The sequence below is a fragment of the Paenibacillus sp. 453mf genome (genome assembly GCF_900116105.1).
In the GTDB taxonomy this organism is placed as follows: Bacteria; Bacillota; Bacilli; order Paenibacillales; family Paenibacillaceae; genus Paenibacillus; species Paenibacillus provencensis.
In genome coordinates this window covers 57,672-242,287 of record NZ_FPAC01000003.1, presented here as the reverse complement: position 1 = coordinate 242,287, position 184,616 = coordinate 57,672, and the positions used below count along the sequence as shown (strand labels likewise).

Here is a 184,616-nt window from a genome sequence, read left to right as displayed (position 1 = left end):
CCGGCTGTGATCGTTGTGCCTAGTACACTCGTGATTGTACCTGCCGTGATCGTCGCCCCGAGCACATTCGTCAACGTCCCATCCAGCAGGTTCGTCAGCGTTCCGGCGGTGATCGTCGTTCCCAGTACGCTTGTGATTGTACCTGCCGTAATCGTCGCCCCGAGCACACTCGTTAATGTTCCATCCAGCAGGTTCGTCAGCGTTCCGGCGGTGATCGTCGTTCCCAATACGCTTGTGATTGTACCTGCCGTGATCGTCGCTCCGAGTACACTGGTCAACGTTCCATCCAGCAGGTTCGTCAGTGTCCCCGCGGTAATCGTCGCCCCGAGCACACTCGTTAATGTACCATCCAGCAGGTTCGTCAGCGTTCCGGCAGTAATCGTCGTTCCCAGTACGCTTGTGATTGTACCCGCCGTGATCGTCGCCCCGAGCACACTCGTCAACGTCCCATCCAGCAGGTTCGTCAGCGTTCCGGCGGTGATCGTTGTTCCCAGTACGCTTGTGATCGTACCTGCCGTGATCGTCGCCCCAAGTACACTAGTCAACGTCCCATCCAGCAGGTTCGTCAGCGTTCCGGCGGTGATCGTCGTTCCCAATACGCTTGTGATTGTACCCGCCGTGATCGTCGCCCCGAGCACACTCGTCAACGTTCCATCCAGCAGGTTCGTCAGTGTCCCCGCGGTAATCGTCGTTCCCAGTACGCTTGTGATTGTACCCGCCGTGATCGTCGCTCCAAGTACACTCGTTAATGTTCCATCCAGCAGGTTCGTCAGTGTCCCCGCGGTAATCGTCGTTCCCAGTACGCTTGTGATTGTACCCGCCGTGATCGTCGCCCCGAGCACACTCGTCAACGTCCCATCCAGCAGGTTCGTCAGCGTTCCGGCCGTGATCGTCATTCCCAATACGCTTGTGATCGTACCCGCCGTGATCGTCGCCCCGAGTACACTGGTCAACGTTCCATCCAGCAGGTTCGTCAGTGTTCCGGCGGTAATTGTTGTTCCCAGTACGCTTGTGATTGTACCTGCCGTGATCGTCGCCCCAAGTACGCTCGTAATCGTTCCCGCTGTAATGGTCGCTCCCATCACATTTGAGATGGTTCCATCCAGCAGGCTTGTGAGTGTTCCGGCCGTGATTGTTACGTTCGATATGCTCGGCATATTGCTGATTGTTCCGTCCAATATAACACCAATCAGGTTCCCACTTGTATCCGTTCGGACCGGATGGCTGACATTTGCATCATCAGTCCCGTAAATTAAACTTCTCAAATTATCCGGATTCAAATTAAAGGTTGAAAAGTTCGGCATTTCTCACATTGCACCTCCTTATCGCTTAACCAAGGGTTCACACATATAGAGTGCTACCGTACAGTATGCAAATGGAGGACACGCGGTAACGGCACAAGCAGAAATAGCACGCCTAACCCATTCATCATCGAGGACAACGATCAACTTATTTTAACATCTACATCATTTTCTCTTTCGCCATCTAGAGAGACAACCCAAACCCGTCCGTCAAGCTTCGCTTATATATAATCCAAGTTAGTCGTGAACGGCAGCTGCTCTATCACTGAATTGTTCAAAAATGCGAGGGAGGAGGATTACATGATGTATTACTCTGTATTCAATACAGCCAACAAGCCCATTTATGTACAGCAGACCAACACATATGTGTCTCCTGCTACTGAATTTATGCCTGATCTCAGCGCCGCCTCTGCCGGCAGGCTGTTTACACTTACTACAGGTAATGTCAGTGGCGGAGGCGCTAACTTGCTGCTTCAAGTCGTTAACCCGGCTCGCTTCTACAGCCAACGTGATGTGGTGGGAGGCTTAGTCCTTAATGTAATGCTTCCTGCTTAGATTCATGTTGCTCCTCGCTTATCACTTGGTGAACTCTCCACCACTTCCTTCCGAACAGCAAACCCATGAGTCCAATGATGGCGACGATTAATCCAATCCAGAAAAAGGCACTCCCGACACCTGCCAGCTCAATGATCGCCCCTCCTGCCAAAGGCGCAGTGACGAGCGCAACACTCATCAGCGTATTACTAATGCCGAATACGCGCCCTACCATTTCTGTGCTGCTCTCCTTCTGCATAATCGTCTGATTCGTGACCATGTACAGGCCATTTCCCAGCCCAATAACCAGTGAAAGTCCGGTGATAACCCACGAAGAACTGCCGCTTGGAATAAGTCCAAGCCCGGCAATCCCGAGGCCAATTCCCATCGCACCTGCACCAAGGCCAAACCGGTATTCTATATGCTCCTGCCTGTTCACAATGAGCAACATTATAACAGCACCCAGCCCAATTGCAGCTACCAATATGCCCAGCAACGATTCTTGATTAGGGGCAATCTCCCGCAGCAAAACAGTAAACTGATAATCGACCATCAACAAGGCCGTCAGGCCAAAAAAGCTATAGATCATCGTATGCAGCAATATACGATGCTGCATTAGATACTTCCAGCCTTCCTTCCACTCTTTCCAGACAGATCCTCTCTGGACTTGATTTCCCTTGGCTCCTCTGGACCTTACCGTTTCCATATATGGCTCCGCTACCGGCTCCGCCTTCTTCACATCATCTGAAGCATACCGAATCGTCCAGAGCATAACACAGGAGGCCATTCTTCCTGCTGCGCCTATTAGAATACATATCTGAGGTGTAAACACCACGAGAATCACACCGCCGAGAAGCGGGCCCGCAATTTTGGAGAGCTGGTTGACCAGCCCGTTAAGCGACGTCGCTTGTAGCAGCTCCTCATCCTTAACGACCTGTCTTGTCATCGCCTGCTGGGCTGGCATCATGAAGGTCGACACGGCAGACCGCAGCATGAGAATCGGGATAATCCAGTAAATACTCGGTGCAACGAGCAGGCACAGTGTCAGAACAGCGCTTAATAAGTCACACAGCAGCATAAGTCTTACCTTGGGCACTCGATCCGCAATCGTACCCGCGAGTGAACCGAGTAACAGACCCGGAAGCGCCATGGCGACAGGAACCATTGCCAGTGTCATCGGGGTTACGCCCCACCGATATACGAGCAGCACCTGGATGGCAATGGCATCAAACCAATCGCCGAAGGAAGCTGTCGCATAGGCGCAGAACAGCCTTCTAAATATCTTGTTTGAGAGCAGGCCTCGGCTCTGCAATTTAATATTCAACCGTTTTTGTAGCATAACGTTCCCCCGCTATAATTGGATTTACATCCGAGCATAACGGGGGAATATCAGAGGAATATCAGACAGAAGACAGCAAACTTTGAATTAGGTAGAAGCAGGCTTCTTTTCGCGAGGTATAGTGGTGTTGATTGTCCAGATCTTGAAATATGCTCAGCAGCTTGGATGTTAGACCTGTAACCGCCTTATCCGCCTGAACAGGAGGATGCAGTTCCATATAATACAAGAATTGACGCACAGACAGCAGAATGTGAGGCACGAAACCGGATTGACTGTAAATTTCAAGCGCATCGTCCACCGCTGCTGAGGCCTCCCTGATGCGTCCCTGTCGGTAATGCCACATTCCCTGCATATAGTGAAACCTACAAATTTCCCGAAGGTAGGGCTTATGTTTGAGCGATCGGCTGATCTCCTGGATACTGTTCTCGACTCTGGCACAATCCGCTTCATGAATATACAGGAGCAGCTCAGATAACATGAGTGGAATACGAAAGCTCTCCAAGTCGTCCTGCTCGTCAAGCAGTCGGTAGGAAGCCGTAATTCGTTCTTCAGCTTCGGAATACATGCCATTCTCGGCATAGAGATCAATGATATTTAAATAGTACATTTCCCTGTGATATGCTGGCTCTAGTCTGGAATGCAACAGCGCCTTCTGGCAGAGCTGAAGCCCTTCCTGAGGAGACGCAATCACGCCATACAAGATTAGGAGCCAGTACAGCCTGTCTTCAGCCTTAAGGTCATCACGGCTCATAAACCAACTGAGATCACCACCCAGAAAGTGCAAATAGTTCTCGTAGAAAGGGGCGACTTTGATCCCGAGCGCCTCCTGCTGAGCGATCAGCGTGGTGATGGATTTGCCTTGACCGAAGAGATGATACTTTTGAAATAAACTATAGACCGCCGACTGGAGCTCCGAATCTGCCATCGAAGGATTGAGGGCATTTAAGGAATGCTGGGCAGCCGTAAGACGGTATCCCAAGCCTCTAACGGTATGTATTTTAATTTCCGGGATGAAGGAGAGCTTCTTGCGCAGCCTGTAGATGTGGTCATCCACCGTTCGTTCTCCGGGATATTCAAGCGGCCATACCTGGTCCAGCAAATGCTCCCGTGTAAAGGTCTTCCCCTGGTTCCGATACAGAAAATAAAGAAGCGCGAACTCCTTGGACAACAAGGCAGCCTTTCCACCTGGACCACTTACGGTATAATCTCCTTCATGAAAATAAATGTGAGCCATGCTCGTTCACCCCTTGCCTGAAGCTGCTTCTATTGTATATCGGGCGAGCCAAAAATTGCACGCAGCACGTCAAGAACCCCCTGCACGATCGATGCGTGAGGGGGCATAAGAGAGATCTGATACATATATCATTAACCGAGTACAACCCGGTCATCTGACAGCTTCGTTCCGCTGATTCTCTCAAACTCCTGAAGCAGCTCCGGTACGGTTAATGTCTTCTTGCGTTCCGCATCGACATCAAGGATAATCCGGCCTTTATCCATCATAATAAGCCGGTTGCCAAGCCTGATGGCCTGCTCCATATTATGGGTAACCATCAGTGTGGTCAGATTCATCTCACGGACCAGCGATTCGGTAATATTCGTAATCAGCTCTGCTCTTGATGGATCAAGCGCAGCGGTATGCTCATCCAGCAGCAGAATTTCCGGCTGGGTGAATGTCGCCATGAGCAGGCTGAGCGCCTGACGCTCACCCCCGGACAGCAAGCCAACCTTAGCTCGTACGCGGTTCTCAAGACCGATCCCGAGCTTCTCTAGCTGCTCTTGAAACAGTGCCCGGGTCTTCTGGTTAATGCCAAAGGACAAGCCGCGGGATTTCCCGCGCCGGTATGCCATTGCCAAATTTTCCTCAATCGTCATCATCGGTGCGGTCCCCGCCATCGGGTCCTGAAACACCCGGCCGATCCACTGACTGCGCTTGTATTCAGGCAGCTGGCTGATCGTCTGATTCCGAATCTGCACCTCGCCTGCATCCGGCTTCATAACACCCGATATAATATTCATCAGAGTGGACTTACCTGCGCCATTACTGCCGATTACCGTGACAAAATCTCCTTCATACAAGGTTAAATGGGCATCCATAAGCGCAACCTTCTCATCCACGGTACCTGGGTTAAACAGCTTAGACACGTGATTGATATGCAGCATTACAGGTCACCTCCCATTGATTTTCCACCAGTGCCTGACAACAGCTCTGTCGTTCTTCGCCGCGCCATGCTCTTCTGGCGAATATTGCGCTGTACAGAAGGAATAAGAAGCGCCAGAATAACGATGACAGCCGTAATAATCTTCAAGTCCGAAGTTTCAAATCCAGGGACTCTCAAGGCGATCATAACGACGATACGATATACAATGGAGCCAATGATAACGGACAGTGTCGCAAGAAAGATGCTTCGCTTGCCCACGATCGCTTCCCCGATAATAACCGATGCCAGTCCAACGACAATCATCCCGATTCCCATGCTTATATCTGCAAACCCTTGATGCTGCGCGAGAAAGGCACCAGATAAAGCCACCAGTCCATTCGACAGACTAATACCGATTAGCTTGGTTGTATCGGTATTCGCTCCAAAGCTGCGAATCATTCGTTCATTGTCTCCTGTTGCGCGGAGAGCGAGACCCAAATCTGTTTTGAAGAACACATCAAGCAGCACCTTAATAACGAACGCCACAATAAACATGAACAGTAGAACAGACATACTCGAGAAAATATTATCGATATTTAGCAGAGATATGTTCGGTGCACCCAAGATTCTCATGTTGATCGAATGCAGGGCAATCATCATTAGAATCCCGGACAAGAGACCGTTGATCTTACCCTTTGTATGCAAGAGACCTGTACATGCCCCGGCGATCAGCCCTCCTCCAAAGGCTGCGAGTGTCGCAAGCCAAGGTGAGAAGTCATTCGTAATCATAATGGCAGCGATTGCCGCCCCCGTAGTAAAGCTCTGATCCACCGTAAGATCCGGAAAATCAAGAATGCGAAACGTAATGTATACACCAAGAGCCATTAATGCATACAAGAGTCCCAGTTCAATGGCTCCAGGAGTCGATTTCAGCAGACTAAACATCGTTTCCAACATGTGTTTTCCTCCTATTTACCAAAAAAACAGGGTGGTATGTCGTCCACCCTGTTTCCGAGCATTCAGCATACTAGCGTAAAAAATATATTACTCGATAATGTTGTTCTCTTGATCCTCTACCGCTGCCTTCATCTCATCCGTCACTTCAATTCCTTGTTCTGCAGCAGCTGCAAGGTTAAGAATAAGATCAAGCTTGTCTGGCACGGTAACCTCAAGATCTCCCGGATTCGTTCCGTTTTGAAGAATATCCGCCGCCATCTCCCCTACTTGGTAGCCATGATCATAATATTTGAAGCCAACTGTAGCAAAGGCGCCCTTCTCTACCGTATCCCGGTCACTGGAGAAGAACGGAATGTCATTGTCATTTGCCGTCTTGATAATAGTATCCACCGCACTTACGACCGTATTGTCCAGCGTAATATATAATGCGTCAACGCTGCCTACAAGCGAGGCGGCAGCCTGCTGAACCTCGGAAGTATTCGTAACTGCTGCTTTCACCAGCTCAATGCCATGTGCAGCAAGTGCTTTCTCTGCATTATCAGCCATAACTACAGCGTTCGGCTCGCCCTCATTAAGCACGAGACCGACAGATTTAATATCCGGTAATTGAGCCGCGATAAAGTCAGCCAGCTTCACAATCGCCTCCGGGTTCGTATCTGATGCACCCGTTACATTACCGCCCGGCTTCTTAAGGTCCGATACGAGTCTGGCATCCAGCGGATCAGTTACAGCTGCAAACAATACCGGCTTGTCCTTCACCTGGCTTACAACAGCCTGTGCGGAAAGTGTGGCAATGGCGAGTACAAGATCACTATTGTCAGCTGCGATCTTCTGAGCAATGGAGTTGTTATTCGCTGCATCCGCCTGTGCATTGTTATAATCAATCTTTAGATTCTCATCCTCTACAAGCCCTGCATCCTTCAGTGCTGCGATAAAGCCTTCTTGTGTTGCATCCAGTGACGGATGCTCCACATATTGAGAGATTGATATGGAATAGGTTTTCCCTTCTGCTTCCTCTCCGCCCCCAGTGCCTCCAGTACCTGCTGAACCGGAAGTACCCTCAGGATTGTTACCGCATCCCGCTACCAGCGCAATTGAAGCCGTTACCAATAATGACATCCACCATTTTCTGCTCATTCCTGCTTCCCCTCTCTTCATTCACATTCTCTGTCCTACATTTCATTAGACCCATTCCAATTCCAGCTTCTTGTTCGCACATTTTAATTCCATATTATTCCTCTAACATGCGGTGTCACATAATAGCATTAGCGCTTTTATATTTAACTGCACTAAAGTATTTAAACGCAGAACATGCTGGATTATGGATATAATTGACGTGCGGTCGATATAACTTTTCCCTAATATTAAGGGCGCTTGTACTATTCGTCAATTAATACTTTTACTGCGAATCAATCTCATAACTCATTTAAAAGATGAAATTGATTCTGTCATGTAAAAAAAGAAGCATCCGGCGGGCAATTCCGCCGAAACGCTTCCTCAATAAGCTTATCATCCTTCTAAGATACTTCGGCCAGTCAGCCTAAGTATCGATATTAAGACATCCCAATCTTATAAGTGCAGCATCGGCCGCCCTTGGCAAGACATTCCGTACGGGAGACCGAAACCTCAAGCAGGGATTGGAACAGCTCCAATTCACAGCGGCAGGCCTGCCCGTAGGCATCTGCCACTTCAGAGATGGGGCAATTATATTCTTTCAGCACGAAGCCCTCTTCCTCTTCCATATGCTCGGTCATATAGCCGTTGTCATTCTGGATGCGAGCAAGAGATTGAACCCTGCCAGACAGGTCCTTGCCCTTCATCTCAGAGGCATACCGTTGGTACAGCTTGTTTCTTCTCCGCTCAAACAACAGGTCGATCATCTCTTCACCCGACTCCTCGGTGAGCTCTCCCAGCAGATCAAGCGTTATCTTCGGATACGTCTTCGGAAACAGCCCCTCTCCAAGCTCGGTAAGACCAAATACTGCGGATGGACGACCGGCAGTCTGCCGAATTTCGTTAGTTGCGATATGTCCATCCTTCTCGAGTGTCGCCAGGTGCCTGCGGACGGCCATTTCCGTAATGCCCAGTTCAGCTGTAATTTCACGAGCACTTAAGGGACCTTGAACCTTCAGCATATGAAGGATTCGCTGACGTGTGGACTTCTCTTTTGGCACGCGCATTACAACCACCTGCTTTCATGTCAGTGAAGGTGCCGATCTGATTAAGATATAGCCTTCGCGTGCGCCTCTTCCCGGCAAGCATCGGAGCAGAAATGCTGGTGCTCTTCTTCACATGCCTCACAAGATACATACTGGAGATTGCATGTCGGGCAGTTCACATATTGGTCATGCGTTGTTCCGCAGTGGTAGCAGGAAGCAATGACAATATCCTCTTCCGTACGATTAATCGGCACCGATATTCTTTCGTCGAATACATAGCATTTTCCGTCAAACAATCTGCCTTGTACTTCCGGGTCTTTACCGTAAGTCACAATACCGCCCTCAAGCTGTGCTACATCCTCGAAGCCTTCTTTGATGAGAAATCCGGTCAGCTTCTCGCAGCGGATACCGCCTGTGCAGTAAGTGATGACGGTCTTGTCTTTGATATCGCCCAGATTCTCGCGAATCCATTCCGGAAATTCACGGAAGGACTTGACGTCTGGACGGATCGCACCGCGGAAGTGGCCGATCTCATACTCATAATCATTGCGGCCGTCGATTACGACGACATCATCGCGTTGAAGATGCTCATAGAATTCTTTCGGGCTGAGGCGTTTGCCGCCGATCACATTCGGATCAAGTTCTTCTTCATAACGGAAGGTAACGAGCTCTTCCTTATGACGAACAAACATCTTCTTGAATGCATGCCCTTCGACTTCGTCAATCTTGAACCAAATATCGCTGAACAGCGGATTGGCTTTCATGTCGTTCATATATTGCTCGGTCTGCTCGTAGGTACCGGATACAGTGCCGTTAATTCCTTCTTTGGCAATCAGAATCCGCCCTTTGAGACCAAGGTCTCTGCAGTATTTTAAATGTTCCTGTGTAAAAGCCTCAGGATCTTCAATCTGGACAAATTTGTAGTACAACAATACACGATAATTAGAATTACTCATTTTCTTCATTTCCACCTGTCTTTATTTATAGTTCCAAGCTATGAATTAGACGAGGATTTTGCATAAATCTCAAAACATAACAAGCAATCGATCATACAAACCGAATTATGCAAAATCCAAAACTTGAATTGGATTTTAATTAACCCGGATCATTTCATCCTGTCTATTGTAAACGACAAGAAGCAGCCGCAAAAAAGGGATTCCCTTCCGCCGCTACCGTCAGTTCTCGGGCAATTTATATATTAAGTCTATAAAAACAGCGAAGCTTAGTCAATATTTATGTATCAAAAGGGGGATAAAGCTTGCTGGAAGAGCATCCGTTTTTTTCTTCATACACATGAGGATGTTGCAAAATCCTAACATACAAAAACACCAGGGAATCATGTGATTCCGCTGGTGCTCTTATTGTGAATTAAGCTTTGACCGAGCCTTGAGTTACACCATTGATGATCCATTTCTGTGCGAAAATATAAATGAGGATCATCGGTAGCATCGCCATTAGGTAAGAAGCAAACGCCAGGTTGAAGTCGGTATTAAACTGTCCTTGGAAGATGTACTGCACAAGCGGCAGCGTATATTGATCCTGGTCGCTGATCATAATGAGCGGCAGCAGGAAGTCGTTGTAGGTGGACAGACAGGTCAGAATTCCGACCGTTGCACTCATCGGAGCAAGCAGCGGGAAGATAATCCGCCAGAATGTGCCCCATGTCGTTGCTCCATCGACCTTGGCTGCTTCTTCCAGAGCGATTGGAATAGAGCGGATATAGGCTACATAGATAAATACGTTGAAAGCAAGCCCATACACCGTATGCAGCAGGATAAGTCCTACCAGATTGGTCATCCCGAGATTAGAAGTTAATTTAACGACAGGCAGCATAATAATCTGGAATGGAATAAACATCGCACTGACAAAATAGAAGTACAGCCCTTTAAAAAATTTGTGGTTCATGTTACGCGCAATCGCATAGGCTACGAGCGAGTTGGTCAGCAGCGTTAGGACGACTGTCGATATCGTCACGATCGCACTGTTGCCCAGTGCATTGAAGAAGCCTGTCATCTCGATGGCACGAGAGAAGTTATCCCACTGGATATCTGCGGGAAAGGAGAAGACGGACTGACGCATCTGCTCCGGATTTTTGATCGCAATCGTTAACGTCATGTAGAGAGGGAACAGGATCACAATCGTACCGAGCGCGACGAGCAGCGTAATCGGCCAATTGGTGCGTGAGCGTGATTTTTTCATTACATGTCACTCTCCCTTCTCTGCAGGAATCGAAGCTGAATAATCGAGATAAAGGCAATCAGAATGAAGTAAATGATGGCGTTCGCTGATTGATAAGCAAATTCGCCGCCTTCGAAACCGCCGGTATAGATTAAGTGCGCGATGGATTGTGTTGCCCGTCCTGGCCCCCCGTTCGTCATGGCTACGATGAGATCGAAGACCATAAGAGAGTTCTTCATGGCAAGAACCATGTTGATCGTAAAGAATGGAGCGATGAGCGGGAAGGTAATACTCCAGAATTCGCGCCATTTGCTGGCTCCGTCCAGATTGGACGCTTCGTACAGGTCCGTAGGAATGGTCTGCAGCCCCGCAAGATATAAAATGGTGTTAAATGCAATCCCTTGCCAGATCGCAACCGAGACCACTCCAACCCAAGCGAGGTCCTGACTACCCAAAATATTGGTTGATAAAGCGGTAAGTCCTAAGTTCTCGCCCCAGATTGGGAATACGTTCGAGAACAGATAATTGAAAATATATCCGACAATCAGAATGCTCAAAATGTTGGGAAGGAAATAAATCGCCCGAAAGAAATTTCGGTATTTGATCTTTGCATTCAATCCCAGCGCAATCAGCAAACTGATAATGTTAATGAAGATGGTCGCCACAATAGAATATTTAATGGTAAATCCGTAAGCATTCCACACGTTCTCATCTGCAAACAGATTAATATAATTTTTAAATCCAACCATATCATATTGATCGCCGAAGCCGTTCCAGTTCGTAAATGAGTAATACAACCCTTGCAATGCAGGCAGGGTCATAAACACAAAGAACAGTGCTACGGCCGGCAATGTCATCCAGTAGAACGGAGTAAGCCGATTCTTCATGTTTGTTCCTCCTCGTATCCTATCTTCGATTTGCTACCTTATCCCACTCTTCATCCAGCTTATTAAGATAAGCATCAATGTCCCCCACCTGCAAAAACTCCTGTACGATTGAATTCAGCTGTACAGCAGATGGAATGTAATGGTCAGCAAAGTCGGTGACCTGGCCGCTCTCGATATAAGGAAGAATCTCGGCTACGCTCGGATCATCCTGCGTTACTCCTTCTACTGCCGCAAACAAATTCTGCTCGTCAATATATTGCTTCATGTTATCTTCACGCAGCAAAAATTTGATAAATTCAACGGCCTCAGCCTGATGCTCTGTATCTTCAGAGACCGTAAGCAGCGTGTCAATTCCGTTAACCAGCTTGATCTCTTCAGGGTCATTCCCGGTCGGGAAAGGGAAGAAGCCGATCTCAATATCCGGATTGGCCTTGCGTATCTCTGGAATGGCCCATGTGCCTTGGATATACATGAAGGCCTCTCCGTTCGCGAAGGCACGGTTGCCGTCCGCATAGGTCTTGCCAAAGTTGTCACTATGCCCGTAATCGAGAATCTTCAGCTGCTTCTCAGCTATTTCGCGGTAACGCTCCTGGAACGTAACTTCACCTTCTCTGCGCTGCAGATAGAAGTCGATCCCCTCCAAGTTCGGTGCAAGTGAGTTAAAAGCAAGGTTCGTCTGCCAGTCGTCTTTATAAGTCAGGTAAAAAGGTACTTTTCCTGCAGCTTTAATTGTCTCAGCTGTCGCGATGAGCTCATCCCAAGTCTTCGGAACCTCAAGCCCCATCTCGCGGAACAGCATCTTGTTATACATGATACCGTTTGCATTTGTTGCAAATGGAATCCCTGTAAGCTCTTCAAGACCGCTTACGTCTTTAACCATCTGAATATAGCTCGGATTGATCAAGTCGATCATTTCCTGATCGGTCTGTTCCATGAACACACCGCTCTGAGACAGCATGGAGAATGTATCCGTAGCGCCCAGCGCCATAATATCCGGAACATCATTCTTTACAAGCCGGGTCTTCAGCACCGTTTCTGCATCTGGTGGATTGACCTGCGTCACTTCAATTTCAGACTGCTCCTGATTGAATTTTTCGACAAGCTTGTCGAATGATTCTTTTGCCTCAGGCTTGTTCTGGAAGAATTCAATTTGGACTTTGCCAGATGCCCCTTCACTGTTGCCGCATGCGGTAAGCATTAACGCTGCTCCACCGGCAATGAGGAGCATTTTACAACGCTTAAGCCATTGAAATCTCATGGTGTACCCCCTCTATCCTGTTCTGATAAAAGTGCTTACATTTCCACTCGGTGTAAAGCATAGCATACTCGTTTTTAATAACCAATGTCTATAAATGTCTAACTTTATAATTTATGTATATCGTTCCATTGAAGTCTTATCAATCGAAACCGATTTCGATTGACCAGAAAAAAAACGAGTGCTATTTATTAAACAGCCTGCTCCCCCTTTTAAACACAGGGGTGATAATTTTGTATAAATTCCCATGAAACAAGTTATCCACTCATAACTAACTAATGCCCAATTTTCTGAAATAATATATTCAGCAGCTCCACCCATCAGAGGGGTGATATAATTGGTTCTATAGCATTCCCAACGTCTGATGAAGAAAGTGAAGGTGCAACAAGAACATGAACTCCGTAGAAACAAGACCTCTTCGTATTTATATGGCTGGCTTTGAGGTATTCCGTACCGATGCTTCCGAGCTGGGACTACAGATGAAGGCACTGTGTGCTGAATATGGATTTGAAGGTATTTTTCCGCTAGACAAGGATATTAAGCCCCAGCCTACACGGCATGAGACTGCGGTCGCTATATTTGAAGGTAATGTGAGACTGATTGAAAAATGCGATATCATCATCGCCAATCTGAATCCCTTCCGCGGACAGGAGCCGGACTCCGGCACGGTATTTGAATGTGGGCTTGGATACGGACTCGGCAAGAAACTGTATGCTCATGTTCTTGATGGACGCACAATGGGAGAGAAGCTGGCGCCTGCGACAGATCCTGCGACAGGACTATACGAAGACGGTATGACGATTGAGAACTTCAATCTGCCGAATAACCTGATGCTCAGCATTCCCGTTACCATTGTCGAGGGGTCATTAGAGGATTCACTGAAGAGACTGCGCGCAGATCTGGGTATGAATGCCTGAGTCGTCTCTCTATATCTTTCAGAGTCAAAAAAAAGAACGTTCGTCATGAACGTTCTTTTTTATTTAGCTGTCATCATATCAGCCAAGAACCGGACAATATGGCTATATTATATTCCTGAAATCAATAGTCCAATGCACATAATCAGACCACAGAACACAGAGGATTGCTGAGAAGCCCCCATAAGCGGAAGGTAGGCCTCAGACGGATTTACTTTACCCAAGGATCTATACACTTTGTACATAGGGATGACAGAGACAATGGCTAGAAGTCCATACACAGGCAATGCACCAAACACGACACTTACAATCAATAGTACATAGGCTAGAACTGTCATTATTTTGGACAGTCGCAGCGCACGCTCTTCCCCCCACATCACGACCAGCGTTTTCTTGCCAATCTCACGGTCCGCACGCCAATGCAGAAAATGATGGTTAAACAGCAGCATCGTGGTCAGCATTCCGACAGGCAGTGACAAGAGCAGTGGTGCAACCGCAAATTCACCTGTCTGTACATAATAAGCTCCAAGCACAGGCAGTACCCCGAATGAAATGAAGATACCGATCTCGCTGTAGCCTTTGCCGCGGTATCCAAATTTAATCGGAGGAGCAACATAGAAGTAAGCGATAAGCGCACCAATCAGTGCAAGTACCAGAATCGGCCAGCCGCTGACAAGGGTCAGAATCAGCCCGCACACGGCAGCCAGAATAAGAAATCCCCATGTAATTGCGGCAAACCTCTTCTCAGACATCGTACCCGTAGTCAGGAATCCAGAATTCGTCGAAATCGCACCTTCCGTTTCAGCCGCCTCCGTATCTGTTCCGTTGCGGTAATCCCACAGATCGTTAACCATGTTCGAAAATATATGAGCAGATACAGCCCCGACCAAGGTCAGCAAGAACAAAAGGAAGTTAAATTCCTTATCGAACGCATAGGCTGTAATCGTGCCAAGAACAACAGGAACAATCATGACCGTCACTGAAAAAAATCGGGTCATTCTTCTAAAAAAAGTCCAGTTACTCATGATGTATTTTTTGAGCCTCCTAAATATGACAATAATCTCAACACTTTGTGACAACGTTCACACAATGTTTGATTATACACCAAATTAGCGGAGTTGTAAGCGGAAAATTTTGCGGTTCGGTACTTTGGGAAGGCAGGGCTTGCGTTTAGTTGCTCGGAGAAGTCCTTTGTGAGCACAAGCGTCAAAAGTGTGGTCGCTGCACCCTCCGGGATCTCAGCCAGTCAAGTCCGGCTCCTGCGATAAACAGCAGCACACCCACATTTAAGGCCACATCTGCAAAGTTCAGTATTCCGCCCTCTTCCGAAAATTTAAGAAAATCGGTTACCGTGCCTCGGAGGAATCGATCTACCATGTTCCCAGCCGCACCTCCGACCAGAAAGCCCGCACCTACATTCATCAGCCGACCTTGAATCTCTCCCTTATGCCTGTAATACAGAATCAATAGGATAAAAACAAGAGCAATTACACCAAATAATCGCGCATACCCCTGAAACAGGCTAAATGCCATTCCCGAGTTCTCATAATGCTCGAATTGATAGACCAGCTTTCCGACAGGAATCACTTCGCCAATGTCCATATACGTTCGTACCCATAGCTTGCTGGCCTGATCTATTATCAATATAAGGATTGCCGTAATATAAAATAATATGATTTTCCACCTTCTTCTCATCTCTTGCCTTCTTCACTTTAACACAGCCGGTCTGTGCATATCCAAATTCTGCACATCCATTTTACTCACAGCAAAAAAGGGCTCCTTCTAAAAGTTATGGAAGCCCCTTCCTGCTGGTCACCTATTTGTTTATTTAATGGATGAGAGCACATCTAACAGCATTCGCTTGAAGGCTTCGCGATCGATCTCTTCGCATACACGTACATTCGCTGCCTGCCCCAGCCGTCCATTAATATCTACCACACTGTATCCTCTTGTATACTGACCGCCCACTTCAACATCTACAAAGTATTGGCCGGTTCTTGTCATGATCGACTCGTCTGCAGCAGCGGCCATTAGCAGCGTATCCGGGTGCGTCGTTCCAGAAAGCCTGTGCACCGACTTGTTGAACTGCATAACGACCTTGTTAATATCGCTAAAAAATCGAGCCCCGGAAGTACCGAGTGCCGCAATCTCCTCATGATCCTGATCATCCATGATCGAGTAACGAGTGCACATTTCCCAGCCTACCATCGTCATAGGAATACCGGAATGCAGCACGATCCGAGCTGCCTCAGGATCTGTATAGAAGTTATACTCTGCTGCAGGCGTGATGTTACCCAGCGAATTGTTGGCTCCGCCCATAATATAGATATGAGGAATTAAGGGAGCGATACTCGGGTCCTTTTGAATAGCCATCGCAATATTGGTCAGTGGCGCGATGGCGAGAAGATGAATCTGCCCCGGATTCGCATGCACCGTTTCAATGATATAATCTACCGCATGTCCTGTTTCGGGGCGCTGTTCTGCTAGTGGAAAATGTGCCCCTCCCATTCCGTCATCTCCGTGTACATCATCGACATAACGATGCTGTCCTGAGCCTAGTGTAAGCATTGGACGCTCATAGCCCTTATATACAGGCACTTGGCCGCCTTTGCCCGCAACCTGAACCGTGTACAGCGCATTCTCGACCTCTTGATTGAATTCAACATTCCCGCCCGTAATCGTAATTCCCTGCACGTCAAAATAACGAAGAGCCGTTAGAATCGCAATCGTGTCATCTCCAGCAGTATCTGTATCAATAATTACTTTCTTCATATGTAATTCCCCCTCACGTGTCTTGTTCATGTTGCCGCCATTCATTATTGAACCATTATAACGTCACGGCCTGCAAGCTAAAAATAACGTATGCTTCATAGCATCTCCCACACACAAATGACTTCAATCAGGTAAGTTTGCAATTAGAAGTTTAAATCGCTAATATCTATAATAGATTTGACTCACCTTTTTGATGAACTATGAAATAGAATCACATAAATCATTTTTTATAAATTGGAGGTTTTTGTATGTTAAATATGGATAGCTATACACGGCGTTGGTTGACCCATCGTGAGGTCCTACATAAGCTGGTCACTCTGGATCAAGCCAATCTTGTTCACTTTACCCCATGGGAAGGTGGAATGAGCTACGGAACTCTTGCCCTGCACATCGCCAGTTCTACGCAGATATTCGCGAATATGGTTATCAAAGGAGAATTCACTCCTTCTCAGAACAAAGATGAATGGAGTACGCTCGAAGACGTACAACGTCTTGTGCATGAGTACACGGAAGCGACGAAGGAGCTTCTTGGGTCCATTACAGACGAGCAGCTGCAAGCAGAAATTTCGTTCTTCGGTAAGACTGCGCAAGCTCATGTATTCTTAAGTAATGCGCTGGATCACGAGATTCACCATAAGGGTCAATTACTAACGTATGCGCGAATTGCAGGCGTTAAAGAGCTGCCTTTCTTCATGTAAATTTAATAGGTTATGTGTTTCACCCAATATCCGAGTCATTCGACTCGGATATTGTTATATTGACTGATTCACATACCTTTTTTATGGGTAAATATGGAGACCAACTTTCTGGGAGGTCTCATATTTTGAAGAAATGGAAATGTTCAATCATCGGGATGATCCTCGTCCTTATGCTGGCTGCCTGCGGCACAGAGAATCAGGAAGTCACACCTACGGATGAAGCAGACACAGGAGCGACAACAGGCGCAGATAACATCGAAGAATCAACAGAGCCGCCCGTAGAAGAAGCGTCAGGTGAAATCCCAACAGCCGAAGAGCTTCTGAAGCAAGTGTCTGAGTCCAGCAGCAGTATTGAGAGCTACTCTATGGATACAAATATCACTCAAAATATTACGATGGCTGTCGAAGGTCAAGAGCAGTCTCAAGATGTAGAAATGAACATGAAGCAGGACATGGTTCTCTCGCCAATAGCGGTTTATCAAGAAATAACCACCTCTATGCCAGAACTAGGCGGCGATCAAGAGATTATGCAATACATAACGGAGGACGCGATCTACTCACAAGTGGATGGTTCATGGATGAAGCTCCCTCAGGAGTCCATTGGCCCATTAGTCGAGCAATTTAAGGCTCAAGGTAGTGCTGCCGAACAGTATGATCAGCTGAATTCCATCGCAAGCGAGATCGAGGTGACGGAAGAGGAAGATGTGTATTGGTTAAAAGCAAATCTATCTGGCGATGGCGTTAAGGACTTGGCTCAAGAAATGATTGCACAGCAGGGTGCGGCTGATCCGCAAATGGCAGCCATGATGGAGCAGATGGATATTAAGAGCATTGATCTATCCTACAGTGTAAACAAGGATACTTATTATCCTGCCGATATGACCTACAACATGGAGATGAGCATGGAAATGGAAGGCCAAAATGTAACCATCGTTATGGCAATGGACGGCTCCTTCTCCGAGTATAATGAACTGGATGGAATTGAAATTCCACAAGAAGTTCTTGATGCTCCAGCAGCACAGTAATGTCGGCAAGCTAGATTTCTGAAAAAAACAGCGAACAAACACCTTCTATACAAGAGCGATCCGGCAAAGTCAGCATTTGAAGCTGCTTGCCGGAAGCCTGCTTTGAAGGTGTTTTTTGTGCTGTAACCTGAATGGATTCAGCTTAAGTTACAAATGATGCACCATCTTCTTTTTCTTTTTTCTTCTCTGCATAGTAATCATAGTTGCCAAGATACACCTTGAGAGCCCCTTCATGCAGCTCCCATACCTTCCCCGCTAGCCGATTGATGAAATAACGATCATGAGAGATAGCCAGCACGGTCCCTTGGTAATCCTCGAGCGCTTCCTCAAGCGCTTCCCTTGAAGAAATGTCCAGATGATTGGTCGGCTCATCGAGCAGCAGAACATTAGGCCTATTATTCACGAGGACGGCGAGCCTGAGCCTCGACCACTCTCCGCCTGACAGCTTGCCGATCTCCCGAAACACATCAGGTCCATAAAACATATACTTCGCAAGGATTCCTCTTGCGGCGCCTTCCTCCATACCTGCCTCTTCCCGAAAAAATTCAAGCACCGTCTTCTTGGGCGCCTTCATCTCTTCCTGCTGAGCAAGATAGCCGATCGTAACCCCGCTGCCCCATTCAATATATCCCTCATCTGCCTGTTCGTCACCGAGCAGCAGCTTGAAGAAGGTTGATTTGCCAGAGCCATTGGTGCCGAGCAGGGCAATTTTGTCCCGAAATTCAATCATTCCCTCCACATCCTGAAGAATCCGTTTATCCGCGAATTGTTTACACAGCGCTTCAAATAGTAACACGACCTGTCCGGAACGATCTCTCGTCCCCAGATCAAAGGAAGCATGCTTGGGATTCAGCACCGGCCTCTTCACCTGTTCGATTCGAGCCAGCGCTTTACGGATGGAGGCTGCACGTTTGAAGAACTTCTCATTCCCGCCAATCCGTCCCCATTCCTCGAGCTGACGAATCGTTTCTTTCATCTTCTTGACCTGCTTCTGCTGCTCCTGATATTCGGCAAACTGCTGCAGTACACGCTCCTCCTTCATACGGACATAGCCGGTATAACTGCTCAGGAATGTGCTCGCTTCACCATCTTCTATCTCAACAATTTTGGTCACAACCCGATCGAGGAAGAAGCGATCATGCGATACAATAATGCACGCCCCTGAGTATTGCCGCAAAAATTGCTCCAGCCACTCCATCCCCTTCAGATCCAGATGGTTGGTCGGTTCATCGAGTAACAGCAGCTCCGGCTTCATAATCAGCTGAGATGCGAGCACAATCCGGGTCTTCTCCCCGCCGGATAGTGTGTCGAATGGCCGAGTATACATAAATTTCATAATGCCGAGCCCTGTCGCCACCTGATCAATGCTTGCATCGATCTCGTAGCCTCCACCTCGTTCATACTCCTCCTGAAGCACAGCGTATTTATGCAGCAGCCGTTCAAGTGAGTCTGGATCAGCTGCTGCAGCCGGATCACTCATTCGCTGCTCCATCCGGGACATCTTCTGCCGGCAGTCAGCCAGTCTGCTGAAGCCATGCGACAGCACCTCGTAAACCGTCAGCTTCTCAAATGCAACGGGAATCTGCGGTAAGTACCCGACGCGGGCTTCCTTTTTCACCGTAAGCATACCGTCATCCGGCTTCTCTAATCTTGCAATGAGTGACAGCAGCGTTGATTTGCCACTTCCGTTCGCACCGATAAGGCCTACCTTCTCGCCTTCATGCACTTCAATAGTTACGTCTGCCAGTACCCGATTGGCACCGTGATATTTTTGTATGTTTTGACCGTTCATTATAATCATTTCTATGGATCCTCCTATGGTGTAGAAGACCCTGACCTTAGCCGCAAAAAAAAAAGAGCCGCGGGAACAAGCCCCGTGACCCTTCTTCGGAAACAACTACTGATCCGTTCCTAGAGGTTATGGCAGGCATCTTCTCGAATGGTTAACGATATGGGACAATTGGACAGACTTCTCCCGTATTACGAAACCTCTGAAAAAGATGCCAGACAGCACCATTGGCAGCTGGCTCAAGCGGTTGTTTACCCATTCGAAATTCACCTACCTCACCTCCTCTCATCAAAGTTACTGTTACTATACCATAAAAAGGATTGTTACCACACCAGGCTCGTGCGGAAAAAATGTCTATAGCTGTTTTTTACCAAGCCAACTACTTAAGCCATGCTTCAAAGAACCTGCGATAACCTTCCTTCATCACCGTTCTGGAAAATGCACTGAAGGCATAATCGCGATTTTCCTCAGACGTTCTACGCGGAGAGGCGCAAGCCATGTTCACCAGCTCAAAGAAATTGCGATCATTTCCGCTGAAGGCATGGGTAGAATTGATATGTCCGTAGCAGGGATGCTCGGGCTTCACTACCATTTTGCCCATCGCCAGCGCTTCTGTCAGCGGCATCGCAAACGTATCAAAGCGAGAAGAGCTCCAGTATACCTTGGAGGAATTCATCAGCTCGAACACCTCATCTTGGGTCAGAGCAAAGCGAAGCTTGATGTTATCCGGAATATCATACTTCTTCATGCTCTCCTCATACCGGCCTCCACCGAACACCATGAAGACCTCCTTGTCCGGATTCTGTCTCGCATACTCCAGCACGAGATCCGGCCTGCGATTGGCCTCATCCCGGCCAATCCACATGACCCGGTTATCAACGACGGCAGACGGATCATAATGCTTCCTCGCCAGCTCCTCATCGAATCCAATCGGAATGACGGTAATGTCCCGAACACCGAAATTCGAGCTCATTTCCCGCTTCAGAAATTCCGTCTGCACGATCGCCTTGTCCACAATCGAATAGAATGGCTTCATCATCTCATAGCCGGTCAGAGCAGGATCGGGGAAGCTGTGCGGGAAAAGCACGCTGTTCTCCAGAAACATTTTCAGAAAAGTAAACCCGGATACGGTATAAATGACATGCTCAATATGTTGAGAATAGATCTGATCCAGCACGATATCGTAATTAACCAGATCTCCCTTCTCGTGCTCATAGCCTGGAACCCAGTCATATCCGCTGACATGCCGCTCCGGCGATATAAACACGATCTCGACACCCAGCTCCCGTCCGATGCTCTGCAGCCTGTCTGCAAACACCCGGGGTCCCTGTGCTTCGGTAAACTGAATTTTGCGCATCACGAGTCCAACCTTATCCAATAACCTTCTCCCCTTATCGTCATATGGATAAATATAATATAGAAAAAACCGCCATAGGGGAAGGAGTAACCTTACCTTATCGCGGTACACTTACAGAGCTATGCTATTTCTTATATTCCATTTGTATCAACATACAAAAAACTAACCTTTTTTCATTGCTTTCAGATCACTGGTTGCGTTGGAGAGTATAGGCAACATTCTCATCTGCCGCTCCATTGGCGAGGAACATAGACTGCAGCTTGGTTCGCTCTCGAACGTAAAGTCGTCCCTCATCCAGCCTTTGCAGTCATCATTGGTACATGACCACACTTTTGTGTTTTCCTCGGGGATTTCCTCTGTTACTTGACGTCTGTACATGAATACTTCCCCTCCTATCTACGCAAATAAACGGCTCTATTCCGTCTATCCCGCATTCGCTATTTTGGAGTGAAAACAAGAACTGCCTTCAACTTGTCAGTTAAAGGCAGTTTAGCAGGTCGGCTTAGTATACTTTTACTACGTTCTCTGCTTGTGGTCCGCGGTTTCCTTCTACCACGTTGAATTCAACGCGTTGTCCTTCGTCGAGGGTTTTGAAACCGTCGCCAGTGATTGCGCTGAAATGTACGAAAACGTCGCTTCCGCCTTCAACTTCGATGAAACCGAAGCCTTTCTCTGCGTTAAACCATTTAACTGTACCTGTTTGCATTAGGGTCATTCTCCTTTACACTATATTAATATGGTTATTTTCATTTAAAAAAATTCACATATTGGAAAAAGTGCCATTTCGAAATGAAGCTCTTTCCAAAATGTGAATTACACCGTTTCATATACCTTATCATATTTAAATCAACAATGCAATAGAAATTAAGAAAAAATTACTTTATTTACCAAACTAAATTGTTTGTTCTTATATTTGACGTATGATGCTGGCTTAAAAAAGTAAGCTGTGGCATGCCTCTGACATTCCCCGCCTCTTCATTATTCCCCAGTTCAGGCTTCGGCATACCACAGCATTTGGCATATTTTTAAGCTGTGCCTTCCAGCCGCTGTTTAATGCGCAAAGCAGGAAGTGGGTCGTTGCAGGTCATCATCTGCGTTCCGCAGCCGACTGCATACAGCACACTGTCACTCGTGTCTGGACAGTAGCTCCACACCTGCAGCCCCATATTCCGGAATGCTTGTACATCTTCCCGATTCAGGATCGCCAGCTCCATCGCTAGAGCCCACATTTTGGAGTAAGTACCGTCCTCCCCTGGAACAAAATTACGCATAACCTCACCCTTAAATCCTTGGGTCTTGGCTCCGTATTGATCATATAGGTAAGCGATAATATCAGCATCAAAGCAGGTAAAGACACACCTCTCGTACAGACCATGCTCATGCAGCAGCTCTATTGCAGCATCGGCTGTGTCCTTCGCATCGGCGCTGGATTTGATCTCCACGTTCAGCAACATGTCCGGATATCCGGCAAGCAGCTGGCACAGCTCTTGAAATGCAGGAATTCTAAGTCCTTCGAACTCCGGAGCGAACCAGCCTCCGGCATCCAGCTCCTTCAGCTCCGCGAGCGTCTTCTCCCTCACTTCACCGCTGCCATTCGTCGTGCGGTCCACTGTTGCATCGTGAATAACGACGACCTCACGGTCCTTCGACATGCGCAGATCAAACTCCAGCATGTGACAACCCACTTCGATAGCGCGCTTGAAGGATAGCAGCGTATTCTCCGGGTAAGCCGATTTATAACCCCGATGTCCTGCCACGACCATGCCTGTTATGGATTCCAGTCGCTCAATCATCTTTTATATAACCTCCTTATCAACATCTAGGTCTTAAATTACATATTACGATGATTTTTAAAGGAGACTGTTAACGGAGTGTGAAAAATATGTCATCATTTAAATGAGTTATGGAGAAGGATCCATGTATAACTTAACAAAAAAAGCCCAGCGAGCTCTGATTAGCGGTGCTCACTGGGCTGTATGATCTCAACAAATATGGAGTGACACTACATTTAGTACGCTGTCTTCAGCCAGTTATCCTTGCTCCAGCTCAGTATGCCTGCTCCCGCTCCTGCCGCTCCCGTGAGTCTTGATTGGAGCGTCGAAGGATCATCCATCGTATGGCTGTAAGGCAGCGAGCTCATACCGCTCCAGCTGAACGGGATGATTACCGCAGGTACAGGTGCGAGCGGACTACCTGCCGTATCGCTGCTGCCCCGGAACGAGGAGCCGTCTAGCGAGTACATCGTGTCCACAGCTCGAATTTTACCGGTGTATGAAGCGTCGGATGGGTCCGTCTGGTTGTTGCGCATCGGATACTGGATGCCGATAATGCTTGATTTCTCAACCAATACGGCGCCTCCCTCTGTTGAGATGGCTCCATTGCTCGTTACATCAAACTTATAGCCTTTGGATGAAATAGCGGAAGCCATCGCCGGTGTAATTCGCTGCTTGGCAAGCCTCGCTTCCCCGCTGTCCATAACGATGTTATAGGCATGCGCATTTCCGCCCCGCAGGCGCGGCAGACGGTCCTGAACATCCTTGTAGTAGTTATGGTGTAGTGTAATGGACAGACTCGGGTTTCCTGAATCAAAAGAGGTGGAGCCGACGAGATGACCTTTTTTCTGAGAGGCAGCAATCGCAATAATATCGTCCTTGCTCAGACCTACGGCGGTGCTTCGCAAATAGTTGTACATCGGATAGGATGAACGGTTTGCTTCCAGTTCATTGATCTGCTGTGTAACCCAGCTGTTTGCACTTCTGTCATCTCCCTTGAATACAGACCACGAGATCGTCACACCATTCGTTCCTTTTTTTGCATCGACCAGCCCGTCATAGGCTTTATGAAACGTGCAGTGGTCAATCCACACTTTACTGGTCTCCTCCAGGGTAATGTAATCCCAGTCATTCTTGTCGTAATCTCCCTTGGAGGACTCATCCCACTCCCACAGCTCATCAAACTCTAGGTTCCGAATGATCACGTTCTGGCTGCGCTTCACGCTGATGGCTGCATGCTTGATGGTGGCTCCATTTGCAGAGAAGATCGTAAGCCCGTTAAAGCCGTCAATGGTCAGCTTGCTGACACCTGTCTGCTTCAGAACCGGGTGTGTTAGGGCATCATTATGCTCGGCAAAAGGCGACTTCTGGGCAGCGGCAGGGAGCTCGTTCCAGCCCAAATCAAGATCGTTCATGATTTCTACTACTTTTACGCCAGAGCCTTTCTTTAATGCGGCCGCCAGTTCTGTGGCATTATAAACTTTCCGATACTTCGCTGTGTCGGTCTCGCTGACAATGCCTCCTCCCGCATTACCGGCCGAGAATCATGTCAGGTTATAATCTGCATTTCCTGCGGCAACCGTCTGCTGTAGAGGGACAACCGTTATGACAAGCGCGAGACTAATCACCGCTGCAAACAGTGTCCTCCAAGGTTTGTCCTTTCTTTTCATCATTCATCGCCTCCTCTGTTTCGAATTGCTCTCAATTTAATCAATGGAATAGATTACAGCAATAATCAGCAGAACAGCTGTGAGCTGAACAATGCACTCACTCGGCAAGACAATAATCATTTCTTCACATGCTCTGCAATAGAAAAAGAGCCCGCTCACGCCGCTAGGGTGCTCGCCAGGCTCTTTTAGATTATTCTAGGGAACTTTAGACACTCTATGTTCTCTATGATCATTAAGAACTTACAATCATTATCTCATTTCTATCGAATCTTTTTTGGGATGAAGCCATTCTCCGCTATCTCTTAATGGATCTTGTCCAGAAGCCGCCATGGAACTGCTTGGGCTCCACCGTTATAATAAATGCTTTGGGATCAAGCTCCAGAATGGACTGATACAGCCTCTTCTGATTTTTGCGCTTTGCCAGTATTTCCATTACAAGCCGGTCACCATCTCGGCCATTGCCGAGCCATGAGGTAACACCGTAGCCTTTTTCTCTAAGTGTGGTTACTATCGTTCCCCTGGCCTGATCACAGATCACTTTGACCGTCACATAACCGAGCGCGATCTTCTCCTCAATCCAAGCTCCAATCAGGATACCTAAACCATAACCGAGCGCATATACGATCAAGGCGGCAGCCTGATCCAAATAACTAAGCACCAGATTTAAGCCAAGCACGTAAATGACGATCTCCATCATACTGATCAGTGCCGCGATATACTTCTGGCCCTTCAGCGTCAGAATCATTCGCAGCGTGTAAGCTGATACATATACAATCTGGATCGCAAAAATAAAAAGCAACGTTGTGCCCATGTCATCACACTCCTATCTGCCAAGCTGTTAGCACCAAACGTTCTTCTTATCTGGCGCCTCATCCGAATGTTCCTAAATACAGCATATCCAATTGTATTACACCTGTATTATTATACTGAAACAAGCCATTTCTTGCGATGCACCAATAATCAGTACATCTGTCCATGCGCTTTCAAGAGACGATTCGAATATATTAGACAAATATATGGATATAGAATAATGGAGGAGGCGCATCAGACATGGATGTCTGGAGGGCAATGCAGGACCGCGGGATGGAAGAGCTCATATTTTGTCAGGATCAGAAGAGCGGTCTCAAAGCCGTTATCGCCTTGCACAGTACCAAGCTGGGACCTGCCTTGGGGGGCTGCCGCTTATGGTCATATGCTTCGGAACAGGAAGCCATTGAAGATGCCATGAAACTTGCTAAAGGCATGACCTATAAGGCAGCTATATCTGGCCTGCCATACGGCGGGGGCAAGGCCGTGGTGTTGAAGCATGTCGGTATGAGGCGGGATGCGGCGTTTGCTGCACTCGGTCGATTCATAGAGAGGCTGCATGGTGAGTATATTACCGGGGTCGATCTTGGAACGACTCCACAGGATATGGACCAGATTAACCGTGAAACCAGACATGTGACCGATCAGAGCGGAACACTGGGAGCAACCGGAAATTTCACTGCCGAAATGACTGCCTATGGTGTATTTCTTGGCATACAGACTTCGTTAACCTGCAAATATGGGCTGACCGATATGAAAGGAGTTCGAATCGCGCTCCAAGGGCTTGGCAAAGTCGGATATGCCTTGGCAAGACGTCTTCATCAGGCTGGAGCTCAGCTGATTGTATCTGATATTGATCCGGGAAAAATAAGCCAAGCTGTGCAAGAATTTAATGCATTACCCGTCTCATCCGAGAATATTCATCTGCACAGCTGTGAGGTCTATGCTCCATGCGCTATGGGCGGAACGCTCACTCATCTGAGCATTCCCCAATTGTCCTGCGGGATTGTTGCCGGTGCAGCCAACAACCAATTAGCTGATGAACAGCTGTGTGATATGCTGGAGCAGCGAAATATTCTGTATGCCCCTGATTATGCCATCAATGCAGGTGGAATTCTCAGTACTGGCGCTGAGCTTGCCGGAACCGGGGCCCGAGGAGCCACAGCAGCGGTTGAGAAGATACCAGGTACCCTTAAGCATCTGTACGAGTATGCTCGTAAGAACGGTATTACAACTGCTTCAGCAGCGGATACAATTGCCGAAGCGAAATTCGCTTGAATCAGTCCGTGAGCAGCTTCTGCAGATATAGCTTTAAATCAATGATTCTTAAATCTTTGGGCGGCTGTTGATCCGTTCCACAAATAATCAGAGGGACAAGAGACTCGTCCTTACGAATGGACCCATGTCCGCCCCCACCATGATGTGTCGGCGAGCTGCGATCCGCTAACTCATATCCCGGCTTCGCCGTGACAACTAGGAAATCTCCTTGATGGGAGTGAAGCGCACTAGATAATCGCCGCAGCACATCAGGATAGTCACCATATTTCAGCGATCCACTCCCTTGATCTATATTCAGATCCAGCACCTCCGGCGCCTCTTCAATCGTCCAATTCTGCTGGTAGGGATCGACAAGGCCCCCGCCAACTCGGTACATCAGCCGTTTGTTCGTCTCCCCTTGAAGTACATGGATCCATCCACCCTCCTTCCAGGATACAAAATCGATACGGGGGTCTGCTGTCATCAGACGAGCCCATTCTTCATAGGGCTTCGCCGTATTGTTCGGATACACATAAGCCATCGTTTCATTCACAGCGAGAATGATATCTGTCTCTTCTGTGACTTCCTCACCCGCACGCAGTACCCTATAATCTGTGAACAGATCAGGAAGATCAATCACAGCGTTCTGATCCTCGGGTAGAAGCCTTGTCATCCCGCTGTCTCCAGCAATAATAAAAACCGTCTTATCCACTGCTGTCTCTCTCGATCCAAAAGCCTGCAGCATTTCCTCAAGCTGCCTGTCCACTTCTTTGACTCCCTCCAGTCCAGGCGGGCCGCTCTTATGCATTTTTTGATCCAGGTCCGGTAGATAGGCAAATAAGAAATCAGGCAGTTTATTTTGCTTCACCAAATATTTTACTGCTTCTACCGAGTATTTGTTCGTGAGGCCCATCCGATCGGGAAGACCATCGGGCAGATTATGCGTGGACGCATCCTCAGACGCGTTCTCTAGTGGATTAGCCATTGAGCCCAGAGCCAGCAAATCTGGACCCTTGACATGGATTTTCTGCGGTAATGATGACGGACCATACACCCAAGCGGGAAGCTGAAGCGTATGATCGGACAGACCGCGATAGATCAACCCGTTTATTGAACCGGATTTTAGATTTTTTCGTGCCAAATCTTCGTAGATTGTAGACCGTTTCGGACTCAGATGGTTACCGTTTAAATTCACGATAGCATCGGACAGCGTTCTATTAATGCCATGCTTCCAGATCTCCATAGGACCGGATCCATAATTGATCAATTTCTTCTCCTGTGCAGAATACCATACGAGCCCTGGAATTTGGTGTTCATCAGGATATGAACCGGTCAGCAAAGAGCTGTCGATAGACACAGACATCGTAGGGAAGGAGGTAACCATATCTCTGTAATATTGACCGTGATCGATTAAGTATTTGAAGCTGGGCAGCTCACCCTGCCGGATTCCCTGATCAATGGCTTCTGCCATTAACGAATCGACCAGCAAGAACATGACTTTCTTGGAATGATCTCTGTTCGCAGACTTCACGTGCAGCAGATCTTGATCCTCGAATTGCGAGCTTTGGTACTGACACCCTGTTGCCAAGCATGTTATGAGGATGATTAGCAGCAATGTGTATCCTATTTTAATCATGTAAGTGTGCACCCTCTCATCTGTCAGATATCGATCCTTTTAAACCAGGACAAGCATTGGAATATTTATAGTTATAGTGATCCTTAAGCAAAAGAATCTTACTAGCATATTATGTAAATTAGTGCGGTCACACTTATACCTCTCATGACATCAAAAAAAGACCCTCTCTCATGAGGGCCTTCTAATCATGCATCTATGGCTATTTGGGTGTGTGTGATTAACTTAATGTCATCAATTAGAATGCTATTGTTAACGATTAATCGTCGTCACGATCATCTTTGTCTATGGACAGCACCTTGCCGGTGTTCGCGTCAATCTCAACCTCTGCTTCATACTTGGAGTTAACGACCTCTACTTCATATTGAAGCCGATTGTCATCCTCGTCCAGCTCAATCTGTACCACCTTGCTGTTACTCAACTGCTTAATCGCAATCTTCTCCGCATCTGCTGCAGACAGCTTCACCGAAGCGATGGCTTCAGACTCGTAACGATCATCATCATCGTCATAGCGGTCATCATCATAACGATCATCATCATGCGTGAATACATCGAGTGTCTTTCCAGTATAAGCATCAATATGAACAGTGACATCTTTGTCGCCTTGCTCGATCTCTACATCATAGAAGGCAATGTTATTGTATCTCTCCAAATCGATATCATCGATATGACCTTTGTTCCCCGCGGCTTTAAGCGCCGCTTTCTTCGCCTGACCGAAGTTAATCATCGTTTCCGGGTTAAAGGAAGCAGAGGATACTTCACTGTTTCCCGTTGTAGTTGCTGCTTCACTATTACTTGCGGCGAAGATTGCCGTTCCTCCAGCGATCAAACCTACAGCCAACACCCCGCTCAATACGACTTGCTTCTTCATCACTCATCAGCTCCATTTCATGTTATTGGGTCGTTTGTTTCTCCCTTACAACACCATCTTACTCCCGCAAAATGAGAACAAAGAAAGAGCAAGATTAGAATTTGATGAGAAAATGAAGTGGTTTCACATCTTTATGATATTGGTTCTAATGATATTGATTTTAATGATTATTCATTCTCATCTTCTTGATCATCATTGTCATCAAAAGCATCCTCATGCATAACAGATTTGACCTTGCCCGTAATGGCAAGCACTTGAACGATCATCTCCTCACCGCTCACATCCTCAATTTCAACCAGATAATACGGAATATCCGATTCTCTGGCACGCAGCTCAATGTCCTCCAATTCTCCATTCACCTCAGCTAAGGCAATATCAATGGCATCCTGTTCACTGATGAGCCGGATTGGCTCCTGTGGATCAGCCGGCTGTCCACTGCCTGTATTCGGATCCTGAGGCTTCACCTCAGATCGTGACAGAACCTCTCCGCTGTACGGATCAAGCTGTAATTCTACAATTTGATCCGTTGTCTGTACCTCTGCTCTGTAGCGCTTCCCTCCTGAGGATTCAGGAACGAGCTCCAGAAACAGCAGATCTCCTGGAGTATCAGCCAGAACAGCTTTTTTAATATCTTCTCTGCTCTGCATTACCGGTGTATTCACTTCGCTCTGTGAAATCTGCTCAATCGTTTGAATGCTCCCACTCTCGGCATCTACCGTTAAACGGTACTCACCACCCGTCTTTGTAACCAGACGAAGGTGATATTCGCTCCCCTGCAATCGGTTATCCTCGATCTTGGAGTCTGGATACTGCTGAAGCACGCTCTCAGATACCGTCTCAGCCGATAATATATCTGATTTATTCCATGGCTGAAAATAATAAAGACCTATCGCTAGCACCAGAATGGCTGCCACACCGCCATATAAACCCCACTTTTTAACGTTCACCAGGAGAACACCTCCTCTTTAAGTTTCATATCACAAGACAGCCATATATGGCTTATAAAGAGCCATTATAGCGGAGCTTTATGAGAATTTGCTGAGAAACGAGGGGAAGCGCAGTATGGCTGTTGTGCCTTCTCCACTACGGCTGCTAAGCTCAATCTCTGCCTGGATATGGCCGGCAATTTCTTTGGCCAGCGACAGTCCAAGCCCTGATCCGCCTTGCTTGCGTGTTCTGGCCTGATCAACACGGTAGAAGCGGTCGAATACTTTGGCAAGCTCACCTTCCGACATGCCAATGCCGTAATCTCTAATCGAGACTTTAATATAACCCTGTTCCTTCTCAACATGGATATCGATTTGCTCTTCACTGTATTTCCTCGCGTTATCGAGGAACAGAATAAGGAGCTGCTTGGCTTTATTGAGATCCGTGATCGCGAACATTTGCTCATCAGCTGCTTCAGTGTGCACATTCACCTCTCTGCGGTAGGCCGTTTGATAAGACCGGGCTGCATCCCGCGTCATATCTGCGATATTGCAGGGTTCCAGCTTCACTTCTGCAGATTCAGTCTGCCTTGCCATGAGCAGCAGCTGCTCTGTCATTTCACGCATCCTGACCGCCTCAGAATGGATAGCCTCAACCGATTCGTTAAACAGATCAGGCCGCTCTGCTCCTCTGCGTTTAAGCAGACTCGCATAGCTCTCAATAACGGTTAAAGGCGTCTTCAGCTCATGGGAGGCGTTGGATACGAATTGTTCCTGCTTCTCATAATTCATCTCCAGCCTGTCAATCATGCGATTGAACGTATTGCCCATCTCAAACAGCTCATCCTTGGATTTCTTCTCCATATTGATGGATTTGAAGCCGCCGCCCTGTTCAATATTTTTCATCGTGTCGATCATCCTTGATATCGGCTTGATAATGATCCCGCTGAGCAGACGACTGGAAATAATGACAGCAATCAGCGCTGCAACAGAGACGGAGAATAGTACGTTGCGCAGGACACGCAGATTATTATCTGCACTTGCCAGACTTTCGGTAATTTGTATATTCACGACCTCACCGTCAACCCAGATGACCGGCATTGATACAAATACGTACCTTGCTCCCTCGACCTCAGTGACCTGTGATATTTTGTTCGGATGGTATGTTACTTCAAGATTACCTAAGTGCTTTTGTGTTTGAGACGTCACGACTGGCCCCTCGCCCGACATCCGAACAAGACGGAGCATACCATCTGTCGGAACATAAGCACGAAGGAGATCATCCGGGGCAACATTCTCTGCTGCGCTCCTTATCCCTTCTACAATCGCACCTGCTTCTGCTTCGGCCCGCTCCGTCTGCGTGTTGATCGACATTCGATCAAACAGGATATAGATAAATGCGTTGATCAACAGAAGAAGTATCATAAAAAATACGGACGTATAAACGTAAATCGTCGTTCTCAGCTTCATGCGTCCGCCTTAAGCACGTAACCGACACCGCGCACTGTATGTATAAGTCCTGTTTCATGACCGTGATCCACTTTCTTGCGAACATAACGAATATAGACATCCACTACATTGGTATCTCCCAAATAGTCGTAACCCCACACGGCTTCAAGAATCTGCTCGCGGTTTAAGACTTGGCGCTGATTGCGCAGCAAATAGACAAGCAGATCAAATTCGCGGGGAGTGAGCTCAATAAAGCCATCCCCGCGTTTGACCTCTCTAGTTGCTTCATTCACACGCAGATTACCTGCCGTGAGCCACGTCTCACACTCTCCGGAGTTAGAAGTTGCTGCCGTTTGCGGCTGCATCTTACTGCTCAGACGCAGCGCAGCCCGTACACGAGCCAGTAATTCTTCAATCTGAAACGGTTTGGTTATATAATCCGTTGCCCCCAGATCAAGTCCCGATACCTTATCCTCCACAGATCCCTTAGCTGTCAAGAGAATAACCGGCGTATGTTCATCCTGACTGCGAATTCGGCGCAGCACCTCAATTCCACTGAGTCCCGGCAGCATTACATCGAGCAGAACGAGATCATATCCCCCTTGTTGAAATGCAGCAAGCCCCTCTGTGCCATTCGTCGTTTTATGCACTTTATAATTCTCGTATTCCAGCTCGATTTCAAGCAATCGAGCGATTTTTTCTTCATCCTCAACAATGAGAATAGATGCACTCATGACGACTCCCCCGCTTCATTCATATATGAATATAATCAACAATAAATTGACTAGATTTGTTCAATCACCTCGTTAATGGGTTCTGTTCCGGATACGAGCGAAAATGCCTTTCTGTATGTGTTGTCCGCATCCAGCGCGGCGATAATGACAGCAGCTACATCTTCCCGAGGTATGCTGCTCTCTCCTGCCTCCGGATTTAAAGTCACTTTGCCATTGCCCGGCTCATTCTTAAGCCCTCCAGGACGAATAATCGTATAATTCAAGGATGAACTCTCAAGCCACTTATCTGCATAGTGCTTGGCCACATAGTATGGCTTGATGGAGTCAGGCCACTTGGTTCTGTCTTCTGCATATAGGGCGCTCACCATAATGTAACGAGAGATGCCCGCCTTCTCTGCCGCTTCCATCGTCTTCACCGCACCATCCAGGTCGATGAGCAAGGTCTTGTCTGCACCTGTGTTTCCTCCTGACCCGGCAGTGAAGATAACAGCATCAATTCCCTTCATGGCTTCAGCCAGCTCCTCTACCGTGCCTTCCAGATCGGCAAGCACCGCCTCTACACCTGATTTATCGAGCGCCTCTAACTGCTCCTGCTTACGAACCATAGCACTAACGGTATGTCCCGGGTTCTCTTTCAGCTGAGATACTAGATGTCTTCCAATTTGGCCGTTGGCTCCAATTACGAGTACATTCATGATGTAATAGCTCCCTTCGATTCAATTATGCATACCCTTATGCTATACAAAGGTAGTCCTATCTATTTACCCAATCTGAACGACGTATTGCATCCGTTATATCCTCTAGTCGCCTTGTAACCTATGAATCAATCAAGGCCTCTTACCTAAGATGAATATACAGAACTCTGTCCGGCTGGTCCACTACAGGCTGATTCATGACCCCGATTATGCAAAATCGTGAAATGATGTAATGCAGTTCCGTACTTACAACATGATGATATGCAAAAAGGCGCCCCCTGAGGGACGCCTTGTAAATGAGGAACTTAGTACGCCAGAGCGAACAGACCCTCGATATGTTTCAGGTAACGGATGTTACTTGCTTCTTTCATGAGTGTTGCAGGAAGACCTTTCAGACGAGTCTGGCTTCCTCCAAGCATTGCGATCGCGTCTTTACGTCCAAGGCTTCCCAATGTACCGGAGAAGACAGGAGTGAAGACTTCGAGCTCGCCGCCCTTGATGGTAGCTGCCAGGTTATGTCCGATCGTCTCACCCATCTGCCAAGCAAGCTGTGCTGTTGGAGGGTAAGGACGAGCGCCTTCGCTCGGAATAACAACTGCGCTGTCACCAGCGATGAACACATTCTCATGGGATGTGGAATGCAGTGTTTCTTTTACAGTTGCACGTCCGCGGTTCACTTCGATACCGCAGTTTGCGACTACACTATTACCTTGAACGCCGCCAGTCCAGATCAGAGTGCTTGTCTCGATGGAGCTGCCGTCTTTCAGGAATACCGTATGCTCTTGCATTTCTGTGATCGCTACGCCAACGATGAATTTCACGCCGCGTTTCTCAAGACTTGTTTGAGCGCGCTCAACCAGCTCTGGCGGGAATCCTGCCAGGATCGAAGGACCTGCTTCTACGCTGTAGAGCTCCACTTCGCTGCGGTTGATGCCTTTTTGTTTACAAACTTCAGTAAGCACGTCTGCATACTCACCAACAAGCTCGATACCTGTCAAGCCGCCGCCGCCGATAACGATGGTAGCATCCTTTTTCTCGCCTGTTTTCTTGTATGCATCCAAACGAGCTTCCACGTGAGCGCGAATATTGTTCGCCTCTTCAACCGATTTCAGCGTAAAGCTGTACTCTTGAAGTCCTGGAATACCGAAGAATGCTGTTTCACTACCCAATGCAACAACAAGGTAGTCATAGCTATAGATGGTTCCGCTCTTCATTGTGACTTTGTTCTCGTCAGGCTTGATTTCGGCAACCGTATCAATTTTAAGATTCACGTCTTTACCGCGAAGCAGCTTCTCAAGTGGAAGAGCAACAGCCTTCTCTTTAATCGTACCTGCAGCCAGACGATGCAATTCTGTAATGATTTGGTGAGTCGGGAAGCGGTTCACAACCGTAATCGTTGCTTCTTCAGCAGACAGGTATTGACGCGCTGCAAGTGCGCTAAGCAATCCGCCGTAGCCGCCGCCCAGGATCAAAATTTGCTTCGACATATCCATCCTCCGTTCTTACTTTCGTATGAAAAAATCTTAGTCTTGTTTGTTTTGCTGACGTTCGTTCAAAATGCTCAAGAAAGCTTGGGCAAAACGAAGCGTGTGTTGTACGTTAGGGTCTTTCAGCATTTTGAGCATGCCGAACAAGCCAACAGAAGACTGTTCCGCTTGAGCGCGATCGCCAGCTTCGATGGCTGCAGAAGCAACACCTTTTGCTTTTTCTACTACTGGAGTAGTAAACTCGCCAAAGGCAACTTTCATGTCGTTTACGAATACTTGGTCCTTCGCCAGCCCTTGAGCAAAGTCGTAAGCTGTAGTCATTGCTGTTACCATTTCAGCCAGTTTAGGCAAGTTCTCAACCAGAACAGTAAGAGACTCCTGAACCTCCGGCTTCATCAATTGATCGAGCACATCATTTTGTGCTTGAGGAGCACCTGTAGCAGGTACTTCTTGTTGCGTCGGTTGTGACATAAGAGAACGTCCTCCTTTACTTTGGGTTATAAGCCCGCTCGCCTGACATTTCTGCTAAGCAATCTAGTCGATCAAGGAAGTACATAATTGTAATGTAACAATTTTCACACAAAGAAAGAGCCGTTGCCACTAAGGGCGGCTCAGGCAGCTCTACAGTAGAAGTGTGATGTATTCCATGGATCTATTGCTGACATGAATATGATCATTCTATCGCAATAACAAACTTACCGAACAGGTCATAAAAACGGATCCTATACCCTAATATTACACTTGTTACACGTGAACATGAAATAAATATTTTGGCAATTGTGAATACCTTGTGAACATTGTAACAAATACACCTTTTTTGTCAATACGACGAGTAAAGGCCTCATATCAATCCAAGAATAGCCTGTCTCCGTTATTCGATACTATATACGGTGTCAAAGAGCGTACTGATTACTATATGTATCAACGTATACACTTAAAATTTCCATAAAGTTTTATTCTCACTCTTGTTAATTTTTAACTGCATGAATCCATTTCAACCTTTGTTATGAATGGATTTACCTATCATGCAAAGGCCTCTCAATCCCCAATAAAAAAAGACTGCAATGCCTTCTCGCATTCGCAGTCTTGCAATCTCGGTAATGTCCCCTGGCCCACCCTCGCCTGTACCTGAAAAATCAGCATTTGGTCATAACATTAACTTGTTACATGTGATATGTACGTTGTACTGAGGATAAATTGTGATAAATGGAGTCCCCGGCTCTCGACGATTTTAATATTCGAATGGGTTCCAAGACCTTGCCTGTCTTGGTAGGCTAATGCTCGCTTTCTTCAGGCAGGCTACCAACTAACCGAGATCTTGATCTACTATTCTAAATTCGTAATTAAGGCGAAGTGATTAGATCCGTCGTCCAGTTCTTCTCCTGGATCTTCGTATCGAGCACGCGGTGAGCCTTCGCGAGCTCGTCAACCTGCTTCTGCAGCTTCTTGTTGTCAACGGTGGTAACGAACTTGATCTCGGATCTGCTCGTCCGCTCAAGACGAATGGTAGCTTGCCTGATAACATCATAGAGCACATCCCGATGCTTCACAGAAGTCTCCCGAAGAGCAAGTGCATCCGCAATACTAAGACCCGGTTCGAGCATAGTCTTCGCATTGGTGCGATTGATATCCTGAATCAGCTTCGTATATTGAGTCAAGCAATCCTCCAGCTCAGCGAACAACTCAGCAGGGTCTTCTGCTGGATCCTCCCCCTCCTGTACTCTAACGACACTTTCCAGACGAAATCTTAATTGTTGTATCTTTCTTTGTATATCCGAACGTAATATAAGTGCTTCTGCGAGTTTCATAACGTACCTCCACAGTTAAGTATCTCTGCTATTGTATCCTCTTTAGTTATATTTTTCCATATGTAGTTCCTAATATATTAATTTATCCCTCAAGCCTAGTAAAGCCCTGTTCAGCATCATGTTTGCCTTTCTACAAACCGGGTATGTAATAACTATATCCAATTTGAATAAGGAGGCATTCACGATGAAACAACCATCAAGCGAAGAGGTACGCAATCAAGCGGACAAGGAGAAAGACTCCAAGGAGCAAGTAGACAAAATGAAAAAGCATGAGGACGTGGAGCCTCAAGCCGAGAACTGGAATCCTCGATCAGAGGATAATCTGAAGCAGTCATAATTCTAATAGAACAGGCCAAAAATAAGCTGCAGTAACGTTATGTGACACAGCTGCAAGCCATGATCAGAGGATATCCCTTGTTCATGGCTTGTTTAATATAAGGCCTTCAACAGTAAATAGAAGGAGGACATCTCAAATGGCACAAACACAGTTCAAGACACGGGCTTATCGCTTCGAGGATGATGGTATCATTCCAAACCACCCGAATTTACCTGTTCTATTATATCCTGGCGTTCTAAGAGGCAGAGAACAGGAGATGGAATCCATATTCAACAGCCACAATTGGCAGAATACCTGGACGGGCGGCGTATTTCCCTATCATCATTATCATAGCAATACACATGAGGTCCTCGGTGTAATCAGCGGGTCAGTCAAGCTGCATCTCGGCGGGGAGAAAGGCATCATGGTTACTGCTTCTGCTGGAGATGTCATCGTTCTTCCTGCCGGCACCGGCCACAAGAAGATTGAAGCAAGCAGCGATTTTCAGGTGGTGGGCGGTTATCCCGATGGAATCGAATATGATACCTATACAGGCGAAGCAGGAGAGCGGCCCAAGGTTCTTCAGGACATCAAGCAAGTTCCTCTGCCTGATCAAGATCCCGTATTCGGAATCAACGGACCGCTCCACACTTATTATCGATTAGAAGATTCAGTGTAATAGGCTTCTACTCTCTTGCTTGCCACAATGGTCAAAATGATAAACAGCACGACGCCAACCAGAATGAGGGGATGCTGGATAATCTCCTCCAGATTGGTGCCGATATAGGTCACATAAAATATCATGATTCCTTTGCCGACCCCTGCCGCCAGCAGGAATAGTCCGGGACGCATCTGAGCTGCCCCTGCCGCCATGTTCACCAGTACAAACGGTCCCATCGGGAACATCCCGAGCAGGAATACGTAACTGAACGCATTACGGCGTATCCATCGCAAGCTCTTCTGAACCTTGGGCTTCTGCGTCCAGCGCTGGATGTAGGAAGTCAGTGCAATTCTGCGAATGATCAGAAAAGTCAGGAAGCTGCCTCCCACCAGGCCAATCCACGAGTAGACGAATCCAGCCCAGCCATAAACAACGCCGTTCGCTCCTACGATCAGCAGGGTTGGCAGCGGTGGGATAAAGGATTTCAAGAATGTGATTAGAATGCCGGGCAGCGGTCCGTAGGAACGGAATCGTTCGAGCAGCATTATGATATTTTCTTCCGTGAAATACGACATGATATCCGTGACGGACCAACTGTACATTGAGGAAGCCTCCAGACGTGCTGTTGATATAAGGATATTATAGCTTTATCCCCCCGACCGAAACATGGACAAGTTCACTTTTGGATCAAAATTACATGAAATATCATAAAACCTGCCCTCCTGGCAGTTTCTGATTTATCATAGCTTGAGCTTGATCATACACTTGCTTCTTGTTCATTCCCTGCATCGGGTGACATCTGCATTATCCTGCTAGCCCAATCAAAGAAACGGAAGGATTTAAATACTTACTTATTTATCTATGTTAGGTTCATCTGTAATAATGACATCTACCTCATATTAAAAAAATGATTGGATTACATTTTTTTAAACTTTTTACTTCTTTGTACCGTCTATTTTAGTAAGACCACTAAGAAGGGAGGGAGGGGCATGAAGTTTTGGCCAGTTATACTATTCTTATGTCTTTCATTATTTGGATGTTCTGATTCTACAAGTGATATTTCATCAAGTCCACCAGATCACATTCGAAAGGAGGGGAATTCAGTAATTTCTAACAAAATTATTGGGAATTATCAACTTCAACTAGCTGTTGAAAAGAAGAACGAAAACACTTTCCTTTTTAGACCTAGCATAAAATACGTAGGGGATAAGAATGATAGTGAAATTTTCCATGCTAACAAATTTCTTACGATTGATATTCAGACTCACGGAGTGACTATTCTTCCTCCAAGAGCGACAACCACTGAAGGTATAACAACTATTTTAACAAAGGAACAATGGCACACGGAAGAATACGAGATAACTTTAACTGATTCACAAATAAAAGAGTTAAGCAAATCAGAAGGCCATGTTATACTCAGTGCTATTTTTGAATCGGATGAGACAAGTTTTGAAGAAGCAAAAGAGATGATTTTTAGTACTAAAGAGATTATTGACATATAGGAACCTTAAGAGGAGGTTCTCATGAATTTCAAAAAGTCTACTGCATTCATTATAAGTTTAGTGCTTTCATTATAAGTTTAGTGCTTTCATTATCAATAACTGGAATATCTTATGCTGATCAAAGCGAATATGAAAATCAACTATCTATAAATCAAAAATATGGATTAGAAGAGAAGTTTAGACAAGAGTTTGGCTTTCAAACTAATTTAGTAAGTTCAAGTTCAGTTCTAGTAAAGAATGAATCTTCTATGGAGAAGTATGGGATGTCTCTTACTAGCTTAGAAGAAATTGAAATGGACAGAAGAGTAGAAATTGAGAGCTCTTCTTTACTTAATAATGGTGAAGTGATTTATGAGATTGTTGAATATAGTGAAGACCAACTGTTCAGATATGTTCAGGAAATTGTAGATAACATTGATAATTTAAAAGATAAGGGTATAAATATAACCAAAGTATATTACGACTTCCCAAAACAAAAAGTAGTAGTAGCTCTAGATACATTAAATTCTTACCACCAAGATCTAATTCAATCCATGTTTGATACGGTCCCTCTAGAATTTGAAGAGAATCAGGGATTGGTACAAGAAACAGCTAGAAATACTTATAGCGGGGGATTTTTGCTGTGATTGCACATAGAAGATTTCAGTCTAAAAAGGTTTATTTCCCAAATGGAAGTTTGAGTATGATGCGGAGCAAAATTCATACCGCTGTCCAGCCGGTCAGGAATTAACTTACCGCACGACAGATCGCAAAGGATACCGACAATATGCATCTGATCGGCAGAAGTGCAAAGTCTGGCCGATGTTGAAAGAATGTACTCAGTCTCAGAACACGGGAAAGGTTCTAACTCGACACGTTTGGGAAGATAGCAAAGACTGGGTACGGAAAAATCGGCTGAGTACATCTCGGAAATATCTCTACCGAAAACGAAAGGAAACTATTGAGCGAAGATTCGCGGATGCCAAAGAGCTCATGGGTTTCGCTACTGCCGTTTGCGCGGATTGCATAATGTCAAGGAACAAGCCTTGATGACAGCAACCGTGCATTTTCATTCCTCCATACATAATGAAACGTCTTATGAAAAAAGAGACCGGGTTTCTCGACAAGCTGACCTGCCCTCGGCAGGTTTTAGCTTTTATTATTTATAGCTTGGATTATTCTTATCATAATACAAGATGAGGCGATTAATCGTATGTGACCTCTTGCTCATAATTTACTTTCAGCGCTTGATCTGCCTGAACCGGACTACATTCCCGTAATATATGTTCAACATGCTCTAATACATCGTTTATACTTTTTCCACAAATGTGACACTTCGTCATGTTATCACCTATTCTCTATTGTACCTTTTGTGTGCCCTCCTCTTATTAACCATGGTGCATCCAGCCGAAACGATTCCTACTCATCTATAATCCTCTAAGCAGAATTTCTCTCTGTTCCTCAGCTTGATGCACTTTCCGCCAATAGCTGTACAGACACACGGACATCTAGTGTAGACTCTCCACCTCGATACTTCCCTTGCAAGGGACTTACATCTGCATAATCACGGCCCGTGCCTACTCTTATATGATTAGATAGAGCCTCCACATTATTCGTCGGATCAAGACCCGCCCAGCCTATGCCAGGCACCATCACCTCGACCCAGGCATGTGATGCAGCATCTCCCTTCAGCGCCGAATCCTCACCTACGTACAAATAGCCGCTCACATAACGGGATGGAATGCCGCTAGCTCGCAGAATACCCAGCATGACATGTGAAAAATCCTGGCAAACGCCTTTTTTGTGTTCAAAAGCAGCCTCTGCCGTTGTCTCTACGTTGGTAAAGTCTTTGTCATAGGTGAAGCTTGTGTACAGATACTCCATCACTTGTATTGCATAGCTGAGCGGATCCTTCATGCTGCCTGCTTCCTTCTGAGCCGCTTGAACCTGCTCCATATATAGCTTCGTATAAGCCGTCTCCGCCAGATAAGCAGCATAATGCTCTTTATATAATGGGGACTCGAATAACGCCTTCATTTCAGGAGAATACCGAATTTCTTGTAAAAAAGGGCTCCGCTGCACCGTCACAATGGAGGTGGTTATAACTTCCAGAGAAGAATGAGGTTCCGCGATGAAGAATTCTTCAACATAATTTCCCCACACATCCTCATGCCCCTTCGTCACTGCCAAAGGATGGATATCTGTTCGGTACGATATCAACTGCTGACACTCATCCTCAAGCGGACGCAGCCGGATCGTATTCATGCTTTGATCCACCGGATCGTCATATTTAAACGTGTTGGTATGCACAATTTTGTATTTCATCACTTCTCTAGTCTCCTGCGTAGTGTAATTGAAACTGCCGCTCTCCTGTATCTATTAAATAATAAGTCTTCGAGAACACATGCCCGATCTCCCTGCACTTCTCTTGAAACTGGCTGAGGAAGAAGTCCAGCTCCGGTCCTCTCAGTTCAGTGATACTGACCTCATCCAGCATGCCCAGCAGATCATCGAGGGAAGCATACATCTCCCAAGAATAATGAGATACTCTGCCATACTCCAGAATTTGAACAGACTCACGCACCTGGCTTATGCAGTAACGAATCGATTTGGGATAAGCATCATCCGCGACGAGAAAGCCGAGAATCGCACCCGGTTCCATGGCCGGTGGATGACGCTTCAGAAATGCTTCATATCCATTTGCGAATTGCAGGGCAAGACGCCAGTAATACGATTCTCCTTGTCCTCTGCAGGCCGGATCTGCATAGATATAGCTGCTCACCACATCCAGAATTCGAGCTGTCTTCTCTGCTTGTTCGAGCCATTTGCCGATGTTGATCATATGATAGGCAGGTCCGCGTGACATCGAAGATTCGATAATTCCTCTAGCCGTAAGGGAAGCAATCTTCGTCCGCTCAAGGCAGCGCTTCACATCTCTGCTATCGATATCTTCCCCTCTGTTCATGCTGCTCATATCCAAATAAACGTCGTTCCAGATCTCCCATAGGTCATCCGGGAGCTGGGTCCTCGTCATTCTCGCATTCTCCCTTGCATATTGGACACAGTTCACGACAGAATTAGCATTGGTCCTTGCGTATACGAGCTGTTGTATAAATGCTTGATCGGACCCCATCCGCTCTTGCATCGCTTCATGGAACAGATCGGTCCGGGCACAGATTTCGAAGATCATCTCCCAGTCATGCTTGGCAAGAATCTCTTCCTCTGAGGCTTCCAGCATCTGAATGAATTGTACATTCAGTATACGCGCGTTGCTCTCTGCCCGTTCAATATTACGAGACATCCAATATAAACAATCCGCTACCCTGCTCAGCATCTACACCTCTCCTCCCTCTCTCCGCAGAATCCATGTATCCTTTCCCCCGCCGCCTTGCGAAGAATTGACTATAAGCGATCCCTCCTTAAGGGCAACTCGCGAGAGTCCGCCAGGAAGCACATGCGTGTTCCGGCCCCGGATGACGAATACGCGCAAATCGACATGACACGGATAAAAACGTTCGTTCTGAAAGGACGGTGCTCTGGACAATCGAATGGTGGGCTGGGCGATATACTGATGAGGCTGCTGCATGATTTTTAACCTGAACCTATCGATCTCTTCGCCTGTAGCATGCGGACCAATCAGCATATCATAGCCGCCGGAGGCACCGACGTTCTTGACGACCAGCTCCTCCAGATGGTCCAGCACCCACTCACGCTCCGAGAGTTCGGTCAGACGATACGTTTCAACATTCGACAGAATAGGGTCTTCGTTTAGATAATAACGAATCATATCTGGGACGTAGGCATAGATTGCTTTGTCATCGGCAATCCCGTTTCCAATGCCGTTTAATATGGCAACATTGCCTTTGCGATAAGCGGAGAGCAGACCCGAAACACCAAGGACAGAATCCTTGCGAAAATGAAGCGGATCGAGAAAATCATCGTCGATGCGGCGATATATAATATCAACCCTTCGAAGTCCGCGAATCGTCTTCATATATACGATATCATCCAACACCGTAAGGTCTCTTCCCTCTACTAATGGAATACCCATCTGCTGGGCTAAGAACACATGATCATAATAAGCCGAATTATACATGCCTGGAGTCAGAAGCACCGCACAGGGAGAGGAGGAGAAGCCGAAAGACTGCGGTGTATGGTCGAGCAGAGCTTTATATAGATGAACAAGCTGATGTTCAAGCGGGTGAATCGAGTGCCGCGCAAAAAATTCAGGGTAAACCTGACGCATCACGTAGCGGTTCTGATACACATAGGACATGCCGGATGGATTCCGCAGATTATCCTCGAGAATATGATATTTCCCCTGATCATCACGAATCAGATCAATACCCGCGAGGAAGATATGGTTGTTCAGTGGAATGTCAATTCCCTTCACTTGCTTATGGTAATAGTAGGGGTTGTTCATAATTAACTCTTTGGGAATGAGCCGGTCGCGAATCATGTGCTGTTCTCCGTAGATATCCTCCAAAAAGAGGTTGAGGGCTTCTGTACGCTGAATCATCCCCCTCTCAATCAGCTCCCAGTCTCTAGGGGGAATGATGATGGGAATGAAATCAAAAGGCATCGCACGTTCGGTACCAATCTCATTGTTGTATACCGTAAAAGTGATTCCTTGTCTTAGAAAAGATAGCTGTGCAGTTTCATGCTTCTCCTTCAGCTCTTCGGCTGTAAAACGCCTTAGTCTGCGATAGAACTCGGCATAATGAAGCCTTGGCTCACCTGCCTTCATAAACATCTCATCAAAAAACGGCTCCGTTGGATACGGAATCAGCACAGCGTCATCCCCTTTTGTCTTTTTCTCATGTCAGGGAAGCTGCCTATCGAAGCAGAACAACGTCGTATTTACTAAGGCTTCATGATGAATAATGTAATATTTTCTGCGAAATTAGTGTGACTAATTACTTGAAATCAGTTGATTCGTGTTAATCATTATACAATACGTTAGATTATATTACACCTAAATTTTGTAATCCGAAACGATAACTTGAATGGAATGAAGTCCAACCGTGACAACACAATGCCTATTTTTTGTAAAATAGTTGACTTCTTACCTTGTTGCTTGTATGGTTAATTACAATAGTAACTAACCAATGAGGAGAGGTGGCACATGGGACTGCAAATGGATGATGACCGCCCCATTTTTATACAGATCGCAGAACGAATCGAAGACGACATCATTGAAGGTGGGTTGGAAGAAGAAGCTCAGGTCCCTTCAACGAATCAGTTTGCTTCTTTTTATCAGATTAATCCTGCCACAGCCGCCAAAGGCGTCAATCTGCTGGTCGATCAAGGCGTGCTGTACAAGAAACGAGGAATCGGCATGTTTGTAGCCAAAGGCGCGAGGGGGATGGTTATGGAGAAACGCAGAGAGCAATTCTATGAGCAGTATGTCACGAAGATGATCCAGGAAGCACACAAGCTCGGTATTAGCAAAGAAGAGCTGTCCATCATGATTCAAAGGGAGGAGAAGTGATAATGACGACGATAGTGGAAATCCGGCATCTGACCAAAAGCTTCGGAAAAGATGTTACCGCGTTAAATGACATTAGTTTGAAAATAGATGAAAACAAAATATATGGACTTCTGGGCAGGAACGGAGCCGGTAAAACGACCTTGATGCACATCCTGACTGCACAGTTATTCCCCACGTCCGGCGAAATGCGGGTGTTTGGTGAGGAGCCCTACGAGAATGCCAAGGTACTGAATCAAACATGCTTTATTAAAGAGAGCCAGAAATATCCGGATTCCTTCCGGATCAGAGATGTAATATCCATCGCTTCCTACCAATTTCCGAATTGGGACCATAAGCTCGCAGACACGCTGCTTACTGAGTTCAATCTTCCCCTGAAACGTCAAGTGAAGAAGCTGTCCCGGGGGATGCTCTCTGCCGTAGGTATCGTGGTCGGGCTGGCCAGTCGTGCTCCGCTCACCATCTTCGATGAGCCTTATCTCGGACTGGATGCCACCGCTAGACAAATGTTCTATGACCGGCTGATTCAAGATTATATGGAGCATCCTCGCACCATTATTTTATCAACCCATCTCATTGATGAGATCAGCGCCATGCTTGAGCATGTCATCGTCATTGATGGCGGCCGAATTCTGCTCAGTGAAGAGGCAGAGAAGCTAAGAGGAGCTGCTTATACGATCAAAGGGAAGAAGCAGGATGTGGAAGCATTCATTCAAGGCAAAAAGGTCCTTCACACCGAGACGCTAGGTTCTATGCTTCAAGTCACGGTGCGAAGTGAAGGGATACTGGACTTCCGTAAACAAGCCGAGAGCAAACATCTGGACGTAACCCCAGTCACTCTTCAGCAATTAATTGTGCATTTGACCAAAAACCCTCAAAAGGAAGAGGTGATTCTATAATGCCAGGTATACGCAATGTCATTAGAACCCACCATGTGGATCGGTGGCTGTGGGTTTACATGCCCTATACGATTATGATATTTAATTTTTTGACGAATTTAATCGTTAGCACCTTTACCGGACCCTATACGTCTGGAGGTGTGATGAGCATTTATGTGTTTATGATGACGCTTGGAATAATAACCGTGCCCATGAACTTTTCGTTCTTGCTTGGCCTCGGTGTCAGAAGAAAAGATTACTATTCAGGCACCGTTATCTGGTTGACCGTCCATATGCTCGTCGCCTCGATCGTTCTCGCTGTGCTGCGAGAAATAGAGAAGGCCACCTCCTGGGGGACTGGGCTTGGATTCTTTAACTTTCCCTTTACTAACGAGCTGGGTTTCCTGGAGTTTCTCGCACTTAACTTTGTCGTTTTCACATTCTTCTGCTTCTTCGGCTTCTTACTCCCCAGCATCGCCCGCAGATTCGGTGCCCTTGTGCTGGCTGCGCTGCTTGTACTTATGTTCGTTGTGCTGGGAATTGCGAGCGTGCTCGTTACGTTCTATGAACTGTGGGATGAAGTCGGCCGATTCTTTGCAACTTATCAGACGGATTCGATATGGTACCTGATTCCTTTCACACTGCTGTTTGCCGCCATTGCCTATCTCTTGCTGCGCAGGTCGACTGTCAAGTAAGCCGCTCCATTTTTGGCTGGCTCTCTCCGGTTGCGACGTAGATCGAGAGCTTCATTTTCTTAATTAGCTTCTGGTCGTTACATTTTTTGATCCGCTCTCCAAAAATTCCGATTGGGGTGGGAAGATATCATGGTCTTCATCAAGTCAATCGACCATGGTTAGTTTAGCACATATAAAAAGCATGCCGCTAAATCACACGGCATGCTTTTTATATGGGTAAACATAAATTATGCAGGCAGGTCTCTCTTCTCCCCGACTGGACGTTCTTTCTTCTTCGGCTTCGGCAGGTTACCGAACAGAATCCACGACTGTGGAATTCGAGAAGCCAGCGTCACGACGATATACGAACCGATCAGTGCCACTAGGAAGCCGCCGACGTACCACAGATGGTGCAGCATGGAGATCCCCGTCTGAGGCGGGAACTCGCGGTAGATCAGCAGGAAGAACGGGTGAATCAAGTAGATCCCGAAGGACAGTCCCCCAATCCGAGACATCCCGCGTACAATGGTGTTCTGCCCACGGATATATAGCAGGAAGGCGATCTGGAAGAGCACCAGAGCCGCTGCAAATGTGTGCAGGTTCCACAAAAATTCGTACCAGAGCGAATCATATACCGCGATTCCTTTACGGTTCAGGTACCAAATTTGTGCATGGGCAATCCCTGCACCAAGCCAAACCACCCACAAACCAATCCAGGCGGTAATTTTGGCCGGCGTGGCATGCTCTCTTTTCATCACAATCCACTGTTTGATCTTAGGGAAATATACGCCGAGGAATGCACCCAGCATAAAGTAAGCAAAATAAGACGGCGACCAGCTTCCCTTATTCGCAACAGAGATCACTCCGTATTTGTTCATGAGAATAAATCCCCATTGAATAGCGAGACCGATTGGGACTGCCCATTTAACAAGCGACGGCACCTTCTTGAACAGCCACAGCACAAGCGGAAATAAAATATAGAACTGCATATTAATAAAGACGAAGTATAAGTGCGTATATGCCTTACCTGTTAACAGCTTGTCAATAAAACTTGTTATCGTATCAGCAAAGGAACGGTCCGGGTAATGCGTCACATGCAGGATCCCAAAGTAAAAGAGAGAAAACATAAAATACGGGATCAGGATGTAGAGCAGCCGTTTCTTATAAAAGCCTGATACCAGCTGTTTATCCAGCGGTCTTGTGTAGTAATTGTAGAACAATACAAAGCTGCTTAGAAAAATAAATGTCGGTGTACCAAACTTCATGAAAATATTAAAGAAGTTGTATACACCGTACATGCCGGAATCAATCATGTTTAATGTAGCAAATGAAGACGAATGCACAGTCAATACCCCGAGAATCGCCATACATCGTACCAGGTTCAGCTCGGGAATGCGTTCCCTTTTTTCTAATAGTGTTTGACTCATCACTTAAAACTCCTTGTTTCTATATGATAGAGTTCAGCAGCCTGTTATCATGAACAAGAGCTGCCGACTCGCAGCGCTTCATCTATCATAGATCATTTATGATCTGTATACCTTAAGAATCTCTTAATCTATTTTTAAAGCCGGATAAACGTCCATATCGCTCTGCCCAATCTATTGTATATGATAACATGATTTATTTGTATTTTTGTTAGTAAAAAAACCACCTATTGGCGGCTTTTTTAAATATTAGCTATTTTTGGATTGGTGCCAGCTGCATGGAACCGCAATCAACGTGGACATCTTTCATGAATGTGTCGATGCAGGCTGTGCATGTTCTTGTATAGGTGAATGCTCAACCAACGCATGCTTGCGCCAAGCACCACTCTTCCAGCGGAAATGCATAATGATCGCTCTGATCCACTCATCCACTGCATTTGCCATCCATACACCCAGCAAGCCCATATCAAGAGTGAATACGAGCACATATCCTAGCGGAAGACTTATACCGACCATGGAAATGAGACCCATATAAACCGGGAAACGCGCATCTCCAGCAGCACGGAGCGAATTAATCATAATCATATTGCAGGTTCTGGCTGTCTCCAGCACGATACTGAACAAAATCACCTGAGATCCAAGACGAATGATCTCGGCGCTATCCGTAAAGATCCCAAGCAGCGGCTCCCGCAGCGCAATAATGATTAAGTCCATAATGATCGTAGAGGTGAGCCCGATCTTGACACTTTTTCGTAGACGGGCATAAGCTTCTTCCGGATTCCCTGCACCGACGAAGCGCCCCACGAGAATGGAGGTACCAATCGAGACCGCCATGCTGAACAAATAGATATAGTGTGAAATTTGAGCAGCATATTGCCTTGTGGCCAGGGATTCCGTACCCAGATAAGTGACATAATATAAGAAGACAAGCTGACAGACCTGATAAATGATCTGCTCAAAAGCCGACGGAATGCCGATCTTCAGAATCTTCCCTACATAATTCCTGGAAATGGTGAAGTAATGCTTCCACTCGATACGAACAGACAACACCCGATATAGAAGCCAGAAAAAGATGACGACGCAGATTAAACGGCTGAATACGGTCGAGATTGCCGCTCCTTGAACACCCAGCGGACTAAAACCAAAATGTCCAAATATAAGCGCGTAGTTACCGACAAGATGAATAACATTCATCACTAAGGAGACCAGCATCGTTTGCTTCGTATATCCGTATGTCCGAATGATGGCAGCAAGAATATTAATCAAGGCTTGGAGGAATATCCCTCCCCCCACAATGGTTAAATAAGCCTGACCGAGCGCAAGAAGCTCACCCGAAAGATTCATCGCTTGTAGTATGGAGCGCCCTCCAAATACAAACAATATACTGATCGCAAGCCCAACACACAAATTCAGGGTAATTGCGATGGCGGATACTCTTGATGCTTCTGCCAGCTTCCTTGAACCGATATACTGGGCAACGACAATGGCTGCTCCATTACCGATGACCTCAAGAATAAGAATGGCGATGATTACGATTTGATTCGCTGTACCGACGGCTGAAACGGCTTCATCGGATACCGCGCTGAGCATAAATGTATCGACGGTACCCATGAGCATGAACAGAAGCAGCTCTAAAAAAATGGGCCAAGTTAAGGCAAAAAGCTTAAGATTATTAGTTTCGGTGGCGCCTCCACCTGTTGCTGTTGTCGTCATAATTTCTCCCTTGCTGACTCAATAGATTAAGAAAAACCAGCTTTCAAAAAATTTCTGGAAGTGATGAAAAACATAGGTATCTTATCATAGAATTTTCATTTGATCACCTATAAACAAAAATATTTTTATGGGACCTCGTTTAGCCATAGGTTTATCAGGGTTATTTCTACAATAAAAGCATTTATGTGTTCTGGAGTTCCGCCTTTCCGGCGATCTTAAGAAATACATATAGGATGCACGAGATTTTTAATATGGAGAGGGGAACATACCATGAAACGAAATCATACGATGATGCAGTTTTTTGAGTGGCATGTTGAACCGGACGGTTCCCATTGGAAACGACTGGCCGAAAAGGCTCCCGAGCTGAAGGCACAAGGAATTGACTCCGTCTGGATCCCCCCGGTAACGAAAGGCTCTTCGCCTGAAGACACGGGATATGGAGTATATGACTTATACGATCTCGGTGAATTTGATCAAAAAGGGAGCGTTCGAACCAAATACGGAACCAAAGCGGAGCTGCTCGAAGCACTGGCTGTCTGTATGCAGAACGGCATTGCCGTATACGTCGATCTGGTCATGAACCATAAGGCTGGAGCCGATGCAACGGAACGATTCAAAGTGATTGAAGTGGACCCTAACAACCGTACCAAGGACATCTCCAAGCCATTTGAAATTGAAGGCTGGACCAAATTCGACTACCCTGGACGGGAAGACAAGTATTCCAGCTTCAAATGGAATCATACCCATTTCAACGGCACGGATTATGATGCCAAGACCAATCGGACCGGCATTTTCCGCATGGCGGGGGAAGACAAAGCCTGGAACGAAAATGTAGACGATGAATTCGGTAACTATGACTATCTCATGTTCGCTAACATTGATTACAGCATCCCTGAAGTCAGAGAGGAAATGATCCGCTGGGGTAAATGGCTCATTGACACTTTACAGTGCAACGGTTTTCGCCTCGATGCCATTAAACACATCAACCATGAATTCATCAAGGAATTCGCCAAAGAGATGATTGACAAACGAGGACAGGATTTCTATATTGTCGGCGAGTTCTGGAAGCCGGATCTCGCGGCTTGTCAGGATTTTCTGGACACTGTCGATTATCAGATTGACCTGTTTGACGTATCTCTCCACTATAAGCTGCATGAAGCCTCCCAGGCTGGAAAGAACTTCAATCTCAGCACAATCTTCCAGGATACACTCGTCAATACACATCCGACCCATGCCGTAACCTTCGTAGATAATCATGATTCTCAGCCAGAAGAGGCACTGGAATCATGGATTGATGATTGGTTCAAGCAGAGTGCCTATGCGCTGATTCTGCTGCGTCAAGGTGGTTATCCTTGTGTATTTTACGGTGATTATTATGGAATATCCGGTGACCACCCGATTCCACCTAAGAAGGATGCGATCGATCCTCTGCTTCACGCCAGATATCATTACGCCTACGGTCCTCAGGAGGACTATTTCGACCACCCGAATACGATTGGCTGGGTGCGACGTGGTGTGGCTGAGTTCCCTCATTCCGGATGTGCCGTCGTTATCGGTAATGGTGAAGTTGGCAAGAAGCGCATGAAAGTCGGCTCAGAACGGGCTGGGCAGACCTATATTGATATTACGGGCAACCGGACAGATCAGATCAAGATTGGCAAAGACGGCTTTGCCGACTTCCCTGTGAACGGTGGAAGCGTATCGGTATGGGTTCAGCAAACAAAAGGCTAAGCTCGTCATTGAGCCGAAAAATTATACCGAAGCACAAATCCCCTGCCCTCTAACAATATGAGCGGCAGGGGATTTTATTATTTATTTTTGGCAGGCTTTCTTTCCGTATTATTTGAATTTCGGCAGCCAGTCACCATGAGCCTCAATCAAGTCATCACACAGGGCTGTAATATCGTCCAAGGACAACTCGGCAGCTGTATGAGGATCAAGCATCGCTGCATGATAGATATGCTCCTTCTTGTGGGTCACCGCCGCTTCAATCGTCAGCAGCTGGGTGTTGATGTTTGTACGGTTCAGTGCAGCAAGCTGAGGCGGCAGATCCCCGACGTAGGTTGGCGTAATACCGGAGCGGTCTACCAGACACGGCACTTCAACACAAGCCTCCTTCGGAAGGTTCGTAATGAGTCCGGTGTTCATGACGTTGCCGCCAATCTTGAACGGATTACCTGTCTCCATCGCTTCCATAATGTAAGAGGCATACTCGGCAGATCGTGTGTGCTCAATACTTTCGCTGGCAAATATTTTGTCCCGCATTTCCTTCCAGCCATTAATCTGATTGACGCAGCGGCGCGGATACTCATCAAGCGGTATATTGTATTTGTCGATTAGCTCAGGGTAGTTCTTCTTAATAAAGTAGGGATGATATTCTGCATTATGCTCCGAAGATTCCGTTACATAATAGCCAAACCGAAGCATCAGCTCAAAGCGCACCATGTCATGATGCTTCTCCTTCTGCTTCTCGGCCGCCCGGCGTTTAATCTCCGGATACAGATCCTTGCCGTCCTTCTTCACTTCAAGCAGCCAGGCCATATGATTGATGCCCGCAATCTTCGATTCTACTCCCGCTGTATCCATCTCAAGCGAGCGGAACAGATCAGAGACGCAGTGCTGCACACTGTGGCAGAGCCCAACGGTCTTAATTCCGCCTACCGTATTCATCACATTCGTAAGCACAGCCATCGGATTGGTGTAGTTCAGGAACCAGGCGTCCGGGCAGACCTCCTGCATATCCCGGGCAAAATCCAGCATCACCGGAACCGTCCGAAGATTGCGGAAGATTCCCCCGATTCCAAGCGTATCCGCTATGGTCTGGCGCAGGCCATATTTCTTCGGAATTTCAAAATCGGTGATCGTACACGGATCATAGCCGCCGACCTGAATTGCATTAATGACATATTTCGCACCGCGAAGCGCTTCTTTACGGTCATGATAAGCTGTGATTCGGCAGGTGCTGCCGAGCGTTTCCTTTATGCTGTTTAGCAGCCGCTCGGAGTCCCGCAGCCGCTCTTCATCAATATCAAACAAAGCAAGCTCAAAATCCTGCAAAGCCGGGGTTGTCATCACATCGCCAAGTACATTTTTGACAAAAACTGTGCTCCCCGCACCAATGAATGTAATTTTGGACATTTTTTCTGCCTCCCATAGTCAGCAACCGCTGTATTAAATACAGCCTAACTATACGCTTCACCAAGGGTGCGAGAACATGGAATAGTCCAAGATAAACATGTCATAATCCCAGTTGATCGATTAGAGACAGCCGTACAATTATAGGCGAATCACCAATTCTTTTTGCTATAATACAGCTATATACGTGCAAAAGGGGATATTCACTATGCCAATCAATGAAGTCCATTTAACCCTTCAGGATTCGCAGGAGAAGATGGAGCTGCGCATGGATTTCTTCGGCCTTCAGGAGTGTGAACCAGGGCACAGCTGGGGTCCCGGACTGCGGGATGCCTTCATTCTCCATTACATCCATAAGGGTCATGGAAGCTTTCGCTATGAAGATCAGTGGACTCGGCTGGAACCCGGACAGGGATTTGTCATTTTCCCAGATGAACGCATTCATTATACAGCCGATGAAGAGGACCCCTGGACTTATTCCTGGATCGGTTTCAGAGGAATATATGCCAAATCCCTGCTGCAACGCGGAAGCTGTACGCCCGAGCATCCCATCTATTCCGCTGCACCCGAAACCTGTTTCTCTTCTTTCTATAACGATCTCATTCATGTTCGTCATCATGCCGGTGGAGATATTCATAGTCTGGGCATTCTATATAAAGTGCTGGGTGATCTCATACGCAGTGCTCCCGCTCCGGCTGCATACACTAAGTCCTCCCCTTCACGGGACAGCTATATTCGGAAGTCCCTCCGCTTCATTGAGAACGGATACAGTCAGAAGATGACGATTCAGGATATTGCAGAGGCCGTAGGCCTTGACCGTACGTATCTATCAGGTCTCTTCAAGGAGCATTTTGGCGTATCGCTTCAGTCCTATCTGCTTGAATACCGGATGAGACGGGCCGCAGAGCTGCTACGCAATCCGGAGCTGTCAATCAGTGATGTCGCTCACTCCGTAGGCTATAACGATGCATTCTTATTCTCCAAGATGTTCAAGAAGAACCAGGGACATTCTCCGCGCCATTATCGGCAGCTCCTCTGAGCCGGGCATAGTCACATGTCCGGCAGCTCCTGAGCACTATGGAAACGGCATTTCACTTGTGTCAGCATCACAAAAAGGGCCTGTCCTATCAGACAGGCCCTTCACATTATTGTACTGGCTCTTCCTCTTTTTCCGGATCCATCAACCGATCACTTGTAATGGATGCATCCGTCCAGTTGTCGACTAATTGCTGCGCGTATTCCAGCTTATCTTCATCCAGCATGTAATACCAGGCTCCATCGCTCTTGCCGCTTCCCTCCAGCATATAGCTGGTCATCTGCGGAACAGCTTCCTTATCATAGAACAGCTTGCCCAGATCCATGATGAAGTCTGAGGTCATATCTGTCTTCATATTGCTGCTCGCAATGGACAGAATTTCTGGAATCTTGGCGATGTTTCCGATCTGCAGCATCCGTTCTGCTGCAGCTTTGAGAAAGATACGCTGACGCTCCGTCCGTTTGAAGTCGGAATCCTCACGGTATCTGACATAATTGAGTGCATCCTCCCCAGTGTAGATGGGTTTGTTTGCCTCAATGTATAAGGGAATATGGTATTTGTACTTGTTCTGAATCGGTTCTGTGATTGGCAGCTCGACGCCGCCGAGTGCATCGACCACTTCAATAAGTGCGTTGAAATTCACCTTCGCATAGTAATCTACGTCTGTCTCCAAGAGCTGTTCAATCGTCTCCACACTCATCCTGGCTCCACCATAGGCATAAGCTGCATTCACCTTATCTCTTCTATCTCTCCCGGCAATCTGGACATAGGAGTCTCTTGGGATTGATAAGAGCAGCATCCGGTGATCCTCTGGACGAAATACCGCATAGATCATCGTATCAGATCTGCCGACATCCCCTTCACGCTCATCTACGCCAAGGAGAAGCATGCTGAACGGGTCCAGATCCTTCTCTTCTTCTGCCACTGCAGGTCCGGTGACTTCATCAAGTGGTTCATAGGAATCATCGAGTGCCGTCTTGAACGGCTTCTCTACAAACAGCTGCAGCGCTGCCCATCCCAGTTCCTTATGAAAAATATAAGCAAATGAGCCCACTAGCAGCAGGGTGATGAAGGATATTATTAATGGTTTTTTCGTCTTCTTTTTCGCTTTTTTCTTCTTGCCGGCTTTCTTCCGGTTGCTCCGTGTCAACGGGTATTCAAGATCGCTCATCAGCTTCTCCTTTCCTCACTATCTTTTATGTCGACGCAATCTATCTTATTTTTAATAAAATTTGATGTTTTTGGTCAGATTTTAATTCGATAACTCATCTAATATACTACATATTTCCATATTGAGGAATATGCGTTTCACAGAATGTCGAAATCTTGCTTTCCTATTTCTATAACGTGCCTTTTAGGAGCAATGTTGCCTATAATGTGATTTAGGAAGAACAATTTCTTATCGAACGAAAATTCGGATATGGAGGATGGTAGAAGTGAGGGATGAGGAGCTGTTTGACAAAGTGTATGCCGCAATACTTGCGCGGAGTGACCGCTATGACGGCATTTATTATTCTGCGATCAAAACGACCGGTATCTATTGCAGACCTTCCTGCCGCTCCAGAACGCCGAAGCCGGAAAATGTCATTGTCTATGCCAGCACCCAAGAGGCGGAGCGCAGCGGATATCGGGCCTGCAAGAGGTGCCAGCCGAATAAACAGGAGCTTATCAACCCTGATGCTGATATTGCAGAACGGGTTACCCGTTATATTTACGCTCATTACAGAGAGCCGCTTACTCTTGAGCGGATTGCTTCAACCCTCAGTATCAGCCCATATCACATGCAGAGGGTGTACAGGAGAGTAACCGAGACCACGCCCGCTCAGCAGCTGCAGCATGTTCGCATTGAACATGCGAAGGAACAGCTGAAGATGTCTGATTCATCAATTCAGGATGTGGCATTAATCGTAGGATTTAAGAGCGTCTCACACTTCATCAGTGTTTTCCAAAAAAGAACAGGTGTTACACCCCAGCAGTACCGCAAAGGGGATATCACATAGAGGTTATTCATTCTAATAGATAGGAGGCATGCAGCATGGAGACCGTGTACTGGGCAGAGCTCAGACATTCCTTATTTCAGAATCAGACGATGTATATAGCAGCAACAGAGAATGGGCTGTGCAAAGTGACCTGGCCCACGGATTCAATGGAGGTGCTTATGAACTGGATTTATCGCCGTTTTCCAAGAGCAGAAATGATAGAGAATCCCGAGAAGCTCGCGCCCTATCTCACTCAGCTGATCGAATATATGGACGGAGCAAGACAGAGCTTCAGTCTGCCGCTGGACCTGAGAGGCACAGCGTTTCAGACGAAAGTATGGCGGGAATTGCAGCAAATTCCCTTTGGCGAAACACGCAGCTATTCAGACATTGCGCATGGGATTGACCACCCTCAAGCCGTGCGTGCCGTTGGTACGGCTAACGGGGCAAATCCTGTGCCCATCATCGTCCCTTGCCACCGCGTCATTGGTAAGAACAACACACTGACGGGATTCGCAGGCGGATTGAAAGTAAAGGAAGCACTTCTTAACTTGGAGGGATACCATGGATATACCGCAGCAGGACATGCCCGGTTCCAATTCTAGAATAGACTTTAATTCTGCAGACAACAGCTTCAAGCTGTCTCTGCCTGAGCTGTTTAACTATGACGAGATTCTGTATTATTTGAACCGGTCCAAGCTCGAGTGTCTGCATCAAGTGGATCATGAGAGGATCTATAAGCTGATCAAAGTGAATGAAGCAGTAATTCCGCTTCAACTGGAGTATGATCAAGAGGCACATGCACTGGTTGTCCGCTCCCTGCTTGAAGAACCACTCCGTGCTGATGAATGCCAAGCAGTTGTCACCTATATAACAGAATGGCTGGATCTGGACAGAGATCTCTCTCCTGTGGAAGCACGTGTAACAGCGGACCCTATCCTTTCGAAGTTTTCCGACTCATTAAGGGGTCTGCGTATCGTTGGTGTTCCTGATCTATTCGAGGCATTATGCTGGGCTGTGCTCGGACAACAGATCAATCTGACGTTTGCGTATACATTAAAACGACGGCTTATCGAGGCCTATGGGGAGCAGCATTCATTCGGAGAGCGGACATACTACCTCTTCCCAACACCCCAATCGGTGCTGACAGCATCCGTCCAGGATCTGAAGCAGCTGCAGATTACGAGCAAAAAAAGCGAATATATATTGGATCTGGCCAGGCGGCTCGACAGCGGCGTGCTCCAGAAGAGCGTCCTTCTTGCTTCGGGTTTCCGCGAAGCCGAAGAGGCGCTCACCCGGATTCGCGGGATCGGTCCCTGGACGGCACATTATGTGCTGATGCGCTGCCTGCGTGATCCCGCTGCCTTCCCCATCGGTGATGCTGGACTTCATGCTGCGCTGAAGCGGCAGCTAGGGCTCAGCGTGAAGCCTGCTCCTGACCGGATCCGTGAGCTATTCAAGCCTTGGGAAGGCTATGAAGCTTATGCCGTATTCTATTTATGGAGGAGTCTCACGTTGTAAGGAGAATGCTGTAAGGAAACGATCGAAACGGCTAACCGGCTGTCGCTTCTCCGTTCTTTTTCATTCTGCGAAATTTCCATCGCTCTCACTCTCTTCAGCAAATCGCTTCAGCAGCATGAGCTTGTTGTCCCAGAACCGTTCATAGTAAGACAGCCAGCGCTTAAGCTCTATCAGCGGCTCGGTATCGAGTCGATACCTGGTCTCGCGTCCCACTTTACGGTCCTTCACCAGTCCCGCATCAGACAGCACGCGCAGGTGCTTGGATACGGCCGTTCGGCTTATGGGGAAACGCTCGCTGATGGCACCAACCGGCATTTCCCCATGGCTTAGCAATTGAAGCAAATCCCGGCGGGTAGGATCTGCGATAGCTTGAAAGACATCATGCTTAGGTGCAGCTGACATGAATGCTACGCTCCAAACTGCGCTGCTAGTTTGCTGAGGATTCCAGTCCAGCCGCCCGACATCCGGTCGCGTACAATGCTGTGATCTTCGCCGAAGGAAGTTTTCTCTTCTATACTCCAGCCACCATGTGTAAGTGTAAACTCCGTCCGTCCATCCTTCTCTGCAAGCTCGAACGTAATGATCCAATCCTTATCCCATTTGAAGCAGAGCCGATGAGGCGGATCGAGCTCGGTCACTTTGCACAGCGAATTTCCAAACGGACCTGACTGCAGGTGAAATTCATGCCCAAGCACCGGCTCAAAATCATTTGGCATAAACCAGGCGGCAATACCTTCAGCGGTAGCCACCGTACTCCATACTTTCTCGATGGGCGCATCAATGACGATCGTCTTCTGAATATCCGGCAATGTTTGTGTCATCTATTCTCTTCTCCTTCGAAAATCTTGTTTGTAGTTTATAAGTGTGTTCAATTTCTCTCACGATTATATGACACCTTTAGGTTTCATGTAAAGCGAAACCTAAAGGTTTCCTTTTTTTGATGATTAAATCTATCTCACATCAGTTGTTCGTTTATGAATCCTTGTTCGTTCATGATAAAATGGGAATATTGAACAAGGGATAAATTCATCCCGCCATAATAAGGAGATGAGGAACACATGAAGGAAGATCTGATTCGGCGCATTACCGGTTATGTACGTATGGATACACAGTCGGATGAGAACAGCGAGACCTGTCCGTCTACACCGGGCCAGCTTGAACTAGGCCGCAAGCTTGTGGAGGAACTTCAGGATATCGGTATGCAAGAAGTCACGATGGATGACAATGGGTATGTCATGGCAACCCTGCCTGCTAATACGGACAAGGAAGTTCCTGTCATTGGCTTTTTAGCCCATCTGGACACGGCTACCGACTTCACAGGCAAGAACGTAAATCCTCAGCTCATCGAATCCTACGATGGTAACGATATCGTGCTGAACCAAGAGCAGAATATTATCCTGTCACCAAAAGACTTTCCGGAGCTTGCGAACTATAAAGGACACACCTTGATTACAACAGACGGGACAACCCTGCTCGGTGCAGATAACAAAGCCGGCATTGCCGAAATTATCACCGCTATGGACTACCTCCTGAACCATCCGGAAATCAAGCACGGCAAGATCCGCGTCGCATTCACGCCAGATGAAGAGATTGGACGTGGACCTCACCTTTTTGATGTCAAAGCTTTTGGCGCGAAATATGCCTATACTGTTGACGGTGGACCACTTGGAGAGCTGGAATACGAGAGCTTTAATGCGGCGGCGGCCAAGATCGTCTTCAAGGGCAAAAACGTTCATCCCGGCACTGCCAAGAATAAAATGGTCAACTCCGCCAAAATCGCTATGGAATTTAACAGCCTGCTCCCTGTAGAGGAAGCGCCTGAGAATACGGACGGCTACGATGGTTTTTATCATCTGAACGCTGTACAAGGAGACGTGGAGGAGACAACGCTCAGCTTTATCATCCGTGACTTTGACCGTGCCAGCTTTGAGGCCAGAAAAGCAAACATGGAACTTATCGCCGGAGAGCTTCAGGCTAAATACGGTGAGGACCGCGTCCATCTTACACTGCGCGACCAATATTACAACATGCGTGAGAAGATTGAACCCGTCAAATTCATTGTCGATATTGCAGGCGAAGCAATGAAGAGTCTCGACATTCAGCCTCATATTGTTCCGATTCGTGGAGGCACCGACGGTTCGCAGCTCTCCTATATGGGACTACCGACACCGAATATCTTTACCGGCGGCGAGAATTACCATGGACGTTACGAATATGTATCAGTAGATCATATGGTCAAAGCAACGCAGGTGATCATTGAGATCATCGAGCGGTTTGAACAGCGCTAAAGATTGCGCCTCTATCTGCTCATTAGCTTAGCAGCCTAACACAAAGAGCGGCCCATTCTGTCACCTAAAGACAGAACAGGACCGCTCCATTTTTGTCATACTGTAGAATTACATATAGCATTCGACTTATTCGTACATCTTACTGCGTGCATAGAGACGTTCGTTCTCGGCATCTGTATCCATCTCTAGGTTCATGTTCTTCTCCACAAACAAGCGCTGTGCCGGCATAGCCAGCTTGATGCCTTCCTCTTCCAAAATGTTTAAAATTTCAAAATTAATCGATTCCAGCACCCGCATATGCTCCACCCAGATGGTTGTGTACGTGAAAAAGTAGAAGAAGATTGTAATCTGATCATTTGTCATCCCTTTGACACGTACCATAATCATATCCTTGTCGACTTCCTGGTGATTCTCAATATACTCACGAAGTCGTTCAACGGCTGCAGCAAGCTTCTTCTGATCTGTATCAATTGCTACACCCAGATCAAACGTGATCCGTCTCTTACCCATCCGGCTCCAGTTCGTAATCGCCGCCTTGGCAAGAATATTGTTCGGGATGATGACAACAGAATCCGCAAAAGTACGAATCTTCGAGCTTCTGAACGAGATGTCCTCTACCGTACCTTCTACCACATCTGTACTTATCCAGTCTCCCTTGGAGAAGGGCTTCTCCGTAACGATAATGACCCCTGCAATCAGATTGCTGAGTGTATCCTGAGCCGCCAGCGCGACGGCAAGGCTTCCGAGTCCTAGTCCTGCGACTAGACCATTAATACTGTAGCCCCACTCTGCCGCGATAATCGTCAGTGTCAGTGCAATGACCAAGAACCGAAGTACTTTGGACAAGAAGGGAATAATCATATCCGACTCTTCTACGCCCCACTTGGTGCTGAGTCCAGTAAAGAAACGAGAAGATCGACCGGACAGATTATACAGCCCCCAACCGATAATAGCGATAAAGCCCGTACGGATGAGATGAGAGAACAAAGGCCACTGACCGCCTCCAGCAAAGTAAAACAGAACCGCACCATAAATACCAATCAAAATCATGAGGGCACGTATGGGATTACGGAGCGTGAGATACAGGTTATCCCACTTCTGGCCGAATACGCGCTTCAGCAAACGAAACAAACGAGCTGATGTCCATTTGTTAAATATGGTGAAGACCAGAAGGAACAATATGGCTAATGCTAAGCGAATCCAATTAATGCCTTCTACAAATTCCGTAATACTGTTTAAATTCAAAAATTGACACACCTTTACTACTTATTACAGCACATAGCCGTTAAAAACTTTTTGCTATTGAATCAATTTCATAATACCATTGGCTGCTTTAATCAAGAGTATGTATAGATCAAAATGGTTTTATTTGTCTATATATAGTTTCAAGTCCACACTTTTGATAAGTTATGAAATCGAGGCTATTGTAACATGATTATTGTATTCGAACAAAAGACCGATTATTTCATCTATGTAAATCAATTGAATAGTACCCTGAGTTGCTGAATACTACAAAAACAAACAAGACAAGCAGATCTCACCGCTGCCGACGATCAGCTGCTTCTGCTTGTCTTGTAATCTTATTTATCGTAATTTTCCTTATATATTCAATGCATTAAACCACTCGATCCCAGAATCGATGCGCTGCTACAGCATTCAGGAATTTCTCAGCGAAGCTTCCCAGCTCTTCTCCACTTGCAGCCGTTACGATTCCCGGAGCTGAGGCAGCAGCAGAATCAGATGCCATACCCAGACCTTTCACAAGGAAGGAAACACCTTCATTTAACGCACCGATTGGCTTGTAGTGCCTGTATGCTTCCTTAATAAACTCCGCCGCATTAGGATCGGCTGAAATAGCCTGTACACTTTGTTCACCGCCTGCAACATAGATCGCATCAAATAGAAGCGAATCGCTCGTGAGGAAGGTATGCATTGCTTCAATGCTCACCCCTCCTTGTCCCGAAACGGGGCCAAGATGATCGCTGACCACTTCGGCCATAACGCCTGCTTCGGTCAGAGCATTAATCAAGGTGATCACATGCTGGTCGAAACCGTCTCCGGCCAGTACAGCCACTTTACGAGTCTTCGCGGAATGAATCGTATTCGCCATACTTATAGCTGGTGAAGATGGAATCATCGGCGGTTTGGCTGGATTCTCGGCAGACTCTGGCAGCTGGGCACCAATTTTAGGAGCTACGGCAGAAGCCAGCTCGGGAGCAATGTTCATCAGCAGATGAATCACCTGCTGACGCACTTCCATCCGCTGCACCTTCCCAAGCTCAAACTGGAATGCGCTGATGAGATGTTTTTTCTCCGGCTCTGACATACTGTTCCAGAAGAGCAGAGCCTGGCTGTAAAAATCTTCGAAGCTGCTGCTTCTTGCCTTGATCTTGTGCCCTTCCACTTTCTCCGCATAATGCTGGTATCCACCCTCCTGCGGGGAAGCAGGCGAAGGAGTGTTACCCGCAATGCTGTTCTTATGGTAACTCACCGGACCTTGGTTGATGGTCATGCGATGCATGCCATCACGCTGGTTGTTATGCACTGGTGCAACCGGACGGTTGATTGGAATTTCCGGAAAGTTCGGGCCGCCGAGCCTTGAGATTTGCGTATCGGTATAGGAGAAGAGGCGCCCTTGAAGAAGGGGATCATTGCTGAAATCAATCCCTGGCACAACATGGCCCGGATGGAAGGCAATTTGCTCCGTCTCCGCAAAGAAATTGTCTGTGTTGCGATTAAGCGTCATTTTGCCGACTCTGCGCACAGGGACGATCTCCTCTGGCCAAATTTTAGTCGGATCCAAAATATCAAAGTCAAATGAAAACTCGTCCTCTTCCTTAATAATCTGAAGTCCAAGCTCGTATTCCGGATAATTGCCGGTCTCAATCGCATTCCACAAATCTCTGCGATGGAAGTCCGGATCTTTACCCGCTACCTTCTGATTCTCATCCCAGACCAAGGAGTGAACGCCAAGTACCGGCTTCCAGTGGAATTTGACGAAGTGGCCGACCCCTTCCTCATTCACCAGACGGAAAGTATGTACACCGAACCCTTCCATCATGCGATAGCTCCGCGGCAATGCTCGGTCAGACATCGCCCACATCATCATATGCGCTGATTCATGATTGTTAGCGATAAAGTCCCAGAAAGTATCATGTGCAGAAGAAGCCTGCGGCACCTCATTGTGCGGCTCAGGCTTGACGGCGTGCACAAAATCAGGAAATTTCATTGCATCCTGAATAAAGAATACCGGTATGTTATTTCCTACGAGATCATAGTTGCCTTCCTCTGTATAAAATTTCGTCGAGAAGCCCCTGACGTCGCGCACCGTATCAGATGAGCCTCGGGAGCCAGCCACTGTGGAAAAACGGACAAATACAGGCGTCTTTACAGAAGGATCCTGCAAAAATTTGGCTTTGGTAAAGGAGGTCAAAGGCTCATACACCTGAAAGTAACCATGTGCGCCAAATCCGCGGGCATGCACAATCCGCTCCGGAATACGCTCATGGTCAAAATGTGTCATCTTCTCACGGAAATGAAAATCCTCCATCAGGGTCGGACCGCGGACTCCTGCTTTCAAGGAATGTTCATCTTCAGATACCTTCAGTCCCTGATTGGTGGTCAGCTTCTTTCCGTCATTACTTACGCGAAAAGAATCCAGCTGCTCCTGCTTGGCGTTTTCATTCATGCGCTTTTCTTCGTTACTCATCCTGGTCGTCCTCCTCTTGATTATCTAATCGTCAAAAAAGATGTCCTCGAAATTTACGCAAATCCAAAGCTCTAAACTTCTAAATAAGTACCCTAAGCAGGATACCGTCAAACGGATTCATCACCAACAAAAAAACCATGAGAAAATGATCATCATTTTCTCATGGTTTGTTCATTTGTATTTCATTGTTACTTCACTTCTACGCGGATTGCTTCACTTCTTGTGCTGCCATGCTCGTTTACCAGCTCAATGTAATACTCGTAGGTTCCTGCCGCCTGATCTGATATTTCGGTGAATGCCGTTTGTGCATTCGGTGTATGGGCAGCAAGCTCCTGCGTATCTAACAATTCTCCATTTTCATAGAGACGGTAGGTTGTCCCGTTAACGCCCCACCACATGTTCATCGTAATGGCGTAGCTGCCGTCTCCATCCCAATTGTCACTAGAAATGCTCGGCTTGCCAGGTGCGGCATCTCTGACAGTTACCGTGTGCGGCGCTGATTTCGTTACCCCATGCTGGTTAGCCAGCTCTGCGGTATACGTGTAAGTTCCATTCCCTCTTCCGGATAACGGTACTTGGATACTCTGAGCCCCAGGGGTGTGATCGGATAGAAGCTCGGTATAGATGAGCTTCCCGTTCTCGTATAGCTTATAACGGGTTCCGTTATCCCCCCACCACATATTCATCGTAATGGTGTACTCTCCATCCAGAAGTCCATGGTCATGTCCGTTATTATCTGACAGTACTGGAATTCCCGGTTTACCCTTGGCAAGTCCTTCTTCCTCCGCTCCTGCATAACGGATGTTCGGAGCGGCGGGCTCTTCCATCCCTGCCCCCAGATAGAATCCGGTATGAGGCGGCTGATTGTAAGAGACATTCTGCCAAGCAACACCAAGTCGATAGATTGGATCATGCATGAGCGTGCGAATCCGGTGCTCACTTTCATCCGTTGTCGTATAAATACGCAGCTCAGAGCTGTCACTGGAGCGCCAGATGACTTCTTCCCGCCAATCTCCATACAGGTCTGCTTGGAGGCTCGGGTTTGCCTTGGTCGAATTGTTCGACGCAGCTCCTTCTGCCGTCAGCAGATTCACCGTCGTCTGATTCTCGTAATCCCATTTGTCGATACGAATATCATCCTGAAGCTCTCTCAGCAAATCTCCGTCCCACCAAATTCCATAGTTCGTGGAGGAAGGAATTCCACTTGATATCTGCTCACCTGTAATACTGTAGAGCGGGCTGAGCGGAATATGCTGCTCGTTCGTAATTGTGGCAGCCCACACCTCTTCACCCGGATAATTCGGGTCAATATCGGCGGACATCCCTCGGCCGACGTCCCTTCCCATCGGAATGCCCCACAGAATTTCACCTGTCTGTGCGTCCCGAACCTCCATACCGTAGGCTGCGCCTGCATTCTCATGCACACTGAAGATTTCAAGGCCTTCACGATTTGGATTCAAGTCGCCGAAATGCATTGCATCGCCATGCCCGAGTCCGGTATTGTGCAGCGGTGTTCCGTCATCGTCGATCGCTATTGCGCCGAACAGGATCTCGTCCTTGCCGTCATTATCTACATCACCGACCGACAAGTTATGGTTACCTTGCCCAGCATAGCTGCCGAGGCCTTCATCATTCGTATCGAAGCGCCAGCGCTTTACAAGCTCACCACCCGCGAAATCATAAGCTGCCAGCACCGTTCTCGTATAATATCCTCTAGAAAAGACAACGCTTGGATGTTCTCCATCCAAATACGCAACAGTAGCCAGGAAGCGGTCTACCCGGTTACCATATCCGTCCCCCCATGAATTGACGTCGCCTCTCGGCGGATCATACGGTACGGTGTTGATTACTTTTCCTGTCAACCCTTCGAACACCGTCAGGTACTCATTACCGAGAAGCACATACCCAGAGCTGTTCCGGTGATCCAGCGAGCCGTCACCAATCACTTGTCCAGCTCCATCCCTTGTACCATCGGCTGTCTTCATCGTAATCTCTGCTCTTCCATCGCCATCCAGGTCATAGACAAGAAATTGTGTATAATGCGCTCCTGCCCGAATGTTAGGCCCCATCTGAATTCTCCACAGCTTGGTCCCATCCAGCTTGTAGGCGTCCATCAACACCTCGCCCGTGTAACCTGCCTGAGAATTATCCTTGCCGTTTGTTGGTGACCACAGCATGACAATCTCGTACTGTCCATCTCCATCCAGATCACCTACACTTGCATCTCCGGCATAGTAGGAATAAGGCTGACCGTCTTTTGTATAGGCATCCTGCGGCTTATCCAGTGGAATGCTCTTGTATCCATTCTGCCATACCTCAGCCGTCTCAATGCTCTCCTGCTTTACTCCGTTCAGCACGGGTTCGATTCTGTACACGGAATCCACCTTACCCTCAGGATCCAGCAGGTTCGTGCGATCTGCCAGCGGATTACTCGTAATGAGTACACCGTCCCTGTAAACGTTGAAAGCAATAGAGTCAGGATCAAGTCCGAGCATCCTCCAGCTGACAAGCACACCTTCCTCCGTCTGCACCGCTACCGGTGCACGATCGAGCTTCTCCATCTGGCGATACAGTGTCGTCACAGCAGGAGTGGAGAGCACATCGGACGGCTCGGAGATGCCGCCTGCGTTCACAGAGGCAACCTTGTAGTAGTAAGGTATTGTGCTAAGAATATCCTTATCCGTATATAAGGGATCCTTGGTTTGTCCAATCAGGGCATATTCCCCATCCTCTGATTTCGAGCGGTATACATTGTAGTATTTTGCTGTCGGCAGGGCGCTCCATGACAGGGAAACCTCGTTCTTATGAATCGCATCCACACGGAGATTTTGAGGAGTGCCAGCCTGCTCTACACCAGGATCTATCATCGATACCGCCAGCTCCGCCGAGGGTACCGATTCCAGACCTGCTCCATCGACTGCCGTGACGGTGTACACATAATTCATTCCGATATCAATACCCTGATCGATATAGGAGCGTTCACTCGTTTCAGCGATAAATGAGGACTTCTCTTCTCCTTCCGCCTGACGATACAAGCGATAGAGCGCGGCTTCTTCTAAACGCTGCCAGCTAAGATGTGCTGATGGAGGCTCGCTCTCCAGGTCCGTCTTCTCCAGCTGCAATCCTGTTGGCCCGAGCAGCAGCGGCGTTATCTCAATACCGTTCAGATGAGCGGTTTGTCCCGATATAAGCACATTCAGCTGTCCGTCCGACACGGTAATCGGGCTGTGAACCTTCTCCGCAATCGTCTCCTTACCCGAGCTGGCTGTCCCGTAATCTTTGCCTTCAATATTTATATTGGTTCTTGCCGAACCAATCCAGTCGCCTGTATACGTCTTAACCGCGTATGTTCCGTTCGGCAGATCCACCTTGAATTCGTATCGACCGCCAAAGTTAATGATGAAGTCCCGGCGCAGCGCATCGGTCGCACCTCCGCGATCCCGATCTGCAAATGCACCTTCAAGCAGCTTGAGCCCGTACCCTGTTTCAGCGGTATACAACACCTTCTGATTGACCTCGGTATATCCTTCCGCAACAGGCGAACCTACAGGTCCGAAGTCATATCGGAGTGCTGCTGATTTGGTTCCGATCGCAAGCTCCTCCGACGGCACGGAATCTCCTCTGCTGTTCACCGCAGTAACTCTTACCGTATAAGCCGCCCCTTCCTGGAGGCCGTTTATATTATAGCTGGGTATCGTGGCGGTTCCGGCCAGCTTATAAGCCGTTTCTGCCTCCTCCGCTCCCTTCACATAGATCCGGTAAATATCGGCGCCTTGAACCTCGTTCCACTTCAGCATCGCACCGCTGTTGCTAATATTCCCGGCAGCAAGCCCTGTCGGCTGCTCTGGCACAGATTCCGGGGGAGCTTGCTCCTGTACAAATGCAGAAATAGGAATATTCAAGTCCTGAATCGCTCCGGCAACCATTCTTGCCAATTGAATTGCACCGTACTCCTGAAAATGCGTATTGTCCTCCGCACCATTTGGAAAGGCCTCGTATACACCCGGCTCCACATGCAAGAACACGGACTTGGCCTCATCAGGCCCAATGGAGTCATAATAGGCGACACTCAGCGCACTGAGATCAATGAGCAGGGTGTTCTGCTCCTCAGACACTTCCTTCATGGCTTGTACGTATTCCGGGAAGCTTACATTAAACTTGCCCGTGTCCGGATTAAAGTCCCTGCGGCCCACCGGAGTCACCAGAATCGGTTCTGCTCCGCGCTGCCTTGCTCCGTCGATATACGTCTTGAGATACACCTTATAATCCTCAGGCGAAGCATAACGGTCCGGAATTGAAATTGTCGCATCATTATGACCGAACTGAATCAGCAGCACGTCGGACGGACGAATAACCCGTAGAATCTCATCAAGCCGCCCCTGCGCAATAAAGTTCTTGGTGCTTCGCCCCCCGATCGCGTGATTCTTAACTGTGATCTCTTCACTTAGATACCGTGGAAGCATCTGTCCCCAACCCGCCTCCGGCTTCCAGTAAGGATCGTAGGTTTGCACTGTAGAATCACCCGCGATATAAACCAATGGATACTCGCTTGCTGTGCGGTCTGGCAGCTTCGTAATTACCAGAGCATTCAGCTTGGCGCTTGACCCGCTGAATCCAAAATTCAGCTGACCGTCAACCAAAGCAATGTCAAAGTTCATCTCAAGGAACGCTCCAGCTCCTTTTGGTGTCAGCTGTACTTTTTGCATGCTCTCTACAGCCATAGCAATCTCAGACACTTCTGCAGCGTCACCCGCTATGAGCGATACTGTATAATCCCCATTTGGTAAATCGACTTGGAACTGGCCGCCGTCCTGAATGAGGGCATAATCGGATCTGACTGCATCGTCTCCGTCCCGGTCTGTCATCGTGACTTGCGAAGGATCATTAAATCCGTATCCCGCTTCTGATGTGTAGGCAATCGGCTCAGCAACCTGGGTATAACCTTCTGCTCCTGCTCCATTCCCAAAATCAAAACGGTACAACCCTTCCGTAAGCGTTTGCAAATTAGATGATTCTGATCCATTCGGCTCCTCAGCTGGAGCTCCTTCCTCATTAATGCCCTCCTCTTGCGATGAGCCCTCCTCTGTCTCACTTTCTTCCTGCCCTGCTTCGTTAGTTCCTTCTTCTCCCCCTGTCTCCTCACCCGGTGCTTCCTCGCTTGGTACTTCTACCTCAGGCACTTCCCCATTTGGCAATTCCTCGCCTTGCTCCGTTCCTTCCGGCGCTGTATTTGAGGCATCTTCATTCCTTTCCTGGGCCTGCACGTATTGACCCCCCCATTCACCCGGTGTAATCATCGTGGACAGCACCATCATCATGACTAGAAAAATAATAAAAAAACGCCGTTTACCGATTCGGTGCTTGCTCTTCCCGTTCACTTAAACGCGGCCTCCTTTGAGAATGGAATATAATCCCTTTCATATTAGCGCTCCGTCTGGTGATTTAACATTTAAAAAACAGTGTTTTTTACACAAAAATCAGTGTTTTCATCTACGTAAAAAACACCGCAAAGTCTCCATTTCGGAAGAATTGCGGTGTTGAAGTGTCTCAGGAATCTTTGTCAAAAGGTCTTTAATCCAAGCCGAGTGCACCTCGCGTCATCGCCATAATCCCTTTATCTCCTGATAGTAGAGCAAATTGTCCCATTAGAACCGGGTAGGCCGCGTAACGCTCCACAATATGCTCCTTCATTCTCGGCCATACCTTACCTCCAGCTGCTGCATAATTAGTCAACATTCGCTGAAGTTCGTCCTCGCCAAAAATTGCATAGTAGATTGTAAAGTCCGTAGCTGGATCAGCCACCTCAGACTCTGTCCAATCAATCAGTCCGGTAACCCGCTGTTCACCATCCAGCAGAATATGAGGCGGATGAAGATCTCCGTGGATCAGTCCGCATGTATCAGGCCAATACGTCTTATCGGAGAGCCAGGACTGCCATCGGTCCCACAGCTCCTCCTTCACCCCGATCTTCTCCTTCACTTCCTGTGCCTGGGAGGCATAATGGCTTCTTACTTCCTCCGGTGTCTTCACACGTAGTCCCGCTGCCGCTGCCTGAGTCCCGTCTACCGCATGCAGGGCTGCAAGCGCCTCTGCCAAAGATCGCACAAATTCGTCCTTTAATTCCTCATGATTCGTATTCCAATCATAACCCGCTGTCGATACGTCAGCCATAGGGATGCCATCAAGCCTTGGATAAGCGATGAGCTCGTCAGAGAATACTTGCCATTCCGGAACATTCACGGGCAGTCTGCCATTGATATAATCAAGCACCTTCTTCTCATTCACCGCACGCTCTAGTACATCTGACCTTCTTGGCTTGCGAATCACCCAGTCTACATTCGACGTATCCTTTGCCATCGCTACTTGAAAGTCCATCCCAGACTCTGTTACCTTAGCTTCATCCGAAGCAAACTGTAATCCATGCTGACGGGCAAGACTCAGCAGCTCCTTAGCCACTCCCTCGTGCTGCTGCTCTCCATATCCATTTGTCATTTACATTCCCTCCTGAATTATGAAAATAAAAAAACACAGACAACCTGCTGCCTGTGTTCGATGATGGGATAGATTGCATTCATGAGCACACCACATATAAGCTCTAGATGCTTGGCCAAGCTTACCCGAATCCATGTCTCATTCCTGCGGCATACATTTTCTTTAGGAGTTATCTACATGTGGACATACTTATCCCGCTTCATCTTAGCACCGAGCATTTCTCAAGCGGATATAAGCAATCAGCACACATAACCCTCCGTTCCAATTCAAGTTACTCCAAGATTAGCATGCAATTCGGAAGATAACAACGCCCAGACAAGCCCTTTCGCAGTAAAAAACAGTTTAAATCAATCTAAGCCAGATCCCTATAGATAAACTTTATTTCCCGTGTTTGCACTTTCGACCGCACCAAATACCATGGCCATGCTGTAAATGTTGTCGGTGCAATCTGTTTCAGCCGGCCTTCCCTCCGAAAGTGCCAAGAACATTTCGTCGAGACAGCCAGCGTGACCCTCACGTCCGGTCCAGCTTCCTTCGAGATCGATATGCTCTACATCATGGAAAAAGCCCGTACCGCCCTCGTCTTTCATATACTCACCGACCGGCATCCGAATCCCGTCCCAGCGAGCAGATCCTTGGCTTCCGATCACCCGCCAATCAGCTTCCCAGGATGTATTCAGTCCGATGGCCGACCAGGAGCCGCGATAGCTGAATACCGAACCGTCGCTCATTTCAAATATGCAAATAGCAGATGCATTTCCCTGGTACCACGATCCCTCCGGATTATATTCATGGCAATATACAGACACCGGCTTTGCTCCTGTAATAAAACGGGCCTGATCAAAGGTATGGATCGCCATATCAACGATCAGCGGACTATTCATCAAATCGCGGAATCCGCCAAACCTCGGTCCAAGGAAGAAGTCGGCATGTATGGAACCCAGCTGGCCGATTTTACCGCTGTGCACGAAATCGCGAAGCGTCCTGATTTGTTTTAAATACCGGCGGTTTTGCATGACGGAGTACCGTTTTCCCGTCTCGTTGCTAACGCTTACGATCTCCTTTGCATCTTCAAAGCTCTCCGCCATCGGCTTCTCGCCGAACACATCACAGCCTGCTTTCAGCGCGCGGGTAACGATCTCCTTATGACTGGCAGGAATGGTGCAATCGAACACCAGATTGGCATCGGTCGCTTGAAGAGCGGCTGACAGCTCGGTAAAAGTCGGGACCTGCAAATTCCTTCGCTCCGCCATTTTCTTTGCACTGTCTTCATATAGATCAACCAGCCCAACAATCTCCGCATCCTCTCTTTCTGCAGCATAATCAAGCCAAGTATTGGACATCCCGCCGCATCCCGCAACGATGATTTTGTGCTTGGACATAAGACTCTCCCTCCCTCTATACCGGATTCGTTACGAAGTCTCCCCCGCGGCATTGCTTCAAATACCGGAGTGCATGAACCTGACCGGTCATCTCCAGCTCTCCCCGGTATACCGGATCATGCCATCCTTCAATATCAATACTGCCTGTGTAGCCTCCCTGTCTTAAGATCGTGATGACATCGGTCCAGTTGGTATCGCCAAAGCCTGGCGTGCGATGCCATACATAAGGCTCCGGACCATGAATTCCATGCTCCTTAATGACATCCCAGGCAATGGTAGCATCCTTGCCGTGTACATTAAACACTTTGCTTACCCATTTTCTGAGCTGCGGAATTGGGTCAATCAGCCCGACCATCTGGTGACAGGGCTCCCATTGCAGTCCGATGTTCTCCATCGGCAGAGCGTTAAACATAAGCTCCCATGCTGCCGGATGATAGGCAATGTTCCAGTCCCCACCCTTCCAATCTCCATCCATGCTGCAGTTCTCAAAGGCTAGGCGAACCCCCTTGCTCTCAGCAAAACGGGCCAGCTCACCAAACACCTCTACATACCGCGGTATGGATTCATCAATTGCGCCGGGCATCCGACCGGTAAATCCAGTAACAAGATCTGTGCCAAAGTCGGAGGCATGCTCGATCAGCCGCTTCCAACTAGCCAGTGTATCCGCATTCTTCCCTTCTCCAGTGAGCGGATTGCCAAATATGGATAAGCTAGTAACTGGAATACTATGTACATCTAGCAATTCCCGCACCTCTTTGGCAAGCTCCTTTACATCGGTCCCGGCGGTTGTCTGCCAGAAAGTGAGCGAAAAGGACTCAAACCCGTGAGGGATAATTTGAGGCAGTACACGTACTGCATCCCCTCCGTTAACCAATGTTCCAATTCGAATATGATGCATTAGAGTAACCTCCATTAAAGTAGGATTTCAACTGAGTACTATGGTACTTAATGGAGCCTTGCCTCTGCTATATCCTAATTAACGATATATTCGCACAATCTTACGCAATTTTACTTCATGAGAACGTTGACATTGGTATTTTTGCTACCTATATTGAGAGAAATGGTTGAATGCTCCGCACCCTCTGGTAACTCTCTAAATTAGGAGGCCTATCCGATGACGACAAATCCGCATAAGGAAAATACTTGGATACCCGATCGAACGTTTCCGATCAATGTATTTTTTGTGAATGACATTTATTTGCACTGGCATGATCATTTGGAATGGGTGTACGTAAAGAAAGGGAGAGTACGGCTGCAGATCGACGGTGATTTCGATATTTTGGAGCAAGGGGATCTGGCCTTTGTTCATTCCAAACAGCTCCATAGAGCTGAACAGCTTGAACCAGACACCCAGCTTGTATGTATTGTGTTTAATGAGGCACTCGTGAGAGGGAATGGTCTGGACATCACCGAGCATCACTACTTTCTTCCTTATCTGCATCTGAAGCATCAGTGGCCTAGAATTGTAAAAAATCAGGAGAGCTGCATGCAGCCCATCAGCTTGTCCTTCTTGAGACTTATTGAGGAGTTTGAGAATAAACAGCCTGGCTATGAGCTTATCGTCAAGAGTGAGCTTCTCCATATTTTTGGACGGTATTTCCGCCATGCCCAGCAGGAAGGATCACAGATCCGAATGTTCCACCAGCGGGATACCCATAACCTATCTAGTTTACTAGAGCTGCTGCGCGAGCATTATCGTGATGATATATCCGTAACGGAGGCCGCCAGGCAGGTAAACCTGAGCCCGAACTATTTTTGCAGCGTGTTCAAAAAAATGACTGGAAAGACCCTGAAGGAATACGTGCATACGCTGCGAATCCAGGAAGCCGAGCTGCTGCTGCTTACGACCGACTATCGGGTCAGCGAAATTGCAGAAGCGGTCGGCTTCTCAAATTTAACTTACTTTGGGAGGATCTTTAAAAAAATAAAGAACATCCCCCCATCGGATGTCCGCAAAATGAAATCGGTATGAACCTCTCACGGATAAAAGTATACGCCCTTCTCTACCATTCCTCTTGCATTCGAAAAGTAACGACCAAATCATCACTGCCCGTCAACGAGCTGACAACCAAAGTAAGAATGATACCCGAATTCAGCGAATATGCGAGATCCTGAGCCGCAAAATACACCGTCGTATTCGCATACGCACCCGACAAGCCTGCCGAGGTTCCCTGTGTCAGCACTCTTCCGCCGGTAATTGTCGTGGCTGTTGTGTTCACTTGAAGCACGGTATCGTTCGTCGGTATACTCGTTGTCGATGTAGGGAAATTGACAAAGGACCCGTCCATCGTTCCTCCCTCGACCAGCATGTAGCGGACGGGCTGCTTGGACAGAATATCAAAGCTCTGTGGATACACGGCAGCAGCGACTCCTTCAGGCAAGGCAAAGGAAGGTATGCGCTGAAAGCTGATTGCCGGGAAATACGCATCCGCTACCGAGAAATCAGAGCGAATCTCCGATGTAATTCGGCTTATATTAAGCTCCCGCAAAGAAAGCGGACTGTAGAAGCTGTCCGGACTAATTCCGTATATGGCTACTTCTATCCCCTGCAGTGAGCATGTAACATCAAATTGAAAGAAATCGTAGGGCACTTGGTACGTCCTATTTACAATTTCGCCCGGGTTGATGAGGAACAGATCTTCTGCAAATAATCCCTGGATTCCCGTACTGTTCACCGCTCCCGTCAGGTAGCAGGTTCCTGCTGAATCGTCGTTGTTAATGATCTTAATGAGTGCTTGGCTATAAGGCCGGACACCTTGTACCACTTGATTTAATACATTCATTGTTGATACAACAGGCATTGCAAGCCCTCCTTATTGCCACGTATTCTATATACTATATGTAGGTTTTCATAAAAAGTGCGGGGTGTGCTATAGTTACAATAGTCCATGGAAATTGATTATTTTTTCCTATATAACTATATAGAGTGAACTTAAGATCTTTAATTGATAATGATACTCATTATTGATGATGACACAGGAGTATATAACGTGTACAAAAAAACCACTGAACCTCCGAATAAACCTAAAATTCAAGCGCGCCCTGTCAGAGCATTGCTCACCATTGTCCTCGGCCTGGCAGCCATCATTCTATTCATTGGGGTATCTATTGCTGTCGGAGCAGCCGATATTCATCTACAGACTGTTGTTGATGCGATCTTTAAGTTTGATCCTGATTCTACTCAGCATAATATTATTCAGGAGCTTCGCATTCCCAGATCCCTGGCAGATGTGCTTATCGGCGCAGCCTTCGCTGTATCGGGAGCGGTCATGCAGGGAATGACGCGCAATCCGCTCGCAGACTCTGGTCTTCTTGGCATCAATGCCGGTGCTACGTTTATGATTGCTCTGTCGCTCGCTTTCTTTCCCAGCATGTCGTATGGAGGAACCATCCTTTTCTCCTTTGTTGGAGCGGCTATGGCGACCGGTCTGATCTATGGGATAAGCTATCTGGGCAAGGCCAAGATTACACCTGTACGTCTCGTGCTGGCGGGTGCTGCGATAACCTCATTATTAACGGCACTCAGCCAAGGAATTGCGATTCACTTCAGATTAAGCCAGGATCTCGCTTACTGGGTTGCGGGCGGTGTAGCAGGCATCAAGATGTCCCAGCTCATCGGGGTACTTCCCTGGATTGTCGGGGCGCTCATCGGTGCAATGCTGATCTCCAAATCCATCACACTGATCAGTCTAGGAGACGACATTGCCTCCGGTCTTGGTCAAAAAACAGGCCTCGTCAAGCTATTCGGCGGGATTATTGTGCTTATTCTCGCGGGAGCTTCCGTATCCGTTGCCGGTCCGATCGGCTTTGTCGGTCTGGTCGTGCCTCATATGGTACGTTATATCGTAGGGGTAGATTATCGCTATATCATCCCGTGCTCGGCTGTCCTGGGCGGACTGCTCATGCTCCTCGCGGATATCGGCGCACGAACTATTAATCCTCCTCACGAAACACCAATCAGTGCTTTATTCGCTCTCGTCGGCGTTCCCTTCTTCTTATACATCGCACGCAAAACAGGGAGGGGACTATAAATGGTCAAGGAATCACTTAGACAGCAAATTCAATCTAGTAAGAATAAGAAAAGGACGAAGCAATGGATCGTACTCAGCAGCTTCTCTCTGCTCATAATCGTATTTACGCTAATCAGTATAAATACCGGATTTTCCAAACTGACTCCGGTTGAGGTTCTAAATACGCTGCTGGGAAACGGCACGGCCAAACAGAATCTCATCCTATTTGAATTCCGTATGCCGCGGATTATTATTTCGATGCTGGTCGGCGCAGGTCTTGCCGTTTCCGGATGTATATTGCAGGGGGTATCCCGCAATGCTCTGGCTGATCCCGGTATACTCGGCATTACCACAGGTGCAGGCTTCGTTGTCGTGATCTATGTATCGTTCTATTCAAGCAACTCAGATGCGCCTGCCTTTCTTCTTCCCATCCTTGCGCTCATCGGAGGACTCATGATAGCGGCGATCATATATGCCCTCTCATACAGCAAAAAAGACGGCCTCAATCCCAACCGTATGGTGCTTAACGGTATTGCCATTACCGCAGCCGTGAACGGGCTCATGATTGTGCTGATGCTCAGGCTGAATCCAGAGAAGTATGACATTATCGCCAGCTGGCTTGCAGGAAGCATCTGGGGCTCGACATGGAATCAGGTCATTGTCCTTGTCCCTTGGGTGCTCATGCTCATTATCATTGCCTTCATTCGCTCCAGAATGATGGATGCCCTGTCGATGGATGAGCATGTGGCGATGTCTCTTGGTGTCGGACTGAACAAGGAAAGGCTGTTTCTTATCCTGATCGCTGTAGGGCTTGCTGCATCCTGTGTAGCCTTTACCGGAGGCATCGGCTTTGTCGGGCTGATTGCCCCTCATCTGGCCCGCAGGCTGGTTGGTCCAAGCCATAACATGCTCCTGCCAGCCTCGGCACTCGGCGGAGCGCTGCTCCTGCTGGTGGCCGATACACTTGGACGCTCCATCCTCCAGCCTTCAGAAATCCATGCAGGGATCATGGTAGCCATTATCGGGGCTCCCTATTTCTTATACTTACTTTCGCGTTCGAGAATGTAAGCATCCTGGACAAACAGCAGGCATGAATCGCCATATGATTCATGCCTGTTTTTTTATATCAAGCTATCTTTTCTTTGAAGCCAGTAGCCATCCGTATCATTGTGTATGCTTTCCATAGAAGCGTATAATATAGGCTAGTCAAGTCATGGACGAGGAGGTTTGTCACTATTGATTCGTTTAGGCGTCATTATCGCCGAGCCCTTTCTTTCACAGATGCAGAATATGAAGTACCGCCTGGAGCAGAATGGCACCTGCGAGCTCCATCTTCATACCTACGTCAAGCTGTCAGAGCTGCTTGAGCTGTATCCTAAGGTTGGTGCTCTATCTGACGGTATCGTGCTTACGGAGATTGCTTATATGTACCTGGAAGGCAAATGGGGCGGCTTCACCATCCCCACCTTTTGCTATGAAATCAGTGAAACTGATCTATATAAATGCCTGTTCCAAATCAGCCTGAGTCAGCCTGATCTGCTGTTCTCACGGGTGCTGATTGATTTTGTATGGGAGGAAAATGATTACCTGGGTCTTCGTCATGTGGTATCCGATACGGACTTTCCAATCACCGTTCCTTACATGCAGCTGGAGAAAGAGATTTCTCACCAGCATGTCTACAAGGAAATTGCCGCAAGGCACCTTAACTTATGGCATGAAGGAAAGATCGACTTCAGCATTACCCGGTTCGGTAATATCGTTCCGATTCTGCGGGAGAACGGGATTCCCCACATCTACCTTGTGCCCTCTGAGAAATCCATTTCCCAGCAGATTAAGCAGATCATTACCGAGATTGAGATGATTCAGCTTGCAGATAATCAAATTGTTATAGGTCACCTGAGCTTCACCAATCCCTCGCCCGAGGATACTCCGCAAGAGCAGCGGGAGCTGCAGCTTATGCTGCTGCACAAAAGCGTTCTGGAGTTTACCATCGAAGCCAAAATTCCGCTCGTCATTCAAAAAACAGGTAACGGACTTGAGTGTATCAGCTCGCTCAAAGACCTGCAGATGATCACCGATTATTTTACAAACTGCCGGCTCATGTCCTTCCTTGAAGATAACCTGCCTTTTCGGGTTAATCTGGGATGGGGTACCGGAGATACGATGTACCGAGCAAGAAAAAACGCGATGATTGCCAGCGAGCAGTCTGCAGAGAGCCTCATCCAAGGGACGTTCGTCCTTCAGGCAAATGGGCACGTCATAGGTCCGCTCGGGTCGGGGAGCCATTTATCCTATTCAAGTGAGCTTGCTCCTTACATTGAGGATATCAGCCGTTCTACAGGCATTTCCCCTCTTCAGCTGCAGAAGATTTGGGGAGTACTGGCCAAGACGGACACGAATGAGCTCACTTCGGAGGATATGGCCTATCATTTAGGCATCACCGTGCGGAGCGCAAACCGTATATTAAGTAAGCTTGTGGAGAAAGGCGTTGCGTCGCTCTCTAACAAGAAGCAGGAGAAGCTGCGGGGTCGCCCCAAAAAAATCTACTCGATCCATTTATCAGCGGTAACTTCTGAGGTGCCCTCTACCTAACATCTAAAGTGAAGAAGGTGTGCAGCAAGAGAGCGCGAATGTAATATAGATATCGTTTGATAAATGAAGGAGGATCTTCTATGTCCACTGATGCGGTATCACACAGTATGTCCAGTGCTCTCCCTGGAGAGCTGAAGGAGCAAATTATTACATGGAGAAGACATTTGCACCAGCACCCGGAGCTCTCTTTTGAAGAATTTGCAACCTCACAATTCATATTTGATACACTCAGCCAAATTTCGGGTCTTGAACTGAGCAGACCAACGCCTACAAGCGTGATGGCAAGGCTGATTGGGCCTTTCCCGGGCAAAGTACTGGCACTTCGCGCCGATATGGACGCCCTGCCGATTACGGAGGAGAATGACATCCCCTTTGCTTCGATTCATGAAGGTGTAATGCACGCGTGCGGACATGACGGTCATACCTCCATGCTGCTCGGAGTTGCGAAGATCCTCGCGGAGCGTAAGGATTCACTCCATGGCGAAATCCGGTTTCTGTTCCAGCATGCGGAGGAGCTGCTGCCGGGCGGAGCACAGGAGATGGTCAAGGCCGGCGTGATGGAAGGTGTTGATTATGTCGTTGGCAGCCATTTGGATGCGAGTCTCCCTACCGGTCAGATTGGCATTATTTATGGCCCGGCCATGGCTTCACCCGATACGTTCCGTCTCACCATCACCGGCAAAGGCGGGCATGCAGCCTATCCTCATATGACGGTAGATCCTATTGCTGTCGGAGCACAGGTCGTTTCCAATCTACAGCATATCGCATCACGTAACATAGACCCGATCGATCATCTGGTCGTCTCTGTCACCAAATTTATTAGCGGCACCGCATATAATGTGATTCCCGGCTCTGCTGAACTTGCTGGAACGGTTCGCAGCTTCACTCCTGAAGTGCGTCGTGAGGTTTCGGAGCTGATGCATCGAATATTGCGCGGAATAACGGAAGCCCATAATGCCGAGTATGAACTCGACTATGAGTACGGCTACCATCCCGTCGTGAATGAAACAGAGGTGACTCAAGTCGTGCAGACGGCTGCCGAAGAGCTGTTCGGTCCAGAGCGTATCTCTATGATCCGACCTGCGATGGGCGGGGAAGACTTCTCAGCTTATCAGCAAGAAGCCCCTGGTGTATTCTTCAGAGTGGGCTCCCGTAATGAAGAGCAGGGCATTATCTATCCTCATCACCATGCCCGCTTTAATATAGACGATGACGCGCTCGGGTATGGAGTCCAGGTCTTTGTCAGAACAGCCGAGAAGCTGCTGAGATGGACTTGATATGATGATATAACCTCTCTGCATTGGAACAATTAATCTTCAGATTCGTCAATATAATTATGAAGAATAGCCGCTGGTATAGCGGCTATTCTTCATATTGCTTCAAGCTCTGTATTAGTAGTAATCGGACATGTTCTTTAAGCGGATCAGGCTCAAGCACCTTCACCTCGGGACCATAGGACAGCAATCGCCGCGCAGTATAGGCCAGCTCTGATTCCGGGATTTCCCCTCTCCATACCCCTTCTTTCAAGTCCGCGAATATGGGATCATTCTCAGCCAGCCTCTGTCCGATATCCGTAAAGACAATAACCGCAGCATGCCCTTGAGGCCGTTCTTTTCGATGAAACCACTCCTTCAAGGAAGGAACCGCTCCACCTCTCTCCTCCAGCATCTCGGCCGCATCCATCCGATCCAACCTGAACAGCAGCGTCTTCCCATCGTCCTTCTGTGCCGGCATATACCAGAAGCCATGATCGTAGTACAGTCCTAACGGGAATACCTCGTGTTGCTTCCTGCCTGTTCTTCCGGCATAAGTAAACTTCAGCTTCCTTCTATCTATTGCTGCATTCAGCACCTCCGTCGTATATGGAGCTGGCCTCGCCTTGACGGACGGGATGAACATGATATGCTCTTTTGTACGGTCAATTCTATCCTGAACTTCAGAGGGAAGGTCATGCGCATAATATTCAGACAGTGCCTCTCTAATACTGCCGTAAGGCATGTCCTGAATCTTTTCCAACCATTCCATCATCAGGTAGATTCCATATGCTTCCTGTAAACGAAGCTGAAGAGGTGGTAAAATACCATTTTGCAAGACCTGATATCCGCCATGGGCTCCGACCTCGGTATACACAGGCATCCCTAACTCCTGCAGAGCAGTCAGATCCCGCTGTATTGTACGGATAGAGACCTCAAACCGCTGCGCGAGCTCTCGGGCCGTATATTTCTTGCGAGAATTCAATAATCTCATGATGGCAAGTCTTCTGCGATTCATCAGCATACCTCCACCTTTGTTGATTTCAGAAGCTTACGGGCCCTGTCTGAGAACCCAGTTTCATGCCTTTTAAACCGTATTATTGATAATGACAATAGACGGATTGAGATGGCATGGACTTTTTTATCCTATTTTAGCTTTTGTGTATTAAAGTTACAAAGCAATCCAGAGATTAAGCAATTCTGCATTGTTTAGTGCTGTCGGTGGCACATTATATGGTAATGTCATATGAAATTAATTCATTGGATGAATCTAACGTTATCTAACGTTATTATGAAATAGATTCGGCTGCTTTGTTAATTTTTTACTGCACATGGGTATAAATAAACGGAAGGGTATACCTTTCTCGTTTACATAGGAGACAAACCACCGTTAGCTGAATTTTTACTTGTTATTTCAGGAAGTATTCAGTCCTTTTTTACTTTGTTCATGATTATTGGCAGGTAGATGCTTAATATTACCTCCTGGAAAGCTTTTGACAGGTAAAAACATCTAACGGTATGATTAGCAAAAGTCACAGGAGGTTATTTCATGTCAGACATCACGAAAAAGGACATTGTCGACAGTGTCCCGCAGAAAGGATTTTTTGGACATCCTAAAGGGTTGTTCACCTTATTCTTTACAGAGTTCTGGGAACGCTTCTCCTACTATGGAATGAGAGCAATCCTTCTCTACTATATGTACGATACGGTAACAAACGGTGGACTTGGCATTGCCGAATCTACTGCATTGTCCATCATGTCTATCTATGGTTCACTCGTTTACATGTCCGGAATTATAGGCGGCTGGCTGGCCGACCGGGTATTTGGCACGTCCAAGGCTGTCTTCTACGGCGGTATACTTATCATGTTCGGTCATATCCTGCTTGCGATTCCAGGCAGTGTGGCCACATTCTTTGGCTCTATGGTACTGATTGTACTCGGTACCGGTTTATTGAAGCCGAACGTGTCGAGTGTCGTTGGCGATATTTATGCGACGGATGACGATCGCCGCGATGCCGGTTTCAGTATCTTTTACATGGGGATCAACCTGGGGGGCTTCCTTGCTCCGCTAATCGTAGGTACGCTGGGTGAGTACAACTATCACCTTGGTTTTGGTGTTGCAGCAGTAGGTATGTTCTTTGGTCTCGTCGTATTTATGCTGACCAAGAGGAAGAACCTCGGTCTTGCGGGTACAGTGGTAGCTAACCCAATCGCTCCTGAAAAGAAGAAAAAGCTGTATAGCTCAATTCTGATCGGAGTTATTGTCGTTGTTATTATTGCGGTTGCAGGTATTCAGACCGGTCTCCTTACGTTCGACTCCTTTATTTTCATCGTCGGGATTCTCGGTATTCTGATTCCAGCTACTTACTTTGTTGTGATGTACAATAGTCCCAAAACAAACAAGGTAGAGCGTTCGCGTATACTTGCGTACATTCCGCTCTTTATTGCTTCTGTCATGTTCTGGGCCATTCAGGAGCAAGGTTCAACTATTCTTGCTTCTTACGCAGATAATCGGACTCAGCTGGAATTCGCAGGTATTACGATTGCACCAGCCTGGTTCCAATCAGCGAATCCGCTGTTTATCATTATCTTGGCACCGGTATTCGCATGGATGTGGGTTAAGCTTGGAGACCGTCAGCCGTCGATTCCGCAAAAGTTCTCGCTCGGGCTTCTGTTCGCAGGTCTATCGTTCCTTGTCATCCTCCTGCCAGCCTACTTCGGCGGAAGCGATACTCTGGTAAATCCGCTGTGGCTCGTGCTCAGCTACTTCATCGTCGTGCTTGGTGAGCTGTGTCTGTCACCGGTCGGTCTGTCCGCGACAACGAAGCTAGCGCCTGCAGCCTTCTCGGCTCAAACGATGAGTCTGTGGTTCTTGACGAATGCCGCTGCTCAGGCGATCAATGCTCAGGTCGTAAAGCTATACTCTCCTGAGTCTGAAATGGCTTATTTCGGTATTATCGGGGCAATTTCCATCGTACTCGCGATTATCTTGTTCGCTATTTCACCGATCATCCAGCGTGCAATGAAGGGCGTTAGATAACGATTATCATAAATAAAGAGCTGTCTACAGTCATCTTATTGACTTGAGACAGCTTTTTTTATACTACCCGACACATACTAAATTTTACATAGCGATTACATTATTTTAAGGGTGCATTAAGCTTGGTCACCTATAATAAAATGGTATTTAGCAAATTTCGCTCTGTTTAGGGGAAGGCCCGAGTGGGTTATATTATTCATCATATCCCGTCAAGGATGCGAATACGCTATTCGATAAAAGAGGTGTTTATTATGCTTAGAAAATTGATCGACAAGGTTCTTCACTCCACTTCGCACAGTCATGGACGTAAACGATACAGCAGCTCAGACCGAAAATCCCGTAAACGTTACTCAAGCAGCTCTCATCGTTATTCACGCAGAGGCTCCTCGTCCGATTACAAGCACAGACACAATCGTCATGGCTCCTCTTATTACAAGAGCAGAAAACATAGCTCAAGCTAATATAATACGTACTGCCGTAAGAAAGGGAGAAATCCCTTTCTTTTTTTGGTGCAGCCTCGTAGTCTGCAGCAAAAAAAGACCCTATGTCATCACATAGGATCTTGATTACAAGTTTAAGAGAGTACCTTCTCCCGGCTGCCGTCCATGTCCTTCTTGATCTGCTTGCTGCGCAGCTGTCCGCAAGCTGCATCAATATCGGTTCCGTGCTCCAGCCGCACACTTACGCTAATATTTTGCTTCTTGAGTGTATCGTAGAAGGAAGTGATCGAGTCCTTCTCACTCCGCTGATACTGGCTGTGCTCATCTACAGGGTTATATGGGATGAGGTTGACGATCGCAAGGTTTCGTCTATGCTTCAGCAGCTCTGCCAGCTCCAATGCATGCTCCGGCTGGTCATTCACATCTTTCAGCAAAATATATTCGACCGTGATCCGGCGATTGGTCTTATCCCAGTAATACTCAAGAGCGTCCATCAGCTTCTCAATCGGGATGGCCTTGTTAATCTTCATAATACGTGTTCTTAGATCATTGTTCGGTGCATGCAGCGATACCGCAAGGTTGACGTTCAGATCGGAATCCGCAAACTCCTTGATCTTGCCAGCCAGTCCGCTGGTTGAAACCGTGATGTGCCGTCCTCCGATCGCAAGCCCTTTGTGATCCTTCACGACACGAATGAAATCAGACATATTCTTATAATTATCAAACGGTTCTCCGATCCCCATAACGACGATGTGACTTACTCTATCACCCGTACCCAGCGAATCGAGGTGCAGCTGCACCTTCATGATCTGCTCCACAATCTCGCCGCTGCTCAGATCCCGGCTCTTCTTGAGCAATCCGCTCGCACAGAAGCTGCAGCCGATGTTGCAGCCAACCTGCGTTGTCACGCAGACGGACAAGCCAAATTTGTGGCGCATAAGCACGGTTTCAATCAAGTTGCCATCGGACAAACGGAATAAGAATTTAATCGTCCCGTCGATGGACTCCTGACGTGTATGCTCCGTTAATGTTTGAATAGAGAAGTGATCTGACAGCAGCTGGAGGCAGTCTTTATTGACTTCTTCCATTTGGTCGAATTCTGTAACCCTTCTTCTATAGAGCCATTCCCATACATGGGTGGCGCGGGATTTCTTGTGACCCTTCTCTTCGAGCCAGGCTCCCATTTGATCAAGTGTTAATCCATAGATGGATGGTTTAATCATGAATCTTATGCCCTCTTTTCACATACCAGGATTTTGCATCATTCCGTGTTATTTAAGCAGAATCCTCATACTTCAATATATTTAAGCGATCATTAAAACGATGAATTTGAAAATGCCCGTACAGACAAACTATCAATCAGGTCCAAACAACCTGCAGTTTGACTCTGCATTCATGCGTAATCCGTTTATTATTGTCCCAAACTTTTCACGTTTAAACAAGGCTTAATCCTTGGAACTTAAAAAAGACGGCTCCTATAAGATTAGGAACCGCCTTAATTTGATGTTTTAAAAATCAATATGATCGGGATCCGGACCAACCCGGTGATTTTGATTCAGCTGATCTATCCGTGCCATCTCTTCATCAGACAGTGTAAAGTCAAATACGTTGGCATTCTCTATAATCCGGTGCTCTTTCGTGGATTTTGGAATCGTGACAATTCCATGCTGAAGATCCCAGCGCAAGATGACTTGTGCTGCTGAACGGCCAAGTACTATAGGTACTTTTTAGTGCCTTTGGAAAGGGATGAGAAGTACATGACTAAGAAATATAACATCTCTGTGGAAGCAACACTTGAGGTCATCGGTGGAAAGTGGAAGAGCGTCATTCTCTGTCATCTGACTCACGGCAGGAAGCGAACCAGTGATCTTCGCAGGCTGATGCCCAACATTACGCAAAAAATGCTGACCCAGCAGCTTCGTGAGCTTGAGGAGGACGGTATCGTAAATCGTATCAGCTATAACGAGGTCCCGCCGCGGGTGGAATATGAGCTGACCGAGTATGGCTGGAGCCTCAAACCGATTCTGGACTCCATGTGCAATTGGGGAGAATGCCACATCATCAAAGAGCATGACAGTCTATCCGGCGTGCTGGAGGACAGCATTTTGAACAAGAAGGAAGAGCATTCGGTCAATTAGTCTATTCCTGATAAAAGAACGCAAAAGAACGCCGGCTGCCCATCTTAGAAAAAGGGTGCCCGGCGTTCTTTCTTATTACTTTTATGTGATCGATAGGTCTACATCTCTTACAATGCTTCTACATCAAAGCCTGCTTGTTTCCAGGCCGCTGTACCGCCATCAATAAAATGAACGTCAGTAAAGCCCATTTGATGCAAAATATAAGCACCTAGAGTAGCTTGTCCGCCTGCACCGCAGGTAACAAGGACAGGACGGCTGCGATCAGATAGACGCTCATCACGAAGCTCGGCTGGCAGCTCAAGATCTGCACGGATCGGCAGCATACCAAGAGAGATGTTGACACTGCTCGGAATCAGGCCGCAAGCACCGGCATCAGCCGCATCCTGTACATCGATCACCAGTGTGTTCGGTTTGTCAGCAATCTGCTGCTTTGCTTCCTGGGAGCTAACCCCGGATACATGCTTCAGTGCTTCTTCAATCATATTCTTAAATGTCAAAGCCATTCGTCATACACTCCTTTTTCCGTATGGGGATTGGCACGTCATAACTTAGCGCCTTCTTCATTCTATCATGCACGATTCAATTATGCGAAATGAATGAACCGATGGGCTTATAAAAAAGGACAGGAGCCCTGCACTACCCCTGTCCCTATTAGCCAATACCGACCACAATCGCTGGAACGACCCCCGTCTTCTCCCGTCTCACCGATTGAATGCGAATCATTTCCGATGTCATCGCAAAGGTCGCATTGCCATCCAGTGTATAAATGATAGGAAAGCCTTCTGCTGGAGGCTCCTCTACTGGACAATAAACACAAATTCGATAGTCCTGTCCGTTAAATCGGGAATGCATGATCCATTCTTTCGTTGCAGAAAGTGTGACCTGCTTCACTGAAGCTGTCTCCATACCTCTCCTCCTCCCTACTTGCCTAGCCATTATAGAGTATTCGACCCGGACAAAACATGGACTTTTTCCTTCTCAGACTTTTCTTGAGCTGAATATAAAAAAAGCTGATCAATACCGCCATCGGCAGCATTGATCAGCTATGTGCTCATCTTACAATACCATGCTATTACATGCGTTCTACGGTATACCAGTCGTCTTCAAACGTAACCGTTGCATCCAATGCTTCTGCAATGGAACGCAGTGGAACATAGACCATCCCATGCTCCATATAAGGCGCAGAAGGCAGGGTTACCGTCTCTCCATTGACGACAGCTTGATTGGAGCCCAGCGTATAAGTGGACTGCTCAAGTGTCAGGTCATTCGTAACTACAATCTGATTCGAACCTTTGGTCCATTTCACATCCGCTTCAAACTGATCTGCGAAATTACGAAGGGCTACGAACCCGGTACCGTCGTTATTCACCACTCCGTAGTACTCGTCTTCCGGATCAAGATAAGTGAACATGCTGGTCATACCGGAGTCCATCAGCAGCTCATACACCGGCGCGGATCCTTCAAAATTACGCAGGATTTCGCCTGTAGTTGCTTCACCATACATCACATCAAGAACGCCATTTGAAGTGTCGACCTTATCCGCCTTGACTTCTGTGCCGTGGTTCCATATCTCAGAGGTACTTGCAAGCTTAATTTCACTGATAGGCAGTTCATCCGATGCCGGAATGGCTACCTTCAGCTCTGCAGCTGCTTTGCGGGCATTCAGCTCGCTGTCGAAATAATAATCTACTGTAAGATTCGTATCATCGCCGAATACTGTCTTCAGCTCTGGTGTTTCATTGAACAATTTCTCAACTTCCTGATCATAATCCACAAGGAGCTCATCCAGATACCCTGTAATCGCACCATGAATCATCGCTACAGTCGTATCCTTAGATTCCGGAGACAGGAATTCCGAAGCTCCTTCAAGCGACTCATCTTCTGCTTCAATCGCAACAAACATGACCGAGATCGCATCGTAGAGATTGCCGATAAGCTGCTTCAAGCCCTCCTCATCTTCAGCAACAGAGGCCAGGAAAGGACGGATAAGCTCGACCATCTCCGTGCCGCTGATCTCCACGTGAAGATGAGTGAGATCAAGCTGTTCCCCGTTAACCGTCTCTTGTGCCTTCGCAACCGAGATCGTGTCTGGATTAGGCAAATGCTTCACTAAGAAGCTTGCCAATTGCCAGGTTACATCCTCTACCTGCTCATAATATTCTGTCATCTCTGGTGTTTCTGTCTCTTCCCCCAATGAGAAGTAGACCGGCTTCTCCGCACCCTCAATATCTAGAGCAAACCCTGCTTTATCCATGCTAAAGAGGAACGGGATTTCATTATCCAAATAGTATACAGAGCCTGTAACCGAAGCATTATCCATATCTTCCGTTTTCGCGCTATCAATATGTACAGATATGGAGTTTAATAAATCTATCATTTCTTTGTCTTCTGCAGTTGCATTTGCAGACGGCGTAACTTCCAGCTCGAGCGTCTCACGAGACTCCATCGGCTGATATAATTTATCCTTGCTTCCTAGTATTGCTGAATTAACATCAAATCCACCTACTGACTGGCAGCCGGTTAATACGACCAGCATCAGAATGAGTGGCGCGGCAAGCCACTTAAAAGATTTACGATTAATAATATTGCTCTCCCCCTTAAATGTTATGAACGTACTCCTTCATACTATATTTAGAGGGAAAATATGTAAACCTATTTTTTATAAGAAATGCATAAATATCCTTGTACATCAATTGTTGAGAAATGATGACAGTAGACATTGATTAGCTATAATCCGCTCTATTGCTCTACTTTTCAAGGATATATTAATATTTTCATCAGTCAAAAATAAGCGTCGTCTTCGTTTTGTTGATAAAAGCCGTGTCTGCATTCAGCTGATCGGATATGAAGCGGACAGGAACGAACAAACTGCCATGCTGCTTCATCAGCGGCACATCATACCGTTCAATTCTTCCATCCACATCCACTTGCCTGCTCCCTTCCCTCCAGCGAATCGTTGTTTCTCCGTTCTGAATCGTAACTTCACTCAAATCTTGATTCCACTCAACGTCAGCCCCCAGCTGCTCTGCTGCAAAACGAAGCGGCACGTAGGTGCGGTTGTCGCTTATGTAAGGGGCGCTTTCCAAAGGAAACCCCACGCTTCCGGCGTAGGCTGTGCTTGATCCGATGATTAAGCGCTGCAGCTCGCCTTGAGATCGTTTGTCTCTGTCATTCGCCGTTATTTTCTCAAAAATGTCTAATGTATCGCTTCCTTCGCTTAAGTCCAAATAGTTGTCAGCGAGTCCCAAGGAATAGTATTCTTGTACGTTTCCATTCCTGTTTGCCGGAAAATAAATAAAGTCATGATCTGCAAGGGGCGAAATATCCCATATTCGATTGCCTGATAGCTGCAGTTCACTGAGCTCTGCCAAATCCTCCAGAGGTGCCAGATCATAGATCTGGTTATTGGCCAGCTTAATCGACCTTAAGCTCGTCAGGCTTGCAAGAGGTGCTATATCGGTGATTTCATTATTGTTCATACTGATTCCCTCAAGCGTTTCTGTCAGATGCTCAAGAGGGGACAAATTTTCGATATGATTATTGTCCAGCTGAATATACCGAAGGCTTGGAAGCTCAGCGAGCACTGAAATATCTGTAATTCCATTGTCTGTCGCTTCCAGCCAGCTTAATGCCTTGGCTTCTTCCAGCGCGTTCAGGCTCTGTACCGGATTGCCACTGATCAGAAGGGTATGTAACCGGGGAAAGTTCCTGACGGCCTCAATTGATGCAACTCCATTATTGCTTATGTACAGTCTTCCCAAATCCGTAAGCCCTGCTAACTCCTCGATTGAAGTGACATAGTTATTCCTTACATCCACTTCCCGCAGTGTCTCTATTTCACTTATGGGTGCAAGATCCGATATTTCATTGCCGGAGAGCCTCAGATGAGTCATGTTTACCGCATGCTCCAGTCCAGCCAGGCTCTTGATTCCCAGGCTCCGCAGATCAACAACAGTCAAGGAGGCCAAATCTTCTGCCGTGAGCGGCTCATTTGCCGGCTTATTAAGAATGGACTTTAACCCATAGGATAGTGCCTCATCTTCAATAAATATCTCTTCGTTGTACGCTTTGGCAAAGGAGGCTTGTCCGGCAACACTCATACTGATGATTAAGAAAATAAGTATTATGGATATGTATTTCCCCACTGCGCATATTCCTCCCCTGTTAAATCCTTGCGGCTATCTATTTTCAAGCAGAACTCATAAATTCGATCATCCTAACAAATAATCTAAAGAAGGTTTTGACTTAAACTGCATGCCAGTATCCTAAATATATAGACGCTTAGCGTGATCAAATGTTTCGATTTAGGCATGTTGGTAAAAAAGGCTTACAAGGGTGAGTTTGAACGCTTACTTATAAAGCGAAATGGTATGAACGCACCTTGAAATTTGCGGACACGATCGCACCCACAAGCCAAGCCTGCCATCTTTGCGGCTTTGTGTGAATCCAGAGGTCAAACTTCTATCTATACGGGAATGGAGTTGTCCATCCTGCAGGACGTGCCATGATCGGGACGACACAAGCAGGGCAACTTCAAACCGATGGGTTTGACAATCCAAGAATCCCCCGCCTCATTAGGTGGTGGGAGTGTTCAATATCTCTGTTACATGTACCCAATTTCAAGGGGAAAGGAACAATATATGATAAATTCATCCAGAAAAGCACTTCTGTTCCGTACAGTCATAATCCTGCTCATGGTTATGTTTTTATTTTCAAATATAAATATAATGCTCCGATCTGAGCCTGGTATCTCTGCAGCGGCTGCTTCTCATATCCCAAGCGAGAAGAATACGTCTCTTCAGGCGACCAAGCATTTTCAACTCTATGCTACCGACGGCACTCTCAAGCTCCCGGATGACACATCTGTGTACGTGTGGGGGTATAGTGAGCAAAGAGAAAAGGGGTCTGCCGGATATCCTGCCCCTACCCTCACCGTTAATGAAGGAGATCAAGTAGAGGTTACCTTAACCAATCTAGGTACCTCCCAGAAGGGAATCAAACAGGTCGCGCATACGATTCACTTTCATGGGCTCGATACGGATCAGGCAAACGACGGTGTACCGCATACCTCTAAAGATTTGCTGGTCGGAGACAGCTTCACCTACAAATTTAAGGCCGAGCATGCAGGAACCTACTTCTATCACTGTCATGTCGATACGATCGAGCATCTCCAGATGGGGATGACCGGCGCTTTTATTGTCAAAGCAAAGAATGGAGCTAATGAGGCATGGACTGGTGGTCCGAAATACGATAAAGAATACTCTTTCGTACTGAACGAGATTGACCCGGTGTGGCATAAGGCCGTGCAGGAGGGGAAAAAGTATGACCGTACCGACTTCAAGCCTACCTATTTTACAATCAATGGCAAGGCCTATCCTGACACCGAGAAGGACCCAGGTACGGTGATCACAGGCAAGCTTGGGGAACGGGTGCTCGTCCGCATCATCAATTCCGGATACTGGCCTCATGCCATGCATCTGCACGGACATCATTTTCAGGTCATCGCATCCGACGGCAGGCCGCTTCCTGCCCCTCTTGAGAAGGACACTGTAAATGTTGGACCAGGCGAGCGCTACGATCTGCTCATTACATTCATTCAGGAAGGCACCTACCCCTTCCACAGCCATAACGTTGTCGACAATACCAACAATGGAGCCTATCCCGGCGGCATGCATACGATGGTCATTATCGGTGATAAAGGACCTGCGTCAGGACATGAGGGGCATGGGGATCATAAAGAGCAAGAACAGCATAGCAGCATAACAGGTGCAATCATGGCTCCTGTCTCCCCCTCAGAAGAGGCCCGGGAAGAAGTTATGGTAGCGATCAGCCACATGAAGTATTCAGTCAAGGAGCTTCGAATCAAAGCCGGAACAACCGTAACCTGGGAGAACCAGGATCCTGTCTTTCATACGGTGACAAATTTGGCAGGTGCCTTCGACAGCCGCCATCTCGGACCTGGGGAGGAATTCAGCTATACCTTCCATGAGAAAGGTACCTATAAATACTATTGTGCTACGCATCCGAGTATGGAAGCCAGCGTTATTGTGGAGTAAGGATCAGAATAAAGCCGTTTAATAAAAACACCCTCTCGTCTTATCCACGAAAGGGTGTTTGGTCTTTGGCTTACGCGTTGTTTTGCTCCGACTTCTCTTCGTCGTCCTCGCCCGTCCTGCTGCCGGTCTTCTCGAATTGGTCCGGTTCATCATCACGGATGGCTTTGTCTTCTTCATTATTTTGGGTATCTTTATTTACCATGATGCAGCCCTCTTTTCTGTAAAGTTGTGCGTATGCTCATTATTAACCCTTTACAGTATATTGAACCTAGCACTGAGTATGCCTCATAATATTCTCTCGTTTGATTTTGAATATCAGCATACACATGATCAGCTGACTTTAGAGTATAAGATGGCTTGATAAATAGGAGAAGTAGATTGTGTTAATTCTCTCTCAATTGACTTAAGGATATCCATTTGCACTTCAATTATAGTATCTTTAATCAGTAAAGAATTTCCTATACACTGACTGTAGTAATCTATATAGAAATGTGGTGGCTTGTCTTATGTTCACAATCATGCTCATCGAGGATGATCTGACCTTGTTTCAGGAAATAAAGAACCGCTTATCGCAGTGGTCTTATAATACATACGGTGTACAAAATTTTGATAAAGTCATGCAGGAGTTTGCAGATACCCAGCCCGATCTTGTCATTATCGATATCCAGCTTCCCAAATTCGACGGGTTTCATTGGTGCCGCATGATTCGGGCCCACTCCAACGTTCCCATCATCTTTCTGTCATCCCGTGACCATCCGACGGATATGGTCATGTCCATGCAGCTCGGCGCTGACGACTTCATTCAGAAGCCGTTTCATTTCGATGTCCTGATCGCCAAGATCCAGGCCACGCTCCGCCGTGTCTACAATTACAATACAGAGCCGATCCAGCTTAAGACCTGGAGGGGAGCAGCTGTAGAATATGTGAAGAACACCATTTCAAATGATCAGGGTACAGCAGAGCTGACGAAAAATGAGATGTTCATCCTCAAGATGCTGATTGAGCAGAAGAACCAAATCATCGGCCGGGAAGAGCTGATTAAGAGCCTATGGGACAACGAGCATTTTGTGAGCGACAACACGCTCACCGTCAATGTGAACCGCCTGCGCAAGAAGCTCGAAACGATCGGCCTTGGTGCTTATATCGAAACCAAAGTTGGACAGGGTTATATGGCAACGGAAGAGGCTGCCCCATGATTCGCAAGTTCATCATTGAACGGCGCAGCTGGCTGCTGCTGATCCTCGTCCTGCAGCTGCTGACGCTGTTTGTCGCCTATATCGATACCTCTGTTCCACTGCTGCCAATTTTGTATATTACACTGCTGTCCTCCATGCTTTGTATTTTGTTCTTCTTTATTCGGTATCATAAGGAAACGAAGTTCTTCCGGCAGGTGCAGGCCTGGAATCACACCTATGATCTTGCAGCCTTCAAGAGCGCCGAGAGTCCCTTCGAGCAGGTTGTGGAGGATGCAGTGACGATGCAGACCCTGCATTATAAAAAAGAAGCATCCGGCCGTCTTCTGCTCCTTGAGCAGGAGAAGGATGAACTGCTCTCGTGGATTCACGAGGTCAAAACACCGCTGACCGCGATGCGGCTCATGATTGACCGGCTGCCTGACGATGCGCTCAAGAACCAGCTTCAATTCGAATGGCTGCGGATTCACCACCTCCTGGATCAGCAGCTTCATCAGAAGCGGATTCCTTTTATCGAGAATGATCTGTATATTGAGGAGACTTCGCTTGAACCTATTATCTACAAGGAGATTCGGGACCTCAAATCATGGTGCATTCAAAAAGGAATCGGCTTTGATGTGTCGCTGGAAGAGCCTCTGGTACTCACAGATGCGAAATGGCTCGGCTTCATCCTCAGGCAGATCCTGACCAATGCCGTCAAATACAGCGAAGCTTCCGATATTATCGTAGAGAGCCGGCAAGAGAACGGACATGTCCTTCTGACCATCCAGGATTTTGGCCGCGGCATTGATCCAAAGGATCTGCCCCGCATTTTTGATCGGGGGTTCACATCAACGACCCGGCATCAGGAAAGCGCGGCCACGGGAATGGGTCTGTATTTGGCACAGAAATCGGCCGAATCCCTTCTGATTCATATAGAGGTTCAGTCTTCTGTAGGGCATGGCACGGCCTTCTATCTTACCTTTCCTGTTCCTAATGATTTTGATCACCTTGCAGGCATGTGACAATATTGTCACATGCTTCTTGTGCTTTGTTCGCTGAATCGAAGGAGAATTTTACGTGAGCCAGGTAAGATGGATTCATCAAGAACATAAGGAGTGGAAACCTGTGGTTATATTGGAAGCAAACAAAATTCACAAAATATACGGCAACAAATTCAATAAGCAGGAAGTGCTGAAAGGGATCGATCTTAAAGTAAACAAAGGAGAGTTTGTCAGCATCATGGGCGCCTCCGGCTCAGGCAAGACCACCCTCTTGAACGTGCTGTCCTCCATCGACAAGCTGAGTGAGGGAACGATCGAGATTGAGGGCAAGGAATTTACAGGCATGAAGGAGAAGGATCTCGCTGAATTCCGCAAGAACCATCTGGGCTTTATTTTTCAGGAGTATAATCTGCTTGATACGCTGACGGTCAAGGAAAATGTGCTCCTTCCATTGTCCATTAAGAAAGTATCCAAGCGGGCAGCGCTTGAGAAGTTCAAGGCCGTCGCATCCGAGCTTGGCATTTACGAGCTGGCGGATAAGTACCCAAGTGAGATTTCAGGCGGACAGAAGCAGCGTACCTCTGCTGCCAGAGCGTTCATCCATGATCCAGGCATTATTTTTGCAGATGAGCCGACAGGGGCGCTCGATTCAAAATCCGCATCAGATCTGCTGAATAAGCTAAGTGACATGAACGAGAAGCATGCGGCAACGATCATTATGGTGACGCATGATCCCGTAGCGGCAAGCTACTGCAGCCGGGTCATCTTCATCAAGGACGGACAGATTTACTCGCAGCTGAATAAAGGCGAGCAGCCAAGATCCTCCTTCCTGAGCGATATTATGAAAACCCAAGGCGTGCTGGGCGGTGTTCAAGCGTGAATCTGAATACCATTATTTTTCGAAACCTGAAGAAGAACATACGAAATTATTATCTTTATGTATTTGCTCTTATCTTCAGCGTGGGCTTGTACTTCTCTTTCGTAACGCTGCAGTACGATCCGTCCATGGATGAAGCCAAGGGTACGGTCAAAGGGGCGGCTGCGCTGGGAGCGGCTTCCGTTCTGCTCGTTGCGATTGTCGCTGTCTTCCTGCTCTATGCCAATACGATCTTCATCAAACGCCGGAGCAAGGAAATCGGACTGTTCCAGCTGATTGGACTGACGAAAGGCCGTATCTTCCGAATCTTGACGGCAGAGAACCTGATTCTGTATTTTGGCTCCATGGTTATCGGTATTGCAGCGGGATTTGCCGCTTCGCGGCTTATTCTCATGATTCTGTTCAAAATACTGGGTGTGGACGAGCTGGCAGCCCTTCGCTTCTCACCGGAGGCACTCATGCAGACCGTTATTGTATTTGCGCTTATCTACGTGCTGATCATGATCATGAACTATCTGTTCATTGTCAGACAGAGCATACTCTCCCTGTTTCGGGTCGTATCCATCGCACAGCAGCGGGTGAGTAAGATGTCACTCTTCGAAATACTAATTGGCGTACTGGGGATCGCTTTGATTCTAAGCGGCTATTATGTATCCACTGAATTATTCGGGGGACAATTTACGGAAATGAACGAACTGATGTGGGCCATGATCTTTATTTTGGCTTCGGTTATTATCGGTACCTATCTATTCTATAAAGGCTCGGTCAGCTTCATATTCAACGCGATCCGCAAGAGCAAGAATGGGTACTTGTCCATCGGCGAGGTGCTGTCGCTCTCATCGATCATGTTTCGGATGAAATCGAATGCCATGCTTCTCACGGTCATCACGACGGTCTCGGCACTCGCCATCGGCCTGCTGTCACTCAGCTATATCTCTTATTATTCTGCTGGAGCGAGTGCGACGAACAGCGTGCCTCATGATTTCTCCTTTGCAGATGAGCAAGTCAAAGAGGAATTCATATCCGAGCTAGACTCACATTTGATTGCTTATGAAGTCATTCACAGACAGCCGATTGAAGTTGAGATAGATGCAAGTAAACTCATATCAAATAGTACGTTTGCCGATGAAGCAATTCAGACACCTGTGCTCAGTGAAGCGATGGTTGAAGGTGTCGAGCTTGAACCTGGTGAAGCTCTATTCATGGGATACGATGATGCATTATCAGGCTTCATGACTATTGCGAGTACAGGTGAATTCAGTTTTATTGGAGGAAGCGGAGCGGAAATTCATCAAAAATTGATCGGAAGCAAGGAAGACTCGGTGCTGTCTTACTATTACGGCGGCGGCTTTCCCACTGTCATTGTAGACGATACTGTATATCAGCAGCTTCGCTCAGATTTGGACCCTGAGCTCCAAACTGATGAACGTTCAGATTACTACGGAATTCAGCTCAAGGACCGCTCACAGGTCACAGAAGCATATGAAATTTACACGGACATGGAGCTATCCGCTCCAAGCTTCTCCCAATATGAGCTTCTCATCAATCAGCGTAATAACATGGGACTAATCATGTTCATCGTTGGCTTCCTTGGACTGACATTCCTCATTACCTCCGGCTGTATTCTGTACTTTAAACAGATGGATGAGAGTGAAGAGGAACGTCCAAACTACACAATTCTGCGCAAGCTGGGCTTTACAGAGAGCAACTTGATGCGCGGCATCCGGTTCAAGCAGCTGTTCAACTTCGGTATTCCGCTCATTGTCGGTCTGTTCCACAGCTACTTCGCTGTCAAATCAGGCTGGTTCCTCTTCGGTACCGAGCTCATGGCGCCGATGCTGATCGTGATGGGGCTGTACACCGTGCTCTATTCGATCTTTGGCATTCTGTCTGTCAATTACTACAAACGGGTGATCAAAGGCTCGCTGTAAACAAAACGTAGCAGCCAGCAATAAAATATTTGCCATACAAGAAATAGTGTCGAGCCAAAATGCACTATCATTAAAAATACTCCCTGCCAAATACAGCAGGGAGTATTTTTATAAGCCAGAAGCTTACCGCAGAATTCCTGCAGGTACCAATGAACTGAAAGAGTTAATTCAAAATTTTCAGCTCCGAATTCTGCATTGCAGCTTCTTTTCTGCCGACCAGCGCATAATAAAGGACAAATCCAATAATCATGAGGACTGCCATTGTAATGTACATGCCGTTGTAGCCGATGACCGGTGTGAGAAACCCGAGAATAAAAGGCCCGACGCCGATCCCGACATCAACAAAAATATAGTAGGTCGAAGTGGCGAGTCCAATCCGGTGAACCGGAGATCTCTTGACTGCAAGCGCCTGAGCGCTGGCCTGCGTCGTTCCGTAGCCCAGTCCAACGAAGACGGCGGATAGCAGCAGTAATGGACCGCTGTGCACCTGACTCAGAATAGCGAGACCAATGGCAAACAGCATAATGGCGGGATACATGACCACGTTGATTCCATGCTTATCGAACCATTTTCCTGTGAAGGGTCTGGTCAGAATGACGACGATCGCATAGACGATGAAGAAGAAGCTTGCGGCCTCCACCAGGTTTATTTTTTCGGCAAACAAGGTGAGATACGTTAGAATGCTGGAATATCCAAACGCCATGACGAAGCTGATGATCGAGATCGGAATAGCCTTCGGTTCAACCAGGTTGGATACCTTGAAGCCTTTTAGATCCTTCTGTTGTTCCGCTGTCAGTGTAAGCTTAGGAACCTTCATCAGGAAAGAGGAGGCCAAGGATAACACGCCAAGAACCGCGCATAGAATGAAGTTTAATGTGATGCTGCCGTGTTCTTTGACCAACAATCCGATAAACGGACCAATGGCAGAGGCAATAATGATGCTGACACCGTAATATCCGGTTCCTTCTCCTCTTCTTGAATGAGGTATGAGGCTCGCCGATATGGTCCCTGTCGCTGTAGAAGCTAGCGCAAAGGCAATCCCATGCAGCAGGCGGACGATCAGGAGCAAGCCCAAATTGGGGGTGACAAAATAAAGGAAGGTCAATATGACAAAAGAAATCAACCCGGTCAAGAGCATCCGTCTTCGTCCCGCCTTCTCAATCGTGCTGCCACCAACCAGCCGGCCAATCAATGCACCAATCACAAAAATACTGGATGCAAATGCACCCATGCTCTCCGATGCCCCAAATTCGTTAATTGCGTAAGATGGCATAATAACGACAAGCAAATAGAAGCATAGGAATAATAAAAAGTTCACTCCGAAAACAATGAAGAAATCCTTTGTCCATAAACGGTCCTTTGATACCGTCTGTTTCATTACAATAACCCCTTTCTATAGATCACAAAAAAAGACCATTCCCGCATAGGTGCAAGTCTGGTCCTTTGCAAATAAGTTTCTCTTTAGATACAAAAGGCCGGGTTCATCAAAAATACTATATAGTTACCTTAGGTAACTATATTGCACTATTATTATAATGTACTTTTTTACATATGTCCAGGTGTGTGCGGTGTACCAAAAAAGGACTCCTACATCCCATTATGGGTGCAGGAATCCTAAATTACTTGAAGAAACTCAGTTCATCCTCACTATCCACGATGCCCGAGTATAGCGAGGGAGAGCGCCGCATCAATGACCGCTTCCGGCTGATGAATCTGTATGTCGTGTTCGCTGTCCTGAACGGTTAACGGTATTGTGCAATTGGTCAGTTCATACAGTGCCTGCTGACTGTCCTTCCACTCTTCCGTTTGCTTGCCCGCAATCAGTACGATGACAGGCATGGATGGTCGAAGGGGAGCTGCATTATACAGCTGGAGGGCACTTTCACGAGCATAACAAAGCTCAGGGTCGGCTCCAAATGCAGTACGGCGATATCCTGGGGATACAGCCTTGATATTCATGCCCTCATGCATCGAATCAACGAGCAGCAATCCAGTCACTTCATCCGGATACATGGAAGCAAACAGCCTTATCGTCATTCCGCCGAACGAAGTTCCAACGAGAACATAGGGAGGCTTCAGCTTCTTGGCACACAATATGGCCCGCAGCTCCTCTACATCATCTCGGCAGCTCCGCTGTTTCATCTCTCCCTTGCTCCAGCCAAATCCTGCACGATCATAGGAGAGCACCACCGCATGTTTGGACAGCTCAGGCTGTACCCATGACCAATCTTGTGAGCAGCCGCCCATACCCGCTTCCAGGATGATGGTCTGATCGCCCGACCCTGTAATCAGTGTGTGAAGGTAGCGATCTCCCACTTGAACAAGCTCTCCAGGTGGAGCTATGGAATGGCTGTCATAATCGGACAGCATGTTTTGGTTTGGTATCGGAGGAAAGCCTGTGACGGCAGTGCAGGAATCTATATATTTATCCGTTAAAGAAGTAGTAGTCATATCAACGCACCTCTCTTATTATTCGCAAACAGCATGGCTTAATCTATATATGATGATAACGGCAAATGCTTTTGTGAAAAATAGAAGGTATGCGGACGATTTTTTCTTATTTTTTGCGGATGTCTGCTTGGAGAGTATTCACTAGGGGAGTTCTTCGGGTAAAGATTATCAAAATGATAACCAAGGAAGGAATAACGATATGAAGCAGGCTATGATTATTATCAACCCTTCATCCGGTAAGGAAGAAGCACTTGCCTATCTCAAAGATGTACAGGCGGTCTTGGAGGAGCAGGGCTATCAGACTGCCGTAAATGAAACGGCGAAGGAACATGATGCAACGGCATTCTGCATCTCTGCCTGTGAGGACTGCTATGATCTGGTTGTCTCCATTGGAGGAGACGGTACCCTGCATGAGACCCTGAATGGCTACATGGATCAAGCACACAGGCCCAAGCTTGGTATTGTCCCTCTCGGCACTGTCAATGATTTTGCTAGAGCGCTTCATATCCCGCTTGATCCGGCTGAGGCGATCCGTACGCTCCGTTCCACCCGCTTGAAGCCGATTGATATCGGATTGATCAATGATCGCATTTTTGCCAACGTCATTGCGGTCGGCATGCTGGCCGAAGTCTTGGCTGATGTGAGCTCAGAGCAAAAGTCGAAGCTCGGTGCGTTCGCTTATTACAAAGAAGGCATTAAACGCCTCGTGAACAGCCCGTCCAATCATCTGATTATTGAGCATGATGATGAAACATGGGTGGGTGAATCCCCCTTGTTCGTGGCTGCATTAACCAACTCTGTCGCCGGATTTGAGAAGATGGTGCCTCATGCCTCCGTGGATGATGGACTAATTCACTGCTTCATCATCAAAGATATAAATGTCTTTAACACACTTTCTGTCGGCACTTCGCTCTTGCTCGGGAATTTAAAGGAGCATTCCGACGTGGTGTATTTTACAGCGAAGGAAGTTCATGTTCGATCCGAGGAGTCGCTGTCCACCAATATAGATGGTGAAGTCGGTCCTTCTCTGCCCCTCCATCTGCGTATTTTATCCCGTCATATTGATGTGATCGTTCCGGAGGAAGATTAGATTCTATACTTGTATCCATTTTCTAAGCGGATAAACACTGTTTCTCCCCGATTTCTTGGCGGTATACAGTGCCTTATCTGCTTCCCTCATGAGGGACTGAGTGGAATGCTGTCCTTCGCCAGGGACGATACCGGCATGAGCTACACCAAAGCTGGAGGTTACACGAACTTCTTGATCCTCTACGAGCATTTGGCGTCCAGCAATATTCTCACGAATCGATTCCGCGAGCTCACACGCTTCAGTCAGGTAGGTATCCGGAAGCCACAGAATAAATTCATCTCCGCCGTAACGACCCGCAAAGCCTACACCTCTGAGTGTCGAATGAATCGCATCCGCCACATGAGTCAGCACGATATCTCCCGCTTCATGACCGTACGTATCGTTAACTTCTTTGAAAAGATCGATATCGAACATTATAACGGAGAGCTCCCCGCCATGCTGGGTGTACTCACGAATGACCTTATCCGCTTCTCTCAATAGTGCTGTTTTGTTCAGGAGCTGGGTTAATCCGTCCGTATCTGCCAGCTTCTTGAGCTGTTCTTGCATATGAATGCGTTCTGTGATATTTACAAAGGTAATAATGCGGCCAATCGGCATCCCTTGCTTCATCATCGGCGTAAATCTGACGTGAAAATGCTGATTCATTCCATTTACTTTGAGCATATAGTCAAACTCCAGTCCACGACGAACCGACTCCTCCAGCTCAGGATAATCCTGAAGCGCTGCCGATGCCGATTGCCCTATGACCTCCTTGGTCATTCGTGGAAACACGGTTAGTACCGTTTGGTTGTAATCAACGATGATGTCCTTGTCATCCAAGACGACAACCCCTTCCCTCATATGCTCAAACACCATCTCTCTGGCCAGAGGTACTGCGCTGAACATCTGAAACCGGAACAGGGCGATGCTGTGAAATACAAAGGACAGACTAATAAAGACAGGCCCGAGATCTATCCCGTAAGGACTCATACCAGCCAAGTAGAAAAAAGCGCCGATAATCGGCACAAGATTCCCAGCCGCCATCGTAAGAATCTGCCTCCGAAAGGCAGGCGCTGCCTTGCCCCATTGTACAAGCAGAATTGCAGCACTCGCGATAATGCATCCGTACAGATAAGCCGAGTGCACCGCGAACCACGGTCCATAAGTGAGCTCTACGATCGGAAAAGGAGCGTTCTCCCGGAGCGTCACGGAGGTGTAGTACAGATGATGCAGCTCGTTCGTGCTTTGTATAAGTGTCGTCGTCACTGGAATCGCAAACAGGAAATAATAAACCCATTTATTTAATGCCACGCCGACATATTGTGTACACATCAGCAGCATGAATGCAGGAATAAGCGGAAGCGGAATATATTCGACCGTGATCCAGAACTTGATCTGCATCAATGTCGTGCTGGTGAGCTCCGCCGCATAGGCAAATGAAAAAAGGGATGCCATAAATGTCATCCAGACATAGTACATCCCGCCAGGTGCATTCTTAAGTCTCAGCAATCCGTATATGCATAAAATTATACTTATACTGCCGCCAGCCGTAATCATGAATACCGGTATGCGCAGCTCTTCTGCCATCTTCATCTACTCCATGGTTGCTTTTTTATAAATTATAAAACAGGTTGTTTCGGTTCTCTAGCCATAAATCTACATAAAACGACTTTATTCTACTATATCATGATAGGACTAGTCGTAGATTGCTATTTTTGTAACGCAAAAAAGATCCTCACTCCTTACACTCAGGGAAGGCTTGAAGATCTTATATGATCAATCACTGTAGAACAATCTCACTGATTTAACCTTCGTACCGATCAGCTCAATGGCCGTCATGAACTCCCCATGCGGTATTGTTCCAAGGGGGCCGACATTTTTACGTAAATACATGATTTTCTCGCTCACCGTATCCGGGTCACCTACACGTAGAGCCCCTTCAAGACTGCGGGCTGCATCATAGCCTAGCGGCGCATCTGCCCTTGATCCTGGCGGTACAGCTCGCGGCTCTTGTACCCTTTTCCCAGAATCATTTTCATTTCTTCCCGCCGATTCTCCCTCGTTGGCTCCTGCTTGGCACTGTATACGTAGCGCGCCCAGTCCTTCTGATATCCCGGTGTAAGGGTAAGGTAGAAGGCGAGCAGCTCCGGCTCATTTTGTAAATCCTGCTCAATATTTGGAATCATGGCGACATAATCCTCCACTCTCTGGCTTGCTCTGGAGGTCTCCTTGCTCTTCCGCTGTTCCTTCTTAAGCCCTACCACGGTAAATACGTCATCCATGCCCACCATACGTGCAAATTTGATGCTGCTTCTCCCTACATAGCCGTCCTCGTCTGTCCCTATTCCTCCCAAGATCTCGTCACGGTGAATGTATGTAGAGTATACCTTGTTGCCCTTCTTGGGATAAGCAAAGAATAGGTAACCCTTCTCTTCCAGTAAATCCTCCTCGATTACCCTTCTCACCTGTGACTTCATCTGCTCCATATCCAGCACGAAGGCAAAAATGAGATCATATTTGCTCTTTGTCAGCTCATGATCATACGCCCCAAGCTCTGCAAAATAATCGATGTCTGCAGGCAAATTCAGCACAGCCTTACGGGTAAAGTTATGTAAATTCAGCTTTTGAACGATTGTTTTAGTCATCTTCAGTTCACCTATCCATTCTTATATTCTGTGCAAAAAAAGCAGCAAAAACTTTCACTAGAAATTATATCGAACGAAAAACATAAACACGAGTAAAACAAAATCAATACTTTTTATTAAAGCAGTTCAGGTAGGTTGAGATTGATTCATTCTGGGTCAAATTAAAAAATCGGCGCATAAACGATCTTAACGTCTATACACCGATCCATGTGCAAGCTATTGAGGCGGCTCTTATTTTGTTTTGAAGCTCAGGAAACCATCGTCTACTGGAAGCGTTGTTCCGTTAATCGCAGAAGCAGCATCGGTAAACAGGAAGGTTACAACGCTCGCTACTTTTGCCGGCTCAATCAGTTCGCCGCGCATATGCTGTTCAGCAAGGAATTTCTTCGCTGCTTCATCTTCACCAAGAATCGGCGTATTAATGAACCCAGGAGCAACACCCACTACACGGATTCCATGCTCAGCCAGCTCAAGCGCACCAGATTTGGACATCATCACCACAGCAGCTTTGGCTGCGTTATAGTTGAAGCTGCCGACAGCAGCAATCGTTCCATAGATGGAAGCTGTATTCACGATTGTACCTTTTACGCCAAGCTCAACCATTTTCTTAGCACCGTAATACATACCGTAGTATACGCTGTGCTGGTCAACATCAATTACACGATGATAGGATGCAGGATCCATTTCAAGGAATGGTTTAACAAGCCCAATACCTGCATTATTGAAAATACCGCTGAAGGTTCCGAATTTCTCAGCCGTGAAATCGATCAACGCTTTGATCTCATCGCCTTTGGATACGTCTACTTTGTATGCAGCCGCTGTACCGCCTTGCGCTTCAATCTCGGATACTACTTTCTTTGCACCATCTTCATTAAAATCGGCGACAACGATCGTTGCCCCTTTAGCCGATAACTGCAATGAAGCTTCTCTGCCGATACCGCTTGCTCCACCTGTAACGACGATCACTTTTCCGTTTAATTCAGACATAATTCTGGACTCCTTTGCATATAAATTAAGTATATTTAATATAGTTACTAACTATTTGTATTATACTTCCATGTCACAGTTTTGTCAAATATAGTCGAACTTTATTAGTTGGAATCTTCGTGACTAAAGTCATGAACGCAGCCCTATTGTTTATATGTTCTCCAATTAGAGCAATTTCATTTACCTTAATACTGTGCAGACAAGCCAAACGTTTCATCAATGGTGTGACTGTAATATTGAACTCTTTTGTACGTGAAGCACCAAGAGCAGACGGATCAATGATCCGCCTGCTCCATTCTGTCGTTATGCTCTTATCTATTTCTATGGTTATGTTATTTCTTAATCTGACGCTTCTGTCGCGATCGCCTCTATTGAATTCCCGATCGATTGCAGTAAGTTACCGAAGGCATTCCAGTTGTTGGCGCTCTTATTCGTGACAAAGGGAGTTTGCTGCAAGGTAAGCTCCGCCTGGACCCCATTGGCAATCGACTGGATATAGTTGCCTATAATAACGAGATTCTGTCCCTCGTCTTGTGTCTCCGTGCTTTTGGATAGGATCTTGGTCTGTCCGATGGCTGCGATGTTCGTGCCGATTGCCTGCAGCCATGTATAGATAGCAAGCTGTACATTAATATCCTGCTGGAGCTGCTGAGACTGCTTGTTAGCCTGGTTTTGCTGACCCTTCTGCCTCTTTTGCGGGGACTTATTGGCGTTGTTCCGCTTGCTCGGCTGTGGCAGCTTCTTCTTCTGCCGTGGAAGCTGGCGCCGCTCCAGCCGCTTCTGCTGCTGTCGCTTAGCGGGCACAGTACATCCCTGCTTTCTTCTGAATACTGTCGTTTTTATAGTATATGTAGGTCGTGTCCACAAGGATCATTATATTGATAGAATTCAACCTTTGTCAGGTTCATACTCGCTGAGCTTGCCCTCATAGATCAGCTTCAGCCGATCACATTGGCGAAAATCATCCGGTGTCACTAGTGCAGGCAGCTTATTCCATAGCTTGATTCCGGACCGCTGCAATATTTCAGCGACAAACTGGGAACAAAAATAGGAGTTGCTGAACTCCACCGGCTCTTTGAGCGTAATACCAATTACGCCAAGGATATTGTAAATATATTTACGATGACTGCGAATAAAGATCTGCAGCACTCTCTTCATCTTCACTACCTCTCGGTCTGTGACCCTTAGCTCATATAGAACACATGTCGTATTGGGATATTTGCTGAATGTACCGGTCTTAATATCCTCCTTGACGAATCCGCCATTCAGCGGATTGTTCGGATGCTTTCTGCCAAAGCTGTACAGCTCCGAGAGCTCCCGATCAAACGAAATGGAGGCATGATTATAGGGGGCCCTTGTATAACTCTGGATCATTTTCGTAAAGAGCGTCCCTGTATTCGTAAGCAATATATAAACTGAACGCGAAGCTTCCATTTTTCAAATTTCCCCTTATCAAGATTGACCTGTTCCTTCATAATAACATATGATCCTAATGGTGGAATTTTAGAATAATCAAGGTCTTCTGAATCAATTTCATAACTCATTAAAAAGGTGTATTCGAAACTATATATAGACAAATTAAATCATTTTGATCTATATATACTCTTGATTTAAGCAGCTAAATGTATATGAAATTGATTCCTTCTGTCCGCAGTTTTCATTCCTTATATTCGAGAATATGAAGAAGTTGGTGACATCACATTGAGCAGTTCTTTACATACCCTTATCGTTATTCTTACGTTGTTAGTTGCAATTCATATTATCTATCATATCATCGGCAAGGTTCAGCCTGACAAGGACTATAAGGCGATCGGCCAGCGTATCAAGACCTGGTGGGGCATGTTCTTCATCTTCTGTCTGGCAACCCTATTCACCCCAGCGGTTTCGCTCTTATCGCTTATGGTGCTCTGTTTTTTCTCACTGAGGGAATACTTCTCCATGATCAAGACGAGAAAGGCAGACCGCAGACTGTTTCTATGGGCGTATTTGTCGATTCCGGTACAGTTCTATTGGATTTACATTGGCTGGTACGGCATGTTTATTATTTTTATTCCCGTGTATGTGTTCCTCTTCCTTCCGCTGCCGCGACTGATCAACAAAGGCACCATTGGATTTGTACGCAGTGTCAGCTCTACCCAGTGGGGACTTATGCTGATGGTGTTCGGTCTCAGTCACCTGGCCTATTACCAGTTCGCTGCACCCGAATATGGAGCTGGAATCGTCTTGTATCTCGTGCTGCTGACACAGCTTGGTGATGTCGTTCATTATTTGGCATCTCTTTATTTTGGCAAGCGGAAAATTGTACCCACATCCAATCCCTATTTAACCTGGGAAGGGTTTGCCTGCGCGTTTCTCGTAACGACGGCCGCCGCTTATTTTGCCTATCCGCACCTGACGCCGTTCGATTTGAAGTTCGGCCTTATTACAGGGATGCTGATAAGCCTCAGCGGATTTTTCGGCAGCTTGACGATTTCTGTGCTTAAGCGGGATTTACTGCTCGGTGATGACAAGCCGGAGGCACCAAAAAAAGGCTATCTCAGCCAAATCGACAGCTTAACCTACACTTCTCCGGTTCTGTTTCACTTTATCCGGTATTTCTTCGATTTCATGTAACATTTGTAGTAGATTAAATTGTCATGATGCGCTAAAATGATTCAGCATGAATCTTTTTCATAACTTTTCAGAAATAGATCAAATGGATGCACCATATATTAGATTACTGGAGGCTTTAACAAACAACATGTCAAATACATCATCGACTCAAATTAAGATCGTGACGGCTGATCCCAGCGGTATCGGCCTATTCGGCCTGGCTATTGTTACACTGGTCGCTTCTTCCCAGAAGCTGGGCCTGACCGAGGGACTTAGCCTCGTCATCCCATGGGCTATTTTTCTAGGAGCATTCGCTCAATTGTTCGCAAGCATGCTGGACGCCAAACACAATAACACCTTCGGCATGACCGCCTTTGGAGCTTACGCTTTCTTCTGGTTCGCTACAGCCGCCAGCTGGCTGACGAACATGGGCGTGTTCGGGGAGGCGCTTGCAGGTGCAGCAGATGGCAGACAGCTGGGCTTTGCTTTTGCCGGTTATTTGATCTTCAGTCTGTTTATGACCATTGGAGCTATGGAGACGCATAAAGTGCTGTTCTTTATTTTCGTTCTGATCGACCTGCTCTTCCTCGGTCTGACGCTGGATGCGTTCGGCATTGCGCCACACGTCTTCCACACGCTGGCAGCCTATGCAGAGCTGGGTATCGGACTTCTATCCTTATATGGAGCGGGCGCCGCCGTGCTTAACACGCACTTTGGGCGGACCTTCCTGCCTGTAGGACGAGCATTTGGCATTTTCACAAAATAATAAGCTGCCGTCGATTTAAATCCATGTGCATCAGGCCATTTCCCGATATAAGGGAGACGGCCTGTTTGTTTATATCCTGCTATTCAGATTGAAGGATGCCTTTAATATAACCCGCTAATGCTGTGGCTGCTTCCTCATGAGCTAATGCGCCGGGATGACTTCTCGCACCCATGGCAGCTTCCGTCATATTCGGCATCTGGAAGACAGATACCTTGCGATCCGACGACCTCGATATGTATGCATCCACTCCCCGATAAATCGCCGGCATCATCGGTATTCCGAGCATGCCGTAGGCCCAGACGATATGAGCATTCTTATTGTTCTTTCGAAGGGTGACAAGGAACTGCTCTACTGCGTTTTCGAATGCCTGTAAGTCCTCTTCATGATAGCTACCATCCGGATTCAACCGCTGCTTGTGGCTTCTTCTACCTGCTTCATCCCTCCACTCAGGAGAGTGAAAGGCACCTCCATCATTCGTGCCCAGATTGACCACAATGACATCCGGCTGCCATGCGGCAAAATCGTTCTGCTCCTGCACACCAAGCTCCCGGTTCCTCTCCCCTGGAAGGAGGCCGCAGACCTGCTCGTAATACCGGGGCATATTGGCCTTCGGATTGTTATCCCAGCTTGTGAGCACACCCCAGCCGCTCTGGGACAGGATGCGGTATTCCGCATCATTGAGCGCTGCTGTAGTCATCGCGCAATAATTGCTGACAGCACTAAACCACATCGGAATCCAGTCCTGCTCCGACTTTGCGCCAACAGCCCCTTCCCCGGAAGTAATACTGTCGCCGATAAATTCCAGCTTCAAAGCCCGCTCTGGGACAGGCATAAACTGGCCATCGCCCTTGACAGCATGAAATTGCAGCAGGGCATCGGGATCAGCACTCATAGCCTGAACCTCTTTGATGATTCGCATATTTTTGACCGTATTATCATTCATGCCTCTGAATAAGCAGATCCAGTATCTGCCATACGTGAGCATCTGTCTCGCTGCCGGTACCCCGTTGATCAGAATAGAGATCCACTGTTCATGCTGGCTGTAATCCACTTCGACTTCGAGCCAGAGCTCGGAGCCTGTGCTATTCAATTCAATGCCACTACCGGTCCAGAATAAAGTAAGTGGAGCGAGCCTGCCCGTCGTTCGTCCGTGTACCTTAAGATTTGGAAGATCTGATAGCTGATGTACTTGCAGATTCAGATTTTCTTTCATTTTCCCACTCCTTATGAAATTAAAAGATGTTCATTGCTTCCATACTCTCAGGTGAATTATTAATACTAGCTTTATGGTTTAAGGCGTTTGCCGAGCGGAGTGGGCAAACCATCTATGCTTGCACTATTTTTCTGCTCCCAGTAGCTCTTCAGTCCTTCTTCCCCTTTTTGATCAGCCCATCTTTGGAGTGTATCCCTCTCCTTCTCAAATGACATGAACGGAATAGAGTACCCGCAAGAGGTGTGCACCTTATGAATATCGAGGGCGATGATTTGTCTCGCTCCGGGCAGTGGGTCAAACTGAGGATAGAGCACTTCCCATTCCTTCGTCTTGGGCAGCACCACTCTACCTGTACCATATAGGCGCAGTATATTTGGCGGGCCCTCAAATGCACAAAACATGATAGTTAATCGTCCATTTTCTTTGATATGAGCGCTTGTCTCGCTGCCGCTTCCGGTCAGATCTAGATAGGCGACCTGGGTGTCAGACAGCACTCTGAATGTATCGTATCCTTTCGGTGATAGATTCACATGACCATCCTGCGATAATGCCGATGACCCTACGAAGAACAAATGCTGTTTGCTGATAAACTGAATATGCTCTGGCAGCATGGCCGGAAACTGCTTCGCCATCTTCGTTAACCTCCCGAGGTATTCAAATTCATACTAGATTCGATTCATACTCCTATACACAATTCCATTCGCCGATGTATTCTCCTTCCAGCGATGAAGATAGTGTATCTGTGACCGCCTTATCCGCCTTATTGCATCCCTTAGATGGACAATCACCTTTTCTCCTAATCTTTCATTTACATATCATAGGTTAGTGAAAGACTTCTAATTCTCTAGGATAGAGAGGAGTGATGAGGTGAGCAGAAGACTAGAGCATCTTGTAAAAAAACAAGGTGTATCCATCATCACCTGCACGAATCGACGCAGCTATATGACTCCGCTTTTTCTAAATTACAGCAGACAGCTTCACTCGACCAAAGAACTGATTATCGTCGTAAACAACGACCAAATTCCTCTAGAGCCCTATAAGCCGCTAATATGAGAGATATCCGTTCCGGGAGTGGGCTGGTGGATCTGGTTAAGAAGTATACGAAGGCTTAACGCTGCTATCTAAAAAAGAACGGAGCAGCATTTGATGCGCAGATCCGTTCTTTTATATTGTACACTTGCTAGACTTCCAACGTTTATTTAGATCAAATAAACCCAAACCGTTTCTTCTTATATAATGGTTCCGTATCCCTGACATGCTCGGCGGCCCAGCCATCACTACCCGTAATATCGAGCAGTGATCCGTTCAAATGAGGTGTGGCTGCTTGGGCAATGCCTCTGAACAACTCCTCCTGGCTCCCTTCAAAATCGACGATGAGAAGATAGCTCTGTTCCTCTCCTTTGACCATCCACTTTAAATAGGCCTTCTTGACGCCCTTCTGCTTCTTCAGATATGCCTTTATCGAGTGGGCGAGAGGTTCTGACACCTCACTAGGATCGCCGATCTGCAGCGTTGTTCCCTGCAGAACCGGCACTTCCTCAATTGTCGCAGCTAGAGGCTGATTCTTCGTCTGATCTGCAGCTACACTTTCGTTCTGAGCTCCATTATCAGTGGTACTCTCTGTCTCGTGATCAATATGAATATCATTTCGCGCTCCTGTTGTTGAGTCATTTGGTGCTTCCGCTGAAGCCTCATTCGGAGCTTGGCTTACTACTTCATCTAATACTGCATTGGTTGCACGATCTGGAGCATCAGCAGGTGCTTGGGCTGGCACATCATCCGTATCACTCTCTTTTACGGCCTCGTTTGGAGCTTCCTTAGAGGATTCGACCGCTGCTGCAGCGAGCTCCTGTCTGTACGCCTCAATCATCTGCTTGTTTTTCTCATGGATGGGAATCGCAATCCCCCTGCAGTTAACCACAATTCCATCCATTCTTGCCGATATTGCCAGAATGTCATCGTATGTGGCAATGTTGCTGCTCCACACCTTCTTATCATAAGCCTTCTCGAACTCTTTCCAGTCTGTAAATACAGGCAGCCATTTAGAATCTCCCTCGCCGCCCAGTACGGCAAATTGTATTCTTGCACCTTCCTTGATCGTCTTTCTGCCCTGCTCATCCGGTGCGGACGGCACTTTCTCATCCAGCTGCATGGGAACTAGATACTTGGCACGAATGACTTCATACAGCATCTTGGCCTCATACTCCTTGGCCAGCTGTCTGGCTCCTTCTCCGCTCCTTTTGATGCCAATGAATTGAAAAAAGCGAATGATGGCATGCTGCAAGTCTGGGTTGGTTACAGGAATATTAATCTCGGGTGTATTGCCGAAGTCCGGTGGGGGGAGCAGTTCATCCCGATCCAGCATAGTGTGATATTGACCGTTATCTACGAGTATTTTTCGCAGCCCAAGCATGTGAAGCTCGCCGAGCATCTTCATCAGATCTTCCTTGCCCACCCGCTTCATCTCCAGCATCAGCTGCTGCTGCAAGAAATAATCGGCTGCATGTGAAGCATATTCCTCTGTGGAGAACATCCAGATCCGATCCTCTGCATCGATGTAAGGGTAATTTGTTTTTTTCTCATAGGCTATGTATAGCGCTTCTGCATCTTTTACTTTCTCGTGCAGCACGTTAAATAACAGGCTTATTCTCTCATCCAGCTTCTTAGCGGGTACAGCCTCCTTCGATTTCAAATGCTTCCCCGAATGAATGAGAAAGATCAGTTCTTGTATTTCCAGTTCATTGCATTCATCTACTAATATATAGGGGCTCAGCAAAAACCTTCTTCCTAATTCGTCCTTTCGTTTCTCGTTCATCCATATTCCCTCCGTCTCTGAAGTTGTAGTGAGCCTTATCAGCTCGGCTAGCTGAGCTGTTTCCCAGCTCCATACAGCGCTCTATACATAATGTAACATAGATTCATCTCTCTCTATCACTTTATCCGTACGATTCTTCATGAATAAACCGGCGTTGCACCTACAACAAGCATAGGGCAAGAGCCGGTTCAAGTTGAATCAATTTCATAATACCTTCAGCTGCTTGAGTTATGAAATGGTTCTTACCCTACTGATTAATTTAACAGTTCGACGGCATCATAGACCCAGCCTGCACTCAGCCAATTGCCCAAGCTGGAAACTTATTTGTTGCACTGCCGACCGCATATGTTACAGGACCCCAGCTTGGATTACGACTGTCGGAAGGATGCCGAACCGAAATGGTCTGTCCGTTCAGGAGCTTCCTCGGTGTACCATCCCAGTTCCCTATACGACAAATAGCAGAAGCTGCGCTTGGATCATTGTTAATGGTCCGTGTATTCACCGTCGTCGTTGCATTTGCATTCACGGTGACATTTTCCGTATATGCCGCCAGTTCGCCTTTGTATACCGTCATGGTATACGTTCCTGGAATCATCCCGTATCTAGAGGCCGATCCGGTAGAGGAAGCCGTTGCCCAGTATTGGGCACTGCTATTGGCAAAGCCAATCGTGTACGTGTAAGCTGAATCATACCTGAAAGACCGTTAAGCACAACATTACCTCGGCTGGACACCCAGCCCTGCAGATTAAGCCCAGACATCCAGCTGAAGTCAGGTACTGCCGGAGTAGAGCCTGTTGTGAAGATCAAGGCATATGGGCCATGAAGCCCCATTCTCCAATTCTCTGTCTGGGCATGTCCGGAATTCATATAGTTGTAGATCTCTGTATCCCCGCCACTTTGGAACTGGATATCACGGAAGAATGGACCGCCGGAGCTCTTCTCCCGATTGCCATAAGCCATGAAGACACCGACTCCATTTCCCGTAGCACCGCGTATCGTCAAATCCTTGGCTTGATCATTACCATAATATTTGGAGGTTGTCTGTCCATTCGAATGTCCAAACACATCCTGGCTCTCAATCGTTCCCGTCGTTCCTCGATTGTTAGAGTTTGCCGGCACACCGGTGAGAACGTTTCCATTTCCTTGAAAAACATAGCGCAGCTCTCCACTGATGGCTGGGCGGTTACGTAAGTCGCCATATAGATAATATTCTCACCGCCGCGAGACGAATAATAGTGGGTTAATGTATCGGTAGATACCGTGATCAGGACCGTAGAACCCGAAGGAGATTTGCTCCAAGTCACATTTGCAGCCGATCCGAGACCTGAAGCAATGTGAGACCCTTTGCCCCCTGAGCTGCTCAGCTCCGTGCCATTCATCTTGGCCGAAGTAATGTCGCCATTATCCTTATTTACGGTGTATTCAAGTCCTGATCCTGTATTGACTACAATTGAAGATCCGTTATCCGTCACATATACTGTTGCAGCATAGCCCGTATCTGACGGGTATAACACCGCTGCACCAATCATGATAAGTATAAGAAAGATGCTAACCATTTTCTTCGCTGAACGAATGTCCACCATCTATTCCTCCTTCATCTTCACTTTCTTAATTCTGCTCTACCAATTACAATGTTAAGCGCTTTCATTATGGAGTTTATTAATTAACTCATTCGTTAATTATGCTGAGAAACCAAGATCTCTGGTTAGTTTTTGGGTAGAGCTCAATTAAACTTGTAAACGACTCCTTATAACCGCCTTATAAAAACCTATATTATCAAGCACATCAAGTGTAAGTCTCAAGTTAAATCCATTATATTATATTAAATGGTATTTTACATAAGGGTTTGGCAAATAAATTTAGATGAATAGAACTTGTTAATGCATATGCAAATATATAACAGCGAACATATTGGCTTCACATTTCCATATTGTGCATAAATATCTGACTATATAAAAAGGACTGCTGCAGAAAATACACGCTTTTCTGCAGCAGTCCCTCATTTTCAATTGTTTATGTTATTTCAATTCAGCCAATACTTCTTCAATCTTAGCAAGCTCAGATTGCAGGCCGCCGCCGCTCAGGTACCACAGTGGACCATCGAGGTAAACGACACGATCGTTCTGGTAAGCTGCTGTTTTCTTGATGATGTCATTTTCCATATCTGCTTCGATGTTCGATTCGCTGCCTGTAGCTGCTGTACGGTCGATAACGAACAATACTTCAGGGTTGAATTCCAAGATCGCTTCAAATCCGAAGTTAGAACCATGGGAAGAAGATTCGATATCCTCTGTTACTGGCTTGAATCCGTATACTTCATACATATACCCGAAACGAGATTCTGATGCAAATCCAGACAGGTTGCCTTCATTGTACATTGTCACCAGTGACGTCTCAAAGTTGCCTGCCAAAGTATTGATTTCTTCTAGTGCTGCATCGAATTTAGCAGTGTACTCTTTAGCTTCAGCTTCTTTGCCGAAAATTTTGGCTGCCGTGTCAACAGAAGCAAGGAATGTGTTCCAGTAATCATCTTGCTGTGTACCAACGAAGAGTACCGGAGCGATCTCTTTCAGCTCTTCATAGTAAGCAGATTGACGACCGGAGATGAAAATAACGTCTGGCTCAAGCTCAGCGATATCTTCCAAGAGCGGGCTCTTCAAGCCACCTACACTTACATAGTCATCTGAAGCATACTCTTCAAGATGGGCTGGTAACGTGGAGTCTTTGGCAACACCAACAATTCCTTCAACACCCAGTGCATTCAGTGTATCTAAGAAGCCATAGTCGAATACAACGACTTTCTCTGGCATTTTTTCAAATGTAACATCTTCATAGTTGATGGTTCCGGTCTCTTCACTTTGAGATGAACCAACCGTAGGAGATACAGTTAGTGGGTATGTAGCAGCTGATTCTGCAGCTGTTTCATTGCCGCTTGCAGTTGTCTCATTCTCAACGACTGCTGTTTCGTTCGTTTCTTCCGTTGTACTTCCTTCTTCCGTTGTGCCGCATGCTCCAAGCATCAAAGCGATGGCAAGTATTGCAGAAGTGAATTTCCACTTTTTCATTATCACTATTCTCCCCTTTTCGTTTCTTTTATTTAGAATGATAATCATTATCATATTGGTGATAACGATTCTCATTATATTTCTTTAATACATGAAAAGTCAAACGTTTTTTACAAAGTTTTGAAAATATTTTCTATTTAATTTAATAAAATGTTCACTATTTCTTACTGTTGATGCTGCCTACTCCTAAGAGTGATCGCCTTAGGAAACGCGGATAAATCAGCTGTTTGCAGCTGTTTCTCAGGCTTTAATTCAGCCAGTTCCTGATCTTACGAGTGTGCATCAAAATAGACACAAATTCGGTTACCATTCTGCTCTTGTACCGGAATCGTCATGTCATAGATATCGCGCAGGGCCTCCGTATTAATAATTTCGTGTGTCGGACCGTCCTTTACCAGCTTGCCGTCTTTAAGGGCTACGATCCGGTCAGAATATACGGAGGCAAAGTTAATGTCATGAAGCACGATAATGACCGTTTTGCCCAGCTCGTTAACGAGCTTGCGAAGTATTTTCATAATTTGGACAGAGTGCTTCATATCCAGATTGTTGAGTGGTTCATCCAGCAGAATATAGTCCGTATCCTGGGCAATGACCATAGCGATAAATGCACGCTGCTTCTGTCCGCCTGACAATTCATCCAAATACTTATCCTGCATTTCGACAAGATTCATATATTCGATCGCTTGATCTACGAACTGCTCATCCTCCGCGTTAAGGCGCCCTTTTGAGTATGGATAACGTCCAAAAGAAACCAACTCTCGCACCGTCAAGCGTACGTTAATAAAGTTTGACTGCTTCAGTATGGATACCCGCTTCGCGAACTCGCTGGACTTCCACTTCTTCACGTCATTCTGGTCGATAAGCACTTCCCCAGTATCTGAATCGAGTAAACGGCTGACCATAGACAGCAGGGTAGATTTACCCGCACCATTCGGACCAATGAACGATGTGATGAGCCCTGATTCAATCGTTACCGACACGTTCTCCACAACAGGCTTTTTGCCAAATCGCTTCGTTAATCCTTTGATTTCTATCATCTTCCGGCCGCCCTGCTTTCTTTGAGTAATAAGAATATAAAGTAAACTCCGCCGACAAAGTTAATAATTACGCTTAATGTGGTGCGCAGTTCGAGTATATGCTCGACGAGAAATTGTCCGCCTACCAGTGCGATAATACTAATTAGGCTGGCCCCCAGGATCAATATAGAGTGTTTATAGGTCACTATAAATTGATAAGCGAGATTGGCCACAATAAGTCCAAAGAATGTGATTGGACCTACAAGCGCTGTAGATGTCGCAATCAGCACGGAAGACAGGATCAGCACTCTCATGACCATGCCGTCATAGTTAATACCTAGATTGATCGCATTCTCTCGGCCCAGCGACATGACGTCGAGCTTGTGCATAATGCGATAGCCGTAAATAAATGCAATGCCAAGAATCACAATAGAGACGTATAACAGGTCGTCCTTCACGTTGGTAAAGTTCGCAAAGAGACGGCTTTGAAGGCTTAAATACTCTACCGGATCAATCAGCACTTGCAAGAAGGTGACGAAGCTGCCGAGCAGTGTCCCCAGGATCATCCCTATCAATAACAGCAAATAAATCGGATGCTTATCCGCCCTGAACAAGAACCGATACAAGATCAGCGCAAACAGGACCATCGCAGCAATCGCTGCGCCAAAATTCAAGTACTTATTCAGCACCCATACCGACATGGAGCCTGCAAAGAAATAAATTAAGGTCTGCACGACCTCATACATCGAGTCCAATCCCATCACAGAAGGAGTCAAGATCCGATTATGCGTAATGGTCTGGAATACGACGGTTGAATACGCAATTGCGATACCTGTTACAACCATAGCCCCGATGCGAACCATGCGTCTTGGGAAGGCGTAATCAAACCCGCCTTTTATGTCATAGAAGGCGTAGAGCAAAATACAAGCAATGCCAACGATCCCTAGTAGAATTAATTTTGTGCTATTTTTTTGCATATGCTCTCCCCCTAAATAACATAAATAAGAAGATCGCACTGCCAATTACCGCCACCGTTACGTTAACTGGAATTTCAAAAGGATGAATTACAATGCGCCCCACAATATCACAAGCTAACAGGAATACGACACCAAGTGCTGCGGTATGCGGAATGGTTTTACGCAGATTATCCCCCAGATATAGCGACACAATGTTAGGCACAATAAGTCCCAAGAACGGTATAACACCAACGGTCAGCACAACAGTTGTAGCGATAATCGCAACTAAGATAAGTCCTATATTCAGCACTGCTTTATAACTTAGACCTAGATTCTTGGCAAAATCCTCGCCCATCCCTGCGACCGTAAATTTGTTGGCGTATAAATACGCCAGAATTACAGCCGGAACACTCAGATACAAGAGTTCATAGCGTCCTGCAATAACCAGGGTGAAGCTTCCCATCAGCCATGAAGAGATATTTTGAAGCAAATCGCCTTCATAAGCGAAAAAGGTCGTGATTGACGATAGAATATTACCGTACATAATCCCGATGAGCGGAACGAAGATAACATCCTTAAATTTAATTCGATCCAAAATTCTCATAAATACTAATGTACCTGCAAGCGCAAAGACAAAACAGAAGATGACCTGCCACGTATAGCTGACATTCGCAAAGAAGAGCATGGATATCAAGATTCCCAGCTTCGCTGCGTCGAGCGTGCCCGCCGTGGTGGGTGATACAAATTTGTTGCGGCTTAGGGACTGCATAATCAATCCCGCGATACTCATGCCTATGCCTGCCAGTATGATTGCCATTAAGCGGGGTACCCGACTGATAAGGAAAATGTGCATTTTTTCCGTATTACCATTGAACAAGTCAAAGATGTTAATATCAATCGCACCAATAAATAGCGAAACAAATGACAGGACTATAGCTGCCGCTATTAACATCCATAGTCTCATGTGTATTCCTCATAAATATGTATTTTTTATAATGATAATGATTATCATTATAAGTATGAGTCAATTATATTTTAAAACCTTTCGATTATCAAACCATTTTCCATATTTATATATAAAAGCCTTAAATCCAAGCTCGGATTCAAGGCCCCTATACTATATTATTTATTTTAATCCAGGCAATTTCTATGCTAAGCTGAAGCAGCTACATGCTTCCATTAAGCTTCATTGGTGAAGTTTTGATAGAGTCCTGCTCTATACTCCCAATACCTAATATCTCGGACGTTGATGCAGAGATCTTCTGAAGCATCGCGCGATCCTCTACCAGCGATATGCCATAGGAAGGAATCATTTCTCTTATCTTCGGTTCCCACTCTGTCATATACTGCGGGAAGCACTTATTCAGTACCTCAAGCATGACATGAACGGCAGTAGAAGCACCCGGAGAAGCGCCGAGCAATGCAGCTATCGAGCCATCTGCAGAACTAACTACTTCTGTACCAAATTGAAGGGTTCCTTTGCCGCCCTCCTCTGTGTCCTTGATCACCTGTACGCGCTGGCCGGCCACGACGACCTCCCAATCCTCGCTTTTGGCATTCGGAATAAATTCGCGCAGCTCCTCCATGCGCTTCTCATTGGAGAGCATTACTTGCTGGATCAGGTATTTGGTAAGTGCCATTTCTTTAGCACCTGCCGCGAGCATCGTCATGATATTGTTCGGATTAACGGAACCGATCAGATCGAAATAGGAGCCCGTCTTTAGAAACTTCGGTGAAAATCCGGCAAACGGCCCGAACAGCAATCCTTTCTTGTTATCAATGTATCTGGTATCCAAATGCGGAACCGACATAGGAGGGGCACCGACCTTCGCTTTGCCGTATACTTTGGCATGATGCTTTGCGATGACCTCCGGATTGTTGCAGACCATGAACAGACCGCTTACCGGAAAGCCTCCAATATGCTTGGATTCCGGGATGCCGGTCTTTTGCAGCAAAGGCAGACTTCCGCCTCCGCCTCCGATAAAGACGAACTTCGCCGTATGATATTCGGTTTGTCTGCTATGGATATCATGTACCTTCACTTTCCACAATCCATCACTGGTACGCTTGATATCCTTTACGCTATGGTTATAGTTGATCTCCACATTCCTGCTCTTGAGGTGGTCAAACAGCATGCGCGTTAAAGCGCCAAAATTGACGTCTGTGCCGGAGTCAATTTTGGTGGCAGCAATCGGTTCATTCAGGGTACGGCCTTCCATGATCAACGGCATCCATTCCTTCAGTTTCTTAGGATCATCAGAGTATTCCATTCCTTGAAACAGAGGATGATTTGAGAGCGCTTCAAAACGATTTTTCAAGAAAGAAACATTCTTCTTCCCCTCCACCATGCTCATATGAGGGATCTGCATAATAAAATCCTGAGGATTACGAATGAATTTGCGGTTTACAAGATAAGACCAGAACTGTTTGGACAGCTGAAACTGCTCATTAATATTGACGGCTTTGCTGATATCGGCAGATCCGTCCGGTTTCTCGGAGGTATAATTAAGCTCGCACAATGCAGCGTGGCCTGTACCCGCATTATTCCATTCATTAGAGCTTTCTTCTCCCGGCTTTCCAAGCTTCTCAAACACTTTGATTTCCCAGTTCGGAGCGAGTTCCTTGAGTATCGCACCCAGCGTTGCGCTCATTATTCCTGCACCAATTAAAATAATGTCTGTATTTATCTGTTCGTTGCTCATTGAAACCCTTCCTTATCGTATATTTGAAAAAAAGGGTAGGCGCTCTGCTACGATGTCACAATAAGCATAAGCAAGGCGTCACCTAGGAACACAGATCGTATGCTCCAATTGTTACCATACCATATCTGTTGTCTTATTTTGTATAAATTAATCCGTGTTCTTCACTCACCATTATAAACGATTCACTATGGATAAAAAAGTATAAAGTCTTTATTACTCCTTGTCGTACGAGTCCCGATTCAAAAAGAAACGGGTCCCCGCACTAGGGAACCCGCTTTCGCGCTATCAGGATTTGCGTAAAGACAAAATGCCGCATAAGGTAGAATATGGTGTATCCACTAAAGTGTTCTCAGGCTCGGTAAATAGACTAACTGCACCAACATTGAATATAACTCCTGTTACGATGGTTGAATTCAACAATCCGTACGCGTTTAACACCCCGACAGTTGTTTTAATTAACTTCTGGCAATAACTCATTCCAATTGCGGGAGTTTACCCTATTTGTGATTTTATCGTGGAGCGAACGCTCGCGCTTCAACAAATATAGCCCTCAAATGACCTTGGGCCATTTGAGGGCTATTGTTAATACGTTGATTTTACGTTAACACCGGACCTGCCATTGCGATATCTTCCGGGACAACGCTAATGAATTTTTCGAAATTATGGTTAAAAAGTAACGCCAGCTTGCGAGCCTGGACCATATAGTTGGATTTGTCGTCCCAAGCGTTTATCGGCTGCAAAATATCGACTGGAACCCCGGGCACCGAGTCGGGTATAGGCAATCCAAACACGGGGTCTTTAGCATAAGACGCATTCTTCAGCGTTCCGTCCAGTGCTGCAGTAACCATGGCGCGAGTATATCGCAAATTGATTCGTTCGCCGATACCGTATGGCCCGCCGATCCAACCGGTATTAATCAGGTAAATATCGACGTTATGCCGCGTAATTTTATCGCTCAATAAATCCGCATATACACCCGGGTTAAGCGGCAAGAACGGCTCTCCAAAGCAGGCGGAGAACGTCGCTTCCGGATCGGTCACTCCTCGTTCGGTACCTGCGAGTTTCGAAGTGTAGCCCGACAAGAAATGATAGATCGCTTGCGGTTTCGTTAATTTGGCGACCGGGGGCAATACGCCGAAAGCATCGGCGGTCAAGAATACGATCGTGTTCGGGTGTCCGGCCGCACCACCAGCAAAGGCGTTCGGAATATAATCCAGAGGATATGCGGCTCTCGTATTTTCCGTGTAGCTGTTATCGTCGTAGTCTGTAATACGGCTGACGGAATCTACGACGACATTTTCGAGTACAGTACCGTACTTGATGGCGTCCCAAATCATTGGCTCTTTCTCAGCGGAAAGTCCAATACACTTTGCATAGCAGCCGCCTTCGATGTTATATACACCCTTATCGGACCATACGTGCTCGTCGTCACCGATCAACTGGCGAGCCGGGTCGGCCGAAAGCGTTGTTTTACCTGTGCCGGATAGACCGAAGAACAAGGCAACGTCGCCTTTTTCCCCAATATTTGCGGAGCAATGCATCGGGAACATGTCTTTCATCGGCATCAGGCCGTTCAGAATGCTGAATACGGATTTCTTCATCTCGCCGGCATACATCGTACCACCGATCAGCACGATCTTCCGCTCGAACGAGATGAGAATGAAGGTTTCGCTCGAAGTTCCGTCGATAGCCGGGTCGGCTTTAAGTCCCGGAAGATCGATGATCGTAAAATCCGGCTGCCCGGTGAACGGATTGTCCGCCGTAGGGCGAACTAGCAGTTGGTGCATAAATAAGTTGTGCCACGCCAATTCGGTAACGACGCGGAATTTCATCTGATACTCGCGGTCTCCTCCGGCAAATCCGTCAAATACGAATACATCGCGGCTGTTCATGTAATTTTGCGCTTTCTCGTACATCCTGAGGAAATGTGCTTCGGAGATCGGACGGTTAACAGATCCCCAATGAATCGAATTCGTGATGCCCGGCTCATCGACAATATATTTGTCCTTCGGAGAACGGCCAGAATATTTACCGGTTAATACTTGCAGGGCACCAGTGGAAGTCAACCGACCCTCGTTGCGGGCTAAAGCGAGCTCTATCAAGCTCGGAACCGAAAGATTATCATGGACGACGCCGGTATCTTGGAGCAAGCGCATTTCATCAGTAATAATTTCCGAACTCATAGTTGTTACCCCTCTCCATTTGGAATGTTTACAACTCCGGGCTGGCGTCACCGGGAATATTGATGAATTACTCTCTCACAAATCCCGGTACGCACTTGAAAGCGCGTTCAATGATCCAGCGAATCAGCTGGAGACAATCCATGAAATATACTTTATTTGATTATATAGTGAACATTATTTATCGCAACTTAAAGTGAATTAGATTCATTTTCGTCATATATTTCACGGGAGAGGGGCAACCCGTATCAGCTTGAATGCCAACTGTATTTTCGCTCTGGACGGCCCACTGTACCATAGACGGTTTCAACATTCAACTCGTTTATCGATACCATGTATTCCAAATATCTTCTTGCAGTCGAATGGCTAGTGCCGGCGAGCTCGGCCACTTCGTCTGCTCCGACCGGTTTGCCGATGGATTTAATTGTCTCTCTCATCGTTTTTAAAGTAAATCTGTCAATGCCTTTCGGCAGTTGCGTCGGTTCTGCCTGGGACTTCAATGCGAATCTCTCTCCCTGGCCGACAGCCCGGAATAACCGGTCGACTTCTTCTTGCTCCATCGTCTTCTTCCGGGTCAATTGCTCGAATGCTTCAGCATACCGCGAGAGGATGATCAGAAATTTGTCAATCATAATCGGCTTGATGAAATAACTGAACGCCCCGCCGTGAATCGCTTGGCTAACCGTCTCCGTATCATTGGCCGCAGTAATCAGGATGACATCGATTTTTTCATTCTTCTGGCGCACGTTTCGAAGCAAGTCCATCCCGTTCATATCCGGCAAATGCACGTCCAGCAGTATCAAATTCGGTGTATACACCTCCAGCAGATCTAGCGCCTGAGAGCCGGTTGCGGCAGTGGCCACCACTTTAAACCGTTCCTGTTTGTGCGTAATTTGTTCGTATATTTTGGCCGCTGTGGGGTCATCTTCTACGATCATAACCTCAATCGGAGATTGATTCACATGAATACCTTCTTTCTGATAGGACTATTTATGATAATTTCGGTATCACTACGGTAAACCTCGCTCCGCCCGCTCCGCTCTTGTCGATATAAATGGCGCCATGTAGGGCCTCAAGCTCGTGATTCACAAGTGCCAGACCCAGCCCCCTGTTTCTTCCCGGCTTGGAGGAGTATCCGTCGGAGAAGATGACACCGGTCTTGTCTTGCGAAATGCCGGGTCCGTTATCCTCGATGTCGAACACAATGTCATTTCCGAAATCCGTGAACGAAACAGAGACTTCAGCCTCATGGCCTCGCAGCTCCAGCGCCGCTTCAAGACCGTTGTCGATAATATTACCGATGATGGTTACGAGAGACTTCGCATCCACACTAACGGGCAGGTCGATTAAACGGCTTTCGGGATCGATGATAAGATTGATCTTCATTTCTTTCGCCCTGTTGATCTTCCCTAGCAGGCATGCCGCAATTAACGGATCTTTTACGGATGAAACCAAAAAAGCGATGATATCCTGCCGCTCCTTCACCTCGTCCGTAATCAGTTCTAACGCTTTATCGTAATGCTTTAGAGCAAGCAAACCGTAAATCGTATTCAGCTTGTTCAAATACTCATGGTTTTGCGCGCGCATGTTGTCGGAGAACGCTTTTATTTTGGAAAATTCATTGGTAAGCTGCTCAATTTCAGAAACGGCATAAAAAGTGAACACGACACCGATCACCTTGCCCCCTTGAATAATCGGCATTGCCGTCAACGCATAAAGCCGGCCGTCAAAGAAAACCCTTCCATGCTGTACGCCCCGCTTCGATTCGATAACCTCCTGCATCACCGTCTGCAGTTTCGGATTGGAAAGCTTGCTGCCGACAGCAAAAAGCTGCCATTCCGGCAGTTCGCGGGCCCTCTTGTTCATATGGATAATGTTCTGCTGCTTGTCGACGGCGACGATTGCATCACGGATTGACTCGAATGTTGCTTCGCGCTGCCGGTACAGGAATGAAATTTGTTCCGGTTCAAGTCCGAGGAAGAGTCTCTTCACCCGGCGTGCGATCAAATACGCGCCCGCACAGCCAAAGACAAGAAGCAGGCTCGCGAACCCATACAGACCGCGGCGATAGGTTTCGCCCACATCATTAATTTTATCCGTCATAAACCCGACAGATGCGATGCCGATAATTTCCCCTTCAGCGCTGCGGATCGGCGCTTTTCCACGCAAGGACGCCCCTAGCGAACCTACCGCTTCGGAGACAATCGACTGACCGCTCAGAACGGAAGCATTATCTTCACCCTTCATCATTTCACCAATGCGGTCCGGATCCAGGTGGGAGTAGCGAATTTCTTCCTTGTTGCCGATGACGACGTAACTCGCCCCCGTTTCTATGCGAATGGACTCCGCAATCGGCTGAATGGCGTCAGATGGATCGGGCGCGGCGAAAGCGGCAATAATCCTCGGATCGTGCGCCGTCATTTTCGCAACCGTCAACACTTGCTGACCCATGTATTTGGTAATAATCTGATCTACTGTAAGCGAGAAAACCGTCCAGAAGAGGACCAGGCTTGCAATCAGAACGGCGGATATCAAGAGAGCAATTTGGGTAAACAAACTGACACGAATCTTGTTCATTGTCCGCATCTCTGACCTCCCTTGCTGTATCTTAAAAGTTATACTTTATTAGAATAGAAGGATCTAAAGTCTACCATTGTCTATGCTGCTAGATTTGTCTATTGTACCAAACCGATGAATTCGCTTCCACACCGTAAAGTCCATAAATTTTATAAAAATAATGATAATAATTTATTAAATCTATTCGTCTTGAAGTTGCTTGTTTATAATTTAAGAAATTATCCAAATTTGTAACCGCTTTCCGAAAGCGCTTCACCCGATGTTGTAGCTCGATGAAAATGGAGGTATACACTATGTTATCATTACTCGGTTTCTTGATGGTTGCCACATTTATGTATTTGATCATGTCTAACCGACTTTCAGCTATGGTAGCACTTATTCTTGTTCCCGTCCTATTCGCACTCATCGCCGGATTCGGCACAGACCTTGGCCCTATGATGATGGATGGGGTGAAATCGATCGCCCCGACAGGCGTAATGCTCATATTCGGTATTTTGTATTTCGGCATTATGATTGACGCCGGATTGTTCGACCCACTGGTAAACCTAACCTTGAAAGCCGTTAAAGGGGACCCGATGAAAATTGTCGTCGGCACAGCGCTCCTTGCCCTGTTCGTTTCACTCGATGGTGACGGTTCCACGACCTATATGATCGTCATCGCGGCGATGCTGCCTTTGTACAAGAAGCTGAACATGAACCCGCTCATTCTGTCGGCCGTAACGATGCTTGCAGGAGGGGTAATGAATCTTTTACCATGGGGAGGTCCTACAGCAAGAGCGATAAGCGCACTGAATTTGGACGTTTCGCAGGTGTTCAATCCCCTTATTCCGGGAATGATCGTTGGGTCTTGCTGGGTCGTTCTGGTTGCCTTTTTTATAGGGAGGAAGGAACGCAAGCGGCTTCAGTCCAGTAAATATAGCCTTTCAATGGATCTGCAAACTTTTGCCGAAGAAGCTGTAGCTGCCGACATTCCGGATTACAAGCGGCCTCACCTCATTTGGGTAAACCTGGCGCTAACGGTCGCATTGATGGCAGGATTATTGGCTGATGTCATACCACTTATGATTTTATTCATGATCGCGTTCGCGCTTGCGCTGATGATCAATTACCCGAAGCTGGAAGCGCAGAAAGAACGGATTACAGCCCATGCCGGAAACGCGCTGAACGTAGCTTCGATGGTATTTGCCGCCGGTATTTTTACAGGAATTTTGAGCGGTACGGGAATGGTAGATGCAATGGCTCATACGATGGTCAATATGGTGCCCGAGTCGCTCGGTCCGTATTTGCCGATCATTACAGCAATAACGAGTATGCCGCTGACCTTCTTCATGTCAAACGATGCTTATTACTTCGGCATCCTGCCCTTGCTTGCAGAGGCCGCAGCCACATACGGGATTGATCCCGCACAAATGACTATCGCTTCGCTGCTCGGTCAGCCCGTTCACTTGCTGAGTCCACTCGTTCCGTCCACTTATTTGCTGGTCGGTCTGGCCGGTGTTAATTTTGGCGATCACCAGCGGTATACATTGAAGTGGGCGATCGGCACAACGCTCGTCATGCTTGCAACGGCTTTAATCATTGGTGCCATAAGCTTATAAGGAATAAAAAAAGGGAGACGCTGAATTTGGCGTCTCCCTTAACTTGTCCCGGGCAGGTAGCAGGGATAACAACCCTAGCACCGCCTTTTCTTTATTTTAACTGATTTAGACACAATGTGAGCTGTCGCCTCAAGCGAACCAACCTGCTTTTGGGACAGGCCCTTTGTGTCAGCATTTTTTTGAGTTGCGTTATGCTATTGGACTTAGAATGCTATGTTGATTGATTATTGGGCGTTTTCATCTTCTTACTGCTTCTGATCTGTCCGATCCCCAGCTCTCTGGCCTCCTGATTAAGTGATTTAATGAAGCTGACAACCATTAAGCCCATGACGATTGAGAACGGAAGGGCAGCTATAATCATCGTGTTCTGAAGTGCCTGTAGTCCACCGGAATAGAGCAGCGCCAGCGCAGTAATGGACAGAAAGATTCCCCATACGACTTTAATTTGAGTGCTCGGATTTTGGGAGCCGTTGGTAGTCATCATACCGAGAACAAAGGTACCCGAATCCGCCGATGTTACAAAGAACGTTACAATAATAATGATGGCGAGAATGGACAACACCATGCTCATCGGGAAGCCTTCTAGAACACCGAATAGAGATTCTTCTGCTGATAAAGAAGAGATGGACATCGCTCCGGACACTTCGGTCATAATCGCTGCACTGCCAAAGGTCGTAAACCATAGGAAGCCAATAAGTGAAGGCACAAGCAATACGTAGATAACAAACTCACGAATGGTTCTACCCTTGGATACCCTGGCAATAAACACACCGACAAATGGAGACCAAGCAATCCACCAAGCCCAGTAGAAAATAGTCCAGCCGTTAATCCAGCTTCTGGCGTCTTGATTAAGCGGAGCAATTCGAAAGCTCATGTTGATGAAATTTTGCAAATAACCTCCGATTGTATCCATGAGCAAATTCAAAGTGAATACGGTCGATCCCAAGAAAAATACAAACAGGAAGAGAACGAGCGTCAGCCCCATATTCAAATTACTAAGAACCTTGATTCCTTTGCTGATGCCTGTAAGCGCAGATATCATAAAAAGAATGGTCAGAAGGACAATAATAATCGTCTGAGTCACATTGTTGCTCGGTGTCCCAAACAAATAGGAGAGACCTCCGTTGATTTGCGTTGCACCAAAGCCCAGTGTTGTAGCAACTCCTATGACTGTGGAAATTACAGCGATAACATCAATTACCTTACCCACAAACCCATCGGCATGTTTGCCAATCAGTGGTCTTAATGTACGACTGATTAAGCTGAGCTCGCCTTTTCTGAAGGTAAAGTAAGCAATAACGAGGGCAACACAGCCATAAATCGCCCAGGCATGAATGCCCCAGTGGAAAAAAGTAAACCGCATGGCGTCTTTAATGCCTTGATCTGTGCCAAGCTGCCCTGTAGGCGAGCTTACGGCATAATGGCTTATCGGTTCTGCCGTGCCGTAGAAGATCAAGCCGATTCCGACACCTGCACTAAATAACATGGCAAGCCAGGTCGGGCGTGAGAATTCCGGCTTATCCTCCTGCTTGCCAAGCTTGATTTGGCCGACAGGACTGACCAGCAAATAAATACATACGCAGACAAACACAGTAACGATCCCTAGATAATACCAGCCGAATTTATCCGTGATAAAATTTTGTGCTGTGGTTGTGATGCTCTCCAGCGAGGCAGGCATCAATATCCCCATAAGAATTAGAACAGCCAGTATTGCAATTGAAGCATAAAAAACAGTTGAAGCCTTCTTCATATTAAACATACAACTCCCCCATCTTTGATTTTGTCGCGGTGGGTTTTTTTGGCGATTGAAAACATTATAGAAATGCTGAACCCAAGTAAGTAAGAATCGTTCCTGAGGATACTAAATCAATCCTTGAAGTGGAAATGCAGAATCGTTCTTTTTCGAGGCACTTTATTAGTGTAACAATGAAAATTACATCCGGCACATGCGATATTCACGCCTCAAGCGAGTTAAACACCTCTTAACCACGCTAAGGGCTATTGAACCTGCTAACTCTCACAAATACTCCCTTAGAAGTTGTATTCGGCCGTATTTGAACAGATCCCGAGTAAGAATGGAATTTATTCACTCAAAGCTTGGAGTGTGTTAGTGCCCTGTTTCCCCAAATCTCCCCTTCTTTGTAGTCAGCCTCAACGAAAAAATGACCATCTGCTCTTATCCAAGCAAATGGTCTTTCTTTTTCTTTCACTTATGGCAGTCAGACCAAGGTAAGTACGATCTGTTCACCCGAACGGGTAATTTTATAGATGCCCTCCTGCATGTCAACATCATAATGCTTTTTTAACAACCGTGTGGCATCGGAATCGGTCTCCACAACGACCAGATAATCATACCCGCTTAACAAATTGTCCATATTGTCTTCATAAAACAGAACGATTCCATCCACATTTGGAGCATACAAGAAATATTTCCCGACATATTGCATGTAATAGTTCGTTACCTGCTGATCCGCATCAGATCCGTAAAAAAGGTACCTGCTGTCATCTTCTTGACCATTTTTGTACCACCGATCACCGGTAACTGAATAAATTTTGTATGGAAGTGTGGTTTCATAACTTTTGGCGATGGAGACAATCCCATTGTACTCCGATAACAGCAAGGTGACGGCAACAGCTGTACAGATCATAATGCCTTGTTGGTAATACCCTTTTGTTTTGACACTCTTAAATGCACGATAGTCAGGCACTTCACCGATTCTATAGTGGAATGATCGCTCCATATCCACAGCTGTACAAAGCACCAGCCCGCCGGCGAAGAGTACTACTATACTTGATGCATATCGCTCAAAGCCCGCCAGCCTGATCGCCTCATCCAGTGGCATAGAATAAATGTATAGCCCAAGAATGCCTGCATAGTAGAGCAAGAGGACGACATCGAGTGCTATCAGCACTTTCCACAAGTTCCATTTTTTCTTGAGCACTACAGCTGCAAACACAGAAGCAATGATAGCTAAGAGATGAAAAATGACGATCCCTATTGCTGGACGTGTGGCAAGATCAGTACTGGAACTAAGAAAAAGAGACAAAATCTCACTCATTTGCTCTGAGGTCTTCACCAGCTCAAGACCAGAGGCAGCAACATCGAATTTATTCTCTACCCCTTGGAACATGGTCTTCATACGCCAGCTCCATCCGAAGTAAGGGAGTAATGCAGCGCAAAACGCAGCAACAACAATAAGTGTATTTTTCCAGCTACGCTTATCCGAGCGCATCAACCAATGATATGCCAAGTAGAGTAAGCCGATTGCCGCAAAAATAATACCCGTGCTTTTTATAATGGTTAACAGACCCGCAAGAGGTAGAACTATAAGACAGGCTCGTTTTATATCATTACGATATTGATGAACTACGGCAAAGATCGCAAGCGCATAAATCGGAAGCAAAAAATCCACGAGCAAATTGTTAATCCGGATGGTCAGATTGAAATAGGAAAGTGCAGAACAGCCCAACCCAAGAAATGCATATAGAAGAAAACGCCTCTTCTCCGATACGATGCCAAACATAGCATAAAAACAGGAAAAGATGAGAAGCCCTTGTGCAACCAGCATGATGGACTGGGAGTGACCCGCAAATCGGCATACATAATAAAGAAAAGACGTGACACCAAGCGGATAATTTTTATAATCGATGAGATTGGATTCTGGTGTCGGAAAAGCATCTGTGCTGAGCAACTGCTTCAAGACAACAGCCCAATGGGAAAAATTATCATAGTGCGTCAATTTGTTCTGGAATAACATGATTAGAAAGATACAGCTTCCTATAAGAAATGAAATCTGAAATATGGAAAAAGAAATACGAAATGAAGCACCTTGGCGCAGCCAGGACAACAATAAAAAAACAAAAGCGAGCAGACCTACAATCATAACGACAAGACTGCCAATAAAGAGCTGCCCTGCCAAGCCGCTAAAGAAAACGATACATGCAATGGACGAGAACACAAATACTGGGATGAACTCCCATTTCAGTGACAGTGTCTTCCGTATAAGCAGCATGTAACCCACAAAGGAGAATACCAATAAGACTCCTGTCAACATTTGAAGCACAATCAGCATTTCAATAATCTCTCCTAAAACTCTTTAATCAAGCTCTCGTTATGTGGACGTAGTAGGTCATCCAGCAGTTGATCGATAAGACCGTGCTCCACAATATCGTCGATGTTCTCGACAGAGAACAAAATCTCGTGATGAGCAGCTGTCGTTTTTCCCGTGTGCTGCAAAATGATTTCAATATTGCTCTTTGTATAGAAAGTAACTACTGTTCCTGCTGAAATATTACCCTGCAGACCAGAGACGGAAAAGAAGCGGTAATTGAAGCTGCGCAGCGTACAACCAGCACCATTGGTAAACATGATGGGAAGCTGAATTGAAATCCTAGGCATTTTTCTTTGATCCGATCTCGGTTTGACTATACGTTTGGTTACATTGCGGAGCATATCGTCGTAAGCCGTATCCCACAGATTCATCTGCTCTGGCAACGAATGCTTTCGGTCATAGATGATTTGCATATATTGACGCTTATCTTCCTCCGATATCGGCTGAACCTTAGCAGAATAACGCCAGCTCTCTCCATCCTTTTTTACATACACTACAACCGCGTCAAGATGGGCCTCATAGCGTTCCGTTCTCACAACCATTGAGATCTCCGTCTGCTGTGGAAGATAAATAGGATCTGATACAATTAACGCGATCCCATTCTCCGATACATCTACCGTTCTAGCCTTGTAGTTTAGATTGCCTTCTTTGTAGTGTATAGTAACTTCCTCTTGTGCCTGAATACGCTCTGTTTCCCGATAAGCACGACGGCCGAGCATGAAAAAGAGGGCATAGAAAATAGCAATCAGATTATGAAGCAGCCAAAAAATAATCACACTGCTGTAGAACAGAGCTAAGCCATACTTGCCATGCGTAAACCGGAAAATGGCTGCAATCGAAAGAAGAAGCAGGAAAATATGCGGCAATGCATACAAGAATGAAGTTATCCATTGTCGTCCGGCAGATTTGTTCTTGTTCGTAACCTTGAATTTACGTTCATGAATACCCAAGGTTTCCAGGAGTACAGGCATAATTAAATACGGCATAAATATGGTATCAATGACCTGACTCCAGCGCTGATTGCGAATATTGCTCGACAGATAGCGCATTGACATACTATAGAAGAAATAGGATGGAAGCCAAAATATTACGATCTCCCAGAAGCCCGTGTTTACGATTTGGAAGTCAAACAGTGCAAATAAAATAGGCGCTAATATAAAAATCAACCGATTAAAAAAGGACCACCAATACAGAAAGCTGCTTAAGTAGGTCAATCTTGTCCAAAAAGGAAGTTTGTTGGAGAAGACAGCACGAGTATTCTGCAGGCTTTGGATAATTCCCCTTGCCCAGCGGGTACGCTGCTTGATCATACTTGGAATGGTAGTCGTAGTCAGTCCAGCAGCCTGAACCTCCTGAGTTGCATAAGTAATATAGCCTGCCTGCTGCAGGCGAATACTAGTCTCAAAATCTTCGGTAATGGTCTTTAAGGGGAAACCATTAATGTCTTCCATGGCTTGCCTAGAAATGACAGTGTTACTCCCGGTATAGGCTACAGCATTGGAGGCGTTACGCAAGATGTTTACTTCTCTTGAGAAAAAGTCCTGCTCATTAGGTATTTCCTGCTCTGCGTAAAGGTTAAATTGAAATAGATCAGGATTATAGAAGCTCTGTGGTGTTTGAACCAGTCCGAGTTTGAAATTATCTTCCAGCTCATCTTCTCTGCGAAGCCGCCACTTCCCATTCTCCTCAATAAACTTGGGAAGCAGGAAGTACGGAACGGTCTTCATTAGAAAGGTATGTTGTGGAATCATGTCAGCATCAAAGGTTGCAATGAGTGGAGAAGAGGTTTTGCTGAGTGCATTATTCAAGTTACCTGATTTGGCCTCTTTATTTCCAGGGAACCCAAGATAACCGATGCCAAATTGTTTAGCCAGCTCCTCGACCTCAGGACGCCCCCCGTCATCACACAGATAAATATGCACCTTCTGCTTGTCGGGATATTCCATAAAAGTACAAGCATTGACTGTTTTATATAACAAATCAACCGGCTCATTGTGCGTGGCAATGAACACATCTACATCCGGATAATATTCTGGCGGAATTGTCGGTAAGTCGAGCTGTGTTCGTTCCTTTTGCATCTTCTGAACAAACAATTCAAAGGTGGTCAGTACCGTTATCACTTCGGCACCAATCAGCAGAATACCGAAAACCATGTTCAAAATACCTTGGTCCCATGGCAGCGTAAATATCATACGCCACAGCAAATAGATGGACATCAGGATCATCGTGACGACAAACATCACATTTTGCCGCTTCTCGTTTTGCACTAAAGCTGCTTCCTCCTTACTGCAAATACCCACCGTCGCTGCATTTGAAAGCTGAGCAGAAACAGTATGGCATCACAGAACAATTTTGCTATTTTCTCATCCAAGAATAAAACGGTATGGAATAAATAAACTCCGGTACTGGAGAGCAAGATCACAAATCCACAAAGTGTCAAATAGCGCCATAAACTGCCCTGGCTATTCTCCTTAGAGAATACAAAATGCCTATTCAGCAGATAGTTGACTGTAATAGACATCATTCTTGCAATCACTGTTGCTAGTAAAATTCGTAAATAATCCTGCTCGCCCATAACAGGGCGCAACAACTCGATCAAAAGCCATGCAATTCCCAAATCGACTACAGCACTTGTAATCGAAGAAGTAATAAATCTCATGAAGCTTGCAAGCAGCACCAGCATCACTCGTGCACTATCACGAATTGCTTTGAAATGGGTACCGGCATTTCCGTTCTCATATATGACTTGAATAGGCAGGGTATGAATTGAAATACCAAATTGGATACAGGAGATAAGCATCTGCAGCTCGTATTCAAATCGGGTGCCTTGGACCTTTTGCATAAAAGGAAGCATCTCGGGTCCGAAGGCACGAAGCCCTGTCTGTGTATCTGAAAGCTGCTTGCCATAGAGCTTGGCAAATATATAGGAAGTAATCCGATTGCCCAGCAAAGACTTCGGCGGTATCCCTCCCTCACTGAAGTTTCTTACCCCGAGTACCAGTGCATCTGGATGGCGCTTCGCTTCTTCGGCAAGACGGTATACATCCTCTGCAGCGTGCTGACCGTCAGAATCAGCAGTTATTACGACGGAGACCCCATCGAAATGCTGCTCAATATACTGAAAACCGGTCTTAAGTGCAGTGCCCTTACCTAGATTGTCGTGATGGCGCAAGAGAAAACAGCCGTTATCACTTAATTTTCTGAAAATCGGCTGGTACTCATCGCCAGATCCGTCGTCCACGATAACAATATGATTCAGTTTATATTCTCTCAATTGATGTACATAGGACAATAGTCTTTCATCCGGCTCAAATGAAGGAATAAGAATAATGACATAGCCCTTTAGTTTCCCTATGACCATCCTATTAAAGCCTCAATTCGACATTTTTTGGCAATTCTATTTTTCAACAATGTGTAGTATAACACCGAAATAGGTAGTCAGTAAATGAAAAATATTGATCATATATGGTATAAAAGAACTATTAAATGACAATGTAACAAAAATAATTCACTGCATTTCTCAGGATAAGGTATACTTACTACAAAATGACCAGAAAACACCGGAGTAAAGGAGTTATTCATGGACCATTATGAAGTAATAGAACGGGCATTAATTCATATTGAGGATCACCTGCACGAGCCATTGTCCGTAGAATCCGTTGCCACCACCTTTAATATGTCTAAATACTACTTTCACAGGCTGTTCTCCGCAATGATGGGCTGTTCGCTAAACCATTACATCCTATCCAGAAGATTAAATGCATCCGTTACATTTATTCAAAACCATAATATGTCTCTAACGGACATCGCTTATGAGCTCAGCTTTGGTACCCAAGCCTCCTTCACCCGCGCTTTCAAAAGACATTACGGTGTAGCTCCTAGCTCTCTTAGAGCAGGAATTCGTACGATCTCTCCAATTCCCGTACCTGCAGTAGTCAAAAGACCCATTAAGAACATAAACGGTGATATCGTTACCGATTTTACCCTGACCGAGTTAAATGAGATCCGGCTCAGTGGAATTGCCTTTGAAGTGGATTTAGCCGCGGATGATTATAAGCAGAGGATTCGTGACCATGCCAAAATACTGTTAAATCAAATTGATGAGAGCATAAAGGGCCCCTGCTATGTCATTTATTCTAACTGTCAGCCAAACTCCACCCAGTTCAAGGCTCTGTTCGCCATCCCATGCGACATTCAGATTCATAAGCCTTTTTATTTTACGGTCGATGTACCGCAGATCTTTTGTGCCAGGTTCAAGTATGCCGGAGACCTGCTTGAAATTGGTGACGTGCTCGAAACGGACTTTGCAAGATTTCTAAAAATCTCCAGACAAGAAGCTGAGCAATCCGATATCGAGCTCATTCAAGTTTTTGATGACGTCCACAATCTAGAATCGACCTACCACATCTATGCCCCCATCAAAAAACTTCCTGCTGATTCAGAATGTTAGACCGGACATAGAGCGCATACCCCAGCCATATGAGTGCTGCCCCCATCGGCAATGCCATGATTCGGTCCAGCGGGTGAGGGATGATCGAAGTCGCGAGGGTCGCCGCCGCCGCACAAGCAAGCAGGACACCTGCCAGGCGCGGCAGCACTCCGGCACGAAATATTGCAATGCCGAGCAACAGGCCGCCAAGCATATACAGCCCCCCCGCTAACGGTGCCAATATTGGAAAGATTCCGAGATCAGCCCCGCTATCCGTCCCTTCGAATATGCCCACCATCCCCTCTACAAATATTTCAGCATCAGTTGTGAGCAGCGGCAAAACAAAGGCTTCGACGAAGCTGAAAGCCAGTGAAATGAGCCAAAACAGACCGAACAGGAGAACACCAATCAGACCAAGCCACCCTGCCTCTCTTACTTGTCTCAGGTAAACCCCTGTAATTCCGATCAGGCTGAAGAGGGACATGACAAGGGTTAAGCATGCCACAAGAACCCAGGTGCTTGAGTTCACTGAAGACAGATCATCCGGAGGATGAATGAACTGAATGACGATATATAGAATCCCCGCCCCGATGGCTGATACGCCTGCCCCGCGATAAATTGATAGTGCTGACAGTCCTTCGTTTGTTTCCTTCTTGCTGTGCTTGTTATTCATGTATCTAACCTCCACTCAGATTCTAATGACGTTGACTATTAACAATAACAACGTAACACTCCCCCGCTTTCTTTTACTATTCACATCTTGCTGTAATACAAAAAAACACCTCTCTCGAGATGCGTCTGTTGAAAGATAAAATTCAGGGGTGCCGCTGGTTGGTCCACTGTACCTCAATCGTAATGGAAAGTATGCTGCTGCTGTTCGAATCGTTCGATGAGCTTCTTGGTATGTAATGGATTAGGCATCTCCACTACGCCATATTCCGCATATCCCGCCGCCATCCGTGGATGATTCTCGTCATACTACGATGATCTTGAAGAGTCCACAGTTAGCTTCGCCTGTTTAAAACTACAACAAAAAAGATGAGATCTATTAATTTAAAATAATCTCATCTTTTTTGCAGTTATACACTATTTATAATTACTTGGAACTCCAACCACCATCAATAATTAGCTCTTCACCGTAACAAATTTAGATTCATCTGATGCTAATTGTCATTCAATTGTATGAAATTCCGATCGAAATAGCATGCGAACAATGACCTTTGTAATTCTTTCGATATCTTCGCCAGATTGCCGCAGTTCAATTCGATCGTTTGTTGAAAAAATAATCGACAATACTGCCCAAGCGGCGATTTTCACATCCAAATCCGGCCAGGCGAGCCCAACTGTCTTCAATTCCTCTAACCGATCTGCAAGCTTTTCTTCAGCCAGCCTTATGATTTTATTTACTTTCATTCTCGTTTCAGTATCTTGCAAAACAAGAGATTGAAGGGCATTCAATAATCCAAATTCGGTTTTGGATAAATAAGTTTCAAGTAAATGCTTTGTGGTTTGATAGGGATGTGACCCAGACATCACTATGACTTCAGGTAAAAAACTCTGTGCTGTTTGTTCAAAAAGAGTCAGCAATAATTGTTTCTTATCTGAAAAGTAACGGTAAAATGAGCCCACCGAAATGCCGGCATGAGCACAAATATCTTTTGCCGTTACTTGATCGTACCCCCTACTGGAGAAAAGTTCCTCCCCGCTTTTCAGCAAAGCTTGTCTCTTTTCCTTGGATCTTTCTTGCTGGGGGACGGATACCTTTGAAGATTTATTCTCATTCAATCCGTTCATCTTCTCCCTCCTTTGTTTCAGTATAACACGAAGCAAAACCAGCCATACCGATTAAGAATTGACAATGCACTTTAAAGCTATTAATATGAACTGTAGTTCAGGTTCATATTTTATTGCTTATAAAAATTACGTAAAGGGCTGGTGTATGGTTTTGAAACTAATTTTGAAACTTAGATGGTTGATATTGCCACTTATATTTATAGCGGTTTTTTTACTGCAGACATTATCGCCAAATTATGAAGAACTGGTCGTCCAAAAAGGATCACCGCAAATTCCGAAGGAATACAATTCCCAGCAGGCACTGGAAATTTTAGATCGGTATAATGAAAAACCAGCAAATTCAAAGGAAGATAGTCTTGTTCTTGTTTTTCACGATGAGAAGGGATTGACCGATGCCCAGCTCGAGAAGATCAGTACAACAGTTGATGGATTAAAGACGAACGAGCAGCTTTACGTCACCGATGTCCAAAATCCGATTGGCGACGATTTCTTGGAGTCGCAATTACTTTCGGAAGATCATAAGACACTAACCGTACCTTTTTCTGTTAATGTAGAGAATAAAAAATTAGAGGACATCAGGAACTCGATTGATTCTTATTTGCAACCCATCGATACAGAGCACTATATCACGGGAGGATCCGCTATCACGGAGGATAATAACAAATCCACCCAAGAAGGTGTTTCAAAATCGGAATGGGTGACGATTCTGTTCATCGTTGTTGTCTTGATCATTGTCTTTAGATCCCCTGTTGCTCCCATCGTTTCTTTATTGGGGATCGGCATTACGTATTTGAGTTCCCTCTCCCTGATCGCGATCTTGGGGGAAAGCTATAATTTCCCATTATCAATCATTACTCAGTCCTTCCTTATCATGGTCTTGTTTGGGATCGGCACGGATTATCTCATTCTCTTGTTCATGAGATTCAAGGAAGAGCTTGGCCACCACGAATCCACCTTTTCCGCCATTGCAGCAACCTATAAAACAGCAGGTAAAACGGTCTATTACAGTGCCTTTGCAGTCATAGTCGGATTCAGCACTTTATTTTTATCGGGTTTTAACGTTTTTCGTTCTGCCGGAGCAGTCGCCGTCGCGGTCGTCATACTTCTTATCGTCCTTTCCACGTTTGTTCCCGCCTGTATGGCGATTTTAGGACAGAAACTATTCTGGCCTATAAAAAAAGTGCAGGGACATAAAGAAAATAAATTTTGGCATTTTCTTGGAACCTATGCGGTAAGAAAGCCCGTTCTTTTTGCGGTCCTTGCCGTGGTCATTACCCTTCCCAATGCCATGCTTTACAACGGAAAGGTTTCTTATGACACCTTATCCCAGGTTGACCCGTCTTACGATTCGGTAAAAGGATTCAACATCCTGCAAGACGCTTTTTCACCAGGCAAAGCGATGCCCGCAACGTTCGTCCTGGAATCGAATCATGATTTGTCCGATGCACAGAGCTTGGCGATGATCGATAATATTACAGAGGAAATTGCGAATACGAAAGGCGTCAAACAGGTATACAGTGCAACAAGGCCGCAATCCGAGAAAATAAAAGAATTCTACGTGCAAAACCAAAGCCAAACTATAAGCAACGGATTAGAACAGAGCATAGAAGGAATTTCGGAAATTCAAGACGGATTAGGAGAAGCAAGCTCCCGTCTTAAGGATGAAAATACTCCATCCAACGCTCAAGATATCGATCAGCTGCTTCAAGGAACGAAGGCAATTAACGAAAATCTTGACAAGCTATCGAACGGCTTAACCTCTATTGAGGCAGGAATGCGGAAAGGAGAAGCCGGCGCATCGCAAATTACGGAAGGAATGATGCAACTCGAAAACAGCAGTAATGAATTAAGCGCTTCTACTCTGCAGGTGCTGGGAGGGTACCAAGAACTTTACACCGGTTTATCCACCATAAGTGACCAATATTCAAGCACAGCAAAAAGCCTAAGCGCGACCCTGCAGCTTGTGGATGCCATCCAATCGTACACCGACACCCTGGCTCAAAAATATACGGAACTCCAAAGCGATTCTGATATGCAGCAGTTAAACGGTTCCATTAAACAATTAAAAGCAAGCTTGACCGAAATTTCAAATGGTTTAGCGACACTGAATGGCAAATATACAGAAGCATTGGTCAATCTTAAGGCCGCTAATGATGGACTGGCGAAAATCGCGGATGGTCAAAAACAGATCTCAAGCGCAACGGCCAAGCTTGCAGCCTCTGAAAAGTCCCTCGAAGACGGATTGGAGCAAGGAGCGAATGGCCAAGCAGCGGTTATTTCGCAAATCCCTCAACTGCAAGTAGGCCTGGATCAACTGTATAATGGACAACAGTCGATGAAGACTGGTATTGAAAGTCTCACCACCTCTTTGGGTACGTTGCAAACAGGGCTGGATGACAGCGTCGATGGATTAAACAAGGTCAATACCGGTCTTGCCGATGCAAAACAATATCTTGATGAGTTGGGAAAATCGGATACGAGCGCTTTTTTTGCACCGGAAGAAGCACTTAAAAACGCCGACTTTAAGACCGCTTTAAATAACTACCTGTCTGAAGATAAGACCATTGCGAAATGGACTATTATTTTAAGCGATAATCCTTATTCCATGGAAGCGATTGACACCGTTAATCAAATCAATACGAATGTGGAGTATCTGCTTGAAGGAACAGAATTTCAATCTGCTAAGTATGGAACTGCCGGGGTAAGCGCGGATAATGCCGCATTAAATCAATTGAACAAGAGCGAATTTACAAGAACTGTTATCTTCATGCTGATTGGCATCGGCATCATTCTTGTCATCTTCTTCCGGTCCATTCTGCTGCCGATTTACGTGATTATTTCTCTGGTCCTTGCCTACTTCACATCAATCAATTTAACGGAGTGGATTTATCAATTCGGCTTTGGTCATGCATCGGGAACGGAATGGGCTGTACCGTTCTTCTCCTTTATCTTGTTGATCGCCCTAGGTGTGGATTACAGTATCTTCCTTCTGATGCGATTTAGGGAATATCATAACGAGCCCCCAAAAGTGGCGATCGTTAAAGCATTGACGCATATGGGTTCGGTTATCATGTCTGCTGTCATTATTTTGATCGGTACATTCGGCGCGTTATATCCATCAAATGTAGCCGTATTGATGCAGCTCGCGACGGTGGTTATCATCGGGTTAATCATTCTTGTTCTCGTCTTGCTTCCCTTGTTTATTCCATCTCTTATAGCGCTAACGCTAAGAAAACGAGAAGCCAACGAAAATGCATAATTTCTTCATAATAAAAGCCTTGACCCTTGAAGGGTCAAGGTTTTCAAGTGATTTCCGGTTTAGCGATCGACGAGACCAAGGCAGCCTCGAACGGATTCACGCTGTCCGATATCCGCACCACCCTCGTGTAATCCGAACCCGTTGTAAACAGTCTACTAGGGAAATGGAGAAGAATATGAAGCAGAGAAAACGGACTTGGATCAAGCTGGCGAGCGCCCTATTAACGATCCTGGCATTGGCTGTTGTTATGTCGGTTACAAAGCCCTCTGAAGAGAAGTATAACAGTTGGGTTCTGGAGAAGGTGTCAGACAAGCCGACCTCCAATCCTTTTAAAGGTTTGGGGCTATCTCTGTTCGGCGAGCGTTTGATCAGCGAAGGGACCACGATGACCGATTACGGAGTGGTTCGGTTATTTCAAACCGAAATTATGGGGCAACGAATAAAGGTAGTCGGGGTTCTGGGTACATTTATTCCATTAGGAAAGCCGGACAATGTACAATAGCCGACGCTTTAGAAAGACCTCTCATATGCGGCGTAGATTCTAATCCATTACGCAGTACATGAGAGGTCTTTTCTCTTTACTTTAACGGCTCTATAGCGGAATGATGCTCGGTTCCTATCCGAATGTCCAACATAACGAGCTAGTTACCAGCCCATACGTCCTTAGCATAGCGACCTTCGCTTTGAAGCTGTTCCAGCCACTTCTGAGCTTCTTGTTTACTTACCGCGTGAATTTCTTGATAAGCTTCTTTTAAGCAAGCCTCTACATCTGGAGCCATCCTACTTCCATCTCCGCAAATATAGAGTTTCCCATTGTTGCCGAGCAATCGGATGATTTCGTTTGTATTCTCCTTCATCAAGTGTTGAACATATGTTTTGGGCATACCTTCTTTTCGGGAATACGCTGTGTGTACAGTAACAATGTCCTGTCGCTCAAATTGCTCCACTTCCTCACGGTAAATGTGATCCAATTCATTTCGGCAGCCATAGTAGAGGTGTGCCTCTCCCAGTGTTTTACCTTCACTCTTCATTGTTTGACGTGCCTGCAAGAATCCCCTGAATGGAGCAAAACCAGTGCCAGGTCCTACCATGATGATCGGTGTCTCAGGTTGTTCCGGTAAAGTAAATCCGGACTCTGGCGTATTCACGAATACCATGACCGTATTTCCAGGTTGAAGACTGGCCAAATAATTGGAGGCAACTCCTCGATATTCACCACTTCCACTCTTTGCAGGGCATCTGACGACACCGACAGAGATACTTACCGCATCGTTCTGAATCCTCGGCGAACTGGATATCGAGTAGTAGCGTGGTTTAAGTGGCGGGAGCAACTCCACAAAGCGTTCGAACGGCAACTCACAAGCCAAATACCGCTCCAACAGGTCTAGCATCGTAAGTCGTTTGTTTAACACATGCTCTTTATAAGCATCCTCCTGAAGAAGAGCTTCCAATTCCTTTTTATTTGGAGGGCAAACGGTAAACGCTGCAAGCTCACGAAGCTGGGCTCGAGTCGCGGCTTCTTGCAGCTCGACGCATTGGCTCAACAGATCATGAACGCTGATGGGCCGATCAACAGGTAAGTGGGCAACGCTGCGGCCGCTAGCGCTTATAACGATATAGTCACTGCTATTTAGTCCATAACGACGCAGTACACGTTCAACCAATGCCGGCTCGTTTTGCGGAATGACCCCCAAATGATCGCCTTCCTGATAGGACACCTCTTGCGGCAACGAGATCTCGATATGACGCGTGCTTCGATCACTGCCTTCAGCTTGTAGTTCTCTGTTCTCCTTTACAGAAGCCAAGAACGCATTGTAACTTGCCGTGATAGGCGCCCCTACGAGTCCACTGACAAACTGTATACTTAACGTGCTTTTCTCACGTTCTGCAACGCCGCCGCGGCTCTCTATCGCCAAATTTAGAGCTTTAAATGATTCCGTCCAAATCTATTCTCCCCATAAGCCGAAGCATACCTTTGGAGAGAGACAGCAAAATCCTACATGACAACCGAAAATGTTTATTGGCAGCGCATAACAGTATTAATATTAGCTTTCGACGGCTCTATTCAAACGAAAAAAAAGGCGCCGATTTCAGCGCCTCTTTAAAAATCATTCAATATGTCAAAGTTGTGCGTTATATAGATTTATTCGGGTATATAAGGGAGATCCAATGCCTTCGGAACGTTGATGACATGTGTTTCTGTATAAGTGAGGATGCCTTCCGCGCCATATTCTCGGCCAACGCCGGATTGTTTGACACCGCCAAAAGGGAACCTTACATCGAGCCCTTGCACAGCAGCCGTATTGATCATTGTCGTACCGGCTTCGAGCCTGCGCGCGACCCGGATGGCGTCTTCTTCTCTTCCCCAAACCGAACTCGTGAGTCCATATATGCTTTCATTGTGCAAATCAATAACCTGCTCCTCATCGTCAAAAGGCAGGATCGGAACCGTAGGACCGAACTGCTCCTCCACCACAATCGGATCACGATAGTCAGCGTCCAACACAAGCGTAGGCTGCAGGTAGTAGCCTTGTTCAATCCGCTTCTGATCGAGAATTTGTCCGAGAGGGATGATCTTGGCACCGCGTTTCCGTGCATCTTCGACCAGGCCCTCCACATATTTTTTCTGCTTCAGGTTATTGATCGGACCTACCGTCGTATTCGGATCAAAGGGATCCCCGACCCGGACCCAGCGATTGGCCGCCTCTATATATTTGTCCACGAATGTATCATAAATAGAACGGTGAACATATACACGCTTGGCAATCATGCAGATTTGTCCTGCTGTCAAAAAGTTAGAAACGACAATTCGGCGCATGGCTCGCTCATCGTTTACATCAAAGCTCTCCAAGAAGATAGCTGCATCGTTGCCGCCAAGCTCAAGCGTCATATTCTTAATCGTTTCCGAAGCAGCCTTCATAATATGCTTGGCCGTTTCGGTTCCACCAGTAAAGGCGATTTTGGCGACAAGAGGGTTCGAAGTCAATTCCACGCCCACATCCGATTCGCCATGAACGACGTTGATCACACCCGCCGGGAACTCACTCGCAATGATCTCTGCCACTTTAGACGCCGCCAGTGGCGCAAATGGACTGGGTTTGAGCACAATCGTGTTGCCGGCAAGTAAGGCGGGAGCAATCTTAATCGTGGACAGAGCAATAGGATAGTTCCATGGGCTAATCGCCGCTACCACGCCAATCGGATCATGGGATATGATGGTTTTACCCGTCTCATGTTCTTTGATCTCTTCCTGCAGAACCGATTTGGCCTGGTCACAGGCGAATTCCATCCACATCAATGCAACATAAATTTCACCGTGTGCATCATAGAGCGGCTTGCCGTGCTCTCTGGACAACAAGTGGACAATTTCATTCTCCGATGCCCTAATCTTCTCAATCGCCTTGCGCATGCGAGTGATGCGTTCGTCAATTGCGGTCTCCTTCCACGCTGTAAAGGCTTCTGCTGCCGCTTCAATTGCTTCGACCGCTTGTTCTTTCGTGGTGACAGGGAAATAGCCCACAATTTCATTTGGATTTGCCGGATTCTCTTTTGCTGATTGCGAAATGGATTTTACGGTTTGACCCTTAATGAAGTTCTCAACTATAACCGTCTCTTTGTCCGCTTGAATCGTCATGTTCAATCCCTCCGTTGTTTAGATCTATGAATTCCAAACTTCGTCGGCAATTTCTTTAACGAAACGAAGTTTACGCCATTGCTGTTCTTCTGTTAGGATATTGCCTTCTTCTGTAGACGAAAAGCCGCATTGCGGGCTCAAACAAAGCTGGTCAAGCGGTACATAGGTCGCTGCCTCTGCAATCCGTGCTTTAATTTGTTCTTTATCTTCTAACTCACCTGACTTTGATGTAAGTAAGCCAAGCACGACCTTCAGATTTTTACGATTAACATATTTTAATGACTCAAAACCGCCTGAGCGCTCGTCATCGAATTCCAGGAATAGCCCGTCTACGTTTTCTAAGCCTCCAAATATGACTTCAGAAGCATAATCATAACTGCCGGTTGTGAAATAATTCGATTTATAGTTACCACGACAGATATGCATCGTCACCACTAAATCCTTCGGTTTATGAGCCAGAGATTCATTGATCATTCGCTGCATGATCTTCAGCTCTTCCGCAGGATCCCAGCCTTTAGCGCGCAGCTTATCGTGACCTGCTTCAGAGAATAGATCTGCCCAAGCGGTATCATCTAATTGCAAGTAGCGGCATCCCGCATCATAGAAGGCTTGAATTGCTTTTTGATATGCTGCGATTGTATCTTGAAGGAACGGTTCACGGTCCTTATAAATATCTTCATTATATTCCACGCGATAAAGAAGCATATTCGGGCTTGGAATCGTCTGTTTCGCCACTGCGTCACCCGCGTGCTTTTTCAAGAACTCAAAATGCTGGATAAAGGGATGCGTCGAGAAACCCACTTTACCCACGATGCGAATGCCGCCCTTACGGGTTACCATATTGTGAAATTGCGGTCCCGCTGTTTCTTCGTATAACTCTACGCCATCCAAGCCGCCCAGAAAATCAAAATGCCACCAGCTTCTGCGGAACTCACCGTCAGTTACTGCCGCTATGCCATTCTCCTTTTGCTTCTCAATAATACGAATAATCTCGTTATCTTCCACAACCGTTAATTGTTCATATGTGATATTGCCTGATTTATATTGCTCACGTGCTTGAATTAAATTGGCAGGACGTAGAAAGCTGCCTACATGATCATTACGAAATGGTATCATCGATGTCTCTCCTTCATTGCTTATTCTATTGAATATAGCATGATCGAATAGGATACATGTTATATGTATAAAGTATGGCTAGCCATAGCTTTAAGTTATAGCCCAATCTCTCTCTAATGAGGCTTGTAGTACCCAAGTATAAGTGCGAATTTTTTATATAAGCTATACAATACGAGAAAGGAAGGTGATCCGCATGCTAATTGAGGAGTTACAAAAGAAGTTAGTTGATAAAATCATTCTAGAGACAAATCCCGGCTTCATCATTCTATTTGGTTCATTCGCTACAGGCACAACTCATGATGAAAGTGATATCGATCTGGCTTATTTCAGTGACAAGCAGTTGTCTTCATATGAACGTTTTCTACTTGCTTCTGAGCTTGCGGCTATTGCTAACCGAGAGGTCGATTTAGTCGACATTCAACAAGTTGATACTGTATTTACCATGCAAATTTTTGAGCAGGGCACTCCAATTTATATACATAACGACAATGAATTTACACGCCAAAAAATGCGTGCTTATAGCATGTATGCTACGTTAAGTGAGCAGCGGGCTGCAATTATTGATGCGATTAAAGAGAGAGGGAGTGTCTTCGGCAATGAATGATGTTGTTTTGAATAAAACGGCAACAATTGAACATTCTCTCAAACGTATTCATGAAGTGTACGAGGGCAATCCTGCAAACTTAACGGACTTTACGAAGCAGGATAGCATCATTTTGAATATTCAACGTGCTTGTGAGGCAAGCATTGATCTGGCCATGCATATTGTCAGCAACCGTAAGCTGGGCGTACCAAAAGCGAGTCGTGAAGCATTTAAACTGCTGCTAGACGCTGGATTAATTGAAAATAGCCTAGCAAAGACAATGATGAATATGGTCGGATTCCGAAATACTGCTGTACATGACTACCAGACGTTAGATCTTGAGATCTTAGAAGCGATTATAGAGAAGCATATTGATGATTTTAAAGATTTTACGAAGGTGATTTTACAATTGGAGGAATAATTGTATTCCCCGAGTCCTATAGTAAAACAAAAACAGCCACTCACCATCGAGCGGCTTTCCGCATTCTTTCTTTTACCTGATTATGAATCAAGTAATTATGGACCCTCTGCAATCTCCTTTTCCGCGACTAACAGCTTAGGACAGTTCTTTATTTCGTTTGTTAACTTCAATCGCAATGAACTCCGGCAAATAATCAGGGGTACAGCCCTTTGATACCATTTCATCTTTATAAAGACCCGTTTCCTCACCAAGTTTAATACACCGTGCTCGATTATTTTGATCATAAACCCCAATCCAGCCTGCGGTGAAATTCATAGCCCATTGAACTTCCGGTTCTTCCTGCGTGATATTAGCTTCAATTGCAGATAGTAAGTCTGCGTTGTTATCAGGCGGTGTTTGTCCAGTCCATCTCAATCGCGCTTTATAATACCAGAAAGCTCGCCTTTGAAGAGCAGAAGGACTATCTTCCCATAACTCCATCAATGCAATTGTCTTCTTGTCTTTGGTGAGCTGATTAGCCATTAACCAATCCATTAAATTATTTCGCTCATCAAATGTGTGGTTCTGTATATCCTTATCAAGCTTATTTAGCACCTCTTGTGAAAGAAGGTTTTTGTCCATAATCAAAATTGCCAATAGTCTAGGCAAAAATTCTTCGGTTGACCATAGTTCCATAGCTAGTTCGTGATCTTTTTTAATGTCCTTAGCGATTTTTCGTAATTCGCCTAGCTTAGTTTTACTATTGATCTGTGTTAGAATGCTTTCTGCTTTTGAAGAACGTTTCATTCCTGTACTTTTATTCTCATTCATTTGACACAACTCCTTTATTAGAGCATTGTTTCATAATATGTCCTTGACGCGCTGTATCTCAATAACTAAGTCTTATTGGCTACAATTGTACCTTAACAATTATAAGAGGAGTAATTCATTTCGCCGTTACTTGTGATAGGGTTCATCGTAACATCTATAGAGCGAAATCAAAAGGCACCCGAGTTGGGTGCCTTTCTTCTTTAGTGCGTCTTCATTCCTCTTACTACAACCTCAATGACAACGTAAAATATTCAATTTTTGCACTAGGGAAATAAGTGTGGATATACCTGCCTAGCGTATCTTTAATGTCCTCCTTCTCATGATCTGTGTATACGTGACGTTACTTATGGTTCAGGCTTATCACTAGAAAATCAGGAGCACGAATAAAACGGCCCCTGATTTTTGAAAAAAGAAAACTAATGAGTAGATTTTATACTGTGGTTATATACTCTACAAATCTCTTGTATTTACTTTTATTGTTTAAATAAAATTCTATCCCCATTTTTTCGAGCTCGTTCATTATATTATTACAATCTTTATCGGAGCTGACTCCTTCAACTTCGAGTTCATATGACTCGTTGCCACCTGGAAATATAGAATGATCAAGTTCTAGAGTATAATCACTAAATACTTTTAATTTTAACCTCTCGTTCTCTATTGAACCCAAGAGAAACAACTCAGAAGAATCGACAATATTACAAAGATCCACCTCGTCTCTTTTAAATCTTTTCAAAATCTCTGATGGGTTAGCTTTGAGATACTCAAATTCTAATTCTGTGATGGAGGTTTCAATTTCTGTTGAAGAAATAAAGTTATTATTACTATTTGATTTTACTTTTGCGCATAATAACCAATGTGTATCTTCGTTACGGATTCTTAGAGTTATCCCTGCCTTTTCTAGCTTAAAATCATGAGAATCAAAATAATAGTTGACTTGGCGTATTGGCGTGGGATTTTGTTCAACACTATTAATAATTTTTTTATAAGAGTCATGTTGGAGTAGTAGTTTCAATTCCTTCTCTATCGTTGCCAAAAAATCATCTCCTTCATTGTCTCAATTTTTAATCAACCTCATACTTTTATAACGCTTTATACTCTATCGGATACTCCTTCAAACTGCGGCAATATATTTCTCGACGCATACTTTTTAAATTTTGTTGCATTTTCACTGTCAATACTATAAACCCTCAATATTCTCAAACCATTATTCAATGAACTAATAATCTGGGAACCTTCTCGTATTTTTTGGGGAGACACAACATAATAGCCTTTACTTGATTTTTCAAGCAACAATGCACCAGAATCCATATCTTTTAATGGAAACCGTTCATCTCTAAACTCTTTAAAGTACTCTTCCCCAAATTCTTTTTTCAATGTTTTAAGGCTCTCAGCAAAGTGTTTACTTAATTCTGTGATTTTATCTTTCTCGTCAATAAACTCTTCAAACTCGTATATCCTCTTCCATAAATTCCTGTTTTTCACATCATGTAAAGCGTCTTTCCTCTCCTTACTTAATACTGAAATTAAGTTATCAATAAACTGCTCATCACTTAAGGAAATATACAGTTCTTCGAAATCTTTAGCTGTTAATTGTTTTTTAGACCATTTAGTATAAGTAAGTCCTTTTTCTTCTGCTACGAAGTTTAGCATCGCTCTACATGCTTCGTTAGTTTTATGCCCGTAAACCTGAACATACATCTCATATCTAGCCTGAAGAAAATTCTCTACGGCATGAAGTCCACTTTGCTTTAATCCTAGTCTTAAACTTCCTTCATCATTTACATAGGCTAACATAGACTTCAATACTCTGCTTTCAGAATAATTACCATACGGGACCCCTGCGAAAAAACTATCACGCTTAAGGTAATCCATTCTATCACAGTCTATTGGTGCACTTGCTACTATGTCGTTTAGTAAAGGAAGGACATCAATGTCTCTATTAAAAGCTCTTATCCTTCTAGTTCCTAATTTTAGCTCAGGTTTCAATATTGTAAGTACATTATAAATTTGTTCCTTACTAATTCCATCATTTTTACTTAAAACTTTATACGCAAAATATGAGGACACATGTTCGTGCTCAATCCTTACATCTAATTTCCCTTTTTTCTTTTGCTTTTCTTCAAATTGAAAAAGTACTAGTTCCATATTGTCCATAAATTCTTTGTCAGAGCCAACTAGTTCGTCACTACTCATAATCTCAATGAACTCCTCAATATTAGGAGCAAAAGCATCAAAAAGATGCGATAAAGGACCATGACCGATATCATGTAACAAAGCAGCTAAGCGTAATTCGATAAAAGTTTCCTTTAAAGCATCTCCATTATTATGAAGTAATTCTCCTAAGTTTACTCCAATGCCACCTTCAAACGATTGTACATCTTTAGCGATATCCCCTCGTAAATAAGCAATATAACCATTTTCTATAATTGAATAGAGCATTTTATGTGCATAGTTCATTACTCCAATAGAGTGTTCAAATCTAGTATGCTTAGCGGATGGAAACACCTTGTATAGAAACGAGTTCTGTCTAACATGATGTAATCTACGAAAAAGTGCATCCTCTATTACTATCATTTCGCTCATAGTTACTTTGATTACCCCGTGAATTGGATCGTTTATACTACGTACTAACTTCAAATCTCTTAAAAAATTCATAGCACTCTAACATCCTTTCACAATCACTATTATCATTCTTTAATCCCACAAAAGCTCTTCCATATTCCAATAAACTGGGCTATCCCTTAACTTCTGCCCAAATGAGCTCTAGCTTCTTCAGGCAGTTTTTCTATTGGAAAATTAACCAATTGAGCTTTATCTGTATAACTTGCAATTTCACATATCTCTTTAATTATTTTTGCACTTTCATCTGCTCGAGACCAAATAAGACTTTTCTTTTTATTTAATACATGATGAATTTCTTGAAGATAGTTATTACAATCATAAATGTATCGGTACTCATGTTTAACTTTCCTATCATCAAAAAATTCTGTGTCAAAAAATTGTACACTACAATGAATATTTCCAAATTGTCTTTTTATCTTCACCTCGGTATAGTCTTCTTCGTAAATACTTGAGGCCAATTCAATGGGGGATACCCCCTTATCAAGTTCTAAATACACGAGCTCTTCCACTTTCTTTTTTAAAACATCAAGAAATTCCATATAATACCCTCTCCAGTTCTGGTTTTAAATTTTCCTCCAGATACTCTTGTGCACTTATTAAATCTTCAATTTCCATTACATCTCTTCCTGCAAACTTGATTTTAATTTTTGTATTCATAAAGATGACCAGTACGCCATCATTATTTGTTGTCGGTTTCGTAAACTGCGGTAGCATACTTTTGAACTTCGGATAGAGCGTGTTTCCCTTTGGTTTAATACTAAACTCTTCAAGTAGATCAACTGCCATTAACTGAATTTTCTCGGTTAGAATTTTTCTTATCATTTTTCTTCGTTCAAGGGGTCTCTTTTCATTATATATATGGTTAAACTCATCAGTTTTGGCTCTAATTTTCTTTCGAGCCATTTTTTCCAAAGTTTCCTCAATTAGTTCGTCGTCCATACCAATGGCTTTCAACTCTTGTCTTCTAACTTCGGTTTCCTCTAAGATTAGGATTTTAGCTTTTTCAAATTCATTGTGAAAGTCAATAAGTTCACTGTAGGAGTCAACCTGCTCAATAGATTCCCCTTGTATCACAGCTTGCCCATAGAATACTTCTCGTTTTTGATATTCATCGTCACTAAATTCAATTTCCCGAACCTTTTTATATCGTCCGATGTCCTCAACTTCCTTCTTGAAGAACTCCCAGAGTTCGTCTAACCCTAATTCATCATGGTAAATTACCATAGCATTATTATCAACTTCATATCTCGTTATCTCTTCTTCAGGAATTGCTCTTAATACTCGTCCAATTACCTGTGCAAACCTATTTAGGCTTTTATATGGACGGAACAATGCAGCAACTGTCAAATACTTATGATCGTATCCTTCACCCATCATATCTACATTAACAACTACATTATATTTATGCTGTTCGATTTCTTGGAACTTAACATCTTGCTCATCACGCGACATTTTACTATGAATTAACACAGCATTCATGCCTTCCGATCTAAACAACAGCTCTAATTTTTCTGCATGCCTTATACTACAGGCAGAGGCCATAATTTTATGTGGTACTTGAGGAGATATCCTTCGTAATTGATTTAACTCCTCAATACTCTTTCTTATTATCTCCAAAGAACATGCATCAGACATAGCAATAGATTTCTGAACCCATGCTTCATCCTTTAAATCTTTAGCCTCTTCAAGGGAGAGTGTCGTTCCATCTTCTAGGTGAAAAGTTATTTCCTCCGACTCTATGGTTTTATTTCTAAGCCACTTAACGTACCTACTCTCCATTACTTCAGATAACTTTGTTTCATGTATTTTTTTTCCGGGGACAATAACTCCATCTCCGCGATATGGTGTACCAGTTACATGGAGTACTTTCGCATTTGAAAAGTAATTTAATGCTCTCTGCCACGATTCAGCAGGTGCGTGGTGTGCTTCATCAATTATTATCATATCAAAATGGTCTCTTTGTACTCTGCTCAGTAAACCATTAGTAGAATTTAAGCGTTGAACATTGGTATAGATGATATTGGCGTTATTTAACTCGCTATCAAATACTTCATTCTCAAAGGAGATGAGAACCGGATTATCTTGTATGTCGAATAACACTCCTGTATTAATCCAAAAATTTTCGTCTAGGGCTTCCATAGTCTTCGCAATACTTTCCTTTGTTACGTGCCCCGGTGTAATGATTAGCACCCTTCCCTCACATACACCAAAAGGAGCTATAGCAATTAATCCGCTTTTTCCTGTCCCAGTTGGAAGTACTACTAAAGCCTCTTCCTGTCGACTCAATGTAAAGTGAGATTGGATTCTTAAGTAAGCCTCAATTTGAGGCTTACGAAGCTTACTGTTTCCTTCAATAAAGCAGGGGGTCTCTTTGAAATACATATTACCCATCCGCATCCTTTCCTCTCATATTTCATAATACGACTTAATTCGACATACCCCTAAAAATTACAAAACGACACCCGCCATAGAACGGTGTCGTCTTTTAGGACAATACTACCATATAATACTAGTCATGAATATACTCTCTCTATACTTACAACCTACTCCCCGATTCTAACCGCGATATAATTTTTCGCCCTACTTATGATACGGTTCCCCCCGATTAATCTTTACCGCCCGGTAAATCTGCTCCACGAGCACAAGCCGCATCAGCTGGTGGGGCAGGGTCATGCGCCCGAAGCTCAGCTTCTGCTGCGCACGCTTCAGCACCGCATCGGACAGCCCGTGACTACCGCCAATCACAAATACAATGTGGCTTGTCCCGTATGTTCCGAGCTTGTCCATCTCGGCAGCAAGATCCTCGGAGCTCCATAGCTGACCCCCGATAGCAAGAGCAATCACATGTGCTTCGCTCTTCACATGGGACAGAATACGCTCGCCTTCACGTTCTTTGACACCCCGTACTTCGGCCTCGCTCATATTGTCCGGTGCTTTCTCATCAGGCACCTCAATGACTTGGAATTTAACATAAGGCCCTAACCGCTTCGCATACTCCTGAATGCCCTGCACTAAGTACTTCTCTTTTAATTTCCCTACTCCGATAATCTGGATCAACATGCTGTACTGCCTCCTGCTTATATTTAAACTTTTATTTAATCTGGAATTGTTAACTTACTTCTCTATAGATCCCTTGTAATCTCCTTATTGGAGTGTACCATACCCTGCCTTCATCTAAATATAAATTTACAGTTCGTCACAAATCATCCTGCTTAGTTGTTATATAGCATATATAAACGTGACGAAAGGAGTCGATCTTTCTGAAGCCCAGTCATTCTCCCAGTCCAACGCCTAACCATATTGAGCAGATTGTCCAAGAGATTCAACAAGGAGACATAGAGCAATTTCGCACCGTAATTCAGCGATTTCAGAGGCAAATGTATGTATACTGCAAGCTCCTGCTTAACGATAAGGATCAGGCCGAGGACGCTGTCCAGGACATCTTCATCAAGAGCTATCAAGACATTAACAGCTATTCCCCTACGGTATCGTTTCAAGCCTGGCTCTATAAGATTGCATACCACCACTGCTTGAATCTCAACAAGAAAAAAGCCAATGACCGCAAGCTTTTCCACATCTTTAAAGAGCTGTATCGCTCTACGCTGCAGTACCATATCGACTCTTCATCTGAACTCCAAGATATTCTCGATCCATTATCTATGGAGGAAAAACACATCCTGCTGCTAAGAGCTGTTGAGGAATATTCGTACGATGAAATAGCCGAGGTCATGGACTTAAAGCCTGCCACCATCCGCAAAAAGTACGAAAGGTTACGCAAGAAGCTCAATAACGAGCATCAACCTCAAGAAGGGGGTTATATCCATGAGTCCGCATTCCATAAATCAAGAGGATGAAATAAAACGCATCTTTGCGCAAATCGGGGGTATAAGCTTACATAAAGATTTTACTGAGCCCATTATGTCCGAGCTGTATATCCAGCAGCAGAAGCAGCAGCCAGTTAAGCACAACCACCTTAGCGGTATAAAAAATCGTCACAAGACATGGCTGCTTGCCTCGCTTTCCACTGCCGCGGGGATCATTCTAATAACGAGTCTATTCACTTCCTCGAGCATGGCTGCATCACTACAGCAGATCCCTGTGCTGCAGAGTATCTTTCAACTTGCAGGAGATCTCGGACTCTACCGCGCAGCCAATGAGAACCTTTCCGATCATCCCAATGCAGTCGCATCCATAGGTGATATTACGGTTACCGTACCCGAGGTTGTATATGATGGGAACCGAGTATCGCTAAGCCTGATAAGAACGGCTGCCGGTAGTTCAGCTTCGATGTCACTTCGAGATCAAATATCAAATATTGATATTTGGGTAGATGGTATAAATGTTCAAGCCTCAGACAGTGGAAATAGTGTTCCCATCTTTTCTTTTCCTGGAGCAGACGATAACTCAGCGATCATTGAATTTGCCGATCTAAGCAATCAAGGCGGAGAGCCCTTCCCTGATCAATTTGATCTGACACTGCACTTATCCATGAATGGCTTCAAAGATCCTTTATCCTTGTCGGTACCTGTGACGATTACTAGTGGAGATCATATAGAGATTAAACCTAGCATTTCAAAGGATTATGGAAACCTTACCTTCAGGCTCAAGAAAATCGAGCTTACGCCAATTACAACGAACATTACAACAGCAATCTCACTCCCAGAGGAATTGGTTTATGATCAGGCAGCTAACGGCATTGCTTTTGACGTATTAGACGAGAAGGGGAACAAGCTCCAAACACTAACGGGAAATGGGTATAATGAGGCTGGTAGCAATACATTCGTATCTGATATGAGGTATCACCCTTTCCCTGAAATACCAGAGAAGATTATCCTGAGACCCTATAAATATATCTATAGCGATTCAACACACACCACCTTTGCTCAGGACGAGGAAGGAAATATCATCGTGGAGTATTTACCCCAGTTGGATATCGAAATTTCACTTGAAGACTTTCTATAGGAAGTAAAAAAAGAGCGTATAGCAGCAGCTTACACTCTTTCCTTAACGGGGGCCGCAGCCGGGATGATCAGCCGGAAGACGGTTCCCTGCCCTTTTATGCTATCCACTTCAATTCTGCCCTTCAGCTTGTTGATCGTGCTGTAAATCATGAGCATCCCAAGGCCCGTGCCCTCCTGCTTTGTGGAGTAATACGGCTTGCCCAGTCTGGAGATCTCCTCCTTATCCATGCCAACCCCTGTATCCTCGATACGAATAACAATGCTTCCTTTATGATCGGAGATGTGAATGATCAGCTTGCCGCCGCCTTTTTCTTTCATCGACTCAATCGCATTTTTATATAAATTAATCAGACATTGCTGAATTTGGTGCTGATCATAATTTGTGCTGAGCGAGTTGTCATAATGCCTCTCCACCTCAACATCATATATCATCGCATACGGCAAAATAATATTCGTTGTATACTCCAGGTCTTCACTTAAATCAGCGTACACCATGTTCTGGGACTGCGGCTTGGCGAAGGACAGGTAGTCGCTCACAATTTTCTCCGCACGTTTCAGCTCTTCAAGCGACAGCTTAATATATCCCCGTTCCTTCTCGGTCATCGTTTCCGATTTACTAAGCAGCTGTAAGAAGCCACTCGTGACCGTCAGCGGATTCCGGATCTCATGAGATACACTGGCCGCAAGCTCACTAACGACGTTCAATCGTTCAGACTGCAGCACACGGTCCCGATAATGGACATTGGCTATCATCTTTTCAATCAGGAGCATCGTGATCACCATAAACACCGTATACGTCGTCAGCGCATGTCCAGCCAAGATCCAGAAGGTATGATCCACTTGCTCAATCACAATGATTAAGGTAATCAAGTACCAGAGCATCGTCATAAAAGCAGCCGCAGCCGCGCCCACAATCCGTCTCTTGGAGGCCAGCCCCAAAAATCTCTTACTATATAAAGGTACGATGATAAATATGCTGGTTGCAAACAAAATGGCTGGCAAGACGCCTTCTCCACCGACATATAATCTGCATACGATCAGCGCCACATATAGGGGGAAGCTGCATCGATATCCACCAAACAAGGCGAAGAGCAGGAACGGAATATACCTCAGATCAAACGTATAACCATACTCCAATTGAAAAGGCATCAGCATACACAGACACATCGCCGCAGCCGATAATACGATCATCACTTTTTTATTATATGCGAAGGGTCTATTCTCAAAGAAGATTGAGAAAATGACCACCGGAAAGAGCAAAATCAAGAAGTTCAATAACAGCGTTTCGAGCAAAGGGCTACTTCCTTTCGTCGGTATAGCAAGTCTATGTTATATTTGAATATATTACTCCAATTTCTCCTTCCAAGTAAATTAAACTGAATTATTTAAAACATTGGGAAAATAAAACAAAACAAAGCCAGATCTCCTCATCGTTAGGAAATCTGGCTTATTCACTTCATTTATTGAAACTGAATTGTACTCAGGGCTGCCTTGCCGATCAGCACGATGTATACGTCCTGACGTCCGCTCACGCCATCCACCGTCAGCGTATAATCACGCCATCCTTGCGCTCCCGTGGATTCAAGCGATACGCTTGCTGCCAGTGGACCTTCCGGACCTTGCAGACGAAGCTCGGCTGTGGCTGCACTTTGGCTCGCTGCACGCAGGGTTACACTGCTCACACCTTCACCAAATTCAGCATCCTGGAACACGATCCAGCCGGACTCTTCCTTCACTTCAACCGCGCTGCCGCCTTCGTGGCATTCTCCGATCAGTACACCTTCGTAATCATCATAGTTGATGGCTTTTACATGCTGCTTCAGATCACGAGGCGGAATGACTTCGCCGTCTACCTTAAGCTCTGCATTCACTCGCAGATCCGCAGACGAAGCACCAGCCATGAACGTGTAACTGCCGCTCTCGATACAGAAACGCTCACGGGTTACATCCCAGATGGCTAGCTCACTCAGCGGAAGCCTGAAGCTAACATCGGTAGATTCACCTGGCTGCAGCAGCACACGCTCAAATGCATGCAATTGCTTCAGTGGGCGCTTCACACGAGACTTCTCCGCATGTCCATACAGCTGTACCACTTCTTCCCCGGCACGTGTTCCTGTATTTGTAATACGAACGGTAATACCAATCTCACGATCCTGATCTGCTGATACAGTAGTGCGATCAAGACTGATATGGTCGTAACGGAAGGAGCTGTAGGATAGGCCATGTCCGAATGGATACAGCACATCACCCTGGAAGTATTGGTAGGTTCGATCTCCCTTGATGACATCATAATCCATAAACTCAGGAAGCTGAGCCGTTGACTTGTACCAAGTCATGTTCAGACGTCCCGCCGGATTCACTTCGCCGAAGAGGACATCGGCTACTGCATTTCCGAGCTCTTGACCTGCATGTGTCGTGTACACAATCGCTGGCACATTCTCTTCTGTCCAGTTCAGAGCATACGGGTAGCTGCCAACCACAACAACAATTGTATTCGGATTGACGGACAGAACTTCCTTGATCAGCTGCTCTTGAGATGCCGGAAGGGTAATGTCCGGACGGTCAATCGTTTCTTTACCGTTAATGAGCGGATGGTTACCGACAAATACAACGGCAAGATCTGCATCTGCAGCTGCTTCCTTCGCTGCTGCGAACTTGTCCGTCACCTTCTCCATCTCGAAGATGTCTGCACTAAGCTTCTCTTCTCCGCCTGCAACAGAAGCCGCACCGGATACATTGATCTCATTAGCTGTCTCTTCCGCACTGCCCGTACCGACGAGCAGCTCTCCGCTGTCTTTGTTCACAGTAACCGGTGTATCATTCCATGTGGAGAAGGTAACCTGCTGAGCATTCTCTCCTTCTGGACGAACGAGGAATACTTCCTTCGTGAACCATTCCCAGATCTGATCTGCGGACGCCTTCACAATACGATCATCTGTTGTCAGATAGAGGCCGTTGTCCTCTGCAATAATCGTATGGCTGTCCCAGCCCCAATCCGTCATTTCGAATACGGCAGCTTGATCAGCTGCTTCACCTGTAGCTGCAAGAGAGAATTGATCCCCTTTGCGTACCTGCACATAACGACCACTGTCCTTCGCTTTCAGCTTAACCCGGTCTGTGCCGCCGGAGAACGTTGCTTCACCGCCATGGCTGCTCAGCTTGTCCTGAATACCTTGCAGCGGAGTAACTGCGTAAGGCAGTGAGCCGCTGTACCAGTCACGATAGACCGTGCCGCCAAGCGGACCGATGACGGCAACCTTCTTCAGCTTATCTGCCTGCAGCGGCAGCATATTTCCTTCATTCTTGAGCAGAACCACAGCTTTGCCAGCTGCTTCTCTAGACAGCTTGGCATGCTCTGGATGCATAATAACCGACTCATCAATCGCTGCATACGGGTTGCCCTCCTCTGGATCAAATTCACCCAGACGGAAACGAACGCGGAACGTATTGCGCAGTGCAACATCCAGATCGCTCTCGCTGAGCAGTCCTTCTTCTAAGGCTTCGTGTAGTGACTGCTTTATGAGTTCACCATCATCTGTAATGCTGTCAATGCCGCCTTCCTTCACGGAACGAGCTACTGCCTCTTTGTAAGTCTCCAGGTAGCCATGATCACGCACCGTGCCGGATACGTCAAACGCATCGCTGACGACAAAGCCGTCCATGCCCCACTCCTGCTTCACAATCGCGTTGACATCCGGGCTAAGGTTAGCCGGAACTCCGTTAATGGCGTTATACGCCGTCATCATGGACTGGGCGCCGCCCTCTTTAAACGGGATTTCAAACGCTTTCAAATAATACTCGCGCATATTACGCGGATCAATGCTGACCGAAGCATCACCACGGCCTACTTCATTATTGTTAGCGATAAAGTGCTTCAGTGTCGCAATCGCTTTCATATACTTCGGATGATCACCCTGCATTCCCTTAACAAGAGCCGATGCTAATTTACCAGCAAGGACTGGATCTTCACCATAAGCTTCCTCTGTACGTCCCCAACGTGGATCGCGTTCCATATCGACCGTTGGTGCCCACAAGGTCAGACCATTGATCTCCGGATTTTTCTTGTAGAAGCCTCTCGCCTCGTCGCCGATTGCGCTTCCAATTCTCTGCATCAGGTCAGTGTCCCACGTACATCCGAGACCGATGGGCTGCGGATATCCGGTCGCTTCGCCAAGCCAAGCCATACCGTGAGCCGCTTCCGTACCATGCTTATAAGCCTTGACACCAAGGCGTTCTACTGCGGTTTGATATTGAATCATAAGTCCCACTTTTTCTTCCAAAGTGAAGCGAGAAACCAAGTCATTTACCCGTTCTTCAAGTGGAAGGGAAGTGTTCTGGAATGGATATTGTGTAGTACTCGTCATATTGAAATCCTCCTTCGGGTAGACTCCCTCAAGCGTATTTTATGACATATCCGATATAGGGGCTACCCGAATAATTAGAGGGGTTTTCATAGAATATTAGAGTTACTGTAGGCGGCTAGAAGCCGCCTGGATCTCGTTGTATGCCCAGTGGCTTGCCGGAACATCCGACCATATAGGCTGCTGTCCCTGGCTTACGCTAGAACGTTCGAGTACTCGGTTGATAACGGTTACAGCTTCCGCTCGGGTCAAGTATTGATCAGGACGGAATTGTCCACCGGTTGTGCCCACCATATACCCTGCCTCAGCAGCGAGTCGAATGTTCGATTCAGACCAATGATCTATGGCATCCGCGAAAAAGGTGACTGCATTTGAACTTGCACTTGTGTTTGTGTTTGCACTTACATTTGCACTTGTATATGCATTTACATCTTCTACATCAATATCTGCACCTTGACTCTTCTTAGACTCCAGTGCCGCCCAGCGAGCGACAATCGCTGCCATCTCGGCCCTTGTAATAGAGCGCCTTGGCCTAAAGGTACCATCCGGATACCCGGACATTAAACCGCTCGCTGTTAATTGTTCGATGTCTTTTCCAGCCCAGCCAAGAGTATCGATGTCCTTGTAACTCACAGCATGCTCTGTTCGATTTGTAGCAGCCTGAACCCGATACAGCATCGCTGCCATCTCAGCTCGGGTAACGGCCTGACCTGGGCGGAACGTGCCGTCTGGATAACCTGCTATATACGCATCTCGGAAGGGAGCAGCCTCATCATCCTCTGTCTCCGATGGATCTCCGTCTGCTTCCTTCTCGTCGTCGTTCGGACCATTCCCGTTCACATCCGTATTCCCATTTTCACCCGCAATGCCATCAGGAGCAGTTCCTGTCCCATTATCTCTACCTGGTTGCGGATTTGGTGTTGATTCTGGTTCTGGTTCTGGCTGTGGGTCTGGGTCTGGGTCTGGCTCTGGCTCTGGATTCGATCCTGACCCCGAACCCGGCTCATAAGTTCGCTCGTAGCTCAGATAAAAATCATCTAAGGTCCCCCAAGCGCCTCCGTCCGCTTTTATGGATGCACCAATCGTAATCTCGCCCTCTGTCACTAGAATATCCTTGATTTCAGGGTTACTCCACTGCACCCATCCATTTACCGCTGTGTCTGCCTTCAACTCATTCCCATTCACTATAGCGAATAGATTCATATCTGAATTAGCCGCATCGCCGCCCTGAATATTCATCGACAAGTTATAATATCCAGATTCCATACCCTCTATCGTCTGTTCAACCTTGAAATTGACCTGATCTGCAGAATAGAAATGCAGCGAGTAGCTTCCCGTTTTGGCATCCATTGCATTGTTCTGATAATCCGTGTGCGTTACTGCACCCTCCGGATAGGTAATGCTCCACATGCTCCGGTCACTCTGTTCAAAGCTTCCATTAACGATCCAATTTCTCTTCTTAATCTGAAGAAATGCCTGTACGCTATGCCCGCCTTCTGCCATGCCTTCGATCACATAGCTTCCTGGACCTGCGGCTACTGCAGTCTCCAGCTGTGACTCATCCCAGATCACCGTCACGATCCCTGTTGTTCCATCATTGTAGGTCACACTTGTCACACTAGGCAGTGAGACCGGTTCACCCGCTATAGCCGATAGGTGTATGTCCTGAACGGCATCGATTATAATCGGGGCGACAGCGCCCGTATGAACATATTTAAATACATTGAGTGATGGTAGTGGATGCCCTTCAAAATCAAACAGAGCCTGATTATCCACGGCGCTCCCGCCATACCACTTCCCCGCATCATGCGGATCATATTCAGCTGCATAGCTTGATGCCCAGCCTGAACCATGTGCTTCCCAGATGATTCTGTTCTGTTCAAGCTGATCCTTGGGTCCAACGGGAATCCATGCCGGTTCCCAGTAGAACACGCCAATGCCGGACTCCCCGACATTCGTTACTGCCTCAATAACATTACGTACCGAGGTAGCCTGCCCTTGGACCGTTATTGGATACTCAAGTGTCTGTCCTGAAGAACTCGGTGCTGTATTGCCGTGTCCGTCTCCATCCTGTTCTGTATAGGTGTACGAGGTTTCTGCTACCATGACCTTTTTTCCATACGTATCTGCAACCTCCGTCAGGACTGCAGTCAGGTTCGACAGCGTGCCATGCCAGAATGGATAATAGGAGCTCGCAAACACATCATAATCTACATTATTCTTCTCTAACTCTTCCCCATAGTACATGTATCTTCCTGAGGATTCTGGATTCGTAAAATGCAGGGCAATCAAAATGCTGGGATCCACCTCTCGAATAGCTCGGCTTCCTTCATTAAACAACTGACTCATGTTTGACCAATCGGTTTCCCCTGCAAACTGTCCATTGGTTTCATTGCCGACCTGAACCATTCCGATGTCAATGCCTTCGGCCAGCATCGCTTCCAGGCTGTCTTTTGTATACTGGTACAATGCTTCCTTCTTCTCATCAAAGGTCAGGCTTTCCCATGCCTTCGGCGCTTTTTGCTTCGCCGGGTCAGCCCAGAAATCGGAATAATGGAAGTCCACCAGCAGCTTCATTCCGTTTGCGGTTGCCCGCTTACCTATCTCAATCGCCCGAGCGAGGTCGTTATTACCGCCGCCATAGCCATTTCCTGAGTTATCATACGGATCGTTCCAGATCCGGACACGAACATAATTTACGCCAGCGTCATGCAGCGTAGTGAATATATCCTGCTCATGACCTGCCTCATTATAGAACTGAACACCACTCTCCTCTAAAGCGATAATGCTGGAGACATCCACTCCCTTGATGAAGTCAGGAGACAGACCCTCTACCTTTTGCACAAAAATATCTGCATTCACCGGCTTCGTCGTGTCCGTGCTCACTTGTCTTAGCTCTGCCTGATCGAGGTATCCCCAGGAATTTGGTGCACCGCTGATGATTGCCCCAACATCTAAATTCTCAGTCTCCTCCTCTAAAATAAATTGCAGACTCTGCTTACCCCATTGGTTGTAACCCGTAGTAAGTACCTCATCTCCCATTTCTGATCCAACGAACAGAGATACCTTGCCAGCTTCTGCTGCATCTCCACCCATAGAATGAACAGATAACTCATAGGTACCCGAAGGCAGACTTGGAACCGTTTGTGTCAGCGTAATTGTCTGCTCCCCAGCAGCCGTATCCTTGATCCAGTACTTTAAGGCATGCTCTCCTTCAATCCCTTCTATATATGAGTCATCCTGATAGGCAAAACGCCCAATATCCGCACTTTCCCAATCGGTCTCCACACGCCATGACCCATCTGTCCAGAAATCAGACTCATATCCGCCATTCATAAGATACGTATCCTGAGGGTTCGCATATGCCACTGATTCTCCGATTCCAGCCGGTATGCTAAATCCCGTAAACCCCACTATCGCAGCCAGTACAAGACTGCCTATCCTTTTTCCCATTCACTCATCCCCCATCTTCTATCCCAATGAAATAAAAGCACAGTCCTGCTGCCCCTAGTACTATCGAATATTTGTAAGCGCTTTTAAAATAATATACCAATGGGGCCTCGCTTCGTGAACGGATAATAAATGAACATTTCGTGTGTTAAAACAACTACTTTTAGACCCTCCTCTACAAAACACAAAAAGAGCGCAGTAGCACGCTCTTCTCCCATCCCTATATTGAACATCAAGCTCTAGCTTCTTGCGATGCTACACGACCAGAAATTCCGCATTGTTGTCGCATTCGGAGCATTTCACCGGCGGATCCCAATCCGAGAATTCGGTTTCCTTCAAATCGACAATATCCGGTGCATCCTCGAACTCATCGACGAACAAATCAATGGCATGCTCCACATGCTCTTTACATACGGTGTACATTCACTCAAGCATCCTTTCTGTCTTGGGGCCTTTCTTATATGGGGTTATCACCAGTCATCATGGAATGCATGAAGCAATAACCCCCTTCTCCTGTTCTACCATACCTGTCCTAGAAAATAAACCCTTAATCTGTTTATTCACTGCTGTTCCATGAAGAAGAGCTTGTTCAAGGTGCGTTCTGTCCATTCCATCCTATTCCTATCTTACCCTGCAAGCACCTACCCTCATACAACTTACACACCAAAATAGTATATGCACCCTGTATCCATCCATCTATATCATATTCCAACCTGTGCTGCGTTCTAAATTCAGATGATTCAAATATCACTCCATTTATTGTAAAATAGTAGATGATCAATTTCCGAGGGGGGAGAGCCCTATCCATACAGATCTTAATTCTGCCTTGATAGCTACGTTCTTTATTCTAAATGCGCTGTATTATTTTCTGTTCTCCTGGATCTTTGAAGTAGAAAGATCCGAGCCAGTGGAGAGAACAACAGCCTTGAAGATAATGGACATCGCAAGTGCTCTAGTTTCAATAACCCTTATCACGGTTTACATAGTCATCATGGAACAACCAAACGCCTTAATTTATTTCAATTTCACCCTGATGTATGCCTATTCTACGTTTAGAGAATGGAAATTCAATCGACCCTCAAGAGAATATACACGCACATTGGCATTATGTATCTTCAGTACCGCATACACCGTTACTGCCTTCGTCGTCTACCACTAAGTCAGCTACAGCTTCGCTTAGACCATTCATTCAATTGCAAATACGCACCTTGATCCACGCAAAAAAAGTCCGACATGATCATGTCGGACTTCAGCGAAATGAGACGGAGAGGAGCCACTTCCTAAGCTTCTACTCCCACCATCACTTCCACCATATTCATTCTACCGGCTTATCCGCAAGCTTCACCGTTGCTTCCTGCAGCTTCCCATCCCGGTAATAAGAGATGACCATCTCATCCCCGATCTTTTTCTTATCGTACAGGTACTTTCGCACATCCATCGTTGAATGAATCGGCTCGCCGTCAAATTCAACGATCACATCATTCAGTTTAAGCCCCGCTTCGCTTGCCGGTCCGGATGCCTCCAGCACCAGAGCACCTTTCTCTACCGAATCGGGCAGCTTCAGCTCCTTGCGCTGCTCCTCGTCAAGCGGTGCATAGGAGTTCGACAGGTCAATCGTGTACACGCCGAGGAATGGTCTAGATACCTTGCCATCCTCCATCAGATCGGTCACAATCTTCATCACATCTTCCGTAGGAATGGCGAAGCCCAAGCCTTCAACACCCATATCCGCAATCTTCATCGTATTGATCCCGATCAGCTCGCCCTGCATGTTAATCAGCGCACCGCCGCTGTTGCCCTCATTGATTGCTGCATCGGTCTGAATGACGTTCTGCTCCCAATCATATACTCCGTCCTGGTTAATCGATACAGGTATCATTCGGTTCGTATAGCTTACAATCCCCGAAGTCATCGTACCGCCAAGACCCAGTGGATTGCCGATGGCAAGCACCGTTTCCCCCCGGCGGATCTGCTTCGAATCACCGATTTCGACCGTCGTATGGATGCCCTTGCTGTCAATGGACAGCACCGCTACATCACTGATTCGGTCCTTCCCGATGAGCTTTGCCTCCTTGGATACCCCATCCACCGTGACGGCCTCCAGATTATCTCCACTGTCCACAACATGATGATTGGTCATAATATAGGCGGTATCGCCTTCAATCTTAAAGATAACACCTGACCCCAAAGCCGCATCCTCTATGCGAGATCCGTCTATCTCACGATGGCTGACAATACTGACGACGGCAGGCCTTACCTTGTCACCGGCAGTAATAATGCGTTCATACGGGTCTCCTTGCACTGTTCTGAGTGAGGTCCCAGAGAAGGCGGTCTGAGCATCCCCCGGCATCACAACCAGTGCAAATAGACCGACAGAAACAACCGCACTAATGACCGAGCTGATAATTGCAACTTGAAGCATGGAAAGAGAGGAGGACCCTGATGTACTTACTGTTTTTGGCCAGAATCGCTTATGGCTGATTCTTACCCGCCCTATAGATTTCCCGGTCCGTTTCGATACTTTGGTGGAATAAAATTCGTCATCAAACAAACCCATTAAATCCTCTCCCCTTCGTATCACTGCGCATCAAGACCTGTTCTGATCGCCTTAACACTTGTTACTCTTGTTATATATAAATCACCAATATCAAATATCATAAACATAAGGGATCTTCAGCCCTTACTAATGGCATTTTGCATATTCTCACTATATAAGACACTTCTTTGTACAAAAAGTTTCGAAGAACTTTTTCCACACAACAACCGCATCGTGATAACATCATAGACGTATACCGACATATACCTTATTTTCACCAATAAATAGAAGATTCAAGCAGTATATCAATCTTTTTGATAGTTTTTATAAATAGAAAACCATTAAAAAAGACGTGGTTAAACAGCCTTTTTAGCATACCACGGCTCTAAATTTCGTTACAGAGGAAAAAAAAGGAATGATTCCATGCTCTCCTGACTACAATAGAATACAAGCCGAATTAAAGAGGTTAATAGAAGGAGGTCTACGTATGAATCGTGTCTACTCTGCTATGGAAGAGATCCAAATGGCAGCCAAACTGGCTGATCTGAGGGAAGAGCATTATCGCAATACCCTCGCCCTCAGTGTAATCATCGAGCTGCTCGTTGAGAAGAATATCCTCACCCGTGATGAGGTGGAGAAAAAAGCAGCCGAGCTCGACAGCTTTATGGAGAGCCCACCTTATCCCACGGTGTAGGCCGGTCATAATACGTCTCGCACAGCTGAAACTCGCTATCCTTGTAGAAACAGCCCCGGTCCTCCATCGCACCGCGAACGGTCATCTTGGCCAGCTCCATCATATTATGATCCCGGCTCAAGTGTGCTAAATACGCGCGTTTGGTTCGTCCGTTCAGCAGCTCACTGAGAGCCGCACCCGCTGCCTCGTTCGACAGATGTCCCAGATCACTCATGATACGGCGCTTCGTATTCCACGGGTAACGTCCCATCCGAAGCAGATCGATGTCGTGATTGGATTCCAGCACAAGAACATCTGCATCCGATATCGCAAGCCTAACCTTATCGCTCATATAACCGAGATCGGTGGCTACGCTCAGCTTCTCTCTGCCATCATAAAATGAATACCCCACCGGCTCGGCTGCATCATGAGAGATTCCGAATGATTCCACACGCAGTGACTCAAACTCACGGACCTCTCCGCTCTCCATGATCTTGATATTCTCCTCCGGAATTTTGCCAAGCGACTTGTGCATCGCCTTCCAGGTATTCGTATTTGCATAGATCGGTAAATTATATTTGCGTGCCACTGCGCCTAGTCCTCGAATGTGGTCGGAATGCTCATGTGTAACCAAGATTCCGTCCAGCTGAGATCCAAGCATGTCCCGTTCAAGCAGCAGCTCGTCTATTCGTTTGGCACTCAGGCCAGCATCTATTAATAAAGCTGTATCATCATTGCGAACGACAGTCGCATTACCTGTCGATCCGCTCGATAATACGGTAAAAGCGATCCCCATAACTTAAAACTCCTTACGGTTTTACTTACTTCGGACTAATAACCTCTCCACTGATGCCCTGCACATAATACTGCTGCCCGCTCTCGAGCACGAATCGCCATGCAGGGGCTGCGACCTGGCTGTCCGAGTTGAACTCTTCCCCATAATATCCGAGCTGAATATCTTGAACAACGGCTTCATCCGGCAAAAATAGTTCAACCAACGTGCCAAGCGCCTTCGAAGCCGGAAGCACCTGTTGTTCTTCTTCAAATGTCGACATTTCAATAGGTGACTGCTCATAAGCAGTTATTTTCTGATTGGAATAATACAGCGCAAGGTCCACATGGAACAATGGCCATTTCTGGTCAGCCAGCGGATGAAGGATGAAACGATCCAGCACATCCGGATTGGCCAGCGGATCGAGCTTATATTCCGCAATGTTTGGAATAAATGGCTGCAGTGCTGCTTCCATTTCCTGCTCAGAGAAGATCAGCTTGCTGTCGATCGGCTCTTCCAGTTGAATCGGCTTTGCTGCCTTACTCCCATTCACATACCGATAGGTTAGCTTGGGCATAGCAGGTGTTTCACTTGGAATGGGAGCGAGAATCTCGATTCCCTTCTCTTCCATGAGCCGCTGCGTGCTTTCTCCCAGCGAGGTGAAGTCCAGACTAGACCCTGCAGATTCCCGCGCACCCATCCAGAGCTGATATCCGAGTACCAGATTAAGCAGCAAAAAAGCATAGATTAACACATTCTTAGCACGGCCCCAATCCATTCCCTCACCTCATTTCATTATAGACCTTTGACACCACAAGTCCAGGGTAACCGGAGCGAGATCAAGAAGATGGAATGGCTCTCCCCTGTCCGCTGGCCAGTGTGACTTCCCATACCGGAACAAGCTCCATGCCGGCCTCTGAAACGACCGGCTGATAAGCCGGATTCAGTCGAACCACCTGCTGGTCGCCGGCCACGCCCTTGATTCGTTCAGCCAGCTCTTCTCCATAAGGAAGCTGCACCATCTTCTTGCTGACCTCCTCGTCTTCTTCAAGATACAGCAGCGAACGTTCATAGGTGGATACAAGCTCCTTCTGAACCTCGAGTCGCATATGTTTATACCCATACTCCGGCAAATCCAGAACCGGATAGCTCTCGTAATACGGAAGCAAATGAACTTGGGTACTATCGCCATCTGAATCAATTTGCATCCGGTACGTTCCATTAAATCCCCCATGCTGATTAACAAAATCAATCGCCGCAAGGGTATCCTTCGTCCGATCACCCTCGCTCGCCTGCACGGCTGCGGGATCATTATAGCTGATCCAGCGCTGATTGAAATTCACCTGCAGGCTGCGCTTGCTGTCCGTATAGATTTCTGATCCATCCTTCTCCTGGATGTTTCGTGTCATGCTTGGATCGAAGAACAGGCTCCGCTGCATCTGCTCCACGGTGTATTGCTGGGTTCCCAGCTCTACCTGAATCATCTCCAAGGCCTCTTCGGGAAGGTAATATCCTTCACTGGTCAGCCTATAAGGAGTCCAGCCTGTCCCGAAGTCTACATGCTGCTTGATGTCCTGCACGGTCAGATCCACATCGGCAGCTTCATATACCACGTCTCCCTGTGAACTAAAGAACAAGGCACGTGCCTTGTCATCGCTGTCTGTATATATCCATATTTTATTAATGGTCTCGGCTTCAAACAATGGATCACTGCTAAACTGCATCACCCTTTGCAGCAATGCCACCGGCACCCCGCCTTCGAATGACAGCTCAATTCCCGGGTTCTCTTTCTTCAGCTCATTCCAGTTCTCCGAGCCCACACTCTGCCGCTGGAATTCTCCGAAGCTGCGCCCCGCAAGACGCGAATAGATCAGCTGATAGAAGGTGGATTCCGGATAGAAGAGCGTATGCCGATCTTCACCCATGTGAATAACCATATGATCAGGGAAGATTATATTCTCGATTCGCTGCTCCTGACCCATATTCTCAGTCTTAATGTAATTGGATTCACTTGTAACAACCGAATAGCTGCCCGGAAGCCGGTAGATGAGTAAATAGCTCTGGAACAAGCTTGCTGTGATTAAGATCGCGAGCACAACCGTCTTGAATCGTTCCTTCATCTATAGCTCACTCCCTTCCTGCTCCAGCGGAAGTGTAAAGGTCACTTTCGTCCCTTTGCCCAGCTCCGATTCCAGCTCAATGTCTCCCCCATGGGCTTTGACAATCTCGCGTGCAATGGATAGTCCGAGGCCGGTTCCACCCATGCTGCGCGACCTTCCTTTCTCAACACGATAGAATCGTTCAAATATACGGTCGATATCCTTCCTCGGTATGCCGATGCCGGTATCTTCGACGGATACAGCGATTGTATCCCCCATATGAGTCGCGGATATAGTAACGCTGCCGCCTTCATGCGAGTACTTCAGCGCATTGGACACCAGGTTGTCCAGCAGCTGATCAATCTGATCCCGATCAAGCGGCACCTCCGGCACCTCCTGGTCCACAATAACGGCCACATTCATATACTTTTGCTGCATTTGGAAGGAGAACCGGTCGGCTACCTCATCCAGCACATCCATCATCACGGTGGGCTGCTTCCGCAGCGGAGCTTCATTGGAGTCAAGCCGGGATAAATGAAGCAGGTCGGTGACAAGCCGAATCATCCGCTCGGTTTCATTTTGAATAACCCCGACGAATCTTCCCCCGAGCTCTGGATCCTTAATGGCTCCGTCATCCAGCGCTTCTGCGTAGCTCTTAATCGTCGTCAGCGGTGTCCGCAGCTCATGAGACACATTGGCCACAAATTCTCTCCGTGATGCCTCCAGCTCTTCCTGCTCGGTGACATCCTGCAGCACGATAATGGCTCCTGTTCTCTCCTGATCGCGCCGCTGCACAGGCGTAAAGGTAACCCGAATCACCACCCAATCGTTCTGACCGGACGGCTGGATTTGAAGCAGTGTTGACGCGGTAATCCCGCTCAGCATTGTCTCTGCTTCTTCAACCTCAAGCCCGAGCACAACGGCAAAATGCCTGCCGCTCATCGCAGCTTCTTCCCGGCCCAGCATCGTGCTTGCCCGTTTATTGACCAGAATGATACGGCCAAGCTCATCTGTGGCGATAACGCCGTCACTCATATTAGCCAGAATCGAAGACAACTTGTCCTTCTCCTCTTCATTCTCAGACAGTGCCGTTCTAAGCTGGCTCGTCATATAGTTAAAGGTGCTGCTGAGCTGCCCGATCTCATCCTTGCCGAGCACAGGCATCTTGGTGCTGAAATCTCCTTCTGCCACGGCGTTGGCCTTGCGTGTAAGCTCCTTTATGGGGGCTGTGATGGTATGAGATAGAATAACGCCAAGTACAGCCGTCAGTCCAAGTGCGATCAGCACCCCGGAGATGAATATGTTATTGATCCGCTCCATCGTCGTATACAGCTCATTCATTGATGCTGCGATATATACAGCACCTACAATTTTGCCCCCAGACGAAACGGGCTTGGCCACGACTTTTTTGCGGACATTGTCTTCATCAATGATATTCTCTTCGTTGTCACGGATTCCTTGCAGTGCACGGCTTACCACCGTCTGCGTGTTCTTCCGTCCGATATAATCGTTATGCGAGCTTAGTGTCGTCGTCAGTACTCGCCCGCTGGCATCCAGTACCTGAATTTCGGCTCCGTTGATGTTAAAGAGATTGTTGACGAGCGTGCCCAGATTCTCTGTGCTGTCCTCATTTCCCTCACTGTCACCTGTAACCAACGCTTCAGCAACCAGAACAGACAGCATTTCGGCCCGTGCATGCAAATCCTCTGTAAAATTGCTTGTGAGTGATGTCTTCATGGCACTAACAAAATAAACCCCGATCAGCTGCATCGCCACCAGAATAAGCAAGACATATACAATGATCAGCTTCGCCTGCACCGTGCGGAAATAAGAGGTCCATTTCATCTACAAGACTCCGTTCTTCGATCCCCGAATCAAGTACCCCAGTCCTCGGCGGGTAACAATCGTTTCCGGTTTGCTCGGATTCTCTTCAATCTTCTCCCGCAGCCTTCGGATTGTCACATCGACCGTGCGGACATCGCCAAAGTATTCAAATCCCCATACGGCCTGAAGCAAATGCTCCCTTGTCATGACCTTGCCTGCATTCTTCGCCATATAATAGAGCAGCTCATACTCTCGATGCGTAAGATCAAGAGCTTGTCCATTCCTGTAAGCAGTATACATATCTGTATCAAAATAAAGATCGTGCAGTCTTAGTCCCTGTGACTCTTCCTCCGTCTGAGGAGGCTCCGCTGCTGTCTCTGACTTCTGCTGTCTTCGCATCTGCGCCTTGACTCTTGCAAGCAGCTCACGTGTACTGAACGGCTTCGTAACGTAGTCGTCTGCTCCCAGCTCAAGCCCAAGCACCTTATCAATCTCGGAGTCCTTTGCTGTCAGCATAATAATTCGAGTTTCCAGCTGAGCCCGCACCTCACGGCATACATCCATTCCATCCTTGCCAGGGAGCATCAGATCAAGCAAGATCAGATCCGGCGTTTCGGATAAAGCAAGCTCAACTGCCTGAATGCCGTCAAATGCACAGATAACCTCGTATCCTTCTTTCTCTAAATTAAATTTCAGGATATCTGCAATCGGCTGTTCATCATCGACCACTAGAATCTTTCCCTGCATACCGTTCGCCCCACCTTTGATTTTGCGTCTATGACTGTCTTTTTTATAATCGTATACTCATTCTAACATACCTAAACTGGCAACTTCACTAGGTGAAAAGGGCTCTTTCATCCGCTCATGAAAAAAGCATGATCTGCCTATACAGATCATGCTTTCCTATTTTAAGGGAGATATTTCATCGGATTTTGCGCCACACTATTCTTCTTGATCTCAAAGTGAAGATGTGTGCCCGTGGAACGTCCCGTATTTCCCATAACTCCAATACTTTGGCCTTGTTCAACAATCTGTCCTTCTTTGACACCAATGCTGTCCAGATGACCATACACCGTCTCGTATCCATTTCGATGATTAATGATAATGACGTTGCCATAGCCGCTTTGCTGTCCTGCAAAGGTCACGACGCCTTCGTCAGAAGCGGTAATGGATCTGTTACCCACGAGATCAATTCCTTTGTGCTGCTTGCCCCAGCGCTCACCGAAGCTGCTGGTTATCGTTGCATTGGCTACAGGCCACTTGAAGATACCGCTGCCTTCACCCGTTACCTTCGTCCCCTGAAGAACGACTTTGGACACCGAAGCCTCAATCACTTCCTGTCCGAGCCATTCCTCTTTTACCACTTCGCCATTTTCTTTGGTGATCCGATACTCGACCTGCTTGAGCCCGGATTGTCCTTCCCGTACGACCTTGGTAACACCCGATTTGAGTTCGTCTGTTTCACGGATCTCCACCTGGGGTTCGGTCTCAATTTCTTCGACTACGTTCTCGACCGTCGTTACCGTAAGCGGCGGTTTAGGAAGCACGAGTGTGAGCTCGTCTCCAATCCTTAGACTGTCTTCTTCAAGTCCAGGATTCAGCTGTTTGAGAGCATCAATCGTCGTGTTGTGATGCTGGGCGATATAACTAAGCGTATCTCCCTCTCTCACTACATACACCGTCTTCTGCTCCTGTCCTTCGGTCAGTCGTTCGATAGCTTCATCACTGGAGAGGATCTTGCTCGGTTCGGTCTTCACTTCACTGAGCACGACCTGCTCTTCAAGCTCGACAGATTCAAGACTTACCCGCTCCTCTTGAGGAGCCTTGGAATCCTGAGAAGATAACATAGCGACTGTTCTGATCTTGGAAGCGGGCTGAGCGGCTTCTTCCTCAGCTGTAATATATTTATTTTTAACACTCTGGATGATTTGATCCGCAGTTTTCTGATCTTTTACAATCCCGATGGTCTCGCCATCGATCTTAAGCTTAACACCCTCCGCATATCCGGTCAGTAATCCATCCAGCTTACTGAGTGTTGCTTCGCTATTAATCTCAGGCTTATATGCCTGCTCTTCCTTAAGCTCAACATCACTGCTGTCCAGCTGCATAAGAGCATCAGGATATTGCTGCTGTAGCTCTTCTGTCTTACTCTCGTACAGCTTTGAGATTTCATTCTCACTCTTGACTGCTCCGATATACTCTCCCTTAACATAAACATTGTAATAAGGGATCGTATTCGCAGCTACATACGTTTCACTCGCAAACCCTGCTGACATGGCAACAAATAGTCCTGCCGCCGTTACAAGAAGCCATTTGCGTGGCTTGGATAATTCCTTTTTCGGTAACGAGTTGTCAGAGTTACTCATGTTGTCTTTCATACTGCTCATGATTTTCTCCTTTTCTCTGTCCTTTAAAAGTCAAGCTATATTATTACTCTTCATTGCATCACTTATGAGCCATTGTATTCATAGTTTCAATCCAAGCGGTAAACGATATGATTAAATGTTCAGTCCTCACTTATCGCTTTGATTACTTAGATATATGAAGAAAAGGTTGCTAAATAGTATCAAAAATTTAACCTTTTGCTCACTTGTTTACTTTACCACAGCCGGAAGGACCAGATCAACTCACCAAAACATACCAAAAACCCGCGCAAAGCACGGGTTTCCTGAACTTTCCTTTAAGGTGTCAATACGGCCATCAGCTCATTATATTCTTCCTCTGTTAAATATTTTGCAATCACTTGCTCCATGTTCTGCAGCTCTGTCTCCGTTAAGCCGTCTTCCATGGTACTGGAGATTTGCTGCATCTCATCGGCAGGGATTTTATTCATGAGCAGCTCAAATACAGCAGTCTTATCCTCGGTGGAGATGGAGTCCTTCTGATCTGTAATGTCCTCTGGTGTGACGACAACCTGGTCATCCGGTTCAGCTGTACCTGCCTCGGCTCCTTCTTCTGTTGTGCTTGAGGAAGAAGGAGGCGCTGACGAGCTGTCCGGCGATCCCCCTTCACTGGAGCCCTCATGATCTGCGCTGCTAGACGCTTCATTGTCTGTCCCGCCGCCGCTTCCGTCCCCGCTGGTTGAATCGGTCTCATTAGGATCAGCCTGACCCATATCCGTCTTGTCTGTAAGATTCGTTTCACTGCCTGTATCTGTATTACCGTCTTGATCTCCTTCTGGGTCTGTTCCATTCGTAATCAGGTCTGACCCGCTGTTACTGCTATCAGGGTTCATCCCTGTGCTCTCGGAAGTGTCCGATGTATTCATCCCCAGCGCACCTTGGAACACTGCGGCGAGATTGTTCGGCGCTCCATCCCATGTAATATTAAAGCTAGCCAGCAGGGAAGAAATATAAGATTGCACGATTAGTCCTGTTGTCAGCAGGGTCAGAGTGCTCACCAGGATGACGGTCAGCAGCAGCTGCCCCGTCCATTTCAGCCATTTCATTATGTTTACGCCTCCTCCTATCTATCTCCCTCTTCGCAATCTAGTAGATCAACAAAGAAGGCTATAGCCTCAGTATTGACGTAATTCTCCCTATTCTATCCGTCCGATTTCATATTTTCACAGCAGCATTGTACTATATTAGAAAACATACCAAAAACCCCCGTCCTTTCTACAATAGAAAGGACGGGGGTTCTGGTTATAACTATGAAGCAATCTACAGATTCCTATAGATTAAACATAGATTGGCAATACTTGATTCGTTTGCTCACGATTACGTCCAACCGAGAAGATCGCTATTGGAATGCCTGTCAGCTCCGATACACGATACACATAATTGCGAGTGGTTTCCGGCAGATCTTCAAGCGTCTTCGCTCCGGTAATGTCCTCGCTCCAGCCTGGCATTTCTTCATATACGGCTTCACATTCAGCCAGCATTTTGAGGCTTGCCGGATAGTGAGTAATGAACTCACCACGATACTTGTATCCAATACAGATTTTGACGGTATCAAGACCCGTAAGTACATCGAGAGAGTTCAGGGACAATCCCGTAATACCGCTGACACGTCTTGCATGGCGAACAACAACGGTATCGAACCAACCAACACGGCGGGCACGTCCAGTTACCGTACCATACTCATGACCTTTCTCACGAATGTAGTCTCCTATTTCGTTATTCAGCTCTGTAGGGAAAGGTCCATCACCGACACGAGTCGTATAGGATTTCGCAACCCCGATGACTTGACTAATCTTCGACGGGCCAACCCCGGAACCGATACATACGCCGCCAGCCGATGGGTTGGAGGATGTTACATATGGATAAGTACCTTGGTCGATATCGAGCATAACCCCTTGTGCTCCTTCGAAGAGCACCTTCTTGTCTTCATCAATCGCATCGTTAAGAACAACAGAGGTATCCGTCACGTACGGACGAATGAGTTCCGCATACTCTAGATACTGTTTCAAAATTTCTTCTACATCCAGCGCCTCTGCACCATATACCTGCTCGATAACTTGATTCTTCTCTTTGACCATGTGGCGAAGCTTTAATTCGAATTCCTCGGCATCCATCAGGTCAGCAATGCGAATACCGTTACGTGCTGCTTTATCCATATACGCAGGGCCGATTCCCTTACGTGTCGTTCCGATCTTGTTCGGACCCTTGCGATCTTCCTCAAGGGCATCCATCACCATATGATAAGGCATAATGACATGAGCACGGTCACTGATCACCAGGTTCTTCGTTGAGAAGCCATTCTCATGAATATAATTGATCTCTTCCAGGAGAGCGGCCGGATTTACGACCATGCCGTTCCCGATGACACACTTCTTATCCTCATAAAAAACACCGGATGGAATCAAGCTGAGCTTGTATTTCTTACCGTCAATCAGAATGGTATGACCGGCATTGTTACCACCCTGGTACCGTGCCACCACATCGGCGCTTTCCGCAAGATAATCTGTAATTTTGCCTTTGCCTTCGTCTCCCCATTGTGTACCCACAACGACTACTGTTGACATGTTCATTCCCCCGTAAGTGTCTTTTGCACTCCTTATTTTCTTAACACAAGAACTTAAACATACATTAAACATCGATTATTATATTGCAGCCACCTCATGACTGCAGATCTCGCAGACACTAGAATGTCTTAGATTTCACACGATAACGAACTGCCCTCATATCATGGCAAAAAGCCCTACCTTAATCGCCATGCCCTCAGGACATGACTGTTGCTGTAAGGTTTGCCACAAAAAGCAGCAATTCAAGTGTACCAGTCGCTCCTAGCAAAGTCAAATAAAAAAGCGAACATTAAATTATAAGTAAAATTTATCGTTCGGGATTTGCCAAACAACACGGCGTAAAATGACAAAATCCACTGCCCGGTGCTATCAGCACACGAGAAGTGGATTAGTAAGTCTAATCGATAGGGATGTGCATCGTTACCCGGCAAAGGCATCGGTATGCACACGTTCATAATTAACGAATTTATTGAAGTTCTTTAAGAAGACCAGCTCAACGGTACCCACCGGACCATTACGCTGCTTGGCTATAATAATCTCGATAATATTCTTCTTCTCCGTCTCCTGATTGTAATAATCGTCACGGTATAAGAAGGCTACGATATCTGCATCCTGCTCGATTGAACCGGATTCCCGCAGGTCACTCATCATCGGCCGCTTATCCTGGCGCTGCTCAACGCCACGGCTGAGCTGTGATAGTGCAATGACCGGAACATCCAGCTCCCGCGCAATCTGCTTAAGTGTACGGGAGATTTCCGATACTTCCTGCTGCCGGTTCTCGCCGGCTTTGCCCCGTCCTTGAATCAGCTGCAGATAGTCAATTACGATCATCCCCAGCCCTTTTTCCTTCTTCAGTCTGCGGCATTTTGCACGAATATCAGCCACAGTAATGCCTGGTGTATCATCAATATAAATTTCTGCTTCTGACAGGGCGGCGATGCCCATGGTCAGCTTGGACCAGTCGTCATCACTCTTGAACTCCCCGTTCCGCATCACACCCGCATCAAGATTGGCTTCAGCACAGATCATACGCTGTACAAGCTGTGCTGCGGACATCTCAAGACTGAAGATGGCTACGGTCTCGTTCGCTCTAACAGCTACGTTCTGAGCAATATTTAGCGCAAATGCCGTCTTTCCTACGGAAGGACGGGCAGCGACAATGATGAGGTCATTGCGCTGGAATCCGCTTGTCATCTTGTCCAGATCTACGAAGCCCGAAGGGATGCCTGTCGTATTGCCCTTGTTCTGATACAGCGACTCTACCTTCTCAAAGACCTCCATGACGACATCACGGATGGCGATAAACCCGCTGCTTGAGCGCCGGTTCGAAATCTCCAGAATGCGACGCTCAGCATCGCTGAGCATGCCGGATACGTCTTCGCCTCCTGCATACCCTTCGCTGACGATCTGGGTCGCTGTACGAATAAGTCTGCGCAGCATCGATTTTTCCTCGATAATCTGCGCATAGTAATCGACATTGGCTGCTGTCGGCACCGCATGTGCCAGCTTGGCCAAATAGGTTACACCACCGATCTCATCCAGCTGTCCTTTATCCTGCAAGAGGGAGGTCAGTGTAATGAGATCAATGGGCTGATTGCCTTCTCCAAGCTCAATCATCGCTTCATAGATCAGCTGATGCGGCTTGTCATAGAAGTCATCGGTCGTCACTCGCTCCATCGAAGTGATGAGTGCTTCCGATTGAATAAGAATTGCACCTAGAACCGCTTGCTCTGCTTCCAGGTTTTGCGGCGGAACACGATCAAAATAAATCTCCCCGCCCATCTTATTCCTCCGTTACTTGGACCTTGAGCGTAGCTTTGACATCAGGGTGGAGCTTAACCGGAACCTGAGTCACTCCCAAGTTACGGATCGGCTCGTCCAGTTCAATTTTGCGTTTATCCACTTTGAAGCCTTGCCCTGCTAGTGCTTCTGCAATCTGCTTGCTCGTAATCGCTCCGAATAGGCGTCCGCCTTCCCCTGCTTTTGCCTTCAGCACGGTTGTTGCCTCTTCCAGCTTCTTGCCGAGTGCTACCGCGTCGTCCTTCTCCTGCTGCTTGCGCTTCTCTTCAGCCGCGTTCTGGTTCTCTAGTGTTTTCATATTGCCATCGGTAGCCGCACGTGCTAAACCTCTTGGCAGCAAAAAGTTAGAAGCATACCCTTCGGATACCTCTTTAACTTGACCTTTTTTCCCTTGACCTTTTACATCTTTTATAAAAATGACTTTCATTCGAACAACCCCTCTTCCTTCTCGATTTCAGCCAATACTTCCAGCAGTTTTTCTTCTGCTTCCCCAATTGACATTTCCAGCTGTACGGCAGCATTGGTCAAATGACCTCCGCCTCCCAAGCGTTCCATGACAACCTGTACATTCATCTTGCCGAGTGAACGGGCACTAATGCCAATCACGCCATCCGGCCGTTCACTGACGACAAATGAAGCAACGACATCCGTCATGTTGAGCAGCGAGTCGGCTACCTGTGCAATAAGAAGCTGCGGAATCACCTGTCCGGGCTCCGTCACAGCGACCGCAATATGCCCATACATCATTTTAGCATGTTTTATGATCTCTGCTTTCGCAATATATTCCTGTAAATCTTCCTTCAGCAGCCGCTGAACCAGCATGGAATCCGCACCGTTTCTACGTAAATATCCGGCCGCCTCAAACGTTCTTGATCCGGTGTGCATGGCAAAATGCTTCGTATCCACGGTAATTCCGGCCAGTAATGCCGTCGCCTCGAGTGGTGTGAGCTGCAGCTTGTCATGAATATACTGCAGCAGCTCTGTAACAAGTTCTGCTGCAGAAGATGCATACGGCTCCAGATAAATCAGCACAGCATCGTTGATAAATTCCTCACCTCTGCGGTGATGATCTACCACAACAACCCTGGAAATGGAGTCCACAAGCTTCGGCTCAATCGTCATGGATGCCTTATGTGTATCCACCACAACGAGTAAGCTATGCTCAGTCATCATCTGCATCGCTTCCTCAGGCAGAATAAACGCCTGCATCAGCTGCTCATCCTTCTTCACCTGCTCCATTAAACGATCAATGGATGGGTTCGAAGAATCAAGCACAATATAGCACTCTACATGGTATAGATTAGCAGCTTTCCATAGTCCAATGGAAGCGCCGATCGCATCCATATCTGGCATTTTGTGCCCCATAATGAAGACACGATCGCTCTCCTGCATCAAATCACGCAGGGCATGAGCAATCACTCTGGCTCTGACCCGGGTTCTCTTCTCAACCGCATTGGTCTTGCCGCCGTAAAAAGAAAGCCGTTGTCCTGCCTTCACCGCGGCCTGATCACCGCCCCGGCCAAGCGCCATATCAAGGGATGACTGAGCCAGCTCACCCAGCTCTCTTATATTCTCTGATCCGAATGCGAGTCCGACGCTCAGCGTCATCGGTACTTTCAGATCGGCCGTCATCTCCCGAATATTGTCCAATATGACAAATCTGCTCATCTCCAGCTGCTGAAGCGAGCTATAATGAAGCACCATCAGATATCGTTCGGACGATAATCTTCTTAAGTAGATATGATAATCCTTAGCCCAGGCTGTGATTTCACTGGCAACACGGGCAATGAGTGCCGTACGCTGCTGATCATCCATCCCCTGAGAGGCTTCATCCAGATTATCGAGCATAATGATGCCCAGTGCAATTTTTTCATTCTCGTATTTCTCTCGCAAGGTGGCGAGCTCTGTTATTTCATAAATGTAAATGAGTCGTTCTTCCGGATAATGAAACAGCTCATAGACCCGATCTAGTGTCTGATACTCAAATCTGATTTCATGAGCGCTCCCATGAGCACTCTCCTTGTTGCCTTCCTTCTTATCCTTCTGCTTGAAGGGAAGCTGCGGAAAAAAAGAAGTCAGCTCACTCCCGATCAGCGTCTTCTCTTCAAACATTCTGGATACATAAGGATTATGCCATTCAATTGAACGATCCTCACTATACAGCACGATTCCAAGCGGGATGCTCGCAGACACTTCGCCTTCAACTCTTTTGATACGAAGATTCAGACTGCCCATGTAATCGACCAGTTCTCTTCGAAATACGAACTCTTTCTTGACCATGATATATCCGAGCAGAGCGATAAGAACGAAGCAAACCAGACCCAGCGGCCAGTTATAAGCAACCAGAAATGCATCCAGTATTAATAATAAAGCAAACGCCCAGACGGTCTGATAACCGTGCCAACGCTTTAACAGAAATTTAGGCATCATGGTTCATCCTATCGTTTTGGTTTCGAAATGGCTTCACGGAGCGGGAAGGCAAGGTCTATGATTCCGATAATCCGCATGGGTCCAATCAGAAACGTGGCTACAGCGAGCAGATATGGAATGACCGGATGCCATGCTCTCGCGTGTGCAGCAAAAAAGAAAAATCCGATGGCTTGAATCATGAAGCAGAAATTAATCAGCGGTGAAAAGTTAAGTGCAATCATCGTCAGAAAGCTATTTTCTGTATTGCTAGCTACCAGCTGAAGAATAATCCCCAAGAAATAGTACCATATCAATGACCTCGGTAATCTCCACTCACGTATTGGCTTAAGCTGGTTCACCCGAACTCCCATGCGGCCAAGAATAGGACGGGCAATAACATGGGTTAGAGAAGCCATCACCAGTGAAGTAACGATAAGCGCAAAAGGAATCATCTGAACAGTGGCGCTGCTTACCGCCTCCGCCATTTCTTCATCCATAACCAATCCATTCGTCAAGGCGTTGTTACCACCCGATTCAGTTACCGGAGTCATCGTAAACTCAATCGTTTCACGAATATATTCAGAGAAATCAATTTGAAACAAGGTTGTGCTGATCAGAAGCAGCAGCAAAAATTCAGCTAGAATTGTACCTGTGCCAAGCACCAAGGTGTTTAACGCAGGCTTTTGCTTCTTATAACAATGCCCGATAACAATTGCTGGAATTAAGAAAAATATCCCGAAAATTAAATAAATCGGACTTATGATTAGCCCAATCAAGAGTACAGGTATAACGTGTACTAAGAATGACTTCAAATTTAATGAGGTATAAAGTATAACCCCTGGCAAAATAATCAGAAACACACTAATCACTGTTAAAGGAGTTAACAGAGATAATAATAGAAGCAGATAGATAAGACTCCACACAGCTGTTTTCCAGCGGAATTTCAAAATGTTCACCTCTTACGCATATGGTCTTCGAGAGCGGAAATGTCCTGGTACCAGTCCTCAAGCTGGTGACCTTCCTTCTTGTGGTTCCTAAGCTTCTCAACGAGCAGGTCATCCATATCTCTAAACGATATGCCGAGCCTCCGTCCAAGAATATAACTACTCATGATGAGACTCGCAAGGCTATCACTTATTCGAGCGTTGCTGCCTTCCCATAAAGCCTTGAACAATCGTGACACTTGATCCAGCACTTCGGTTTTCAGCCATTCAATCACTTTTGCGCGCTTTGCGACATCTAGTTCTTTTGGCATGCTCATGCTCGTCACACTCCCGTAAAATGCTTTATTCTCCATTATAGCATAAGGGAATACCCATAAAAAGGCGACCTGCGGTCCTATAACTTATAGGATGTAGTCATTCTCTTATGAATATGCCTGCAAGTTATAAATTCACATCTTTCACTGAACCTCTGGACATGACATCTTCACAATACTCAATGATCTGGCTCCGTCTCACGATACCGATGAACCGCTGCATATCATCCACGACAGGAACGAAGTTCTGAACCTTCGCCAGCTTAATCAAATCCTCCATATTGGCATCAATGGATACAGGCTTGATATGTAAGCGCAAGGGTACATCCTTCAGCACATATTTTGAAGCGTTTTCAAATGTAATCTCTCCTCTGGAATTCTTCATATGCCACAGCAGATCGCCTTCTGTCACCGTGCCTTCGTATTTACCATCCTTGCTGAGAATCGGTACTGCTGTAAATCTGTGATATTCCATTCTTTCAAGTGTTTGTCTGAGCGTTGCATCCGAGGTTACTGTCGCCACCTCCTGTTTGGGAAGCAAGAAAAAAGCAATATTCATATCGAGTTATTCCTCCTCTTTACACACAATTATGAGAACAACTTCTTATTCCATTATATTCATATAAGACAACAAAATCAGCACCCGACTAAAAGAATGTCGTTAGTGCTGATTGTCGTACATCTATTTATTGGGACTGAGAAGATGCAGTTTCGTTGTTCTCTGTAACATTGCTCTCGGTTTCGTCTTCTTTATTAAAATCTTCCGGTTTGAGCAGCGTTTCTTCCGTTGTACTCGGATCAAGCCAGTTCGCAATCATTTCTTTCGAATACTCATAGTATTTCTCGTCAACTTCGGTATAGAATATACCGTCATCCTTTCTTACCCCTTCACCCATCATTGTGAAACTTAAAATTTCCGGGTTTCCTTGTGTAAGCACCTGCTTGGCGAGGTTAATAATTGATGTAGGATGAAGGTCGGTCTGGAAGTTATCTCCCATAATATCAAACAGCTCTGGAATTTTGGAAATTTGACTCACGTTCAGCATGCGGTTTGCTACAGCATTCAAGAAGATCTGCTGTCTTTCTGCACGTTTAAAATCGCTGTCTTCGCGGTAACGGATATAGTATAATGCCTCTTCACCGCTGTAGACCGGTTTACCGCCTTCGATTGTAAATTGCACATGATTCGGATTTTTATTAACGATATCTTCTGTAATCGGGAGCTCTACGCCGCCAATGGCATCCACAACCTTCTGTATGGCCATAAAGTTAACTGTCGCGTAATTATTTACCTCATATCCGAGGAATTTCTCAACCGTGTTGATCGACATATCCTCTTCACCAAAGGCAAAAGCATGGGTAAGCTTGTCGTAATCATTCATGCCGTCCTCATCCGCATCATGTCCAACAATCTCCACATAAGTATCGCGGGGAATGGAGACGAGCAGAACCCGGGATTCCTGAGGGCGAACCACTGCGTAAATGACGGTATCTGAGCGGCCTCGAGTCTTCTCATACGGTCTTGCATCCGTACCTAACAGCAATACAGAGAAAGGCTCATTCTGATATACAACAGGTTCAGCGCTGGCGCTTCCAGATGGTTTATATGATTTTTCAAGCTGGTTCTCTACCGTGCCTGATAAGAATAGATCAAAAGCGGCTAAAGCAATCTGTTGACGGAACGGATAAGCGACCGCGACTATAACGACAAGAGTCAGGAGGGTGATGAGTAAGCCTCTTCCTCTCCTCTTTCTACGATACCTGTTTCTGCTTCTAGATCTCATAGTTCATTCCTTCTCTATTGGATTTGTAGATTCGTCTTATGTGAAAGCAACGTCATAACAGTATAATCAGGCATGCTTCGCCTTAGTAAAAGTCTCTCTATTATGATGGCCTATTATTTTTCATCCTGCAACTTGTACATTTTGCTATATTACCATAATAATCAGAAGTTAGGCATGCTGCAAATTGTCATATTTAGTCGAAGAAGAAGCCCTTTCCGAGGAAAGGGCCTCTTCTCTTACGATTTTAACGTTCCTTATAGATTCGATATCTGTGTGCTCTGGTCCCTTTGACTTCGCTTCTTGCTGCGAATTTTGCCTGTCACTAGTGTTGCTGCTGCCGTAAGGAGACTGAAGATCAGAGCCGACCAAAATAATCGACTATATCCTTGGTTCACGGTCAGTTCAAGTGCCTGTGTTAAGGCATCCGTGACGGAGGCATCCGGAATTGAAGCGAAGGCTTCACGAATGGAATTGACATCAGTTGTAGCCATCTGCGTTTCCCCCATATATTGCTGCATTACAGCGGGATCTGCCTGAATTCCCTCTTCTGCAAAACTCGCCTCTATGTTGCCACCAAAGCCTGAGAAGGAACGAGCGAGAAAGCCCGCGAATACGGTGGGTGCGATTGCCATCGCCATTTGCCGGAACAATGAACTGGTTGCAAGCGCAATGCCGCGTTCTGAGTCCTTGGCATCCTCGGTAATGAGCACATTGACCGGCGCTCCCAGCATCACACTAAATCCAAGCCCGACAAACAAGCTTGAAATAACCATTTCCCATAAGCTGTCGACCCATAGCGCAAAGAGAAGAAATCCAAACGCACTTATTAAACCGGCTACAGTTAGTGTCCAGATAGGCCCTTTCCGATCTACATACATCCCGCCAAGCACGGAGCCGGCACCAGCAGCAAGTGCGAGCGGAGTAAACCAATACCCGGATGCCGTGCTGGATACCCCAAGATACTGCTCCACGAATCCCGGAATGAAAATAACAGACGCCAGAATCGCACCCGAAAAAAAGGCAATGAGCAGGGTCCATAAAAAGGCCGGCACTCGAAGCATTTGGGTTGAAATCACAGGACTTGCTCCCTGGAGCTCCATTCTTTTTTCCCAATAATAAAATAGAATCAGCATGATCAGCCCGCCAGCTAAATATCCATAAAATCCAGGCTCACCCATGCTGCTGAGTATACTGACTCCCTCAAGATTGGTGAAGCTGAACATGACGCCGAGCACCCCTAAGGAGAGAAAACTGACACCGATCCAATCCATCTTCGCTGTACTCAGCTCCTGCTCCTCATGAATGAACTTGTAGCCAAGAAGCAGTAGAAGAATCGCTATCGGTACATTAATGAGAAACAGCCAATGCCAATTGCCCGTAAGCTGAAGCAGCAGAGAGCCCACATTGGGCCCCAGTACGGCAGCTACTCCATTCATCGCACCAAGCATCCCTAGCGCCCCTCCTTGTTTTTCTTTAGGGAAGGTACTGAGCACATAAGAGCTAGCAATAATAAATATTCCGCCACCACCTAAGGCCTGTATAATCCTTGCAGCCAGGAAGAGGGTGAAATTCGGGCTCAACGCGACGAGCAAAGATCCAAGCCCAAATAAAGCAACTTCAATCATAAACAGCTTCTTCCGCCCGTATCGATCCGACAGCTTGCCTGCTATCGGTACGCTTATTGCCAGGCCTAGTGTGTACAATGTAATTGTCCATGCTCCCCAGTTCGGCGATACACCGAATGAGGCGTTCAGTGTTGTTAAAGAGGAAGTAATAATGCCATTATCCAATGCCGCCATAAATACACCGACCGCAAAGATAATGAGCGGCCATTGTAATTGCTTTTTCATCCATATCCCTCCGAAACCTAGGATTATAACTCACTGTCCATAATTAACCCAAGAGTCAATTATTATCATACCCCTATAAATCCAAAAGTAAAGAAAAAATGATGTGAATGAATCAATTTTATAAATCATTAAATTAGGTAAATTTCAAACTATATATACCCTTGATATAAGCAGCTAAAGGTATTATGAAAATGATTCAAATTTAAACATATATAAAAAAAAGAGCGAGGTGTCTCTCCTGCTCTTCCTTACTCATGCCTATACTATTGTAGCGACGGTCCTTCTGTCCTTGGTTCGGATATCGTTCAAAAATGTTATATTGTTCGTTCGACGGCCAGCCGAAGTGCCATTGCCCACTTCTTATGCCATTCTCCTGTTGTGTATGCGTGTGAGTATCCGTAGTTTAACAGATCTGTTGCTTCGTTGAATCGTTGTTCCTGTGATTCGGCACCAAGCACGACAGCAACAAGCCGCTTGCCGTTCTGCTCCGCCGTACCTGCATAACAATATCCGGCTTCCTCGGTATAACCTGTTCTGAGACCGTCTACTCCTTCATAGGAGTAAGGTCCACTGATCTCCTCCAGCATCCAGTTGGTATTGCTCATGTAGAGTCCTTTACCCTTTAATTCGACTTGCGGACGGCTTGCCATCTTCAGGATTTCCGGATGCTCTTGAATGAGGTGTGCCGATAATACGGCGATATCATTTGCAGTCATATAATTTTCTTTAGGGCCACCTGATAAGGAAGTGTTTCCTGTCACATTATTATAAATCGTATGAACCGAGAGTCCTAATTCCTTCGCTTTGTCGTTCATTCTGTCGATGAATACTTCCTCTGTTCCCAAGGCGTGCTCAGCAAGAGCTACAATCGCATCATTCGCGGAATATACTGATACGACCTCAAGCAATTCTCTTACCGTAAACTGATCGCCAAGGGCAAGCGCCACCTGCTGCCCTTGTACTTCACTTGCATTTTGGCTGATTTCAACTGCATCAGTCCAGGAAATATGTCCTGCTGAGAGTTCATCCATAATAATCAGCTGGGTCATTAATTTGGTGATACTTCCTGTTGGCAGTGGAACATCACCGTTCATATTCATAATGACTTCTCCTGTATTTACGTCCATCACCAATGCAGCATTTGATTGAATGGCAGGCTTGCCTACTAAGATTCCTGGTCTGATGATAATAACAAACAGCGCTAGAATAATTACCATTACACTAATTCGCAGGATCCATTTTTTCATATAGCTTGTCCTCCATTCTTCTCAAAATATGCCGCATTCGATATGCCCGAAACTTGATTTACTTCTACTAGATAGATTGATCTCAAGACTCCTGTTTTAAGCCGTAAGGCTCACATCAAGTAGTTACGGATAGTTCTTCAATTCAATCTATATAACTAATTAAACACTTCTATATATATAGACGTAGGAAATGACAATTTTGTCTGCATTTTTTTAAATTTTTTTCTTGATTTTTTATTCCAATTTTTTACTCCTTCAAAAATAGCTCCTATTTCTATTCACATACATTTGAAAATAGAAAAGAGCATCATCTCCCTTAGCCCCTAGGCATATGGAAATGATGCTCCAACAATCCAACATATGATATTATCCGTACGTAAGCAGGACCCCAAATCCACACTTTTGACGTGATTTATGCGAAATGACAAGCGACATAGTGGTCATTCCCCATGTTGCGATACTCTGGAATATCCTGCTTGCAAATATCCGAAGCGAGCGGGCAGCGAGTATGGAACTTGCAGCCTGAAGGCGGATTCGCCGGGCTTGGGATATCGCCTTTCAGCACAATTCTTTCCCGTTTGATCGTCGGGTCTGGAATTGGAACAGCAGACAGCAGTGCTTTGGTATAAGGATGTAGTGGATTCTGGAATAGTTCATCCTTGCTTGCCATTTCGACCATCGAACCCAGATACATTACTCCGATCCGATTGCACAGATGCTCGACAACACTAAGATCATGGGATATGAACAAATAAGTGAGCTGCTTCTCTGCCTGCAGATCGCTCAGCAGGTTAATGATTTGGGCCTGAATCGATACGTCCAGTGCGGATACAGGCTCGTCCGCCACGATGAAGTCAGGATTAAGGATGAGCGCACGCGCTATGCCAATCCGCTGACGCTGTCCGCCTGAGAACTCATGTGGGAAGCGATCGTAATGATAGCTCGACAGTCCGCAGATGCGAAGAATTTCTTCTACACGCTCCCGCAGCTCTTTTTTCGGGATAAGCTTGTGATCCAGCAGTGCCTCACCAATCGCTTCTCCGACTTTAATCCGTGGATTCAGTGAGCTGAATGGATCTTGGAATACAATCTGCATTTGCGGACGAATGCTTCTCAGCTGCTGTTTAGACAGCTTATGGACATCCTGACCTTTAAAAAGAACACTTCCATCTGTTTTCTCCAATAGACGAAGTATGGTTCTGCCGATCGTACTCTTGCCGCAGCCAGACTCGCCGACTAGTCCAAAGGATTCGCCTTTATAGATCGTAAATGATACATCATCTACCGCTCTTACATCCCCGACATGGCGCTGGAATACACCACCTGTGATCGGAAAATACTTCTTGAGGTTTTTGACCTCCATAAGCGGTTCTGCTACACTACTTGGTCTTGCTTCCGCCATTGTCGCACTCGTTGCTTCTGTCATCTTACCTTCGCCTCCTCCTCGTACAGCCAGCAAGCCACTTTATGTCCTTGCTCATCCTTTTGAAGCGGCGGCTCCTTCTCACGGCAAATACTCATACAGAATTCACAGCGATCATGGAAGTGACAGTTGTTCTCCAAATCCACGGGGTTAGGTACCTGACCTGGTATGGAATAGAGACGCTCCTGTCGTTGGTTAATAATTGGTTTTGCTTTAAGTAATCCTTTGGTATAAGGGTGCTTTGGTTCTCTGAACAGCTCATATACGGAAGCTTCCTCGATGACTTTACCGGCATACATAACGACAACGTAATCTGCCATCTCGGCAACAACGCCAAGGTCATGTGTAATGAGCATGATCGAAGTATTGAACTTCTCTTTAATATCCCGCATCAGATCGAGAATCTGTGCCTGTATTGTTACATCAAGTGCTGTTGTCGGCTCATCGGCGATCAGCAGCTTAGGATTACAGCTTAGGGCAATCGCAATCATAATCCGCTGCCGCATCCCTCCACTCAGCTCATGAGGGTAGGAGTCCACGATGACCTCCGGACGCGGAATCCCGACGAGGCTGATCAGCTCAATGGCTCTCTTGCGTGCTTCCTTCTTATCCAGCAGCTGGTGCAGCATGAGCGGTTCACTGATTTGCTCCCCAATCGTGAGAACGGGGTTCAAGGAAGACATCGGCTC

The 184,616-nt window shown here is 46.4% G+C and carries 155 protein-coding genes and 8 pseudogenes (1 of these 163 only partly in view); 46 read left to right on the top strand and 117 right to left on the bottom strand.

Features of this window, described 5'->3' with window-relative positions:
• Nucleotides 1-1,304 (bottom strand): beta strand repeat-containing protein (locus BM415_RS25655; RefSeq protein WP_244533504.1); only part of this gene is annotated, 1,304 nt, incomplete at its 3' end.
• 297 nt (nucleotides 1,305-1,601) lie between these two features.
• Here BM415_RS25655 and BM415_RS17160 point away from each other — a divergent pair.
• Entirely contained in the window at nucleotides 1,602-1,856 is a 255-nt protein-coding gene (locus tag BM415_RS17160) for a hypothetical protein (protein WP_139237006.1), read from the top strand.
• Here the strand turns inward: BM415_RS17160 and BM415_RS17155 are convergent.
• The 10 genes from BM415_RS17155 to BM415_RS17110 form a co-directional block, all read right to left on the bottom strand.
• Nucleotides 1,834-3,174 carry an MFS transporter gene (locus tag BM415_RS17155; protein WP_091160126.1) on the bottom strand — a complete coding sequence of 447 codons (1,341 nt, stop codon included), beginning with the start codon at nucleotides 3,172-3,174 and terminating at the stop codon, nucleotides 1,834-1,836. The genes BM415_RS17160 and BM415_RS17155 overlap by 23 nt on opposite strands.
• A gap of 61 nt (nucleotides 3,175-3,235) precedes the next feature.
• A complete protein-coding gene (locus BM415_RS17150; protein WP_091160124.1) occupies nucleotides 3,236-4,408 on the bottom strand; it encodes a winged helix-turn-helix domain-containing protein in 1,173 nt (390 codons plus the stop codon).
• A gap of 131 nt (nucleotides 4,409-4,539) precedes the next feature.
• Entirely contained in the window at nucleotides 4,540-5,334 is a 795-nt protein-coding gene (locus BM415_RS17145; RefSeq protein WP_091160123.1) for an ABC transporter ATP-binding protein, read from the bottom strand.
• The gene (locus BM415_RS17140) at nucleotides 5,334-6,269 is read right to left on the bottom strand and encodes an ABC transporter permease (protein ID WP_244533502.1); all 936 of its coding nucleotides are present in this window, start codon (nucleotides 6,267-6,269) and stop codon (nucleotides 5,334-5,336) included. Before BM415_RS17140 ends, BM415_RS17145 begins: the two co-directional genes overlap by 1 nt.
• Nucleotides 6,270-6,356: 87 nt before the next feature.
• Nucleotides 6,357-7,406 (bottom strand): ABC transporter substrate-binding protein, encoded by a 1,050-nt coding sequence (locus tag BM415_RS17135; RefSeq protein WP_091160121.1) that lies wholly within the window; start codon nucleotides 7,404-7,406, stop codon nucleotides 6,357-6,359.
• A gap of 416 nt (nucleotides 7,407-7,822) precedes the next feature.
• On the bottom strand, nucleotides 7,823-8,449 hold the full coding sequence (locus BM415_RS17130; protein ID WP_091160119.1) for a helix-turn-helix transcriptional regulator: 627 nt from the start codon (nucleotides 8,447-8,449) through the stop codon (nucleotides 7,823-7,825).
• Between the two features lie 41 nt (nucleotides 8,450-8,490).
• The gene (locus BM415_RS17125; protein WP_091160117.1) at nucleotides 8,491-9,384 is read right to left on the bottom strand and encodes an oxygen-dependent tRNA uridine(34) hydroxylase TrhO; all 894 of its coding nucleotides are present in this window, start codon (nucleotides 9,382-9,384) and stop codon (nucleotides 8,491-8,493) included.
• 412 nt (nucleotides 9,385-9,796) lie between these two features.
• Nucleotides 9,797-10,627 carry a carbohydrate ABC transporter permease gene (locus BM415_RS17120; protein WP_091160116.1) on the bottom strand — a complete coding sequence of 277 codons (831 nt, stop codon included), beginning with the start codon at nucleotides 10,625-10,627 and terminating at the stop codon, nucleotides 9,797-9,799.
• On the bottom strand, nucleotides 10,627-11,493 hold the full coding sequence (locus tag BM415_RS17115; RefSeq protein ID WP_091160114.1) for a carbohydrate ABC transporter permease: 867 nt from the start codon (nucleotides 11,491-11,493) through the stop codon (nucleotides 10,627-10,629). Before BM415_RS17115 ends, BM415_RS17120 begins: the two co-directional genes overlap by 1 nt.
• 19 nt (nucleotides 11,494-11,512) lie before the next feature.
• On the bottom strand, nucleotides 11,513-12,751 hold the full coding sequence (locus tag BM415_RS17110; RefSeq protein ID WP_244533500.1) for an ABC transporter substrate-binding protein: 1,239 nt from the start codon (nucleotides 12,749-12,751) through the stop codon (nucleotides 11,513-11,515).
• A gap of 389 nt (nucleotides 12,752-13,140) precedes the next feature.
• On the opposite strand from BM415_RS17110, the gene BM415_RS17105 reads away from it, so the two are divergent.
• Nucleotides 13,141-13,665, top strand: coding sequence for a nucleoside 2-deoxyribosyltransferase (locus tag BM415_RS17105; protein WP_091160113.1), 525 nt, complete (start codon nucleotides 13,141-13,143; stop codon nucleotides 13,663-13,665).
• Between the two features lie 107 nt (nucleotides 13,666-13,772).
• Here the strand turns inward: BM415_RS17105 and BM415_RS17100 are convergent, their stop codons facing one another.
• From BM415_RS17100 to BM415_RS17090, 3 genes are all read right to left on the bottom strand, one after another.
• Nucleotides 13,773-14,660: a prenyltransferase gene (locus BM415_RS17100; RefSeq protein WP_244533498.1), complete on the bottom strand. Its 888-nt coding sequence runs from the start codon at nucleotides 14,658-14,660 to the stop codon at nucleotides 13,773-13,775.
• Nucleotides 14,661-14,868: 208 nt separating this feature from the next.
• Nucleotides 14,869-15,357, bottom strand: a complete 489-nt coding sequence (gene lspA / locus BM415_RS17095) for a signal peptidase II (RefSeq protein WP_244533496.1) — start codon at nucleotides 15,355-15,357, stop codon at nucleotides 14,869-14,871.
• 129 nt (nucleotides 15,358-15,486) lie between these two features.
• Complete coding sequence (locus BM415_RS17090; protein WP_091160110.1) at nucleotides 15,487-16,434, bottom strand: nucleoside hydrolase; 948 nt, start codon at nucleotides 16,432-16,434, stop codon at nucleotides 15,487-15,489.
• A 248-nt stretch (nucleotides 16,435-16,682) separates the two neighbouring features.
• On the opposite strand from BM415_RS17090, the gene BM415_RS17085 reads away from it, so the two are divergent.
• Entirely contained in the window at nucleotides 16,683-17,132 is a 450-nt protein-coding gene (locus BM415_RS17085; RefSeq protein ID WP_091160108.1) for a DinB family protein, read from the top strand.
• Between the two features lie 125 nt (nucleotides 17,133-17,257).
• Nucleotides 17,258-18,157, top strand: a complete 900-nt coding sequence (locus tag BM415_RS17080; protein ID WP_091160107.1) for a DUF6612 family protein — start codon at nucleotides 17,258-17,260, stop codon at nucleotides 18,155-18,157.
• 142 nt (nucleotides 18,158-18,299) lie between these two features.
• Here BM415_RS17080 and abc-f read toward each other — a convergent pair whose 3' ends face one another.
• From abc-f to BM415_RS17045, 8 genes and pseudogenes are all read right to left on the bottom strand, one after another.
• Nucleotides 18,300-19,958 (bottom strand): ribosomal protection-like ABC-F family protein, encoded by a 1,659-nt coding sequence (gene abc-f, locus BM415_RS17075; protein ID WP_091160105.1) that lies wholly within the window; start codon nucleotides 19,956-19,958, stop codon nucleotides 18,300-18,302.
• A gap of 117 nt (nucleotides 19,959-20,075) precedes the next feature.
• Nucleotides 20,076-20,216, bottom strand: a complete 141-nt coding sequence (locus BM415_RS25160) for a hypothetical protein (RefSeq protein WP_170862525.1) — start codon at nucleotides 20,214-20,216, stop codon at nucleotides 20,076-20,078.
• Between the two features lie 109 nt (nucleotides 20,217-20,325).
• Nucleotides 20,326-21,324 (bottom strand): glycosyltransferase, encoded by a 999-nt coding sequence (locus BM415_RS17070; RefSeq protein ID WP_091160104.1) that lies wholly within the window; start codon nucleotides 21,322-21,324, stop codon nucleotides 20,326-20,328.
• 141 nt (nucleotides 21,325-21,465) lie between these two features.
• Complete coding sequence (locus tag BM415_RS17065) at nucleotides 21,466-21,681, bottom strand: cold-shock protein (protein ID WP_091160102.1); 216 nt, start codon at nucleotides 21,679-21,681, stop codon at nucleotides 21,466-21,468.
• A gap of 124 nt (nucleotides 21,682-21,805) precedes the next feature.
• On the bottom strand, nucleotides 21,806-22,009 hold the full coding sequence (locus BM415_RS17060; protein WP_091160101.1) for a cold-shock protein: 204 nt from the start codon (nucleotides 22,007-22,009) through the stop codon (nucleotides 21,806-21,808).
• A 319-nt stretch (nucleotides 22,010-22,328) separates the two neighbouring features.
• Entirely contained in the window at nucleotides 22,329-23,096 is a 768-nt protein-coding gene (locus tag BM415_RS17055; protein WP_091160099.1) for a glycerophosphodiester phosphodiesterase family protein, read from the bottom strand.
• Nucleotides 23,097-23,311: 215 nt separating this feature from the next.
• Nucleotides 23,312-24,745, bottom strand: a pseudogene (locus BM415_RS17050) (hypothetical protein).
• Between the two features lie 295 nt (nucleotides 24,746-25,040).
• The gene (locus BM415_RS17045) at nucleotides 25,041-25,556 is read right to left on the bottom strand and encodes a DUF2179 domain-containing protein (protein WP_091160098.1); all 516 of its coding nucleotides are present in this window, start codon (nucleotides 25,554-25,556) and stop codon (nucleotides 25,041-25,043) included.
• 239 nt (nucleotides 25,557-25,795) lie between these two features.
• Here BM415_RS17045 and BM415_RS17040 point away from each other — a divergent pair, with 239 nt between their 5' ends.
• Nucleotides 25,796-26,830 carry a Leu/Phe/Val dehydrogenase gene (locus tag BM415_RS17040; protein WP_091160096.1) on the top strand — a complete coding sequence of 345 codons (1,035 nt, stop codon included), beginning with the start codon at nucleotides 25,796-25,798 and terminating at the stop codon, nucleotides 26,828-26,830.
• Between the two features lies 1 nt (nucleotide 26,831).
• Here BM415_RS17040 and BM415_RS17035 read toward each other — a convergent pair whose 3' ends face one another.
• From BM415_RS17035 to BM415_RS16995, 9 genes are all read right to left on the bottom strand, one after another.
• Nucleotides 26,832-28,445, bottom strand: a complete 1,614-nt coding sequence (locus BM415_RS17035; protein ID WP_091160094.1) for an alkaline phosphatase family protein — start codon at nucleotides 28,443-28,445, stop codon at nucleotides 26,832-26,834.
• A gap of 256 nt (nucleotides 28,446-28,701) precedes the next feature.
• Nucleotides 28,702-29,313, bottom strand: a complete 612-nt coding sequence (locus BM415_RS17030) for a PepSY domain-containing protein (RefSeq protein WP_091160093.1) — start codon at nucleotides 29,311-29,313, stop codon at nucleotides 28,702-28,704.
• Nucleotides 29,314-29,480: 167 nt separating this feature from the next.
• Nucleotides 29,481-30,260, bottom strand: coding sequence for a PepSY domain-containing protein (locus BM415_RS17025; protein WP_091160092.1), 780 nt, complete (start codon nucleotides 30,258-30,260; stop codon nucleotides 29,481-29,483).
• 78 nt (nucleotides 30,261-30,338) lie between these two features.
• The gene (locus BM415_RS17020) at nucleotides 30,339-31,709 is read right to left on the bottom strand and encodes a sensor histidine kinase (protein WP_091160090.1); all 1,371 of its coding nucleotides are present in this window, start codon (nucleotides 31,707-31,709) and stop codon (nucleotides 30,339-30,341) included.
• A complete protein-coding gene (locus BM415_RS17015; protein ID WP_091160088.1) occupies nucleotides 31,706-32,422 on the bottom strand; it encodes a response regulator transcription factor in 717 nt (238 codons plus the stop codon). Before BM415_RS17015 ends, BM415_RS17020 begins: the two co-directional genes overlap by 4 nt.
• Nucleotides 32,423-32,472: 50 nt before the next feature.
• Nucleotides 32,473-33,117, bottom strand: coding sequence for an SDR family oxidoreductase (locus BM415_RS17010; RefSeq protein ID WP_091160087.1), 645 nt, complete (start codon nucleotides 33,115-33,117; stop codon nucleotides 32,473-32,475).
• Nucleotides 33,118-33,422: 305 nt separating this feature from the next.
• The gene (locus BM415_RS17005; protein WP_091160085.1) at nucleotides 33,423-34,604 is read right to left on the bottom strand and encodes an NAD(P)/FAD-dependent oxidoreductase; all 1,182 of its coding nucleotides are present in this window, start codon (nucleotides 34,602-34,604) and stop codon (nucleotides 33,423-33,425) included.
• Between the two features lie 36 nt (nucleotides 34,605-34,640).
• Nucleotides 34,641-35,075 (bottom strand): DUF1641 domain-containing protein, encoded by a 435-nt coding sequence (locus BM415_RS17000; RefSeq protein WP_091160084.1) that lies wholly within the window; start codon nucleotides 35,073-35,075, stop codon nucleotides 34,641-34,643.
• An 872-nt stretch (nucleotides 35,076-35,947) separates the two neighbouring features.
• Nucleotides 35,948-36,412, bottom strand: a complete 465-nt coding sequence (locus BM415_RS16995) for a DIP1984 family protein (protein ID WP_091160082.1) — start codon at nucleotides 36,410-36,412, stop codon at nucleotides 35,948-35,950.
• Nucleotides 36,413-36,596: 184 nt separating this feature from the next.
• On the opposite strand from BM415_RS16995, the gene BM415_RS25155 reads away from it, so the two are divergent.
• Complete coding sequence (locus tag BM415_RS25155; RefSeq protein ID WP_170862523.1) at nucleotides 36,597-36,749, top strand: hypothetical protein; 153 nt, start codon at nucleotides 36,597-36,599, stop codon at nucleotides 36,747-36,749.
• 136 nt (nucleotides 36,750-36,885) lie between these two features.
• The gene (locus tag BM415_RS16990) at nucleotides 36,886-37,407 is read left to right on the top strand and encodes a cupin domain-containing protein (RefSeq protein WP_091160081.1); all 522 of its coding nucleotides are present in this window, start codon (nucleotides 36,886-36,888) and stop codon (nucleotides 37,405-37,407) included.
• Here the strand turns inward: BM415_RS16990 and BM415_RS16985 are convergent.
• Nucleotides 37,383-37,991, bottom strand: a complete 609-nt coding sequence (locus BM415_RS16985; protein ID WP_244533484.1) for a TVP38/TMEM64 family protein — start codon at nucleotides 37,989-37,991, stop codon at nucleotides 37,383-37,385. The two genes, BM415_RS16990 and BM415_RS16985, sit on opposite strands and share 25 nt — an antisense overlap.
• A gap of 387 nt (nucleotides 37,992-38,378) precedes the next feature.
• Here BM415_RS16985 and BM415_RS16980 point away from each other — a divergent pair, with 387 nt between their 5' ends.
• From BM415_RS16980 to BM415_RS16970, 3 genes and pseudogenes are all read left to right on the top strand, one after another.
• On the top strand, nucleotides 38,379-38,891 hold the full coding sequence (locus BM415_RS16980; protein WP_091160080.1) for a hypothetical protein: 513 nt from the start codon (nucleotides 38,379-38,381) through the stop codon (nucleotides 38,889-38,891).
• Between the two features lie 263 nt (nucleotides 38,892-39,154).
• Entirely contained in the window at nucleotides 39,155-39,517 is a 363-nt protein-coding gene (locus BM415_RS16975; RefSeq protein ID WP_091160078.1) for a hypothetical protein, read from the top strand.
• Nucleotides 39,499-39,931: pseudogene (locus BM415_RS16970) on the top strand (transposase); the annotation flags it as partial. The gene BM415_RS16975 and the pseudogene BM415_RS16970, both read left to right, overlap by 19 nt.
• 400 nt (nucleotides 39,932-40,331) lie before the next feature.
• Here the strand turns inward: BM415_RS16970 and BM415_RS16965 are convergent.
• From BM415_RS16965 to BM415_RS16955, 3 genes are read right to left on the bottom strand one after another with little or no spacing between them, the layout of a single operon-like run.
• Nucleotides 40,332-41,195: a transglutaminase family protein gene (locus BM415_RS16965; RefSeq protein ID WP_091160074.1), complete on the bottom strand. Its 864-nt coding sequence runs from the start codon at nucleotides 41,193-41,195 to the stop codon at nucleotides 40,332-40,334.
• A 7-nt stretch (nucleotides 41,196-41,202) separates the two neighbouring features.
• Nucleotides 41,203-42,204 (bottom strand): alpha-E domain-containing protein, encoded by a 1,002-nt coding sequence (locus BM415_RS16960; RefSeq protein WP_091160073.1) that lies wholly within the window; start codon nucleotides 42,202-42,204, stop codon nucleotides 41,203-41,205.
• Nucleotides 42,205-43,623 carry a circularly permuted type 2 ATP-grasp protein gene (locus tag BM415_RS16955; protein WP_091160273.1) on the bottom strand — a complete coding sequence of 473 codons (1,419 nt, stop codon included), beginning with the start codon at nucleotides 43,621-43,623 and terminating at the stop codon, nucleotides 42,205-42,207. It abuts the gene before it with no gap.
• A 372-nt stretch (nucleotides 43,624-43,995) separates the two neighbouring features.
• On the opposite strand from BM415_RS16955, the gene BM415_RS16950 reads away from it, so the two are divergent.
• From BM415_RS16950 to BM415_RS16940, 3 genes are read left to right on the top strand one after another with little or no spacing between them, the layout of a single operon-like run.
• The gene (locus BM415_RS16950; protein WP_091160071.1) at nucleotides 43,996-44,361 is read left to right on the top strand and encodes a GntR family transcriptional regulator; all 366 of its coding nucleotides are present in this window, start codon (nucleotides 43,996-43,998) and stop codon (nucleotides 44,359-44,361) included.
• A 2-nt stretch (nucleotides 44,362-44,363) separates the two neighbouring features.
• Complete coding sequence (locus tag BM415_RS16945; protein ID WP_170862522.1) at nucleotides 44,364-45,257, top strand: ABC transporter ATP-binding protein; 894 nt, start codon at nucleotides 44,364-44,366, stop codon at nucleotides 45,255-45,257.
• Entirely contained in the window at nucleotides 45,257-45,931 is a 675-nt protein-coding gene (locus BM415_RS16940) for a hypothetical protein (protein ID WP_091160070.1), read from the top strand. Before BM415_RS16945 ends, BM415_RS16940 begins: the two co-directional genes overlap by 1 nt.
• Before the next feature lie 227 nt (nucleotides 45,932-46,158).
• Here the strand turns inward: BM415_RS16940 and BM415_RS16935 are convergent, their stop codons facing one another.
• Together BM415_RS16935 and BM415_RS16930 are read right to left on the bottom strand one after the other, a co-directional pair.
• Complete coding sequence (locus BM415_RS16935; RefSeq protein ID WP_091160068.1) at nucleotides 46,159-47,337, bottom strand: acyltransferase; 1,179 nt, start codon at nucleotides 47,335-47,337, stop codon at nucleotides 46,159-46,161.
• A gap of 303 nt (nucleotides 47,338-47,640) precedes the next feature.
• On the bottom strand, nucleotides 47,641-49,047 hold the full coding sequence (locus BM415_RS16930; protein ID WP_091160067.1) for an MATE family efflux transporter: 1,407 nt from the start codon (nucleotides 49,045-49,047) through the stop codon (nucleotides 47,641-47,643).
• A 270-nt stretch (nucleotides 49,048-49,317) separates the two neighbouring features.
• Between BM415_RS16930 and BM415_RS16925 the strand changes: the two genes are divergently transcribed.
• The gene (locus tag BM415_RS16925) at nucleotides 49,318-50,778 is read left to right on the top strand and encodes an alpha-amylase (protein ID WP_091160065.1); all 1,461 of its coding nucleotides are present in this window, start codon (nucleotides 49,318-49,320) and stop codon (nucleotides 50,776-50,778) included.
• 108 nt (nucleotides 50,779-50,886) lie between these two features.
• On the opposite strand, the gene BM415_RS16920 is transcribed toward BM415_RS16925, so the two are convergent.
• Nucleotides 50,887-52,185 (bottom strand): alpha-glucosidase/alpha-galactosidase, encoded by a 1,299-nt coding sequence (locus BM415_RS16920; protein ID WP_091160064.1) that lies wholly within the window; start codon nucleotides 52,183-52,185, stop codon nucleotides 50,887-50,889.
• Between the two features lie 205 nt (nucleotides 52,186-52,390).
• Between BM415_RS16920 and BM415_RS16915 the strand changes: the two genes are divergently transcribed.
• Nucleotides 52,391-53,221 (top strand): AraC family transcriptional regulator, encoded by an 831-nt coding sequence (locus BM415_RS16915; RefSeq protein ID WP_091160062.1) that lies wholly within the window; start codon nucleotides 52,391-52,393, stop codon nucleotides 53,219-53,221.
• A gap of 106 nt (nucleotides 53,222-53,327) precedes the next feature.
• On the opposite strand, the gene BM415_RS16910 is transcribed toward BM415_RS16915, so the two are convergent.
• Complete coding sequence (locus BM415_RS16910) at nucleotides 53,328-54,389, bottom strand: LCP family protein (RefSeq protein WP_091160060.1); 1,062 nt, start codon at nucleotides 54,387-54,389, stop codon at nucleotides 53,328-53,330.
• Nucleotides 54,390-54,654: 265 nt separating this feature from the next.
• Here BM415_RS16910 and BM415_RS16905 point away from each other — a divergent pair, with 265 nt between their 5' ends.
• The 3 genes from BM415_RS16905 to BM415_RS16895 are packed head-to-tail and all read left to right on the top strand — an operon-like array spanning nucleotide 54,655 to nucleotide 56,718.
• Nucleotides 54,655-55,218 carry a bifunctional transcriptional activator/DNA repair enzyme AdaA gene (locus BM415_RS16905; protein ID WP_244533482.1) on the top strand — a complete coding sequence of 188 codons (564 nt, stop codon included), beginning with the start codon at nucleotides 54,655-54,657 and terminating at the stop codon, nucleotides 55,216-55,218.
• Between the two features lie 35 nt (nucleotides 55,219-55,253).
• On the top strand, nucleotides 55,254-55,802 hold the full coding sequence (locus BM415_RS16900) for a methylated-DNA--[protein]-cysteine S-methyltransferase (protein ID WP_091160057.1): 549 nt from the start codon (nucleotides 55,254-55,256) through the stop codon (nucleotides 55,800-55,802).
• Nucleotides 55,762-56,718 carry a DNA-3-methyladenine glycosylase family protein gene (locus BM415_RS16895; protein ID WP_091160056.1) on the top strand — a complete coding sequence of 319 codons (957 nt, stop codon included), beginning with the start codon at nucleotides 55,762-55,764 and terminating at the stop codon, nucleotides 56,716-56,718. Before BM415_RS16900 ends, BM415_RS16895 begins: the two co-directional genes overlap by 41 nt.
• A 60-nt stretch (nucleotides 56,719-56,778) precedes the next feature.
• Here BM415_RS16895 and BM415_RS16890 read toward each other — a convergent pair whose 3' ends face one another.
• Nucleotides 56,779-57,120 (bottom strand): ArsR/SmtB family transcription factor, encoded by a 342-nt coding sequence (locus BM415_RS16890; protein WP_091160054.1) that lies wholly within the window; start codon nucleotides 57,118-57,120, stop codon nucleotides 56,779-56,781.
• Between the two features lie 5 nt (nucleotides 57,121-57,125).
• Nucleotides 57,126-57,539, bottom strand: a complete 414-nt coding sequence (locus BM415_RS16885; protein WP_091160052.1) for an SRPBCC family protein — start codon at nucleotides 57,537-57,539, stop codon at nucleotides 57,126-57,128.
• A gap of 237 nt (nucleotides 57,540-57,776) precedes the next feature.
• Here BM415_RS16885 and pepT point away from each other — a divergent pair, with 237 nt between their 5' ends.
• Nucleotides 57,777-59,006 carry a peptidase T gene (gene pepT, locus BM415_RS16880; RefSeq protein ID WP_091160051.1) on the top strand — a complete coding sequence of 410 codons (1,230 nt, stop codon included), beginning with the start codon at nucleotides 57,777-57,779 and terminating at the stop codon, nucleotides 59,004-59,006.
• A gap of 126 nt (nucleotides 59,007-59,132) precedes the next feature.
• On the opposite strand, the gene BM415_RS16875 is transcribed toward pepT, so the two are convergent.
• The 6 genes from BM415_RS16875 to BM415_RS16850 all read right to left on the bottom strand — a co-directional run bounded on the left by BM415_RS16875 (nucleotide 59,133) and on the right by BM415_RS16850 (nucleotide 71,487).
• Nucleotides 59,133-60,251, bottom strand: coding sequence for a mechanosensitive ion channel family protein (locus BM415_RS16875; protein WP_091160049.1), 1,119 nt, complete (start codon nucleotides 60,249-60,251; stop codon nucleotides 59,133-59,135).
• 370 nt (nucleotides 60,252-60,621) lie between these two features.
• Entirely contained in the window at nucleotides 60,622-62,715 is a 2,094-nt protein-coding gene (locus BM415_RS16870; RefSeq protein WP_091160047.1) for a catalase, read from the bottom strand.
• Nucleotides 62,716-62,903: 188 nt separating this feature from the next.
• Nucleotides 62,904-68,093, bottom strand: a complete 5,190-nt coding sequence (locus tag BM415_RS25840; protein WP_280142879.1) for a rhamnogalacturonan lyase family protein — start codon at nucleotides 68,091-68,093, stop codon at nucleotides 62,904-62,906.
• 193 nt (nucleotides 68,094-68,286) lie between these two features.
• The gene (locus tag BM415_RS16860) at nucleotides 68,287-69,207 is read right to left on the bottom strand and encodes a macrolide 2'-phosphotransferase (protein WP_091160046.1); all 921 of its coding nucleotides are present in this window, start codon (nucleotides 69,205-69,207) and stop codon (nucleotides 68,287-68,289) included.
• Between the two features lie 365 nt (nucleotides 69,208-69,572).
• Nucleotides 69,573-70,589, bottom strand: a complete 1,017-nt coding sequence (locus BM415_RS16855) for a Gfo/Idh/MocA family protein (RefSeq protein WP_091160044.1) — start codon at nucleotides 70,587-70,589, stop codon at nucleotides 69,573-69,575.
• A 16-nt stretch (nucleotides 70,590-70,605) separates the two neighbouring features.
• Complete coding sequence (locus tag BM415_RS16850) at nucleotides 70,606-71,487, bottom strand: sugar phosphate isomerase/epimerase family protein (protein WP_091160042.1); 882 nt, start codon at nucleotides 71,485-71,487, stop codon at nucleotides 70,606-70,608.
• Between the two features lie 216 nt (nucleotides 71,488-71,703).
• Here BM415_RS16850 and BM415_RS16845 point away from each other — a divergent pair, with 216 nt between their 5' ends.
• Nucleotides 71,704-72,561 carry a helix-turn-helix domain-containing protein gene (locus BM415_RS16845; protein ID WP_091160040.1) on the top strand — a complete coding sequence of 286 codons (858 nt, stop codon included), beginning with the start codon at nucleotides 71,704-71,706 and terminating at the stop codon, nucleotides 72,559-72,561.
• A gap of 31 nt (nucleotides 72,562-72,592) precedes the next feature.
• Here BM415_RS16845 and BM415_RS16840 read toward each other — a convergent pair whose 3' ends face one another.
• The gene (locus BM415_RS16840) at nucleotides 72,593-73,390 is read right to left on the bottom strand and encodes a hypothetical protein (protein WP_091160038.1); all 798 of its coding nucleotides are present in this window, start codon (nucleotides 73,388-73,390) and stop codon (nucleotides 72,593-72,595) included.
• Nucleotides 73,391-73,579: 189 nt separating this feature from the next.
• On the opposite strand from BM415_RS16840, the gene BM415_RS16835 reads away from it, so the two are divergent.
• From BM415_RS16835 to BM415_RS16820, 4 genes are all read left to right on the top strand, one after another.
• Nucleotides 73,580-74,620: a FecCD family ABC transporter permease gene (locus BM415_RS16835; RefSeq protein WP_244533480.1), complete on the top strand. Its 1,041-nt coding sequence runs from the start codon at nucleotides 73,580-73,582 to the stop codon at nucleotides 74,618-74,620.
• Nucleotides 74,621-75,667, top strand: coding sequence for a FecCD family ABC transporter permease (locus BM415_RS16830; protein WP_091160036.1), 1,047 nt, complete (start codon nucleotides 74,621-74,623; stop codon nucleotides 75,665-75,667).
• A gap of 168 nt (nucleotides 75,668-75,835) precedes the next feature.
• Nucleotides 75,836-77,191, top strand: a complete 1,356-nt coding sequence (locus tag BM415_RS16825) for a helix-turn-helix domain-containing protein (protein WP_091160034.1) — start codon at nucleotides 75,836-75,838, stop codon at nucleotides 77,189-77,191.
• An 80-nt stretch (nucleotides 77,192-77,271) separates the two neighbouring features.
• Entirely contained in the window at nucleotides 77,272-78,468 is a 1,197-nt protein-coding gene (locus BM415_RS16820; RefSeq protein ID WP_280142878.1) for a M20 family metallopeptidase, read from the top strand.
• A gap of 85 nt (nucleotides 78,469-78,553) precedes the next feature.
• Here the strand turns inward: BM415_RS16820 and BM415_RS16815 are convergent, their stop codons facing one another.
• Entirely contained in the window at nucleotides 78,554-79,462 is a 909-nt protein-coding gene (locus tag BM415_RS16815) for a helix-turn-helix transcriptional regulator (protein ID WP_091160032.1), read from the bottom strand.
• A gap of 531 nt (nucleotides 79,463-79,993) precedes the next feature.
• On the opposite strand from BM415_RS16815, the gene BM415_RS16810 reads away from it, so the two are divergent.
• Nucleotides 79,994-81,484 carry a peptide MFS transporter gene (locus BM415_RS16810; protein WP_091160029.1) on the top strand — a complete coding sequence of 497 codons (1,491 nt, stop codon included), beginning with the start codon at nucleotides 79,994-79,996 and terminating at the stop codon, nucleotides 81,482-81,484.
• A 251-nt stretch (nucleotides 81,485-81,735) separates the two neighbouring features.
• Nucleotides 81,736-81,945: a hypothetical protein gene (locus tag BM415_RS16805; protein WP_091160028.1), complete on the top strand. Its 210-nt coding sequence runs from the start codon at nucleotides 81,736-81,738 to the stop codon at nucleotides 81,943-81,945.
• A 113-nt stretch (nucleotides 81,946-82,058) separates the two neighbouring features.
• On the opposite strand, the gene rlmN is transcribed toward BM415_RS16805, so the two are convergent.
• Nucleotides 82,059-83,147 carry a dual-specificity RNA methyltransferase RlmN gene (gene rlmN / locus BM415_RS16800; RefSeq protein ID WP_091160026.1) on the bottom strand — a complete coding sequence of 363 codons (1,089 nt, stop codon included), beginning with the start codon at nucleotides 83,145-83,147 and terminating at the stop codon, nucleotides 82,059-82,061.
• 285 nt (nucleotides 83,148-83,432) lie between these two features.
• Nucleotides 83,433-83,633, bottom strand: a pseudogene (locus tag BM415_RS16795) (aldo/keto reductase); the annotation flags it as partial.
• Nucleotides 83,634-83,681: 48 nt separating this feature from the next.
• Here BM415_RS16795 and BM415_RS16790 point away from each other — a divergent pair.
• The gene (locus tag BM415_RS16790) at nucleotides 83,682-84,062 is read left to right on the top strand and encodes a winged helix-turn-helix transcriptional regulator (protein WP_091160025.1); all 381 of its coding nucleotides are present in this window, start codon (nucleotides 83,682-83,684) and stop codon (nucleotides 84,060-84,062) included.
• A 107-nt stretch (nucleotides 84,063-84,169) separates the two neighbouring features.
• Here BM415_RS16790 and BM415_RS16785 read toward each other — a convergent pair whose 3' ends face one another.
• The 4 genes from BM415_RS16785 to BM415_RS16770 form a co-directional block, all read right to left on the bottom strand.
• A complete protein-coding gene (locus BM415_RS16785) occupies nucleotides 84,170-84,565 on the bottom strand; it encodes a rhodanese-like domain-containing protein (RefSeq protein WP_091160024.1) in 396 nt (131 codons plus the stop codon).
• Between the two features lie 148 nt (nucleotides 84,566-84,713).
• Complete coding sequence (locus tag BM415_RS16780; protein ID WP_091160022.1) at nucleotides 84,714-84,968, bottom strand: alpha/beta hydrolase; 255 nt, start codon at nucleotides 84,966-84,968, stop codon at nucleotides 84,714-84,716.
• A 166-nt stretch (nucleotides 84,969-85,134) separates the two neighbouring features.
• Nucleotides 85,135-86,598: a copper amine oxidase N-terminal domain-containing protein gene (locus BM415_RS16775; protein ID WP_091160020.1), complete on the bottom strand. Its 1,464-nt coding sequence runs from the start codon at nucleotides 86,596-86,598 to the stop codon at nucleotides 85,135-85,137.
• 241 nt (nucleotides 86,599-86,839) lie between these two features.
• Nucleotides 86,840-88,207 (bottom strand): leucine-rich repeat domain-containing protein, encoded by a 1,368-nt coding sequence (locus tag BM415_RS16770; RefSeq protein ID WP_091160019.1) that lies wholly within the window; start codon nucleotides 88,205-88,207, stop codon nucleotides 86,840-86,842.
• Nucleotides 88,208-88,470: 263 nt separating this feature from the next.
• Between BM415_RS16770 and BM415_RS25635 the strand changes: the two are divergent.
• Nucleotides 88,471-88,613: pseudogene (locus BM415_RS25635) on the top strand (zinc ribbon domain-containing protein); the annotation flags it as partial.
• Between the two features lie 89 nt (nucleotides 88,614-88,702).
• Nucleotides 88,703-90,118 (top strand): multicopper oxidase domain-containing protein, encoded by a 1,416-nt coding sequence (locus BM415_RS16760; RefSeq protein WP_170862521.1) that lies wholly within the window; start codon nucleotides 88,703-88,705, stop codon nucleotides 90,116-90,118.
• Between the two features lie 70 nt (nucleotides 90,119-90,188).
• Here BM415_RS16760 and BM415_RS25835 read toward each other — a convergent pair whose 3' ends face one another.
• Nucleotides 90,189-90,320 (bottom strand): hypothetical protein, encoded by a 132-nt coding sequence (locus BM415_RS25835; RefSeq protein ID WP_280142877.1) that lies wholly within the window; start codon nucleotides 90,318-90,320, stop codon nucleotides 90,189-90,191.
• A 304-nt stretch (nucleotides 90,321-90,624) separates the two neighbouring features.
• On the opposite strand from BM415_RS25835, the gene BM415_RS16755 reads away from it, so the two are divergent.
• From BM415_RS16755 to BM415_RS16740, 4 genes are all read left to right on the top strand, one after another.
• On the top strand, nucleotides 90,625-91,314 hold the full coding sequence (locus tag BM415_RS16755) for a response regulator (protein WP_091160015.1): 690 nt from the start codon (nucleotides 90,625-90,627) through the stop codon (nucleotides 91,312-91,314).
• Nucleotides 91,311-92,315, top strand: a complete 1,005-nt coding sequence (locus BM415_RS16750) for a sensor histidine kinase (protein WP_091160014.1) — start codon at nucleotides 91,311-91,313, stop codon at nucleotides 92,313-92,315. The genes BM415_RS16755 and BM415_RS16750 overlap by 4 nt, the downstream gene beginning before the upstream one ends.
• Nucleotides 92,316-92,418: 103 nt before the next feature.
• Nucleotides 92,419-93,174, top strand: a complete 756-nt coding sequence (locus BM415_RS16745; RefSeq protein ID WP_091160267.1) for an ABC transporter ATP-binding protein — start codon at nucleotides 92,419-92,421, stop codon at nucleotides 93,172-93,174.
• The gene (locus tag BM415_RS16740) at nucleotides 93,171-95,102 is read left to right on the top strand and encodes an ABC transporter permease (protein WP_091160012.1); all 1,932 of its coding nucleotides are present in this window, start codon (nucleotides 93,171-93,173) and stop codon (nucleotides 95,100-95,102) included. Before BM415_RS16745 ends, BM415_RS16740 begins: the two co-directional genes overlap by 4 nt.
• 163 nt (nucleotides 95,103-95,265) lie before the next feature.
• Here BM415_RS16740 and BM415_RS16735 read toward each other — a convergent pair whose 3' ends face one another.
• Entirely contained in the window at nucleotides 95,266-96,480 is a 1,215-nt protein-coding gene (locus tag BM415_RS16735; RefSeq protein WP_091160011.1) for an MFS transporter, read from the bottom strand.
• A 269-nt stretch (nucleotides 96,481-96,749) separates the two neighbouring features.
• Nucleotides 96,750-97,553 (bottom strand): alpha/beta fold hydrolase, encoded by an 804-nt coding sequence (locus BM415_RS16730; RefSeq protein ID WP_091160009.1) that lies wholly within the window; start codon nucleotides 97,551-97,553, stop codon nucleotides 96,750-96,752.
• A 199-nt stretch (nucleotides 97,554-97,752) separates the two neighbouring features.
• On the opposite strand from BM415_RS16730, the gene BM415_RS16725 reads away from it, so the two are divergent.
• Nucleotides 97,753-98,643: a diacylglycerol/lipid kinase family protein gene (locus tag BM415_RS16725; RefSeq protein WP_091160008.1), complete on the top strand. Its 891-nt coding sequence runs from the start codon at nucleotides 97,753-97,755 to the stop codon at nucleotides 98,641-98,643.
• 3 nt (nucleotides 98,644-98,646) lie between these two features.
• On the opposite strand, the gene BM415_RS16720 is transcribed toward BM415_RS16725, so the two are convergent.
• The 6 genes and pseudogenes from BM415_RS16720 to BM415_RS16695 form a co-directional block, all read right to left on the bottom strand.
• A complete protein-coding gene (locus BM415_RS16720) occupies nucleotides 98,647-100,209 on the bottom strand; it encodes a histidine kinase N-terminal 7TM domain-containing diguanylate cyclase (protein WP_170862520.1) in 1,563 nt (520 codons plus the stop codon).
• Nucleotides 100,210-100,398: 189 nt separating this feature from the next.
• Nucleotides 100,399-100,584 (bottom strand): annotated as a pseudogene (locus tag BM415_RS16715) (LLM class flavin-dependent oxidoreductase); the annotation flags it as partial.
• Between the two features lie 2 nt (nucleotides 100,585-100,586).
• On the bottom strand, nucleotides 100,587-101,267 hold the full coding sequence (locus BM415_RS16710) for a YdeI/OmpD-associated family protein (RefSeq protein WP_091160005.1): 681 nt from the start codon (nucleotides 101,265-101,267) through the stop codon (nucleotides 100,587-100,589).
• A gap of 231 nt (nucleotides 101,268-101,498) precedes the next feature.
• Nucleotides 101,499-102,254, bottom strand: a complete 756-nt coding sequence (locus BM415_RS16705; protein ID WP_091160004.1) for an SDR family NAD(P)-dependent oxidoreductase — start codon at nucleotides 102,252-102,254, stop codon at nucleotides 101,499-101,501.
• Nucleotides 102,255-102,593: 339 nt separating this feature from the next.
• On the bottom strand, nucleotides 102,594-103,058 hold the full coding sequence (locus tag BM415_RS25630; protein ID WP_244533478.1) for a DUF6944 family repetitive protein: 465 nt from the start codon (nucleotides 103,056-103,058) through the stop codon (nucleotides 102,594-102,596).
• A gap of 84 nt (nucleotides 103,059-103,142) precedes the next feature.
• A complete protein-coding gene (locus BM415_RS16695; RefSeq protein WP_091160002.1) occupies nucleotides 103,143-103,688 on the bottom strand; it encodes a hypothetical protein in 546 nt (181 codons plus the stop codon).
• Nucleotides 103,689-103,955: 267 nt separating this feature from the next.
• Between BM415_RS16695 and BM415_RS16690 the strand changes: the two genes are divergently transcribed.
• Nucleotides 103,956-104,867 carry a phosphatidate cytidylyltransferase gene (locus BM415_RS16690; protein WP_091160000.1) on the top strand — a complete coding sequence of 304 codons (912 nt, stop codon included), beginning with the start codon at nucleotides 103,956-103,958 and terminating at the stop codon, nucleotides 104,865-104,867.
• A 127-nt stretch (nucleotides 104,868-104,994) separates the two neighbouring features.
• Entirely contained in the window at nucleotides 104,995-105,612 is a 618-nt protein-coding gene (locus tag BM415_RS16685) for an acetate uptake transporter (protein ID WP_091159999.1), read from the top strand.
• 79 nt (nucleotides 105,613-105,691) lie between these two features.
• On the opposite strand, the gene BM415_RS16680 is transcribed toward BM415_RS16685, so the two are convergent.
• Together BM415_RS16680 and BM415_RS16675 are read right to left on the bottom strand one after the other, a co-directional pair.
• On the bottom strand, nucleotides 105,692-106,825 hold the full coding sequence (locus tag BM415_RS16680) for an SGNH/GDSL hydrolase family protein (protein WP_091159997.1): 1,134 nt from the start codon (nucleotides 106,823-106,825) through the stop codon (nucleotides 105,692-105,694).
• 71 nt (nucleotides 106,826-106,896) lie between these two features.
• A complete protein-coding gene (locus tag BM415_RS16675) occupies nucleotides 106,897-107,457 on the bottom strand; it encodes a pyridoxamine 5'-phosphate oxidase family protein (protein WP_091159996.1) in 561 nt (186 codons plus the stop codon).
• A 235-nt stretch (nucleotides 107,458-107,692) separates the two neighbouring features.
• On the opposite strand from BM415_RS16675, the gene BM415_RS24775 reads away from it, so the two are divergent.
• A complete protein-coding gene (locus tag BM415_RS24775; RefSeq protein WP_139237005.1) occupies nucleotides 107,693-107,878 on the top strand; it encodes a hypothetical protein in 186 nt (61 codons plus the stop codon).
• Between the two features lie 151 nt (nucleotides 107,879-108,029).
• Here BM415_RS24775 and BM415_RS25150 read toward each other — a convergent pair whose 3' ends face one another.
• From BM415_RS25150 to BM415_RS16610, 11 genes and pseudogenes are all read right to left on the bottom strand, one after another.
• Nucleotides 108,030-109,640 (bottom strand): enhanced serine sensitivity protein SseB C-terminal domain-containing protein, encoded by a 1,611-nt coding sequence (locus BM415_RS25150; protein WP_170862519.1) that lies wholly within the window; start codon nucleotides 109,638-109,640, stop codon nucleotides 108,030-108,032.
• Between the two features lie 295 nt (nucleotides 109,641-109,935).
• The gene (locus tag BM415_RS16665; RefSeq protein WP_091159994.1) at nucleotides 109,936-110,307 is read right to left on the bottom strand and encodes a hypothetical protein; all 372 of its coding nucleotides are present in this window, start codon (nucleotides 110,305-110,307) and stop codon (nucleotides 109,936-109,938) included.
• Nucleotides 110,232-111,169, bottom strand: a pseudogene (locus BM415_RS25625) (rhamnogalacturonan lyase B N-terminal domain-containing protein). Before BM415_RS25625 ends, BM415_RS16665 begins: the two are co-directional and overlap by 76 nt.
• A 489-nt stretch (nucleotides 111,170-111,658) precedes the next feature.
• On the bottom strand, nucleotides 111,659-112,705 hold the full coding sequence (locus BM415_RS16650; protein WP_091159989.1) for a siderophore ABC transporter substrate-binding protein: 1,047 nt from the start codon (nucleotides 112,703-112,705) through the stop codon (nucleotides 111,659-111,661).
• 269 nt (nucleotides 112,706-112,974) lie between these two features.
• Nucleotides 112,975-113,742 (bottom strand): iron ABC transporter ATP-binding protein, encoded by a 768-nt coding sequence (locus BM415_RS16645; RefSeq protein ID WP_091159988.1) that lies wholly within the window; start codon nucleotides 113,740-113,742, stop codon nucleotides 112,975-112,977.
• On the bottom strand, nucleotides 113,739-114,698 hold the full coding sequence (locus BM415_RS16640) for an iron chelate uptake ABC transporter family permease subunit (RefSeq protein ID WP_091159986.1): 960 nt from the start codon (nucleotides 114,696-114,698) through the stop codon (nucleotides 113,739-113,741). The genes BM415_RS16645 and BM415_RS16640 overlap by 4 nt, the downstream gene beginning before the upstream one ends.
• Complete coding sequence (locus BM415_RS16635) at nucleotides 114,685-115,641, bottom strand: ABC transporter permease (protein ID WP_091159985.1); 957 nt, start codon at nucleotides 115,639-115,641, stop codon at nucleotides 114,685-114,687. The genes BM415_RS16640 and BM415_RS16635 overlap by 14 nt, the downstream gene beginning before the upstream one ends.
• A 202-nt stretch (nucleotides 115,642-115,843) precedes the next feature.
• Nucleotides 115,844-117,379 (bottom strand): malate dehydrogenase (quinone), encoded by a 1,536-nt coding sequence (gene mqo / locus BM415_RS16630; RefSeq protein WP_091159983.1) that lies wholly within the window; start codon nucleotides 117,377-117,379, stop codon nucleotides 115,844-115,846.
• 596 nt (nucleotides 117,380-117,975) lie between these two features.
• Complete coding sequence (gene pckA, locus BM415_RS16620; RefSeq protein ID WP_091159979.1) at nucleotides 117,976-119,562, bottom strand: phosphoenolpyruvate carboxykinase (ATP); 1,587 nt, start codon at nucleotides 119,560-119,562, stop codon at nucleotides 117,976-117,978.
• 245 nt (nucleotides 119,563-119,807) lie between these two features.
• Nucleotides 119,808-120,521 (bottom strand): response regulator, encoded by a 714-nt coding sequence (locus tag BM415_RS16615; RefSeq protein WP_091159978.1) that lies wholly within the window; start codon nucleotides 120,519-120,521, stop codon nucleotides 119,808-119,810.
• A gap of 28 nt (nucleotides 120,522-120,549) precedes the next feature.
• Nucleotides 120,550-122,145 (bottom strand): ATP-binding protein, encoded by a 1,596-nt coding sequence (locus tag BM415_RS16610; RefSeq protein WP_091159976.1) that lies wholly within the window; start codon nucleotides 122,143-122,145, stop codon nucleotides 120,550-120,552.
• 284 nt (nucleotides 122,146-122,429) lie between these two features.
• Between BM415_RS16610 and BM415_RS16605 the strand changes: the two genes are divergently transcribed.
• Nucleotides 122,430-123,734, top strand: coding sequence for a CitMHS family transporter (locus tag BM415_RS16605; protein ID WP_091159975.1), 1,305 nt, complete (start codon nucleotides 122,430-122,432; stop codon nucleotides 123,732-123,734).
• A gap of 211 nt (nucleotides 123,735-123,945) precedes the next feature.
• Here BM415_RS16605 and BM415_RS16600 read toward each other — a convergent pair whose 3' ends face one another.
• The 4 genes from BM415_RS16600 to BM415_RS16585 all read right to left on the bottom strand — a co-directional run bounded on the left by BM415_RS16600 (nucleotide 123,946) and on the right by BM415_RS16585 (nucleotide 131,207).
• Nucleotides 123,946-125,484 (bottom strand): glycine betaine uptake BCCT transporter, encoded by a 1,539-nt coding sequence (locus BM415_RS16600; RefSeq protein ID WP_091160264.1) that lies wholly within the window; start codon nucleotides 125,482-125,484, stop codon nucleotides 123,946-123,948.
• A gap of 469 nt (nucleotides 125,485-125,953) precedes the next feature.
• Nucleotides 125,954-127,807 (bottom strand): hypothetical protein, encoded by a 1,854-nt coding sequence (locus tag BM415_RS16595; RefSeq protein WP_091159974.1) that lies wholly within the window; start codon nucleotides 127,805-127,807, stop codon nucleotides 125,954-125,956.
• Nucleotides 127,808-127,821: 14 nt separating this feature from the next.
• Complete coding sequence (locus tag BM415_RS16590; RefSeq protein ID WP_091159972.1) at nucleotides 127,822-130,113, bottom strand: glycosyltransferase family 2 protein; 2,292 nt, start codon at nucleotides 130,111-130,113, stop codon at nucleotides 127,822-127,824.
• Nucleotides 130,113-131,207 (bottom strand): bifunctional glycosyltransferase family 2/GtrA family protein, encoded by a 1,095-nt coding sequence (locus BM415_RS16585; RefSeq protein ID WP_091159970.1) that lies wholly within the window; start codon nucleotides 131,205-131,207, stop codon nucleotides 130,113-130,115. The genes BM415_RS16590 and BM415_RS16585 overlap by 1 nt, the downstream gene beginning before the upstream one ends.
• Nucleotides 131,208-131,426: 219 nt before the next feature.
• On the opposite strand from BM415_RS16585, the gene BM415_RS16580 reads away from it, so the two are divergent.
• On the top strand, nucleotides 131,427-132,296 hold the full coding sequence (locus tag BM415_RS16580; protein ID WP_091159969.1) for a helix-turn-helix transcriptional regulator: 870 nt from the start codon (nucleotides 131,427-131,429) through the stop codon (nucleotides 132,294-132,296).
• Here the strand turns inward: BM415_RS16580 and BM415_RS16575 are convergent.
• Both BM415_RS16575 and BM415_RS16570 read right to left on the bottom strand, forming a co-directional pair.
• A complete protein-coding gene (locus BM415_RS16575) occupies nucleotides 132,265-132,948 on the bottom strand; it encodes a hypothetical protein (RefSeq protein ID WP_091159967.1) in 684 nt (227 codons plus the stop codon). The two genes, BM415_RS16580 and BM415_RS16575, sit on opposite strands and share 32 nt — an antisense overlap.
• 497 nt (nucleotides 132,949-133,445) lie before the next feature.
• Entirely contained in the window at nucleotides 133,446-134,069 is a 624-nt protein-coding gene (locus tag BM415_RS16570; RefSeq protein WP_091159965.1) for a TetR/AcrR family transcriptional regulator, read from the bottom strand.
• Nucleotides 134,070-134,253: 184 nt separating this feature from the next.
• Here BM415_RS16570 and BM415_RS16565 point away from each other — a divergent pair, with 184 nt between their 5' ends.
• A complete protein-coding gene (locus BM415_RS16565) occupies nucleotides 134,254-137,328 on the top strand; it encodes an MMPL/RND family transporter (protein ID WP_170862518.1) in 3,075 nt (1,024 codons plus the stop codon).
• Between the two features lie 175 nt (nucleotides 137,329-137,503).
• Entirely contained in the window at nucleotides 137,504-137,830 is a 327-nt protein-coding gene (locus BM415_RS24765) for a hypothetical protein (protein WP_139237004.1), read from the top strand.
• Nucleotides 137,831-137,969: 139 nt separating this feature from the next.
• On the opposite strand, the pseudogene BM415_RS16555 reads toward BM415_RS24765, so the two are convergent.
• The 3 genes and pseudogenes from BM415_RS16555 to BM415_RS16545 all read right to left on the bottom strand — a co-directional run.
• Nucleotides 137,970-139,217 (bottom strand): annotated as a pseudogene (locus BM415_RS16555) (NADPH--cytochrome reductase); the annotation flags it as partial.
• Nucleotides 139,218-139,471: 254 nt separating this feature from the next.
• Nucleotides 139,472-140,962, bottom strand: coding sequence for an aldehyde dehydrogenase family protein (locus tag BM415_RS16550; protein ID WP_091159959.1), 1,491 nt, complete (start codon nucleotides 140,960-140,962; stop codon nucleotides 139,472-139,474).
• A 24-nt stretch (nucleotides 140,963-140,986) separates the two neighbouring features.
• Nucleotides 140,987-142,078, bottom strand: coding sequence for a 5-methyltetrahydropteroyltriglutamate--homocysteine S-methyltransferase (locus BM415_RS16545; protein WP_091159958.1), 1,092 nt, complete (start codon nucleotides 142,076-142,078; stop codon nucleotides 140,987-140,989).
• 193 nt (nucleotides 142,079-142,271) lie between these two features.
• Here BM415_RS16545 and BM415_RS16540 point away from each other — a divergent pair, with 193 nt between their 5' ends.
• Both BM415_RS16540 and BM415_RS16535 read left to right on the top strand, forming a co-directional pair.
• Nucleotides 142,272-142,682, top strand: a complete 411-nt coding sequence (locus BM415_RS16540) for a type VII toxin-antitoxin system MntA family adenylyltransferase antitoxin (protein WP_091159956.1) — start codon at nucleotides 142,272-142,274, stop codon at nucleotides 142,680-142,682.
• Nucleotides 142,675-143,082, top strand: a complete 408-nt coding sequence (locus tag BM415_RS16535) for a type VII toxin-antitoxin system HepT family RNase toxin (protein WP_091159955.1) — start codon at nucleotides 142,675-142,677, stop codon at nucleotides 143,080-143,082. The genes BM415_RS16540 and BM415_RS16535 overlap by 8 nt, the downstream gene beginning before the upstream one ends.
• 135 nt (nucleotides 143,083-143,217) lie before the next feature.
• Here BM415_RS16535 and BM415_RS16530 read toward each other — a convergent pair whose 3' ends face one another.
• From BM415_RS16530 to rlmH, 7 genes and pseudogenes are all read right to left on the bottom strand, one after another.
• Nucleotides 143,218-143,892, bottom strand: coding sequence for a DNA alkylation repair protein (locus tag BM415_RS16530; RefSeq protein WP_091159953.1), 675 nt, complete (start codon nucleotides 143,890-143,892; stop codon nucleotides 143,218-143,220).
• A 223-nt stretch (nucleotides 143,893-144,115) separates the two neighbouring features.
• A pseudogene (locus BM415_RS25925) lies at nucleotides 144,116-144,217 on the bottom strand (hypothetical protein); the annotation flags it as partial.
• Between the two features lie 105 nt (nucleotides 144,218-144,322).
• Nucleotides 144,323-144,925: a CYTH domain-containing protein gene (locus BM415_RS16525; protein ID WP_091159952.1), complete on the bottom strand. Its 603-nt coding sequence runs from the start codon at nucleotides 144,923-144,925 to the stop codon at nucleotides 144,323-144,325.
• Between the two features lie 56 nt (nucleotides 144,926-144,981).
• A complete protein-coding gene (locus BM415_RS16520) occupies nucleotides 144,982-146,547 on the bottom strand; it encodes an HD domain-containing protein (protein WP_091159950.1) in 1,566 nt (521 codons plus the stop codon).
• A gap of 86 nt (nucleotides 146,548-146,633) precedes the next feature.
• On the bottom strand, nucleotides 146,634-147,053 hold the full coding sequence (locus tag BM415_RS16515) for a hypothetical protein (RefSeq protein ID WP_091159949.1): 420 nt from the start codon (nucleotides 147,051-147,053) through the stop codon (nucleotides 146,634-146,636).
• The gene (locus BM415_RS16510; protein ID WP_211753672.1) at nucleotides 147,040-148,905 is read right to left on the bottom strand and encodes a DEAD/DEAH box helicase; all 1,866 of its coding nucleotides are present in this window, start codon (nucleotides 148,903-148,905) and stop codon (nucleotides 147,040-147,042) included. Before BM415_RS16510 ends, BM415_RS16515 begins: the two co-directional genes overlap by 14 nt.
• Nucleotides 148,906-149,094: 189 nt before the next feature.
• Nucleotides 149,095-149,574, bottom strand: coding sequence for a 23S rRNA (pseudouridine(1915)-N(3))-methyltransferase RlmH (gene rlmH / locus BM415_RS16505; protein WP_091159947.1), 480 nt, complete (start codon nucleotides 149,572-149,574; stop codon nucleotides 149,095-149,097).
• Between the two features lie 194 nt (nucleotides 149,575-149,768).
• On the opposite strand from rlmH, the gene BM415_RS16500 reads away from it, so the two are divergent.
• Nucleotides 149,769-150,368, top strand: a complete 600-nt coding sequence (locus tag BM415_RS16500) for an RNA polymerase sigma factor (RefSeq protein WP_348272329.1) — start codon at nucleotides 149,769-149,771, stop codon at nucleotides 150,366-150,368.
• Nucleotides 150,337-151,476: a DUF4179 domain-containing protein gene (locus BM415_RS16495; RefSeq protein WP_091159944.1), complete on the top strand. Its 1,140-nt coding sequence runs from the start codon at nucleotides 150,337-150,339 to the stop codon at nucleotides 151,474-151,476. Before BM415_RS16500 ends, BM415_RS16495 begins: the two co-directional genes overlap by 32 nt.
• Before the next feature lie 29 nt (nucleotides 151,477-151,505).
• Here BM415_RS16495 and BM415_RS16490 read toward each other — a convergent pair whose 3' ends face one another.
• The 5 genes from BM415_RS16490 to BM415_RS16465 all read right to left on the bottom strand — a co-directional run bounded on the left by BM415_RS16490 (nucleotide 151,506) and on the right by BM415_RS16465 (nucleotide 161,843).
• Nucleotides 151,506-152,768: an ATP-binding protein gene (locus tag BM415_RS16490; RefSeq protein WP_091159942.1), complete on the bottom strand. Its 1,263-nt coding sequence runs from the start codon at nucleotides 152,766-152,768 to the stop codon at nucleotides 151,506-151,508.
• Nucleotides 152,769-152,935: 167 nt separating this feature from the next.
• Nucleotides 152,936-155,839, bottom strand: a complete 2,904-nt coding sequence (locus tag BM415_RS16485) for a glycoside hydrolase family 3 protein (protein WP_091159940.1) — start codon at nucleotides 155,837-155,839, stop codon at nucleotides 152,936-152,938.
• Nucleotides 155,840-155,941: 102 nt separating this feature from the next.
• The gene (locus BM415_RS16480) at nucleotides 155,942-159,289 is read right to left on the bottom strand and encodes a glycosyl hydrolase 53 family protein (protein WP_091159939.1); all 3,348 of its coding nucleotides are present in this window, start codon (nucleotides 159,287-159,289) and stop codon (nucleotides 155,942-155,944) included.
• Nucleotides 159,290-159,541: 252 nt separating this feature from the next.
• Nucleotides 159,542-159,709, bottom strand: coding sequence for a CxxH/CxxC protein (locus BM415_RS16475; protein WP_076314175.1), 168 nt, complete (start codon nucleotides 159,707-159,709; stop codon nucleotides 159,542-159,544).
• Between the two features lie 892 nt (nucleotides 159,710-160,601).
• The gene (locus BM415_RS16465; RefSeq protein WP_091159936.1) at nucleotides 160,602-161,843 is read right to left on the bottom strand and encodes a S1C family serine protease; all 1,242 of its coding nucleotides are present in this window, start codon (nucleotides 161,841-161,843) and stop codon (nucleotides 160,602-160,604) included.
• A gap of 466 nt (nucleotides 161,844-162,309) precedes the next feature.
• Between BM415_RS16465 and BM415_RS16460 the strand changes: the two genes are divergently transcribed.
• A complete protein-coding gene (locus tag BM415_RS16460) occupies nucleotides 162,310-162,516 on the top strand; it encodes a hypothetical protein (protein WP_091159934.1) in 207 nt (68 codons plus the stop codon).
• Here BM415_RS16460 and BM415_RS16455 read toward each other — a convergent pair.
• From BM415_RS16455 to BM415_RS16365, 19 genes are all read right to left on the bottom strand, one after another.
• Complete coding sequence (locus BM415_RS16455) at nucleotides 162,485-163,291, bottom strand: MBL fold metallo-hydrolase (protein WP_091159933.1); 807 nt, start codon at nucleotides 163,289-163,291, stop codon at nucleotides 162,485-162,487. The two genes, BM415_RS16460 and BM415_RS16455, sit on opposite strands and share 32 nt — an antisense overlap.
• A 25-nt stretch (nucleotides 163,292-163,316) precedes the next feature.
• The gene (gene yycI / locus BM415_RS16450) at nucleotides 163,317-164,045 is read right to left on the bottom strand and encodes a two-component system regulatory protein YycI (protein WP_091159931.1); all 729 of its coding nucleotides are present in this window, start codon (nucleotides 164,043-164,045) and stop codon (nucleotides 163,317-163,319) included.
• Nucleotides 164,046-164,106: 61 nt separating this feature from the next.
• The gene (gene yycH, locus BM415_RS16445; RefSeq protein WP_091159929.1) at nucleotides 164,107-165,387 is read right to left on the bottom strand and encodes a YycH family regulatory protein; all 1,281 of its coding nucleotides are present in this window, start codon (nucleotides 165,385-165,387) and stop codon (nucleotides 164,107-164,109) included.
• A complete protein-coding gene (gene walK / locus BM415_RS16440; RefSeq protein ID WP_091159928.1) occupies nucleotides 165,388-167,211 on the bottom strand; it encodes a cell wall metabolism sensor histidine kinase WalK in 1,824 nt (607 codons plus the stop codon).
• Entirely contained in the window at nucleotides 167,212-167,937 is a 726-nt protein-coding gene (gene yycF, locus BM415_RS16435; protein WP_091159926.1) for a response regulator YycF, read from the bottom strand.
• A 161-nt stretch (nucleotides 167,938-168,098) separates the two neighbouring features.
• Nucleotides 168,099-169,577 (bottom strand): peptidoglycan DD-metalloendopeptidase family protein, encoded by a 1,479-nt coding sequence (locus BM415_RS16430; protein WP_091159925.1) that lies wholly within the window; start codon nucleotides 169,575-169,577, stop codon nucleotides 168,099-168,101.
• A gap of 293 nt (nucleotides 169,578-169,870) precedes the next feature.
• Nucleotides 169,871-170,638: a hypothetical protein gene (locus BM415_RS16425; RefSeq protein WP_091159923.1), complete on the bottom strand. Its 768-nt coding sequence runs from the start codon at nucleotides 170,636-170,638 to the stop codon at nucleotides 169,871-169,873.
• Nucleotides 170,639-170,869: 231 nt separating this feature from the next.
• Nucleotides 170,870-172,156: an adenylosuccinate synthase gene (locus BM415_RS16420; protein ID WP_091159922.1), complete on the bottom strand. Its 1,287-nt coding sequence runs from the start codon at nucleotides 172,154-172,156 to the stop codon at nucleotides 170,870-170,872.
• 420 nt (nucleotides 172,157-172,576) lie between these two features.
• Complete coding sequence (gene dnaB / locus BM415_RS16415; protein WP_091159920.1) at nucleotides 172,577-173,938, bottom strand: replicative DNA helicase; 1,362 nt, start codon at nucleotides 173,936-173,938, stop codon at nucleotides 172,577-172,579.
• A 1-nt stretch (nucleotide 173,939) separates the two neighbouring features.
• Nucleotides 173,940-174,383, bottom strand: coding sequence for a 50S ribosomal protein L9 (gene rplI, locus BM415_RS16410; protein ID WP_091159919.1), 444 nt, complete (start codon nucleotides 174,381-174,383; stop codon nucleotides 173,940-173,942).
• Entirely contained in the window at nucleotides 174,380-176,383 is a 2,004-nt protein-coding gene (locus tag BM415_RS16405; protein ID WP_091159917.1) for a DHH family phosphoesterase, read from the bottom strand. The genes rplI and BM415_RS16405 overlap by 4 nt, the downstream gene beginning before the upstream one ends.
• A gap of 11 nt (nucleotides 176,384-176,394) precedes the next feature.
• The gene (locus BM415_RS16400; protein WP_244533476.1) at nucleotides 176,395-177,321 is read right to left on the bottom strand and encodes a DUF2232 domain-containing protein; all 927 of its coding nucleotides are present in this window, start codon (nucleotides 177,319-177,321) and stop codon (nucleotides 176,395-176,397) included.
• Nucleotides 177,318-177,620: a MazG-like family protein gene (locus BM415_RS16395; protein WP_091160260.1), complete on the bottom strand. Its 303-nt coding sequence runs from the start codon at nucleotides 177,618-177,620 to the stop codon at nucleotides 177,318-177,320. Before BM415_RS16395 ends, BM415_RS16400 begins: the two co-directional genes overlap by 4 nt.
• Before the next feature lie 130 nt (nucleotides 177,621-177,750).
• Nucleotides 177,751-178,182: a CBS domain-containing protein gene (locus BM415_RS16390; RefSeq protein ID WP_091159914.1), complete on the bottom strand. Its 432-nt coding sequence runs from the start codon at nucleotides 178,180-178,182 to the stop codon at nucleotides 177,751-177,753.
• Between the two features lie 127 nt (nucleotides 178,183-178,309).
• Nucleotides 178,310-179,407 (bottom strand): LCP family protein, encoded by a 1,098-nt coding sequence (locus tag BM415_RS16385; protein ID WP_091159912.1) that lies wholly within the window; start codon nucleotides 179,405-179,407, stop codon nucleotides 178,310-178,312.
• 254 nt (nucleotides 179,408-179,661) lie between these two features.
• Nucleotides 179,662-181,257 carry an MFS transporter gene (locus BM415_RS16380; protein ID WP_091159911.1) on the bottom strand — a complete coding sequence of 532 codons (1,596 nt, stop codon included), beginning with the start codon at nucleotides 181,255-181,257 and terminating at the stop codon, nucleotides 179,662-179,664.
• 314 nt (nucleotides 181,258-181,571) lie between these two features.
• Complete coding sequence (locus tag BM415_RS16375) at nucleotides 181,572-182,504, bottom strand: D-alanyl-D-alanine carboxypeptidase family protein (RefSeq protein ID WP_091159909.1); 933 nt, start codon at nucleotides 182,502-182,504, stop codon at nucleotides 181,572-181,574.
• Nucleotides 182,505-182,916: 412 nt separating this feature from the next.
• On the bottom strand, nucleotides 182,917-183,930 hold the full coding sequence (locus tag BM415_RS16370) for an ABC transporter ATP-binding protein (RefSeq protein WP_280142876.1): 1,014 nt from the start codon (nucleotides 183,928-183,930) through the stop codon (nucleotides 182,917-182,919).
• Nucleotides 183,927-184,616, bottom strand: the 3' portion of a protein-coding gene (locus BM415_RS16365; protein WP_091159908.1) for an ABC transporter ATP-binding protein. It continues 288 nt past the right edge of the window; 690 of the gene's 978 nt are visible here — the last part of the coding sequence; its start codon lies off the right edge, out of view; the stop codon is at nucleotides 183,927-183,929. Before BM415_RS16365 ends, BM415_RS16370 begins: the two co-directional genes overlap by 4 nt.

Bases quoted from the DNA above. Each gene is read 5' to 3' on its own strand.
- BM415_RS17160 (WP_139237006.1), top strand. From the start codon at position 1,602: ATGATGTATTACTCTGTATTCAATACAGCCAACAAGCCCATTTATGTA.
- BM415_RS17155 (WP_091160126.1), bottom strand. From the start codon at position 3,174: ATGCTACAAAAACGGTTGAATATTAAATTGCAGAGCCGAGGCCTGCTC.
- BM415_RS17150 (WP_091160124.1), bottom strand. From the start codon at position 4,408: ATGGCTCACATTTATTTTCATGAAGGAGATTATACCGTAAGTGGTCCA.
- BM415_RS17145 (WP_091160123.1), bottom strand. From the start codon at position 5,334: ATGCTGCATATCAATCACGTGTCTAAGCTGTTTAACCCAGGTACCGTG.
- BM415_RS17140 (WP_244533502.1), bottom strand. From the start codon at position 6,269: ATGTTGGAAACGATGTTTAGTCTGCTGAAATCGACTCCTGGAGCCATT.
- BM415_RS17135 (WP_091160121.1), bottom strand. From the start codon at position 7,406: ATGAGCAGAAAATGGTGGATGTCATTATTGGTAACGGCTTCAATTGCG.
- BM415_RS17130 (WP_091160119.1), bottom strand. From the start codon at position 8,449: ATGCGCGTGCCAAAAGAGAAGTCCACACGTCAGCGAATCCTTCATATG.
- BM415_RS17125 (WP_091160117.1), bottom strand. From the start codon at position 9,384: ATGAGTAATTCTAATTATCGTGTATTGTTGTACTACAAATTTGTCCAG.
- BM415_RS17120 (WP_091160116.1), bottom strand. From the start codon at position 10,627: ATGAAAAAATCACGCTCACGCACCAATTGGCCGATTACGCTGCTCGTC.
- BM415_RS17115 (WP_091160114.1), bottom strand. From the start codon at position 11,493: ATGAAGAATCGGCTTACTCCGTTCTACTGGATGACATTGCCGGCCGTA.
- BM415_RS17110 (WP_244533500.1), bottom strand. From the start codon at position 12,751: ATGAGATTTCAATGGCTTAAGCGTTGTAAAATGCTCCTCATTGCCGGT.
- BM415_RS17105 (WP_091160113.1), top strand. From the start codon at position 13,141: ATGAACTCCGTAGAAACAAGACCTCTTCGTATTTATATGGCTGGCTTT.
- BM415_RS17100 (WP_244533498.1), bottom strand. From the start codon at position 14,660: ATGACCCGATTTTTTTCAGTGACGGTCATGATTGTTCCTGTTGTTCTT.
- lspA (WP_244533496.1), bottom strand. From the start codon at position 15,357: ATGAGAAGAAGGTGGAAAATCATATTATTTTATATTACGGCAATCCTT.
- BM415_RS17090 (WP_091160110.1), bottom strand. From the start codon at position 16,434: ATGAAGAAAGTAATTATTGATACAGATACTGCTGGAGATGACACGATT.
- BM415_RS17085 (WP_091160108.1), top strand. From the start codon at position 16,683: ATGTTAAATATGGATAGCTATACACGGCGTTGGTTGACCCATCGTGAG.
- abc-f (WP_091160105.1), bottom strand. From the start codon at position 19,958: ATGATTATAATGAACGGTCAAAACATACAAAAATATCACGGTGCCAAT.
- BM415_RS17065 (WP_091160102.1), bottom strand. From the start codon at position 21,681: ATGTACAGACGTCAAGTAACAGAGGAAATCCCCGAGGAAAACACAAAA.
- BM415_RS17060 (WP_091160101.1), bottom strand. From the start codon at position 22,009: ATGCAAACAGGTACAGTTAAATGGTTTAACGCAGAGAAAGGCTTCGGT.
- BM415_RS17055 (WP_091160099.1), bottom strand. From the start codon at position 23,096: ATGATTGAGCGACTGGAATCCATAACAGGCATGGTCGTGGCAGGACAT.
- BM415_RS17045 (WP_091160098.1), bottom strand. From the start codon at position 25,556: ATGGGCACAACGTTGCTTTTTATTTTTGCGATCCAGATTGTATATGTA.
- BM415_RS17040 (WP_091160096.1), top strand. From the start codon at position 25,796: ATGGATGTCTGGAGGGCAATGCAGGACCGCGGGATGGAAGAGCTCATA.
- BM415_RS17035 (WP_091160094.1), bottom strand. From the start codon at position 28,445: ATGATTAAAATAGGATACACATTGCTGCTAATCATCCTCATAACATGC.
- BM415_RS17030 (WP_091160093.1), bottom strand. From the start codon at position 29,313: ATGAAGAAGCAAGTCGTATTGAGCGGGGTGTTGGCTGTAGGTTTGATC.
- BM415_RS17020 (WP_091160090.1), bottom strand. From the start codon at position 31,709: ATGAAGCTGAGAACGACGATTTACGTTTATACGTCCGTATTTTTTATG.
- BM415_RS17015 (WP_091160088.1), bottom strand. From the start codon at position 32,422: ATGAGTGCATCTATTCTCATTGTTGAGGATGAAGAAAAAATCGCTCGA.
- BM415_RS17010 (WP_091160087.1), bottom strand. From the start codon at position 33,117: ATGAATGTACTCGTAATTGGAGCCAACGGCCAAATTGGAAGACATCTA.
- BM415_RS17005 (WP_091160085.1), bottom strand. From the start codon at position 34,604: ATGTCGAAGCAAATTTTGATCCTGGGCGGCGGCTACGGCGGATTGCTT.
- BM415_RS17000 (WP_091160084.1), bottom strand. From the start codon at position 35,075: ATGTCACAACCGACGCAACAAGAAGTACCTGCTACAGGTGCTCCTCAA.
- BM415_RS16995 (WP_091160082.1), bottom strand. From the start codon at position 36,412: ATGAAACTCGCAGAAGCACTTATATTACGTTCGGATATACAAAGAAAG.
- BM415_RS25155 (WP_170862523.1), top strand. From the start codon at position 36,597: ATGAAACAACCATCAAGCGAAGAGGTACGCAATCAAGCGGACAAGGAG.
- BM415_RS16990 (WP_091160081.1), top strand. From the start codon at position 36,886: ATGGCACAAACACAGTTCAAGACACGGGCTTATCGCTTCGAGGATGAT.
- BM415_RS16985 (WP_244533484.1), bottom strand. From the start codon at position 37,991: ATGTACAGTTGGTCCGTCACGGATATCATGTCGTATTTCACGGAAGAA.
- BM415_RS16980 (WP_091160080.1), top strand. From the start codon at position 38,379: ATGAAGTTTTGGCCAGTTATACTATTCTTATGTCTTTCATTATTTGGA.
- BM415_RS16975 (WP_091160078.1), top strand. From the start codon at position 39,155: ATGTCTCTTACTAGCTTAGAAGAAATTGAAATGGACAGAAGAGTAGAA.
- BM415_RS16965 (WP_091160074.1), bottom strand. From the start codon at position 41,195: ATGAAATACAAAATTGTGCATACCAACACGTTTAAATATGACGATCCG.
- BM415_RS16960 (WP_091160073.1), bottom strand. From the start codon at position 42,204: ATGCTGAGCAGGGTAGCGGATTGTTTATATTGGATGTCTCGTAATATT.
- BM415_RS16955 (WP_091160273.1), bottom strand. From the start codon at position 43,623: ATGTTTATGAAGGCAGGTGAGCCAAGGCTTCATTATGCCGAGTTCTAT.
- BM415_RS16950 (WP_091160071.1), top strand. From the start codon at position 43,996: ATGGGACTGCAAATGGATGATGACCGCCCCATTTTTATACAGATCGCA.
- BM415_RS16945 (WP_170862522.1), top strand. From the start codon at position 44,364: ATGACGACGATAGTGGAAATCCGGCATCTGACCAAAAGCTTCGGAAAA.
- BM415_RS16940 (WP_091160070.1), top strand. From the start codon at position 45,257: ATGCCAGGTATACGCAATGTCATTAGAACCCACCATGTGGATCGGTGG.
- BM415_RS16935 (WP_091160068.1), bottom strand. From the start codon at position 47,337: ATGAGTCAAACACTATTAGAAAAAAGGGAACGCATTCCCGAGCTGAAC.
- BM415_RS16930 (WP_091160067.1), bottom strand. From the start codon at position 49,047: ATGACGACAACAGCAACAGGTGGAGGCGCCACCGAAACTAATAATCTT.
- BM415_RS16925 (WP_091160065.1), top strand. From the start codon at position 49,318: ATGAAACGAAATCATACGATGATGCAGTTTTTTGAGTGGCATGTTGAA.
- BM415_RS16920 (WP_091160064.1), bottom strand. From the start codon at position 52,185: ATGTCCAAAATTACATTCATTGGTGCGGGGAGCACAGTTTTTGTCAAA.
- BM415_RS16915 (WP_091160062.1), top strand. From the start codon at position 52,391: ATGCCAATCAATGAAGTCCATTTAACCCTTCAGGATTCGCAGGAGAAG.
- BM415_RS16910 (WP_091160060.1), bottom strand. From the start codon at position 54,389: ATGAGCGATCTTGAATACCCGTTGACACGGAGCAACCGGAAGAAAGCC.
- BM415_RS16900 (WP_091160057.1), top strand. From the start codon at position 55,254: ATGGAGACCGTGTACTGGGCAGAGCTCAGACATTCCTTATTTCAGAAT.
- BM415_RS16895 (WP_091160056.1), top strand. From the start codon at position 55,762: ATGGATATACCGCAGCAGGACATGCCCGGTTCCAATTCTAGAATAGAC.
- BM415_RS16890 (WP_091160054.1), bottom strand. From the start codon at position 57,120: ATGTCAGCTGCACCTAAGCATGATGTCTTTCAAGCTATCGCAGATCCT.
- BM415_RS16885 (WP_091160052.1), bottom strand. From the start codon at position 57,539: ATGACACAAACATTGCCGGATATTCAGAAGACGATCGTCATTGATGCG.
- pepT (WP_091160051.1), top strand. From the start codon at position 57,777: ATGAAGGAAGATCTGATTCGGCGCATTACCGGTTATGTACGTATGGAT.
- BM415_RS16870 (WP_091160047.1), bottom strand. From the start codon at position 62,715: ATGAGTAACGAAGAAAAGCGCATGAATGAAAACGCCAAGCAGGAGCAG.
- BM415_RS16860 (WP_091160046.1), bottom strand. From the start codon at position 69,207: ATGACAAATGGATATGGAGAGCAGCAGCACGAGGGAGTGGCTAAGGAG.
- BM415_RS16855 (WP_091160044.1), bottom strand. From the start codon at position 70,589: ATGTCCAAGCACAAAATCATCGTTGCGGGATGCGGCGGGATGTCCAAT.
- BM415_RS16850 (WP_091160042.1), bottom strand. From the start codon at position 71,487: ATGCATCATATTCGAATTGGAACATTGGTTAACGGAGGGGATGCAGTA.
- BM415_RS16845 (WP_091160040.1), top strand. From the start codon at position 71,704: ATGACGACAAATCCGCATAAGGAAAATACTTGGATACCCGATCGAACG.
- BM415_RS16840 (WP_091160038.1), bottom strand. From the start codon at position 73,390: ATGCCTGTTGTATCAACAATGAATGTATTAAATCAAGTGGTACAAGGT.
- BM415_RS16830 (WP_091160036.1), top strand. From the start codon at position 74,621: ATGGTCAAGGAATCACTTAGACAGCAAATTCAATCTAGTAAGAATAAG.
- BM415_RS16820 (WP_280142878.1), top strand. From the start codon at position 77,272: ATGTCCACTGATGCGGTATCACACAGTATGTCCAGTGCTCTCCCTGGA.
- BM415_RS16815 (WP_091160032.1), bottom strand. From the start codon at position 79,462: ATGAATCGCAGAAGACTTGCCATCATGAGATTATTGAATTCTCGCAAG.
- BM415_RS16810 (WP_091160029.1), top strand. From the start codon at position 79,994: ATGTCAGACATCACGAAAAAGGACATTGTCGACAGTGTCCCGCAGAAA.
- BM415_RS16805 (WP_091160028.1), top strand. From the start codon at position 81,736: ATGCTTAGAAAATTGATCGACAAGGTTCTTCACTCCACTTCGCACAGT.
- rlmN (WP_091160026.1), bottom strand. From the start codon at position 83,147: ATGATTAAACCATCCATCTATGGATTAACACTTGATCAAATGGGAGCC.
- BM415_RS16790 (WP_091160025.1), top strand. From the start codon at position 83,682: ATGACTAAGAAATATAACATCTCTGTGGAAGCAACACTTGAGGTCATC.
- BM415_RS16785 (WP_091160024.1), bottom strand. From the start codon at position 84,565: ATGGCTTTGACATTTAAGAATATGATTGAAGAAGCACTGAAGCATGTA.
- BM415_RS16780 (WP_091160022.1), bottom strand. From the start codon at position 84,968: ATGGAGACAGCTTCAGTGAAGCAGGTCACACTTTCTGCAACGAAAGAA.
- BM415_RS16775 (WP_091160020.1), bottom strand. From the start codon at position 86,598: ATGCTGGTCGTATTAACCGGCTGCCAGTCAGTAGGTGGATTTGATGTT.
- BM415_RS16760 (WP_170862521.1), top strand. From the start codon at position 88,703: ATGATAAATTCATCCAGAAAAGCACTTCTGTTCCGTACAGTCATAATC.
- BM415_RS25835 (WP_280142877.1), bottom strand. From the start codon at position 90,320: ATGGTAAATAAAGATACCCAAAATAATGAAGAAGACAAAGCCATCCGT.
- BM415_RS16755 (WP_091160015.1), top strand. From the start codon at position 90,625: ATGTTCACAATCATGCTCATCGAGGATGATCTGACCTTGTTTCAGGAA.
- BM415_RS16750 (WP_091160014.1), top strand. From the start codon at position 91,311: ATGATTCGCAAGTTCATCATTGAACGGCGCAGCTGGCTGCTGCTGATC.
- BM415_RS16735 (WP_091160011.1), bottom strand. From the start codon at position 96,480: ATGAAACAGACGGTATCAAAGGACCGTTTATGGACAAAGGATTTCTTC.
- BM415_RS16730 (WP_091160009.1), bottom strand. From the start codon at position 97,553: ATGACTACTACTTCTTTAACGGATAAATATATAGATTCCTGCACTGCC.
- BM415_RS16725 (WP_091160008.1), top strand. From the start codon at position 97,753: ATGAAGCAGGCTATGATTATTATCAACCCTTCATCCGGTAAGGAAGAA.
- BM415_RS16720 (WP_170862520.1), bottom strand. From the start codon at position 100,209: ATGGCAGAAGAGCTGCGCATACCGGTATTCATGATTACGGCTGGCGGC.
- BM415_RS16710 (WP_091160005.1), bottom strand. From the start codon at position 101,267: ATGACTAAAACAATCGTTCAAAAGCTGAATTTACATAACTTTACCCGT.
- BM415_RS16705 (WP_091160004.1), bottom strand. From the start codon at position 102,254: ATGTCTGAATTAAACGGAAAAGTGATCGTCGTTACAGGTGGAGCAAGC.
- BM415_RS16695 (WP_091160002.1), bottom strand. From the start codon at position 103,688: ATGGAAGCTTCGCGTTCAGTTTATATATTGCTTACGAATACAGGGACG.
- BM415_RS16685 (WP_091159999.1), top strand. From the start codon at position 104,995: ATGTCAAATACATCATCGACTCAAATTAAGATCGTGACGGCTGATCCC.
- BM415_RS16680 (WP_091159997.1), bottom strand. From the start codon at position 106,825: ATGAAAGAAAATCTGAATCTGCAAGTACATCAGCTATCAGATCTTCCA.
- BM415_RS16675 (WP_091159996.1), bottom strand. From the start codon at position 107,457: ATGGCGAAGCAGTTTCCGGCCATGCTGCCAGAGCATATTCAGTTTATC.
- BM415_RS25150 (WP_170862519.1), bottom strand. From the start codon at position 109,640: ATGAACGAGAAACGAAAGGACGAATTAGGAAGAAGGTTTTTGCTGAGC.
- BM415_RS16650 (WP_091159989.1), bottom strand. From the start codon at position 112,705: ATGAAAAAGTGGAAATTCACTTCTGCAATACTTGCCATCGCTTTGATG.
- BM415_RS16645 (WP_091159988.1), bottom strand. From the start codon at position 113,742: ATGATAGAAATCAAAGGATTAACGAAGCGATTTGGCAAAAAGCCTGTT.
- BM415_RS16640 (WP_091159986.1), bottom strand. From the start codon at position 114,698: ATGCAAAAAAATAGCACAAAATTAATTCTACTAGGGATCGTTGGCATT.
- BM415_RS16635 (WP_091159985.1), bottom strand. From the start codon at position 115,641: ATGAGACTATGGATGTTAATAGCGGCAGCTATAGTCCTGTCATTTGTT.
- mqo (WP_091159983.1), bottom strand. From the start codon at position 117,379: ATGAGCAACGAACAGATAAATACAGACATTATTTTAATTGGTGCAGGA.
- pckA (WP_091159979.1), bottom strand. From the start codon at position 119,562: ATGAGTTCGGAAATTATTACTGATGAAATGCGCTTGCTCCAAGATACC.
- BM415_RS16610 (WP_091159976.1), bottom strand. From the start codon at position 122,145: ATGCGGACAATGAACAAGATTCGTGTCAGTTTGTTTACCCAAATTGCT.
- BM415_RS16605 (WP_091159975.1), top strand. From the start codon at position 122,430: ATGTTATCATTACTCGGTTTCTTGATGGTTGCCACATTTATGTATTTG.
- BM415_RS16600 (WP_091160264.1), bottom strand. From the start codon at position 125,484: ATGAAGAAGGCTTCAACTGTTTTTTATGCTTCAATTGCAATACTGGCT.
- BM415_RS16595 (WP_091159974.1), bottom strand. From the start codon at position 127,807: ATGCTGATTGTGCTTCAAATGTTGACAGGAGTCTTATTGGTATTCTCC.
- BM415_RS16585 (WP_091159970.1), bottom strand. From the start codon at position 131,207: ATGGTCATAGGGAAACTAAAGGGCTATGTCATTATTCTTATTCCTTCA.
- BM415_RS16580 (WP_091159969.1), top strand. From the start codon at position 131,427: ATGGACCATTATGAAGTAATAGAACGGGCATTAATTCATATTGAGGAT.
- BM415_RS16575 (WP_091159967.1), bottom strand. From the start codon at position 132,948: ATGAATAACAAGCACAGCAAGAAGGAAACAAACGAAGGACTGTCAGCA.
- BM415_RS16570 (WP_091159965.1), bottom strand. From the start codon at position 134,069: ATGAACGGATTGAATGAGAATAAATCTTCAAAGGTATCCGTCCCCCAG.
- BM415_RS24765 (WP_139237004.1), top strand. From the start codon at position 137,504: ATGAAGCAGAGAAAACGGACTTGGATCAAGCTGGCGAGCGCCCTATTA.
- BM415_RS16550 (WP_091159959.1), bottom strand. From the start codon at position 140,962: ATGACGATTCAAGCGGACAAAGAGACGGTTATAGTTGAGAACTTCATT.
- BM415_RS16545 (WP_091159958.1), bottom strand. From the start codon at position 142,078: ATGATACCATTTCGTAATGATCATGTAGGCAGCTTTCTACGTCCTGCC.
- BM415_RS16540 (WP_091159956.1), top strand. From the start codon at position 142,272: ATGCTAATTGAGGAGTTACAAAAGAAGTTAGTTGATAAAATCATTCTA.
- BM415_RS16535 (WP_091159955.1), top strand. From the start codon at position 142,675: ATGAATGATGTTGTTTTGAATAAAACGGCAACAATTGAACATTCTCTC.
- BM415_RS16530 (WP_091159953.1), bottom strand. From the start codon at position 143,892: ATGAATGAGAATAAAAGTACAGGAATGAAACGTTCTTCAAAAGCAGAA.
- BM415_RS16520 (WP_091159950.1), bottom strand. From the start codon at position 146,547: ATGAATTTTTTAAGAGATTTGAAGTTAGTACGTAGTATAAACGATCCA.
- BM415_RS16515 (WP_091159949.1), bottom strand. From the start codon at position 147,053: ATGGAATTTCTTGATGTTTTAAAAAAGAAAGTGGAAGAGCTCGTGTAT.
- BM415_RS16510 (WP_211753672.1), bottom strand. From the start codon at position 148,905: ATGGGTAATATGTATTTCAAAGAGACCCCCTGCTTTATTGAAGGAAAC.
- rlmH (WP_091159947.1), bottom strand. From the start codon at position 149,574: ATGTTGATCCAGATTATCGGAGTAGGGAAATTAAAAGAGAAGTACTTA.
- BM415_RS16495 (WP_091159944.1), top strand. From the start codon at position 150,337: ATGAGTCCGCATTCCATAAATCAAGAGGATGAAATAAAACGCATCTTT.
- BM415_RS16485 (WP_091159940.1), bottom strand. From the start codon at position 155,839: ATGACGAGTACTACACAATATCCATTCCAGAACACTTCCCTTCCACTT.
- BM415_RS16480 (WP_091159939.1), bottom strand. From the start codon at position 159,289: ATGGGAAAAAGGATAGGCAGTCTTGTACTGGCTGCGATAGTGGGGTTT.
- BM415_RS16475 (WP_076314175.1), bottom strand. From the start codon at position 159,709: ATGTACACCGTATGTAAAGAGCATGTGGAGCATGCCATTGATTTGTTC.
- BM415_RS16465 (WP_091159936.1), bottom strand. From the start codon at position 161,843: ATGGGTTTGTTTGATGACGAATTTTATTCCACCAAAGTATCGAAACGG.
- BM415_RS16460 (WP_091159934.1), top strand. From the start codon at position 162,310: ATGAATCGTGTCTACTCTGCTATGGAAGAGATCCAAATGGCAGCCAAA.
- BM415_RS16455 (WP_091159933.1), bottom strand. From the start codon at position 163,291: ATGGGGATCGCTTTTACCGTATTATCGAGCGGATCGACAGGTAATGCG.
- yycI (WP_091159931.1), bottom strand. From the start codon at position 164,045: ATGGATTGGGGCCGTGCTAAGAATGTGTTAATCTATGCTTTTTTGCTG.
- yycH (WP_091159929.1), bottom strand. From the start codon at position 165,387: ATGAAGGAACGATTCAAGACGGTTGTGCTCGCGATCTTAATCACAGCA.
- walK (WP_091159928.1), bottom strand. From the start codon at position 167,211: ATGAAATGGACCTCTTATTTCCGCACGGTGCAGGCGAAGCTGATCATT.
- yycF (WP_091159926.1), bottom strand. From the start codon at position 167,937: ATGCAGGGAAAGATTCTAGTGGTCGATGATGAACAGCCGATTGCAGAT.
- BM415_RS16430 (WP_091159925.1), bottom strand. From the start codon at position 169,577: ATGAGCAGTATGAAAGACAACATGAGTAACTCTGACAACTCGTTACCG.
- BM415_RS16425 (WP_091159923.1), bottom strand. From the start codon at position 170,638: ATGAAATGGCTGAAATGGACGGGGCAGCTGCTGCTGACCGTCATCCTG.
- BM415_RS16420 (WP_091159922.1), bottom strand. From the start codon at position 172,156: ATGTCAACAGTAGTCGTTGTGGGTACACAATGGGGAGACGAAGGCAAA.
- dnaB (WP_091159920.1), bottom strand. From the start codon at position 173,938: ATGGGCGGGGAGATTTATTTTGATCGTGTTCCGCCGCAAAACCTGGAA.
- rplI (WP_091159919.1), bottom strand. From the start codon at position 174,383: ATGAAAGTCATTTTTATAAAAGATGTAAAAGGTCAAGGGAAAAAAGGT.
- BM415_RS16405 (WP_091159917.1), bottom strand. From the start codon at position 176,383: ATGCCTAAATTTCTGTTAAAGCGTTGGCACGGTTATCAGACCGTCTGG.
- BM415_RS16395 (WP_091160260.1), bottom strand. From the start codon at position 177,620: ATGCCAAAAGAACTAGATGTCGCAAAGCGCGCAAAAGTGATTGAATGG.
- BM415_RS16390 (WP_091159914.1), bottom strand. From the start codon at position 178,182: ATGAATATTGCTTTTTTCTTGCTTCCCAAACAGGAGGTGGCGACAGTA.
- BM415_RS16385 (WP_091159912.1), bottom strand. From the start codon at position 179,407: ATGAGATCTAGAAGCAGAAACAGGTATCGTAGAAAGAGGAGAGGAAGA.
- BM415_RS16380 (WP_091159911.1), bottom strand. From the start codon at position 181,257: ATGAAAAAGCAATTACAATGGCCGCTCATTATCTTTGCGGTCGGTGTA.
- BM415_RS16375 (WP_091159909.1), bottom strand. From the start codon at position 182,504: ATGAAAAAATGGATCCTGCGAATTAGTGTAATGGTAATTATTCTAGCG.
- BM415_RS16370 (WP_280142876.1), bottom strand. From the start codon at position 183,930: ATGACAGAAGCAACGAGTGCGACAATGGCGGAAGCAAGACCAAGTAGT.